This is a genomic window from Bradyrhizobium tunisiense (assembly GCF_042263385.1).
Taxonomy (GTDB): domain Bacteria; phylum Pseudomonadota; class Alphaproteobacteria; order Rhizobiales; family Xanthobacteraceae; genus Bradyrhizobium; species Bradyrhizobium tunisiense.
Window position 1 is genome coordinate 230,686 of record NZ_JBHLEV010000002.1, and the last position, 226,679, is coordinate 457,364.

208 protein-coding genes, 1 tRNA gene and 3 pseudogenes (2 of these 212 only partly in view) are annotated in these 226,679 nt (G+C 64.3%); 134 read left to right on the plus strand and 78 right to left on the minus strand.

All coding sequences use genetic code 11. The features are described from left to right. From ACFDR6_RS08395 to ACFDR6_RS08405, 3 genes are all read right to left on the minus strand, one after another. Positions 1–602: the 5' end (the start) of a sensor histidine kinase gene (locus ACFDR6_RS08395; RefSeq protein ID WP_212092534.1), read on the minus strand. 994 nt of this gene lie to the left of the window's left edge; only the first 602 of its 1,596 coding nucleotides appear in the window; it begins with the start codon at positions 600–602; its stop codon lies beyond the left edge, outside the window. Positions 603–752: 150 nt separating this feature from the next. Further along, positions 753–2,153, minus strand: coding sequence for a sodium:proton antiporter (locus tag ACFDR6_RS08400; protein ID WP_375858545.1), 1,401 nt, complete (start codon positions 2,151–2,153; stop codon positions 753–755). Between the two features lie 235 nt (positions 2,154–2,388). Then, on the minus strand, positions 2,389–3,261 hold the full coding sequence (locus ACFDR6_RS08405) for an NAD(P)-dependent oxidoreductase (protein ID WP_375858031.1): 873 nt from the start codon (positions 3,259–3,261) through the stop codon (positions 2,389–2,391). A 197-nt stretch (positions 3,262–3,458) separates the two neighbouring features. Here ACFDR6_RS08405 and ACFDR6_RS08410 point away from each other — a divergent pair, with 197 nt between their 5' ends. The 10 genes from ACFDR6_RS08410 to ACFDR6_RS08455 all read left to right on the plus strand — a co-directional run bounded on the left by ACFDR6_RS08410 (position 3,459) and on the right by ACFDR6_RS08455 (position 17,096). Beyond that, positions 3,459–3,896: a VOC family protein gene (locus ACFDR6_RS08410; protein ID WP_375858032.1), complete on the plus strand. Its 438-nt coding sequence runs from the start codon at positions 3,459–3,461 to the stop codon at positions 3,894–3,896. Positions 3,897–4,025: 129 nt separating this feature from the next. Then, positions 4,026–5,168 (plus strand): Mrp/NBP35 family ATP-binding protein, encoded by a 1,143-nt coding sequence (locus ACFDR6_RS08415; protein ID WP_375858033.1) that lies wholly within the window; start codon positions 4,026–4,028, stop codon positions 5,166–5,168. Between the two features lie 194 nt (positions 5,169–5,362). Next, positions 5,363–6,451: a TRAP transporter substrate-binding protein gene (locus tag ACFDR6_RS08420; protein ID WP_212092530.1), complete on the plus strand. Its 1,089-nt coding sequence runs from the start codon at positions 5,363–5,365 to the stop codon at positions 6,449–6,451. A 168-nt stretch (positions 6,452–6,619) separates the two neighbouring features. Beyond that, positions 6,620–7,708, plus strand: coding sequence for a TRAP transporter substrate-binding protein (locus ACFDR6_RS08425; RefSeq protein WP_212092529.1), 1,089 nt, complete (start codon positions 6,620–6,622; stop codon positions 7,706–7,708). Positions 7,709–7,850: 142 nt separating this feature from the next. Next, complete coding sequence (locus tag ACFDR6_RS08430) at positions 7,851–8,270, plus strand: hypothetical protein (RefSeq protein ID WP_375858034.1); 420 nt, start codon at positions 7,851–7,853, stop codon at positions 8,268–8,270. 261 nt (positions 8,271–8,531) lie between these two features. After that, the gene (locus ACFDR6_RS08435; RefSeq protein WP_212092528.1) at positions 8,532–9,752 is read left to right on the plus strand and encodes a CHAT domain-containing protein; all 1,221 of its coding nucleotides are present in this window, start codon (positions 8,532–8,534) and stop codon (positions 9,750–9,752) included. A gap of 12 nt (positions 9,753–9,764) precedes the next feature. Then, positions 9,765–11,387, plus strand: a complete 1,623-nt coding sequence (locus ACFDR6_RS08440) for a hypothetical protein (protein WP_375858035.1) — start codon at positions 9,765–9,767, stop codon at positions 11,385–11,387. Between the two features lie 85 nt (positions 11,388–11,472). After that, positions 11,473–14,838 carry a DUF7379 domain-containing protein gene (locus ACFDR6_RS08445; RefSeq protein ID WP_375858036.1) on the plus strand — a complete coding sequence of 1,122 codons (3,366 nt, stop codon included), beginning with the start codon at positions 11,473–11,475 and terminating at the stop codon, positions 14,836–14,838. 235 nt (positions 14,839–15,073) lie between these two features. Beyond that, positions 15,074–15,748: a response regulator transcription factor gene (locus tag ACFDR6_RS08450; protein ID WP_212092524.1), complete on the plus strand. Its 675-nt coding sequence runs from the start codon at positions 15,074–15,076 to the stop codon at positions 15,746–15,748. Positions 15,749–15,833: 85 nt separating this feature from the next. Next, positions 15,834–17,096 carry a sensor histidine kinase gene (locus ACFDR6_RS08455; RefSeq protein WP_375858546.1) on the plus strand — a complete coding sequence of 421 codons (1,263 nt, stop codon included), beginning with the start codon at positions 15,834–15,836 and terminating at the stop codon, positions 17,094–17,096. A 60-nt stretch (positions 17,097–17,156) separates the two neighbouring features. Here the strand turns inward: ACFDR6_RS08455 and ACFDR6_RS08460 are convergent, their stop codons facing one another. The 4 genes from ACFDR6_RS08460 to ACFDR6_RS08475 form a co-directional block, all read right to left on the minus strand. Beyond that, entirely contained in the window at positions 17,157–18,812 is a 1,656-nt protein-coding gene (locus ACFDR6_RS08460) for a TRAP transporter large permease (protein WP_212092523.1), read from the minus strand. Positions 18,813–18,838: 26 nt separating this feature from the next. Beyond that, on the minus strand, positions 18,839–19,420 hold the full coding sequence (locus ACFDR6_RS08465) for a TRAP transporter small permease subunit (RefSeq protein WP_212092522.1): 582 nt from the start codon (positions 19,418–19,420) through the stop codon (positions 18,839–18,841). A 169-nt stretch (positions 19,421–19,589) separates the two neighbouring features. Next, on the minus strand, positions 19,590–20,609 hold the full coding sequence (moaA, locus tag ACFDR6_RS08470; RefSeq protein ID WP_375858037.1) for a GTP 3',8-cyclase MoaA: 1,020 nt from the start codon (positions 20,607–20,609) through the stop codon (positions 19,590–19,592). Positions 20,610–20,953: 344 nt separating this feature from the next. Continuing rightward, entirely contained in the window at positions 20,954–21,628 is a 675-nt protein-coding gene (locus tag ACFDR6_RS08475; protein ID WP_375858038.1) for an HAD family hydrolase, read from the minus strand. 169 nt (positions 21,629–21,797) lie between these two features. On the opposite strand from ACFDR6_RS08475, the gene rpiA reads away from it, so the two are divergent. From rpiA to gor, 3 genes are read left to right on the plus strand one after another with little or no spacing between them, the layout of a single operon-like run. Further along, the gene (gene rpiA, locus ACFDR6_RS08480; RefSeq protein ID WP_212092519.1) at positions 21,798–22,517 is read left to right on the plus strand and encodes a ribose-5-phosphate isomerase RpiA; all 720 of its coding nucleotides are present in this window, start codon (positions 21,798–21,800) and stop codon (positions 22,515–22,517) included. Next, the gene (locus ACFDR6_RS08485; RefSeq protein WP_212092518.1) at positions 22,514–23,056 is read left to right on the plus strand and encodes a DUF2059 domain-containing protein; all 543 of its coding nucleotides are present in this window, start codon (positions 22,514–22,516) and stop codon (positions 23,054–23,056) included. Before rpiA ends, ACFDR6_RS08485 begins: the two co-directional genes overlap by 4 nt. Before the next feature lie 46 nt (positions 23,057–23,102). Next, positions 23,103–24,491: a glutathione-disulfide reductase gene (gene gor, locus ACFDR6_RS08490; protein ID WP_375858039.1), complete on the plus strand. Its 1,389-nt coding sequence runs from the start codon at positions 23,103–23,105 to the stop codon at positions 24,489–24,491. Positions 24,492–24,505: 14 nt separating this feature from the next. Here gor and ACFDR6_RS08495 read toward each other — a convergent pair whose 3' ends face one another. Next, positions 24,506–24,655 (minus strand): zinc finger domain-containing protein, encoded by a 150-nt coding sequence (locus tag ACFDR6_RS08495; protein ID WP_317239985.1) that lies wholly within the window; start codon positions 24,653–24,655, stop codon positions 24,506–24,508. A 35-nt stretch (positions 24,656–24,690) separates the two neighbouring features. Then, the gene (locus ACFDR6_RS08500; RefSeq protein WP_375858547.1) at positions 24,691–25,698 is read right to left on the minus strand and encodes an alpha/beta fold hydrolase; all 1,008 of its coding nucleotides are present in this window, start codon (positions 25,696–25,698) and stop codon (positions 24,691–24,693) included. A 429-nt stretch (positions 25,699–26,127) separates the two neighbouring features. Here ACFDR6_RS08500 and ACFDR6_RS08505 point away from each other — a divergent pair, with 429 nt between their 5' ends. Continuing rightward, entirely contained in the window at positions 26,128–26,331 is a 204-nt protein-coding gene (locus tag ACFDR6_RS08505; RefSeq protein ID WP_375858040.1) for a hypothetical protein, read from the plus strand. Between the two features lie 19 nt (positions 26,332–26,350). Here the strand turns inward: ACFDR6_RS08505 and ACFDR6_RS08510 are convergent, their stop codons facing one another. Continuing rightward, entirely contained in the window at positions 26,351–27,490 is a 1,140-nt protein-coding gene (locus ACFDR6_RS08510) for a hypothetical protein (protein ID WP_375858041.1), read from the minus strand. A gap of 376 nt (positions 27,491–27,866) precedes the next feature. Here ACFDR6_RS08510 and ACFDR6_RS08515 point away from each other — a divergent pair, with 376 nt between their 5' ends. Then, positions 27,867–28,175, plus strand: coding sequence for a hypothetical protein (locus ACFDR6_RS08515; RefSeq protein WP_249153907.1), 309 nt, complete (start codon positions 27,867–27,869; stop codon positions 28,173–28,175). 261 nt (positions 28,176–28,436) lie between these two features. On the opposite strand, the gene ACFDR6_RS08520 is transcribed toward ACFDR6_RS08515, so the two are convergent. Together ACFDR6_RS08520 and ACFDR6_RS08525 are read right to left on the minus strand one after the other, a co-directional pair. After that, positions 28,437–29,666 (minus strand): carboxylate-amine ligase, encoded by a 1,230-nt coding sequence (locus ACFDR6_RS08520; RefSeq protein WP_375858042.1) that lies wholly within the window; start codon positions 29,664–29,666, stop codon positions 28,437–28,439. Between the two features lie 18 nt (positions 29,667–29,684). Then, entirely contained in the window at positions 29,685–30,512 is an 828-nt protein-coding gene (locus tag ACFDR6_RS08525) for a class II glutamine amidotransferase (protein WP_375858548.1), read from the minus strand. 527 nt (positions 30,513–31,039) lie between these two features. Here ACFDR6_RS08525 and ACFDR6_RS08530 point away from each other — a divergent pair. Genes ACFDR6_RS08530 through ACFDR6_RS08545 form a run of 4 tightly spaced genes read left to right on the plus strand, consistent with a single transcriptional unit; the run spans position 31,040 to position 33,131 of the window. Next, a complete protein-coding gene (locus ACFDR6_RS08530; RefSeq protein ID WP_375858043.1) occupies positions 31,040–31,513 on the plus strand; it encodes a TerB family tellurite resistance protein in 474 nt (157 codons plus the stop codon). Positions 31,514–31,515: 2 nt separating this feature from the next. Continuing rightward, the gene (locus tag ACFDR6_RS08535; RefSeq protein ID WP_317239980.1) at positions 31,516–31,878 is read left to right on the plus strand and encodes a hypothetical protein; all 363 of its coding nucleotides are present in this window, start codon (positions 31,516–31,518) and stop codon (positions 31,876–31,878) included. Beyond that, entirely contained in the window at positions 31,875–32,519 is a 645-nt protein-coding gene (locus ACFDR6_RS08540; RefSeq protein WP_375858044.1) for a TerC family protein, read from the plus strand. The genes ACFDR6_RS08535 and ACFDR6_RS08540 overlap by 4 nt, the downstream gene beginning before the upstream one ends. Positions 32,520–32,552: 33 nt before the next feature. Next, positions 32,553–33,131, plus strand: coding sequence for a TIGR00645 family protein (locus ACFDR6_RS08545; RefSeq protein WP_212092508.1), 579 nt, complete (start codon positions 32,553–32,555; stop codon positions 33,129–33,131). Positions 33,132–33,217: 86 nt separating this feature from the next. Here the strand turns inward: ACFDR6_RS08545 and ACFDR6_RS08550 are convergent, their stop codons facing one another. From ACFDR6_RS08550 to ACFDR6_RS08575, 6 genes and pseudogenes are all read right to left on the minus strand, one after another. Next, entirely contained in the window at positions 33,218–34,495 is a 1,278-nt protein-coding gene (locus tag ACFDR6_RS08550; protein ID WP_317239978.1) for an MFS transporter, read from the minus strand. A gap of 48 nt (positions 34,496–34,543) precedes the next feature. Beyond that, the gene (locus ACFDR6_RS08555) at positions 34,544–34,987 is read right to left on the minus strand and encodes a cupin domain-containing protein (RefSeq protein WP_239623030.1); all 444 of its coding nucleotides are present in this window, start codon (positions 34,985–34,987) and stop codon (positions 34,544–34,546) included. A gap of 69 nt (positions 34,988–35,056) precedes the next feature. Then, positions 35,057–35,812: pseudogene (locus tag ACFDR6_RS08560) on the minus strand (alpha/beta fold hydrolase); the annotation flags it as partial. 54 nt (positions 35,813–35,866) lie between these two features. Continuing rightward, positions 35,867–36,415, minus strand: a complete 549-nt coding sequence (locus tag ACFDR6_RS08565) for an NAD(P)H-dependent oxidoreductase (protein WP_349643069.1) — start codon at positions 36,413–36,415, stop codon at positions 35,867–35,869. Between the two features lie 17 nt (positions 36,416–36,432). Further along, positions 36,433–37,191 (minus strand): acyl-CoA dehydrogenase family protein, encoded by a 759-nt coding sequence (locus ACFDR6_RS08570; RefSeq protein WP_375858045.1) that lies wholly within the window; start codon positions 37,189–37,191, stop codon positions 36,433–36,435. Continuing rightward, positions 37,077–37,664, minus strand: a complete 588-nt coding sequence (locus ACFDR6_RS08575) for an acyl-CoA dehydrogenase family protein (protein ID WP_375858046.1) — start codon at positions 37,662–37,664, stop codon at positions 37,077–37,079. Before ACFDR6_RS08575 ends, ACFDR6_RS08570 begins: the two co-directional genes overlap by 115 nt. A 444-nt stretch (positions 37,665–38,108) precedes the next feature. Here ACFDR6_RS08575 and ACFDR6_RS08580 point away from each other — a divergent pair, with 444 nt between their 5' ends. Together ACFDR6_RS08580 and ACFDR6_RS08585 are read left to right on the plus strand one after the other, a co-directional pair. Then, positions 38,109–38,822 carry a LuxR C-terminal-related transcriptional regulator gene (locus ACFDR6_RS08580; RefSeq protein WP_249153903.1) on the plus strand — a complete coding sequence of 238 codons (714 nt, stop codon included), beginning with the start codon at positions 38,109–38,111 and terminating at the stop codon, positions 38,820–38,822. Between the two features lie 152 nt (positions 38,823–38,974). Continuing rightward, positions 38,975–39,238, plus strand: a complete 264-nt coding sequence (locus ACFDR6_RS08585) for a hypothetical protein (RefSeq protein WP_212092503.1) — start codon at positions 38,975–38,977, stop codon at positions 39,236–39,238. 141 nt (positions 39,239–39,379) lie between these two features. Here ACFDR6_RS08585 and ACFDR6_RS08590 read toward each other — a convergent pair whose 3' ends face one another. Further along, positions 39,380–40,192 (minus strand): nickel-binding protein, encoded by an 813-nt coding sequence (locus ACFDR6_RS08590; protein ID WP_375858047.1) that lies wholly within the window; start codon positions 40,190–40,192, stop codon positions 39,380–39,382. An 860-nt stretch (positions 40,193–41,052) separates the two neighbouring features. Then, positions 41,053–41,949 (minus strand): alpha/beta hydrolase family protein, encoded by an 897-nt coding sequence (locus ACFDR6_RS08595; protein ID WP_375858048.1) that lies wholly within the window; start codon positions 41,947–41,949, stop codon positions 41,053–41,055. 179 nt (positions 41,950–42,128) lie between these two features. Between ACFDR6_RS08595 and ACFDR6_RS08600 the strand changes: the two genes are divergently transcribed. Genes ACFDR6_RS08600 through ACFDR6_RS08610 form a run of 3 tightly spaced genes read left to right on the plus strand, consistent with a single transcriptional unit; the run spans position 42,129 to position 45,667 of the window. Next, positions 42,129–43,517, plus strand: a complete 1,389-nt coding sequence (locus ACFDR6_RS08600) for a class II 3-deoxy-7-phosphoheptulonate synthase (RefSeq protein WP_212087183.1) — start codon at positions 42,129–42,131, stop codon at positions 43,515–43,517. Between the two features lie 4 nt (positions 43,518–43,521). Next, entirely contained in the window at positions 43,522–43,875 is a 354-nt protein-coding gene (locus ACFDR6_RS08605) for a diacylglycerol kinase (RefSeq protein ID WP_212087181.1), read from the plus strand. Positions 43,876–43,909: 34 nt separating this feature from the next. Continuing rightward, on the plus strand, positions 43,910–45,667 hold the full coding sequence (locus tag ACFDR6_RS08610) for an NAD+ synthase (protein ID WP_375858049.1): 1,758 nt from the start codon (positions 43,910–43,912) through the stop codon (positions 45,665–45,667). 233 nt (positions 45,668–45,900) lie between these two features. On the opposite strand, the gene ACFDR6_RS08615 is transcribed toward ACFDR6_RS08610, so the two are convergent. Then, a complete protein-coding gene (locus ACFDR6_RS08615; RefSeq protein ID WP_212087174.1) occupies positions 45,901–47,088 on the minus strand; it encodes a DUF2865 domain-containing protein in 1,188 nt (395 codons plus the stop codon). A 131-nt stretch (positions 47,089–47,219) separates the two neighbouring features. Further along, a complete protein-coding gene (locus ACFDR6_RS08620) occupies positions 47,220–47,525 on the minus strand; it encodes a hypothetical protein (RefSeq protein ID WP_317239967.1) in 306 nt (101 codons plus the stop codon). A 293-nt stretch (positions 47,526–47,818) separates the two neighbouring features. Here ACFDR6_RS08620 and cysS point away from each other — a divergent pair, with 293 nt between their 5' ends. The 4 genes from cysS (at position 47,819) to ACFDR6_RS08640 (ending at position 51,855) form a co-directional block, all read left to right on the plus strand. After that, positions 47,819–49,201: a cysteine--tRNA ligase gene (gene cysS, locus ACFDR6_RS08625; protein ID WP_212087168.1), complete on the plus strand. Its 1,383-nt coding sequence runs from the start codon at positions 47,819–47,821 to the stop codon at positions 49,199–49,201. A gap of 115 nt (positions 49,202–49,316) precedes the next feature. Beyond that, positions 49,317–49,808: a GNAT family N-acetyltransferase gene (locus ACFDR6_RS08630; RefSeq protein WP_375858050.1), complete on the plus strand. Its 492-nt coding sequence runs from the start codon at positions 49,317–49,319 to the stop codon at positions 49,806–49,808. Beyond that, positions 49,805–51,403 (plus strand): citramalate synthase, encoded by a 1,599-nt coding sequence (cimA, locus tag ACFDR6_RS08635; protein ID WP_375858051.1) that lies wholly within the window; start codon positions 49,805–49,807, stop codon positions 51,401–51,403. The genes ACFDR6_RS08630 and cimA overlap by 4 nt, the downstream gene beginning before the upstream one ends. A 74-nt stretch (positions 51,404–51,477) precedes the next feature. Beyond that, the gene (locus tag ACFDR6_RS08640; protein ID WP_375858052.1) at positions 51,478–51,855 is read left to right on the plus strand and encodes a VOC family protein; all 378 of its coding nucleotides are present in this window, start codon (positions 51,478–51,480) and stop codon (positions 51,853–51,855) included. Positions 51,856–51,937: 82 nt separating this feature from the next. Here the strand turns inward: ACFDR6_RS08640 and ACFDR6_RS08645 are convergent, their stop codons facing one another. Next, positions 51,938–52,543 (minus strand): LOG family protein, encoded by a 606-nt coding sequence (locus ACFDR6_RS08645; protein ID WP_212087149.1) that lies wholly within the window; start codon positions 52,541–52,543, stop codon positions 51,938–51,940. 200 nt (positions 52,544–52,743) lie between these two features. Between ACFDR6_RS08645 and ACFDR6_RS08650 the strand changes: the two genes are divergently transcribed. The 4 genes from ACFDR6_RS08650 to ACFDR6_RS08665 all read left to right on the plus strand — a co-directional run bounded on the left by ACFDR6_RS08650 (position 52,744) and on the right by ACFDR6_RS08665 (position 57,288). Next, the gene (locus tag ACFDR6_RS08650) at positions 52,744–54,702 is read left to right on the plus strand and encodes an ABCB family ABC transporter ATP-binding protein/permease (protein WP_375858053.1); all 1,959 of its coding nucleotides are present in this window, start codon (positions 52,744–52,746) and stop codon (positions 54,700–54,702) included. Positions 54,703–54,756: 54 nt separating this feature from the next. Further along, positions 54,757–55,479 carry a phosphatidylserine decarboxylase gene (locus tag ACFDR6_RS08655; RefSeq protein WP_349643048.1) on the plus strand — a complete coding sequence of 241 codons (723 nt, stop codon included), beginning with the start codon at positions 54,757–54,759 and terminating at the stop codon, positions 55,477–55,479. Positions 55,480–55,565: 86 nt separating this feature from the next. Beyond that, on the plus strand, positions 55,566–56,447 hold the full coding sequence (locus ACFDR6_RS08660) for a CDP-alcohol phosphatidyltransferase family protein (RefSeq protein ID WP_375858054.1): 882 nt from the start codon (positions 55,566–55,568) through the stop codon (positions 56,445–56,447). A gap of 121 nt (positions 56,448–56,568) precedes the next feature. Further along, a complete protein-coding gene (locus ACFDR6_RS08665) occupies positions 56,569–57,288 on the plus strand; it encodes an RraA family protein (protein ID WP_212087139.1) in 720 nt (239 codons plus the stop codon). Positions 57,289–57,302: 14 nt separating this feature from the next. Here ACFDR6_RS08665 and ACFDR6_RS08670 read toward each other — a convergent pair whose 3' ends face one another. After that, on the minus strand, positions 57,303–57,596 hold the full coding sequence (locus ACFDR6_RS08670) for a hypothetical protein (RefSeq protein WP_212087135.1): 294 nt from the start codon (positions 57,594–57,596) through the stop codon (positions 57,303–57,305). 441 nt (positions 57,597–58,037) lie between these two features. Here ACFDR6_RS08670 and ACFDR6_RS08675 point away from each other — a divergent pair, with 441 nt between their 5' ends. The 7 genes from ACFDR6_RS08675 to ACFDR6_RS08705 all read left to right on the plus strand — a co-directional run bounded on the left by ACFDR6_RS08675 (position 58,038) and on the right by ACFDR6_RS08705 (position 66,657). Then, positions 58,038–58,811 (plus strand): motility protein A, encoded by a 774-nt coding sequence (locus tag ACFDR6_RS08675; protein WP_212087132.1) that lies wholly within the window; start codon positions 58,038–58,040, stop codon positions 58,809–58,811. 33 nt (positions 58,812–58,844) lie between these two features. Next, on the plus strand, positions 58,845–59,672 hold the full coding sequence (locus ACFDR6_RS08680) for an OmpA/MotB family protein (RefSeq protein WP_212087130.1): 828 nt from the start codon (positions 58,845–58,847) through the stop codon (positions 59,670–59,672). Positions 59,673–59,845: 173 nt separating this feature from the next. After that, complete coding sequence (locus tag ACFDR6_RS08685; RefSeq protein ID WP_212087128.1) at positions 59,846–61,747, plus strand: potassium transporter Kup; 1,902 nt, start codon at positions 59,846–59,848, stop codon at positions 61,745–61,747. Between the two features lie 140 nt (positions 61,748–61,887). Further along, positions 61,888–63,816, plus strand: a complete 1,929-nt coding sequence (locus tag ACFDR6_RS08690) for a potassium transporter Kup (protein ID WP_212087125.1) — start codon at positions 61,888–61,890, stop codon at positions 63,814–63,816. A gap of 211 nt (positions 63,817–64,027) precedes the next feature. Then, on the plus strand, positions 64,028–64,354 hold the full coding sequence (locus ACFDR6_RS08695; RefSeq protein ID WP_028170872.1) for a rhodanese-like domain-containing protein: 327 nt from the start codon (positions 64,028–64,030) through the stop codon (positions 64,352–64,354). Positions 64,355–64,362: 8 nt separating this feature from the next. Beyond that, entirely contained in the window at positions 64,363–65,541 is a 1,179-nt protein-coding gene (locus ACFDR6_RS08700) for an aminotransferase (protein ID WP_375858055.1), read from the plus strand. Positions 65,542–65,547: 6 nt separating this feature from the next. Continuing rightward, entirely contained in the window at positions 65,548–66,657 is a 1,110-nt protein-coding gene (locus ACFDR6_RS08705) for a polyamine ABC transporter substrate-binding protein (RefSeq protein ID WP_375858056.1), read from the plus strand. Positions 66,658–66,735: 78 nt separating this feature from the next. Here the strand turns inward: ACFDR6_RS08705 and ACFDR6_RS08710 are convergent, their stop codons facing one another. The 6 genes from ACFDR6_RS08710 to ACFDR6_RS08735 all read right to left on the minus strand — a co-directional run bounded on the left by ACFDR6_RS08710 (position 66,736) and on the right by ACFDR6_RS08735 (position 71,506). Next, entirely contained in the window at positions 66,736–67,668 is a 933-nt protein-coding gene (locus ACFDR6_RS08710) for a lipid A biosynthesis lauroyl acyltransferase (RefSeq protein ID WP_375858057.1), read from the minus strand. A gap of 8 nt (positions 67,669–67,676) precedes the next feature. Continuing rightward, the gene (locus ACFDR6_RS08715; RefSeq protein ID WP_212087114.1) at positions 67,677–68,954 is read right to left on the minus strand and encodes a beta-ketoacyl-ACP synthase; all 1,278 of its coding nucleotides are present in this window, start codon (positions 68,952–68,954) and stop codon (positions 67,677–67,679) included. 18 nt (positions 68,955–68,972) lie between these two features. Next, positions 68,973–70,178 (minus strand): beta-ketoacyl-ACP synthase, encoded by a 1,206-nt coding sequence (locus ACFDR6_RS08720; RefSeq protein ID WP_212087111.1) that lies wholly within the window; start codon positions 70,176–70,178, stop codon positions 68,973–68,975. Further along, positions 70,175–70,645, minus strand: a complete 471-nt coding sequence (locus tag ACFDR6_RS08725; protein ID WP_212087108.1) for a 3-hydroxyacyl-ACP dehydratase FabZ family protein — start codon at positions 70,643–70,645, stop codon at positions 70,175–70,177. The genes ACFDR6_RS08720 and ACFDR6_RS08725 overlap by 4 nt, the downstream gene beginning before the upstream one ends. Positions 70,646–70,655: 10 nt before the next feature. Further along, entirely contained in the window at positions 70,656–70,943 is a 288-nt protein-coding gene (locus tag ACFDR6_RS08730) for an acyl carrier protein (RefSeq protein WP_007592476.1), read from the minus strand. A gap of 221 nt (positions 70,944–71,164) precedes the next feature. After that, positions 71,165–71,506, minus strand: a complete 342-nt coding sequence (locus tag ACFDR6_RS08735) for a hypothetical protein (protein WP_375858058.1) — start codon at positions 71,504–71,506, stop codon at positions 71,165–71,167. Positions 71,507–71,836: 330 nt separating this feature from the next. Between ACFDR6_RS08735 and ACFDR6_RS08740 the strand changes: the two genes are divergently transcribed. Beyond that, complete coding sequence (locus ACFDR6_RS08740; protein WP_212087100.1) at positions 71,837–72,466, plus strand: ParB-like protein; 630 nt, start codon at positions 71,837–71,839, stop codon at positions 72,464–72,466. 71 nt (positions 72,467–72,537) lie between these two features. On the opposite strand, the gene ACFDR6_RS08745 is transcribed toward ACFDR6_RS08740, so the two are convergent. Next, complete coding sequence (locus tag ACFDR6_RS08745; RefSeq protein WP_212087097.1) at positions 72,538–72,693, minus strand: hypothetical protein; 156 nt, start codon at positions 72,691–72,693, stop codon at positions 72,538–72,540. 269 nt (positions 72,694–72,962) lie between these two features. Between ACFDR6_RS08745 and ACFDR6_RS08750 the strand changes: the two genes are divergently transcribed. From ACFDR6_RS08750 to ACFDR6_RS08760, 3 genes are all read left to right on the plus strand, one after another. Then, positions 72,963–73,106 carry a hypothetical protein gene (locus ACFDR6_RS08750; RefSeq protein ID WP_375858059.1) on the plus strand — a complete coding sequence of 48 codons (144 nt, stop codon included), beginning with the start codon at positions 72,963–72,965 and terminating at the stop codon, positions 73,104–73,106. 424 nt (positions 73,107–73,530) lie between these two features. Then, complete coding sequence (locus ACFDR6_RS08755; protein WP_212087091.1) at positions 73,531–73,698, plus strand: hypothetical protein; 168 nt, start codon at positions 73,531–73,533, stop codon at positions 73,696–73,698. Next, entirely contained in the window at positions 73,695–76,256 is a 2,562-nt protein-coding gene (locus ACFDR6_RS08760; RefSeq protein WP_375858060.1) for a cation-translocating P-type ATPase, read from the plus strand. Before ACFDR6_RS08755 ends, ACFDR6_RS08760 begins: the two co-directional genes overlap by 4 nt. On the opposite strand, the gene ACFDR6_RS08765 is transcribed toward ACFDR6_RS08760, so the two are convergent. Then, the gene (locus ACFDR6_RS08765) at positions 76,253–76,756 is read right to left on the minus strand and encodes an MgtC/SapB family protein (RefSeq protein WP_375858061.1); all 504 of its coding nucleotides are present in this window, start codon (positions 76,754–76,756) and stop codon (positions 76,253–76,255) included. The two genes, ACFDR6_RS08760 and ACFDR6_RS08765, sit on opposite strands and share 4 nt — an antisense overlap. A gap of 30 nt (positions 76,757–76,786) precedes the next feature. After that, entirely contained in the window at positions 76,787–78,526 is a 1,740-nt protein-coding gene (locus ACFDR6_RS08770) for an ATP-binding protein (protein ID WP_212087082.1), read from the minus strand. A gap of 440 nt (positions 78,527–78,966) precedes the next feature. Between ACFDR6_RS08770 and ACFDR6_RS08775 the strand changes: the two genes are divergently transcribed. Continuing rightward, positions 78,967–79,935, plus strand: coding sequence for a catechol 2,3-dioxygenase (locus tag ACFDR6_RS08775; RefSeq protein WP_375858062.1), 969 nt, complete (start codon positions 78,967–78,969; stop codon positions 79,933–79,935). A gap of 209 nt (positions 79,936–80,144) precedes the next feature. On the opposite strand, the gene ACFDR6_RS08780 is transcribed toward ACFDR6_RS08775, so the two are convergent. Together ACFDR6_RS08780 and ACFDR6_RS08785 are read right to left on the minus strand one after the other, a co-directional pair. Next, complete coding sequence (locus tag ACFDR6_RS08780; RefSeq protein WP_375858063.1) at positions 80,145–83,666, minus strand: molybdopterin cofactor-binding domain-containing protein; 3,522 nt, start codon at positions 83,664–83,666, stop codon at positions 80,145–80,147. Then, positions 83,666–84,148, minus strand: coding sequence for a (2Fe-2S)-binding protein (locus ACFDR6_RS08785; RefSeq protein ID WP_375858064.1), 483 nt, complete (start codon positions 84,146–84,148; stop codon positions 83,666–83,668). Before ACFDR6_RS08785 ends, ACFDR6_RS08780 begins: the two co-directional genes overlap by 1 nt. A 247-nt stretch (positions 84,149–84,395) precedes the next feature. Here ACFDR6_RS08785 and ACFDR6_RS08790 point away from each other — a divergent pair, with 247 nt between their 5' ends. From ACFDR6_RS08790 to ACFDR6_RS08825, 8 genes are all read left to right on the plus strand, one after another. Next, positions 84,396–85,853, plus strand: coding sequence for a 6-hydroxynicotinate reductase (locus ACFDR6_RS08790; RefSeq protein ID WP_375858065.1), 1,458 nt, complete (start codon positions 84,396–84,398; stop codon positions 85,851–85,853). After that, on the plus strand, positions 85,850–86,746 hold the full coding sequence (locus tag ACFDR6_RS08795; RefSeq protein ID WP_375858066.1) for a UPF0280 family protein: 897 nt from the start codon (positions 85,850–85,852) through the stop codon (positions 86,744–86,746). Before ACFDR6_RS08790 ends, ACFDR6_RS08795 begins: the two co-directional genes overlap by 4 nt. Before the next feature lie 27 nt (positions 86,747–86,773). Next, the gene (locus ACFDR6_RS08800) at positions 86,774–87,358 is read left to right on the plus strand and encodes an amino acid synthesis family protein (RefSeq protein WP_084803796.1); all 585 of its coding nucleotides are present in this window, start codon (positions 86,774–86,776) and stop codon (positions 87,356–87,358) included. Between the two features lie 20 nt (positions 87,359–87,378). Continuing rightward, positions 87,379–88,581, plus strand: a complete 1,203-nt coding sequence (locus tag ACFDR6_RS08805) for an ABC transporter substrate-binding protein (protein ID WP_212087064.1) — start codon at positions 87,379–87,381, stop codon at positions 88,579–88,581. A 150-nt stretch (positions 88,582–88,731) separates the two neighbouring features. Next, on the plus strand, positions 88,732–90,621 hold the full coding sequence (locus ACFDR6_RS08810; RefSeq protein ID WP_212087061.1) for an ABC transporter permease: 1,890 nt from the start codon (positions 88,732–88,734) through the stop codon (positions 90,619–90,621). Beyond that, a complete protein-coding gene (locus ACFDR6_RS08815) occupies positions 90,618–91,409 on the plus strand; it encodes an ABC transporter ATP-binding protein (protein WP_212087058.1) in 792 nt (263 codons plus the stop codon). The genes ACFDR6_RS08810 and ACFDR6_RS08815 overlap by 4 nt, the downstream gene beginning before the upstream one ends. After that, complete coding sequence (locus ACFDR6_RS08820) at positions 91,406–92,110, plus strand: ABC transporter ATP-binding protein (RefSeq protein WP_212087055.1); 705 nt, start codon at positions 91,406–91,408, stop codon at positions 92,108–92,110. Before ACFDR6_RS08815 ends, ACFDR6_RS08820 begins: the two co-directional genes overlap by 4 nt. Before the next feature lie 25 nt (positions 92,111–92,135). Beyond that, positions 92,136–92,591: a MarR family winged helix-turn-helix transcriptional regulator gene (locus ACFDR6_RS08825; RefSeq protein WP_212087052.1), complete on the plus strand. Its 456-nt coding sequence runs from the start codon at positions 92,136–92,138 to the stop codon at positions 92,589–92,591. 16 nt (positions 92,592–92,607) lie between these two features. On the opposite strand, the gene ACFDR6_RS08830 is transcribed toward ACFDR6_RS08825, so the two are convergent. Both ACFDR6_RS08830 and ACFDR6_RS08835 read right to left on the minus strand, forming a co-directional pair. Continuing rightward, entirely contained in the window at positions 92,608–93,297 is a 690-nt protein-coding gene (locus tag ACFDR6_RS08830) for a hypothetical protein (protein WP_212087049.1), read from the minus strand. Positions 93,298–93,420: 123 nt separating this feature from the next. Then, positions 93,421–94,617, minus strand: a complete 1,197-nt coding sequence (locus tag ACFDR6_RS08835; RefSeq protein WP_212087046.1) for an amidohydrolase family protein — start codon at positions 94,615–94,617, stop codon at positions 93,421–93,423. A 158-nt stretch (positions 94,618–94,775) separates the two neighbouring features. Between ACFDR6_RS08835 and ACFDR6_RS08840 the strand changes: the two genes are divergently transcribed. The 7 genes from ACFDR6_RS08840 to ACFDR6_RS08870 all read left to right on the plus strand — a co-directional run bounded on the left by ACFDR6_RS08840 (position 94,776) and on the right by ACFDR6_RS08870 (position 98,428). Then, a complete protein-coding gene (locus tag ACFDR6_RS08840; protein ID WP_212087041.1) occupies positions 94,776–95,549 on the plus strand; it encodes a ferredoxin--NADP reductase in 774 nt (257 codons plus the stop codon). A gap of 106 nt (positions 95,550–95,655) precedes the next feature. Further along, positions 95,656–95,979, plus strand: coding sequence for a hypothetical protein (locus ACFDR6_RS08845; RefSeq protein WP_212087038.1), 324 nt, complete (start codon positions 95,656–95,658; stop codon positions 95,977–95,979). A gap of 82 nt (positions 95,980–96,061) precedes the next feature. Continuing rightward, positions 96,062–97,333, plus strand: coding sequence for a cytochrome P450 (locus tag ACFDR6_RS08850; protein ID WP_212087035.1), 1,272 nt, complete (start codon positions 96,062–96,064; stop codon positions 97,331–97,333). A 138-nt stretch (positions 97,334–97,471) separates the two neighbouring features. Next, positions 97,472–97,657 (plus strand): hypothetical protein, encoded by a 186-nt coding sequence (locus ACFDR6_RS08855; protein ID WP_212087032.1) that lies wholly within the window; start codon positions 97,472–97,474, stop codon positions 97,655–97,657. Between the two features lie 14 nt (positions 97,658–97,671). Continuing rightward, positions 97,672–97,872 (plus strand): hypothetical protein, encoded by a 201-nt coding sequence (locus ACFDR6_RS08860; protein WP_212087029.1) that lies wholly within the window; start codon positions 97,672–97,674, stop codon positions 97,870–97,872. Positions 97,873–97,888: 16 nt separating this feature from the next. Next, a complete protein-coding gene (locus ACFDR6_RS08865; RefSeq protein WP_212087026.1) occupies positions 97,889–98,152 on the plus strand; it encodes a hypothetical protein in 264 nt (87 codons plus the stop codon). A gap of 33 nt (positions 98,153–98,185) precedes the next feature. Beyond that, on the plus strand, positions 98,186–98,428 hold the full coding sequence (locus ACFDR6_RS08870; protein WP_212087023.1) for a hypothetical protein: 243 nt from the start codon (positions 98,186–98,188) through the stop codon (positions 98,426–98,428). Positions 98,429–98,462: 34 nt separating this feature from the next. On the opposite strand, the gene ACFDR6_RS08875 is transcribed toward ACFDR6_RS08870, so the two are convergent. Further along, positions 98,463–99,713, minus strand: a complete 1,251-nt coding sequence (locus tag ACFDR6_RS08875) for a DUF763 domain-containing protein (RefSeq protein WP_212087014.1) — start codon at positions 99,711–99,713, stop codon at positions 98,463–98,465. 125 nt (positions 99,714–99,838) lie between these two features. On the opposite strand from ACFDR6_RS08875, the gene ACFDR6_RS08880 reads away from it, so the two are divergent. Then, a complete protein-coding gene (locus ACFDR6_RS08880) occupies positions 99,839–100,984 on the plus strand; it encodes a mechanosensitive ion channel family protein (protein ID WP_212087011.1) in 1,146 nt (381 codons plus the stop codon). Between the two features lie 22 nt (positions 100,985–101,006). Here the strand turns inward: ACFDR6_RS08880 and ACFDR6_RS08885 are convergent, their stop codons facing one another. Next, positions 101,007–101,987 carry a tripartite tricarboxylate transporter substrate binding protein gene (locus ACFDR6_RS08885; RefSeq protein ID WP_375858067.1) on the minus strand — a complete coding sequence of 327 codons (981 nt, stop codon included), beginning with the start codon at positions 101,985–101,987 and terminating at the stop codon, positions 101,007–101,009. A 105-nt stretch (positions 101,988–102,092) separates the two neighbouring features. Here ACFDR6_RS08885 and ACFDR6_RS08890 point away from each other — a divergent pair, with 105 nt between their 5' ends. The 6 genes from ACFDR6_RS08890 to ACFDR6_RS08915 are packed head-to-tail and all read left to right on the plus strand — an operon-like array spanning position 102,093 to position 106,971. After that, positions 102,093–102,803, plus strand: coding sequence for a TetR/AcrR family transcriptional regulator (locus tag ACFDR6_RS08890; RefSeq protein ID WP_212086997.1), 711 nt, complete (start codon positions 102,093–102,095; stop codon positions 102,801–102,803). Positions 102,804–102,832: 29 nt separating this feature from the next. Next, positions 102,833–103,717, plus strand: a complete 885-nt coding sequence (locus ACFDR6_RS08895; RefSeq protein WP_375858549.1) for an amidohydrolase family protein — start codon at positions 102,833–102,835, stop codon at positions 103,715–103,717. A 55-nt stretch (positions 103,718–103,772) separates the two neighbouring features. After that, positions 103,773–104,486, plus strand: a complete 714-nt coding sequence (locus ACFDR6_RS08900) for a PIG-L deacetylase family protein (protein WP_212086993.1) — start codon at positions 103,773–103,775, stop codon at positions 104,484–104,486. After that, positions 104,483–105,166, plus strand: a complete 684-nt coding sequence (locus tag ACFDR6_RS08905; RefSeq protein ID WP_375858068.1) for a 4-carboxy-4-hydroxy-2-oxoadipate aldolase/oxaloacetate decarboxylase — start codon at positions 104,483–104,485, stop codon at positions 105,164–105,166. The genes ACFDR6_RS08900 and ACFDR6_RS08905 overlap by 4 nt, the downstream gene beginning before the upstream one ends. Positions 105,167–105,187: 21 nt before the next feature. After that, on the plus strand, positions 105,188–106,057 hold the full coding sequence (locus tag ACFDR6_RS08910; protein WP_375858069.1) for a substrate-binding domain-containing protein: 870 nt from the start codon (positions 105,188–105,190) through the stop codon (positions 106,055–106,057). Beyond that, a complete protein-coding gene (locus ACFDR6_RS08915; protein WP_375858550.1) occupies positions 106,054–106,971 on the plus strand; it encodes a DUF1932 domain-containing protein in 918 nt (305 codons plus the stop codon). The genes ACFDR6_RS08910 and ACFDR6_RS08915 overlap by 4 nt, the downstream gene beginning before the upstream one ends. Before the next feature lie 14 nt (positions 106,972–106,985). Here the strand turns inward: ACFDR6_RS08915 and ACFDR6_RS08920 are convergent, their stop codons facing one another. Beyond that, complete coding sequence (locus ACFDR6_RS08920; RefSeq protein WP_375858070.1) at positions 106,986–107,306, minus strand: hypothetical protein; 321 nt, start codon at positions 107,304–107,306, stop codon at positions 106,986–106,988. Between the two features lie 206 nt (positions 107,307–107,512). Continuing rightward, positions 107,513–108,754 carry an amidohydrolase family protein gene (locus ACFDR6_RS08925; protein ID WP_375858071.1) on the minus strand — a complete coding sequence of 414 codons (1,242 nt, stop codon included), beginning with the start codon at positions 108,752–108,754 and terminating at the stop codon, positions 107,513–107,515. Between the two features lie 149 nt (positions 108,755–108,903). Between ACFDR6_RS08925 and ACFDR6_RS08930 the strand changes: the two genes are divergently transcribed. Then, the gene (locus tag ACFDR6_RS08930; protein WP_212086966.1) at positions 108,904–109,320 is read left to right on the plus strand and encodes a nuclear transport factor 2-like protein; all 417 of its coding nucleotides are present in this window, start codon (positions 108,904–108,906) and stop codon (positions 109,318–109,320) included. 76 nt (positions 109,321–109,396) lie between these two features. Here the strand turns inward: ACFDR6_RS08930 and ACFDR6_RS08935 are convergent, their stop codons facing one another. Continuing rightward, entirely contained in the window at positions 109,397–110,176 is a 780-nt protein-coding gene (locus ACFDR6_RS08935; RefSeq protein WP_375858072.1) for a GntR family transcriptional regulator, read from the minus strand. A 189-nt stretch (positions 110,177–110,365) separates the two neighbouring features. On the opposite strand from ACFDR6_RS08935, the gene ACFDR6_RS08940 reads away from it, so the two are divergent. From ACFDR6_RS08940 to ACFDR6_RS08960, 5 genes are all read left to right on the plus strand, one after another. After that, positions 110,366–111,229, plus strand: a complete 864-nt coding sequence (locus ACFDR6_RS08940) for an ABC transporter ATP-binding protein (protein WP_375858073.1) — start codon at positions 110,366–110,368, stop codon at positions 111,227–111,229. After that, positions 111,229–112,005, plus strand: coding sequence for an ABC transporter permease (locus ACFDR6_RS08945; protein WP_375858074.1), 777 nt, complete (start codon positions 111,229–111,231; stop codon positions 112,003–112,005). The genes ACFDR6_RS08940 and ACFDR6_RS08945 overlap by 1 nt, the downstream gene beginning before the upstream one ends. A gap of 45 nt (positions 112,006–112,050) precedes the next feature. Continuing rightward, complete coding sequence (locus ACFDR6_RS08950) at positions 112,051–113,076, plus strand: ABC transporter substrate-binding protein (protein WP_375847679.1); 1,026 nt, start codon at positions 112,051–112,053, stop codon at positions 113,074–113,076. 15 nt (positions 113,077–113,091) lie between these two features. After that, entirely contained in the window at positions 113,092–114,525 is a 1,434-nt protein-coding gene (locus ACFDR6_RS08955) for an amidohydrolase family protein (protein ID WP_375858075.1), read from the plus strand. A 148-nt stretch (positions 114,526–114,673) separates the two neighbouring features. Next, positions 114,674–115,582, plus strand: a complete 909-nt coding sequence (locus tag ACFDR6_RS08960) for an amino acid ABC transporter substrate-binding protein (protein WP_375858076.1) — start codon at positions 114,674–114,676, stop codon at positions 115,580–115,582. 200 nt (positions 115,583–115,782) lie between these two features. Here ACFDR6_RS08960 and ACFDR6_RS08965 read toward each other — a convergent pair whose 3' ends face one another. The 3 genes from ACFDR6_RS08965 to ACFDR6_RS08975 form a co-directional block, all read right to left on the minus strand. Further along, the gene (locus ACFDR6_RS08965; RefSeq protein WP_375858077.1) at positions 115,783–116,994 is read right to left on the minus strand and encodes an acyl-CoA dehydrogenase family protein; all 1,212 of its coding nucleotides are present in this window, start codon (positions 116,992–116,994) and stop codon (positions 115,783–115,785) included. Positions 116,995–117,028: 34 nt separating this feature from the next. Next, positions 117,029–118,138 (minus strand): glycoside hydrolase family 172 protein, encoded by a 1,110-nt coding sequence (locus tag ACFDR6_RS08970; protein ID WP_375858078.1) that lies wholly within the window; start codon positions 118,136–118,138, stop codon positions 117,029–117,031. 104 nt (positions 118,139–118,242) lie between these two features. After that, positions 118,243–119,868 carry a long-chain fatty acid--CoA ligase gene (locus ACFDR6_RS08975; RefSeq protein ID WP_375858079.1) on the minus strand — a complete coding sequence of 542 codons (1,626 nt, stop codon included), beginning with the start codon at positions 119,866–119,868 and terminating at the stop codon, positions 118,243–118,245. A 176-nt stretch (positions 119,869–120,044) separates the two neighbouring features. On the opposite strand from ACFDR6_RS08975, the gene ACFDR6_RS08980 reads away from it, so the two are divergent. From ACFDR6_RS08980 to ACFDR6_RS09005, 6 genes are all read left to right on the plus strand, one after another. Continuing rightward, positions 120,045–121,898 carry a flavin-containing monooxygenase gene (locus tag ACFDR6_RS08980; protein ID WP_375858080.1) on the plus strand — a complete coding sequence of 618 codons (1,854 nt, stop codon included), beginning with the start codon at positions 120,045–120,047 and terminating at the stop codon, positions 121,896–121,898. Positions 121,899–121,932: 34 nt separating this feature from the next. Beyond that, the gene (locus tag ACFDR6_RS08985) at positions 121,933–122,751 is read left to right on the plus strand and encodes a lytic murein transglycosylase (RefSeq protein WP_212086894.1); all 819 of its coding nucleotides are present in this window, start codon (positions 121,933–121,935) and stop codon (positions 122,749–122,751) included. A 110-nt stretch (positions 122,752–122,861) separates the two neighbouring features. Next, entirely contained in the window at positions 122,862–123,083 is a 222-nt protein-coding gene (locus ACFDR6_RS08990) for a hypothetical protein (protein WP_018319783.1), read from the plus strand. Between the two features lie 12 nt (positions 123,084–123,095). After that, the gene (locus ACFDR6_RS08995; protein ID WP_212086891.1) at positions 123,096–123,518 is read left to right on the plus strand and encodes a hypothetical protein; all 423 of its coding nucleotides are present in this window, start codon (positions 123,096–123,098) and stop codon (positions 123,516–123,518) included. A gap of 379 nt (positions 123,519–123,897) precedes the next feature. Further along, positions 123,898–124,344 (plus strand): MaoC family dehydratase, encoded by a 447-nt coding sequence (locus tag ACFDR6_RS09000; protein WP_375858081.1) that lies wholly within the window; start codon positions 123,898–123,900, stop codon positions 124,342–124,344. A gap of 99 nt (positions 124,345–124,443) precedes the next feature. Beyond that, positions 124,444–124,941, plus strand: coding sequence for a hypothetical protein (locus ACFDR6_RS09005; RefSeq protein ID WP_375858082.1), 498 nt, complete (start codon positions 124,444–124,446; stop codon positions 124,939–124,941). A gap of 51 nt (positions 124,942–124,992) precedes the next feature. On the opposite strand, the gene ACFDR6_RS09010 is transcribed toward ACFDR6_RS09005, so the two are convergent. Both ACFDR6_RS09010 and ACFDR6_RS09015 read right to left on the minus strand, forming a co-directional pair. Next, positions 124,993–128,181, minus strand: coding sequence for an efflux RND transporter permease subunit (locus tag ACFDR6_RS09010; RefSeq protein WP_375858083.1), 3,189 nt, complete (start codon positions 128,179–128,181; stop codon positions 124,993–124,995). 162 nt (positions 128,182–128,343) lie between these two features. Next, on the minus strand, positions 128,344–129,588 hold the full coding sequence (locus ACFDR6_RS09015) for an efflux RND transporter periplasmic adaptor subunit (RefSeq protein ID WP_212086878.1): 1,245 nt from the start codon (positions 129,586–129,588) through the stop codon (positions 128,344–128,346). Between the two features lie 201 nt (positions 129,589–129,789). Between ACFDR6_RS09015 and ACFDR6_RS09020 the strand changes: the two genes are divergently transcribed. Continuing rightward, complete coding sequence (locus ACFDR6_RS09020) at positions 129,790–130,392, plus strand: TetR/AcrR family transcriptional regulator (RefSeq protein WP_212086875.1); 603 nt, start codon at positions 129,790–129,792, stop codon at positions 130,390–130,392. 206 nt (positions 130,393–130,598) lie between these two features. Further along, entirely contained in the window at positions 130,599–132,800 is a 2,202-nt protein-coding gene (locus tag ACFDR6_RS09025; protein WP_375858084.1) for a pentapeptide repeat-containing protein, read from the plus strand. 97 nt (positions 132,801–132,897) lie between these two features. Here the strand turns inward: ACFDR6_RS09025 and ACFDR6_RS09030 are convergent, their stop codons facing one another. Further along, on the minus strand, positions 132,898–134,382 hold the full coding sequence (locus tag ACFDR6_RS09030) for an amidase (protein WP_375858085.1): 1,485 nt from the start codon (positions 134,380–134,382) through the stop codon (positions 132,898–132,900). Positions 134,383–134,896: 514 nt separating this feature from the next. Here ACFDR6_RS09030 and ACFDR6_RS09035 point away from each other — a divergent pair. The 4 genes from ACFDR6_RS09035 to ACFDR6_RS09050 are packed head-to-tail and all read left to right on the plus strand — an operon-like array spanning position 134,897 to position 139,457. Then, the gene (locus ACFDR6_RS09035) at positions 134,897–136,114 is read left to right on the plus strand and encodes a multidrug effflux MFS transporter (protein ID WP_375858086.1); all 1,218 of its coding nucleotides are present in this window, start codon (positions 134,897–134,899) and stop codon (positions 136,112–136,114) included. A gap of 15 nt (positions 136,115–136,129) precedes the next feature. Then, the gene (gene guaD, locus ACFDR6_RS09040) at positions 136,130–137,527 is read left to right on the plus strand and encodes a guanine deaminase (RefSeq protein WP_375858087.1); all 1,398 of its coding nucleotides are present in this window, start codon (positions 136,130–136,132) and stop codon (positions 137,525–137,527) included. Between the two features lie 15 nt (positions 137,528–137,542). Further along, on the plus strand, positions 137,543–138,526 hold the full coding sequence (locus tag ACFDR6_RS09045; RefSeq protein ID WP_375858088.1) for an antibiotic biosynthesis monooxygenase: 984 nt from the start codon (positions 137,543–137,545) through the stop codon (positions 138,524–138,526). Positions 138,527–138,554: 28 nt separating this feature from the next. After that, positions 138,555–139,457, plus strand: a complete 903-nt coding sequence (locus tag ACFDR6_RS09050) for a ribonuclease Z (protein WP_375858089.1) — start codon at positions 138,555–138,557, stop codon at positions 139,455–139,457. Between the two features lie 22 nt (positions 139,458–139,479). Here the strand turns inward: ACFDR6_RS09050 and ACFDR6_RS09055 are convergent, their stop codons facing one another. Continuing rightward, positions 139,480–140,211 carry a DUF3750 domain-containing protein gene (locus tag ACFDR6_RS09055; protein ID WP_317239911.1) on the minus strand — a complete coding sequence of 244 codons (732 nt, stop codon included), beginning with the start codon at positions 140,209–140,211 and terminating at the stop codon, positions 139,480–139,482. Positions 140,212–140,510: 299 nt separating this feature from the next. Here ACFDR6_RS09055 and ACFDR6_RS09060 point away from each other — a divergent pair. Together ACFDR6_RS09060 and ACFDR6_RS09065 are read left to right on the plus strand one after the other, a co-directional pair. Next, a tRNA-Gln gene (locus ACFDR6_RS09060) sits at positions 140,511–140,584 on the plus strand. Between the two features lie 153 nt (positions 140,585–140,737). After that, positions 140,738–141,100 (plus strand): DUF1428 domain-containing protein, encoded by a 363-nt coding sequence (locus ACFDR6_RS09065; protein WP_212086850.1) that lies wholly within the window; start codon positions 140,738–140,740, stop codon positions 141,098–141,100. Between the two features lie 10 nt (positions 141,101–141,110). Here ACFDR6_RS09065 and ACFDR6_RS09070 read toward each other — a convergent pair whose 3' ends face one another. From ACFDR6_RS09070 to ACFDR6_RS09080, 3 genes are all read right to left on the minus strand, one after another. Further along, positions 141,111–141,677, minus strand: a complete 567-nt coding sequence (locus ACFDR6_RS09070; RefSeq protein WP_212086847.1) for an invasion associated locus B family protein — start codon at positions 141,675–141,677, stop codon at positions 141,111–141,113. Positions 141,678–141,740: 63 nt separating this feature from the next. After that, a complete protein-coding gene (locus tag ACFDR6_RS09075; RefSeq protein WP_212086844.1) occupies positions 141,741–144,884 on the minus strand; it encodes a multidrug efflux RND transporter permease subunit in 3,144 nt (1,047 codons plus the stop codon). After that, the gene (locus ACFDR6_RS09080; protein WP_212086842.1) at positions 144,881–146,050 is read right to left on the minus strand and encodes an efflux RND transporter periplasmic adaptor subunit; all 1,170 of its coding nucleotides are present in this window, start codon (positions 146,048–146,050) and stop codon (positions 144,881–144,883) included. Before ACFDR6_RS09080 ends, ACFDR6_RS09075 begins: the two co-directional genes overlap by 4 nt. Before the next feature lie 361 nt (positions 146,051–146,411). Between ACFDR6_RS09080 and ACFDR6_RS09085 the strand changes: the two genes are divergently transcribed. The 6 genes from ACFDR6_RS09085 (at position 146,412) to ACFDR6_RS09110 (ending at position 152,375) form a co-directional block, all read left to right on the plus strand. Continuing rightward, the gene (locus ACFDR6_RS09085; RefSeq protein ID WP_212086833.1) at positions 146,412–146,651 is read left to right on the plus strand and encodes a hypothetical protein; all 240 of its coding nucleotides are present in this window, start codon (positions 146,412–146,414) and stop codon (positions 146,649–146,651) included. Positions 146,652–147,054: 403 nt separating this feature from the next. Beyond that, positions 147,055–149,454 (plus strand): TonB-dependent receptor, encoded by a 2,400-nt coding sequence (locus ACFDR6_RS09090; RefSeq protein ID WP_375858090.1) that lies wholly within the window; start codon positions 147,055–147,057, stop codon positions 149,452–149,454. Between the two features lie 2 nt (positions 149,455–149,456). Further along, on the plus strand, positions 149,457–150,146 hold the full coding sequence (locus ACFDR6_RS09095; RefSeq protein ID WP_375858091.1) for a Fe2+-dependent dioxygenase: 690 nt from the start codon (positions 149,457–149,459) through the stop codon (positions 150,144–150,146). Beyond that, on the plus strand, positions 150,143–151,084 hold the full coding sequence (gene exbB / locus ACFDR6_RS09100; protein ID WP_375858092.1) for a tonB-system energizer ExbB: 942 nt from the start codon (positions 150,143–150,145) through the stop codon (positions 151,082–151,084). The genes ACFDR6_RS09095 and exbB overlap by 4 nt, the downstream gene beginning before the upstream one ends. Positions 151,085–151,087: 3 nt before the next feature. Beyond that, positions 151,088–151,546, plus strand: a complete 459-nt coding sequence (exbD, locus tag ACFDR6_RS09105) for a TonB system transport protein ExbD (protein ID WP_317239884.1) — start codon at positions 151,088–151,090, stop codon at positions 151,544–151,546. Between the two features lie 10 nt (positions 151,547–151,556). Then, positions 151,557–152,375, plus strand: coding sequence for a TonB family protein (locus tag ACFDR6_RS09110; protein ID WP_375858093.1), 819 nt, complete (start codon positions 151,557–151,559; stop codon positions 152,373–152,375). On the opposite strand, the gene ACFDR6_RS09115 is transcribed toward ACFDR6_RS09110, so the two are convergent. The 7 genes from ACFDR6_RS09115 to gntR form a co-directional block, all read right to left on the minus strand. Further along, positions 152,363–152,785 (minus strand): hypothetical protein, encoded by a 423-nt coding sequence (locus ACFDR6_RS09115; RefSeq protein ID WP_375858551.1) that lies wholly within the window; start codon positions 152,783–152,785, stop codon positions 152,363–152,365. The two genes, ACFDR6_RS09110 and ACFDR6_RS09115, sit on opposite strands and share 13 nt — an antisense overlap. Positions 152,786–152,847: 62 nt before the next feature. Continuing rightward, the gene (locus ACFDR6_RS09120) at positions 152,848–153,528 is read right to left on the minus strand and encodes a site-2 protease family protein (RefSeq protein WP_317239882.1); all 681 of its coding nucleotides are present in this window, start codon (positions 153,526–153,528) and stop codon (positions 152,848–152,850) included. 151 nt (positions 153,529–153,679) lie between these two features. After that, positions 153,680–154,072: a GFA family protein gene (locus ACFDR6_RS09125; protein ID WP_212086803.1), complete on the minus strand. Its 393-nt coding sequence runs from the start codon at positions 154,070–154,072 to the stop codon at positions 153,680–153,682. Between the two features lie 7 nt (positions 154,073–154,079). Next, entirely contained in the window at positions 154,080–154,826 is a 747-nt protein-coding gene (locus ACFDR6_RS09130) for an SDR family NAD(P)-dependent oxidoreductase (protein ID WP_317239880.1), read from the minus strand. A 12-nt stretch (positions 154,827–154,838) separates the two neighbouring features. Further along, the gene (locus ACFDR6_RS09135; RefSeq protein WP_212086798.1) at positions 154,839–155,570 is read right to left on the minus strand and encodes an SDR family oxidoreductase; all 732 of its coding nucleotides are present in this window, start codon (positions 155,568–155,570) and stop codon (positions 154,839–154,841) included. A 137-nt stretch (positions 155,571–155,707) separates the two neighbouring features. Beyond that, complete coding sequence (locus tag ACFDR6_RS09140) at positions 155,708–157,537, minus strand: IlvD/Edd family dehydratase (RefSeq protein ID WP_212086796.1); 1,830 nt, start codon at positions 157,535–157,537, stop codon at positions 155,708–155,710. A gap of 120 nt (positions 157,538–157,657) precedes the next feature. Beyond that, entirely contained in the window at positions 157,658–158,758 is a 1,101-nt protein-coding gene (gene gntR, locus ACFDR6_RS09145; RefSeq protein ID WP_375858094.1) for an HTH-type transcriptional regulator GntR, read from the minus strand. A gap of 201 nt (positions 158,759–158,959) precedes the next feature. On the opposite strand from gntR, the gene ACFDR6_RS09150 reads away from it, so the two are divergent. The 14 genes from ACFDR6_RS09150 (at position 158,960) to ACFDR6_RS09215 (ending at position 171,987) form a co-directional block, all read left to right on the plus strand. Further along, positions 158,960–160,027, plus strand: a complete 1,068-nt coding sequence (locus ACFDR6_RS09150) for an ABC transporter ATP-binding protein (protein ID WP_212086793.1) — start codon at positions 158,960–158,962, stop codon at positions 160,025–160,027. Between the two features lie 47 nt (positions 160,028–160,074). Further along, on the plus strand, positions 160,075–161,394 hold the full coding sequence (locus ACFDR6_RS09155) for an ABC transporter substrate-binding protein (RefSeq protein WP_375858095.1): 1,320 nt from the start codon (positions 160,075–160,077) through the stop codon (positions 161,392–161,394). Positions 161,395–161,494: 100 nt separating this feature from the next. Next, positions 161,495–162,412 carry a carbohydrate ABC transporter permease gene (locus ACFDR6_RS09160; RefSeq protein WP_375847797.1) on the plus strand — a complete coding sequence of 306 codons (918 nt, stop codon included), beginning with the start codon at positions 161,495–161,497 and terminating at the stop codon, positions 162,410–162,412. 81 nt (positions 162,413–162,493) lie between these two features. Next, positions 162,494–163,417, plus strand: a complete 924-nt coding sequence (locus ACFDR6_RS09165; protein ID WP_212086789.1) for a carbohydrate ABC transporter permease — start codon at positions 162,494–162,496, stop codon at positions 163,415–163,417. A gap of 67 nt (positions 163,418–163,484) precedes the next feature. After that, positions 163,485–164,471 (plus strand): D-erythronate dehydrogenase, encoded by a 987-nt coding sequence (denD, locus tag ACFDR6_RS09170; protein WP_212086787.1) that lies wholly within the window; start codon positions 163,485–163,487, stop codon positions 164,469–164,471. A 23-nt stretch (positions 164,472–164,494) separates the two neighbouring features. Beyond that, complete coding sequence (locus ACFDR6_RS09175) at positions 164,495–165,463, plus strand: sugar kinase (protein WP_375858096.1); 969 nt, start codon at positions 164,495–164,497, stop codon at positions 165,461–165,463. Positions 165,464–165,480: 17 nt separating this feature from the next. Then, complete coding sequence (eda, locus tag ACFDR6_RS09180; RefSeq protein ID WP_317239876.1) at positions 165,481–166,131, plus strand: bifunctional 4-hydroxy-2-oxoglutarate aldolase/2-dehydro-3-deoxy-phosphogluconate aldolase; 651 nt, start codon at positions 165,481–165,483, stop codon at positions 166,129–166,131. 59 nt (positions 166,132–166,190) lie between these two features. Further along, positions 166,191–167,360, plus strand: a complete 1,170-nt coding sequence (locus ACFDR6_RS09185; RefSeq protein WP_212086782.1) for an acetyl-CoA acetyltransferase — start codon at positions 166,191–166,193, stop codon at positions 167,358–167,360. A gap of 115 nt (positions 167,361–167,475) precedes the next feature. Next, entirely contained in the window at positions 167,476–167,682 is a 207-nt protein-coding gene (locus ACFDR6_RS09190; RefSeq protein WP_212086780.1) for a hypothetical protein, read from the plus strand. Between the two features lie 128 nt (positions 167,683–167,810). After that, on the plus strand, positions 167,811–169,010 hold the full coding sequence (locus ACFDR6_RS09195) for a CaiB/BaiF CoA transferase family protein (protein ID WP_375858097.1): 1,200 nt from the start codon (positions 167,811–167,813) through the stop codon (positions 169,008–169,010). Positions 169,011–169,155: 145 nt separating this feature from the next. Then, on the plus strand, positions 169,156–170,292 hold the full coding sequence (locus ACFDR6_RS09200) for a thiolase family protein (RefSeq protein ID WP_375858098.1): 1,137 nt from the start codon (positions 169,156–169,158) through the stop codon (positions 170,290–170,292). Further along, positions 170,289–170,648 carry a Zn-ribbon domain-containing OB-fold protein gene (locus ACFDR6_RS09205; protein ID WP_375858099.1) on the plus strand — a complete coding sequence of 120 codons (360 nt, stop codon included), beginning with the start codon at positions 170,289–170,291 and terminating at the stop codon, positions 170,646–170,648. The genes ACFDR6_RS09200 and ACFDR6_RS09205 overlap by 4 nt, the downstream gene beginning before the upstream one ends. Positions 170,649–171,130: 482 nt before the next feature. Further along, positions 171,131–171,658 (plus strand): carboxymuconolactone decarboxylase family protein, encoded by a 528-nt coding sequence (locus tag ACFDR6_RS09210; protein WP_375858100.1) that lies wholly within the window; start codon positions 171,131–171,133, stop codon positions 171,656–171,658. A gap of 26 nt (positions 171,659–171,684) precedes the next feature. Beyond that, positions 171,685–171,987, plus strand: a complete 303-nt coding sequence (locus ACFDR6_RS09215) for a nucleoside triphosphate pyrophosphohydrolase family protein (RefSeq protein ID WP_212086755.1) — start codon at positions 171,685–171,687, stop codon at positions 171,985–171,987. A 69-nt stretch (positions 171,988–172,056) separates the two neighbouring features. Here the strand turns inward: ACFDR6_RS09215 and glsA are convergent, their stop codons facing one another. The 4 genes from glsA to ACFDR6_RS09235 all read right to left on the minus strand — a co-directional run bounded on the left by glsA (position 172,057) and on the right by ACFDR6_RS09235 (position 177,787). Further along, positions 172,057–173,904: a glutaminase A gene (gene glsA, locus ACFDR6_RS09220; RefSeq protein ID WP_317239872.1), complete on the minus strand. Its 1,848-nt coding sequence runs from the start codon at positions 173,902–173,904 to the stop codon at positions 172,057–172,059. A gap of 21 nt (positions 173,905–173,925) precedes the next feature. Continuing rightward, positions 173,926–176,001, minus strand: coding sequence for a TRAP transporter permease (locus ACFDR6_RS09225; RefSeq protein WP_375858101.1), 2,076 nt, complete (start codon positions 175,999–176,001; stop codon positions 173,926–173,928). Between the two features lie 230 nt (positions 176,002–176,231). Further along, the gene (locus ACFDR6_RS09230) at positions 176,232–177,398 is read right to left on the minus strand and encodes a TAXI family TRAP transporter solute-binding subunit (RefSeq protein ID WP_317239870.1); all 1,167 of its coding nucleotides are present in this window, start codon (positions 177,396–177,398) and stop codon (positions 176,232–176,234) included. 167 nt (positions 177,399–177,565) lie between these two features. Further along, positions 177,566–177,787, minus strand: coding sequence for an acyl-CoA carboxylase biotin carboxyl carrier protein subunit (locus tag ACFDR6_RS09235; RefSeq protein WP_212086734.1), 222 nt, complete (start codon positions 177,785–177,787; stop codon positions 177,566–177,568). Between the two features lie 94 nt (positions 177,788–177,881). On the opposite strand from ACFDR6_RS09235, the gene ACFDR6_RS09240 reads away from it, so the two are divergent. The 3 genes from ACFDR6_RS09240 to ACFDR6_RS09250 all read left to right on the plus strand — a co-directional run bounded on the left by ACFDR6_RS09240 (position 177,882) and on the right by ACFDR6_RS09250 (position 182,213). Continuing rightward, entirely contained in the window at positions 177,882–178,856 is a 975-nt protein-coding gene (locus ACFDR6_RS09240; RefSeq protein WP_212086731.1) for an IclR family transcriptional regulator, read from the plus strand. Next, the gene (locus ACFDR6_RS09245) at positions 178,786–180,345 is read left to right on the plus strand and encodes an acyl-CoA carboxylase subunit beta (protein ID WP_212086728.1); all 1,560 of its coding nucleotides are present in this window, start codon (positions 178,786–178,788) and stop codon (positions 180,343–180,345) included. Before ACFDR6_RS09240 ends, ACFDR6_RS09245 begins: the two co-directional genes overlap by 71 nt. Positions 180,346–180,515: 170 nt before the next feature. Continuing rightward, positions 180,516–182,213, plus strand: coding sequence for a GMC family oxidoreductase (locus ACFDR6_RS09250; protein ID WP_375858102.1), 1,698 nt, complete (start codon positions 180,516–180,518; stop codon positions 182,211–182,213). Positions 182,214–183,180: 967 nt separating this feature from the next. Here the strand turns inward: ACFDR6_RS09250 and ACFDR6_RS09255 are convergent. Beyond that, a complete protein-coding gene (locus ACFDR6_RS09255) occupies positions 183,181–184,656 on the minus strand; it encodes an FAD-binding oxidoreductase (protein WP_212086723.1) in 1,476 nt (491 codons plus the stop codon). 529 nt (positions 184,657–185,185) lie between these two features. On the opposite strand from ACFDR6_RS09255, the gene ACFDR6_RS09260 reads away from it, so the two are divergent. The 6 genes from ACFDR6_RS09260 (at position 185,186) to ACFDR6_RS09285 (ending at position 190,249) form a co-directional block, all read left to right on the plus strand. Then, positions 185,186–186,595 carry a TadE/TadG family type IV pilus assembly protein gene (locus ACFDR6_RS09260; RefSeq protein ID WP_375858103.1) on the plus strand — a complete coding sequence of 470 codons (1,410 nt, stop codon included), beginning with the start codon at positions 185,186–185,188 and terminating at the stop codon, positions 186,593–186,595. 11 nt (positions 186,596–186,606) lie between these two features. After that, entirely contained in the window at positions 186,607–187,164 is a 558-nt protein-coding gene (locus ACFDR6_RS09265; RefSeq protein WP_212086719.1) for a TadE/TadG family type IV pilus assembly protein, read from the plus strand. Continuing rightward, positions 187,164–187,811, plus strand: coding sequence for a TadE/TadG family type IV pilus assembly protein (locus tag ACFDR6_RS09270; RefSeq protein WP_212086717.1), 648 nt, complete (start codon positions 187,164–187,166; stop codon positions 187,809–187,811). Before ACFDR6_RS09265 ends, ACFDR6_RS09270 begins: the two co-directional genes overlap by 1 nt. A 207-nt stretch (positions 187,812–188,018) precedes the next feature. Beyond that, positions 188,019–188,594 carry a peroxidase-related enzyme gene (locus ACFDR6_RS09275; protein WP_375858104.1) on the plus strand — a complete coding sequence of 192 codons (576 nt, stop codon included), beginning with the start codon at positions 188,019–188,021 and terminating at the stop codon, positions 188,592–188,594. A gap of 105 nt (positions 188,595–188,699) precedes the next feature. Continuing rightward, a complete protein-coding gene (locus ACFDR6_RS09280; RefSeq protein ID WP_375858105.1) occupies positions 188,700–189,506 on the plus strand; it encodes a CoA transferase subunit A in 807 nt (268 codons plus the stop codon). Then, a complete protein-coding gene (locus ACFDR6_RS09285; protein ID WP_212086709.1) occupies positions 189,503–190,249 on the plus strand; it encodes a CoA-transferase in 747 nt (248 codons plus the stop codon). Before ACFDR6_RS09280 ends, ACFDR6_RS09285 begins: the two co-directional genes overlap by 4 nt. Positions 190,250–191,117: 868 nt before the next feature. Here ACFDR6_RS09285 and ACFDR6_RS09290 read toward each other — a convergent pair. Together ACFDR6_RS09290 and ACFDR6_RS09295 are read right to left on the minus strand one after the other, a co-directional pair. Continuing rightward, positions 191,118–192,407, minus strand: coding sequence for an MFS transporter (locus tag ACFDR6_RS09290; RefSeq protein WP_375858106.1), 1,290 nt, complete (start codon positions 192,405–192,407; stop codon positions 191,118–191,120). A gap of 426 nt (positions 192,408–192,833) precedes the next feature. Next, positions 192,834–193,604, minus strand: a complete 771-nt coding sequence (locus ACFDR6_RS09295; protein WP_212087366.1) for an enoyl-CoA hydratase — start codon at positions 193,602–193,604, stop codon at positions 192,834–192,836. A 155-nt stretch (positions 193,605–193,759) separates the two neighbouring features. Here ACFDR6_RS09295 and ACFDR6_RS09300 point away from each other — a divergent pair, with 155 nt between their 5' ends. Beyond that, complete coding sequence (locus ACFDR6_RS09300; RefSeq protein ID WP_375858107.1) at positions 193,760–194,293, plus strand: PaaI family thioesterase; 534 nt, start codon at positions 193,760–193,762, stop codon at positions 194,291–194,293. 64 nt (positions 194,294–194,357) lie between these two features. Then, positions 194,358–194,978: a TetR/AcrR family transcriptional regulator gene (locus tag ACFDR6_RS09305; RefSeq protein WP_375858108.1), complete on the plus strand. Its 621-nt coding sequence runs from the start codon at positions 194,358–194,360 to the stop codon at positions 194,976–194,978. 44 nt (positions 194,979–195,022) lie between these two features. On the opposite strand, the gene ACFDR6_RS09310 is transcribed toward ACFDR6_RS09305, so the two are convergent. Next, a complete protein-coding gene (locus ACFDR6_RS09310; RefSeq protein WP_212086696.1) occupies positions 195,023–195,931 on the minus strand; it encodes a LysR family transcriptional regulator in 909 nt (302 codons plus the stop codon). Between the two features lie 102 nt (positions 195,932–196,033). Between ACFDR6_RS09310 and ACFDR6_RS09315 the strand changes: the two genes are divergently transcribed. From ACFDR6_RS09315 to ACFDR6_RS09350, 8 genes and pseudogenes are all read left to right on the plus strand, one after another. Further along, positions 196,034–197,530, plus strand: coding sequence for a CoA-acylating methylmalonate-semialdehyde dehydrogenase (locus ACFDR6_RS09315; protein WP_317239861.1), 1,497 nt, complete (start codon positions 196,034–196,036; stop codon positions 197,528–197,530). A gap of 121 nt (positions 197,531–197,651) precedes the next feature. Then, complete coding sequence (locus ACFDR6_RS09320; protein WP_317239860.1) at positions 197,652–198,797, plus strand: isobutyryl-CoA dehydrogenase; 1,146 nt, start codon at positions 197,652–197,654, stop codon at positions 198,795–198,797. After that, positions 198,794–199,861: an enoyl-CoA hydratase/isomerase family protein gene (locus tag ACFDR6_RS09325; RefSeq protein WP_375858109.1), complete on the plus strand. Its 1,068-nt coding sequence runs from the start codon at positions 198,794–198,796 to the stop codon at positions 199,859–199,861. Before ACFDR6_RS09320 ends, ACFDR6_RS09325 begins: the two co-directional genes overlap by 4 nt. 13 nt (positions 199,862–199,874) lie before the next feature. Further along, positions 199,875–200,780: pseudogene (gene mmsB / locus ACFDR6_RS09330) on the plus strand (3-hydroxyisobutyrate dehydrogenase); the annotation flags it as partial. Next, positions 200,780–202,498, plus strand: coding sequence for an AMP-binding protein (locus tag ACFDR6_RS09335; RefSeq protein WP_375858110.1), 1,719 nt, complete (start codon positions 200,780–200,782; stop codon positions 202,496–202,498). The pseudogene mmsB and the gene ACFDR6_RS09335, both read left to right, overlap by 1 nt. Continuing rightward, positions 202,499–202,978: a MaoC family dehydratase gene (locus tag ACFDR6_RS09340; RefSeq protein WP_317239857.1), complete on the plus strand. Its 480-nt coding sequence runs from the start codon at positions 202,499–202,501 to the stop codon at positions 202,976–202,978. A gap of 232 nt (positions 202,979–203,210) precedes the next feature. After that, complete coding sequence (locus ACFDR6_RS09345; protein WP_317239856.1) at positions 203,211–204,128, plus strand: SDR family NAD(P)-dependent oxidoreductase; 918 nt, start codon at positions 203,211–203,213, stop codon at positions 204,126–204,128. Positions 204,129–204,266: 138 nt separating this feature from the next. Next, complete coding sequence (locus ACFDR6_RS09350; protein WP_317239855.1) at positions 204,267–205,499, plus strand: BaiN/RdsA family NAD(P)/FAD-dependent oxidoreductase; 1,233 nt, start codon at positions 204,267–204,269, stop codon at positions 205,497–205,499. A gap of 95 nt (positions 205,500–205,594) precedes the next feature. Here ACFDR6_RS09350 and ACFDR6_RS09355 read toward each other — a convergent pair whose 3' ends face one another. The 3 genes from ACFDR6_RS09355 to ACFDR6_RS09365 form a co-directional block, all read right to left on the minus strand. Next, positions 205,595–206,674, minus strand: coding sequence for a D-TA family PLP-dependent enzyme (locus ACFDR6_RS09355; RefSeq protein WP_375858111.1), 1,080 nt, complete (start codon positions 206,672–206,674; stop codon positions 205,595–205,597). 64 nt (positions 206,675–206,738) lie between these two features. Next, on the minus strand, positions 206,739–208,550 hold the full coding sequence (locus ACFDR6_RS09360; protein ID WP_212086633.1) for an ABC-F family ATP-binding cassette domain-containing protein: 1,812 nt from the start codon (positions 208,548–208,550) through the stop codon (positions 206,739–206,741). A gap of 2 nt (positions 208,551–208,552) precedes the next feature. Next, positions 208,553–209,044, minus strand: coding sequence for a YaiI/YqxD family protein (locus ACFDR6_RS09365; RefSeq protein WP_212086630.1), 492 nt, complete (start codon positions 209,042–209,044; stop codon positions 208,553–208,555). Positions 209,045–209,149: 105 nt separating this feature from the next. Here ACFDR6_RS09365 and ACFDR6_RS09370 point away from each other — a divergent pair, with 105 nt between their 5' ends. After that, on the plus strand, positions 209,150–209,950 hold the full coding sequence (locus ACFDR6_RS09370) for a hypothetical protein (RefSeq protein WP_375858112.1): 801 nt from the start codon (positions 209,150–209,152) through the stop codon (positions 209,948–209,950). A 170-nt stretch (positions 209,951–210,120) separates the two neighbouring features. Here ACFDR6_RS09370 and ACFDR6_RS09375 read toward each other — a convergent pair whose 3' ends face one another. Then, positions 210,121–212,493 carry a xanthine dehydrogenase family protein molybdopterin-binding subunit gene (locus tag ACFDR6_RS09375; RefSeq protein WP_375858113.1) on the minus strand — a complete coding sequence of 791 codons (2,373 nt, stop codon included), beginning with the start codon at positions 212,491–212,493 and terminating at the stop codon, positions 210,121–210,123. A 209-nt stretch (positions 212,494–212,702) separates the two neighbouring features. On the opposite strand from ACFDR6_RS09375, the gene ACFDR6_RS09380 reads away from it, so the two are divergent. Both ACFDR6_RS09380 and ACFDR6_RS09385 read left to right on the plus strand, forming a co-directional pair. Next, positions 212,703–213,788, plus strand: coding sequence for a Ppx/GppA phosphatase family protein (locus tag ACFDR6_RS09380; RefSeq protein WP_317239850.1), 1,086 nt, complete (start codon positions 212,703–212,705; stop codon positions 213,786–213,788). A gap of 1 nt (position 213,789) precedes the next feature. After that, the gene (locus ACFDR6_RS09385; RefSeq protein WP_375858114.1) at positions 213,790–214,488 is read left to right on the plus strand and encodes an RlmE family RNA methyltransferase; all 699 of its coding nucleotides are present in this window, start codon (positions 213,790–213,792) and stop codon (positions 214,486–214,488) included. A gap of 100 nt (positions 214,489–214,588) precedes the next feature. Here ACFDR6_RS09385 and ACFDR6_RS09390 read toward each other — a convergent pair whose 3' ends face one another. Then, entirely contained in the window at positions 214,589–216,079 is a 1,491-nt protein-coding gene (locus tag ACFDR6_RS09390; RefSeq protein WP_375858115.1) for an MFS transporter, read from the minus strand. A gap of 456 nt (positions 216,080–216,535) precedes the next feature. Between ACFDR6_RS09390 and guaB the strand changes: the two genes are divergently transcribed. The 3 genes from guaB to ACFDR6_RS09405 all read left to right on the plus strand — a co-directional run bounded on the left by guaB (position 216,536) and on the right by ACFDR6_RS09405 (position 219,773). Then, positions 216,536–218,026, plus strand: a complete 1,491-nt coding sequence (guaB, locus tag ACFDR6_RS09395) for an IMP dehydrogenase (protein ID WP_212086614.1) — start codon at positions 216,536–216,538, stop codon at positions 218,024–218,026. Between the two features lie 251 nt (positions 218,027–218,277). Continuing rightward, positions 218,278–219,300 carry an NADPH-dependent curcumin/dihydrocurcumin reductase gene (curA, locus tag ACFDR6_RS09400; RefSeq protein WP_212086598.1) on the plus strand — a complete coding sequence of 341 codons (1,023 nt, stop codon included), beginning with the start codon at positions 218,278–218,280 and terminating at the stop codon, positions 219,298–219,300. A 170-nt stretch (positions 219,301–219,470) separates the two neighbouring features. Next, positions 219,471–219,773: a hypothetical protein gene (locus tag ACFDR6_RS09405; RefSeq protein ID WP_317239846.1), complete on the plus strand. Its 303-nt coding sequence runs from the start codon at positions 219,471–219,473 to the stop codon at positions 219,771–219,773. A gap of 15 nt (positions 219,774–219,788) precedes the next feature. On the opposite strand, the gene ACFDR6_RS09410 is transcribed toward ACFDR6_RS09405, so the two are convergent. Beyond that, the gene (locus ACFDR6_RS09410; protein WP_375858116.1) at positions 219,789–220,631 is read right to left on the minus strand and encodes a metallophosphoesterase family protein; all 843 of its coding nucleotides are present in this window, start codon (positions 220,629–220,631) and stop codon (positions 219,789–219,791) included. A gap of 69 nt (positions 220,632–220,700) precedes the next feature. Next, entirely contained in the window at positions 220,701–221,315 is a 615-nt protein-coding gene (locus ACFDR6_RS09415) for an acriflavin resistance protein (RefSeq protein ID WP_375858117.1), read from the minus strand. A gap of 161 nt (positions 221,316–221,476) precedes the next feature. Between ACFDR6_RS09415 and ACFDR6_RS09420 the strand changes: the two genes are divergently transcribed. Beyond that, positions 221,477–221,899, plus strand: coding sequence for an MAPEG family protein (locus ACFDR6_RS09420; protein ID WP_212086591.1), 423 nt, complete (start codon positions 221,477–221,479; stop codon positions 221,897–221,899). A 36-nt stretch (positions 221,900–221,935) separates the two neighbouring features. Next, the gene (locus tag ACFDR6_RS09425) at positions 221,936–223,237 is read left to right on the plus strand and encodes an RsmB/NOP family class I SAM-dependent RNA methyltransferase (protein WP_375858118.1); all 1,302 of its coding nucleotides are present in this window, start codon (positions 221,936–221,938) and stop codon (positions 223,235–223,237) included. A 244-nt stretch (positions 223,238–223,481) separates the two neighbouring features. Here ACFDR6_RS09425 and ACFDR6_RS09430 read toward each other — a convergent pair whose 3' ends face one another. From ACFDR6_RS09430 to ACFDR6_RS09445, 4 genes and pseudogenes are all read right to left on the minus strand, one after another. Further along, positions 223,482–223,691, minus strand: a complete 210-nt coding sequence (locus ACFDR6_RS09430) for a cold-shock protein (protein ID WP_008141931.1) — start codon at positions 223,689–223,691, stop codon at positions 223,482–223,484. Between the two features lie 264 nt (positions 223,692–223,955). Then, entirely contained in the window at positions 223,956–224,288 is a 333-nt protein-coding gene (locus ACFDR6_RS09435; RefSeq protein WP_375858119.1) for a DHCW motif cupin fold protein, read from the minus strand. A gap of 109 nt (positions 224,289–224,397) precedes the next feature. Next, positions 224,398–225,507 carry an endonuclease/exonuclease/phosphatase family protein gene (locus ACFDR6_RS09440; protein ID WP_317239842.1) on the minus strand — a complete coding sequence of 370 codons (1,110 nt, stop codon included), beginning with the start codon at positions 225,505–225,507 and terminating at the stop codon, positions 224,398–224,400. 153 nt (positions 225,508–225,660) lie between these two features. Continuing rightward, a pseudogene (locus tag ACFDR6_RS09445) lies at positions 225,661–226,032 on the minus strand (nuclear transport factor 2 family protein). A gap of 148 nt (positions 226,033–226,180) precedes the next feature. Here ACFDR6_RS09445 and guaA point away from each other — a divergent pair. After that, positions 226,181–226,679, plus strand: partial view of a glutamine-hydrolyzing GMP synthase gene (gene guaA, locus ACFDR6_RS09450; protein WP_317239840.1) — the start only. Its footprint extends 1,100 nt past the window's final position; the window shows 499 of its 1,599 coding nt (coding positions 1–499); its start codon is at positions 226,181–226,183; its stop codon lies off the right edge, out of view.

Consider the following 226,679-nt stretch of genomic DNA (forward strand, 5'->3'; position numbering starts at 1 on the left):
TAATTGTCCAGGGAGCCGGTCATCGCGAAGCTCAGCGCCATCGCGACCGCGACCGGCGCGGTGGCGGCAAGGGCTGCGATTGGCAGATTGGCGGCGAGCATGCTCGATACTGCGATCACCAGCAGCATCAGGAACATCATCAGCGTTTCCGTGACCAGGTCGAGCAGGGGATGGATCAGGATCGCCATCCAGCACAGGCCATAGAGCAGGTCGAGCACGACGAAGCGCGTCCGCCATGCCCGCGTCGCGGCTGGAGAGCTGGGCTCGGTCAGGAACCGCCGGCAACTGCGGATCATGGCGCCGTGAATGCAGAGCATGCCCGCGGTCCAGGCGGCGGCCGGGATCGGCTGCATCCACAGCCCGAACAGCACGCCGGTCGCGACCACCAGCAGCATCACGACATAGGAAGCCGACAGCCGGGTCTGGGCGTATTGGCGCAGCATCTCGGCGTCGAAAGCGGGCCGGGTCCCGCTGGTCGATGTTAACTTGTCGCGCGCCTCGCGCACCCGCTGCGCCGCAGCCCTTCGGCTGCTCGCCGATGGAGCGCTCACCGGCTCGGCCGGAAGCTGTACAACCTCGGGCTTTTCAGCGGGGTTACTCATCAAGCAACACGATTCCTGCCCACGCCGGACGCGGGCCTTCTGCATTGTCTATCTCTGGCAACAAATCCTTAAGAGGTGACTTAAGGAGCTAAAGAATTACGTTAACCCGGCGTTAATTTCCGGCCAGTTCGGCCTCGTTCCGCGGTCGCGTTACCTGAAGAAGACGAGCGTAACCAATGCGAATACAGGCAGCAGCAGCGCGGAGCTCCAAGCCATGTAACCGAAGAAGCCCGGCATTGCGATGCCGCCGGATCGCGCGATCGCGTAAACCATGAAGTTGGGCGCGTTGCCGATGTAGGAGTTTGCGCCCATGAACACGGCACCTGCAGAGATCGCGGCAAGGGTCAAGGCGCCATTCGTCATCAGATGCTTGGCGTCGCCTCCGGCAAGCTCAAAGAAGACCAGATAGGTCGGTGCATTGTCGAGGAAGGATGAGAGCAGGCCGGTCAACCAGAAATATGCGGCGTTGTTCGGCGTGCCGTCGGCGTTGGTGACCATGTTCACGACGGACGAAAACGCGCCGGATCGGCCCGCGTTGAGGATCGCAAGCACGGGAATGATGGTGATGAAAATGGCGGCGAATAGCTTGGCCACTTCGATCATGGGGCCCCAAGAGAAGCCGTTCGCGTCGTGATCCTCTTTTGACGTGGCAGCGAGCGATGCGAACACGATGCCGATCATGACTGCATCGCGGACCAGGTTCTGCACTTGAAGGTGCGTGCCGAGAATGTCGAACCCGCCGAGGTCGAACTTGGCGCTGAACAGGATCGCGGCGACGATGACGCCCATCAGAACGAAATTGAGGCCGCCGCTGATCCGCAAGGGATTGTCGGGAGTTGGGTCGGGTTTGACGCGGCCTTCCTTGCGATACAGATAAGCATCGATGCAAAAGAAGAGGGCGAGCAGAATCCAGGCCGCGAACGTGGTCTGAGGGAACAGATGTGTCGTCGTCCAGAAGAAGTCCACGCCGCGCAGGAATCCCAGAAACAGCGGCGGATCACCCAAAGGCGAGAGTGAGCCGCCGATGTTGGACACCAGAAAGATGAAGAAGATGACGACATGCGCGTTATGGCGGCGGTCGTCATTGGCGCGGATCACCGGCCGGATCATGACCATCGACGCGCCGGTCGTGCCGATGACGCTCGCGATCAGAGTGCCCATGGCGAGCAGCAGTGTATTCAGAACCGGGGAGCCGTGAAGATTGCCACGCACCACGATTCCGCCGGCGACGGTAAACAGAGCGAGGAGCAGCAGAATGAACGGGATATATTCCAGCAGGGCGGTATGAACGAGCGCCTGGATGGTTGGAAGCGGGCCGTACCAGATTGCAAGCGGCAGCACGATCAGGGCGGCCCACATGGCGGCGATCTTGCCCTGGTGGTGCTCCCAGAAATGGGGCGCTGCGAGCGGGAATATCGCGATCGACAGCAGCATGCCGGCAAACGGGAGCGCCCATTGTGGGCGAAGGCTGGCGCCATCGAGCGATGCGGCCAGCGCTTGCGAAGGTGATGCGGCCAGAACCAGGATGGCAACGAAGAGCAGGCTGGTCACGAGGCGGGACCGCCGCCGATGGATCCCATGCCCGGCGAGCTCGGTGTGTCCCCGTCGAAGCTCCGGCGCGACGCCGACACGGGCAGGGACCAGAATGGCGGCGATCACGCTAAGCAAGGCTCCCCCCGAACGCTATAATTGTTTCGGCTCGCCCGCTTAACCGAAACATCGTCGCGACCGAGGTCGCGCCGATGTCCGGATGCTGCGCGACCGCCGATGAGGCCGCAGCAGAGCGTCAGCGTTGCAGACGCGCGAGCAGGCTCGACGTATCCCAGCGCTTGCCGCCCATCTTTTCGACCTCGGCGTAGAACTGGTCCACGAGTGCCGTCACCGGCAGCGTGGCGCCGTTGCGGCGGGCTTCAGCCAGAGAGATCGAGAGGTCCTTGCGCATCCATTCGACTGCGAAGCCGAAATCGTATTTGTCGTCGTTCATGGTCTTGTAGCGATTTTCCATCTGCCACGACTGCGCGGCGCCCTTGGAGATGGTCTCGATCACCGCGGCGACGTCGAGGCCGCTCTTCTTGGCGAAGTGGATACCTTCGGAGAGACCCTGCACCAGACCGGCGATGCAGATCTGATTGACCATTTTCGTCAGTTGGCCGCTTCCGGCGGGCCCGAGCAGCTTGCACATCCGAGCATAGGCGCCCGTGATGATAGGCTCGGCGCCGGAATAGGCATCCTGCGCGCCGCCGCACATCACCGTCAGCACGCCGTTCTCCGCGCCGGCCTGGCCGCCGGAGACCGGTGCATCGACGAATTTGAAGCCGGCCTTGGTGGCGGCTGCGTCCAGCTCGCGTGCGACCTCGGCGGAGGCGGTGGTGTGATCGACGAAGGTCGCACCCTTCCTCATGCCGGCGAAGGCGCCGTCGGCGCCGATCGTGACCGAGCGCAGATCATTGTCATTGCCGACGCAGCACATCACGAAATCCTGGCCTTCGGCGGCGGCCTTCGGGGTCGCCGCGGTCTTGCCGCCGAACTTGTCCGCCCATTCCTTCGCCTTGGCCGCGGTGCGGTTGTAGACGGTGACCTCATGGCCCCCTTTTTTCACGAGGTGTCCGGCCATGGGGAAGCCCATGACGCCGAGACCGAGGAAAGCGATTTTAGCCATGTGTGGTACCTTGTCCGTAGCTTGAGTTTTACGGTTGTATCCGGGCGATGGCGCCTGGCGGCGCCCTCCGAGTTCCGCTTCGGGGCGGACCGGAGGCGCACCATAAACCGTTAAGCCGGGAGGGCAACGGCTTCGTTTGGCGACCCCCTGTGCTAGGATGGCGGGACCAAAAGGACTTCGAAAAAGGGAGCGAGAGCATGGGCAGCGTGAGTGTTGGCGTCCTCGATCATTTCAACATCCGGACCCGGAATCTGGCCGAGACCGTCCGCTTCTACGAGGATGTGCTGGGTCTGGAAAAAGGTGCCCGGCCGAACTTCGCCTTCCCCGGCGCCTGGATGTACAGCGAGGGCAAACCGGTGGTGCATCTCGTCGATATTTCTCCGACGGCTGAGCCACAAAAGCCGGACTCCGGCGTTGTCCACCACGTCGCCTTCGTCAGCCGCGGCTTTGACGGCATGAAGCAGCGGCTGACATCCAAGGGGATGAAATTCGACTCCCGCCAGGTGCCCGGCGGCGACCTCTGGCAGATCTTCGTTCACGACCCCAACGGGGTCATGATCGAGCTGAATTACGAGGCTGCCAGGGAGCAGGGGGCGGCGCCTGCCGAGATGGCTGACGATATCGGGCGGCAGTAGCCTTTTGGGCGTTTCCGCTCTAATGGGGCATCCTAAAGTCTCGAGCATGACCTTGCCGGAAGGCCGCTCCGCGCTTTGCGCTGGCGCGGCCCTCCGGGTTCGGATCAGGCTCCGTTCAGGAGATGCGCTTTGAGCGTGACGCAGCAACAGGTTCTCGACAGCCTCGCCAGGATCAAATCGCCCCGTGGGGTCGCGCTCACCAATGCCAATGTGCTGAGCGCCATCAGCGCGTCCGATGGCAAGGTGTTCTTCTCGATCAATGTCGACGCCGCCGAGGCCAGGGCCTGGGAATCCATCCGGGCCGAGGCCGAGGCCGCCGTGCGTGCCATTCCCGGCGTCACCACCGTCATGGTGGCGCTGACGGCCGAGCGCAAGCCGGGCTCCGCACCTCCACCTCCACCGCCGCCGCAACCCAGCCGTGGCGCGCCGGGCGTGCAGCCGGTCCATGCCCACAAGCCGCCACAGGGGGGCCAATCGCCGATGGCGCGGCAGTCGGAGATCCCGGGCGTCGCCGCCGTGATCGCGGTCGCCTCCGGCAAGGGTGGCGTCGGCAAGTCGACCACTGCGCTGAACCTGGCGCTGGGTCTGCGCGACCTCGGCCTCAAGGTGGGGTTGCTCGATGCCGACATCTACGGCCCCTCGGTGCCGCGCCTGACGGGCCTGCACGACAAGCCGGAACTGAACGACGAGCGCAAAATGATTCCGCTTCGGCGGTTCGGCCTCGCCATCATGTCGATCGGCTTCCTGGTCGAGGAAGAGACCGCGATGATCTGGCGCGGTCCCATGGTGATGTCGGCGGTGACGCAGATGCTGCGCGATGTCGAATGGGGGCGGCTCGACGTTCTCGTGGTCGACATGCCGCCCGGGACCGGTGATGCCCAGCTCACGCTGGCGCAGAACGTACCGCTCAAGGGCGCCGTGATCGTCTCCACCCCCCAGGACCTGTCTCTGATCGATGCGCGGCGGGGACTTGCCATGTTCAAGAAGGTCAACGTGCCCGTGCTCGGCATCGTCGAGAACATGAGCTACTTCCAGTGCCCGCATTGCGGCACGCGGTCGGACATTTTCGGCCATGGCGGGGCGCGGCACGAGGCCGAGAAGCTCGAAGTACCGTTCCTCGGCGAGATCCCGCTGCACATGGCGATTCGCGCCAGCTCGGACGCCGGCAATCCCGTCGTCGATAGCGAGCCGGACGGTCCCCATGCGGCGATCTACCGCGCCATTGCAGGCCAGGTCCGGGACCAGCTCAAGGGCGTCATCGCGGCGGCCTGATTAGGCCGCCCGGGACATGCGACTTTCGTAGAGCACCGTCATGCCATTGTCGCGTTCCGCAACCGGGGCTTCCGTGGTAAAGGCCCACGGCAGTCAAGCCCCTTCGGTTCGACGCGCCCTGGCGCGTCGCCGGAATGAGCGGCGGCAAGAAGAGAAGTCTAGGGGAAAACGCCCCAGCAAGGAGAGACCTGAAGATGAAGCGTCGTGATTTTCTTAAAGTGTCGGCAGCAGGCGCGGCGGCGACCGCAGTGGCCTCGCCGGCGATCGCGCAGTCCTCGCCCGAGGTGAAGTGGCGCCTGACTTCGAGCTTCCCGAAGTCGCTCGATACCATCTATGGCGGTGCGGAGCAGGTGGCGAAATACGTCGCCGAGATGACCGACAACAAATTCCAGATCCAGGTGTTCGCCGGCGGCGAGATCGTCCCGGCGCTGCAGGCGCTCGATGCGACCTCCAACGGCACCGTCGAGATGTGCCACACCGTCTCGTACTACTATGTCGGCAAGGACCCGACCTTCGCGATCTATGCTTCGGTGCCGTTCGGCCTCAACGCGCGCCAGCAGAACTCCTGGTGGTACCAGGGCGGCGGCATGGAGCTCGGCAACGAGTTCTTCAAGAAGTCGAACGTGATCGGCTTCCCCTGCGGCAACACCGGCACCCAGATGGGCGGCTGGTTCCGCAAGGAGATCAAGACCGTCGCTGACCTCTCCGGCCTCAAGATGCGCATCGGCGGCATCGCCGGCCAGGTGCTTCAGAAGGTCGGCGTGGTGCCGCAGCAGCTCGCTGGCGGCGACATCTATCCGGCGCTGGAAAAGGGCACCATCGACGCCGCCGAATGGGTCGGCCCCTACGATGACGAGAAGCTCGGCTTCGCCAAGGTCGCCAAGTACTACTATTATCCGGGCTTCTGGGAAGGCGGGCCGACCGTCCACGCCTTCGCCAACCTGGAAAAGTTCAATGCGCTGCCGAAGAGCTACCAGGCGATCCTCACCAACGCGATGACCAATGCCAACACCTGGATGGCCGCGCGCTACGACATGCAGAACCCGGCGGCGCTGAAGCGACTGGTTGCCGGTGGCACCCAGCTTCGTCCCTTCACCAACGAGGTGTTGGAAGCCTGCCTCAAGGCGACCAACGAGCTGTGGGCCGAGATCTCGGCCAAGAACGCCGACTTCAAGAAGTCGATCGACGCCATGCAGGCCTACCGCTCCGACGAATATCTGTGGTGGCAGGTTGCCGAATATACCTACGACAGCTTCATGATCCGCTCGCGCACGCGCGGCTGATCGCCTAGGCCAAAAGTCGCAAGACCGGAAAGCCCGGCCTCCATTGGAGGCCGGGCTTTTTCTTTGTCGCAGTGCGATCGGGATGGAATTCGCTCTCGCATTGCGTCATGGTAGCGCCAAGCCTCGGCAAGAAGGCCCACAATCACTGGTACATCAGGGCAGGAAATCATGAAGAGAAGAGACTTCATCAAGGTCACAGGACTTGGCGCGGCCGGCGCCGCCACGCTCGCGGCGCCCGCGATCGCGCAATCGATGCCGGAAATCAAATGGCGCATGCCGACGAGCTGGCCGAAATCGCTCGATACGCTGTTCGGCGGCGCCGAGATGATGTGCAAGATGGTCGCGGAGGCGACCGACAACAAATTCCAGATCCAGATCTTCGCGGCCGGCGAGATCGTGCCGGGTCTCCAGGTGCTCGATGCCGTGCAGAACGGCACATGCGAAATCGGCCACACCGCCTCCTACTACTATTTCGGCAAGGACCCGACCTTCACCTTCGGCTCGGCCGTGCCGTTCGGTCCCAACATGCGCATCAACCAGGCCTGGTACATGCAGGGCGGCGGGCGCGAAGTGCTCAACGAGTTCTACAAGAGCTACAACGTCACCTCGCTGCTCGCCGGCAACACCGGTTGCCAGATGGGCGGCTGGTTCAGGAAAGAGGTCAACACGCCCGACGATCTCAAGGGCATGAAATTCCGCATCGGCGGCTTCACCGGCCGCGTGCTCCAGAAGCTCGGCGTGGTGCCGCAGCAGCTCGCCGGCGGCGACATCTATCCGGCGCTGGAGAAGGGCACCATCGACGCCGCCGAATGGGTCGGCCCCTATGACGACGAGAAGCTCGGCTTCTACAAGATCGCGCCGCACTACTACTATCCCGGCTGGTGGGAAGGCGGTCCGATGCTGCTGGCTTTCGTCAACCTCGACAAGTGGAACGCGCTGCCGAAATATTATCAGAGCGTGCTGGAGCAGGCCGGCCACTACGCCAACAACTACATGATGGCGCGGTACGACACGGCGAATCCGCTGGCGCTGAAGAAGCTGCTTGCGGGCGGCACCAAGCTGCACCCATTCTCGCCGTCGATCATGGATGCCTGCCACAAGGCGGCCAAGGAGCTGCACGCCGAAGTCGGCGCGACCAACGCCAATTTCAAGAAGGTGCACGACTCCCTCGCCAAGTTCACGAGCGACGGCTACGCCTGGTTCCAGGTCGCCGAGGTTGGCTACGACATCTTCATGGCGCGGCGCTCGCAGAGCTGATCGTCTGACCTACCGAAAACAACGCCCCGGAGCGAAGGCTCCGGGGCGTTGCCTTTGCGGCTTGTCCGACGGCGCCACACCAAAAATGTGGAAAACAACCCCATGCACAGCAGAGGTTGGGTGAGGGCAGGCCGGCCGGTGGATGCGGTCAACCATCTGGCAAGTCGAGGCAAACCGGTGGGAAGGCACGATCGGCCCCGCCGCCGGGGGTCTGGCTCCCATTTCGTATCAACGCCATCGGGCTGTTCAGGCGATCGGCTTCGCCAATCCATCTGCCGAGCTGCGAAGCCGCTTGACTCGTCCTGGCGAAACAGCGGCGAAAGAACATCAATCGAAAAACTCGAAATCTATATCGGGCCAGCGCCGTCTGCCTCATCACCAAAACGAGATGTGTGAAATGCTTCACAATCAGGTCGGAAGAAATCCGCTAGATAATCTAGCGCCCGGCAACCTTTCGTTGATTGCGCCGAACGACGCCCTGCGGTGCGCCGCTGCGACCGGGGCCGGGCATGCTCAGGAGGAGGCCGGCGCGAGCATTGCCTGTGTACCCTATCGACACTGATCCTAACGGATTTGAACTGAGGCCGTGCACCAGATCGTGGATGGCCTGAACGAAGAACGGAGTTGCCGGCAGAATGCCGGTCCCGAAATACGGAGAAGCGATACCGAAAATCGCGGGTGGTTGCGGCCTGCACCGTCGTTGAAGCGCTCGGGGCGCTGAAATGCTGGGGCATTAAGCCCATACGGTGTGGACCTTGCCCGCTGGAGACTTCCTTGCAGGCGCTTATTCTGCGCTGGCATGTGCGCGGCTGAGGGTTGCGTCGTGGCGAAAGTCGTTTTCAATCTGACCATCGAAGATTGTGGCGAAGATTATTGCCGCATCGTCGCGGAATATAATTCGTCGAGCCGAGAGATCGAAGTCGAGAAGCTCAAGCCGAGTTTTCGTCAGAACCTGAGACCGTTGCAGGAAGCGATCCTCCAGAGCTCTGCCGCGCGCAGCGCCGAGGTCGTGCTACGCCGGCGAGCCCCGGACACGGCAAACGGCGGTGATGAACCAAGACCTGCCATCCGCGATGCTGCCGGAGTCCTGGCTGCGGGATCGGACGAGCGGATCGTGCAGGAGGTCGGTTCGCAACTCTTCGACTTCATCTTCCAGCGAAAGATCCTCGAACTCTATCAGGAATGTTTCCAGGCGGCGCGAAGAGACGACGAGCCGTTCCTGATCCGCTTGCGGGTCAGCGATCCCGCGCTCGCCTATGTGCCCTGGGAAACGATGTACGACAGGAAGAACCGTTTCTATGTGACGACCTCCCAGAGCACACCGTTCACGCGCGCCGTCGACGACTATGGCGAGGACCGCCGGATGTGCGCGGCGAGGCCGATACGGATGCTGGGCATGGCTGCGCGGGTCAAGGTCCTGAACGGCTTCCCGCTGGACGAAATCGAGGTCGACGCCGAGCAGGTCGCGATCAAGAAGGCGCTGAACGAACTGAACGACGGCAAGAGACTGAAGCTGTCCTGGATTCCCTCGGCGAAGGCGCGCGATCTCAACCGTCGCTTCCTGAGGGGAGATGATGGCAAGCGGTGGGATCTGTTTCACTTCATCGGTCATGGCGGACACGATCCGGATCGGCAAATGGGCTTCATCGTGGTGCAGGAAGAGGGCGGATCGAGCGGGACGAGGCTGTACGCCGACGCGTTGAGAGTGTTTCTCACCCAGCCCGGCCAGACGCCAAGCCTCGTCGTCCTGAACTCCTGTAGCGGGGCGCAAGCCGACGGGTCCCTGTTTTCGAGCACCGCCGCCGAGCTCATTCAAGGCGGCGTTCCCGCAGTGATCGCCATGCAGTTCGAGATCAGCGACAACATGGGGCTGGTCTTTGCCGATACGTTCTACACCTATCTCGCCGACAACGTATCGATACAGGCGGCGCTGGCGCATACCCGAGCCGAGTTGAAGGCGCGGCAATTCGCCGAATGGATCTCGCCGGTTCTGTACATGCGCGGCCTCGACGGAGAAATTTTCGTGGACCGAGCTGGATCATAGCGGATCTCATCAATGTACGGCCTTGACCCGTCCGTCGTCGCTCTCTGCCTCGGTGCGATTGCGATCTGCATCGTCAGCGCGGTCGACTTCCACGCTCCCTTCGAAGCTGCGGAGATTCGCTACGCCGTGATGCGCGATCGCTATTATTTTGCGGTGATCGCCTATGTCACGATAGCCGTGGTCTTCTATGTGTTTCTCGTGAGCCAGATCCATTGGCTGACGAATCTTCTCTATCCCGGACGTGGAGCCGGATGGCTCGTTGCCATACCGGCGACGATCGCATTCATGGTGCTGGTGCCTCATCTGCCGCTCCTATGCCGGGTGATCGCGTTTCTGCGAACGATGATGCAGACGCTGGCGCGCTATCCCCAGGCGGTGGAAACCGTCATCGTGGCCATCGCGCGCTCGCCCATCAAGGTGACCGAGCGGGCAAGGCCGGAGTTGCAGCGTGAGCTCGAAGGCTATGGCGTTCCGACGAGACTGATCGAGAAGGCGCTCAACCAGGATGACGACGTGCTCGCCGCCGGTGCGGCGGCCATGATCAAGCAGGTCGCTTCCCTTCATACCAGTTTCGTCGATTTGCGCGGCAACAGGCGCTTCGGGAGGTTCTTTCGTGCCCGGAAAGGCGAATTCGACGCGCTGGAGCGGCAGTATCGGCGAATGCTGCGGCGATCGGCCAGGGCACTCCTGCTCACGGAAGACATCATGGTGTCGGATGTCGATGCGCGGGAGCTGGTGCTCGAGATTTCCGATTTCATCGCGGAGGAATGTGAGGATCTGCGGGTTGCGTACCAGCGTCGACTGGCCGAGGCGACGTTGTCGGTGGTCGACAGGCGCGATTCCCGGACGGAGCTCATTTCCAGTTTCGGCTATCAGACCGTTCTGCCCCAGCCGCTGCCGTTTGCGCCGCTGGTGATCATCTTCGTTCTCGACTTCGCGTTCTCTGTCGCGCCGTTGTTCTTCCTTGATCTGCCGAAGAAGTTTGCGGTTGGTTCGCTGGCCGGAGGCTTCTCCTCCCTCGCGCATGCGGCAGCCCTGACGATCTCGATCTTCTTTGCGATCTATCCGAAGGCCTCGACGAACTTCGCTCGTCCCTCATTGTACGCGCTGCCCTGGAGCTCTTACGCGGTCTTCGGAGCGTGCTCCTATCTGGCCGGCATTTTCATACTCTGGATCACCTACAGCACAATTCCGATTGCGGAAGGCTGGCTGGCGAAGAGTCATCCGCTTGCGGCGAGCTCGCTGTTTTCCCTGATCTTCCTGGTCAATACGGTGGTCCTGAGCATTCTTCTCGATGTGCGGCTGAGGGCGGATCGACTTGATTATCACGAGGCGAGGCTGAGGGACGGCGCAACCCATGCGGTCGTCATGGCGTCAGTCATGTTCAGCCTTCTCGTCAGCTTTGTGTTGGTCACCAGGGCCTTCGGTCTGGAAATGCCGGCCATCCCGTTGCAGTGGTACGCCGGGATCGTCGCTTCTTTCGGAGTTCTCGGCGCGGTGATCGGATACCTCGTGCCGTCCACGGCCGAAGCCTACATCGAAGCCAACAAGCTGATCCGGAAGTCGTCGGCGCTTGATGGCAACCTGCTCGGCTGGGCCGCGCCTCCTGCGTCCCAGTCGACGGTCAAACCTTGACCTCGTGCGGTCGGAAGGGCGCCGGCGTGCGCCCGGCGGCACATGAGAACGTGACCAAAAGGTCGTCTGGAAGAGGGGCGAAGACATGGCTGCAATCGAGGTAGCGAACGGGATCGTGGTTCAAAGTCCCGATGACGTCGAGGTCACGGTGGTTGGCGGTGGCGCTCTCCGCGGGGGATTGCGCCGCGCGGCCGTCAGCCGGATGAGCGGCACGGATCATCTCAGGAGAGCGTTGTCGGCGTCGGGCTTCACCATCGCTGCCGAAGTTGAAATAGCGCCGACGCGCCCTGGAACGCGCGCGCTGCGACGGGATGCGCAGACGCCGACGCAGATCGAGGTGGAGGTCGGCCCGTCCGAGAGGGCGATGGTCCTGATCGAGGGGGCAGGCGGTGTCTATGCCTGGACCTATCCGCAGCAGGCCGCCCGTCCATCGGGGCAGCGCCGTGGTGGGCAAGTTCTGGTGTTCCCGCTGACGGCCGGAACGAGGGGCTCCGCCCGTGGAGTCGCGACGGCGACCGGCAGGCGTGGTCCCGTTCTTGACTGGGTCTCCGACAAGCTGATCGATCCGGTCCGCGCCTATGTGCTGAAGTTCGTCGCCAGACGGGCCATCGATGCGGCAACCGACTATATCGACGGAGACCGGGAAGAGGGCCTCGTGACGATAGCGGGGCTCGATCCGGCAGCATGGACACCGGCGGGATCGGCGCGACCTCGCTTGCCGCAGGATCGTCCGCTGAAGATCCTGCTCATGGTGCACGGCACGTTCTCGTCGACCGCGAGCGGCTTCGCGCAGCTTGTGGGCTCTGACAACGGACGGGCGTTTCTTTCAGGAGCCTACGAGCACTACGACGCCGTGCTCGGCTTCGACCACAAGACCCTGACCGCAACGCCGGAAGAAAACGCGGCCGCTCTTCTTGCGGCGTTGCAGGCTCTCGGAATTCCCGAGAAGTCCTCGATCGATGCCGTCGTCCACAGCCGCGGCGGACTGGTCTATCGCGTGGTCGAAAATCTGCTTGCGGACGAGCGACCGGACATCCGGCTCGGCAAGGCCATCTTCGTCGGCTGCACCAATGCCGGAACGCATCTGGCCGAGCCCGAGAACTGGGCGGCGATGATCGATCTCTACACCAACGGGATCATGGCCGGCGTCCGTGCGGTTTCCTACCTGACGGGAGGGGCCGCGCTCAGTCCGATCGTGTCGCAGGGGATCGAGACCGTCGGCCGTTTCGTGCAGGCGTTGTCCGAAGTCGCCATCGACGAGCAGAGGGTGCCTGGACTGGCCGCCATGCGGCCCACAAGCGACCTGGTCATGGAGTTGAACGGAGCTGCCGGTCCTCTCGAGGGGCTCGCGACCTACTATGCGATCACGTCGAATTTTGTCGCGCAGGTCGAACCCAGCAAGGGCATGACGAAGGAGTTCGCCGAGTTCATCGCCGATCGCGTGACAAATCGCCTGTTTCGGCTCGACAACGATCTGGTGGTGGATACAGCGTCGATGACGTCGTTTGGAACCCGGGGCTCGCGCCTCGCGGACGATGCGACGTTTGCCTTCGGCAATACGGACGCCGTCATTCACACCACGTACTTCGCAACAGACATCGTTCCGCTGAAGGTGAGCGAATGGCTGGGTGTCGGCGTGCCCCGCCCTGGCGGAGCCAGGGAGCAATTCGAGCTGCGGCGGACGACATCACGCCGCTCGACCGTGAGAGCTGCGTCCACTGACGAAGCCCAGCTGGAAGTCGTCGCCGGTGATCGGGAGGGCCCCGGATCCGGCTCGACATTGGACGCACTTACGTTGCGGCGATCGCGAACGCGTGCCGCTCCTGCGGCTGCACCGCCTGCGCCCAGGCAGGCACCGCGAGCAGTCGAGACGGCGCCCTCGGCACCTTCGCCCGATCCACGAACCGTTGCCTGCTATTTTGCCGCAGAGATCGAGTCTCATCCGCCGCCGAGAAAGCCGGTCCCGCTGTTCGTCACGGTTTCCCGCGAGAAGATCCAGGCTGCGGAAACACAAACGTCCACCGCCTCGGATGCGCCGGTCAACGTCGACACGTCCCGCGCCATCGTCGTCGAAGTCATCGCACGCAAGAACTGCCGGGTCATCGGTGAAGCCAGCGCAGAGATCGACATACCGCGGGACCGACGGGCGGAGGCGCTACGATTCCTCGTGGAAGGCACCGCCGAGGGCGCAGCGGACATCCTCGTCGAAGCGCGGCAGGGGCCACGCATTCTCGCGTCTTTTGCCTTGGCTCCCGTGTTCGTCGATGTGGACAGCAAGATCTTGCGTCAGAGCCAGGCCGGGCTGGCCATGGCGGCACATCCGAACGAGCCGGCGGTGCTGCGGATCTACGAGATCGTGGACAGTGGCAAGGTGACGCTGCGCTTCGATCTTGCATGCGTCGATCCGAATATCGCGGTTTCGGAATCGCGCACGCTTCCCGGCGGCTTCTCCCGCGACGTCTATGTTGCGGAGATCTTCAAGGGGATCGAGAACTCCTGGCTCGCGACGAACCGGCTGTACGACCAGTTCCTGTTGCGCCTCCAGGCAAACGGAATTGTCATGGCAAACGAGTTGTTGCCCGACAAGGTCCGCGAAGCCCTTTGGACCCATCGCGAGGCGATCCGCGCGATCCAGGTCATCTCGGAGGAGCCCTTCATTCCGTGGGAACTGCTTTACATCAACGATCGGAAGTCCGGGTTGGACGGCAAGGGCTTCCTCGCGGAATGGGGGCTGGTCCGCTGGCTGCACAGCACGCCGTGGCCGGGACCGAAGCTTGCGATGCGCAGCGATCGCATCAATTGCGTGATCCCGACCTATCTCGATCCCGCCCTGCGGCTCGCGGGCGCCGATGCTGAACGTCAGATGCTGGCCAGGCTGTTCGGCGAGCCCCGCGAAGTGACGCCCGACAGCATCTCGGTGGCCGACTTTCTTCGGAAGGATGCCAGGGAATGCGACGTTCTGCACTTTGCCTGCCATGGCGAAGCGGCACAGCGGGCGGTCATGACAGCCGACCTCTTGATGGCGGGGACCAACGTGGACGGCACCTTTGCGCAGGATTCGCTCTCAGCGGATCAGGTCAAGGCCTTTGCCCGCTTCGCGGAAAGCGGACCGAGGCCAACCATCTTCATCAATGCCTGTCAGACCGGGCGCTCGGGACGTGGTATCGGCGGGGGGGTCGCCGGGTTTGTCGATGCATTCCTGCGGCCGTTCTCCGAACTGGGTGCGGGCGCGCTGGTCGGAGCGCTGTGGTCGGTGGACGACAAGCTGGCCTACAGTTTTGCCGAGGCGTTCTATCGCTCGCTCAAGGACGGAGATGCGCTGGTGGATGCCGTCCGAACCGCTCGCGAGGCAGCCAAGAGCCGGAAGGAGCTCACCTGGCTGGCCTATTCGGTATACGGCAATCCGTTCGCGCGCGTCGAAGGCGCTCCTGAGACGAACCGGGACGCATGACACGAGGCAGCCGCTCCGGGACGGAAGCGGAAATGTTCGATCTGCGCTGGATGTAGGCCGGCACCGGACGGCCGCCCTTCCGTCCTCGTGGGTGCGGGCGCGATTGGCTTACACCGACCTGACAGAGGCCGACCGCCTCGTGCGCTTTTCGCTGGCCGGGGCGCGCCGAATGCTGGAAAAGAGCGCAGATGCGGCGCGAGCCGCGCGCGATACCGGAACATCCGGCGGGACCAAGATGCGCCTTCTGATCGTCGAGGACAATGTCGAGCTGTCGCGGCTCGTTGCCGGCGGGCTGGCGGCGGCCGGCTATGAGAGCGACATCGTCCGCAGCGTGGCCGAGGCGCGCGAGGCCGTCAGCAGCGTCAGCTATGCCGCGATGATCCTCGACCTTGGCCTGCCTGACGGCGATGGCCTGTCGGTGCTGCGCGAGCTGCGCCACCAGATGGAGCCGCTGCCGGTGCTGGTGCTGACGGCGCGCGGCGGCTTGCGGGACCGTGTCACCGGCCTGCGCAGCGGCGCCGACGATTATCTGGCGAAGCCGTTCGCGATGGAGGAGCTGGTGGCCAGGCTGGAGGCCATCCTGCGCCGGCCAGGGCAGCTGCTCGGACGCTCGCTCAGTCTCGCCAATCTCGTCTACGACACCGAGAGTCGCCAGATCTTCGTCGATGGCCAGCCGCGGGTCATGTCTGCGCGCGAGACGTCGGTGCTGGAGATCCTGTTGCGCCGGCAGGGGCGAGTGGTGCCGAAGAAGAACGTCGAGGACCACATTTTCGGGCTCGAAGGCGAGGTCGCATCCAACGCGGTCGAGGTCTACGTCTCGCGCCTGCGCAAGCAGCTCGCCGAGCACGGCGTCAAGGTGGTGATCCATACCATCCGCGGGGTCGGCTATCTCATGTCCGAGGAAAAATAGCGTGGCTCTCGGTGGCCGTGCCGGAACGTTCGCGTTCAAATCGCTGATCTGGCGGATCGTCTTCCTGCACATCGTGGCGGTCGCAATGGTCGCCATCGTCCTGCCGTTGGTGCTGTTCTGGCTGCTCAATTCCGAGATCGAGCAGTTGCACCGCGACGGCATGCGCGCCCAGGCCGAGGTGCTGGCGGAGCGCATCGTCATCCAGCCGGACGGCTCGCTTACGTTCAACCTGCCCGATAGTCTGCGCGGGCTCTATTCGGACGCTTACGGGCGCTATCAATACGACATTCGCGATGGGGAAGGCCGGTTGCTGTTTTCCTCGTATAGAAAGGCCGGCGCTGCGACGCGTCGGCCATCCGATACGATTTCCGGCGCCGGCGTCACCCGGATCATCGACGGCAGGACGGTCCGCGTCCAGGTCGCCGAAGATCTCGCGCATCGCGACGTCATCATCGACGACATCGTCTCGAATTTCTTCCGGCGGGTCGGCTGGATCACGATCCCGATCCTGCTGGTCCTGCTCGCAACCGACATCTTCATCTTCCGCCGTGCAATCGCGCCGCTGTGGAAGGCTTCCGAGGAGGCCAGCAATATCGGGCCGGCACGCACCGATATCCGCCTGCCGACGAAGCAGATCCCGCGCGAGATCATGCCTCTGGTTACGGCGGTGAACCAGGCGCTCGACCGGCTCGAGGACGGGTTTCGGGTGCAGCGGCAGTTCACGGCCGATGCTGCGCATCAGTTGCGCACGCCGCTTACGATCCTGCGAACGCGGATCGAGACGCTGGGCGACGGCGCGGCCCGGCAGGCGCTGCTCGCCGACATCGAAGCCATGGGCCGCATCGTCGCCCAGTTGCTCGAGATCGCCGAGCTCGACACGCTGGTGCTCGATCCCGGCGAAACTGCGGACTTGCACGCCATCTGCGCCGAAGTTGTCGGCGCAATCGCGCCGCTCGCGATCGCACAGCACAAGGACATCGCGTTGAAGGGCCCTGATGCGCCGGTGATGATCCACGGCAATTCGGAGATGCTCCAGCGCGCGATCTTCAACCTCGCCGAAAACGCCATCAAGTTCACGGCCAGGGACACCGCCGTCGAGGTCGAAGTGGGCGAGGACGGATCGGTGCAGGTGCGCGATTGCGGTCCAGGCATCGCCGAGGCCGAGCGCGAGCTGATCTTCCAGCGCTTCTGGCGCCGCGACCGACAGCGCAGCGACGGCGCGGGCCTGGGGCTCTCGATCGTGCGCGGCGTCGCGGACGATCATGCGGCAACGGTCGCGGTGGAGAACCTGCCCGGCGGCGGCGCCGAGTTCACGTTGCGGTTCAGATTGGCGGAGAACGCAGCTTGATACCCTCCCCTGGAGAGGTCCCAAGGCGAGGAATAAGAGGGCAATTGCGCTTGCCGCCCGCTACTTCTGCGGCGGTCCGAGATCCAGCGGCGGCAAATCGATCTGCGGCACCTCGATCTTGATGGTGTTGGGATCGATGTTCGACTGCACGCCCTTGTAGTGCATCACCATCGCGGGGAAGGCGATCACCAGGCCGACCATGATCAGCTGGATGACCACGAACGGCACCGCGCCCCAATAGATCTGGCCCGTGGTGACCGGCTCCATCCTCTTGCCGGTGAGGCGGTCCGTGTACCGCTCCTTCGGCGCGACCGATCTGAGATAGAACAGGGCGAAGCCGAACGGCGGGTGCATGAACGACGTCTGCATGTTGACGCCGAGAATGACGCCGAACCAGATCAGGTCGATGCCGAGTTTCTCGGCGGCCGGTCCGAGCAGCGGGATCACGATGAAGGCCAGCTCGAAAAAGTCGAGGAAGAAGGCCAGCACGAAAACGAGAACGTTGACGAAGATCAGGAAGCCGATCTGGCCGCCGGGCAGGGAGGTGAGCAGATGCTCGACCCAGACGTGCCCGTTGACGCCATAGAAGGTGAGCGAGAAGATACGGGCGCCGACCAGGATGAACACGACGAAGGCCGACAGCTTGGCGGTCGATTCCGTAGCTTGCCGGATGAGGTCCCAGCTCAGGCGGCGCTTGGCCGCGCCCAGGATGAGGGCGCCGGCGGCGCCCATCGCGCCACCTTCGGTCGGAGTTGCGATACCGATGAAGATGGTGCCCAGCACGAGGAAGATCAGGAACAGCGGCGGCACCATGACGAAGGTGGTCTGCTGCGCCATTTTCGAGAGGAAACGGAAACCGGTGAACTTGTCGATCAGCCAGTTCACCACCGCGACGGCGAAGGCGAAGACGATGCCGTAGAACATGCTGAGCACGACGTAATCGGCGCCATGCGTGCTCGAATTGCGCATCATGAACCATCCGAACACGCAGCTCGCGAGGAACAGCATGCCGAGCGAGACCAGGCCGCGGTCGCCATTGTCTTCGCGGAAAGCGATGGCTTCCTTCGGCAGGCCGGGCGCGGCCGCCGGAAAGATCATGCTGACGAGGAAGGCGTAGCCGGCGTAGAGGGCCGCGAGCACGAGGCCCGGGATGAAGGCGCCCTCATACATGTCGCCGACGGACTTGCCGAGCTGGTCGGCCATCACGATCAGCACGAGCGAGGGCGGAATGATCTGCGCGAGCGTGCCGGACGCGGCAATGACGCCGGATGCCACGCGGCGGTCATAGCCATAGCGCAGCATGATCGGCAACGAGATCAGGCCCATCGAGATCACGGAGGCGGCGACGACGCCCGTCGTCGCCGCGAGCAGCGCGCCGACGAAGATCACGGCATAGGCAAGGCCGCCGCGGATGGTGCCGAACAATTGGCCGATGGTGTCGAGCAGGTCCTCGGCCATGCCGGACCGCTCCAGCACCAATCCCATGAATGTGAAGAACGGGATGGCGAGCAGCGTGTCGTTGTTCATCACGCCGTAGACGCGCTCGGGTAGGGCCTGGAGGAAGTCGGGGTGGAACTGGCCGAGCTGGACGCCGATCACGGCATAGAACAGGCCGACGGCGCCGAGCGAGAATGCCGCCGGATAGCCGAGCAGCAGCATCACGACCAGCGACACGAACATGATAGGCGCCATATTGGCGATGATGAATGCGGTCATTATTCCCCCTACACCGTCGCCAACGGCTACTTCTTCTCGATCGCTTCGACGAGATGCTCGACTTCCGCCTCCAGCGCAGACACCTGGGATTCATGCGGATCCGGCATCAATCCGCGCATCACCGCAATCCGCTTGATCAGCTCTGAAATGCCTTGAACGAGCAGGAACGCGAACGCGATCATGATCAGGGATTTGGCGGGCCATTGCGGCAGGCCGCCGGCATTGCCGGATTGCTCGTTGATGTGGAAGGAGCGCTGGAAGAACGGCACTCCGGTGATGATCATGACGATGCAAATCGGAAAGAGGAAGAGCAAGTGGCCGAAGACGTCGATCAGGTTGCGGGCCTTCTTCGGCAGCGCGTTGCTCACGATGTCGATGCGGATGTGCTCGTTGTCGAGCAGAGTCCAGGGCGCGCAGAGCAGGAAGACGATGCTGAACAGGACCCATTGCAGCTCGAGCCATGAATTCGACGAGGTGTCGAACGTCTTGCGGATGATCGCGTTGACCGCCGATATGACCACGGCGAGCACGATCAGCCACGCGACACGCTTGCCCGTCCAGCGCGTGAACGCATCAATCCTGCTGCTCAACTTAAGGAGCGCTTGCAACGATAGGTCCTCCCCCGATTGTGCCCCGGCCGTCTTGACTGCGCCGAGTTGGCGCGTGGCTTGTCTCGCCGCGCAGGCATGAGGCAGCCGCACCAAACCAGCGAGCGTGCCGCCAGTCAATCGGAAGTTTGTTGATAGTTAAGGGGAATAAGGCCGTATTCCGACGGTGTCAGCCGCCGGTGACGCTCATGTGCCTGGAGACGCTGGGACGATCGTGGCGGCGGTCGATGATGAAATCATGGCCCTTGGGCTTGAGGCCGATGGCACGGTCGATCGCATCCGCAAGCAGCACGTCCTCGCTCGATGCACGCAAAGGTTTGCGCAAATCGGAGGCATCCTCATGGCCGAGGCAGGTGTGCAGCGTGCCCGTGCAGGTGATGCGCACCCGGTTGCAGGATTCACAGAAATTATGCGTCATCGGCGTGATGAAGCCGAGCTTGCCGCCGGTTTCGGCGACGCTGACATAACGGGCTGGACCGCCAGTGCTCTCGGCCAGGTCCGTCAGCGTGAATTGCTGGGCGAGGCGGGCGCGCACCAGGGACAGCGGCAAATATTGGTCGATCCGACCCGATTCGATCTCCCCCATCGGCATGACCTCGATCAACGTCAGGCCCATGCCCTTGCCGTGCGCCCACCGCATCAGGTCGGGAAGCTCGTCCTCGTTGAGATTCTTGAGCGCTACCGCGTTGATCTTGACGCCGAGGCCGGCGGCACGCGCGGCCTCGATGCCTTCCAGCACCTTGTCGATCTCGCCCCAGCGGGTGATCTCGCGAAACTTCTTGGGATCGAGCGTGTCGAGCGAGACGTTGATGCGGCGGACGCCGCAATCGGCAAGCTCCCGCGCGTGCTTCGCAAGCTGGGTGCCGTTGGTGGTCAGCGTCAGCTCGTTCAGGGCGCCGCTCGACAGATGCCGCGACAGCGAGCGCACCAGCGTCATCACGTTGCGCCGGACCAGCGGCTCGCCGCCGGTGAGCCGCAGCTTCTTGACGCCCTTGGCGATGAAGGCCGAGCAGAGCCGGTCGAGCTCCTCCAGCGTCAACAGGTTGGCCTTGGGCAGGAACGTCATGTCTTCCGACATGCAGTAGAAGCAGCGCAGGTCGCAGCGATCGGTGACGGAAACGCGCAAATAGCTGATGGTCCGCCCGAACGGATCGGTCATCGGGGTCGACAGCGCGGCGGATCCGTTCATGCGAGAGGCCTTGTCACTTATGGCGACGGGCGCACCTTGCTTCAGCGGTGCTCGGGACGCAATCTAAGCATCGGACGCGGCGAGGACAATCGGGTGGTATACGTAGAATCAGCGCCTGCCGGGCGTTCGGATCGCGGGGAACAGCCGGGCTTCGGCCGGAGCGGCCTCAGTCGGGACTGCAGCAGGCCCGCGGCCGCGGCCGGTTTGGGGTTCCTGGCCGGCGCGGCCGGCGAAGCGCTTTGGGCTGCTGCGACGAACCCACATAACCCCGCACGGACCGTCAGGCTTGGTTTGGCGTAGGCAGCGCGCAGAATTCCAAAGAATTTTCAGTGGCTTGATGGGGGTTATGTCGACATCAGGCTGCTGGCGGCGGCCGGCAGGTCGCGCATGTGATGGATCAGCCGGTCTGGTTTCAGCTCGGCGATCGGCACGTCCGTGTAGCCGAAGCTGACCCCAATCACCGGCACCCCGGCCCGCCGGGCCACCCCGACATCGGTTCCGGCGTCGCCGACCATGATGCTTGCTTTGACCGCGCCGCCGGCGCGCGCCACGGTCTCGCGAAAGATTGTCGGGTCGGGCTTCTGGACGCCAAACGTGTCGGCACCGCAGATAGCGGCAAAGCGGCGGCTGAGGTCGAGCTGGTCCAGCAGGCGCTTGGAGAGCCATTCCAGCTTGTTGGTGCACACCGCAAGGCGATGGCCCTGGGTCGCAAAATGGTCGAGCGCGGCCTCGAGCCCCTCGAAAGGGCGGGATTCGACCGCGATATGGTCGGCATAATAGGCGATGAAGTCCGCCGTCATCCGGTCCATGTCGGCGGGAGTGACGGTGCGGCCCTCCGCTTCCAGCCCCCGTTCGATCAGCTTGCGGGCGCCGGCCCCGATCATGTTGCGGGCCGAGGCCATCGGCACGGGCGGCAGCCCTTCCCGGTCGAGCACGTAGTTCAGCGCGGTGATCAGGTCGGGCGCCGTATCCACAAGCGTGCCGTCGAGATCGAAGACGATGGTGTGAGGGGAGTTCATGGTTCAAGCGCTACCGGCCCGGTCGTGCCCACGCAAGGGGCAGGCCCATAAGATCACCTTATAGGTCTGTTCCCAGACCCTGTTCTCCGGGGAGAAACGAGGCTACATAGGCCGCCGCAAGTGGCCACGATCGGCGGCACATCTTCCGGATTCAGAGGCGGGCGCACAGGTGAACATGGACCAGTTGAAGCGGCAGGCTGCGGCGCGCGCGCTCGAGGAGGTGCGGGACGGCATGCAGCTCGGGCTTGGCACCGGCTCGACCGCCAAACATTTCGTCGAGCTGCTCGGTGAGCGCGTTGCCGCCGGGCTCAAGGTGATCGGCGTGCCCACGTCGGAAGCGACGCGGGCGGATGCGGAGCGCTGCGGCGTGCCGCTGACCACGCTGGACGAAATCGACCATCTCGACATCACCGTCGACGGCGCCGACGAGATCGATCCCGCGCTCAACCTGATCAAGGGCGGCGGCGGCGCGCTGCTGCGCGAGAAGATCGTGGCAGCCGCTTCGGACCGCATGATCGTGATTGCCGATGATACCAAATGGGTGCCCACGCTCGGCAAGTTTCCGCTGCCGGTCGAGGTCATCCCGTTCGGCCTCGGCGCGACGCGCCGGTCGATCGAGAAGGCATTTGCCGAATGCGGCGTTTCCGGGCAAATGGCGGTCCGCAAGGCCAAGGACGGCCACGTTTTCGTCACCGATGGCGGCCACTGGATCGTCGATGCCCAGCTCGGACGTATTGTGGATCCACCCGGTCTCGCCAAGGCGTTGAGCGCCATTCCGGGCGTGGTCGAGCACGGCTTGTTCATCGGCTTGGCCAGCTCGGCCGTTCTGGCGGGCGGCGAGGGAATTCGCGTGATTGAACGGCGTAAGCCGAAAGGAGACCAGGAATGAAGAGCATGTTGAAATTCTTGCCGGCTGCGGCTCTCGCTGCGGGATTGGCCGTTTCGGCCGCCCCGGCCGTGGCGCAGCAGGCGGGCCAGAAGGCTCCCGCGGCGCCGGCCCTGCCAAAGGCCTCGCCCGCGGCGATCGCGGCAGCCAAGGAGATCCTGCAGATCAAGAACGCCGCCGGGATGTATGCGGGCGCGGTGCCGGGCATGGTCGAGAAGACCAAGGGCACGCTGATCCAGCAGAACCTGAATTACCAAAAGGACCTCAACGAGGTCGCGCCGATCGTGGCCCAGCAGCTCAACGGCCGCCAGAGCGAGATCGGTGACGGCATGGCGCAGATTTATGCCAGCGAGTTCACCGAGCAGGAGCTGAAGGACCTCGTCACTTTCTACAAGTCGCCCTTGGGCAAGAAGCTGATCGATGCCGAGCCGCGCGCGATCGGGCAGAGCATGGCGTTCATGAATAGTTGGGCCCAGAGCTTCGCGGAAACCGTGATGGGTGCCTTCCGTGCCGAGATGCGCAAGCGTGGCAAGGAGATCTGAGCGCACCTATCTGAAGGGTTGTTCCTGAAAGGGGTCGGAGTGGACAATGGCTGAATTCGACGTCGACCTCTTCGTCATCGGCGGCGGCTCGGGTGGCGTTCGTGCCGCCCGCATCGCGGCCGGGTATGGCGCCCGCGTGATGATCGCGGAAGAGTACCGCATGGGCGGCACCTGCGTGATCCGCGGCTGCGTGCCGAAGAAGCTGTTCGTGATCGGCTCGCATTTCCGTCACGAGCTCGAGGACGCCGCCGGCTTCGGCTGGACCGTTCCGCCCGCCAGCTTCGACTGGGCCACGCTGATCGCCAACAAGGACAAGGAAATCGCACGGCTGGAGGCGGCCTATACCGCCAATGTCGAGAAGTCGGGCGCGCAGATCGTCAAGAGCCGTGCGGTGATCGAAGACAGGCACACCATTCGCCTGCTCGAAAACGACCGCAAGATCACCGCGAAGTACATCCTGATCGCCACCGGAGGAGCGCCCAACCACGGCGCGGCGATTCCCGGCATCGAACATGTGATCTCGTCCAACGAAGCCTTCCATCTGAAGAAGCTGCCGAGACGGATCGTGATCCAGGGCGGTGGTTACATCGCGCTGGAATTCGCCGGCATCTTCGCCGGCTTCGGCTCCGACGTCACCGTGGTCTATCGCGGCGACAACATCCTGCGCGGTTTCGACGAGGATGTTCGCACCCACGTCCGCGGCGAGATGGAGAAGCAGGGCATCACCATTCTCACCGGCTGCACGGTGAGCAAGGTCGACCGCCACGGCGAGGAATTCACCACGCATCTGTCGAACGGCTCGAGCCTTGCCTCGGAGCAGGTGATGTTCGCGATCGGCCGGCATCCGGCGGTGGCCAATCTCGGGCTGGAGAAGGCCGGTGTCGCCATCAATCCCGCAAATGGCGGCATCGCGGTCGACCATTTCTCAAGGAGCTCGGTCGACAGCATCTATGCGATCGGCGACGTCACCCATCGCTTCAACCTGACGCCGGTCGCCATCCGCGAGGGCCATGCCTTCGCCGATACCGTGTTCGGCAAGCGCGAGGTCAGGGTCGATCACGCCAACATTCCGACCGCGGTGTTCTCGCAGCCGGAAGTCGGCACCGTTGGTCTCACCGAGACCGAGGCGCGAGCGCAATTCAGCCACGTCGACATCTACAAGACCTCGTTCCGCCCGATCAAGGCGACGATGTCCGGCCGCGACACGCGCGTGCTGATGAAGCTCGTGGTCGACGGCGCGACCGATCGCGTGCTCGGCTGCCACATCGTCGGCGATGCCGCCGCCGAGATCACCCAGGCGGTCGCGATCGCCGTCAAGATGAAGGCGACCAAGGCCGATTTCGACGCGACGATCGCGCTGCATCCGACCGCCGCCGAAGAGCTCGTCACCATGCGCACGCCGACCGCGCGCCACGTGCGTCAGGCGGCGGAGTAGGCCTAAGGTTCGCCTCAGTCGGGTTCGGTGATCTTGCCCTTTCCTTCGCAGACCTGGCATTTGACCGGGTAGACTTTGCGGCCCGGCGCAGCCGCCTTCATGGACAGAGGAAAGCCCGTTCCGCTGCACTCCGGGCAGGTCCGCTCTTTGATTTTCGGGGCCATGGTCGTTCCTTTCCGACAGCTTCATACATCTCAAATCAATGCGGCGTTTCTGCCGCGGCTTCGTCGATTGCGGCCATCAGGTCGGCCGTATCCGACTGTTGGATCATATGACCTGCGCTCGCGACGCGCCGCATCTTGCTGTGCCTGATTTCCTCATGGAGGCGACCGGACTGTTCGTCGATGTCGATGAGGCGATCCTGCTCGCCGGCGAGGATGGTGACCGGCATGGCCAGTTCGCCGTAGGTCTTCGCCGACAGAATTGCGGCAGGCACCATCAACGCGGCCTCGGCGGCGGCGGCACGAAGCTGCGATGGACGCACGGCCAGTGACTTCGGAAAGCCATCGAATTTTTGCGGGACGGATCGTGGCCCGAACAGTTGCCGGAGCATTGACGGCCACATCAGGCGACTGACGATCGGGGAAATCGTGTGGCTGAGGATATCGCCGAATCCAGGTATCGCCGGCCCCGCCATCACCATCATCGCGTCGGTGCGGGCCGTCGGGAAATAATACCCCGACGCCAAGATCAACGCCTCGACCATCGAAGCGTGCCTGCCTGCCAAGGCAATCGCGACCGACGCCCCCCAGGAATGCCCGAGCACGATCGCCTTTTCGACGCCAAGGTGCGCTAGCGCATCCCTGAAGAGGTCGGCCTGCGCCGCAGGGGTCCATACGACGTTTCGGGGCCTCAGGCTGTGGCCGAATCCCGGACGATCGAACACGATGACGCGATAGTCCTTGGCGGCGAGATCGATCAGACCACTCGATTCGAAATCCTGGATCATGCTGCCATTGCCGTGAAGCAAGACCAGCGGGCGGCCCGAACCGCGCTCCACATAGTGCAAGCGAACACCGTCGATGTCGATGAAGCGTCCCTGCGGCGGGTTTTCGCGTTGAGCCTTGTCGGCCAGCTTTCGATTGACGACCGCGGCCGTGGCCATCAAGGCGACTGTCGCGGCAATCGCGGACGCTACCGGATTTTCTGCAAGAACGCGAAGGCTCGTGGCCGCCAAGGATGGCGAACGTCTCTTAAGTATGCGCATCTGAAAACTTTCGGTGAAGATCATTGGATGAGAAGAATGGGAGCGTACGCCTTGGCCTGATCTTGGGGACGCATGCATCCATGGGCAGACGCAACAGGAGAGGCCGCGATATGTTCCTAATTCCTGCGGGATTGGTACGGCAGTAAGGCAGTCACTCAAGCGGAAGCCCCGCAGGATCATCACTCATCGGCGCGTCGAGCGTGTCCGAGCACTGTTAGGCCGGGCGCCGGGAGCGTATTTTCAGCGCCGCGCTCTGGTGAATGGCGATCGAGACCCCACATGCAATGTATCGCTGGCACGATACACGACAGCACCAGTGGTCGAGAGACGTTACAGCGGCGCGATTCCCGTCGGTCGTGCGCCCTTTGCCCGACAATGCGCGGGCTTGACCGACCTCGACTCTCCCAACGCGCCGCAAGGACATTTGTCATGACAGAGAAGCGCAGCCGCATCCGTCAGGCGGATTCACTTGCCGAGCGTCTTGCGGCCGATGCGGTGAGATTGCGCGAGCAGGCCGCGCGCCTTGAACCCGGTGCGGAGCGAGACGCGCTCTTGAACAAAGCACACCGCAACGCGATGGCCGTCGATATCAATGCCTGCCTGACCTTTCCGGGGCGCCGGGTCCCGGAATAGCCAACGGGACCTTCTGCATTCAGCCGTACAAATACCCGACCGGCTTGCCTTCGGTGCGCAGCGGACGAATGTCCCTCCGCGTGATGATCTGACCGGCGAGGCCGTCGATCTCGTCGCGCTGCGTCGGCGTCCAGCTCCGCAACTCGTTCATGCCCTTGAGAAGGCCGAGGCGCAGGACTTGGGTGTTCTCGCCGACACCTGTGAGGCCGATCGAGCTCTTGCCGGCCGTCACCACGTCGCCGGCGGAGAGCTCGAAGCTCTCACCAGACGACCTCTTGAACTCCGTCGTGCCGCGAATGACGCGATAGATCACGACCTCGCCCGTGGCGAGCGAGGCGGCGTCCGCGGACGCCGACATACTCTTCGGCAGAAGCGACTGGCCCCGCGGGTCGGTTGCGATGATGTGGCCGGTGACGAGCCGGCCGCTCGGCACCTCGATGCCGATATCGCGCACGTAAACCGGCAGTGCCGATTTGATCGAGCCGTCCGCGAGCGGCTTGAACAGTGCATCCAGCGCCAAGGGATCCTGCAGCCAGAAGCCGGCATTGGCTGGTCGATCGTGCAGCGGATGACTCCAGGCCATGCGCGGCGTTTCGGCTTCGTTGATCTGATCGGGACCGACGATGGTCGGATTCGGAAAGGTGGTGGGATCGGTGATGAAGGCTTCGAGGAATTTGCCCGAATAGCCCATCGAGATCGGATCCGGCACCACCGTCTGCGGCGTCTTCAAATTCTCTTCCGTCGACAGTCCCGACCAGGTGTAGAACAGCTGGCGATGCACGATCGCGCTTTGCAGCATCACCGCGCCGGGGCCGACATTGTAGAAGCGCCCGTCATAGTCGAAGGTGAAGGCGCCCGAGGTGACCAGCACGAGTTGAAAGCCGCCGGGTGGAAGATGCAGATGGAAGTCGGTGGGACCGGTGTCGGGACGGTAGACCGGCAGATTGGTCGCGACTTCGTGGAGCAGGAAGGTTTCGTTGTTGGCGTGAAAGCCTTCGTTGGCGCGATTGTAGAGGGCTTGCGGGCGATACGTCGGCTCGAACTTCGCGTTCCGGTCGCGATCGATTGCGACGAAGTCCTTCGTGTTGAGGCGAAGCGGCGCGCCGTTCGGATGGGTGAGGCCGGTGGTCTTGAGATCGCCCGCAGCATGCACGTTCATGACGTTCTCCGCTCCGCTTCGTTGCTTCGCTTGCGACGTCATTGCGAATTTTGGGCCAGTTGGTTTGCGAAGCAGCAAGCGGGCCGGGCGCCCCGATGCGGGCATGCCGTTTCGGAAGAAATCCGGTGGTTGCACGGGAGGTTAGATCGACGGCCGTTCCGATCGACAGAGGCTGCGCCGAGGAAGCCCGCCTTCCGGGCGTGACGGGGACCTGTCTAATTTGTCGGCAAGCTCGCCAGTGCGCGTGCAGCGGCGCCGGTGGCGGATCGGTGCGACACCGCCCTCGGGATGAGGGACAATTTCGCGAGAGGGCAGGGCCGCGATTGACAGAGTGTTCATGATTTGTTCTTATGCTGCGACCGAGATGGAGGCCGTCATGGACAACCGCATCAACGAAATCCGCAGAACCATCAGGGCGCTCCGCGTCAGTATGCGCGAAGCTGAAGCGATCATGCATGAGCAGATCAACCGTGGTGAGGACTGCAGCTTCGTGGCGCAGGAAGTCATGAAGATGCGCTCGGTCATGAGCCTGCTCGTGAAGGAGCGGACTGCGCTCGGCGACCAGGAGCCGATCCTCGTGAACAGTTTCTTCGTCCCGCGGCGCCGACCGACGCGAAGGCCGGCCGCAGCGCTTTTGCCCACGGCCGAATCCGTGTTCCGTCCGCGTGTGGCGGCGCGCGTTTGATCCCGAGCGCAGCTCAATCAAAAGCGTGAGGCGCGGCCCGATCCGGCTTGCCGGCCGGGCTGTCCGCCCACTTTGCCATGTCCATGGTCCGTGCGTCGACGCCCTCGCACCAGAGGCAATTCGCCGCGTGCGGCCGTTCTCGGACAGGATCGGGACCAGGCTGTGGCCGCAACCGGCGCACCAGGCGATGTCAGTCATGCTTTCCTCTACGGCGTACCAAATCCAGAAATGACGTTCTCGTTCGCGAAGCTTGCGCGGGCGCTATGACGGCGCTGGGGCGCTGCACCCGATCGGCGCGCTCAATCCTGAGATCGTTGATGTAGCGATCCATCGTGACACGGCTGCGATGTCGTCGCCGTTTTCGCGATACGCGCTAAGCTGGAATTCCGCCGAGCTGCCGCGATCCACAATGGTCCGGCAGTGCTCGATCTCGGCGGCGCAGCCCAGCATGTCCGCATCCTCGGCGATGTCGTCGATGATTCGGGAGAGCAGCTCCGAAATCGTGACTGGTCCGTCTCTGGAGGCAAAGATGCAATCGGTTCCGTAGCGCTGGGCGCGCCATTTATTCTCCACCGCAATCGCGCGTTCGACCACCGTGACCTCCTTCGACAAGTGAGGTCGCAGATGGAGGTGGCGCGTCAGGCAGCGATAGAGCGAGGCGATCGCGACGGCGTCCTCGACCAGGGTGCAGGTGTCGGGCGCACGAAGCTCGAGCGTCGGGTGCCGCATCGAGGGACGCATCGCCCACCAGATGTGGCTCTCATCGGGAATCACGCCGGAGCGCTGCAAGGCGCCGACATATTCGTCGTAGTCCTGCCTGCTCTCGAACAATTCGGGCAGGCCGGTGCGCGGCAGCTCGGAATAGGCGGCGAGCCGGTAGCCCTTCAGTCCGGTCTTGTGCGAATTCCAGAACGGGGAGGATGCCGACAGGGCGATGAACAACGGCAAATGCGGCAGCATCGCCCGCATCACCGCCATGCGCTTCTCGGGATCGGGCAATTGGACATGCACGTGCATTCCGCACATCATGTTGCGATGGCCGATGCTGCGCAGATCCTCGATCATCTCCTCGTAGCGCGGCTTCGGGCTCGGCTGCGACATGCGCCAGACCGCTGTCGGGTGCGTGCCGCAGGCCATGATCACGAACCCATATTGCGCAGCGACGTTCGCGACCTCGCGCCGCAGGAAGCGAAGCTCCTCGCGGGCGTCGTTGACGTCGACGTGAACGTTGGTGGCGACCTCGAGCTGGGATTGCAGCATCTCGCGCATGGCCTGACCGCCGGTCGACCAGTTCGCCGATTCGAACAACTCGTTGGGAGTCTGGATCGCGACCTCGAAGCTGCGGCGGTCAGCCAGGAAGTACTCCTCCTCGATGCCGAAGGAATATTCAGTCGCCTTGCCGCCGCCGCCGGCCGAGCGAATGACGAGGTGCTGCTTGTCGTGAGAGGAATCAAGGCGCAGCAGTTTCAATACGTCCGAAGCAATTGTCATTGGCCACCCGGCAAGGCACTACCTGCGGGCGATAATCCGTCTGACAGGAACGGGTTCCGCGTCGGACTCACTGGAAATTGCGAGGTCGAAGGGAACAATCTTAACGCTTTCGGATGCGCGGGCGATCAGCGCGTGATTCGGCGGCACTTCGGTCCAGTCCGATTCCTTGTCGAAGGGTTCGGACACGACGATGACCTCGCCGCCGTCCTCGCGGAAATAAAGCGTGTTGGCGGCATCGTTGACCGCGACACGGAAGGCATAAAGATCCTGGCCATTGGCGATCGCACTGGTGAAGCGCATCCGTTCTCGGAGCTGGCCTTCATTGACGAGACTGACGAGGGCTTGCAGCACGCGCCGCGTCGCGCCGAGCGGGTCGCGGTCGAGGCCGGCCCCCATCATCGCCAGGAACACGGCTTCCGAGTCGGTCGTGCCCAGCCGCGATGGATAAAAAGCATCGGGAATCAGCGCCTCGACCTTGCGCCGCAGCCTATTCCAGCTCCCGACGAATCCGTTGTGCATGAACAGCCAGTGGCCGCAGGCAAAGGGATGGCAATTCTGCCGCGTCACCGCCGTGCCGGTGGCCGCGCGCACATGCGCGAAGAACAAATGCGAGCGCAGATGGCGGCAAAGATAGCGCAGGTTCTCGTCCGACCACGCCGGACGCGTCTCTCGATAAAGGCCCGGTTCCGGATGTTCGCCGTACCAGCCCAGCCCAAAGCCGTCACCATTCGAGCCCGCCGTGGATTGCAGCGAGCGGATGCTCTGCGCAACCAGCGAATGCTCGGGCTCGGTGACGTAGGGCTCGAAAGACGTTGTCTCGCCCCGGTATGCGATCCAGCGGCACATGGGTTCCTTGCGGCTTCTCGTCACAACATGCGTGGTGAGATGCACCAACCCGAGCGGCCGGTTGATGTTCCGGCAGCCAAGAGATGGGTCCAGCGGGCACCGTCGAGCATGACGAGCAGTCAACGACGCAATTCGGAATCGAGCCGCGGCGCAGCGCCTTTTGCGATGAAAACGCAGGGCCGGGGGCAGATGCGAGCGGCTGGCCGCGTCCCGTCCTGGATCCGGCTGCGCGGCCACGGGCCTCAAGCGTTCCGGGCGGAATTATTCAGGACGATGGAACCGATGCGGCGGCTGGTCGCAGACGGGCCGTCTTGATTCCGACAGGCCGACCTTTATTTCTAGAGCGAACAAGAATCCGGGCCCCTCTGGCGAGGACGCCGACGATGTCGGCAAACCTCGTGATGTCGGATGACCTATCCCGCGCGAATGCGATGGATTGGCCGATCGTCGGGCCCTGTTCGTTCTCTCCGACCATTCGTCCCCCATCGCAGCTCCGTGCGGCCATTTCGCAAGTTAAGGGAGCAACGATGTCTGCCGCCAAATCCTCAAGTCCGATCGGGATCGAAATCACGGAACCGTCCAGCCTGAACGAGCAGGCTGCGGTCGCGCTGGTGATCGTGGGTGCGCTGGTTGCGGTTGCCGACCGGAGCGTTTCGCCGGTTGAGCGCGACGAGGTGATCCGTTTCATCAGGGATCGCAAGCTGGCGCCGCACATTCCGGACGAACGGCTCTATGCGATGTTCGATGAACTCGCCGAACGGCTCGAGGAGCCGGATTTTGCCAATGTCGTGATCGACACCTTGCGGCCCGTTTCGAACCTGCCGCTGTCGTCCCATCTGATGGAGCTCTCGGAGCGCGTGGCTGCGGCGGATGAGGATGTCCATCCCCATGAAGACCAGGCGATCAAATTGTTGCGCCTGCTGACGCTGGTGTTGCCCCGCGCGAAGCCGGTCGCGTCGGGTAACAGGCGCACCGAACGGCACATGGTCGCAGAGGAGTAAGCATGAGCGCAGTATCGAACGAGCGTACGACCGAGGCCGCGGGTTCCGCCAGCGAGATGGCGGGCGGCGACCCGCGCCTCGACAAGCTCGTCGATCGACTGCCGCCGCGCGTGGGTGACACCGTCACCTATCTGCTCAAACCGTCAAACCGCTGGGTGCGGATTCCCTCGGGCGCGCTGCTCATCGTCGGCGGCGTGCTTTCCTTCCTGCCGATTCTCGGCGTCTGGATGCTGCCGCTCGGCCTCGCGCTGCTTGCCGAGGACGTGCCTGCGCTGCGCTCGTCACGTTCGAAAGTCCTGGATTGGGTCGAGCGGAAGAAACCGCATTGGCTCGATTTATCTGCATCGAAAAATGATCAATCATGACTGAATTCATCACCTCTGAGGCCCTGACCGCGCTGTTTCAGGTCATCCTGATCGACCTCGTACTCGCCGGCGACAACGCCGTCGTCATCGGCCTTGCCGCGGCGGGCTTGCCGGCCGAGCAGCGTCGCCGTGCCATTATCGTCGGCATCGCCGCCGCGACTGCGCTCCGCATCGCCTTCGCCGGCGTCGCCACCCAACTCCTGCAGGTGATCGGCCTGCTGCTCGCCGGCGGCGTGCTGCTGCTCTGGGTGTGCTGGAAGATGTGGCGTGAGTTGCGCGAGCAGGCGGCGCATTCGAAGCAGCTGGCGGTCAGCCATGGCGGCGGCGCGGATGTTGCTGCGCCGCCTGTGCAGCAAAAGACCTTCGGCCAGGCCGCGATTCAGATCGTCGCCGCCGACGTCTCGATGTCGCTCGACAACGTGCTCGCGGTCGCCGGCGCCGCGCGCGAGCATCCCTACATCCTCGCCTTCGGCCTGTTGCTGTCGGTCGCGATGATGGGCGTCGCCGCCGACTTGCTCGGCCGCGTGCTCCAGAAGCAGCGCTGGATCGCCTATATCGGTCTCGCCATCATCATTTACGTCGCGTTCGAAATGATCTATCGGGGCACCCTGGAACTCGCGCCCGTCATCGCGAGTCTCTGACGCGACAACTCTTTCCGCCATCCGGAGTGATTCATGACGTCCGAACCCAAGGCACCTTCGGCGAAGGCCGTGCCGCCGCGGCTCGGCCTGTTCGCCCAGCTCATCTTTGGCTCGCGCTGGCTCCAGGTTCCGCTCTATATCGGCCTGATCGTCGCGCAGGCCGTCTATGTGCTGCTGTTCCTGAAGGAGCTCTGGCACCTCGTTGCGCACTCGTTCGACGCCAGTGAGCAGCAGATCATGCTGGTCGTGCTCGGGCTGATTGACGTCGTCATGATCTCGAACCTGCTGATCATGGTGATCGTCGGCGGCTATGAGACCTTCGTCTCCCGGCTGAACCTGACCGGCCATCCTGACGAGCCGGAATGGCTGAGCCACGTCAATGCCAGCGTGCTCAAGATCAAGCTGGCGATGGCGATCATCGGCATTTCCTCGATCTCGCTGCTCAGGACCTTCATCGAGGCCGGCAATCTCGGCACCACGCGCAGCAATTTCACCGAGACCGGCGTGATGTGGCAGGTGCTGATCCACATGACCTTCATCGTCTCGGCAGTCGGCATCGCCTGGGTCGACCGCCTCAGCGAGGGCAGCAATCGCAAGCAGGCTCACCAGTGAGGGCGCCCCTCTGACGGGAGGTGCCGGCGTCCGTTGATGGTTTTTGCCCGCGAGCTCAAGGTACGGTCCCGTCCGCTCCAAGCTATTCATTCGGCTGGACTGCCGACGACCGCTTCCTGCCTGACGTCCTCGCGGGCGAGGATTAGCAGGAGGCCGACGATGATCAACTCGACCACGGCGAAGGCGACGAAAGCCCCGGTGAACGCGCCGGAAGAGGCGTTGATGATGGTTCCCATCATCCAGGGCGCCACGAAAGCCGACAAGATGCCGAATACCTCTGCATAGCCGATTGCCGCCGGTGCAAGCGCGTCGGAGTATTTTTCGCTGAGCAGCGCGAAGATCGCACCGCCGCCGAGCAGCGCGATACCGCTGAGGGCTGCGAACAGCACGAGCATCCCGAACGGCATCGGCGTGACGACACTCCAGAGGAACATCAGGGCGGTCAGGAAGGCGAGCCCCGCGGTGAGCTTGATCATGAAGGGCTTGCCGAGCCGGTCGGACATGTAGCCACCGATCACCAGGAACAACACCTGCGACAGCCCCATCACGGTGCCGATGACGGCGCCGGCTTCCGGCGGCATGTGCTGCACGGTGATGAAGGCTGGGACCACCCAGGTGGCCGTGCCGGCGATGGCGAAGGTACAGGCCACGATGCCGAAACCACCGACCGCGATCCATTTCGAGCGGAAGATTTCGCCAAGAGGTAGGTGCTTCTGAGGCGTCTCATTGCCCCAGGTGAAGTCGGCGATGCCGATCTCGCGCGGGCTATTGCGAACGACGAGGGTGTCGATCGCGGCGACGATCAGGGTGCCGACCGCCAGTACTGCGAAGAAGGTCCGCCATCCGGTCGCAATGGTCAGGGGAATGCCGAGTGCGAAATCCAGTGTGATGGCGAGGCTGTAGGCTGCAAGGATGATTCCGACCACCGAGCCGCGCCGGCTCTGCGGAAACCAGCCGAAGATCAGCTTCATGTTGCCGATGAAAATGCCAGCGTCGAAGAAGCCGATGAGGAGTCTCAGCAGCACGAGCTGAGTATAGGTCTGGACGAACACCTGAAGCATCATCCCGAGACCGGTGCCGGCAAGGCCAATCAGCAGCATGTTGCGCGCCGTCATGGAGCGGCTCACTGGTGACCACACCACCATGCCCACGCCATAGGTCAGTGCGAAGATGCCCTGCGCCAGGCCGGCCTCGGCGGCATTGAGTTTCAGGCTCTCGGAGACGAAAGGCAGCACGGCCGCAAAGGCGTACCAGTCGGCCGCGAGGAATATCTCGCAGAAAATGGCGAGAGCCAGCATGCCCTTTTGCCAGGCGGCAATCCGTCGGCGGTCGCTCTCGGAAATGGTCGTCCAGTTGGTCGTCATGATCGATCCTCGCGGTTGGAGCTTTCGGCTTTCGGCGGGAGACGAGCATCAAGCCGGGGGCGGCAGGAAATTGACCTCGTGCTCGGCGGCACGCCGAACGACCTCCTGCGGATCGGGCAGGTTGTGGATGCGCTCGAACAGCTCCTTGAGCGATCGTGTCGGCGCAACCCAGAACAGGCTGGTCGCGGTTTCGCCGGACTTGTTGAAGATGCCGTGGGGAATGCCTTTGGGCATGCGCACGAGGTCCCCGGCGGTCGCCACCAGGTCCTTGCCGTCGAGCCAGAGATCGTAGCGGCCGCTCAGCACGTAGACGAACTCGTCCTGGGTCGGATGAACGTGCGGCGGCACGAAGGTGCCGTGGGGGAACACGGCATGCCAGGCCATCGACGCCTCGGAGTGCTGCTTGAGCGTGTAGGTCTGGCCCAGAATGTTCCAGACGATGTTCCCAAAACCGTCCTTGGCAGGGGTTACGCCCGGCGGCATCTCGATCATGGTGGTGTCCTCTGTTGTCTGAGCTACTCGGCAAAGAAAATCGGTGACGTGGTGCGCAGCGGAGGGCGTTTCCTCGAACACAAGATGTCCGGTATCCGGCACCAGCGTCACGCGCGCATCGGGTAGCCCCGCCTTCCAGGCTTCGGCTTGCGCCGTTGGTCGCAGGCGATCCGAGGCGCCCCACAAGACCAGCGTCGGGATCGTGATCCGGTGCAGCCAGTGCGCGAGCTTCGGATTTCCTTGTGGATCGTTGCGGATCAGCTTGGCGAAGCCGGTCACTTCGCGTCCGAGGCGGGCATCGAATGCAGGATCCGGCGACCTGGGAAAGTAACGGAGCGCGTTTGAAGGATCGTTCGCGAGATAGGCCGGCAAATCCTGTGGCGCGATTTCGAACAGGCCGGGCGCCGGCGCGCTGGCAACCACAAGGCCGGCGGGCGCGACCAGCACTAGCTTGCCGACGCGATGCGGCTGGCGGATGGCGAACTCGGCGGCGAGCCACCCGCCGAGCGAAAACCCGGCGAGATCGAACTTCGCCAGTCCCAGCTTGTCGAGCAAGTCCGTGGTCTGCAGGACATGATCCTCGATCGTATCGATCCAGACCGCATCGCCGGAGTCGCCGAAACCGGCCTGATAAGGAATGATGACGGTGTGCCGCTTCGCCCAGTCGCGTGCCATCTCAAAGCCGGTAAACGTGCCGGTACCGTGCAGGAACACCAGCGGAGGGCCGCTTCCGATGGTGTGAACGACGGTGCGCACGTCGTTGATCACGTATTCCGTGCGAGCAAAGCCGGTGAGGTCGGGCGAGGGTTTGGCGGTCTCAAGCATGATGGATGTCTCCGGTTGAAGGCAGCCTGTCTGGGCACCGCAGCGGAAGAGGGATCATGCGGCGTTGGCCTGGCGGTCGCCGACGAGCGCTGCGAATTGTTCCACGGCGTTGGCGAGGCGAGCGGCAGTCATCGGCGCCAGGGGGTCGCCCGACGCCAGTTCGTCGCTGCTTGCATAGATCGCGGTCGATACCGTGCAGGCCTCGAAGAACCCGAACAACGGACGCAGCTGATGCTCGACCACCAGCGAATGGCGCAGCCCGCCGCCGACTGCTGTCAGCAGCACGGGGCGATTGCGCAACACGCCGGGCTTGATCAGGTCAAAGACATGCTTGAACAGGCCGGGATACGAGCCCTGGAACACCGGGCAGCCGATCACCAGGCCATCGGCATGCTCGATCGCCTCGACGAGGTCGCGCGCGCGGTCGTCGAGCCCGTTGCGGGTAAACGCGGCGATGCCCTCGCCGGCATCGACGAGGTCGAGGATGTCGGTCTTGAGCGCGTGCAGCGTCAGGAGATCGGCCGCAACGGCTTCGACGAGCACGCGCGATCTTGCCGGCCGCCAGCTGTTGCCGCAGAAGCCAACGATACGGGATCCGTTCACGCCGACCTCCTGCTCGCTCAGCCCGTCACCCCGAACACCGTCCATTGCGCGTCCGGCCCGGGAAGGCCGAGCAGCGCACGACCGCATTCCTCGACGATCTGGTCGGCCATCAGGATGTGCTGGGTGCCCGAGTGGATGTCGCGATAGAAGCGCTGCATCGGCGTGTTGTGCAGCGAGGCGCCCCGGGCTGCACGGTGCGCGAAGGTCGAGACGTCGGACAGGACGTCGTGGATGTGGCGCAGCGACAGCTTGATCATTGTCATTTGCGCCAGCGACGGACTTTCGCCGGCGGCGCAGGTCTCGGAGACCTCCTTCCAGGTTTCGTGCACCAGCGCGCGTGCCGCGCGAAAACGAGCCTCGGCCTGCGCGAACTGGAACTTGAAGCTGGCGCTCTCGCACGACTTGCCGAAGGGATCCTGGCGCTGGACGATGACCCTAACGAGTTCGTCGAGCATGCGGCGGCCGACCCCGACTGCCCAGCCCGAGTGCGACCAGGCGCTATAGCCCGCGAGCCCCAGCGCGCCTTGCACCCCGCCGCGACGCGGCGCACCTATGTCGAAATCGTAGGTCATGTGTGTCGGCACGAACAGCTCGTCGCCCTCGCTGAGCGTGTAGTCGAAGCTTCCGGTGGCGCGCAGGCCGAGCACGTCCCAATTGCCCATCAGCTTGATGGTCGCCCGCGGATGGTGGGTGACGACGATCTTGGGCTGTCCGTTGGGACCGAACACCATGTCCTTGCCGGAGGCGTCGGTGACGAAGCAGCGGAGTGGACCCATTCGGCATGCTGGATGCCGCTGCCATAGGCCCAGTTGCCGCGGATCATGTAGCCGCCGTCGACCGGACGGGCGAAGCCCCGCGGGACGCCGTTGCCGGCGATGGTGATGTCGGCGCCTTTTGCGAAGACCTTCTTGATGCCCTCGTCCTCGACATAGATGGCGAGCGTCGTGCCTTCCATGTTGTTGCCGATCGCACACCATCCGGCGGATGCATGCGTATAGGCAAGGCGCTCGATCACGGTCATGGCGTCGTATGGCAGAAGCTCTGCGCCACCGACCTCGCGGGGAAACAGCATCGTGTAGATGCCGGCCTTGCGAAGCGCGGCGACGACGTCGTCGGTGAGATATCCCTGCGCCTCGGCCTCGGCCGCACGAGACTCGACCAGTGGCAGCACGGCGTCGAGGCGCGCGTGGAACTCGGCCACTGATGGCGTCGTGGAAGGCCTGGCGGCGCGTTGCATGGAAAGGCTCATGGTCGGTATCTCCACGTCAAGCTGTTGCTCCGCTGCGCCATCGGCGGGGAGGATCGGGACCGCGGGAACGTCCTCCGTCGGCAAAGCTCTGCCGTCGCGCGCCAAGGCTGTTGGCGCGCAGGTGAGCAGACAGCTCGCGATGGTGACATGACCCCGTCGGAACCGCGTGATTTCGTCACGCGATCACGATGGACAGATGCTAGGGATGAAGCGGGCAGACCAGCAATCCCCCATCATGGGGGGATCGCCGTTGCTGCTGTGCCGCAAAGCTGAGCCGGAGAAGCGCGGTTCTGCCGCTTCTTTTCGCTTGACCGGAGAACGGGCGAAGAAGAAGTTTTAACCCTATAACAAAACGAAATGGCGCACGTCGTGCGAGGAGTGGCGGTGAGGGCCGAGCAGGAGCAGTTTGACCGTCTGCCTGAGGGCCAGCTGGCGGATCGTTTGATGTCCATCGCCGAGAGCCGTTCGGTGCGTGCACTGGGCGCGGCCTGTTGCTCGGCAATCACCGAACTCACGGGATCGCCGACCGTCGGCCTCTACCTGCTCGACGGCCCGGAGCCCGCCCTGGTCTACAGCCGCCACGTCGCCGATGGCCTGCTCGACAATTACAAGGCCGGCTTCTGGAAGCACGACCCTGTGCTGGATTGCATCATGACCCGCGGCTGCGCGGTCGACGGCGAAACCGTGATCGGCCCGCAGCAATGGCGGCACAGCCCGAGCTTCGAGATGCTGCATGAATGGGGCTTCGCCTACAATATGGGTGGGCCGCTGTGGTGCGGCCGGAAGATCATCGGCGTGCTCTTCACTGCGACGACGGAGACGGGCGCGCCCTATACGCCGCGGGCACGATTGCGCATGCAGATGCTATGCCGGGCCGGCTCGCTGGCGCTGACCAACATGATGGATACGGGCGAGCTGCAAGCCGATCGTAGCCCGGGCCGTCAACCCGAGACGGCCGGGATGCTCTCGGCATCGCTGCCGCCGCGCTCGGCGGATGTCGCCATCCGGGTTTGCCGTGGCCAGACCAACAAGGAGATTGCCCGCGAAATGGGGATCTCCGACCAGACCGTGAAGGAGCACGTCGCGAATCTGTGCCGGCGCTTCGGCGTGCACAACCGGACCGAACTTGCGGCCTGCCTTCTCGGCGCGCGGCAGTGAAGCCGCCGGTCACAGCGTGCGGTCGGCGGAGTCGTTAAAATTGTCTGCAATCCGTCCAGCAGCGGCAAACCGTGCGGACAGGAAGATCGGAGCCTTAAACCTCGGCTTTGGAACCGGCGTGCATGCTTCCCGGCAAAAGGGTGGGGCATCACATGTCAGTTCTCAAGGAGGTCGTCGCTGCAATGGCGGGAGTCTATGCGCTCCTGTTCGTCTGCGACGCGTTATTCGGCGTTGGCGAGGCACGCTTCGACGATGCCTATTACCGCGCCAGCTTCTACGCGCCGCGGCCCAAGGAATTCCGCTTCGCAGACGGGACCACGCCGGCCGCACGCGTCAGCGATGCCTTCGCGCAGTTCTCGGCGGGCGAGGCCAAGCCCAACAGGCGTTACTCGTCGCTGACGACGATCATCCGGTAGGGCCCGTACTCGCTAATCGGCTGTCGGCCTGACGTCCGGTTTGCCGCCCGCGTCGGCCGAAGAGCGGATGGCTTCCGAGGTCGCAGATGGGCCAATAGCTGCCATCGTCGCCTCAATCGATTTCCTCGGCAGTCGCGACGGCTAGCGCCATTCGATCCCGTATACGTCGACAGGCTTCATCAAACCTTTGAGATGACAGGGACCCATGTTTGTCCCTTGGAAACGACCCCGGATGCGATCCTGAACGGCACTTGACACAAGAATGGCATCTGGCTCGGCCAACTGACACAATCGAGCAGCGAGTTGAACGGTCGCGCCAAAGAGGTCGTTGCTGTCGGCAATCGGCTCTCCGACGTCAATCCCAATTCGCACCTGAAGCTTCTCCTTGCTGGCCAGATTGAAGGCTTCAAACGCTTGCTGGATAGAGCGGGCGCATTGCACGGAGGCGGCGGTGTCGGCGAAAGATGCCATGATGCCGTCCCCGGTGTGCTTCACGACATGCCCACCCTTGTCCTTCAATGCGCGACGAACCAACGCGTCATGTGCTCGAACCATCTCGACAGATCGAGCGTCGCCAAGACGCTCTGTCATGCTGGTAGAGCCAACGATGTCGGTGAACATTATGGCCCGCAAGGCAGAATCAATTCTGACGTTGTTTGCCTCGCCGCACGGCTCCGGATCAGACACTCTCCCAAGAAATGCCTGGACGGCTGAGAGGTCGACTTCAATCACATCTTTCGCTACCTCGCCGTGAGCTTCATCATGAACCCGCATCGCCGTTTCGATATCCGGTGCGTCAATGAGACAGAAGCCCGTGCCGCGCGATTCATCAAACCAATACGTCAGGAAACGAACTCCGTACTGATCTTGCACCTCTAGGTCTTTACGATGCGCCTCCGCGATATCGGAAGCTGTCAGGCCCGAGAGATCGTGTCGGTCGAGGAAAATTGGCATTGGCGTTGCTCCAACGCTTCTTCTGCCGGTGTCGATCAAATCTGCACTAAATATGGTTCGCCGACAGCATACTCAATGTAACATCTTGGGGCCGCTTTGGAAGTGCAGTATGCCTTCACCAGGGTAATTCGCTCAACTTGTCCTATGCCGGCCTCCCGCTTGGCGGCTTCCTGGACGGTGAAGGCGCGGCTGCGGGACGGGAGTCGCACGCGCTTTCACGGAAGCGCCCGAGCCGCGGCCAGGCACGATATCTACAATCCCTTGTGTTGCCCGACGGGCAAAACACGCGAGCCCTGGGTCAACGCGCGGCGGCGAAAATATTCCACTTTACCGAAATTCGGTAATGGCGTATTCATTGCTGCATCCCGGCCCAACGAAGAGGGGCGTATCGCGATCGTCACGAACGCGGGCCGGGCCGCGGTGGACGCAGGTCACATCGGCGCGAAGGATTTTGCAGGGCGGGCAACCGTGAGCGAAACACCTCGCGCGCACGACCGGTGTGATCGGCGTACGGCAAAATCGTGTGGTCCTGACGCCCGGGGTCTGTGCGTCAAGTCTTGCGGTGATGCGAACTGCCCAACCGGGCAAGCGCATCGGTCATCCGCAAGGCGACGGGGGCAATAGTGCAACGCTCCCCGGGGAGAGTACGACATAAGCCGTTCCAACCACTGCGCAGGGAAGGCCGGGATGCTCCGGTTGCCCTGTTTCCCGCTATGCATGAAGCACACGCAGTCTGCTCTTGGCATGGCGGTCCACGGGAGCCAACCGGCTCCCGGCCTTCCCTGCGCCCTCTTTCAATCGAGGGCAAGGCGACGAGCAAAACTCGGGCGAGAAAAGCCGCGAGGACGCGAAGGTGTGTCTTAGTCCCCCTGAATCCATTCCGCCACGCTGCGCCACAGCGTGTCGCGATGGTCGGGACGGAAGAAGCCGAAATGGCCGATGGCCTTGGCGCCGACGTCGGATGGTTTGACGCTGATCACCTCCGGCTTGACCCCGGTGAATCCGCTCGCGAGCAGCTCGACCGCGGGCCGCGTCGCCCAGGGATCGTCGGAAAAGCACAGTGCCCGCAGCTCGCCCTTGAACTTCGCGAAATTGTCCAGCTCCGGCAGCTTGGAATCGAAGAGATAGCGGGGGTTCGAGACCCACTCGGCCCATTCCAGGAAGACGCCCTTGGGAAGATCCTCGCCGACGCCGGCCCAGCCCGGCGCATAACCGAGTGCGTAGGTGAGCGGCACGCCGACAAAATTCATGAAGGCGAAGACGCGGTATTTTTCCGGCGACGTCATCAGCCGCCAGGTCGCGGCCTGCGAGGCCACGAAGGCGGCGCGTGAGATCTCCGTGTTGTTCGCGATCAGTCCCAGCGCCTGGCCGCCGAAGGAATGGCCGACATAGGCCAGCTCCAGCCCATGATACCGCTCCCGCATCCAGCGCACCGCCGCGGTGACGTCGAGCGCGGCCCAGTCCGACATCGAGGCCTTGAAGCCGACCAGCGATTTCGGCTGGTTGTAGCCGACCATCGCCGGCAGCCGGGAATCGCCGATGCCGCGATAGTCGTAGGTCAGGACCGCGCAGCCGCGATGGGCGAGATAGGAGGCAAAGCCGCGGTAGATCTTGCGCGGGACGGCGGTGGCCGAATTGATCAGCACGGCATGGCGCTTGGTGCCGCGCGGCAGGAACAGGGTGCCGGCCAGCGCATAGCCGTCGGTCGCCGGGAAGCTGATCTCGTCGATGAAAACGTCGTCCACTGCCACGTCCATGGGCGCAAGGTATCCTGCCAGCTTCCTCGCCCGCCCAGCAAATGTGAATTTGGCTTTCCCTGCAAGGGTTTGCAGTGCCGAATCGATTTACAACTGGCGGGTCGGGGCCGGCCTGTGTATAAGGCGGCCCTCGCAACCCACAGATCAGGTTGCACTTTTCGCTTCACGGAGAGATTGCGATGTCCGAGCGATGGACGCCCGAGTCCTGGCGCAGCAAGCCGGTGCTACAGGTGCCCGACTATCCCGACGCCAAGGCGTTGGCCGACGTCGAGGCGCAGCTTGCGACCTTTCCGCCGCTGGTGTTCGCGGGCGAGGCGCGCAATCTGAAGAAGGCCCTGGGCCGCGTTGCGGCGGGCGAAGCGTTCCTGCTCCAGGGCGGCGACTGCGCCGAGAGCTTTGCCGAGCACGGCGCCAACAACATCCGCGATTTCTTCCGCGTGCTGCTGCAGATGGCGGTGGTGCTGACCTATGCCGGCGCCGTCCCCGTGGTGAAGGTCGGCCGCGTCGCCGGCCAGTTCGCAAAGCCGCGGTCGTCGCCGACCGAGAAGATTGATGGCGTCGAGCTGCCGAGCTATCGCGGCGACATCGTCAACGACATCGCCTTCACCAGGGAAGCGCGCGTGCCGGATCCGCAGCGCCAGTTGATGGCCTATCGCCAGTCGGCCGCGACGCTGAACCTGCTGCGGGCCTTTGCCACCGGCGGCTACGCCAATCTCGGCAGCGTGCATCAGTGGATGCTCGGCTTCCTCAAGGATTCGCCGCAGTCCCGCCGCTACAAGGAGTTGGCCGACCGCATCTCCGACGCGCTGAATTTCATGCGCGCTTGCGGCCTCGATCTCGAAGCCCACCCCGAGCTGCGCGCCACCGATTTCTACACCAGCCACGAGGCGCTGCTGCTCGGCTACGAACAGGCCATGACCCGCGTCGATTCCACCACCGGCGACTGGTACGCGACCTCGGGCCACATGATCTGGATCGGCGATCGCACCCGCCAGCTCGATCACGGCCACATCGAATATTTCCGCGGCATCAAGAATCCGATCGGGCTCAAATGCGGCCCGTCGCTCAAGCCTGACGAGCTCCTGAAGCTGATCGACGTGCTCAATCCCGACAACGAACCGGGCCGGCTGACGCTGATCGGCCGCTTCGGCTCTGACAAGGTCGGCGAGCACCTGCCGAACATGATCCGCGCCGTGAAGCGCGAGGGCCGGGTGGTGGTCTGGTCCTGCGATCCCATGCACGGCAACACCATCACCTCGACGTCGGGCTACAAGACGCGACCGTTCGACCGCATCCTGTCCGAAGTGAAATCGTTCTTCGCCATTCATGCCGCCGAAGGCACTCATGCCGGCGGCGTGCATCTGGAGATGACCGGTCAGGACGTCACCGAATGCATCGGCGGCGCCCGCGCGATCACGGACGAGGACCTCAACGACCGCTATCACACGGTCTGTGATCCCCGTCTCAACGCCGAGCAATCCATCGACATGGCTTTCCTGGTCGCCGAGCTCCTCAAGCAGGAGCGCGCCGGCAAGGCCCAGCCGATGCCGGTCGCAGCGGGGCTCTAAAACCTTGCTGCGGATCTGGAAGGCCACGATCAATTCCCGTAACGGTCTGGCCTTTGCGTTTCGGTCGGAGCAGGCCGTCCGCGAGGAGATCTTTGCGCTCCTGCTGTCGGTGCCGCTCGCCTGGTTCGTCGGCGCGACCGCGATGCGGGCCGTCGAGCTGGTCTGCTCGGTTGCGTTCGTGCTGACGGTCGAGCTGCTCAACACTGCGATCGAGAAGCTTGCCGACCGGCTGACCATGGACCATGACAAGCAGATCGGCCGGGTCAAGGATATGGGCTCGGCGGCGGTCGGCGTGGCGCTGTTGATGGCCGGCGCGTTCTGGATCATCGCCATTATCGAGCGGCTGGGGTTCCTCTAGCCTGGGGTTCCTCTAGCTTGGGGATCGGAGCGCCATGACCGAACGTCTCAACGCATTCGCGGTCACGCTCGCCCAGCTCAATCCGACCATGGGCGACATCGAGGGCAATGCTGCCAAGGCACGCTCGGCGCGTGCGCGAGCTGTCGCCGACGGCGCCGATCTCGTGCTGTTTCCGGAATTGTTCATCGCCGGCTATCCGCCGGAAGACCTCGTGCAGAAGCCGGCCTTCCAGGCGGCCTGCCGCGCGGCGATCGAGAGCCTCGCGCGCGAGACCGCCGATGGCGGCCCGGCCATGCTGGTCGGCACCCCCTGGGTCGAGGACGGCAAGCTCTACAATGCCTGCGCACTGCTCGACGGCGGCCGTATCGCCAGCTTGCGTTTCAAATGCAATCTGCCGAACTACGGCGTGTTCGACGAGAAGCGGCTGTTTGCACGCGGCCCTGCCGCCGGTCCCGTGACGGTGCGTGGCGTGCGCATCGGCGTCCCGATTTGCGAGGACATCTGGCTGGAGGAGTCGGAGGACTACGAGAACGTGGTCGAGACGCTGGCCGAAACCGGTGCCGAGATGATCCTGGTGCCGAACGGCTCTCCTTACGCCCGCGACAAGAACGACGTGCGCCTGTCCGTCGCCGTGGCGCGCGTGACCGAGAGCGGGCTGCCGCTGGTCTATCTCAATCAGGTCGGCGGCCAGGACGAACTGGTGTTCGACGGCGCGTCCTTCGCCCTCAACGGCGATCTCTCGCTGGCGGCGCAACTGCCGGCATTCGAAGAAGGCATCGTCACGCTGCGCTTCACCCGCAACGGCGACGATTGGCGCTGCGCGGGGCCGATCGTTGCGCTGCCCGAGGGCGATCAGGCCGACTATGCGGCCTGCGTCCTGGGCTTGCGCGACTATGTCGCCAAGAACGGCTTTCCCGGCGTGCTGCTCGGCATCTCTGGCGGCATCGATTCCGCGCTGTGCGCGGCGATCTCGGTCGATGCGCTCGGCGCCGATCAGGTGCACGGCGTGATGCTGCCTTATCGCTACACCGCGGCAAGCTCGATTGCGGACGCCGGCGAACTCGCCGGCCATCTCGGCATCCGTTACGAGGTCCTGCCGATCGCGGAGGCCGTGAGCGGGTTCGAGACCATCCTCTCGGGCCTCTTCAAGAATTTGCCGCCCGACATCACCGAGGAAAACCTGCAGGCCCGCACCCGCGGCACGCTGCTGATGGCGATCTCCAACAAGACGGGCTTGATGGTCGTGACCACGGGCAACAAGTCGGAAATGTCGGTCGGCTACGCCACGCTCTACGGCGACATGAACGGCGGCTTCAATCCGATCAAGGACATCTACAAGACGCAGGCGTTTCGGCTGGCGGCCTTGCGCAACAGCTGGAAGCCGGAGGGCGCCCTCGGGCCTGCGGGCGAAGTCATTCCGCCCGATATCATCACGCGCCCGCCGACCGCAGAACTGCGGGAGAATCAGACCGATCAGGATTCGCTGCCGCCCTACGACGTGCTCGATGCCATCCTGGAGCGTCTTGTCGAGCACGAGCAGCCGCTGGATCAGATCATTGCCGCCGGCTTCGATCGCGAGACGGTCACCCGCATCGACCATCTGCTGAACGTCGCCGAATACAAGCGCCGTCAGGCTGCGCCCGGCGTCAAAGTGACCCCCAGGAATTTCGGCCGCGACCGGCGCTATCCCATCACCAACCGGTTTCGCGACAAGGGCGAGGGGCTGCCGACGGCGGACGAGACGCTGGTGTCGCGCGGGAGCAAGGCCTCGATCGACGCGTTCGAGGGGTGAGTGCTGACTTTTACGGTTACCTCTCTCGTACCGCGGGCGAGAAGGGCGTTATTGTGCCCTCGCCCCTTGCGGGAGAGGGCAGCTCCGTAGTCGCTGTAAACTCACTTGGGTGAGAGGTTGTCTCCGCATGCACATATGGGAGCGTGGATAGAACCCCTCATCCGGCGCTTCGCGCCACATTCGCCCGCAAGGGGAGAAGGGGACAGATCGGTAGATCTGACCGAAGCAAGACCTTATTTCTGCTGTTGCGGCAGGAAGGTCGGTCCGACCGAGCGGATCGGCTTGTTCTCGGAGTTCGCCGCCGCGCCTGCATCCGCTGGCGGTGTCGCTGCCGGTGCATTCGCCGTCGTTGGCGCGGGGGCTGCGCCCTTCTTGGCATTCGCAGGCGTACCCTTGTTGAGCCGCTGCTGCTGCATTTTCTTGGCGCTCTCCTCGGTGACGATGATGTCGCCCTGCTGCTCGGCCGACGCCTTGTCGTCGGCGGATTTCAGTGCGTCCGCCCAGGTCTGGCCTGCGGCCTTGCAGGAGCAGGACGGGTTGAACTCGCTGCGGAATTTGAACGCGGTCGGCAGCGCGGTGTAGGGCTGGCCGCCGATCGAGACCGCGGAGTTCATGTCTTCGCCGGGATTGCGATGGGTGTAGAGCACGGCTTCCGCGGCCGGGCAGAGCGCCTTGCAGGTTTTCTCGTCGTCGGAGAAGCGCGCCGGCACCGTCGCAAACGAGACCGGGAAATAAGCGCCGTCGCAGGTGCGCACGCACACGGTGCGGAAGGTGCCGGATTGCGGCCCGAGATCGGCGGGCGGCACGCCCTGCGGATTGCCCGCGTTGTTGCCGCCGAACAGATTGCTCAGGAAGTTGCCGCCGCCCTGCGACTGCGCGGCGTTGGCGTATTGCGGGCCGCAATTGTTCTGCGCCAGCGCCGTCAACACCGAGCGGCGCTGATTGTCGCGTTCCGGGCTGAAGCCGCCGGGGCCGCCGCCGCGCAGGCGCTCGAGATTGACGGTGATCTGGTCCAGATTGGCCCGCATCTGCTGGATCTGGGTGTTGACCGGGCCGCATTGGGCCGACTGGCCGCTGAACAGCGAGAAGAAGCCGGAGGAATCGCAGCCCATGCGCTTGGCCTGCATGGTGACGCGGTCGAGCTCGGCCTGCTGCTTGGCCTGGGAATCCTGGTAACGGCGGATCTGCTCCTCACGCGCGGGGTCACCACCGCCGCCACGGTCCAGTGCCGCGAGCTGGCCCTCCAGTCGCACGCACATCGGATTGGGGCCGAGCCCGTTCTGGCCGGGCTGAGGCGGCGGTCCCGGCGGGCCGGCCTGCGCGAAAGCACCGTTCGCGAGCACGACGGTGCTCAGGAGCACGATGCAGGCAAGGAGGAAGCGGGCACGGGACAGGGACAAAAATTCAGGCATATCCGCCATTCTAGCGAGGTCACGGCCCGGCATGACTTTGGAGGGCCGAAGCGCGCCCTCCCATAGCCGCTTCCTGCGGCATCGTCACGTCGTTTCGGGCGCCAAAGCCCTGGCCTAAGCTACGCCAGCTCCGAGCGAATTCAGCGCTGGCAGGTGATTGCGACATATTCGTCGCAATGGCCATGGGAGCAATTTGTGCCGGATTTGGGGACAGAGCCGGTAATTTCGTCGGGATCGACCCGGCGATAGCTCGATGCCTGGGCAAAATCTCGTGACTGGCAGTAGGTGCGGGCAGCGGAGGCCCCGCATTTGTCACCTTTGGCCAGGCACTGGTCGATGCCGTAGCCGTCCGCCTGGTTGGCGATGATGAAGACGCGGCTCTCGGCGAAGGCGCTGGAGGCCGCAATTATGGAGGCGCCAAAAATGAGCGCGGGCAAAAATCGCATGAAAAAGCACCGGTGGCAAAAAGGGGAACCGCCGGTTCCAAAATGGGCTCAAATGGTTAGGGGATCATGAACCATCGTGACGGGCAGCGCGCTGTTCGATGAAAAAGCGGCGCCTTTCGCGGCTCTCTTGACGCCGGGGCGCCTCATAGCCCATATGTTCCGCATGAACGGTCTCCTCGCCATTTGCGCCATTTGCCGCGAGATTACGAGCTAGCGATTCGCTGGCTGGAGCCGTCTTTTCTCAAACACATTGAGAGCCCTGGACGCCCGGCCAACAGCCGACGGGTATCCATATGGAATTGCGCCTCTACGATACGTTGACGAAGGAGAAGCGGCCATTTCAGCCGCTCGATCCGAGCAATGTCCGCATGTATGTCTGCGGACCGACCGTCTATGACTTCGCCCATATCGGCAACGCCCGGCCGGTGATCGTGTTCGACGTGCTGTTTCGGCTGCTGCGCCATCTCTATGGCGAGGCGCATGTCAAATATGTCCGCAACATCACCGACGTCGACGACAAGATCAACGACCGTGCCGCGCGCGATTTCCCCGGCCTGCCGCTGAACGAAGCCATTCGCAAGGTCACCGAGCAGACCGGCAAGCAGTTTCATGCCGATGTCGATGCGCTGGGCGCATTGCGACCGAGCGTCGAGCCGCGCGCGACCGAGCACATCGCCGAGATGCGCGAGATCATCGAGCGGCTGGTCAAGGGCGGCTTTGCCTATGTCGCCGAGGATCACGTGCTGTTCTCGCCGCAGGCGATGAACGCCGCCAATTCGTCGCTGCCGCGCTACGGCGCGCTGTCCAATCGCTCGCTCGACGAGATGATCGCCGGCGCCCGCGTCGATGTCGCGCCCTACAAGAAGGACAACACCGATTTCGTGCTGTGGAAGCCGTCCAAGCCCGGCGAGCCGTCATGGCCGTCGCCGGCCGGCATCAAGGCGGAGGGGCGTCCGGGCTGGCACATCGAGTGCTCGGCCATGGCCTGGAAGCATCTCGGCGAGCATTTCGACATCCACGGCGGCGGCATCGACCTCGTGTTTCCCCATCACGAGAACGAGGTCGCGCAGACCTGCTGCGCCTTCCACCGAGAGCGCATGGCAAACTACTGGATGCACAACGGCTTCCTCCAGGTCGAGAGTGAGAAGATGTCGAAGAGCCTCGGCAACTTCATCACCATCCACGAGCTGCTCGCGGATTGGCCCGGCGAAGTGCTGCGCCTGAACATGCTGAAGACGCATTACCGCTCGCCGATCGACTGGACCACGAAGTCGCTGGAGGAGAGTGCCAAGACGCTCGACGACTGGTATCGCGTCGCGGCCGACGTCGAGCCCGGCAGGCCGGCAGCGTCCGTGGTCGAGCCGCTGCTCGACGATCTCAACACGCCGCTGGCGATCGCGGCGCTACACGGCCTGCGCGGCGGCGACGTGGCGGCCCTGGCGGGCTCGCTCCGGCTGCTCGGCTTCCTGTCCGAGAGCGCGGCGCAATGGGAAGGCCGCAAGCAGCAGGCGAGCGGCGTCGATGCCGGGGAAGTCGAGCGCCTGATCGCGGAGCGGACGGCGGCGCGTAGCCGCAAGGATTTTGGGGAGTCCGACCGCATCCGCGATCTGCTCGCCGCGATGGGCGTTGCGATCAAGGATTCCAAGGAAGGAACGACGTGGGAGGTCTCTCGATGAAGCGGCCCGACACGCCTTTCCCGCGGCACTGGCTCTATTACATCGCGCTGAAGATCGCGCTGCTCGTGGGCGCCGTGGCGCTGGTGCTCAAGCTGTATGGGATGTGGTGAGGACGATGGGACAGACTTTGCCAAAGCCCGGCTTGCGGCCCTTCCTGTCTGATGACGTGCCGGTGCTCGCCGCGATCTTCGCCGCCAGCATCGAGGAGCTGACCGGCGAAGACTATACCGAGGCGCAGCAGCGAGCCTGGATGGAGGCGGCCGAAACCGAAGAATTCGGCAAGCGGCTTGCCGCCGACTTGACGCTGATCGCGACGCTCGAGGGCTCGCCCGTCGGCTTCGCCTCGCTGCGCGGCAACGATCACATCCGCATGCTCTACGTGCATCCGGCCGTCGTCGGGCAGGGCATCGCGACCCTGCTGGTCGATGCGCTGGAAAAGCTTGCCGGCGGCCGCGGCGCGACCAGCCTCTCGGTCGATGCCAGCGACAATGCGCAGGGCTTTTTCGCAAAGCGCGGCTATGTCGCCATGCAGCGCAACAGCATCACCGTCAATGACGAGTGGCTCGCCAACACCACCATGAAGAAGACGCTCGGAGCACAGCAATGAGCAAGGAGCGTCTTTATCTGTTCGACACCACGCTGCGCGACGGCGCGCAGACCAACGGCGTCGATTTCACGCTTGAAGACAAGCAGATCATCGCTGCGATGCTGGACGAGCTCGGCATCGACTATGTCGAGGGCGGCTATCCCGGCGCCAATCCGACCGATACCGAGTTCTTCGGCAACAAGCCAAAGTTCAGTCACGCACGTTTCACCGCCTTCGGCATGACGCGGCGGGCCGGGCGTTCGGTCTCGAACGATCCTGGCGTCGCCGGGCTCCTTGAAGCGAAGGCCGATGCGATCTGCTTCGTGGCAAAATCCTCGGCCTATCAGGTGCGCGTCGCGCTGGAGACGACGAAGGAGGAGAACCTCGCCTCGATCCGCGACAGCGTTGCGGCGGCGAAGGCCGCCGGCCGCGAGGTCATGCTCGACTGCGAGCACTTTTTCGATGGCTACAAGGAGGATGCAGACTTTGCGCTCGCCTGCGCCAAGGCCGCTTATGACGCCGGCGCACGCTGGGTGGTGCTGTGCGACACCAACGGCGGCACCATGCCCAATGAGGTCGAGGCCATCGTCACCGAGGTGACGAGGCACATCCCCGGCGACCATGTCGGCATTCACGCCCATAACGACACCGAGCAGGCCGTAGCCAACTCGCTCGCCGCGGTGCGGGCCGGCGCCCGGCAGATCCAGGGCACGCTGAACGGCCTCGGCGAGCGCTGCGGCAACGCCAATCTCTGCTCGCTGATCCCGACGCTGAAATTGAAGAAAGATTTTGCCGACGCTTTCGAGATCGGTGTCAGCGCCGAGAAGCTCGCAACGCTGGTGAAAGTCTCGCGCACGCTCGACGACATGCTCAATCGCGTGCCGAACCGGCATGCCCCTTACGTCGGCGAGAGCGCCTTCGTCACCAAGACCGGCATCCATGCCTCCGCTGTGCTGAAGGACCCGCAGACCTACGAGCACGTGCTGCCGGAGACGGTGGGCAACCACCGCAAGGTGCTGGTCTCGGACCAGGCCGGACGTTCCAACGTCATCGCCGAGCTCGACCGTGCCGGGATCCCTTACGAGAAGAGCGACCCGAAGCTGACGCGGCTCGTCGAGGAATTGAAGGAGCGAGAGGCGCAAGGTTACGCCTACGAATCCGCCAACGCCTCGTTCGAGCTGCTGGCGCGCCGGACGCTGGGCAAGGTGCCGCAATATTTCGAGGTCGAGCAGTTCGACGTCAACGTCGAGCAGCGCTACAATTCGCACGGCGAGCGCGTCACCGTCGCGTTGGCCGTGGTCAAGGTCGATGTTGCAGGCGAGCACCTGATCTCGGCCGCCGAGGGCAACGGCCCCGTCAACGCGCTCGACGTCGCCTTGCGAAAAGACCTCGGCAAGTACCAGAAATACATCGAGGGCCTGACGCTGATCGATTACCGCGTGCGTATCCTCAATGGCGGCACCGGCGCGGTCACGCGCGTGCTGATCGAGAGCGAGGACGAGAACGGCGACAGCTGGACCACGGTCGGCGTCTCCCCGAACATCATCGACGCCTCGTTCCAGGCGCTGATGGATTCGGTGATCTACAAGCTCGTGAAGTCTGGCGCGCCGGCGTAAGCCGCGGCGTGTCGGAGTACTGGATCGGCCGGTCAAGCCGGGCGATGACAGCGGGGGTGAGGAGAGGGCAGGGCATGATCGACCACATCTCCGTCGGGGTCAGCGATCTCGATCGCGCCGCGAAATTCTATGGGGCCACGCTCGCGGCACTCGGCCTCACGCGCCTCGTCACGCGGCCACGCACCGTCGGCTTCGGCAAGGCCTATCCCGAGTTCTGGATCAATCTGCGCGAGAACATGGCGCACGTGCCGGCGGAGAGCGGCGTCCACATCTGCCTGCGGGCGAAGACGACGAGCGAAGTGGATGCGTTTCACGCCGCAGCGCTCTCTGCCGGCGGAGCCTCCGACGGCGCGCCCGGCGTCCGGCCGCACGATCGCGTGCGCTATTACGCGGCTTTCGTGACCGACCCCGACGGCAACCGCATCGAGGCGGTGACGTTTCCGGCGGCGTAGAGCATGATCCGGACCCGAAGGGCCGCGTTAGCGCAAAGTGCGCAGCGGTTTTCCGAAAAGATCATGCTCAAAACATAAGGCGTTACAGCTTGCGCGCCACTTCCGGCGCGAGGTCGCCCTGCCCCTCGGGAATCTGCGCTGCCGCGGCGCGCAGCCGCGGGACGATCTCCTCGACCTTGTCCGCCTTGAGGATGTCGACGGAAAGACCGGCGCGGATGAACTGGGTCTGGCGCATGTGGGACACCAGGGAGAACAGCGGCTCCCAGAAATTGTCGATATTGGCGAGCAGCACCGGCTTGGCGTGACGGCCGAGTTGCTGCCAGGTCAGTTGCTCGACCAACTCCTCGAGCGTGCCCAGCCCTCCGGGCAAGGCGACGAAGGCGTCGGAGCGCTCGAACATCAGCCGCTTGCGTTCGTGCATGTCGGGCGTGACGACCATCTCCTGCACGCGCGTCAACGCGTTCTCGCGCATCCGCAGGAAGTCGGGGATGATGCCGGTGACGCTTCCGCCGTGATCCAGCACGGAGGTTGCGACCGCCCCCATCAGGCCGAGCGAGCCGCCGCCATAAACGAGGCGGATCTTGCTGTCCGCCAGCGCCTTGCCGAGCGCCTTCGCCGCTTCGATGAAGTTGGGATTGGTTCCTGGGCCGGAGCCGCAATAGACACAGACGGTTTTGATCGTGCTCATTGTCACCATGATGCATTGCAGCGAAGAGGCGTCAAGTCCAATCGGTGATTCGATACTGACGGAAACTACCGGTAAATGGCGACAAACAATCGAAGATTCGCCATCTGGCGGGGTGCGCGGACATCGGGAAGGCTTTATATGACAGGCGAAAATCGTAAATTGCAGCGATGCCCGCATCGGCCGGGCTTTCAGGCTTTTTGATGGACCAACCTCAATCGTTCGACGGCGCCGACGTTCCAGATCCTCCCGCGGGAGGACCACTGGAGCGGGCCACGCTGATGGGCACGCTGGCGCATCTGTGGCCCTATATCTGGCCGGGCGACCGCTTCGACCTGAAGATGCGTGTGGTGTGGTCGCTGGTGCTGCTACTTGTCGCCAAGCTGATCACGTTGACGGTACCATTCAGCTTCAAATGGGCGACGGACGCGCTGACCGGCGCCAACACCGCGCCGCTGCAGGCTGACAATTGGCACCTCTGGGTGATCGCCTCGCCGTTGTTGCTGACCGTCAGCTACGGCACGATGCGCATCTTGATGGCGCTGCTGACGCAGTGGCGTGACGGCATCTTTGCGCGCGTGGCCATGCACGCGGTGCGCAAGCTCGCCACGATCACCTTCATCCATATGCACGAGCTGTCGCTGCGCTTCCACCTCGAGCGCAAGACCGGCGGTCTGACGCGCGTGCTCGAGCGCGGCCGCGAGGGCATCGAGGTCATCGTGCGCATGGTGATCCTGCAACTGATCCCGACGATCGTCGAGGTCACGCTGCTGATGGCCGTGCTGCTCTGGCAGTTCGACTGGCGCTACGTGGTCGCCACCCTGATCACGGTTGCGCTCTACATGTACTACACTTACATCGCGACCGAGTGGCGGATCGGCATCCGTCGCAAGATGAACGATTCCGACACCGAGGCGAACACCAAGGCGATCGACTCGCTTCTCAACTACGAGACCGTGAAGTATTTCGGCGCAGAGGCGCGCGAGGCGCAGCGCTACGACAAATCGGTCGCGCGCTACGAGGAGGCGAGCGTCCACACCTACACCTCGCTCGCCGTGCTCAACACCGGCCAGGCGGTGATCTTCACGCTTGGCCTGACCGCGACCATGCTGATGTGCGCGATCGGCGTGCGCAACGGCACCAACACGGTCGGCGATTTCGTGCTGGTCAACGCCATGATGATCCAGCTCTACCAGCCGCTGAATTTCATGGGCATGGTCTATCGCGAGATCAAGCAGGCGATCATCGACATCGAGAAGATGTTCAACGTGCTGGGCCGCGAGGCCGAGATCAAGGACGCGCCCGATGCGCAGCCGCTGGTCATCTCCGCCGGTACCGTGCGCTTCGAGGACGTGCGCTTTGCCTATGAGCCGACGCGCCCGATCCTCAAGGGCATCAGCTTCGAGGTGCCGGCCGGCAAGACGGTCGCCATCGTCGGACCGTCCGGTGCGGGCAAGTCGACCATCTCGCGCCTTCTGTTCCGCCTTTACGACGTTTCCGGAGGCAAGATCCTGATCGACGGCCAGGACATCCGCGCGGTGACGCAGGATTCGCTTCGGGCCTCGATCGGCATGGTGCCGCAGGACACCGTGCTGTTCAACGACACCATCCGCTACAACATCCGCTATGGCCGCTGGGATGCCAGCGATGCCGAGGTCGAGGAGGCGGCGAAGCTCGCGCAGATCGACCATTTCATCCGCATGTCGCCGAAGGGCTACGAGACCCAGGTCGGCGAGCGCGGGCTGAAACTGTCCGGCGGCGAGAAGCAGCGCGTCGCGATCGCGCGCACCGTGCTGAAGGGGCCGCCGATCCTGGTGCTGGACGAGGCGACCTCGGCGCTCGATACCCATACCGAGCACGAGATCCAGGGTGCGCTCGACCGGGTGGCGAAGAACCGCACCTCGCTGGTGATCGCGCACCGGCTTTCGACCATCGTCGGGGCCGATGAGATCATCGTGCTGGACCAGGGGCGCATCGCCGAGCGAGGCACCCATGCCAAGCTGCTCGCGCATGGCGGCCTCTACGCCAGCATGTGGAACAGGCAGCGCGAGGCCGAGGCGGCGCGCGAGAAGCTGGCCAAGATGGCGGACACCGGCCAGGCCCCCAACCGGGAGCCGCCGCCGGTCGTCGATGCCCTGACGGCGCCAGCGGCGGCGGAGTGACCTTGTCTCCGGTCCCAACTCTGGCCTAAACAAGCCCGCGCGACGACCCGTGCCATTCACTCCGACCGGCAGATAGCGATGTCCATTCTCGATTCGATCCAGCGTCAGATCCCGCCGATCCACAAGGAGGGCTATCCCTTCATCGGCGGCTTTGCGCTGGCCAGCCTGATCCTGTTCTGGCTGTGGTCGCCTCTCGGCTGGATCGGCACGATCCTGACCGTGTGGTGCGCGCTGTTCTTCCGCGATCCCGTGCGCGTGACGCCGGTGCGCGAGGGGCTGGTTGTGTCGCCGGCCGATGGCCGCGTCTCGATGATCACCATGGCGTTGCCGCCGGCCGAGCTCGGGCTCGGCGACCGGCCGTTGCCACGCATCTCGGTGTTCATGAGCGTCTTCAATTGCCACGTGAACCGCGCGCCCGTCGCGGGCAGGGTGGACCGCATCGCCTACCGCCCGGGCCTCTTCATCAATGCCGAGCTCGACAAGGCCAGCGAGGACAATGAGCGCAATTCGCTGGTGATCTCGACGCCGACGGCGCGGATCGGCGTCGTCCAGATCGCAGGGCTGGTCGCCAAGCGCATCGTCTGCTTCGTCAGGGAAGGCCAGGCGATCGGCGCCGGCGAGCGGTTCGGCCTGATCCGCTTCGGCTCGCGGCTCGACGTCTACCTGCCCGTTGGCACTAAGGCGCTAGTCTCGGAAGGGCAGACTGCCATCGCCGGCGAGACGATTTTGGCCGATCTTGCGGGCGAGGATCCCAGCCGCGCCTTCCGCGCCAATTAACCAATAAGCCGGTCTAGGGGGCCTTTCCGCCGCAATGGCGGAGGGCGGCGCGGCTTGCTATATCTCGCCCCGAGGTGAGGACAGCCATGACACCCTACGATCTGAGAGATCCCGACGTCCGCCGCCGGCGGTTCCGCCCGATTCCGGTGCGGATGCTGGTGCCCAACGTCATCACGCTGCTGGCGATCTGCGCCGGCCTGACCTCGATCCGGCTGTCGATCGAGGGGCGGATGTCGCTCGCCGTCTACGCCATCGTGTTCGCGGCCGCGCTCGACGGCATCGACGGCCGCATCGCGCGCATGATCAAGGGCCAGTCCAAGTTCGGCGCCGAGCTCGACAGCCTCGCCGACTTCGTCAATTTCGGCGTGGCGCCCGGCCTGATGCTGTATTTCTGGCAACTGCACGAGCTCGGCAATGCCGGCTGGATCGCCGCCATGGTGTTCGCGATCTCCGGCGGCCTGCGTCTGGCGCGCTTCAACGCCACCATGGACGATCCCAACAAGCCCGCCTTCGCCGCCAATTTCTTCACCGGCGTGCCCGCGCCTGCGGGCGCGATCACCGTGCTGCTGCCGATCTACGTCGCGTTCCTCGATCTCGGCCGCACCCCCGCGGCGCTGACGGCGGCCTATACGCTCCTGATCGCCTTCCTGATGGTGTCGCGCTTGCCGGTGTTCTCCGGCAAGACCAAGCGCATGCGCGTGGCGCCGGAGCTGGTGCTGCCGGCTTTCGTTGCCGTGATCGTCTTCATCGCATTGCTGATCGCCTATCCCTGGCACGTGCTGTCGATCGGCACAGTGCTCTATCTGCTCTGCCTGCCGCTCGGATACAAATCCTATCGCGACCAGACGCGCGCGATGGAAGCCTCGGCGCCATCGGGAGACGAGGTCTCATCGCCGCCTTCAGCGCCGACGCTGGCGAATTTGTCGGAGCCGCCGAAGGATGACGACCGCCCCGGACGGCTGCACTGAGCTCTTTCGCGGATATCAGCCATGAGGGTGCGCTGAGTTGGGTCGAGGCTCGATCTCGGCTATATCGCCCTGTGCCGGCGGCACCGCGCCAACAGCGACCGCCAATCTGGGAGAGAACGCCGTGACCAATTCCGCGACCGGGCCGCTGCCCGCTTCCGTCCTCGAAGCGCTGGGCCGCTACGACACGCCGACGATCTGCAACGCCATGGAGATCGTGGCGCCCGAGCGCCGGCTGATCGGCTACACCACCAAGCAACTGGTCTGCCCGTTCCCCGATTTGCCGCCGATCGTCGGCTATGCCCGCACGGTTGCGATCCGCTCGGTGCTGAAATCCTCGCTTGCACCGGAAGAGCAGTCCAGGCGTCGTATCGAATATTACGAGTATGTCGGCACCGGCCATGGCCCGCGCATCTCGGTCATTCAGGATATCGACGGCCCTGACGTGGGCTATGGGGCGTTCTGGGGCGAGGTGCAGAGCAATGTCCACAAGGCGCTCGGCTGCCTCGGCGTCATCACCGACGGCTCCATCCGCGACATCCCGCAATGGGCCCCGGGATTCCAGGCGCTGGCCGGCTCAATCGGCCCGTCGCATGCCTGGGTGCATGCGGAGAGCTTCGGCGGCGAGGTGCGCGTCGCGGGCATGACCGTGAAGTCGGACGATCTGATCCATGCCGATCAGCACGGCGCCATCGTAATCCCGCTCGATGTCGCGGCAAAGCTGCCCGAGGCCGCCGAGCTCTGTGGCCGCCGCGAGACCCCGATCCTGGAGATCGCCCGCAGCCCGGACTTCTCGCTGGAGAAGCTGAAGGCCGCGCTGAAGCGCTCGGCGGAAATTCACTGACGCGGCTGAACGGCCTACGGCCGCGAGGTCGGCTGTGAGCCGGCCTGTTCCGCCAGAAAGAGCGCGGCCTGATCCGGCTCGGCAAACATCGCGGCGGCGCATCCGATCAGGGTGAAGCCGCCAGCAAAGTCCCACAGCGTGATGGCCTCCGCATTGTCCGGGAGGCGAATCAAGCGCGCTGCGATCACCGCGAAGACAGCCTCTGCAAAGAGCGCAAGGCTGAACGCCGGCAGAACGAGCTCCGGCTCGAGCAGGTGGAGCGCCAATACCGCAGGCAGCGCGGTGAGAAGACTGAACAGCGTCAACATTGCAAATGGCTCCCAACGACGGAGCGTGCCTCCACGAGGCGAGAATACCGCCACCATCCCTTGTCGCAGATGTGACGCAGGGCCGCAGTCGAGGACACACGCGACCGGCGGCGTCGGCGCCACGTCCTGCGGTGGCATCACCCGATTTCGACCGTGGAACAAGGCAGCACGCGATCCTGCATCTCGTTGAAGGCAACGCCCGGCAGGGTCGGGCGCACGGCGCCTGGCAGGTTGCCGGTCCAGCGATTGATCATGGTTAGCAAAGTGTTGAGATTTCCGCCGCCGGCTGTGCTGCCGCCGCTTGCGGAGCGGCATACCAACTGTCCGGACTTAACCTTTACGCGTCTTTAATGGCGGGGCTCTAGGGTCTGCGATGCGGCTCGGGGTTGAGCCGCGCCAGCGGCCAGGATGGCCGTTGTTGCGCAGGCGTTGGAGTCGATAATGGATATCGCAACACTTGTCGGCCTGGTCGCAGGCGCCATTGTTGTGTCGTCGCTGATCCTGATGGGCGGTACCTTCGGGATGTTCTACGACATCCACGCCGTCATCGTCATCTTCGGCGGTTCGTTCGCCGCAACGATGATCCGCTTTCCATTGTCGGCGATGGTGCACGGCGTGCCGCTGGGCGCAAAATTCGCCTTCACCTTGAGCAGCCTTTCGGCGCACGACCTCGTCGACGAACTCGCCCGCATTGCCGAGATCGCCCGCAAGCAGGGTCCAGTGGGACTGGAAAAGGTCGAGACCGACGAGCCGTTCCTCGCCAAGGGTATCCGTTACGTCGCCGACGGCTACGACCTCGACTTCATTCGCGACAATCTGGAACGCGACCGCGACAACTTCCTGATGCATCTGGACGAGGGCAGCAAGATCTATCGCGCGGTCGGGGACTGCGCCCCCGCGTTCGGCATGATCGGCACGCTGCTCGGCATGGTGCAGATGTTCTCCAACATGTCCGATCCTTCCAAGCTCGGTCCGTTCATGGCCACCGCCTTGCTGGCGACGCTGTACGGCGCCGTCGTCGCGAACCTGATCTGCTTGCCGATTGCCGACAAGCTCCATGGCAAGCTGCTCGACGAAGAGACGAACCGGACGCTGATCATCGACGGCATTCTGATGATCCGCGACTCCAAGAGCCCGACGCTCGTGCGCGAGATGCTGCTGGCCTATCTGCCGGAGAAACATCGCCACGGCGAGGGCGAGCCGGTGCCGGCCTGATCGGCGGGGTAGGGCGGTCGCGGAAAGCAGCCAATGGCCAAGAAGAAACGCGGCGGCGCGCACGGAGGCCACGGTTGGTTCGTGACCTTCGCCGACCTGATGGCGCTATTGCTGGCGTTCTTCGTGATGCTGGTCGCGTTCTCCACCCAGGATGCGCAGAAGCTGAAGATCGTCGCCGGCTCGATGCGCGAGGCATTCGGCGTGCAGACCGAGGCGCGCTATTCCGGGATCGTCGAGTCCGACGGCCTGCCGACCCGTCCGCGGTTGAAGAACGTCGACCACATCCAGCCCGAGGATGCCTCTAACACGCCGACGCCGGACCAGGAGGATCGCGACAAGACCTCCGGCGCGAAGATCAAGGTCGACCGCAATTTCGCGCTCGCCGCCGCCTCGCTGCGCCAAGCCTTGCAGGACATGCCGGAACTGACGGAGATGTCCAAGCACATCATGTTCGAGGAGACCAAGCAGGGTCTCAACCTCGAGATCGTCGATCAGGACGGCCGCTCGATGTTTGCCGACGGCTCCAAGGTGCCCTACGACCGCACCCGCCGCCTGGTCGAGAAGCTCGCGGTGCCGCTCAAGGCCACGCCGCTGCGCGTTTCCATCGCCGGCCACACCGCCGCGGGCTTCGTGCCGACCCGCAGCGACTACGGCGCCTTCGATCTGTCAGCCGACCGCGCCAATGCCGTGCGCCAGATCCTCGAACGGCAAGGCCTGCCGCCGTCGCACATCTTCGCCGTCTCCGGCAAGGCGGACACGCAGCCGTTGTTTCCGGACGATCCTTCGCTGGCCGCCAACCGGCGGGTGACCATCACCTTGATGCGCGAAGATCCCCCGCTGCCCCCGAACCTGAAGCCGTGACGGTCTTGCATTACCATTTTACCTGAGGCATGTCGTCGCGCAGGCGATGAACGTTGCTGCGGTGTCACAGCTTCTGTCTCGGCGGCTGCTATGGTGGCGAGCCAATTGACAGGCGCGCCGGAACGGTCGAAAGGCGCCGGATCGAATTCAGGGACCAGGCGTTCTCCACCCCCATGACGGCGAGCATCTCATCGACCGAGTCCCCAGACGGGAAACCGGTCACATCAGGTTTTTGGGCCCTTACGCTCGGGAGCATCGGCGTCGTCTTTGGCGACATCGGTACCTCGCCGCTCTATGCATTCCATGAAGCGGTCAAGGGCGCGGCCCATGGCGAGCCGGTCTCGCGGATCATCGTGCTCGGCGTACTCTCGCTGATCCTGTGGGCGCTGCTGATCGTCGTCACCGCCAAATACGTCCTGCTGCTGCTGCGCGCCGACAATAACGGGGAGGGCGGCACGCTCTCGCTGATGGCGCTCGGCCAGCGCGCGCTCGGGCGGCGCAGCTGGGTTCTGCTCGCGCTCGGCGTGGTCGGCGCCTCCATGTTCATCGGCGATTCCATGATCACGCCGGCGATCTCGGTGCTGTCGGCGGTCCAGGGCCTCAAGCTCGCGGCCCCCGCGCTCGAGCATTATGTCGTGCCGCTCACCGTCCTGATTCTGGTGCTGCTGTTCGCCGTCCAGAGCAAGGGGACCGCACTGGTCGCCTCGGCCTTCGGTCCGGTGATGGTGGTCTGGTTCGCCGTCATCGCCGTGATGGGAGCCGTCCACATCGCTGACGATCCCTCCGTGCTGGCGGCGATCAATCCCTATTACGCGGTGCAGTTCGTGCTCTCGCACGGTGTGATCGGCCTCGTGACTCTCGGCGCCGTATTTCTGGCGGTGACCGGGGGCGAGGCGCTCTATGCCGATCTCGGTCATTTCGGACGCAAGCCGATCCAGTCGGCCTGGATGTTCTTCGTGCTGCCCGCGCTCTTGATCAACTATTTTGGGCAGGGTGCGTTGGTGCTGTCCGATCCAAGCGCGATCGAGCATTCCTTCTATCGCATGGTGCCTGATAGTCTGGTGCTTCCGCTGGTGGGTCTCGCGACCGCCGCCACCGTGATCGCGAGCCAGGCGGTGATCACCGGCGCCTATTCGCTGGTCTATCAGGCGGTGCAACTCGGCCTGCTGCCCCGCTTCGAGGTGCGCTACACCTCCGAGACTCACGCCGGCCAGATCTATCTGCCGCGCGTGAACCGGCTGCTGTTGATCGGCGTGATGCTGCTGGTCTTGTTGTTCCACACCCCCAGCAATCTGGCTTCGGCCTATGGCATCGCGGTCTCCACCACCATGGTTGCCGACGGCATCATGGGCTTCGTCGTGATCTGGAAATTGTGGAATTGGCGCGCCGCCACGGCTGCGGCTGTGATCGTGCCGTTCGTCATCGTCGACCTGAGCTTCTTCAGTGCCAATCTCTTGAAGCTGCTCGATGGTGCGTGGGTGCCGTTGCTGTTTGGCGTCGTCATGGTGGGGACGATCTGGACCTGGCGCAGGGGTTCGGGAATCCTGATGCAGAAGACGCGCCGGATCGAGGTGCCGCTGGACGATCTGATCCGGAGCCTGGAGAAGCGGCCGCCGCACATCGTCAAGGGCACCGCGGTATTCCTGACCAGCGATCCCGCTTTCGTGCCGACCGCGTTGCTGCACAATTTGAAGCACAACAAGGTGCTGCACGAGCACAACGTGATCCTGACGATCGAGACCGCGCAGACGCCGCGGGTCGACCTGGCGGAGCGGTTCCGCATGGAGAAGATCAGCGAGAAGTTCTCCAAGGTCCGCCTGCGCTTCGGCTACATGGAGCAGCCGAACGTGCCCAAGGCGCTCGCGATCGCCCGCAAGCAGGGCTGGCAGTTCGACATCATGTCCACGTCGTTCTTCGTGTCGCGAAGGTCGCTGAAAGCGTCGGCGCAGTCGGGCATGCCGCTATGGCAGGACCATCTATTCATTGCGCTGAGCCGGTCCGCCAACGATGCCACGGACTACTTCCAAATCCCCACGGGACGGGTGGTTGAAGTCGGGACCCAGGTCACCATCTAGAACGCACTGCCCGAGCCATGCAAATGTGCATGGCTAAGCTCCGAAATCGGGCTAGGCTATGCCGGTAGCGCAGGACTATAAGCCGCGCGCTCTTCCGCCATTGTGCAGTGAAGCATTTTCAGAGGCCACTGGGCTCTCCCATGACAAGCGACGTAGCGATTTCCGCCCCGGAAACGGCGGCGGCCAATGGGCATGGCGAGGCCCACACCACCGCCCGCTTCGGCGCGCTGACGCTCGGCAGCATCGGCGTCGTCTACGGCGATATCGGCACCAGCCCGCTCTATGCGTTCCGTGAGGCGGTGATGGCCGCCTCGGGCGCAGAGGGGTTGCCGACGCCAGCAGCGGTGCTCGGCGTGCTCTCCCTGATCCTGTGGGCGCTGATCGTCGTGGTGACGCTCAAATACGTCGTGATCCTGCTCCGCGCCGACAACAATGGCGAGGGCGGCACGCTGGCACTGATGGCGCTGGCCCAGCGCGCGGTCGGCACCGGCGGGGCCACCATCGTTCTGCTCGGCATCATCTCCGGCGCGCTGTTCTACGGCGATGCCGTGATCACGCCGGCGCTGTCGGTGCTGTCGGCGATCGAGGGCATGAAGGACGTCACGCTCCGGTTCGAGCCCTATATCGTACCGCTGACGGTGGTGATCCTGGTCTGCCTGTTCGCGGTGCAGTCGCGCGGAACCGCCCGCGTCGCCGCCTTCTTCGGCCCGATCATGTGCGTCTGGTTCGCGGTGCTCGCGGCGGCGGCAATCCATCCGATCATCCAGCAGCCGCAGGTGCTGTACGCGCTGAACCCGCTCTACGCCGTGTCTTTCATGTTCCACCACGGCATTGTCGGCTTTGTCACGCTGGGCGCCGTGTTCCTGGCGGTCACCGGCGCCGAGGCGCTCTATGCCGATCTCGGCCATTTCGGCAAGCGGCCGATCCAGTTCGCGTGGCTCTCGATCGTGCTCCCCTCGCTGGCACTGAACTATCTGGGGCAGGGCGCGCTCGTCCTCAGCGATCCCGGCGCGATCGTCAGTCCGTTCTTCCAGCTGTTCCCGCAAGGATTCGTCCGTGGCTGCATGGTCGTGCTCGCCACCATGGCGACCGTCATCGCCAGCCAGGCGGTCATTACGGGCGCCTATTCGCTGACGCGCCAGGCGATTCAACTCGGTCTGTTGCCGCGCTTCGAAATTCGCCATACGTCTGAAGCCCATTCCGGACAGATCTTCATCCCGCGCATCAACCAGCTCCTGCTGCTTGCCGTGGTGCTGCTGGTGCTGCTGTTCCGCTCTTCCAGCGCGCTGGCGTCCGCCTACGGTATCTCCGTCACCGGGACCATGGTGGTCACGGCGATGATGGGTTTTGTCGTGGTCTGGAAAGTCTGGCGGTGGTCGCCGATCGCCGCCGCAGCCCTGATCGCGCCGTTCCTGTTCCTCGACCTGACCTTCCTGGCGGCGAACCTGCTCAAGGTGTTCGAGGGCGGCTGGGTGCCGCTGGCGCTCGGCGCGCTCATGATCATCCTGATGTACACGTGGCGGCGCGGCAGCAGGCTGCTGTTCGAGAAGTCGCGCAAGCTCGAGTTCCCGCTCGCCGACCTCGTGGCGATGCTGGAGAAGCGGCCGCCGCAGCGCGTGCCCGGCACCGCCGTGTTCCTGACCTCGGACCCGCTCAGCGCGCCGACGGCGTTGATGCATAGTCTGAAGCACTACAAGGTGCTGCACGAGAAGAACGTGATTCTCACCATCGAGACGGCGCAGACCCCGCGGATCGATCCGGCCGAGCGGGTGAAGCTGGAGCAGATCTCACCGACCTTCTCCAAGGTGACGCTGAAGTTCGGCTTCATGGAATCGCCCAACGTGCCGAAGGCCCTCGCCATCGCCCGCAAGCTGGGCTGGCAGTTCGACATCATGTCCACCTCGTTCTTCCTGTCGCGGAGGGCGCTGAAGCCCGCGGTGCATTCCGGCATGCCGCGCTGGCAGGACCGGCTGTTCATCTCGCTCAGCCGCTCCGCCAACGACGCCACCGACTATTTCCAGATTCCTTCCGGCCGCGTGGTCGAGGTCGGAACGCAGGTGACGATCTAGCTCCACCGCGGGGAATGACACCGAATGCGCGTTGAGAGCTGGGTCAGGTTTTTCAGGCATCCTGAAAGCCCCACTTCAAGCCGCTGCGATTTAGCTTTAACTTGCGCAAGGCAGCTCAAGCCTTTGTAGCGCTTGATTTTCGACGCCTGAGAGGCGAGGTTGCCCGCCGGCCGTGGCAGCCCGGTCGACAGGCGCGACGTTGGAGGATGATGTGGCAAACCAGGTACAGGATCTGACCCCGGACGAAGTCTCCAAGGGGGTCGCGGAAGGGCGCTATCTGCTGGTCGATGTCCGCGAGCCGAACGAGGTCGACGCCGAAGCCTATCCTTACGGTGTGGTGGTGCCGCTCTCGACCTTCGACCCCAAGGCGATTCCCGATCCCCAAGGCAAGGAGGTCGTGTTCGCCTGCCGATCGGGCAAGCGCTCGGTGACGGCCTCGCTGGCGGCGCAGGCGGCGGGCCTGCCTTACGACAAGCACCTCGCGGGCGGCATGCTGGGCTGGAAGGCGGCGGGTCTTCCCAGCAAGGTCGGCGGCTGATCGGCCCGATGTCCAAGAGCGCTTCCCTGAACAAGGTCTTTGCCGACCTTCCGGTCACCATCTTCGAGGCGATGTCGCAGGCCGCGCGCGACAATGCCGCCATCAATCTCGGCCAGGGTTTTCCTGACGATCCCGGCCCCGAGGACATCCGCCGCGCCGCGGCCGACGCCTCGCTCAACGGCTATAACCAGTACCCCTCGATGATGGGCCTGCCGGAGCTGCGCCAGGCGATCGCGACCCATTACGGCCATTGGCACGGCCTCAAGCTCGACCCGATGAGCGAGGTGATGGTCACCTCCGGCGGCACCGAGGCGCTGACCTCGGCCATCCTCGCGGTGGTCCAGCCCGGCGACGAAGTGGTCTGCTTCCAGCCGGTCTATGATTCCTACCTGCCGATCATCCGCCAGGCCGGCGGCATTCCGCGCCTCGTCCGGCTCGAGCCGCCGCACTGGCGGCTGAATGAGGACATGCTGAAAAGCGTCTTCAACTCAAAGACCAAGGCGGTGCTGTTCAACAATCCCTTGAATCCGTCCGCGGTGGTCTATCCGCGCGAGGACCTCGAGCTGCTGGCGCGCTATTGCCAGGAGTTCGACGTCATCGCGATCTGCGACGAGGTCTGGGAGCACGTCACCTTCGACGAGCACAAGCACATCCCGCTGATCACCATTCCGGGGATGCGCGATCGCACCATCAAGGTCGGCTCGGCCGGCAAGATCTTCTCGCTGACCGGGTGGAAGATCGGCTTCGTCTGCGCGGCGCCGCCGTTGCTGCGGGTGGCTGCCAAGGTGCACCAGTTCCTGACCTTCACCACCGCGCCCAACCTGCAGGCCGCCGTCGCCTACGGCCTCGGCAAGCCGGACGAGTATTTCCTGTCGATGCGCAAGGATCTGAGCCGGAGCAGGGACCGCCTGACCAGGGGATTGGAGAGCCTCGGCTTCCCCGTGTTGAAGTCGCAAGGCACCTACTTCCTCACCGTCGACCTGTCGCCGCTCGGGCTCAACGAGAGCGACACCGAGTTCTGCTGGCGGATCGTGAAGGACTTCAAGGTCGCCGCGATCCCGGTCTCGGCCTTCTACGAGCAGGACCCGGTGACATCAGTGGTGCGTTTCTGCTTCGCCAAGAAGGACGAAACGCTCGACACCGCGCTGGAACGGCTGTCGGACGCGGTGCGCGGACGCAAGAGGTAGAGAGAGATGACGACGATCGGCCGCTCGGGATTCCGCCTTGGTCTCGCCGCCGCAGTGCTGACATTCTGGACCGCGTCAGCGACCGCCGAGGAGCGCGTCGTCAACTTCTACAACTGGTCCAACTACATGGCGCCCGACGTCCTCGATGCCTTCACCAAGGAGACCGGCATCAGGGTCGTCTACGACACCTTCGACGCCAACGAGACGCTGGAGACGCGCCTGATGGCCGGCAAGTCCGGCTATGACGTCGTGGTGCCCACGGCCTATTTCCTGCAGCGCCAGATCAAGGCCAACATCTTCCAGAAGCTCGACAAGTCGAAGCTGCCGAACCTCGCCAATGCCTGGCCGATGGTGACGAAGAACCTTGCGACCTACGACCCCGGCAATCTCTACGCCGCCAACTACATGTGGGGCACGACGGGCATCGGCTACAACGTCGCCAAGGTGAAGCAGATCCTCGGGCCGGACGCCAAGATCGACAGCTGGGACATCGTCTTCAAGCCGGAGAATCTCGCCAAGTTCAAAGACTGCGGCGTGCACATGCTCGACTCCGCCGACGACATCTTCCCGGCGGCGCTGAACTATCTCGGGCTCGATCCGAACTCGACCAGGCAGGGCGATCTCGAGAAGGCCGCCGAGGCCGTCGCAAAAGTTCGCCCGTCCGTGCGCAAGTTTCACTCCTCCGAATATCTCAGCGCGCTCGCCACCGGCGAGATCTGCTTCGTGGTCGGCTGGTCCGGCGACATCATGCAGGCCCGCGCCCGTGCGGCGGAGGCCAAAGGTGGCATCGAGATCGGCTACGCGATCCCGAAAGAGGGCGCGCAGATGTTCTTCGACAATCTCGCGATCCCCACGGATGCCAAGAACGTCAAGGAAGCCTACGAGCTGATCAATTATCTTTACCGTCCGGACGTTGCCGCCAAGAACTCCGACTTCCTGTCCTACGCGAGCGGCAACCTCGCCAGCCAGAAGCTGGTCGATCCGAAGATCCTGAACGACAAGAACATCTATCCGGACGAGGCGACGCTCGCAAAGCTGTTCGTCATCACGGCGCGCGAGCCGGCGACACAGCGGGTGATCAACCGGTTGTGGACGAAGGTGAAGACGGGGCGATAGAGGCAGCACGCGTCATTGCGAGGAGCCAGCGCAAATTTGCTTCGCGATCTCGTCGCGGGCTCCTCGCAATGACAGCGCCTACCGCCACCTGCGATGTAGCCACAACCACTGCTCCGGATGCTCGCGCACCCAGCTTTCCACGACGCTCGTGATCGCCTGGGTCGTGCCCTGGATGTCGATCTTGCCGTCGGCATCGCGGACCGGCTTGATCTCCTCGGTGAGCTCGCCGCGAAAGCGGCCGCCGGGCAGGCGGATCACGCGGGCGCCGTGGATCGGGCATTCGATCTGGCGCAAGAGGCGTGCCAGCATCGGATTGGCGCGGGTCTTGCGGCCGAAGAAGGTGACCTCGACGCCGCCGGTCAGGTACTGGTCGATCAGCATGGCGACGTGCTTGCCATCCTTGAGCGCCTGCGCGAGTCGCAGCGGCGCATCGCGGCCCGCGGGGATCAGCGTGCCCATATTGACCTGGCGCATCTCCTGGATGATGCGGTCGGCTGAGGCGATGTTCGGCCGGCGGTAGAGGATCGCGGCGTCGAGGCCATGAGCGACCGCCGCGAGCGCCGGCAATTCCCAATTGGCCAGGTGCGCGGCGAAGATCAGCGCCGGCTTGCCATCGTCGCGGATCTGGTCGAACAGCTCGATGCTGCGTGCGGGCAATTCGATCCGGCTCTTCTCCGGATGTTCGCGGTCGTAATCCCAGACATGGTCCATGTGGGCGAACTCGGCGCCGACGCGGCCGAGATTGTCCCACACGCCCATCAGGATCTGTTCGATCTCCTCCGGCGACTTCTCGGGAAAGGCGGCGGTGAGATTGGCGCGGCCGATGCGGTGTTCGCGCAGGCGCGGGCCGATCGTCTTGGTGACGCGCGCGAAAAAGTCCGAGGTCTTGACCGGATCGAAATAGCGCGTGGTGCGCAGCATGCCGACGGTGGCGGCGCCGATCAGGCCTCCGCTGACCGACTTGGCTGCATTCCGCGCGCGAATCTTCGTGCTGATGGGAATCAGCGCCATGCGTCCGGTCAGGCTGGTTCGCGCGTCAGGATCAGCGAGGCGTTCTGGCCGCCGAAGCCGAACGAGTTCGACATGACGGCGGTGACGCGGGCGTCGCGCGCGGTGTTGCCGACCACGTTGAACAGGATCGTGGGATCCGGGGTCTCGTAGTTGATCGTCGGCGGGATGCGCTGATGCTCGAGCGTGAGCAGCGAGAAGATCGCCTCGACCGCACCGGCCGCCGAGATGGTGTGGCCGACCATCGACTTGTTGGACGTGACCGGAATTTTCTGTGCGAGCTCGCCGAACACGGCCGAGGTCGTGTTGAACTCCATCTTGTCGTTCTCGGGCGTCGCGGTGCCGTGCGCGTTGATGTGGTCGATCTGGTCCGGCGTCATGCCGGCATCGGCCAGCGTCTTGTTCATGCAGCCGATGATCGGCTTGCCGTCGGGCGAGGAGCGGGTGCGATGGAAGGAATCGGTCAGCTCCCCGCAGCCGGCGATCACGCCGAGGATCTTGGCGCCGCGCGCGACAGCGGCCTCATAGCTCTCCAGCACGAGGGCGCCGGCGCCTTCGGCCATGACGAAGCCGTCGCGGTTCTTGGAGAAGGGGCGGGAGGCCGCCTGCGGCGGATCGTTCTGGGTCGACAGCGCCGAGAGCAGCGAGAAGCGCACCAGCGCTTCCGGATTCACGGTGCCGTCGGTCGCGACGCAGAGGGCGGCATCGGTCTCGCCGCGGCGGATCGCCTCGACGCCGAGCTGGATCGAGGTCGCGCCCGAGGCGCAGGCCGTCGACAGCGAGATCGGCGAGCCCTTGGTGCCGAAAGTCTCGGCGAGGTGCGCGGCCACCGAGCCGAACATGAAGCGGTGATGATAGGCGCTGTACTTGCCGCCGCCGGAGATGCGCAGCAGATCGTCATAGTTGAAGTCGAGCGCACCGACGGCACGGCCGAGTTCGCGTCGCTGCGGCCATTCCACCTCGACCGGCGCAACCGCAAGGAACAGCGGGCCCGGGAAGTCGGCCTTGGCACCGATGCCGGCTTGCGCGAGTGCTTCCTCCGTCACCAGCTCGGCCATCCGCTCGGACAGGCCGGTCGAGGAGAACGGATCGACGCTGACGAAATCGACAGTGCCGGCCATCGTGGTCTTCAGGCCGTCGACCGGAAAGCGCGTAATGGTGCGGATGCCGGATTCGCCGGCGACGAGTTTGGCCCAATTGTCGGCCTTGCCGGCACCGAGCGAGGTCATGATGCCCATGCCGGTGACGACGACGACGGGCCGCCCGAGTTTGTCGCGTGGTGCAGTCATGTCGATCCCCCGGGTGAGCTAGCCAACTGCCTCAACCAGCGCCATGCCTTCGCCGCGCCAGTGTCCGGCCCCCACCACCACAATCTGGGTGGGCGCTCCCTGCATTTCAATCTCGGTGCCCGTGGAATCGTTCGGCGGGAACAGCGCACCGCGCGAAATCGACAGCGCGGCGAGCGCGATGCCGAGCGGGAATTGCGTCTCCATGGTGTGACCGAACATCGTGCCGGTCGAGCGCACCGGGAGATCCGCATGGCTCTTCAGGAAACTGCGCTCCTCGCTCGTGGCCGGCTCCGCACCGGTCGCGCCCGATATGATCGCGCCCTTGCCCTCGCGCTTCGGCAGTTTTGCCCAAAGCTTCTCCAGCGTCGCGGTCATGTCGCCACCCTGCTTGCGCCGGGCGAGATCGGCGACGACGCTCGACAGCTTCGCATACGGCTTTGCACCGCGCGCTTCCGCGTGTGCTCGCGATTCCAGCACCAGGAACGCGCCGGCCGAGCCGAGTGCGAAGCCGGGATTGTCCTTGCGGGCCCACACGGGGGCGAATTTGTTCTTCAGGTTGAAATCGCCGAATTCGTAGAGGACGAGCAGGTCCTTGCGCTCGCCATTGTGCGAGCCGCCGACCAGCGCGATGTCGCTCTCGCCCGAGGCGATGCGCGCCAGCGCGATACGGGCCGCATCGGCGCCGGCAACCTCTTCGCCCATGAAGGTGCGCGAGGTGCCGCCAAGACCATGCACGATCGCGATATTGCCTGCGAGAAGGTTGGAGAGCTGCGCCAGGAACAAGGTGGGGCGCAGATCGCTCATCAGCCGTTCGTTGAGGAAGCCGGGTGCATTCGCTCCCTTGGCTTCGGCCGTGAGCACGCCGGTGTCGACGTTGAGATCACGTTCGCCGCCGCCGGCGGCCACCACCATGTCGATCTTCGACAGGATGTCCTTGTTGCCCTTGATCCCGGCTGAATCGAGCGCCAGGCCCGCCGCATAGGTGCCGATGCGCTGCCAGGCTTCCATCTGGCGCTGGTCGCCCTTCTTCGGAATCTGGCTGTCGAAGCTGACCGGCATCAGGGGATGCACGATGTAGGGGGCAAAACCCTTCTCGTCGACATTGATGCGCTTGTCCTGAAGCGCGGCCCAGTTGGCGTCCAGGCCCTCGCCGAGCGAGGTGGCGAGTCCAATGCCGGTGATCCAGACTTCGGTCTGGCCAGGCTTCGAAGCAGTGTCAGTCATGGCGATACGGCCTGTTGCGGAAAGCCGACGCGCTCGGCGACTTTCGCCATGTATCCGCGCATATCCGCATTGGGGAAAGGAATCAGCGTGAAGGTCAGCGCCGAGTTGGCGCGCAGCTTGCCGCCGACCCTGATCTTGGCTTCGGTCATGGCATAGCCCGAACCTTCATGCGTGAGGCTCGCCTCGATGCTCATGAGTTCGCCGGGCAAAACCGAACCGCGCACCTTGGCCTCCTTGACGGCGGCCAGGATCGGCATGCGCTCGAACTTGAACACGCCGAGCTGAAGCCAGCCCGAGGCCTGCGCCATCGATTCGATCAGGAGCACGCCGGGCATCAAGGGGTAGCCCGGGAAGTGCCCCTCGAAGATGGTGCTCTTCTGCGGGACCTGGGCCTCGACGACGATCGTCTTCTCGTCGACCTTGAGGTCGACGATGCGATCGATCATGTGGAAGTATTCGAGTTGCATGACCGCGCCCTTAGGCGCTCGCGCCCTTGGCCGCAACCAGTTCGTCGATGCGGGCGCACAGGTTCTTCAGTACGAAATACTGTTCCGTGGTCGCCTTGCCGTCGTTGACCTCCTGGGTCCACTTTTCCAGCGGCAGCTTGATGCCGAACTGCTTGTCGATCGCGAACGCGATGTCCAGGAAATCGAGGCTGTCGATGCCGAGATCATCGATGGCATGGCTGTCGGGCGTGATCGTGTCGCGCGGGATGTCGCAGGTTTCAGCGATGATCGTGGCGACCTGATCGAATGTGGAAGACATCACTAAGCCTTTGATATATTGCGGATATTTGTCAGATTATCCAGAGTGGCACGGTGGGTGGGCATCGCGCCCCTGATGACGCCCTCAACCCCCCTCTGGCCGGGTCGAGAGCCCGTATATCGGAGCGCCGCCCTGAGTTCAATGGAGCCGGACAGGCGAGGAGACGGGGCTGGGGATGCCCGTCGGAGCCCTTTCCCGCCGGGGTGTGCGGCAGATCGGGCCTAGATATGTGGCGTCGTGATCTTGACGCAGTCGCGACGGCCCATCAGCACGCAATCCTGAGTCCGGCGCAGGTCGGCAATGCTGACCGCCAGCCAAATTCCGATTGCAGTCAGCGCGATCGTGAAGGCCAGCGCTGCGATGTTGGCGAGCATGCGATGGCGGAAGTCGTCCGGCCCGGCGCGGGGCTGCTCGTAGCGTGACAGGTCGAGCGGTTCGGGCCCGACGCGTGACGGCTGCACGGTGCCGCTGCCGCGGTGGGCCTTCGGAGAAGGGGAGGTGCGCGGCCTGAACGGGAGCACCCGGTGCTCGTCGTCAGAGCTTATGGGCCGCTGGCTATTCATGGGGGCGGGGATCACTCCGAAGCAGCGGTTTTAGATAGCACGGGTGGTGAGGGTGTTGCAGAAATTCTTCGCAATGCCTGCGTGCATTCGTCCGCTTGCACTATTGTGCATGGACGGGCGTAGAGCGACCGCGGAGCCAGCCGTCATGTCGGCGGCGGGACACGAAGTTGCGTTGCAACAACGGTCATGGCGATGGCCGGGGACGTCACGCCGTCCACATCGGCTTGTGATCTTCGCGTCGTTCCGAACACGTGTTGCCGCCCCAACGCCCATGTCATAGTCGAGGAAACCTGGACCGCCAGTTGCACCATGCGAGGGGACCTTTCGACCATGACCACGACCAACGCGCGCGAGCCGAGAGTGCATCCGGTTCCGATCCTGTCGCTTCGGCCGACGCAGATGACGGTCGGCATGCGCGAGGTCAAGGAGAAGCGCAAGCGCTGGCGTGAGCATGACAAGAAGAAGCAGGCCGACCTGCTCGGCAAGCACATGATCCCCGTCGTCTACGGCCCGGACGCGCGCTATTACGTGATCGACCATCATCATCTCGGCCGCGCGCTGCACGACGAAGGCGTCAAGGAGGTGCTGGTGACCATCGTCGGGGACCTCCGCATGGTCGAGCGCGAAGCCTTCTGGGGCGTGATGGACAACAAGCGCTGGGTCTACCCTTACGATGCCAAGGGCGAGCGGCGGCAGTTCCGGGACCTGCCGAAATCGATCGCCGATCTCAAGGACGATCCGTTCCGCAGCCTTGCCGGCGAATTGCGCCGCATGGGCGGCTTCGCCAAGGACACGACGCCATTCTCCGAATTTCTGTGGGCCGACTTCCTGCGCCGAAAGCTCTCGCGGAAGGTGGTGGAGGCCGATTTCGACAAGGCCATCGAGAAGGGGATGTCCGCCGCCAGGAGCAAGGATGCGATCTATCTGCCCGGCTGGTGCGGTCCTGCGGACGATGACTAGAGGCATCAGGAATCGGGCGTTGTGATGCACCCCGTGCCTCGGGAGCCGACCATCACGCGCGGCCGCTCGCGTCAGTCGCGCTGGAAGATCCTGGCGCCGGGGTAGGCGCGGCGGGCGTAGGTGATCACCAGCGCGCGGTCCTGGGTATCCAGGAACGGCGTTCGGATCCGGCACGACCCGACGATGAGGTGCCACAGGCCATTGAGCTTCTGGATCACGATCTTCATTTGAATAGTCCTCGATAACTCCCATTCCAGCGAATGCTGCTTGTCGCTGCAGTGCTTTGGAGCGTTGGTCGCGGGTGTGGAATTCCCGACAATGCTCGCGCTCCGCTGCAAAATACGTCGACCATTATTAGGTGGTTGCGGCACGCGCCCAGATAAGCCGCATCCCATCACAGTCGCTTGAGCGAAATCAATTTCCGCGTCCATGAAACCGTCCTGAAACAGAGCCGGCCCATCTCTATGATTGGTTCGAGCTCACACAGGAGGCGAACATGCGCCGTCTGGTTTTCGTAGTTGCCTTGCTCGCGGTCGCTTCGGCGGGAATCTCGGCATCGTTTGCCGCCGTTCACCACGCCAAGTCATTGACGTTCGCGCAGCGCTTTGCTCCGGCCCTCGAGCTGATGGCGAACCGCTAGCGGCAAAGCGCCTCGAGCGTGCAGTCCGGTCGACGATGACGAGAGCGTCCGCCGCCGCGGCGATTGCATCGCTGTGCGCGAGCGTATGGCTTCAACCCGCAGTTCTCGATCGATGTTCCGGAGTCGCACGAAGGCTGCCCAGGCCTGCGGATAATCCTTGTCGGCGGGATCGATCGCAAGCAGCACGCAGCGTGCTTGCTTGATCTCTTCCGGCGACAGGCGCTTCGTCCGCGCCTGCAATTTCCTCGACTGCTCCCAGCGGCCCTCCGCCGGGCCAGCGACATCGCGCCCCGGGCGCGGCTTGACATGCCGCAAATGCGTGCCCGTGCCGGTCGCTACTGTCCGCCTGCATGATCGTCGAAGCAGCGTTGCGCCCGGTGTCGAGGGCGAGGTGGCCCGGGTCATGCTGACTGGAGACATGACAATGAGCCTCATCTTTCGCGTCGTCTTTATCATCGCCGGCGCGGTCACGGCGCTGTTCGTCGCGCGTGATGCCCTGAACTTCACCATCATCCAGACCTTCGTCGCCGTCCTGCTCGTGACGGCCGTCGTGGGGGCGGGAAGTCTCTGGAGCCTGCGGCGGAAGACATGAGCAAGGCAGAGCGCGGCGGTTCGGCAGGGCTGAGCGAAGCCGAGGCCCGGCTGCGGCTGCAACAGGACGGTTACAACGAACTACCCCGGCCCGAACGACGCACTCCGCTGCGCATCGTCCTCGAAGTGTTGCGTGAGCCGATGCTCGCGCTGCTTCTGTGCGGCGGGCTGGTCTACCTCCTGCTCGGCGACCTCCGCGAGGCCGCGCTTCTAATGGCTTTCGGCGCCATCTCGGTCGTGATCACGATCGTGCAGGAAACCCGCACCGAACGCGTGCTGGAAGCGTTGCGAGAGCTGACCAGTCCGCGCGCGCTCGTGGTGAGGGATGGGGAGCGCCGGCGGATTGCGGGCCGGGACGTTGTCCGCGGCGATCTCCTCGTCCTGGCCGAAGGCGACCGGATTCCGGCAGATGCGGTGCTCGTCAGCGCACGCGATCTGGCTGTCGATGAGTCCCTGCTGACCGGAGAGTCGGTTCCGGTTCGCAAGCAGGCCGCCAGGACGCCGGCTGCCGACGCCGCCTTGGCAAATCATCGCCCGGGCGGCGATGACCTGCCGTTCGTGTATTCCGGCTCGCTGGTGGTGCGAGGCGAGGGCCTGGCCGAGGTCGAGGCCACCGGCGCTCGCAGCGAGATCGGCAAGATCGGATTGTCGCTGCATGGCTTGCAGACGGAACCGCCCCGGCTGCAACAGCAGACCGCACGGCTCGTGCGGCTTTGCTTTCTCGGCGGCGCGGCGATCAGCCTCGCCGCCGTCCTGCTTTACGGAACGTTGCGCGGGGATTGGCTGCAAGCGCTACTCGGAGGCATCGCAATCGGCATGTCCATGTTGCCTGAGGAGTTCGCCGTCGTTCTCACGGTGTTCATGGCGATGGGGGCCTGGCGCATCTCGAAGGCGCGCGTGCTGACGCGGCGCGCTGCCGCGATCGAGGTGCTCGGCTCTGCCACGGTACTGTGCACCGACAAGACCGGCACGCTGACCCAGAATTGGATGTCGATTACGGAGCTGAGGCTACGCGACGGGACGAGCGCGCGCGTGGGATCGTCGCAGCCCGCGCCGGTGGGCGCAGAGTTTTTCGAGCTGGCGCGCTGCAGCGTTTTGGCGAGCTCGCCGGAGCCGTTCGATCCGATGGAGAAGGCCCTGCACGCGTTCGTGCAAGAGAGTCTGCCGGACGGCGAAACCGGGGGCACGCGGACCTTGGTACGCAGCTACGGCCTGCGGCCGGAACTGCTGGCGATGACTCAGGTTTGGCAAGTGCCGCATCGCCAGGGAGTGTTGGCTGCGGCGAAAGGCGCCCCCGAGGCGATTGCGCGCCTCTGCAAGCTGGACGGTGCGGAGCTGGCGGCGCTGCAGGACTCGGTCGCGTCGATGGCGAAGAATGGTCTTCGTGTGCTGGGCGTGGCCGTCGCGGCTTACGACGGCGACAGCCTGCCGGCCTCGCAGCAAGACTTCTCCTTTCGTTTCCTCGGTCTCATCGGGCTCGCCGATCCGCTTCGTCCGCAGGTCCCGGCGGCGGTGGGCGAATCGCGCTCGGCCGGCATTCGCGTCGTCATGATCACGGGCGACTATCCGGCGACCGCGATGGCCATCGCCGGGCAGGCCGGACTCGACGTCAAGGGGGTCGTGACCGGCGAGCAGATCAAGCTCGCGGACGAGAACGAGCTCGAGGCACTCGTCAGGAATGTGAACGTCTTCGCGCGGGTCCTGCCGGAGCAGAAGCTGCGGATCGTTCAGGCGATGAAGCGCAACGGTGAGATCGTCGCGATGACTGGTGACGGCGTCAACGACGCACCGTCCCTGAAGGCTGCCCATATCGGGATCGCGATGGGTGGCCGCGGCACCGATGTCGCCCGCGAGGCCTCCTCCATCGTCCTGCTCGACGACGATTTCGGTTCCATCGTTGCATCCATTCGGCTGGGGCGCCGGATCTACGACAATCTGCGTAAGGCGATGGCCTTCATCTTCGCAGTCCATGTTCCGATCGCGGGGCTTGCCTTGCTGCCGCTGGTTTTCGGCCTGCCGCTGATTCTTGGTCCCGTTCACATTGCCTTTCTGGAGCTGATCATCGATCCCGTCTGCTCGCTCGTGTTCGAAGCGGAGCGGGAGGAGCGCGATATCATGACACGTCCGCCGCGGCGCGCCGATGCGGAGCTGTTCTCATGGGCCTTGATCGGCTGGAGCATCCTTCAGGGTGCCATGGCATTTGCCTTGATCGCCGTGATCTTCGTCGTCGCGCTTCGTTCCGGCATTCCGCCCGATGAGGCGCGCACGCTCGCCTTCATTGCGCTCGTCGTCTGCGTCGTCGCGCTGGTGCTGGTCAACCGGTCCTTCAGCGCCTCCTTCCTGTCTGCCTTCTTCCGTCCGAACCCGGCATTGCTCTGGATATTCCTGTCGATCGCACTCGTTCTCGCCGCGGCTCTGTTCTGGCCGCCGGCGTCCAGCCTGTTTCGTTTTGGTCCGCTGCACCTCGACGATCTGATGGTCACGCTCGGCGCGGGACTGCTGGTGCTCACGGTGCTCGAACTGCTGAAGCCGATATGGGGGCGGCGGTTGCGGTTCTAGTTGCTTTCGTGAGAGTCCGTCTTCGGCAAGACCTCCGCCCGGTGCGGATCCTCCTTGCCACCGAGGGCGCGATGCAGCCAGCGTTCGACGCGGCGGCCGATCGTGAGCAGCACGAAAGCAAAGGCCACCGCGACCAGCACGATCTTCCATTCTCCGACGCCGCAGGTAATGCCCAGGCAAGCGGCGAGAAAGGTGCAGGCCGCGCTGGTCAGGCCGCGCACGCGAAAACGGTCGCTCTCGTGGACGATGACGCCGGCCCCGAGGAAGCCGATCCCGGTGAGGATGCCCTGGATCACACGGCTCGCCGCATCGCTGATCTTGCCGGGCTCGGCGACCTGAACGGCGAGCATCACCACGGTCGCGGTGGAGAGCCCGACGATGCCGAGCGTCTTCAACCCGATCGGCTTGCCGTGCAGATCGCGGTTCAGGCCGATCGCGCCGCCGGCGAGCGTCGCGGCTCCAAGGCGCAGCAGAATTTCCGGCCAGTCCAGCTCGGTCATGATTTCAGCGTGTCCGGGACACCAGGGCCGCTATCGCAGCGGCTTCTTCAGGAGCGAGAAGCGGTCCGGATCGAGGCCCATCGAGGGCTGCAGCATCGGGGCCTCGACGTTGGAGAGCGTCTTGGCGGGTGGGGCCGAAAACACCGGATCGTTCGGCACGTCGCGCTGCGAGGTGGCACCGCGCCAGCGCTCGAGCACGGCACCGACGAAATGCATGTCGTGGCCGGAGGTGACGGACGGTACGCTCGAGATGGTGGCTTCGCCGCGCGGCAGTTGATGCGGCGGCACCTCCTTGAATCGCAAGCGCGTCGGCAGCGCGACGCCTTCGCCGAAGGCCAGCACCTCGCGCGTGCCGAGCGAGGGCACGAAGGAGAGCAGGTTCGCGGCGGCGTCCGACACCGCGGCGCGCAGCAGCGCCTGGTCGCGGTCGTTGGCAAGGCGCATCGTGAACAGCGTGTTGCACTGGGAGATGATGGTGGCGTCGAGCTCGGCCGGGCGCTGGGTGATGAGGCCGAGATAGACGCCGTATTTGCGGCCTTCCTTGGCGATGCGCGACACCGCCTTGCGGGTCGGCCCGAAGCCGACATTGCGATCGGCGGAGGCGTAGCGATGCGCTTCCTCGCAGACGAACAGCAGCGGCGAGACGCCGTCGCTCCACAGGCCGAAGTCGAAGGCCATGCGGCAGAGCACCGAGACGACGGAATCGATCACCTCGGCCGGGAAGCCGGCGAGCTGCATCACCGTCATCGGCTTGCCGTTCGCCGGAAGACGGAACAGATGGCTGATGACCTCGGCCATGGTGTCACCGCCGACATTGGCGTTGTCGAACATGAAGGCGTAGCGCGGGTCGTTGCGCACGGCCTCGATACGGGAGATCAGCTTGTGGTAGATGATGCGCGAGGAACGGTTTTCCAGCTTGCCCATCCGCTCGTCGATCAGCGACATCAGGTCGACGAGACGATACGGCACCGGCGTGTCGACGGTGTAGCCGACCTGCTTGGGATCGATGCGCTTCAGGCCGATGCGGTCGGCGTTCTGGTACTGGGTGTAGACGCCCTTGGCGATCGGGATCACCTCGGCGAGGATGTCGAGCTCCTCCGGCACGCCGGCGCGGCCGCCGAACAGCACGTCGACGATTTCCTCGAAATTGAACAGCCAGAACGGCAGCTTCAGGTTCCGCGGGTTCAGCACCAGCGCGCGGTCGCCGAAGCAGCGGCCATATTCGTTGTGCACGTCGAGCAAGAAGATGCGCAGGTTGGGGCGCGCCTTCAGGATCTCGTTGAGCAGGAGCGAGACGCCCGTCGATTTGCCGACGCCGGTCGATCCCAGCACGGCAAAATGCTTGGACAGCATTTCCTCGACGTCGACATAGGCGATGACGGAGCTGTCCTGCTGGAGGAAGCCGACATTGATCTGGTCCGACCCGGTCGGCGCGTAGATCGTGCGCAGCTCCTGGCTGGTGATCAGGTCGACGGCATCGCCGATGGTCGGATAATTGGTGACGCCGCGCTGGAATTTGGCCTTGCCAGCGGCGTTGAGGATCTCGCCAAGCAGGTCGACCGAGGCGATGGCGATGTAATCGTTGCTGCTCGACAGGTTTTCGCAGGAGACCTCGGTAATCATGGCGACGATGACCGAGCTGGCGCAGCGAATGCTGACGAAGCGGCCGACGGTCGCCCGAACCTCCGAGATCGGCATCTGGCTGGCCGCCAGAAGCCCGACCCGGGCGAGCGATCCACGTACCGAAATCACGCGTCCAAAGGATGTCACGATGAATGAACCTGGCAAGAACGAGGGGCTTTGGACCAGACTATGCGCGGCCGCGGCTGCATAAACGGTTAAGCGGCAGGCGCGGGCGCTTCGTTAAATCCGTGACAATTCGGCGAAGAGGTTTGTTCCGATGGCATGCTTATGGACAGAATCGGCGGGAAAATGGCGCAATTCCAAGTCATTGGCGCTGGAAGCAATTAAGCAATACTTTACCATCCGGCCAGTCCGTCCGCCGGTCGGAGGACGTTGGTCTTCGAGAAGGGAAACGTCACTCGATTCAGGGCGATGTTTGCTTTGTTGACGGGACCTAATCATTTGTACATTAGTACAAATGAGCGCGGCTTCGATGTCTCTCCCTCGGGCAAAGTGGTCGCATTGCGGCCCTGCGCCGATTTGCACGATCCGGTCCGAAGGATCGCGAGCTTTACCTGGAGGAAAGCATGCAGCCCGAACCGATCCTCGATCTTGCCCATCTCGGCCACATGGAGCTGCTGACGCCCAAGCCCGACGAGAGCCTGAAATTCTTCGTCGACGTCATGGGCATGACCGTCAGCGGCCAGAAGGGCGAGTCGGTCTACTTACGCGGCTGGGACGATTACGAGCGCTATTCGCTCAAGCTGACGGCGTCGAAGACCTCGGGCATGGAGCACATGGCGCTGCGCGCACGCAGCCAGCAGGCGCTGGAGCGCCGCGTCGCTGCGCTGAAGGGATCCGGCTTCGACATCGGCTGGATCGACGGCGACATGGGGCAGGGGCCGACCTTCCGCTGCCGCGATCCCGACGGTCACATCGTCGAGCTCTATTACGAGACCGAATGGTATCAGGCGCCGCCCGAGCTGAAGCCGGCGCTGAAGAACCAGGCCCAGCGTTTTCCGGCACGCGGGGTCAACGTCCGCCGCCTCGATCATCTCAACTGTCTCGCAATCGACATCAAGGCCAACCGCGAGTTCTTCGAGAATTACCTTGGTTGCCGCCTCACCGAGCAGATCGTGCTCAACGACGGACGGGAAGCGGCGATGTGGCTGACGATGTCGAACAAGAGCTACGATTTCGCCTATTCGCTCGACCATTCAGGCGTGCCGGGCCGCTTCCACCACGTCACCTACGCGCTCGACAGCCGCGAGGAGATTCTGCGCGCGGCCGACATCTTCCTGGAGAACGGCATCCACATCGAGACCGGCCCGCACAAGCACGCGATCCAGCAGACCTTCTTCCTCTATGTCTACGAGCCCGGCGGCAACCGCGTCGAAGTTGCCAATGCCGGCGCGCGCCTCATTCTCGCGCCCGACTGGAAGCCGATCGTGTGGACCGAGGAGGAGCGCAAGAAGGGCCAGGCCTGGGGCCTGAAGACGATCGAGTCCTTCCACACCCACGGCACCCCGCCGGTGGACGTGAAGAAACACGGGTGAGTTAAAGCAGGTGAGCCGGCGGGGTCTGAGCAAGCGCCTCGTCCTTCGAGACGACCGCTTCGCGGTCTCCTCAGGATGAGGCTAAGAGGCAGCTTTGCCCACCGAACTGGCGCCACGCACCTCGTCCTCATCCTGAGGGCCCGCCGCAGGCGGGCGTCTCGAAGGATGGCCACAGGTGAGCTTCCAGCCAAGCCTTTCTTTGTACTGCCTCAGTGCGCCGACGCCCGTAGGCGCGCGATCGTCTCGCGCACACCGCTCCACGCCGGCTTGTCCGGCGCGAACTGCCCGCGCAGGAAGGTGACGAGCTCCTCGATCTGTGTGTCGCTCATGCTGCTTCTGAAGGCGGGCATGTAGCCGAGATCGCTGGAGACGGGCTCGGTAACGCCGTGCAGGATGATTTGCACGAGGTTGTCCGGCGTTCCGCTGTGCAGATTGCTGTTGAGGGCGAGCGAGGGCCTGGTGCCGAACAGCGGCAGTCCGCCGACCTCGTGGCAGACGGCGCAGGCGCCATGATAGAGGCGCGCGCCGCTGGATGCGGCGACGGTGACCTGGCTTGCGCTTTCGAGCCGTGCCGCAAGCGCCTCCGGCGTCTCGGCCGCGCTGTCGTTGAACGAGTTGAGATAGACGGCCATCGCGCGGATGTCCTGATCGGGCAGGGCTTTGAGGTCCCTGACCACCGGTGCCATCGGGCCGGCGGCAACGCCGTGATAGCGCGAATGTCCGGTTCGCAAATAAGTGAACAGTTCGACCTCGCTCCACGGGATCGGCGCATGCGAGAGCGAGGTCAGCGGCGGAGCTTCCCAGCCTTCGGCGAAGCCGCCGGCCAGGTAGGATTCGCGCTGCTCGGCGCCGAGCGCGTTGCGCGGCGAGTGGCAGCCGCTGCAATGGCCGAGACTCTCCACGAGATAGGCGCCGCGATTCCACGCCTCGGATTTGGTCGGATCGGGTTTGAACTCGCTGGCCTGATGGAATAGCGCATTCCATCCGGCCACCAGCGGCCGCAGATTGAATGGAAAGGAGAGCTCGTTCGCGGGCGCCGTCGCGTGCACCGCAGGCTGCGCCATCAGATAGGCGTAGAGCGCCTGCATGTCGGCATCGCTGGTCCTGGCGAAATGCGTGTAGGGAAAAGCGGGATAGAGCTGCCTGCCGTCGCGATGCAACCCGTCGCGCATCGCCCGTTCGAAGGCGGGATAGGACCAGGCGCCGATGCCGGTCTCGACGTCGGGCGTGATGTTGGTGCTGTGGATGATGCCGAACGGCGTTTCGAGCGCACGGCCCCCGGCGTTCGGCACACCGTTGATGGTGGTGTGGCACTCCGCGCAATTGCCGAGCGCAGCAAGCTGCGCGCCGCGCGCGATGGTCGCCGCGGAATAGACCGATGCATCCGGGCGTGCGATCGGCGCAATCGCACGCCCGGGCAGAAGCGCGGCGCCGATGCCGATCGCGGCGGTGCAGACGGCCGCAATCGCGGCGAAGAGGCCGGCGCGTTTGGCGAAGGGATTCTCCCAGATGCGGGACGGCTTTGGCGCAGCGGGTGCTGGCAAGGCCTGCGGCACGGGCGAAGCTTCGCCGCGCAACCCCCTCAGGATGCGTTCCGGCGTGAATGGCGGCTCGCGGAAGCGGACGCCGGTCGCATCGAAGATTGCGTTCGCGATCGCCGCTGCACTCGGGACGGAGGCGGACTCACCGACGCCGAGCGGCGGCTGGTCCTGACGCGGCAGCAGCAGGACGTCGATCTTGGGGACGTCAGGGAACGGGATGATCGGATAGGCGCCCCATTCGCGCGCCGCCACCGCGCCGCGTTCGAACGAGACCTCCTCCATCAGTGCGCGGCTGGTGGACTGGATGACGTTGCCGTGGATCTGGTGGCGAACGCCGTCCGGATTGATCATCAGGCCGGAATCCTGGCCCGCAACCACGCGCGTGACGCTGACGTCGCCGGTGGCTTTGTTCACGGCGACGTCGGCAACCCACGCCGACCATGCCGCGCCATAGCCCGGAAACTTGCTGTGGACGTAAAGGGCATAGGCAAAGCCGCGCCCATGCACGATCTCGCCGTCCTTCTCCGCGCGAACCGGGCGCGGCGTCCAGCCGGCGCGTTCGGCGACGGCATTGACGAGATCGACCGCGCGCTGGTCTTTCAGGTACCGCAGCCGGTACTCGATCGGGTCGACGCCGGCCTCGGTTGCGGCCTCGTCGATGTAGGACTCATGCGCAAAGGTGTTCGGCAGCGCCGAGACGCCGCGAAACCAGGACGCCCGCACGATCGGCGCCATGTCGTGGGCCACGACGCGCATGTGGTCGTAGTCATAAGGCGGGATCGCGGTGCGGTCGCCCATCTGGAGCACGGCGGGATCGGGCGCGATCCGGCCGGTGAGCAGCAGCGCCAGCGTTGGCGCTGCGTTCGAGGGATAGCGCGTGGCGAGATCGTAAGCGGCGATGCCGCCGTCGGCGCCGAGCCCGCCATTGACGTCGATGAGCTGCGCCGTGCCCTTCGGCTCCCAGGCATGCTCCTGCTCGCGGGTCAGCTGCACACGCACAGGACGGCCGACGGCGCGCGACAGCAGCAGCGCATCGGCGCTGACGTCATCGGCGCAGTTGCGGCCGTAGCAACCGGCAGCCTCCAGGCGGATGACCTCGATCTCGCTCTCGGGGCGCTCGATCAGCAGGGCGAGGTCGCTGCGCAGCACATGCGGATTCTGCGTGCCCGACCAGACGCGGATGTTGCCGTCCTGAAAATCCGCGACCGAGCAGGACGGACCGATCGAGGCGTGCATCTGATACGGCCAGACATAGGTGCGCTGCATCGGCTTGGCCGCGCCTGAGATCGCCGCATCGACATCGCCCTTGTCGATCAGCGTGCGCGGCGTCGACGGATTGGCGCGCAGCGCGGTCTCGACGTCGGCGAGATCGAGGGTGGGCGCCGGTTTCCAGGCCACCTTGAGCTGTTCTGCAGCGCGGATCGCATTTTCCTCGCGCTCGGCGACGACACCGACGAAGTCGCCGATGCGCACCACAGCGATGATTCCAGGGACGTCACGTACCGAGGATTCATCGACGGAGATCAGGCTGGTACCGACGAACGGGCCGGCATCGACGCCGGCATAGGGCGGGCGCACCACGCGGCCGTGCAGCATGCCTGGTACGCGGATATCATGCACAAAAGTCAGCTCGCCCGTCGCCTTGGCGGGCAGGTCGACGCGTGGCACCGACTGGCCGACGATGGCATAATCGCCGACTGCCTTGACGGTGACATCGTCGGCAAGCTCGAGGCGTATCGTCTCGTCACCGATCAGTTCGCCATAGCTGACGCTGCGATTGTCGTGACCGCGCACGAGGCCGTCCTCGATCTTGAGATCGGCCTCCGGCAGCTCCAGCCGTTCGGCCGCGCGCGCGATCAGAAAGTGGCGCGCTTGCGCTGCGGCCTTGCGCAGGGGGACGGCGGTGATCTGGATGGTCTCGCTTGCAATCGTCGCGCCCTGGTTCGGCACGATAGAGGTGTCGCCCAGCACCACGACGACGCGTGCAAAGGACACGTCCAGCTCTTCGGCGACGATCTGGCCGAGCGCGGTCCGGATACCGGTGCCGAGATCGACGTGGCCGTTATAGGCCGTCACCGATCCGTCCGCGGTAATGCGTACGAAGGTCTCGGATGTGACCTCGTCCACGGTGCGGACGACGACGAGCGAACCGGACTGCCGCTCAGCTCCATCAGGGAGAGGGGAGTTCATCAATCATCGGCCTCGGCGAGCTGACCCGATGCGCGCATCACGGCGCGCAGGATCTCGACATGGGTGCCACAGCGGCACAGATTGTAATGCAGCGCTGCCAGCGCTTCCTGTTCGGTCGGTCGCGGGTTGACCGCGAGCAGCGCCTTGGCGGTCATGATCATGCCGTTGAGGCAATAGCCGCATTGCGCGGCCTGCTCGTCGATGAAGGCCTGCTGCACCACATCGGGCTTGTCGCGCGCGCCAAGTCCTTCGAGCGTCACGATGTCGCGGCCGGCGCAGCCGCTGACGGGGATCACGCAGGAGCGGGCCGCGGCCCCGTCAATCAGGACGGTGCAGGTGCCGCATTCGCCGAGACCGCAGCCGTATTTCGGACCGTTGAGTGCGAGGTCATTGCGCAGCACGTAGAGCAGCGGCGTCTCTGGCGCCGCGGCGATCTCGTAGGTCCTGCCGTTCACGGTGAGGCGGATCGGTGCCTGCGTCATCCTCGTTCCCAAGCCCGCGGCAAACTGCTGCCAATCAACGCCGCGACGATACCGTTTGTACACAAACGTGCAAGCCGTGCATGCCGCACTGCAGCGCGACTGCCTCCTTTGTGGACAGAGCCGATAGGCAAATGAGGTTTTATACGGCAGCCTCATCTTTTGCGCCGCACCGCCGCTTGACAGCCATCCGGAGCGCGCGCACCATCGTTCGTATACGAATGATAACCGCAGTGCCGCTGGCTCCGACATGGTGACTGAAACGACGAGCGCCGCCATCGACAAGATCCGCTGCGATGCTTGTCCGGTGATGTGCTACATCAAGCCGGGCGCGGCGGGGGCCTGCGACCGCTATGCCAACCACGAGGGCAAGCTCGTTCGCGTCGATCCCCATGTGATCCTGGAGCGCACGGTTTCACATGGCGGCAAGCTGGTCCCGTTCAGCCGTACCGAAGATTGGGACGGCAAGATCGTCCACGAACCCTCGACCTTCGTGACCGCGATCGGCGCGGGCACGACCTATCCCGATTACAAGCCGGCGCCCTTCATCGTCTCCGCGGAGGTCGAGGGCGTCGACATGGTGACTGTCGTCACCGAGGGCATCTTCTCCTATTGCGGCATCAAGGTGAAGATCGACACCGACCGTTATCTCGGCCCCGAAACCGCGACGGTGCGCGCGCAGGGCGAGGCGGTCGGTCACGTCACCACCAGCGAATACGGCTCACAGATGCTCTCGCTCGGCGGCGTGCATCATCTGACTGGCGGCTCCAAGAAGGAGGGCCGCGTCACCTGTGACACCCTGATGGATCTCGCCAATTGCAAGGCGGTCGAGCTGACCATCGACGGCGGCGCGAGCGTCGTGGTGCAAGCCGGCCAGCCGCCAATCGTCAACGGCGTGAAAGAAGAGCGCATGCGCGTCGGCTGCGGCTCGGCGACAATCGGCATGTTCGCCAAGCAATGGCACGGCAAGGTCGACGAAGTCGTCGTGGTCGACGACCACATCACCGGCGTCCTCTCGGAGCATCAGGCCGGCAAGCTGCTCGACATCGCCGACACCGGAATCAAGATGAAGGGGCGACGCTCGACGCCGGGCCGCTATTTCCAGGTCGCCGATCCCGGCACGGGCTGGGGCGGCACCAACATTTCCGATCCGCTGGCGATCCTCGGGCCGTTCGATGCCAAGGAGGCAAAGGCCGGTCTGACCATGCTGATGGTTTCCACCACCGGCGAACATTCGTCCTATTACGTGCTCGACGAGGCCCTGAAGCCGGTCGAGACCGAGATGCCTGCCGATCTGAAATTCTCGGTCGAGCGTATCCAGGAGAATTGCGAACCGGCGCTGTGCACGGTGCTGTTCATGGCCGGCGCGGGCGGCTCGCTGCGCGCTGGCGTCACCGACAATCCGGTGCGGCTGACGCGCTCGGTGAAGGACGCGTTGACGCGCGTCACCAGCGGCGGTGCACCTGTCTATGTCTGGCCGGGTGGCGGCATCACCTACATGGTCGACGTGACGCAGATGCCGGCGGGGGCGTTCGGCTATGTGCCGACCCCGGCCCTGGTCGCGCCGATCGAGTTCACGATGAAGCTGTCGGACTATGCCGCGCTCGGCGGGCACATGGATTATGTAAAGCCGTTGTCCGAGGTGCAGGGCGGTGATGATATCAGGCAATTGCCCTGGCAGAACCCGATTCCGGGACCTCGGGCATGACCAGGCTCCCGCAAATCGCATTGCTGTCTGATGGCCGGCGGCTGCATTTGCAGGATGGTCCGATCGATCTGGTCATTGAGGCGAGGGGCCGCGCGGACGCGGTGCACATTGCCTACCAGGCTGCGGCGCAGCGGTTCACGGGGCTACTCGACGAGCTATGCGCGGAGCTGCCGGAGCTGCGCGCCGTTGCCGAGGAGCGGACTTCGCTGAGGGGCGTGGTGGCGCGCCGGATGCATGCCGCGGTCGCGCCCTTTGCTGCTGATGGATTCATTACGCCGATGGCCGCCGTTGCCGGCAGCGTGGCGGAGGAAATCCTCGGCGCAATGCTGGGCGCTGCGAGCCTCGATCAGGCCTATGTCAACAATGGCGGCGATATCGCCCTTCATCTTGGCGAAGGTGAGAGGTTTTCGGTCGGCCTGATGGATCGGCCCGACCGCGACGGCGTGATGCGGACGATGAGGATCGATGCCGATGATCCGGTGCGGGGCATCGCGACCAGCGGACGCCATGGCCGCAGCTTTTCGCTTGGGATTGCCGACGCGGTGACCGTGCTGGCCGCAACGGCATCGCAAGCCGATGCGGCGGCGACGGTCATCGCCAATGCCGTGGATCTGCCGGGGCATCCTGGCATCATCCGGCAGCCGGCCAGCGAGCTTCAGCCCGACAGTGACCTCGGCCCACGCCTCGTCACCCGCGACGTGGGCGAGCTGTCTCACCATGAAATCGCCGACGCGCTCGAATCTGGCGCGGAACGTGCACGCCAACTGTTCGATCGCGGCTTGATCGAGGGTGCCGTATTGCAACTATGTGGTGATATGCTTGTCGTCGGACCGAAAGATTTTGAGCGGCAGGAAGCGCGCCCGCGTAAGCTGGAGAACGCACTTCATGCCTGAGCAAGGAAGACCCTTAAGGACGCAACCATGAGCGCGATCATCCGCAAGATCGTCACCGTCGTCGAAGAGACGCAGATGGAGATGGGCCGGCAGGTCTCGCCGCCGACGCGGCGTGCCGCGGCAATCGCCGTGATCGAAAACCCATTTGCCGGAAAGTACGTCGAAGACCTCTCGCCGTTGATCGCGATCGGCGAGGAGCTGGGCGAGCTGCTGTCGAAGCGCGCGGTGGCTGCGCTCGGCATCGATGGCGCGAAGGCGCAGAGCTATGGCAAGGCCGCGGCCGTCGGCGAGAACGGCGAATTGGAGCATGCGGCTGCGATCCTTCACCCGAAGATGGGCGCGCCGGTGCGCAAAGTTCTGAGCAAGGGTGCCGCGCTGATCCCGTCATCGAAGAAGCGCAGCGGGCCCGGCACCACGCTCGACATTCCCCTTGGTCACAAGGACGCAGCCTTCGTGCGCAGTCATTTCGACGGCATGGAGGTTCAGATCAACGACGCGCCGCGCGCCAACGAGATCATGGTCGCGGTCGCCGTCACCGATAGCGGTCGTCCGCTGCCGCGCGTCGGCGGGTTGACGGTTGCGGAGATCAAAGGCGAAGACGGTCTAAGATAATTTTAACGGTGGAGGTTGGGATGCGAGCAAAGAACTATTTCGTCGGCGCGGCGTTTGCGCTGTTGGCGGGTGGCATGGCTCATTCGGCCATGGCGCAGGATATCAAGATCGGCGAGATCAACAGCTATTCGCTGTTGCCGGCCTTCACCGAGCCCTACCGGAAGGGATGGCAGCTTGCGGTCGAGGAGGTCAACGCGGCCGGTGGCATCAACGGCAAGAAGCTCGTCGTCGTCTCCAAGGACGACGGCGGCAAGCCGGCGGATGCGCAGACCGCGGCCAACGAGCTCGTCTCGAGCGAGGGCGTTGCGATGCTCGCCGGCACGTTCCTGTCGAATATCGGCCTTGCGGTCAGCGACTTCGCCAACCAGAAGAAGGTCTTCTTCCTCGCGGCCGAGCCGCTGACCGACGCCATCACCTGGTCGAAGGGCAACAAGTACACCTTCCGCCTGCGCCCCTCCAACTACATGCAGGCGGCGATGCTGGTGGAAGCGGCGAGCAAGCTGCCTGCCAAACGCTGGGCGACGATCGCGCCGAACTATGAATACGGCCAGTCCGCGGTCGCGGTGTTCAAGAAGCTGATGTCGGAGAAGCGTCCCGATATCCAGTGGGTCGACGAGCAATGGCCGCCGCAGGGAAAGATCGACGCCGGTCCCGTGGTGCAGGCCGTCGCCGCCGCCAATCCGGAAGCGATCCTCAACGTCACCTTCGGCGCCGACCTCGTCAAGCTCGTGCGCGAAGGCAACACTCGCGGCCTGTTCAAGGGACGCGAGGTCGTGTCCTTCCTCACCGGCGAGCCCGAATATCTCGATCCGCTCAAGGACGAGACGCCCGAGGGCTGGATCGTCACCGGCTATCCCTGGTACTCGATCAAGACGCCCGAACATGACGCGTTCCTGAAGGCCTACCAGGCCAAGTACAACGACTATCCGCGCCTCGGCTCGATCGTCGGCTACCAGACCATCAAGGCGGCCGCCGCGATCCTGGCGAAGGCTGGCTCGACCGATCCGGAGAAGCTGATCGCCGCGGCGGAGGGCATCTCCATGCCGTCGCCGTTCGGCGAGATCACCTTCCGCAAGATCGACCACCAGTCGACGCTCGGTGCCTTCGTCGGCAAGACCGCGCTGAAGGACGGCAAGGGCGTGATGGTGGACTCGTCCTACAAGAAGGGCGCGGATTATCTGCCCGGTGATGCCGAGGTCGAGAAGCTGCGGCCGAAGGATTGAAGCAAGAGAGACCGGGGCCTCCATGGTTCGAGACGCGCGGCGTCGCCGCGCTCCTCACCATGAGGGTCCCGGACCTCATCCTGAGGAGGCGCGGAGCGCCGTCTCGAAGGATGAAGCCCAGCACTGAGATCCAACCAACCCGGACCGCCGATGGCCTTTTATGTCGTACAGTTTCTGACCGGTCTCGCCAGCGCAGCGTCGTTGTTTCTGGTGGCCTCGGGCCTGTCGATCATCTTCGGCGTGACGCGGATCGTGAATTTCGCGCATGGCGCCTTCTACATGATCGGCGCCTACGTCGCCTTCACGCTGACGGAGCGGTTTTCGGGGGCGTTCGGCTTCTGGGGCAGCATCGTGCTGGCCGCGATTGCGGTGGCGCTGATCGGCGTGCTCGTCGAGATGGTGCTGCTCCGGCGCATCTATCATGCGCCGGAGCTGTTCCAGCTGCTCGCAACCTTCGGCCTGACCTTGATGGTCGAGGACCTCGTCGTGCTGGTCTGGGGGCCTGACGATCTCGTCGGCCGGCGCGCGCCGGGCTTCAGAGGCGCCATCGATTTCTTTGGCCAGAACATTCCGAGCTACGACCTGTTCCTGATCGTGCTCGGACCGGTCGTGCTCGGCATTCTCTGGCTGCTGTTCCAGCGTACGCGCTGGGGCGTCTTGGTACGCGCGGCGACGCAGGACCGCGACATGGTTGCGGCACTCGGCGTCAATCAGAAATGGCTGTTCACGTCGGTGTTCGCCGTCGGCGTCTTCCTGGCCGCGCTCGGCGGGGCGCTCCAGATTCCGCGCGATGCCGTGCATCACGCCATGGACCTCCGCATCATCGTCGAGGTCTTCGTCGTCGTGGTGATCGGCGGCCTCGGCAGCATCGTCGGCGCCTTCGTCGCGGCCGTGCTGGTCTCCGAGCTCAATGCCTTCGGCATCCTGATCTTCCCGAAGATCTCCATCATCCTGGTGTTCCTGGTGATGGCCGTGGTGCTGATCGTGCGGCCCTGGGGCCTGTTCGGCAAACCGGAGGCGCCCGCGCGCAAGACACCGGGTCTCACCGTCAATCCATGGCGGCCGCTGACGTCGAACGAGCGGCTCGCCGCGCTCGCGGCACTCGTCATCGCGGCGACGCTGCCGCTGTTCGCCGGTAATTATCTGCTGACCGTCGGCTCGGAAATCGCGATCTTCGTGATCTTCGCCGTCAGCCTGCACTTCCTGATGTCGGTCGGCGGGCTCGCGTCCTTCGGCCACGCCGCTTATTTCGGCCTCGGTGCCTATGGCGTCGCTTTCCTGGCCAAGATGGCGGGGCTGCCGATGATCGTCTGCCTGTTGCTGGGCCCGCTGCTCGGCTGCATGGGCGCGGCCGTGTTCGGTTTCTTCGCCGTGCAGCTCTCCGGCGTGTATTTTGCGATGCTGACGCTGGCCTTTGCACAGATCGTCTGGTCGATCGCGTTCCAGTGGGTGAGTGTCACCGGCGGCGACAACGGCATTCTTGGCGTCTGGCCGGAAAAATGGGCGGCGAGCCCGTCGAACTTTTACTGGCTGGCGCTCGGCGTCGCCGCGCTGGTAACCGTCGCGCTGCGGGCAATGGTGTTCTCGCCCTTCGGCTATGCGCTTCGTGCCACCCGCGACTCGCTCCTGCGCACTGAAGCGATCGGCATCAACGCCAAGCGTATCCAGTGGACCGCCTTCGTGATCGCCGGCACGACCGCCGGTATCGGCGGCGCGCTGTTCGCCTACCTCAAGGGCAGTGTCTTCCCCGACAATCTCGGTATCTCGCTGTCGGTCGATGCGCTGGTGATGGTGCTGCTCGGCGGCGTCGAGACGGTGTCGGGCGCGGTGATCGGCGCCATCGTCTACAAGGCTTTGAACATCTGGCTGGTCAGCCAGACCGATCTGTCGAAGCTTGTGCTCGGCGGCTTCATCATGCTGATCGTCGTCGTCTTCCCCAAGGGTATCGTCGGCATGCTGGAGATGCTGGCGCAACGCCGGAAGAAGGCATCGCCGCCCGGATCTCCCTTGCTCGCCAAGCCGATCGAGTCTGCCGAATGAGCGTTGCACCTCCACTTCTCGCCGTCGAAGGCCTGACCAAATCCTATGGCGGTATCCATGCCGTTCGCGGCGTCTCGTTCTCATTGCGTGCCGGTGAGATCCTGGCCTTGATCGGGCCGAACGGCGCGGGCAAGAGCACCTGCTTCGACATGCTCAACGGCCAGAACAAGCCGGATTCCGGCCATGTCCGGCTGCTGGGCGAGGACATCACGGCCAGGAAGCCGCGGGAGGTCTGGCGGCTCGGCGTCGGGCGCACCTTTCAGATCACCGCGACCTTTGCCACCATGACCGTGCGCGAGAACGTCCAGGTCGCCCTGATCTCTCACAGCAAGCAGTTGTTCAACCTGTTCGGCTCGGCGCCGAAGTTCGACCGTGGCGAGGCCGGCCGGCTGCTCGAGCTCGTCGGCATGGGCGGCTATGCGGATCGTCCCTGCGGTGAGCTCGCCTATGGCGACCTCAAGCGACTCGAGCTTGCGGTGGCGCTCGCCAACCAGCCGAAGCTGCTCCTGATGGACGAGCCGACCGCGGGCATGGCGCCGCGCGAACGGGTCGACCTGATGCGGCTCACCGCGCAGATCGCCCGCGAGAAGTCGATCGGGGTGCTCTTTACCGAGCACGACATGGACGTGGTGTTCGAGCACGCCGACCGTATCATCGTGCTCAACCGCGGCATGCTGATCGCCGAAGGCACGCCGGCCGAGGTGCGCGGCAATCCGCAGGTGCAGGCGGTCTATCTCGGCGAAGGCCTCGTCTATGATGCCCGCCACCGCGAGGGAGCCTCGACATGAAGCTGACTGTCGAGGGCCTCAACAGTCATTACGGCCCGGCGCATATCCTGTTCGACATCGGCTTCGAGGTCGGCGAGGGCGAGGTGGTGGCGCTGCTCGGGCGCAACGGCGCCGGCAAGTCGACGACGTTCCGCTCCATCGTCGGTCTCGTTGCGCAGCGAACCGGCCGCATCCTGTTCGAGGGAAAGGACATCTCGCTGCGCCCGACGCATGAGATCGTGCGCGACGGGCTCGGCTACGTGCCGGAGGAGCGGCGCATCTTCACCGACCTGACGGTCGAGGAAAACCTCGAAGTCGGCCGCCAGCCGAAGCGTCCGAACGCGCCGCACTGGACCCGTGAAAAGCTGTTCGCGCTGTTTCCAAACCTGGGCGAGATGCGGGGCCGTCCGGGCGGCCGCATGAGCGGTGGCGAGCAGCAGATGCTCACCATTGCCCGCACGCTGATGGGCAATCCGTCCCTGGTGCTGCTGGACGAGCCGTCGGAAGGCCTGTCGCCGAAGATCGTCGAGCAGATGGTCGATGCCATCCTGACCATGAAGAAAGAAGGCGTCAGCATCGTCGTCTCCGAGCAGAATCTGCACTTCGCGCGGCTGATCTCGGATCGCGCCTACATCGTCGAGCGCGGCCGCATCTGTTTCGGCGGCACCATGGCCGAGCTCGACGCGCGTCCGGATATCCGCGACGCGCATCTGTCGTTGTGAGGCAATGGGAAGGGGCCACGAACGGATGGCGAGAAGCGTCACGGCGAAGAAAAGCATCAAACCGGCAAAACCGCCTTACGTGCTCGACGAGCAGGTCGGCTTCATCCTGCGCCAGGTCTGGCAGCGCCACAGCTCGATTTTCTCCCGCGACATCGGGACCAACCTGACGCCGACACAATGGGCGGCACTGTCGAAGCTCGCCGAGACCGGGCCGTGCTCGCAGAACCAGCTCGGCCGTCTCACCGCGATGGACGTCGCGACCATCAAGGGGGTGATCGACCGCCTGACGGCGCGCGGCCTCACCGAGACCAGCCAGGATCCCGAGGATGGTCGGCGCCTGCTGGTGAGCCTGACGCGTGCGGGTCAGCAGCTTGCGGAGAAGCTGGCGCCGAACGCGCTGGCGATCACGCGCGAGACGCTGGCGCCGCTCGACGCAAAAGAGCGCGAGACGCTGATGGCGCTGTTGAACAAGCTGCGGTAGCGAAGACGATCGGAACTTAGTCTTTTCCCGGCCATTTGGCCCGGTATCGGATCTCGCTGCGGTCGGGCAGGGAATGCCACGTTCCGAATTCCGGCGTATGCGGCGCCCGGGCCGTCAAATCGATCCGATAGATCCGGCTCGGCTGGCCCTGGATGTTGACAGCGAGCTGCCGGTGCGAGGTTCGAAAGGCGAGCTCGACTTCACCCGTGACGACGGCTTGGTCGCCATCACGGCGAAAGCCGGCCGGGCTGAGCTCGGCAGGCATGGTGTTGATGTCGGTCTGCAACTCGATGGCGATGCTTTGCGGTGAGGTCGGCATCGCCGCACCGGGCGGAAGGCGTATCTCAAACACGAGCAGGGGATTGGCCGCGTTCGGGTTGAGCCACGGCGTCGCGGTTGCGTAGGCGTAGGCGAGGTAAGCGGCGGCGGCTCCGACGCAGAGCAGGGTGACGACGCCGAGCGACTTCAGGCTGTCGCGCGCGACGCTTGCATTGCTTGCGTTCTCGCCTGGACGCGACACCAGCCAACTGGCGAGCACCGCGCCGCCGATCGCGCCGATGGGAGAGTAGACGAACAGCGCCAAAAGGCCCGATGTGATGGGGTCGGCCCGGTTGCCCAGATCGAGCAGGGAAAACAGCACAAAGATCGCGACATAGCCCGCCACCGCACCTACGACGCCGGCGGCAATCCGCGACGAACTCTTCATGGTCCCCTCGACGCTCCAGCAATGCGCGGCCCTCGTCGGGCTGTCCGCATTAGACGCAGCAGGCGGGAGACCAGTTCAACGCGTTCGAGCGGCCAGTCGGAGCGGCGCGCCGCTCCGACTGCCTCACTTCGCCACCACCTCCGGCACCTTGCCGGCCGGCGGCGTGTTGCGGCTACGCTGGGTGCGGACGATGCCGTCGATGATGGTCATGCCGATGCCGGGGAGGTCGCCGAGCTGGACGCTCTCCAGAATGTTCTTGCCTGGCGAGTGCTGCGCCTTGTCCATGATGACGAAGTCGGCGGAGCGGCCGACCTCGATCAGGCCGCAGTCGAGCTCGCGCATCCGCGCGGTGTTGCCGGTGGCAAGGCAAAAGGCGAGCTCGGCCGGCAGATCGCCGAGCGAGGACAGCATCGAGACCATGCGCAAGATGCCGAGCGGCTGCACGCCGGAGCCGGCGGGCGCGTCGGTGCCGAGGATGACGCGGTGCAGGTCGCCCATCTCGCGTGCGGTGCGCAGCGTGAACAGCGCCGAGCGTTCATTGCCATTGTGCACGAGTTCGAGGCCGCGCTTGCAGCCCTCGCAGATGCAGCGGATCTGGTCGTCCGGGAGCGCCGTGTGGCCGCCATTGATGTGGCCGACCACGTCGGTGTCTGCCTCCAGCACCACGTCCTTGTCGATCAGGCCGGAGCCGGGGATCGAGGGGCCGCCGGTGTGGATCGTGCTCTGGATGCCGTATTTGCGGGCCCAGCCGACCATCTTGCGCGCGGTCGGACCGTCCTTGACGCCGCCGAGGCCGACTTCGCCGAGCAGCTTGACGCCAGCCGCCGCCAGATCCTTGAAATCCTCCTCGACCATCTCGCATTCGATCACGGGCGCGCCGGCATGAACCTTCACGCCACCGGGGCGCAGATTCCAGAATGCGCGCTGGGCGAAGATCGCCATGGCCTTCAAGCCGACGACGTCGCGCGGACGGCCGGGCATGTGGACTTCGCCGGCCGAAATCATGGTGGTTACGCCGCCATGCAGATTGCTGTCGATCCAGCCGATCTGGTTCTGGCGGGGCGTCCAGTCACCGGCAACAGGGTGAACATGGCTGTCGATGAGGCCTGGTGCCACCGTGGTGCCGTTGGCCTCCACGATGGTGGTCGCACCTTCCGTGTTGAGATCCTTGAAGCGGCCGATCGCGGTGATCTTGCCGTTCTCGGCGACGATGGTGTCGCCGTCCAGGATGGGCTTTTCCAGGGCGCCGGACAGGATCAGGCCGATATTCCGGATCACGAGCTTCGAGGGTCCGGTGGCCTGGGGTGCGTCATGCGCCATGGAAGGGGCTCCTTATTCCTAACTGCAACGCTTTCGATCTTGGGCAGCCTTGACCCCGGGAGCAAGCAGGATTATTCATTAGTACACGAATGATCGTGTACAAACGACGCATAGCTGGACCGCCTCGAAGACCGCATTGACGCGACAGGGAAGGTGAGATGAGCAATTTCAATCAGGAAAGCGTTTTGAGCGTCCACCACTGGACCGACACGCTGTTCTCTTTCAAGACGACCCGCAGCCCGACCTTCCGCTTCCGCAACGGCGAATTCACCATGATCGGGCTCAAGGTCGGCGAGAAGCCGCTGCTGCGGGCCTATAGCGTCGCCAGCGCCAATTACGAGGACACGCTGGAATTCTTCTCGATCAAGGTCCCTGATGGACCGCTGACCTCGCGCCTCCAGCACCTGAAGGAAGGCGACGAGATCATCGTCAGCCGCAAGGCCACCGGCACGTTGGTGATCGACAATCTGGAGGAGGGGCGCAACCTTTACCTCATCGGCACCGGCACCGGCCTTGCGCCCTTCCTGAGCGTGATCAAGGACCCCGAGACCTATGAGCGGTTCGAGAAGGTGGTGCTTCTGCACGGCTGCCGGCACGTCAAGGAGCTCGCCTACGGCGAGATGATCAACGAGACGCTGCCGAAGGACGAGCTGATCGGCGAGTACATCCGGAACCAACTGATCTACTACCCGACCGTGACGCGCGATCCCTTCCACAACCGCGGCCGCATCACGGACCTCATCACATCGGGCAAGCTGTTCAGCGACATTGGCTTGCCGGCCCTGGAATCCGCCCACGACCGCGTCATGATCTGCGGCAGCCCGGCGCTGGTGGCGGACACCCGCGCGCTCCTGGGCGAGCGCGGCTTTGTCGAGGGAAATCATGGGGAGCCCGCCCAATTCGTGGTCGAAAAGGCCTTTGCCGAGCGATAACGTCGATCTTCCTGCGCAATAAGACCGCATTTTCGCCGCGTGGCGCCCGTTGCGGCGCCGATTCGGCGCTTGATACACTGTGGGAACGAATCAGCGGAGTTCCCACATGGTTGCGGACAGCGACAGCAACATCGCCTGGCACCGGGTCCAGTTGAAGAAGAACCGCGCCGAGTTGAAGGCGCTGGAGACCGCGCGATTCACGATGGGTGAGATCGCCTCGTCGAAGCGGAACGGCCAGACCCAGAAGGCGGTCGCGGAACTCAAGCGCAAGATCGCGCAGTCCGAGCGTACCATTGCCGATCACGACAAGCGCACGCGCCGTCCGCTCGCAACCGATCTCCAGAGTCTCAGCAATGGCAGCTGGAGCCATTGGGACGCCTATACGCAACTGCAACGCAAGACGGGCCAGCGTTCGCCCGGGCGCGGATAGACGCGTCTCGCTTCCAGCGCCCTTGCACCGGCGGTGCCGCCCCCCATCTGGGTGAGACGCCAGCAATCAGTGCGGTGATGCCATGACAGTGCGCCTCGATTTCACCAGCGAGGCCTTCTTTCGCGATCCGCCCAAGGCGATCGCAACGCTGCGCATGTCCGGCCCCGTGGTCGCGACACGATTTCCTCTCGTCGGTGACGTCTGGGTGACCACGACCCATGACGCTACCGCGCAGGTTCTGAAGGACAGCGCGACCTTCACGCTGCGCAAGGAGGACGGCGACGTCGCCGGTCTGCGCTGGTGGATGCCGGGATACGTCAGGACCATCGCCAACAACATGCTGACGATGGACGAGCCGGATCACACGAGGCTGCGCAGCATCGTGGATGAGGCCTTTCGTCGTCGCGCGATCGTCGCGATGGAGCCCCGCATCCGTGCCATCGCCGATGGCCTCGCGGGCGAGCTGTTCGCGCATGACGATCCTGCCGATCTCGTCCAGCGCTACGCGCGCATCCTGCCGCTCGCGGTGATCTCCGAGCTCCTGGGTCTGCCCTTGGCCGATCGTCCCAGATTCATTGCCTGGGCCAACGCGATGTCCTCGCTGACCAATGTCGTCAGCTTCTTCCGCCTGCTGTTCGCGTTCCGCAAGATGCGCGCCTATCTCGCACAGCAATTGCAGATCGCGCGGGCACAGGGCGGCGAAGGCCTGATTGCCGAGCTGATCCAGGTCGAGCGTGAGGGCGGCCGGATCACGCCGGATGAGATGGTCTCCATGGTGTTTCTGCTGCTTGCGGCCGGCTCCGAGACGACCACGCATCTCATCAGCGGTTCCGCCTATGAGCTCCTCAGAAATCCCGGCCTGCGCCATTGGCTGGAACAGGACTGGAGCCGCGTCGGGCTCGCCGTGGAGGAGTTCCTGCGCTTCGTCTCCCCGGTGCAGTTCTCCAAGCCGCGCTACGTGCGGCGGGATGTCGATATCGAAGGCGTTCGCCTGAAGAAGGGCGATCGCGTCATGGTGATGCTCGCCGCGGCCAACATGGATCCGGCGATGCATGACCGTCCGGAGAGGCTCGATCTCGAACGCAAGCCGAACCGTCATCTCTCCTTCGGAACGGGAATCCACTTTTGTCTCGGCCATCAGCTCGCGCGTATCGAGGCGGCCTGCGCGCTGGAGGCGCTGTTCGCGCGATGGCCGAGACTTGGTCTCGCCGTCGATCCTGCGCAGGTCCACTGGCGCAGGCGGCCGGGCCTTCGTGCCATCGCAAAGCTTCCCGTCACGCCGGAGGGTCATGGAACGCATGCCGCGGCGTCTGGGGAAACGACAGTCGATCGTTCCCTTGCGCGCGCGAATTGAGCTTGCCTTTGGCAAATCGTCGCTGATCGTGGGCTGCCAGGAACGGTGCGCAGCGCTTGCTGTTGTCCTCCAGGACCGCGCGCACGTCACCGAAGAGGCTCCGTGCCCGAGGTTTCCAGATCTCACGGAGGTTGGATCATGACCAGCAGAATGCCGAATGTTCCGCCGGACAATCAGAGCCGGAAGGGAACTGGCGACGGCAAACAAATGTCGCCTGATCAGGGCCCGCGCGGCCAGCAGCGTGCGGAAAATCCGGACCAGCAGGGGCAGCAGGGCAACATCAAGCAAAACACGACCAATCAGGGCTACCAGCAAGACCGCTGAGGAGGCGACATCCCATGTCGACATCCACCAAGACACCAAACAGCATTCGCCAGGGCGGACCTGGCGCATCACATGAGAACGCGAAGGCGCCGCTGCAGGTGAAGAAGCCGCCGGCGGATAATTCGCAGCGCAATCACAGCCGCGTCTCGGGTGGCGGAGGCGAGCGCGACTCGCATCACGCCCACGACGAGACGGGAAAGGGCGGAGGCAGGTGAGGATTGGGAGATCCGGATGCAAGGCAGGAAAACCCACGAACAGCAGGTGCGCATTCTCGAGCGCAAGCCCGACACCCCCGACGGGCAGGAGCTCGATCGGGCCGCCGGTCGCAGTCCCCCGGATGCGGGCATCCGTCGTACGCAACCTGAAGCTCGGCAGAGCGAATTTCCGGTGAGCCGCGGCGGTCTCAACCAGGAGAGCGACCACAACAAGCACAATCACGCTGGCCAGAGTGGCCACAAGCCGCCGAAACCGACACCGGCGCAACAGAAGCATTAAGTCGTCGTGAGATCACTACAAGAGGAGAAACCGATGCCAAGTGGGCACGGCAGCAAGACGCACTTCAGATCGGGAATGCACGGCAAGGGCGACGGCACCGGCGCCATGGCCGATATTCCCAAGGACAAGATCGGCGACAACATGGTGCTGTCCAACCGCGACAAGAAGCAGCATTCGGACATTCGCGGCATGGACGGCAAATCCATCCAGACCGAACAGTATCAGGATCACGCAGCCAACCGGCTCGACGAGAAGCCGGAGACCGACGAGACCTGAGAACGTTCCTCCCGCTGAACTTGCGGACCGGCGTTCAGCCGGTCCGCTTTTTTGTCGGCTTTAGGTCGCGCTCCCAACCGAACACGGAGCGGCCATCGAGATCCGGCGAAGCCGCACGCTCGTTGGCGATGTAGGCCTCGATCGGTGGTCCGCTCGCTGTGCGTTCCAGCCGCCGCGCCTGGTCGTCGAGGCGCTTGATCGCCTGCATTTCCTCGTCGCGTCCGAGCTTCGCGTTCCGGACCGCACCCTTCAGCACGCGGATGGTCTCGTCATAGACCTTGATCGGGACGGGATAGGGATGCCGGTCCTTGCCGCCATGGGCGAGCGAGAAACGTGCTGGATCCTCGAAACGGTAGGGCGCGCCGTGCACGACCTCCGCGACCATTGCCAGTGAGCGGACGGTGCGCGCGCCGACGCCCGGCGTCAGCAGCAGTTCGGGAAAATCGACCGGGCCGCGCTCGGCTGCGGCGGCGAGGGTGCCGTGCAGGCGGCGCGCGAACACGTCCTTGGGCCTGACATCGTGATGCGCGGGCATGATCAGGTGCGGCAGCATCGCCTGTGCCGGCTCGGGCCCGGTCCCCAAGAGTCGTTCGAATTCGCACACGATGCGATCGGGGCCGAGATCCCCCAGCAGATCGAGCTGCGCGCTCCGCGAGATTTCGGCGCGATGGTCGGTGAGATTGACGATCTCACCCTGTTGCGGCCCGTCAATCGCGCTATGCGGCGTATCGACGAAGCTCTTCAGCGCCACGGAATGCCAGTGATAGCGTCGCGCCTGCCGCTTGTCGCCATTCATGCCCTGCTGCACCACCGTCCATTTGCCGTCGGCGGTGACGAAGAAGCCGTGGAGATAGAGGTCGAAGCCGTCTTGCACGGCCGCGCTGTCGACCTTCGCCACCAGGCGGCTTGCGCGAGTCAGCTTTGCGCCGTCGAATCCAACGCGGTCGCCGAGCTGCATCAATTCGTCCGGTGTCTTGCGCGAATGCTGGCCGCGTCCGCCGCAGACATAGATCCCGAGCTCGTCCTGAAGCGGCCCGAGCCCGCGCTTCAGCGCGCCGATCACGGAGGTCGTGATGCCGGAGGAGTGCCAGTCCATTCCCATGACGGCGCCGAATGACTGGAACCAGAACGGATGAGATAGCCGCTGGAGGAACGCATCGCGGCCATAATGCTGCACAATCGCCTGCGTGACGATCGACCCGAGCGAGGCCATACGGTTCGCCAGCCACGGCGGAACCCGTCCGGTGTGCAAGGGAAGATCGGCGCTGCCGCTTCGTCGAGTCATGAGCGTCGCAAACTAGCCCAATTCGGCAACGGTTGCACTTGTGGAATGCTGCGTTGCACAGGGCGGGGGACCGAAGCCGGCCGGGAGGCGTTGAGCCGGCTACGCGAATGCAAACGGGGACAGCAATGAATTGGCAGGCCCTCATGGCGGACATCGACACGATGTTCGGCTGGATACCGTCGTGGTTTGTCGGCCTCAGCCTGGTGCTCGGCGCGATCCTGCTGGCCCTTGCCCTGCATCGGCTTGCGGCCTGGCTCCTCAATCGCGCCTTCGGAACTCGTCTCCCGCTTTTAAGCGTGTTCATCGAGCGTACGACGGGCCCGGCTCAGCTGGCGCTGTGTCTTGGCGCGGTCGCATTGGTGCTGCCGCTCGCGCCGCTCGACGACACGATCCGCACGCCACTCATGCGGCTGTTCGTCGTCGCCGTCATTGCCCTGATCGGCTGGATCTCGATCCGGATCGTCGACATGAGTGCGGCGCGCTATCTGCAGAATTTTCGTGACGTCACCGAGAATTTCGTCGCCCGCAAGCACGTCACGCAGGTCCGCGTGTTCAAGCGCGTCACCGACACCATCATCGTCATCATCACGGTATCGACCGCATTGATGACGTTCGACTCGGTCCGGCAGTACGGCGTCAGCCTGTTCGCCTCCGCCGGTGCGGCCGGTATCATCGTCGGTCTTGCCGCACGGCCGCTGCTCAGCAACCTGATCGCGGGCCTGCAGATCGCCATCACCCAGCCGATCCGCATCGAGGACGCGGTGATCATCGAGAACGAATGGGGCTGGATCGAGGACATCGCCGCGACCTATGTCGTGATCCGGCTGTGGGACTGGCGCCGCATGGTGGTGCCGTTGTCCTACTTCATCGAGAAGCCGTTCCAGAATTGGACCCGCGACACCGCATCTCTGATCGGCGTCATCGCGCTCCATGTCGATTACCGCGCCGACGTGTCGCGCATCAGGCGCTGGCTGGAGGAAGCGGTGAAGGACTCCAAGCTCTGGGATGGCGCCGTGGTCAATCTTCAGGTGATCGATGCGGATGCGCGCACCATTGAGCTTCGCGCGCTGGTCAGCGCGAGGAACGCGCCGCAATCCTGGGACCTGCGCTGCGAGATCCGGGAAAGGCTGGTGGCCTTCATTCGTGACGAGATGCCGGAGGCGCTGCCGCGCGAGCGGGCGATCCTGATCCCGTCGGGCGGTGGCGATGATACCGATTTCATGCAGGGCCCCGCGCCGCCCGAGAAGATGCGGGCGAGTGCGCATAACTGACCGCCGCTTGCATCTGAAGAGCTCACTGGGCGCGGATGTTGGCGGCCTTGAGCACCGGCTCCCACTTGGTCGCCTCGGCGTGCAGATAGGCGTCAAACTCCTTGGCCGAGGAGCCGGCCGGGGTTGCGCCGATCTTGCCGAGCGTCGACAGCACGTTCGGATCCCGAAGTGCCACCTTGAGATCGGTCTCGAGCTTCGCCACGATCTGCGGCGGCATCTTTGCCGGCCCCAGCACGCCCCACCACACCGAAACGTCGTAGCCGGGTACACCCGACTCGGCGATGGTCGGTACATCCGGCAGCGCCTTGGATCGCTCGGCCGAAGTCACGGCAAGCGCGCGCACCGGGCCGTTTTCAAGCTGGCCGATCGCTTCTGCGAGCGGATTGATGCTGAGCGGGATCTCGCCTGCGATCACGGCTGTCAGCGCGGGCGCGCCGCCCTTGTAGGGGATCGCGACGATCTTGGTGCCGGACATGTGTTTCAACAGCTCGCCCGCCAGATGCGCCGAGGTGCCGTTGCCGGACATGCCGTAGGAGAGCTTGTCCGGCTCCTTCTTCGCGGCCGCCAGGAGATCGCCGAGCGTCTTGTAGGGGCTGTCCTTGGCCACGACGATCGCGAGCGGCGAGGAGGCTACCTCTGTGATCGCCGTGAAATCCTTGAACGTGTCGTAGGGCACGCTCGGATAGATGAACTGGTTGAGCGGATGGCCGCTCGCGACCAGGATCAAGGTGTAACCGTCGGGCGCGGCCTGAGTCAGCGCCTGCGAGGCGACGATGCCTCCGGCGCCGGGACGGTTGTCGACCACCGGTTGCTGTCCCCAGGTCTTGGCCAGTGCCTGGCCCAGCGTGCGCGCGAGCACGTCGACCGCGCCGCCAGCTGCGTAGGGGACCAGGATGTGGACCGGCTTGCTCGGATAATTGTCCGCGGCCTGCGCGGCACTGCCCGCCAGCAGCAGACCGGCACCCAGCAACAGAGCGCCGATCTTCTTGTTCAAACCCAGCATTCCCAGCACTCCAAAAGGGCATTCGTGCGCGTGCCGGCGGTCTCCGGCCATGGCCCTCGGTTCTTGTTGACGAGACCTGATCTTTTGTACGATAGTACAAATCTTATGGCACGCAACCCCGTCAGCAAGGAAACGGCCCGCAAGCCGAACATGCGCGAGGCGATCCTCGCCGCCGCCGAGGAGCTGTTCGCCACCAACGGCTTCAATGCCGTCTCGGTGCGCGACATCGCGCAAGCCGCCGGGGCGAATCCCGGCAGCGTGACCTATCATTTCAAGACCAAGGATGGCCTGCTGCTGGAGATCTACCGGCGCCATTGCGGGCCGATGAACCTGCGCCGTTCGGAACTGCTCGCCGCCGCAAGCCGCGTGCGCGATCTCCAGGACCGGCTGGAGGCGATCGTGCGCGCCTATGTCGTGCCAGCCTTCACCTCGGGCAGCGATCTTGCCGGCGGCGGGGCGCGCTTCACGCGATTGCGCGCCGTGATGTCAGCCGAGGGTAACGACGTCGCGCGTAAAATCATCGCGCAGACCTTTGACGACACCAGCCACGCCTTCATCGATGCGATCCACGCGAGCCTGCCGCATATCCCCCGCACCGACATCGTCTGGCGCAGTCACTTCCTGCTCGGCGCGCTCTATTATTCGCTGGTGACGCCGGAGCGCGTGACGCGCCTGTCGCGCGGTGAGGCCGATGGCGGCGATCCCGCGGGTGCCATCGAGCAACTGGTGCAGGCCACGGTTGCCGCGTTCCAGGCGCCGCCGCTCGATCATGCCGCGCCGGCGCGCCGGCGGCCGGCCGTCAGCGGCAAGACTTGAATGAACGTCTCGCTTCGGCGGTTCACCTGATGACGATGATGTACACGCCGACCATCCCGCCGCCAGATCCGAACACGCGCACGCCGGCGTTCAAGCTGCCGGAACTGTCCTGCGATGCGCACTGCCATATCTTCGGGCCAGGCGCGAAATATCCTTATGCGCCGGATCGCTCCTACACGCCGCCGGATGCTCCGCTCGAGGCCTTTCGCGGGCTGCATGCCAAGCTCGGTGTCGAGCGCGCGGTCATCGTCAATGCCAGCGTGCACGGCACGGACAACACGGTGGCGCTCGATGCCATCGCGCAGAGCAATGGTGCCTACCGCGCCGTCGCCAATATCGACGACACCATCACCGAGCGCGGGCTTCGCACTTTGCACGAAGGCGGCTTTCGCGGCTGCCGATTCAATTTCGTCCGCCATCTCGGCGGGGTGCCTGACAAGGGCGTGTTCGATCGCGTCATCGCCATGGTCGCGCCGCTCGGCTGGCACATCGATTTGCATTTCGACGCGGTCGACCTGCCGGACTATGCCGACATGCTGGCGAAGCTGCCGCTGAGCTACACCATCGACCATATGGGACGGGTGAAGGCGTCCGACGGGCTCGACCAGCTTCCGTTCAGGATCCTGATCGAGCTGATGCGGCGTGACGAGAAATGCTGGGTCAAGATCTGCGGCTCGGAGCGGGTGTCGTCGAGCGGTCCGCCGTTCACCGACGCGGTGCCGTTCGCCCGCAGGATCGTCGAGACCGCGGCCGACCGCGTCGTCTGGGGCACGGACTGGCCGCATCCCAACGTCAAGGTGATGCCGAACGACGGCGACCTCGTCGACCTCATTCCGCTGTTCGCGCCGGAGCCGGAGTTGCAGCGGAAGATCCTGGTCGACAATCCCGCGCGTCTGTTCGGGTTCGGCCAATGAGGTCGCTAACGATCGACGAGCTGCGCGGGATGCATGCGAACGAAAGGAGTGTCCCATGAAAACAGGTCTGGTGATCACCGCCCATCCCGGCGATTTCGTCTGGCGCGCCGGCGGCGCCATCGCGCTCCATGCGAAGAAGGGCTACCGCATGAAGATCGTCTGCATGTCCTTCGGCGAGCGCGGCGAAAGCCAATTCGCCTGGAAGGAAAAAGGCGCGACGCTGGAATCGGTCAAGGCCGGCCGCAAGGACGAGGCGGAGCGGGCGGCGAGGCTTCTGGGTGCAGAGATCGAGTTCTTCGACTGCGGCGACTATCCGCTGAAGCTCACCGAGGCGCATTTCGACCGCATGGTCGACATTTACCGCGAGCTCAACCCGAGCTTCGTTCTGACGCACGCGTTGGAGGACCCATATAATTTCGACCATCCCAACGCCGCGCATTTCGCGCAGGAAACGCGCGTGGTCGCGCAGGCGATGGGCCACAAGCCCGGTGCGCAGTACAAATATTCGGCGCCGCCGGTGTTCTTGTTCGAGCCGCATCAGCCGGAACAGTGCAACTACAAGCCCGATCTGCTTCTCAAGATCGACGAGGTCTGGAAGGAGAAGTACGAGGCATTCCAGATCCTGGCCGCGCAGAAACATCTCTGGGGTTATTACGAGCGCGTCGCGCTCAATCGCGGCATTCAGGGCAGCCGCAACACCGGCGTGCCCATGACCTATGGAGAGGCCTATCAACGCCTGTTTCCGACCGTTGCGGAGGAGCTGGCATGAAGCCTGTCGTCGTCCGCAACATTGAGCGAGCCGATCCCGCCGGCATGGCGGACTACGGCGTCTCGACGGTGCATGAGGCCTATGGGCGCATCGGCCTGATGAAGCCTTACTTGCGGCCGGTCTGGCCGGGGGCGGCAATTGCGGGGCCTGCCGTCACCGTGCTGGCGCAGCCCGGCGACAACTGGATGATCCATGTCGCGGTCGAGCAATGCAGGAAGGGTGACATCCTCGTCGTCGGCTGCACCACCGACAATACCGACGGCATGTTCGGTGAACTGCTGGCGACCTCGCTGCAGGCGCGCGGCGTGCAGGGTCTGGTCATCGACGCCGGCTGCCGCGACGTCGAAGCACTGCACGAGATGAGGTTTCCGGTGTGGTCGCGCGCCGTATCGGCCAAGGGCACGGTCAAGGCGACGCTCGGCTCGGTCAACATTCCCGTGGTCTGCGCCGGCGTCAACGTCGATCCCGGTGACATCGTTGTCGCCGACGACGATGGCGTCGTCGTGGTGCCGAAGCGTTATGCCGTCGAGGTCGCCGAGAAGGCGAAGAAGCGCAACGCCGACGAAGACGGCAAGCGCAGACGGCTTGCCTCTGGCGAGCTGGGTCTCGACATGTACAACATGCGCGAGGCGCTCGCCAAGGCCGGGCTCGTCTATGTCGACAATCCCGAGGACGTCTAGGGCAACGGCGGGAGCGGGCGGATGGATCGCGTCAAGCTGAAGGCCGTGCTCGGCAGTCACCCCCACGTCCAGGCGGTGAAGAGCGGCGAGCTCCGCTCCGAGCTCTTCGATCTCGACTTCGTCGAGCACACGCCCACCAACACGGCGTTCAAGCCGATGGTGCGGGAGCAGGCCTTCGACGTCTGCGAGATGGCGATCGTCACCTATCTGATGGCGAAGGCGCATGGAAAGCCGCTGGTGCTTTTGCCGGCGACCATGCTCGGCCGCTTCCAGCATGCCTATGGGCTATACAATCCCGCGCGGGGAAGGCTCGGGCCGTCCGATCTCGAAGGCAAGCGCGTCGGCATCCGCTCGTTCACGACCACGACCGGAGCCTGGATCAGGGGGATTCTCGCCAACGACCATGGCGTGAACCTCGACAAGATCCGCTGGGTCACCTTCGAGGATCCGCACGTCGCCGAATATGTCGACACCACCGAGCGTGCCCCGAAGGACAAGAAGATCCTGCAGATGCTGCTCGACGGCGAGCTCGACGCTGTGCTTGGCGAGGTCTCGAACGATCCGAAGGTGAAGCCGCTATTCCCTGATCCGGCTGCGGAGGCCGCCAGATGGTACGCGCGGCGCGCCGTGGTCCCAGTCAACCATCTCGTGGTCGTGACTGAGCAACTCGCGAAATCGCGCCCCGACGTGGTCGCGGGCATCTATGATCTGCTGAAGCGCAACAAGGAGCAGATGGGGCCTGCGGCCTCGCCGGATCTCCTCCCGTTCGGCGTGGAGGCGAACAGGAAGCCGTTGGAACTGATCGTCGACTATGCGTTCCAGCAGGCGCTGATTCCGCGCCGCTATGCGATCGAGGACCTGTTCGACGAAACGACACGGGGATTGAACTGATGGCTGATCCGAAGCGATGGCAGATCGGGCTCGTTGGATATGGCGAGGTCGGCAGGATTCTGGCCGAGGACCTCCGCCGGCAGGACATCAAGGTCGCTGCCTATGATATCAAGCTCGGTCGCGAAACGGGCGTAGCGCTGGAAGAGCATGCTGCGCAATTCGGAGTGACGCTCGCAGCCTCTCATGCAGAGCTGGCCGCGACATGCGACTTTATCATCTCCGCCGTCACCGCCAGCCAGGCCGTGCCGGTGGCGAAGGCCTGTGCGGCGGGGATCAACCAGGGCACCTGGTTCCTCGACTTCAACTCGGCATCTCCCGGCGCCAAGCAGCGCGCGGCGGCGCCGATCGATGGCGCTGCCGGCCGGTATGTCGAGGGCGCGGCGATGACCTCGGTGCCGCCTTATCGCATCAAGGTACCGTTGCTGCTCGGCGGTCCCGGGGCGAGGGAGATCGAACCGCTTCTGAACGCGATCGGCTTTGCTGCGAAGGTCGCGAGCGACAAGCTCGGTGTGTCCTCGGCGGTGAAGATGTGCCGCAGCATCATGATCAAGGGCCTCGAGGCCATGGTCATCGAGAGCTTTACGACGGCGCGCGCCTATGGGGTCGAGGATGCGATGCTGGCCTCGCTCGCGGAGACGTTCCCCGGCATCGATTGGAAGAAGCAGGGCGCCTATTGCTTTCAGCGCGTGATCGAGCATGGTCGCCGGCGTGCCGAGGAAGTGCGTGAGGTCGCCGAGACCGTGCGCGAGGCAGGGCTGACGCCCTGGTCCGCGCAGGGCACCGCCGAGCGTCAGGCCTGGGTCGCCGACCTCGCCGATGAAGGGCTGTTTGGCGTCAGGGGAACCAAGGAGTTCGCCTGCAGCGTGGATTGGCGCATCGAGGCGGACCGGATACTGGCGCGGATCAGGCGCTGACGCCGCACGCGCGTTCAGCTCAAGACTTTGCCGGCGTCGCGATAGTTCGAGATTTCGTCGCGGGCGAGCTCGATCAAGTCGACCAGGCTCTTGGCCTTGCGGACCACCTGCTCCTTGGCGGGCGCGGTGCGGAAATCCGTGAGGATCATGCGGATGCACTTGTCGGCGGTATCGAGCGTCAAGAGCGCGCGGGTCATGTCGTCTTGCGTGTGGATCGCCGCAATATCGAGATCCGACAGGACCTCGCCGATTCCATTCAGCCGCTTGACGGCCGTTTCCGCAGGCGTGTTGGCCCGAATGGAGCGATAATCGATGCTGCTGAATGCGCTGAACATAGACATACTTCCCGACTGAACCCAGATGGTTCAGGGCGCCCTTAGTATGATCCGGACGGCATCTTGTTCAATGCGCGCAGCTACGGTCCGGGATTCTACCGGACTCGGATTTGGGGCCGGAATCGACAGTAAAACTGGAGGAATTGGTCCGATGATCACCCGGGTCCCCGACGATTTTACCGTTGGAGATTCCGCCGGAAACGCCGTCAGCTCCCGGGCCGGAACAGAGCGGGCCGCTGTCGCACAAAGGTCCGTCGGCCGTTCTTGAAGCCCATCATCACGTCAGGCAGCTCGGCGACGGCGAACCGGCTGTCTTGCGTATCGAGCACGATGAGATCGGCGGGGTTGCCGAGCTTGATGCCGTAATCGTCAAGGTTCATCAACCGCGCCGGCAGTTCGGTCACGAGATCGAGGCAGGTGTCGAAATCGCTCACCGAGGCGTGCGCGACATTGGCGTAGAAGTTCGCCATCCGCAGCAGCGACGCATCTCCGAAGGGCGTGAACGGATTGAGCACGTTGTTGGTCGCGACCGAGCACACGATGCCGTCGCCCGCGAGCTTGTGGGCGAGTGTCAGCCCGCGCGGCGCGTTGTGGGTGGCTTCGCGTCCCATCAGATAGAGATCGGTCGCGGGCAGCACGGTCACCGCGATTCCGGCTCTCGCAAGTTGCGTGGTGGCGGCCTTCATCCGCTCCGGCGGCAACGCCGAGAGTTTTGTCGCATGGCCGATCGCCACGCGTCCCTGATAATTGCGCCGCTCGGTCTGGCGGCAGACCTCGTCGAGATGCCACCAGGAAGGATCGAGGTCGAAATCGAGATGGAGGTCGACGTCGACGTCGAATTCCTGCGCGAGGTCGAAGATGCGTTCGAGATGCGCGTTCGGATCGGTGTCCATATAGGGGCAGCCGCCGATCACCTCGCCGCCGTCGCGCAGCGCCTGGATCAGCAGGTCTTCGCTGCCGGGGTCGTTGGTCAGGCCTTCCTGCGGGAAGACGCAGAGCGACAGCTCGATTGCCCAGGCATAATCGCGCTTCAGCGCCCGGACCGCCTCGAAGCCACGCAAGGCGATGCGCGGATCGACCTCGACATGGGTGCGCATGCGCGTCGTGCCGTGCACGATCGCACGCTCGAGCACCCGGGCGCCGCGGGCATAGACGTCTTCGACCGTGAAATCGCGCTTCATCCCGGCAACGGCGCGGATGGCATCCGAGACGCTGCCGTGGTCATGCCCGCAGCGGCCGAGCAGGCAGGCTTTGTCGAGATGGATATGGGTGTCGACAAAGCCCGGCAGGGCGAGACGCCCGCCGAGGTCGACTTCGACGCACTCGCAGGCGAGCTTCGGCTCGATCGCGGCAATACGACCGCTTTTCACGCCGATATCGACGGGTGCGGCGGATGAGCGCGGCAGCGCGTTGCGGAAGATGAGGTCGAAAGCGGTCTGGGTGGTCATGGCATCGGATTCAGCTGTGGTAGCCTAGCGGAAGGTCTGGGGGCAGGCAGCTCCAGATTGTGTGCACTCTTGGCGTCAAGCTGTCCAAAAAATGTGCATGCAGTTTGGGGTGTGAATTGTAGAATGCTGATACCCCTGGAGGATCCACCATGTCCGCCCCCGCAAAAACCGAACGCCCGATGACGGACGCCGAGATCGTCGAAGCCTATCTTACGGCGTCGATGATACCCGATCCCGACGCCGCTTCGGCCTACATGAAGCCGGGCACGGTGATCACCTTCACCGGCGGACGGGAGTTCGATCACCCGCGCGGGCCGACCGGCTTCAACGCGAAGCGCTATCGCTGGGTCAAGAAGAAGATGGATCGGTTCGACGTCTGCCCGGGGGCGGACGAAACCGTCGTCTACAGCGTCGGCACGCTCTACGGCGAGTGGATGGACGGCACGCCGTTCGAGGGCAACCGCTATGTCGATCGCTTCGTCGTGCGAGGCGGCCAGATCGTGAAGATGGACGTCTGGAACGACAGTGCCGAGCGGATACTCGTCCAGCGCGGGATCGAGGCCTAGAGCATGATACGGAAATGCGCGCAGCGGATTTCCGAGAAGATCATGCTCGAACAACCACCTAAGGCGCGACAACGGTTCATCCCGATCTCATCGCGCTCTGGCGCCTGCGAACCATCTTCGGCAGCTTGACGACGCGATCGCTCGTCAGCTCGTCGGCATAGGGTGCGAGGATATCGAGCAGATCGCGGCCGCGCTGCGGGGCAGGGGCCACCAATGCGCGATTGGCCACGGAATCCAGGTGATGGTGCATCAATTCCATCACCTTGACGGCGTCGCCCTTGGCGAGCGCGGCAATGATGGCGCGGTGCTCGTTGATGGCGCATTCGGTGGAATGCGGCCGGCTGTAGAGCGACAGCGTCAGGCAGCAGCGATAGGCGACCTCGCTGACATAGCGCACCAGGATCGGACTGTTGGTCATATGCGCAAGCAGGATGTGGAATTCGGTGGCGAGCCGGATCGAGACCGCATCCGTGCTGCCGCGCGCGCGGTCCTCGGCCTCGACATGGGCGTTCAGCTCGGCGATCTGGCTCTTGGTCAGCTTGCCGGCGAGCTGGCGGACGACGAGGCCTTCGAGCTGGATGCGGATATCGAAGGCATCGCGCGCCTCCTGCCAGCTTGGCGTCGCCACCACCGCGATCCGGTTGCGACGGAGCTCGACTAGGCCTTCTGCGGCGAGCTGTCCAAGCGCGTGGCGGGCGATGGTACGGCTGACGCCGAAACGGTCGCCGAGCGCATCCTCCGGCAGCTTGGCGCCGGGCTCGAGAGCCTGCTCGATGATCGCGCGCCGCAAGGCACGGCAGATCACGCTGACCTTGTCCGACGATTCAGAAGTCTTGCTGGTGCGGCGCGCCGCCATCGGCGAATCCCTGGAGTGGTCGACACCTCGTCCTAGCACAGTCCCGCGCCAGTTCGGCGCTCCAATTGCATGCAGTTCAGCAGTGGGATTGCCCAAATCGTATCCGGCTCCCGGGACGCTTCCTTCATCAGCGGCGCGATAGGGCGGGAATTGGGGTCTGGCATCTAGCTTGCATGCACTTTTGTTGTGATGCGCATGCAACCCAGAACCACGTTTGACGGCCGGGCCGTTGCCCAAGGTGCGGTCGCGACCGCCATCGAACTGTCGGACGCGTCCGTGACCTTCGGGCGCGGCGACCGCGCCGTGCCGGCCCTGTCGAAGACCACGCTCAAGATCGCCGACGGCGAGTTTGTCGCACTGGTCGGCCCATCCGGATGCGGCAAATCGACCATTCTGCGACTCGTCAGCGGCCTGGTGCAGCCCACCAGCGGCGTCGTCATCGTCGGCGGCCGCGAGGTGGCGGCGCGCGCGATGCGGGTGGGCATGGCGTTTCAGAATCCGACCATGCTGCCGTGGATGACGATCGAGCGGAACATCATGCTGCCGCTGAAGATCGTCGAGCCGTTCCGATCGAACTTCCGCAGGCTGCGCAAGACCGAGTTTCGCGACAAGGCCAACGCGCTGCTGGAGCAGGTGGGCCTCAAGGGCTTCGGCAGCAAGCATCCCTGGCAGCTTTCCGGCGGCATGCTCCAGCGCGCCAATCTCTGCCGCGCGTTGATCCACGAGCCGCGCATGCTGCTGCTGGACGAGCCTTTCGGCGCGCTCGACCAGTTCACCCGCGAGGAACTGTGGGCGATCCTGCAAAATCTCTGGATGGCGCACAAGCCGACGGTGCTGCTGGTCACGCACGATCTGCGCGAGGCCGGCTTCCTTGCGAGCCGCATCTGCGTGATGAGCTCACGTCCCGGCCGCATCCTCGACGACAGCCGCGTCGACTTCGTTCGCCCGCGCACCGTGGCCATGACTTTCGAGCCGGATTTCGTCGCTCTGAACCAGAAGCTGCGGGCCTTCATCGAGGATGCGCGTAGCGCAGGCGAGCAGGGAGCAGGCTGATGTTCGGGATCGATGTCAGGCAAAAGGCGTGGTCGGCGGGACTGATCGTGCTGTTCTTCGTCGGCTGGGAGCTGTTCTGCCTCATGACCGGCATGTCCGATCTGGTGCTGCCGCGCCCCTCGCAGGTATTCGCGACGCTCGTCGAGCGTTTTCCGGTGTTGTGGCCGCACATCGTGCAGACATTGGCGACCACCTTGCTCGGCTTCGTCCTCGGCGTTGCGCTCGGTGTCGCCCTTGGTGCCATCATCGGCGTCTCCAGGACGGCCTATGACACCTGCTATCCGCTGCTGATCGGCTTCTCATCGATCCCCAAGGTCGCGGTGGTGCCGATCTTCGTGCTGTGGTTCGGCTCGGGCACGGTGCCGGCGGTGCTGACCGCGCTGTCGATCTGCTTCTTCCCGATCGTGGTCAACATCGCGACGGGCCTTGCCACCACCGAGCCCGAGCTCGAGGACGTGTTGAAGGCGCTGGGCGCCAGCAAGTTCGATATCCTCTGGAATGTCGGTCTGCCCCGCACCATGCCGTTCTTCTTCGCCTCGCTGAAGGTCGCGATCTCCTATGCCTTCGTCGGCGCCGTGCTGTCGGAGACGGTCGCCTCCAACCGCGGCATCGGCAACGTCATGATGACCGCATCCTCCAATTTCAACGTGCCGCTGGTGTTCGCCGGCCTGTTCGTGCTCGCCGGCCTCGGCGTCGCACTCTACGCGGTGTTCTCGCTGATCGAAGGTCGCGTCACCGGCTGGGCCACGCGCAAGAACGACGTGATCGCCACCTGACCAAATTGAACAATCATCACGCAACGAAGCTGAGGAGAGGTCTCGATGTTGAGAAGAGTAGCTGCCACGCTCATGGGATTGGGGCTGTCCATGGGCGCAGCCCTGGCCCAGGACACCACGATCAAGTTCACGTTGGGCTGGAAGACCCAAGGCAGCGACGCCGCGTTCTTCTACGCCAAGGACAACGGCTACTTCAAAGCGGAAGGCCTCAACGTCGTCATCGATCAGGGCGAAGGCTCCGGCGCCACCGTCACGCGCATCATGTCCGGCGCCTATGACGCCGGCTTCGGCGACGTCAATGCCATCATCCAGAACGCCTCGACCAAGCCGCAGGACGCGCCCGTCATGGTCTACATGATGTGGAACCAGCCTCCGTTCGCGATCGTCGCCAAGAAGTCCAGCGGCATCAACACCATCAAGGATTTCGAAGGCCGCACGCTCGGCGGCGCGCAGGGGACGCCGACGACGCGGCTCCTGCCGGTGTTCACGCGCAAGAATGGTCTCGACGGCGAGAAGATCAAGATCTCCAACATGGCGCCGAACCTGCAGGAGCCGATGCTGATCAAGGGCGACATCGATGCAGCGCTGGTCTTCAACATCACCAGCTATTTCAACCTCGTGCTCAACCGCCAGGACCCGGACAAGGACTTCAAATGGTTCTCGTTCGGTGAGTACGGGCTCGATCTCTACTCGAATGGCGTGATGGTGTCGCGCAAGCTGATCGCCTCGAACCCGAAGGCCGTCGCGGGCCTGGTGCGTGCCATCAACAAGGGGGCGATTGCGATCGCCAAGGACCAGAATGCCGGCATGAAGGCGGCGGTGAACTACGACAATCTCATCAACGCGGATGTCGAGAAGCGGCGCTTGCAATATTCGTTCGAGAAGCTGATCGTCTCGCCCGAGATGAAGGAGATCGGCATCGGCGACATCAAGGATGACCGCATGGCGCGCGCCATCGGCATCGTGGTCGAAGGCTATCAGCTCGCCCGCGCGCCGACGCCGGCGGAGGTGTTCTCGCGCGAATTCCTGCCGCCGCGCGCGGAGCGGGAATTGGTTTATACTGCCAATTGATCCCCGGAGACGCTCATGGCCACGGAGATTTCGGCGACCAGCCTGTTCCATGGCCCTGACCGCGGCGTCCGCGATAACGTCGTGCTGCGGCACCACGGCGGCGTCATCACCGAGATCTCGGAAGGGGCGGGGCATGGGCCCCGCTCCTTCGTCATTCCGGCCTTCGTCAACGCACATGACCATGCCCGCGCCGCCGCGTCGTCGTTCGGTGCGGTCGGCATGCCTCTGGAAAGCTGGATCCTGCGAACCGCGCTCGGCACGCCGGTCGACCCGTACCTGACCGCGGCGTCTGCTTTGGCTCGCTCGGCCAAGGCCGGCTGCGCCGGCATGATGGTGCACTACACCCGCCCCAGCGGGACGATGCCTTTGCTCGACGAGGCCAAGGCCGTCGCGCAGGCAGCAACCGACGTCGGCATCCGCATCGCCTTTGCGATGGCCGTGCGCGATCAGAACCCGATCGTCTATGGGGATGCCGAGCCGATGCTCTCTGGTCTGTCCCGCGAAGACCGCAAGACCATCGACGATCTCTTCGTCCGCGCGCCAATGCCGCCCAAGGCATATATCGAGTTGACCGACGCGATCGCCGCTGCCATCGGCGGCCCGATGGTGGACGTGCAGCTCGGGCCTGCGGGCGTGCAATGGTGCTCGAAGCCGCTGCTGGAAGCGGTGGCCGAGAATTCGGCACTGACCGGCCGTCGCATCCACATGCATCTGCTGGAGACCGTGTACCAGCGGGCCTGGGCCGACCAGCACTTTCCAGATATGGTGCGCTGGCTGCGCGACATCGGCTTCCTCTCGGAGCGGCTGACGCTCGCGCACTGCATTCACGCCAGGCCGGATGAGCTGGAGATGATTGCGGCGTCCGGCACGCGCATCGTCACCAATTTCAGCTCGAACATGCATCTGCGTTCGGGGCTCGCCCCGATTGCCGCCGCTCACAAATGCGGCTGCGCGATCGCGGTCGGCGTCGACGGGCTGGCGCTGGACGAGGACGACGACATCCTGCGCGAGATGCGGCTGGTGCAGATGGTCCATGGCGGCCTCGGCTTCAAGCCGACATGGACGCCCGCCGAAATGTTTGCGCTCGCCATTCGCAACGGGCGCCGCGCCACCGGCGCACCCGGAAGCGGCGAACTCGTCGCCGGAAATCCGGCTGATTTCGTCGTCGTCGACCTTGACCGGCTCGACCGTGACGGGATCATGCCTGCCGATCCCATGGCCTTGCTGTTTGCGCGAGGCAACGCCTCGCTGGTGCGAGAGGTTGTCGTTGCTGGGAAGGCGATCGTGAGGGATGGGGTCTGCGCCGGCGTCGATCTGCCGGCGATCGAGCAGGAACTGCGGGGCATGTACCGGACCAATGCCGGCAAATTCGTAAACTTCCAGCGGATGTGGCTTCCGTTGTCGGAGCGACTATCCGGCTGGTTCGAGCGGCAGCTCACCTGCGGATAAAGCAGGGCATGATGTCGCTGCACCTGCGCATCGAAAACCGCGATAGCTGGTAGACGGAACCTGGTCTGGCGACCGGTCCAGCTCTGGGGTATCACCTTGCACGATTGCGCGCCGGCGCAGTTGACGATTACTCCCTGAGGAGCCACCGATGCGTCTTACGACTGTTCTCCTGGCCGCCACATGTCTTGCGGGCGCCGCTTCGGCGGAAGATCTCTCGGGCACCCTCCAGAAGATCAAAGAGACGAAGAAGATCACGCTGGGCTATCAGGAAGCCTCGGTCCCCTTCAGCTATCTGGACGGCAACCAGAAGCCGGTCGGCTTTGCCATGGATATCTGCCTGAAAATCGTCGATGCCGTGAAGAAGCAGCTCGGCATGCCCGACATCGCCGTCGATACGCTCGCGGTAACGTCGTCGAACCGGATTCCGCTGATGGTCAACGGCACCCTTGATCTGCATTGCTCGGCGACCACGAACAATGCCGATCGCCAGAAGCAGGTTGCCTTCACCAACACGCATTTCCTCAGTGCGACGCGATTTGCAGCCAAGAAGGCTGCAAAGATCAACACCATCGACGATCTCAAGGGCAAGGCGGTCACGGCCGTGGCCGGGTCGGTCAACCTGACGCAGCTCGCCAAGGTCAACACCGAGCGCAATCTCGGCATCAATGTGATGCCGGCCAAGGACCAGGCCGAGGCCTTCCTGCTGTTGGAAAACGACCGCGCCCAGGCCTATGCACTCGACGACGTCCAGCTCGCGGTCGCGATCGCGCGGTCGAAGGACCCGCAAGCCTTCATGATCAGCGAAGAGGCTTTCTCGAAGCCGGAGCCCTACGGGATCATGCTGCGGCGGGAGGATGCGCCGTTCAAGGCGCTCGCCGATCGCGCCACGGCGGAGCTCTACGCCAGCCCGGAGATCGAGGTGCTCTACAAGAAATGGCTGCAGTCGCCGACGCCGCCGAACGGCCTCAACTACAACGTCCCGCTGTCGGCCGCCTTGCGCAACGCCTTCAAGAAGCCGAGCTGGAGCGCAGATCCGGACGTGTACGTGGTGAACTGAGGCGGGGGGCGAGGCGCGCTGCGCGCTGCTGTGCCCTCTCCCCTTGCGGGAGAGGGCAGCTCCGCTGGTCGATCCACATTCACTGGGGTGAGGGGTCTGCCTCCGCGGAGAGAGACCCCTCATCCGGCGCTTCGCGCCACCTTCTCCCGCAAGGGGAGAAGGAAGTGCGCACCGCCGTCGCCGCACCAAACGCGCAGCTTCTAAGCATTCGAGTATTTCTTCAGCTCGAACCGCGCGATCTGGTTTCTGTGCACCTCGTCGGGACCGTCGGCAAGACGCAGCAGGCGCGCGGTGGCGTAGGCCTGGGTCAAACCGAAATCGTTCGAGGTGCCGCCGCCGCCATGGGCCTGGATCGCCCAGTCGATGATCTGGCAAGCCATGTTCGGCACGGCGACCTTGATCATCGCGATCTCGGCCTTCGCCACCTTGTTGCCGACCGTGTCCATCGCGTAAGCCGCGTTCAGCGTCAGCAGCCGTGCCTGCTCGATCATGATGCGGGCTTCCGCGATGCGCTCCTGCGTCACCGTCTGCTCCGAGACCGGCTTGCCGAAGGCGACGCGGCTGCGGACGCGACGGCACATCTTCTCCAGCGTGCGTTCGGCGAGGCCAATCAGCCGCATGCAGTGGTGGATGCGGCCGGGACCGAGGCGGCCCTGCGCGATCTCGAAACCGCGGCCCTCGCCGAGCAGCATGTTTTCCTTCGGGACCCGCACATTGGTGAAGACGACCTCGGAGGCGCGATCGGGCACGCCGTAGAAGCCGAACACGGGCAGGGCGCGCTTCACCTCGATGCCTGATGTCTCCATCGGCACCAGGATCATGGATTGCTGCTTGTGCCGGTCCGGATTGTCAGGATCGGTCTTGCCCATGAAGATGCAGATCTTGCAGCGGGGATCCGTCGCGTTGGTCGTGTACCATTTGCGCCCGTTGATCACGTAATGATCGCCGTCGCGCACGATCGAGCTCTCGATGTTGGTGGCGTCGGATGATGCGACCGCAGGCTCCGTCATGGCGAAGCAGGAGCGGATCTCGCCTGCCAGCAACGGCTTCAGCCAACGCTCCTTGTCCTTTTCGGTGCCGTATCGCTCCAGCACCTCCATGTTGCCCGTATCGGGCGCCGAGCAGTTGAACACCTCAGGGGCCAGATGCGAGCGGCCCATCACCTCGCAGAGCGGGGCGTATTCGAGATTGGTCAGGCCCGCGCCATGGCTGGATTCCGGCAGGAACAGATTCCAGAGGCCTTCCTTGCGCGCCAGCGGCTTCAGCTCCTCGACGACGGGATAGACCTTCCACGGTCCCAGCTCTTCGGCCTCGCGATAGAACCGCTCCTCGTTCGGATAGATGTGCCGGTCCATGAAGCTCTCGAGCTTGTGCTTGAGCTCGACGACTTTTGGCGACATCGGGTAGAGCATCTCTGGTCTCCTTGGTGGTCGAGCGGCGGCAGGATCAGCCGATTTCGAGATAGTCCGGGTCGGGCAGCTTCGGGAATGGCGCGGTCGGCAGCGCCTGGTACCAGAACGCGACCGAGGCGATGTCGTCCTGCAGTGGAAGGTACTTTCCGTCCTTCGCGCCGGGCAGCCAGCCCAGCGCCTGGATCGTTACGCGCAAATCGGAGCGGAAGCGCACGGGGTCGGGAATGTGCCAGCGATAGAGGCCGAAGCGCTGCTGCGATTTGTAGACGCCGTCAGGGCGGATCACTTGCGGCAGGCCGGCATAGGGCGTGGTGAACTCCACGTAGCGCGATTGCCCCTGGCCGGCATGCGCCACATGGGGATCGAAATTGTAGGCGCCGCAGAAATAGTCCTCGGTGCCGGTGCCGCAGATCGTCGGGAATTCGCCGTCGCCGTCGATGAAGAACTTGATCTCGCCTTCGCCCCACCAGCCGTTGTTGTTGACGCCCCACGCCATGTAGGTGCCGACATAATGGCCGGCGCCGCTGATGCCGTCGAGGATGGTGTAGACCTGCTTGTAAGGCAGCGGATTGGTGCGACGGAACTGCGCATGAAAATAGGCGCAGTCCTCGGGCACGTCGGTCAGGGTGTAGTTGATCTGGTAGTAGACCGTGAGCTGCTCCTCACTGCGGTTCTCCAGCGTGAAACGCGCACGCTTGCGAAACGGCATTTCCCAATAGCAGTTGAAGGCGCGGCCGGGATTGACGCAAACCGCGAGCGAGGACACCTGCGCGAATTCTTCCCATCCGCAGGCGAAGAAATCGCCGGCCGGGCATTCGACGCTCGGCTGTTCCTGGTCGTCCCAGTAGATGCGCAGAATCGAGTGGCGCAGCCGTCCGCGGGCCAGCGTCATCCAGATCTGCTGGATCGCGCCCTGACCCCGGATGTCGGCGAGCGTGAAAGTCGTGCCCGGATCGATGACGACATAGGGAGAGACTTTCCATCCCTGTCCGAGATCGCGGGCCTGGCGCGCGGCGGGGCCGTCGACGGACATGCCGCCCTTGCCCTTCTCGCCGGTGAAGTTCTCGGGGCTGATCGAGCGCGTCTGCGCATCCGACAGGCGCGATAGATTGCCGAGATGCAGGCCCAATCCGGAAAACGCCATGGTGTCCTCGATAAGGGATTAGCGACATCTCGCTATATCGCCTCCAAATCTACCAAAAGATGAAGATGGTTGCGCACGGAGAGGCCCGTGCGCAGCCGCAGAGGTCACGCGACGCGGTACTCCCTGAACCTCTCGCGCAGGGCCGACTTCAGCACCTTGCCGGTCCCCGTCATCGGGAATTCGTCGAGGAATTCGACGGCGTCCGGCATCCACCAGCTCGCGATCTTCGGTCGCATGTGGTCGAGCAGCGTCTTGCCGTCGACCGTCGCGCCCTTCTTGCGGACGACGAGGAGGAGGGGGCGCTCCTGCCATTTCTCGTGGTTGATCGCGACCACGGCGGCCTGCAGCACGTCGGGATGGGACAAGGCAACGTCCTCGAGCTGGATCGAGGAGATCCATTCGCCGCCGGACTTGATCACGTCCTTGGAGCGGTCGGTCAACGTGACGTGGCCTTGAGGATCGATCACGGCCATGTCGCCGGTGATCAGCCAGCCGTCGCGGTCGAGGCCCTCATCTAGCTTCATGTAGCCCGACGCAACCCACGGCCCGCGGGCGCGCAGATGACCGACGGTCTTGCCGTCGCGCGGCAGCTCGACGCCGGCATCGTCGACGATGCGCAAGGCTGTGCCGAAACAGGCGCGGCCGGAGACCTGGCGGCGGTCGAATGTCTCGGTCTCGCTGAGATGTTCCGATCCTGGCCGCAGGCCCGGCATCGAGCAGCCCAGCGCCTCGGTCATGCCCCAGGCCTGGATGTAGTCGATGTTGTAGTCGCGCTTGAGCTTCTCGATCATCGCGCGCGGCGGGGCCGAGCCCGACGACAGCGTTGCGCGCAGCGTCGAGAATTTGTTTCCGGTGCGGCCCAGCCAGTCGAGCAGGATCAGCCAGAAGCTCGGCACCCCCGCCGACAGCGTCACTTTCTCGCCTTCGAGCAGTTCATAGAGCTTGTTCGGTTCATAGTTGCGGCCGGGCAGCACCAGCTTCGAGCCGGTATAGGGCGCGGTGAACGGCATATTCCAGCCATTGCCGTGGAAGAGAGGCGCCATCGGCATCATCACCTCCCGCACGCCTTCGAGATGTCCCGGCAGGAAGTCGAAATTGCAGCAGGTCATGGTCTGCAGGATCGCGGCGCGGTGCGAATAGATCACGCCCTTGGGATTGCCTGTCGTGCCGGACGTGTAGCAGATGGTGGAGGCGGATTTTTCGTCGAACTCCGGCCAGGCGAAACCGGCCTCGTTCTCCTTTTCCAGAAGCTCCTCGTAGCAATGCACATTGGCAAGCTTCGTCTCGGGCATGCGCTCGCGCGAGGACATCACGACGTAAGCCTCGATCGTTTTCAGCTGCGGCGCGATCGCCTCGACGAGCGGCAGCGTGGCCCGGTCGATGAAGAGGAGGCGGTCTTCGGCGTGGTTGATGATGTAAACGAGCTGTTCGGGAAACAGCCGCGGGTTGACGGTGTGCAGCACATAGCCCATCCCCGGCGCGGCGTAGAACATCTCGAAATGCCGGTGGGTGTTCCAGGCCAGCGTGCCGACGCGGTCTCCTTTCTTCATGCCGAGCCGCTTCAACGCCAGCGCCATGCGCTTGATGCGTGGATGTGCGTCGGCATAGGTGTAGCGGTGGATGTCGCCCTCGATCTCGCGCGCGACGATCTCGGCTTCGCCGTGATAGTCCGCTGCAAACTGGATCAGGCCGCTGATCAAAAGCGGCATGTCCATCATCAATCCCTGCATGGTCCCCTCCACAGCCACGTCGTTGCGTGGTGTATGCTCGTGATTTGCGTTCGAGGTTAGCGGAACGTCGCGCGGCGTTCACGCAAAAAGATGGGACGTGATTGCATGCGTCACTTTTTCAGGGCTAACGTGAGGTGAGCTGCCGGCGAAGCAGCGCTCTTCCGTGGAGGAAATGCATGTCAGCGGAAAGACACAAGACCGGTGCAGCCGGCGAACCTACGGTCGACATTGCGGCTCTCCGCGCGCGCTATCGTGACGAGCGCGACCGTCGTTTGCGGGCCGAGGGCAAGGCTCAGTATGTCGAGGTTACCGGCGATTTCGGCCGCTACCTCGACGACCCCTGGGCCGATCCCGGATTTGCGCGCGCAGCTGTCAGTGAAGAGACGGAAGTGCTCGTCGTCGGCGGCGGCTTTGGCGGGCTTCTCTGCGGCGCGCGCCTGCGCGAGGCCGGCATCGATGAGTTCCGCATCGTGGAAAAGGCTGCCGACTTCGGCGGCACCTGGTACTGGAATCGTTATCCTGGCGCTGCCTGCGATACCGAGAGCTACATCTATCTGCCGCTGCTGGAAGAGACCGGCTACATGCCGGTGCGCAAATACGCGAGGGCGCCGGAGATCTACGAGCACTCCCGCCGCATCGGCCGTCATTTCGGTCTCTACGAGCGCGCGCTGTTTCAGACCGTCATCTCGCGAATGGTGTGGCAGGAGCAAGAGGCGCGTTGGCTGGTCGAGACCGATCGCGGCGATCGCATCCGCGCACGCTTCGTCATTCTTGCCGGAGGTCCGCTCAGCCGGCCGAAGCTGCCGGGCATACCCGGCATCGAATCCTTCAAGGGCCACAGCTTTCATACCAGTCGTTGGGATTACGGCTACACCGGCGGCAATGCGGATGGCGGTCTGACCGGGCTTGCCGACAAGCGCGTCGGGATCATCGGCACTGGCGCCACCGCCGTGCAATGCGTGCCGCATCTCGGCCGCTCCGCGAAGGAGCTCTATGTGTTCCAGCGCACGCCATCGGCGATCGGCGTGCGCGATGACCGGCCGACGGATCAGGGCTGGGCACAGAACCTCGAGCCCGGCTGGCAACGCGAGCGCATGGACAATTTCACCGCCGTGATCTCGGGCGAGCCGTTCGAACGGGATTTGGTGCAGGACGGCTGGACCGGCCTGCTCGGCGAGATCCTGCTGGCGCCGCGTCGTCAGGCGCAACCCGTGACCTCGATGGAGGAGGCGCTGAAGGTCATCGAGCAGGCCGACTACCGCAAGATGGAGGAGATCCGCGCCCGCGTCGATGCGGTCGTCAATGACGAGGCGACTGCAGAGGCGCTCAAGCCCTGGTACAAGGCGTTCTGCAAACGGCCGTGCTTTCACGACGAATATCTCGACACCTTCAATCGTCCCAACGTGCATCTCGTCGATACCGACGGGAAGGGCGTCGAGCGCATCACCGAGAACGCCGTCGTGGCTGCCGGCAAGGCCTACGAGCTCGATTGCCTGATCTATGCCAGCGGTTTTGAGGTCGGCACCGATTACGCGCGCCGCATGGGCTTCGAGGTCTATGGCCGCGGCGGCACGAGCCTGTCCGAGCGCTGGCAGGACGGCGTCAAGACGATGCACGGTTTCTACAGCCGCGGCTTCCCGAACTGCTTCCTGATCGTCACCGTGCAGGCGGGCCAGAGTGCCAACTTCCCGCACATCATCGACGAACAGTCGCAGCACATCGCTTACGTGATCAAGCAAGCCCGCAAGCGCAAGGTGCGAACCCTGGAGCCGACATTGGCCGCCGAGAATGCCTGGGTCGACGAGGTCGTCAGGGCCGCGCTCGGCCGGCAGACTTATCTGGCCGAATGCACGCCCGGCTACTACAACAACGAAGGCGTGTTCGATCCGATCGCGGCAAGAAACAGCCAATATTGGCGCGGGCCGGTGGCATTCCTGCGGCTGCTCGACAAATGGCGGAAGGAAGGCAATCTGGAAGGCCTCGAATTGTCCTATGATCGGGCCATGGAGTCGGCGCGTTCGAGCAGGTAAGATTGCGATCGGTTCACGACGGGAGATGGTGGGTATGATCAGGGGCAGGGCTGTTGCGGGGGCGGTTTTTGGCGCGGTGGCGCTGCTTGGTTGCCTGGCGCCCGCCGCCGAGGCCGCGCAGTGCGGTAGCTCGCCGGCCGGCTTTGAGGCCTGGAAGCGCGAATTCAGTGCGGAGGCACAAGGCAAAGGCATCGGCCAGACCGCGCTCGCGGCGCTGATGCAGACCAATTACGCCAGCGCGACCATTGCAGCCGACCGCGGCCAGCGCAGCTTCCAGCTGACGCTCGACCAGTTCCTGGCCAAGCGCGGCGCCACCACCATCGTCGCCAAGGGGCGGCAGCTCAAGCAATCGCAGGCCGCCTTGTTCGCCTCCATCCAGGAGCGCTATGGCGTCCCGCCCGGACCGCTGATCGCGATCTGGGGCATGGAGACCGGCTTCGGCAGCCAGCGCGGCAACCAGAACATGCTGTCGTCGATTGCGACCCTGGCCTATGACTGCCGCCGTCCCGAATTCTTCACCGACCAGCTCTATGCTGCATTGAAGCTGATCGACCGCGGTACGCTGTCGGGGGCGACGCGCGGCTCCATGCACGGCGAGGTCGGCCAGACCCAGTTCATGCCCAAGAGCATCCTGGCCTATGGCACCGGTAACCTCGAAGTGGCTGCCAACGCGCTGAATTCGACGGCGAATTTCCTCAGGGCTCACGGCTGGAAAGCAGGAGCCGGCTACCAGCCGGGCGAGCCGAATTTCGCCGCCATCGAGGCCTGGAATGCCGCCGGCGTCTATCAGAAGGCGATCGCGCTGATGGGCCGGCAGATCGACGAGGGCGGCGGGGCTGCGGCTTCGCGCTAGGCCGCTCAGCAAGGCGTGATGCGCCGGTGTGAGAAAGTTGTTGCCATCTGGAACAGACGGCATGACGTTTGCTTTGATCAGATTCAGGGCTGGGCATGAGGAGACTCAACATGGCTACCCAGATCGTGATGGACCAGACTGGCGATACACGCCACGAGTTTGATCCTGGCAATGCCGAGGCGCTGGCGCGAGCCGAACGGCGCTTTCGGGAGCTGACCGGCGCGGGCTTCACCGCCGCCCTGCGAAACGGACCTGGCGAAGTCACCCGTATCAGATCGTTCGACCCGACCGCGCAGGAAACGCTGTTCTATCCCCGCCTGGTCGGCGGTTGATCTGAGCTGGTCATGATCGCGGCTGTTTGGCTCCGCGCGCCGGCGCGTGCGCGTCTGCATGCGCTGCGCGAACTCTATCGGCGGTTCTTCGGCGAGAATACGCCGGATGCCCGCGGCCGCCGCCTGCTGTTCGAATGGCTCTCGCCCGCGCAACGCGCGCAATTCGAGGAGCACCGGTATTTCGACGTCGTCGGCTGCGACACCGGCAAGACCTATCGCATTCACTACGGCACCGCGGCCAACGTCCACGAAATCGACGGCGAGGGCCGGGCGCTGATGGGATGGTGCTTCGTCCCGTCAGGCTTCCTCGTGCCCGGCGACGTGATGCTGGCGCAGAAGATTGCGCTCGAGACCGACGAGAAGGGGGCGTTGGCGCTCGCCAACCGGTTTCCGCCGGCAACGCATTCGGAACACTTCTACAGGCGGCCGTTCTAGGCCGGCGACGTAGAGCCCGTCAGTCGTGCGTCATCCGGTAGGCATCCACTGCATGCGCCGTGAAGACGCCGACGCTGCAAAGGGCGAGCAGGCCAGAAATCAGCTCGATCATAGCTCGTCCTCCCGCAGCGGCTCAGCAACGAGGTTTTGGCAGCAGGAATATTCGTAGATCAGTTCGAGGAGGAATTGCATGGTGGCCGTCCCTGTATTTATTTTGACAACTACTTAGACGACCATCTGTTTCAGGCGTGTTTCGTCACATTGGAAAAGCGGTTTCGCGGGGGAACCCCGGGGGCGGGTTTGTGCACTGCGGGCCCGGTATAGCTTAAGCCCTTAGCCGCGTTTTCGAGGGCGGCGCATCAGATTGCGAGGCAAAATCATGGCGCAGGTCGAATGGTTCGACGATCTCACCATCGGAATGCAGTTCAGGTCCCCCGAGGTCGAGGTCACCGAGGCCGACATCAAGCGCTTCGCCGCCGAGTTCGACCCGCAGCCGATGCATCTCGACCACGAGGCCGCCAAGCAGACCCTGTTCAAGGGGCTCGCTGCCTCGGGATGGCACACCGCCGCCATTGCCATGAACCTGGCCGTACAGACCCGTCCTTTCGGTCCGCACCCGCTCATCGGCGCCGGCGTCGATGGTCTGCGCTGGCCCGTTCCGGTGCGGCCCAACGATCGCCTGCATCTGATCGGGGAGCTCATGAGCCTGACGCCGTCGAAGTCGAAGCCGCAGGGCATCGTGCTGGTGAAGTGGACGATGTTCAACCAGAACGGCGAGGAGGTCTACACCTTCACTCCGATCGCAATCGTACCGCGGCGGAGCTGAGGCCACGGCACGCCCTTGGCTGCATGCCGCGCCGCACACCCTTGCGGCTCGCCGGCAGAGGTGGTCATCTCGGTCCGGGGAAGACGCTGGAGGCCGGGAATGAAACGATTTCTTTTCGCAGCTGGCCTGCTCGCTGGGGCCTTGAGCGCCGGGCCGGCGCTTGCACAACAATCCAACGTCGGCGACTGGACCATCGAGAAGCGTACGCAGGATACGCACTGCAATGCGAGCCATGGCTACAAGGACAAGGATGACGAGAACCGCGACTACGTCATCGTGATCACCTATTCCGAGAAGGCGATCGTGATCGTGATGATCTACGAGGGCTGGGAATGGGAGAAGGTCGGCGAGATTCTTCGGGCCGATGTCGGCACTGACGATGCCGACATCATGAAGAAGGCGAAGTGGGAGGTCATGGACAAGACCACCGTGCGCGGCATCTTCGAATACGACCAGTCGATGATGGATCGCCCGTCGAAGGCCAAGCGCCTCACCATCGATTTCGAGGACGATGACGACGACAGTATCGAGATGCAGACGCCGCGCGCCGGCGAAGCGCTGGCGGCGCTGAAGTTCTGCGAGGAGAACCGGAAATAGCCGATCCGATCTCGTTGGTCCCGCCGGGGCGTGTCCCGGCGGGACGCTGGTTCACTCGGCAGGCCCTGCGACCGGCGCCGCGCTGACGTCGCTGCCGTGATGCGTCAGCGGCTTCATGCCGGTCACGGTCCGCAGCAGCACGTAGAACACCGGCGTCAGGAACAGGCCGAACACGGTGACGCCGATCATGCCGGAGAACACCGCAACGCCCATGGCGCGCCGCATCTCCGCGCCCGCGCCGGTCGAGAGCACCAGCGGCAGCACGCCCATGATGAACGCCATCGACGTCATCAGGATCGGGCGCAGCCTCAAGCGGCTCGCTTCGATCGCGGCCCGGATCGGCGTGCGGCCTGCGAATTCGAGCTCGCGCGCGAATTCGACGATCAGGATCGCGTTCTTGGCCGAAAGTCCCACGAGGACGATAAGCCCGATCTGGGTGAAGACGTTGTTGTCTCCCTTCGAGATCCAGACGCCGAACATCGCGGCCAGGAGGCCCATCGGCACGATCATGATGATCGAGAGCGGCAGGGTCAGGCTCTCATAGAGCGCGGCCAGCACCAGGAACACCAGGAGGATCGCAAGGGGGAATACCCAGATGCCGGAATTGCCGGCGATGAACTCCTGATAGGTGAGGTCGGTCCATTCGAAGGCAAACCCCGGCGGCAGCACCTCCGCCGCAATCCGCGTCGCAGCCTCCTGCGCCTGGCCCGATGAAAAACCGGGCGCCGCCGCCGCGTTGATGTCGGACGACAGGAACCCGTTGTAGCGGATCGCACGCTCCGGCCCCGCGCTCTGGCGGATTGTGAGCAGCGCCGACAACGGCACCATGTCGCCGGAGGACGAGCGGACCTTCAACTGCCGGATGTCGTCGGCCCGCGCGCGGAACGGTGCGTCGGCCTGGACGCGGACGGAATAGGTGCGGCCGAACTTGTTGAAGTCGTTGACGTAGTAGGAGCCAAGATAGATCTGGAGCGTGTTGAACACTTCCGTCACGGGCACGCCCAGCTGGAGCGCCTTGGTGCGGTCGATGTCGGCGAACAGCTGGGGCACGTTGACCTGGAAGCTCGAGAACACGCCGGCGATCTCCGGCGCCTTCTGCATCGCCGCCATGAACGCGTTGGTGGCTTGGTTCAGCGCCTCATAGCCGAGACCGGCACGATCCTCGATCTGCAACTTGAAGCCGCCGATAGTGCCGAGGCCGTTGACCGGGGGCGGCGGGAACATGGCGATGAAGGCTTCCTGGATGCCGGCATATTTCTTGTTCAGCTCGGCGGCGATGGCGGGACCACTGAGCGAGGGATCCTTCCGTTCGTCGAACGGCTTGAGCGTCGAGAACACGATGCCGGCGTTGGAGGAGTTGGTGAAGCCGGAGATCGACAGGCCGGGGAAGGCGACCGAGCTCTCGACACCGGGCTGGGTCAGCGCGATGTCGCTCATCTTGCGGATCACCTCTTCGCTGCGGTCGAGCGCGGCGCCGTCTGGCAGGCGGGCGAAGCCGACCAGATATTGCTTGTCCTGGCCCGGCACGAAGCCGCCCGGCACCTGTTGGAACAAGAGGGCCGTGATGCCGACGAGAACCACATAGAGGCCCATCACCGCGGCCTTGCCCGAGATCACCTTGCTGACGCTGCCGCTGTAATTTTCCGAGGAACGCGTGAATGCCTTGTTGAAGCCGCGGAAGAACCAGCCGAGGCTCTTTTCCATGATCAGCGTCAGCCTGTCCTTCGGCTCGTTGTGGCCCTTGAGCAGGAGTGCCGACAGTGCCGGCGACAGCGTCAGCGAGTTGACGGCCGAGATCACGGTCGAGATCGCGATCGTCAGCGCGAACTGCTTGTAGAATTGCCCCGTGAGGCCGGAGATGAAGGCGAGCGGCACGAACACCGCGACCAGCACCAGAGCGATCGCGATGATGGGTCCCGAGACCTCGCGCATCGCCTGATAGGTGGCATCGCGCGGCGACAGGCCGGACTCGATGTTGCGCTCGACATTCTCCACCACGACGATGGCGTCGTCGACGACGATGCCGATCGCGAGCACGAGGCCGAACAGGCTGAGCGCGTTGATGGAGAAGCCGAACACGTGCATCACCGCGAACGTGCCGACGATCGACACCGGCACGGCCAGCAGCGGGATGATCGAGGCCCGCCAGGTCTGCAGGAACAGGATCACCACCAGCACGACCAGCGCAATCGCTTCCAGCAGCGTATGGATCACTGCCTCGATCGAGGAGCGCACGAACTGGGTCGGGTCATAGACGATCTGGTAGGACACGCCCTCGGGCATGTTCTTCTTGATCTCCGCCATGGTGGCGCGGACATTGTCGGAGATCTGGAGCGCGTTGGAGCCCGGCGCCTGGAAGATCGGGATCGCCACCGCCTGCTTGTTGTCCAGCAGCGAGCGCAGGCCGTATTCGGAGGCACCGAGTTCGACGCGCGCGACGTCGCGCAGGCGCACCACTTCACCGCGCCCGCCGGTCTTGACCACGATGTCGCCGAACTGCTCCTCGTTCGCGAGGCGGCCTTCCGCGTTGACGGAGAGTTGCAGGTCGATGCCCGCGACGTTCGGGGAGGAGCCGACCACACCGGCGGCGGCCTCGACGTTCTGCGCCTGGATCGCCCGCACGATGTCGCTCGCGGTGAGGCCGTGCTCGGCGGCCTTCTGCGGATCGACCCAGATCCGCATCGAATAGTCGCCGGCACCATAAAGCTGGACGTCGCCGACGCCGTCGATCCGCGCGAGCCGGTCCTTGACGTTGAGCACGGCGTAGTTGCGCAAGTAAGTCATGTCGTAACGGCCGTTCGGCGAGAGCAGGTGAACGACCATGGTGAGATCGGGCGACGACTTCTTGGTGATGATGCCGAGCTGGCGCACCACGGCGGGCAGGCGCGGCTCGGCCTGCTGCACGCGGTTCTGCACCAGCTGGGTCGCCTTGTCGGGGTCGGTGCCGAGCCGGAACGTCACGGTCAGCGTCATGGCGCCGTCAGTGGTCGCCTGGCTCGACATGTAGAGCATGTTCTCGACGCCGTTGATCTGCTCCTCGATCGGCGTCGCCACTGTCTCGGCGATCACCTTGGGATTGGCGCCGGGATAGGTCGCGCGCACCACGACGGAGGGCGGCACCACGTCCGGATATTCCGAGATCGGCATCGCGAACAGCGAGATCAGGCCGGCAAGGAAGATCAGGACCGACAGCACGCCGGCAAAGATCGGACGATCAATGAAGAATTTCGAGAGATTCATGGCCTTGCCCCTGGGCAAATTTCTTGGTCGTCCCCGGTCGGCTCCGCCGTCATTCCGGGGCGCGCGAAGCGCGAACCCGGAATCCAGAGATGATGTGATCGGAGTTTCGTACGCTCGAGATCCCGGGTTCGCGCGATGCGCGCCCCGGGATGACGAGGTGCGCTAGCGTTGCACGACGTCCTGGTTGCTGTGGTTGGAAGCCTGCTGTGGCCCACGCGCACCCATTGCGGCGACCTCGGTCTTGAGCAGGGCGCCCGGACGCACACGCTGCAGGCCGTTGACGACGATGCGATCGCCCGGCTTCAAGCCGTCAGTCACGATGCGCAATCCGTCCACGGCGCCGCCGAGCGTGACCGGCCGGTAGACCGCGCGGCTGTCGTCGCCGACCGCCATCACGAACTTCTTGTCCTGGTCGGTGCCGATCGCGCGCTCGTCGATCATCACGAGCGTCTGCTGCTTCGGCTGGCCCATGCGGACGCGGGCGAACTGGCCGGGGATGAGACGCCCGTCCTCGTTGCGGAAGACAGCGCGGACACGGATCGTGCCGCTCTGGCCGTTGACCTGGTTGTCGATGAGCTGGATATGGCCTTTCGCCGAGAGGCCGCCGGAGGTCGTCATCTCCACCGGGATCTGGTCGAGCTTGCCACGCTGGCCCGTGGCATCCGCGATCGAGTTCAGCGCACGCAGCACGATCTCCTCGTCCGCATCGAACGACGCATAGATCGGATTGACCGAGACCAGCGAGGTCAGCACCGGGGAGGCGGTGCCGGCGGCGACGAGATTGCCGACGGTGACCTCGATCTTGCCGACGCGGCCATCCACGGGCGCGCGCACCTCGGTGTAGTCGAGGTTGAGCTTTGCGGTCTGCAGCGTTGCCTCGGCCGCCTTCACGTTGGCGATCGCTTCCCGGTTGGCGTTCTCGCGCTGATCGAAATCGCGGCGTGTCACGACGGCGTTGCCGACGAGCTGCGCGCCGCGTTCGACCTCGCTGGTGGTGAACACCACGCGTGCCTTCGCCGCCTCGAGCTGGGCGTTGGCCTTGTCGACCTCCGCCGCATAAGGCGCCGGATCGATCTTGAACAGGACGTCGCCGGCCTTCACCAGCGCGCCTTCAGTGAACTTGGTCGCAAGGATCGCGCCGGCGACGCGAGGGCGGAGCTCGACGCGGTTGATGGCCTCGAGCCGACCGGAGAAATCGTCCCACAGCGCGGTCTGCCGCGGTTCGATCATCGCGACGGTGACGGAAACGGCTTGTTCGGCCGCGGCGGCCGGTGCGGTCGCCTGCGCCGCGTGGAAGTAGCGGCCGGTCGCGATCGTACCAGCGACGGCAAGGGTGCCCACGACGGCTACGCCGCCGAGGAGGCGGCGAAAGCGGCCGGTACGGGAGGTATTTCGGGCGGGGTGCATTTGCGCGCTCCAGATATGTAGTGTTCACTACAGATGTGGAGCTGGATCTCGCAGTGCAAGATACTTATGTATCATTCACTAAAGAAAATTGTACGCCGATACCGCGACAATGGGAAGACACAAGAAAAAGAAAAGCCAGAACAAATAGATAGGATCAGGCGTTAGGCCGATATTGGGCGCCGATTCCGAGGAGACAGGCACATGGGCATGGGACGCCCCCGCGAATTCGATGCCGATATTGCGTTGGACCAGGCGATGGAAGTGTTTTGGCGCCATGGCTATGAAGGCGCCACCATCGCTCAGTTGACCGAGGCCATGGGCATCAATCCCCCGAGCCTCTATGCCTGTTTCGGCAACAAGGAAGGCCTGCTCAAAGCCGCGCTCGACCGCTACAGCAAGCTGCGCGGTTCCTGGATGGACGAGGTGGTCGCCGCCGCCACCGCCCGCGACGTCGCCGAGCGGATGCTGATGGGTATTGCCGACAAGCAGACCGATCCCGCCAATCCGCCCGGCTGCCTGCTCGTGCAGGGCGGCATCGCCTGCGGCACCGGCTCCGAGAACGTGCCGTTCGAGCTCGCCGCCCGCCGCGCCGAGAACGAAGACCAGCTCCGCGACCGCTTCATCCGCGCCAAGGCCGAGGGTGATCTCAAGCCGAGCTCCGATCCCGCCGCGCTCGCGCGCTATGTCCTGGCGGTGTCGGTCGGCATGGGTGTCATGGCCTCATCGGGTGCGGATCGCGAAGCGCTGCGACAGGTAGCGAGTGTGGCCGTGCAGGCGGTCGAGGCGCAGTCGGCCGGCGGTTAGTCGCTCATCCCTTACTGCAAAACGGAATCTCATCCTGAGGCGGACGTCCCGAAGGAAGAACTGCAGTCGGGCTTCCGGCGAGCGATTCTTTATATCCGCTAGTCATCGAGGTAAGACGCCCATAGATTGCATCAGCGAACTGAGATAATGTCAGGTTTTTGGATGGCCGTGCGGCGTCATTCGCATTTTATTTCGGTGCCTGGTTCATGAAGAAGCCACCGATGAACGGAGGAAAGATTCAACGAGGATTTCTTCCCCGTGTGCATCATTCCAAGGTTTCTGCTTTTGCTGGCAAGGCGAACGATCTTGATGCGCTGCGAGGCGCTGTGGTTGACGCCGCAGGCGTAAGCGTTGGACTTTGGTTGAGCTATCTTTTCGTATTGTTCTATCTTGCGATTGCAGTCGGCAGCGTTACCCATCGTGACCTTTTCCTTGAAAAAGCAGTCAAGCTTCCCTTTCTTAATGTCGAACTTCCGCTGGTCGCCTTTTTTGTGGTTGGACCAGGCCTCTTCTTGATCGTCCACGCATATGTCCTGCTTCACTTTACGCTTCTGGCTGACAAGACCGGTGCATTTCACGAGCAGCTGACGCGGCAGATCGGTGATCCTCGGACACGATCGAGTTTACGGCGTCAGCTGCCTAGCAATATCTTCGTTCAATATTTGGCGGGCCCGCCACAGGTGCGCGCTGGTCTCGTTGGCTTTCTGTTACGCTCCATCGCCGAGATCAGCTTGGTTTATCTCCCAATCGCTCTGCTTGTTCTCTTTCAGCTTCAATTTCTGGCCTATCACAGCGAGACCATCACTCTTTGGCATCGGGGAGCGCTGGTCATTGAGCTCATTTTTGTCTGGGCCCTTTGGCCTTCGATCGCACGAGGCGAGATTTCGAGAGTGGGAGCGCTGACGCTGCGAAGCAGGCGCGTTGTGGCGTCGATCGCCGGCACTCTCTTGATCCTGACCTTTAGCGTCGGCATCGCAACGTTCCCGGGCGAATGGCTGAATGAAAATACGCCGTCGTTCCGTCTGATACCCACGCATGTGCCTTGGTTGGCGGCGAGTACATCCACCCCTTCTGACTTGCCGCCACCGCCGGACATCGGCCTCATCGAGGAAGAGCTAGACGCACCGACGAGTTACTTTGCGAGCATATGGAATCCGATCCAACGAAGGTTGAACCTGATGGACCGCCGGTCTCTTCATGATTTGCTGATTGCTGGAGAGGTCGATGCTGTTACCCGAAGGCCTGTAAGCCTCTGGTCCAACCGGCTTGTCTTGCCCCAGCTGGATCTCGCGTCTGGCGAAAGCTTGTCGCTCAGAGGGCGCAATCTCCAGCGGGCCGTGCTCTTCGCAGCGCAGATTCCGAAGGCGGATTTTACCGGAGCACGCATGCAGGAAGTTCTGCTTGATGGAGCTGATCTTCGCGGAGCGCGGTTTGGATGCGGTAAGGGAAATCTGCTGGCGATAGGTGGGTTTTTCTATTCCAGTAGTCTACCTGACGTGAAAGACAGATTTGATGGGGAGGACTGCACGCAGCTTCAAAATGCTTCGCTGAGAAATGCTAGGCTTCAGGACGCAGTCCTGGATGGCGCAGAGCTTCAAGGTGCCGATCTTCACGGAGCTCTATTGCATGGTGCGTCTATGACGGCCGCAAGGCTGCAAGGATCGTCGTTGATGAATGCGGAATTGCATGGAGCTATCCTTGATAAGGCAAATCTGATGGGAGCGGATCTATCGCATGCGGAGTTGTATGCGGCGTCGCTAATCATAACAGTTCTTGATGGCGCAAAATTATACTTGACCCAGCTTCATGGAGCCCGGTTTGTCCAAACTGACCTTTCCGGCACTGCGATGTTCGCTCCGTACACTTGGCGCGCGACGGTGCTGCCGAGGCGTTCGGACGCAACGCTCGTGCTGGCGCCGAATGCGAAACCCGAATACGAGTCAAAGCTAGGCGAGGACTGCAAAGAGAAAGTGCCGGTAACCGGAAAGAGCTATACTTCGAATGGCTGCGTTTGGTCGAAAAAAAGGTTCGAGTTGGTAAAGCAAACAATCGTAGAGGGCATACCCGATACGGAAAGACGCAAACGAGTTATCGACAGAATTGAGGTGCTCAATCCCGCGGCACCGGCCGTTCCTGGGCACAATGCGGAAAGTTCGGATGTGTGGCAGCGGTTGACCTCGACTTCCCCCTCGAGAGCCGAGAGTATTGGCGTGCGTGCGAAATTGCTGGCGTCTGCGGCTTGCGAAACGCGGGGCTCCTACCTTATCCGGGCCCTTCTAGCGAAACGTTTTGATGTCGAACTCAGGCAGCAGATGGCGCAGAATATAGTCACAGAGCGCGATTGTCGGGGAACAAGCGGTCTGTCTCAGCCAGAGCGCCGTTGGCTTGAATCTTACGCAACCGATTAATCCGCGCCTATCCGCTGGCGAACGCGACCGCGCAAGCGACTGAGATGCGGTCGGCTGGCTAGATGTAGCGACGCCGTCGACCTCCATATCTCCAGGACTACTTTGCACCCAGCCCCGGCGGTGGCACAAAGCCGCCGAATTCGCGCTCGATCAGCCCGGCCAGCGCGATCGTCGTGCGGTCCTCGAGATGGGGGCCGATGATCTGGACGCCGATCGGCAGGTCCGAAGGCGTGCGCTCGATCGGGACGGCGGTTGCCGGAAGTCCGCAGGTCGAGGCGGGATCGGCCCAGATGAAGCAGGCATCCGAGTAATTGTAGAGCTTGCCGTCGATGTCGAGTTGCCGCGCATCGAACGGTTCGGACTGGTCCTGCGGAAAGGCCGGCACCGCTGCGGCCGGATAGATCACCGCGTCGAACTCGCGGAAAAACTGATGCCATTTCTGCTGCAGCTGCAGACGGGCCGCATCAGTCGCCAGCCACTCGCGATGAAGCATGCCCCAGCCGCGGGCGCGCTGGGCCTGCAGGCTGCGGTCGTCAGGCGCGAGTGTTGCGGCAAGCCCTTGCGCCTCCGCGAGGGCTGCCGGCGTGAGGCGGGGACTCCGCGCTCCGTTCAACAGCTTCATGTAAAGCCGGGCGGATTCAGCGAGATCGGGCAGCGATGGGCTCGCGCGCGAGACCCGTGCGCCCGATCTGTCGAGCCGGTCTGCCAGTCGCCCGATCGCCGAACGCACGGCGTCACCCGTCGGCATCAGCGGGTGAGTATCGATCACGAGAATCCTGAAATTCTTGAGATCGTCATGCCGCGGGGTGGGCAGCGCAAGGCGATAGCCGATGCCGTCGCGCGTCTCGTCCGGGCCGGCGATCACGTCGAGCGCCAGCGCAAGATCCGAAGCCGTGCGCGCCATCGGCCCGACGACAGCGAGATCGCCCTGGCCAGGGACGGGCGGTGCCGGCGGCAGGCTGTATCCGCGCAGCGGGACCAGGCCGAGGCTCGGCTTGTGTCCGAACACACCGCAGAAATGCGAGGGCACCCGGATCGAGCCGCCGATATCGGAGCCGATCGAGAGCGGACTGAACCCCGCCGCGAGGGCGGCTCCGCATCCGCCTGACGAGCCGCCGGGCGAGCGGCTGAGGTCCCAAGGATTGTTGGTCGTCCCGTAGATCTCGTTGTAGCTCTGGAAATCCCTGAGCCCGATCGGGATGTTGGTCTTGCCGATGATGACGGCGCCCGCTGCCTTCAACCGCGAGACGACGAGGGCATCTTCCGCCGGTCGGAAATCCCTGAAATGCGGAAAGCCCCAGGTCGTCGGCAGGCCCGCGACGTTGAACGGTTCCTTGAGCGTCACGGGAATGCCGAGCAATGGCAACCGCTCGCCGCGCGCGAGCGCGGCATCGGCGGCACCGGCCGCGTCTCTGGCCCGATCGAAATCGCGAACGATGATGGCGTTGATCTGCCCGTCCAGCGCCTCGATCCGCGCGATCGTGTGTTCGAGCAGCTCCGACGCAGACATCTTGCGCGCGCGCAGGGCGTCCAGAAGTGTGCTGATCGATCTGTAATCCCACTCAGCGCCATCTGCGCTCATCACGAACTCCGTTGTATCCCATCGCCGTGCCGAGACTTCCGGATGCAAACCGATCCGGGCACCGAACATGCAACTTTGAAAGCGGGATGAGGAGGCAGCGCAATGGGCACCAGATCTGCTTGCCGGCGGCACCGATGCGGAAGCCGGGCTTCGAAGCAGCTATGCCTTCCGACCCGTTAACGGATCGGCGCGACTGCAAACTGACAAGCGGCCATCGTGCAATTCTGCGCCTGTGTTGCCCGACGTGTCAAACGTCGGTGCTGGCGGGGCCTCGCGCGGTGCGGCGCGAAATTCTTCAATGATTTGTACTTTGCATGGGGTTGTTTTCGCGTTTTTTGTTTGGAGGCCCCCGAGCCGGACATCAACCGTCGGAGACGGTATCGATACGGGCGCTCCTAAGAATTCCTACACACAGTTCTGGCACGTTGCGCGCGACAATGTCCGCAACCTGCATCGTCGCTTCTTATCGCGCGCACGAAAAGACGGGCCCCGCGGGAACCGAGGGGCGTAAGCCATGACTGCACTAGCTTCCGACGCCGGTCGCGCCAGAGGCGGGATCGTGCCGATCCTGTTGTGCGTCGTGCCGTTCAGCCAGATTCCGCTCGATGCCTACACGCCCGGCCTGCCGCAGATGGTCGTGGATCTCGCCACTGATGCGGCCTCGATGCAGAACACCGTCACTGCCTACATGCTCGGCATGAGTTTGGCGCTGGTGCCGGTCGGCATCGCCTCCGACACGCTCGGCCGCCGCAACGTCCTGCTCGCGGGCCTGTCGGTGCTCGTCGCGATGAGCATCGCGTGTGCGCTCGCCACCAGCGCCTCGCTGCTGCTTGGTTTGCGCTTCCTGCAAGGCGTCGGCGGCTGCACCTGCCTCGTCGTCGCCTATGCGGTTGCGGCCGACTGCTTTCGCGGTCGCGAGCTCACGGCGATCTCCGGCCTGCTTGGTGCGGCCTGGGGGCTCGCGCCAGTGCTTGCGCCTGCGGCCGGCGGCTTCATCGTCGAGCTGACGTCATGGCGCGGCGTCTTCGTCATCATCGCTGCCGCCGCGGCGATCGTTGCCGTCATCGTCGCATGGCTTCTGCCCGAGACGCTGCCCGCTGATCGGCGGGCACCGTTCGATCCGCGCCGCACGGCCGGCATCCTGCACGATGCGTTGCTGCGTCCGGGTTTCCTGGCTTTCGTCCTGGTGTTTGCCGCGGCGGCCAGCGCGCAGCTCGCGTTCGGCGTCGTTGCGCCCTTCTTCTACCAGACTGGCCTTGGTTACTCGGCCGCGATCTACGGCCTCGTCGCGCTCGGCCTCGGCGGCGTCAATCTCGCCGGCGAGCTCGGCTGCGCACATTTCGCGCGCTTCATGCCGGCGCGGGTGCTGGGCTTCGGCGCTTTTGCGCTGTTTCTTGCCGGCTCGGTGGTCCTGACCGCGACAGGCATGATCCTCGGCCTCGACTTTGCGTCGATCACGATCGGCGGCGCGCTGGTGCTCGCCGGCTGCGGCGTGCTGTGTCCGATGATGTACGGCATGGCGCTCGGCCTGTTCGAACGCGACCACGGCCTGATCGGCGGTCTCATCAGCGCGCTCTGCTATCTCGCCGTCAGCGGCGCCATGGCGATCACGGCGGTTTTGCCCGAGGCGACGCAGGCGCCGATCGGATGGCTCTATCTCGGCCTCTGCACAATTGCAGGCACGCTGCTCGCGATCTCGTTGCCGTCAGCGCGCCAGACCACACAGACCTAGGGAAGGAACCAGCTTATGACCACCGTCGGTATCCGCGGCACGTTCTTCGATTTCGTCGACGACCCCTGGAAACACATCGGCAACGAGCAGGCCGCCGCGCGCTTTCACCAGGACGGCCTCATGGTCGTCATGGACGGCGTGATCAAGGCGTTCGGTCCGTATGACAAGGTCGCCGCCGCGCATCCCGGCGTCGAGATCACCCACATCAAGGACCGCATCATCGTCCCCGGTTTCATCGACGGTCACATCCATCTGCCGCAGACTCGCGTGCTCGGGGCCTATGGCGAGCAGCTGCTGCCGTGGCTGCAGAAGTGGGTCTATCCGGAAGAGCTCAAATACCGAGATCGCGATTACGCGCGCGAGGGCGTGAAGCGTTTCCTCGACGCGCTGCTAGCGTCCGGCACCACCACCTGCCAGGCCTTCACGAGCTCATCCCCTGTTTCCACCGAGGAATTGTTCGAGGAAGCGGCCCGCCGCAACATGCGCGTCATCGCGGGCCTCACCGGCATCGATCGCAATGCGCCGGCCGATTTCATCGATACGCCCGAGAATTTCTACCGCGACAGCAAGCGGCTGATCGCGCAGTATCACAACAAGGGCCGCAACCTCTACGCCATCACGCCGCGCTTCGCCTTCGGCGCCTCGCCGGAGCTGCTGAAAGCTTGCCAGCGCCTCAAGCACGAGCATCCGGATTGCTGGGTCAACACCCACATCTCCGAGAACCCGGCCGAGTGCAGCGGCGTGCTGGTCGAGCACCCGGACTGCCAGGATTATCTCGGCGTCTACGAGAAGTTCGACCTGGTCGGCCCGAAATTCTCCGGTGGCCACGGCGTCTATCTCTCGAACAACGAATTCCGCCGCATGTCGAAGAAGGGCGCGGCGGTGGTGTTCTGCCCGTGCTCGAACCTGTTCCTCGGCAGCGGCCTGTTCCGCCTCGGCCGCGCCACCGATCCGGAGCACCGCGTGAAGATGTCGTTCGGCACCGACGTCGGCGGCGGCAACCGCTTTTCGATGATCTCCGTGCTCGACGACGCCTACAAGGTCGGCATGTGCAACAACACGCTGCTCGACGGCAGCATCGATCCGACCCGCAAAGATCTGGCCGAAGCCGAGCGCAACAAGCTCTCGCCCTATCGCGGCTTCTGGTCGATCACGCTCGGCGGAGCCGAAGGCCTCTATATCGACGACAAGCTCGGCAATTTCGAGCCTGGCAAGGAAGCCGATTTCGTCGCGCTCGATCCGAATGGCGGGCAGATCGCGCAAGCGTGGCACCAGTCGCTGATCGCCGACGGCGCCGGCCCGCGCACGATGGACGAGGCCGCGAGCATGCTGTTCGCCGTCATGATGGTCGGCGACGATCGCTGCGTCGACGAGACCTGGGTGATGGGCAAGCGTCTCTACAAGAAGAACTGAAGCGGACGGCCGCTGATGAGCGCATCTCCTGATACGTCCGGCCAGCCGGTCGCCCTCGTCATCCAGCGCCGCATCGCCGATGACGGCTTTGCCGCGTTCGCGCGCTGGAACGGCGAAGTGGGCGAGGTGCTCAAGGCGTGGCCCGGATTCCTGGGCCAGGAAGTGGTGCCGCCGCGGCCGCCGGCCCAGGTTGATTGGGTGACGGTCCTGCGTTTCGCAAGCCCGGCCGCAGCGCGCGCCTGGCTTCAAAGCGAGGAGCGGACGCGGCTGATCGGCGAGGTGCAGCGCTTCTTTGTCGGTCCGGAGGACGTCCATATCCTGCCCGACAGCGGCGTCCAGCGTGACAATGCGGTCTCCGCCGTGATCTCCTTCAATGTGCCGGATGGACTCGAAGACGCGTTCCTCAAATGGCAGCAGCGCATCCAGGCCGCGGAGGCCGAGTTCAAGGGCTTCCTGCGCCACAAGATCGAGCGGCCGATTCCAGGTCTGCACGACGAATGGATCGTCATCCTGACGTTCGACAGCGATGCGAACCTCAACGCATGGCTCGACTCGCCGTTGCGGCAGACGCTGCTGAAAGAAGGCGAGCGCTTCAACGCCGGCATGAACGTGAAGCGGGCCAGCTACGGCTTCAATTTCTGGTTTCCCGCCGGCCAGGCGCAGGCTCCGGAGCAGAGCCTAGGCCTGATCTGGAAGAGCAACCTCATCGTGCTGCTGGTGCTCTATCCCGTGGTCTATCTCTGGGGCACTTTCATCAGCGGGCCGCTGATCGACAGAAACGGCGTGCCGGTCTGGCTGTCGCTCTTCATCGGCAATCTCGTCAGCACCCAGCTGCTCGGCTGGTGGCTGGTGCCTGCGGCCTTCAAGGCGCTCGGCTGGTGGGTCACGCCGAAGGCGACGATCGGTCGCCAGATCGCCGGCTATGCACTCCTTGCCGCGCTCTATGCCGCCTCGATGGGCCTGTACGCGCTGCTGCTCACGTGGCATTGGGGGCGGTGAGACCGTCCACCGCTGGACACGTGACGACATGTTCGCCCTGACATTTCTCGGGACCTCGGCCAGCGTTCCCTCGGCGGAGCGCAACCATCCGGCGCTCCTGGTGGAAGCCGCGGGCCAGCGCATCCTGGTCGATTGCGGCGAGGGCACGCAGCGCCAGCTGCTGCGCAGTGGCGCCGGTTTTCGGCGTCTCGATCGCATCCTGCTGACGCACGCTCATCTCGACCACGTGCTCGGCATCCCCGGGCTGTTTTCAACTCTGGGCTTGCGGCAGAGCGCCGGCGTGATGACGATTCATGGCGGGCAGGGCACGCTCGACATCGTCATCCGGATGCTCGCGGGCCTTTGGGGCGCGGGCAGGGCGCCGATCGCGGTCGAGTTCGCTGCCCTGACCGAGGGACAGGTCATCGACGCCGGTGACTTCACCATCGCCTGCTTTCCGGTCCGCCACCGCGACACCGACAGCTTTGGCTTCGTGCTCCAAAGCCCCGCACGTCGCCACCTTCGGCCCGATCGCCTTGCAGCCCTTGGCGTCCCGGATGGTCCCGTGCGCGGCGAGCTGGCTGCAGGACGGCCGGTCGTGATCGCCGATCGAACGATCGATCCGGAAGACGTCCTGGGCCCGCCGAGCGGCGGCAAGAGGCTCGTCGTGATCGGCGACGCCGAAACCACCGATGGCCTGTCGCAATACGTCGCTGACGCCGACATGCTGGTGATCGAGGCGACCTTCCTCGATCGCGACTCTTCGACCGCGCGCGACTATGGACATCTGACTGCGCGCGATGCGGCTGCCTTGGCGGCCGCGAGCCGTGTCGAACAGCTCGTGCTCACGCATCAGTCGGGCCGCTATGAGGACGGCGAGGTCCTTGCGGAGGCCGTGGCGATCTTTCCGAATACCCGGATCGCAGCCGACTTCGATCGCACCGTCGTCTAGCGAGGCATCGTTTCGGCGGGCCTCACAGGCCGGCAGCAACACCAAGACGGCCGATGCCGGGCAGCTTCACCGCGGGGCGTCGAAGGTCGAACCCGAGCACGGCGCCGAAGAAGTTGATCTCGAGACCTTCGACCCAGCCGAGCGTGAGGCCGAGGTAGCCGGAGAGCGAGGCGTAGAAGCCGGTGCGGGAGGCGGTCAAGCCGATCCATCGTCCGGAATAGGGATAGTCCTTGCCGACGGCAGTCGGCGGCAGAACCGCCCGAAGCTCGGGCACGGCGTCCAAAGCGGCTTGAACGAAGGTGTTCGAATTCGGACCCGGCCAAGCGCTGTAATCGCCATAGGTCCGAAATCTGTAGTTCTCGACGACGTATCGGATCTTGGGAATCAGCGATTCCGCCTTGGCGCCGTCGATGGCGACGACTGTTTCCGGCATGGCCCCGAACCAGCGGCCGTCGGGGACGAAACCATTGCTCCGGATCGGTTCCCCCCAAGCCGTGTAGTCATAACGACTGTAGCTTGCCGCGTCCTTCTCCTTGACGACGATCCAGGTGTGGACCGCGAATATGCTTCGCCACCGGACCGTTCGTGCGGCGTAGACTCGGATCAGGGCGTCCGGATGCGAGGCGGCGGGAGGCAGCAGGCCGGCGCTGGAACGATCTGCGGTCTGCCAGTTGCCGCGGCCATCCCCGACCCAGAAATATCGAGCGGCCGAAATCCCGATCGGCACGACGACCAGCAGCAAAAATATGAGCACGGATTTTCTCAAGGGAGATCAGGTTCGGCAGGGCGCGTTGACGATATAAGTCTCGAAATCTCTTCCACAATGATGCTCGCCAGCGCGCGAAGGCCGGCGGCGTTTTCGCCGTCGCAGACGGCGTCGCCTCTCTTCTTCTCCCTTCCGCTGTTGAGGAGAGGGGCAATCCACGGGAGCGCTTGCCAGCCCGGGGACGAGCGGGTAGAACCCTGCCACGCCTGAGCCGTGATTTGCGCCACCGCGCTTCCGGCGACAGTCGAACAAATCAGGAAGTTATTGAATTTGTTCGACTATTCCGTTGGGGAATGGTGTAACGGTAGCACAACAGACTCTGACTCTGTTTGTCTTGGTTCGAATCCAGGTTCCCCAGCCAGTTCCGGGCACTTTTTCGTCTTGCTCTCTCGCTAAGCTGCTCGGCAGGACGAGGTCCGGCTCGCGACGGTTTGCCTCATCTAAGATCCGCTTGTCCTTGTCGGATCGCCGTGCGCTCCATCGTCCTTGGACCATGCAACCAAGGAGATCCGTGATGCCCTATGTCGATGGTTTCGTGCTCGCCGTGCCCAAGGACAACATCGAAGCCTATAAGGCGATGGCCTCTACGGCCTGCGCGATCTGGATGGAGCACGGTGCGCTCGATTATGTCGAATGCATCGCCGACGACGTTCCCTATGGCGAGCTCACCTCGTTCCCTCGCGCGGTGATCGCGAAGGAGGACGAGGTCGTTGTGTTCGCCTGGATCGTCTACCGCGACCGTGAGGCCCGCGATGCCATCAACAAGAAGGTGATGGCAGACCCGCGGCTGAAGATGGAGGGCATGCCGTTCGACGGCAAGCGCATGATCTATGGCGGCTTCACGACGCTGCTGCGGGCGAGCGACATCGTGACCTGACGGCTGGCCGTTACTTGATCTTGTCGTAGGCGCCGGCGAAATCGCCGAGCGGCATCGGGATCGCGATGGTCTCCTTGGCCATGTTCTGGAAGGAGACCTTCAACTGCTTGCCCGACCGCAAGGACGCGAGCAGGTCGGCCGCGACCGGGGTCGAGGCATAGCAACCTCGGTTCTCGCAGGTCTGGATCTGGAGGTCGACCGTCTTGCCCTCGTCGACCTGAAGCTTGGCGCCGACCGGAAGGTTGAGACCGAGCGGCAACTGAAGCAGCGCAATCGGCGTGCGCGTGTCCGGCGCAATGCGGATGTTGATCAGGACGACGGTCTGCCCGGTCTTGGTCAGCACCGCGTTCTGCTCCATCGCGCATTCGAGCGGCGCCTCGCGGCTCGGGCTGGTGCAACGCACGATCCAGCCGGATTGCTGCGCCGGCGCGCCGTCGGCCTGGGGCTGAGTCGGGGCCGGCGCAGGCTGTGCCGCCGGGGCGGGGGCGTTCTTCTTCGCACCCTGCTGCGCATAGGCGGAGCTCGTGGACAACAGGACAGCAGCGGCGAGGGCGACAAGTCTGGATTGCATGAGCATGGCGAAACCGCGTTAGCGTGAACCGGGGTCTCGCTGTAGCGTCGCGCAAGACGCTGCGCAAGCTTACTCGGCGGCTTCCTTGACGGTGTGTGCGGGCGCCTCGTGGCCTTCGTCGTCACCCGAACGGCCCCAGGTGGAAAACCAGTTGTTGAGCTTGTCGAGATAGAGATAGACGACGGGCGTGGTGAACAGCGTCAGTGCCTGGCTGACGATCAGGCCGCCGACCATGGCGTAGCCGAGCGGCTGGCGGATCTCGGCGCCGGTGCCGTGACCGAGCATCAAGGGCACGCCGCCGAGCAGCGCGGCCATCGTCGTCATCATGATGGGGCGGAAGCGCAGCAGCGCGGCCTGGCGGATCGATTCCTCCGGCGTCTTGTGCTCGTCGCGTTCGGCGGCGATCGCGAAGTCGACCATCATGATGCCGTTCTTCTTCACGATGCCGATCAGGAGAATGATTCCGATCAACGCAATCAGGCTGAAGTCGAATCCGGCGGCCATCAGGATCGCGAGCGCGCCGACCCCGGCCGAGGGCAGGGTCGACAGAATCGTGATTGGATGGATGTAGCTCTCGTAGAGGATGCCCAGGATCAGATAGACCACGACGAGCGCGGCGAGGATCAGCAGCGGAACGGTGCCGAGCGACTGCTGGAACGCCTGCGCGGTACCCTGGAAGCTGGAATTGAGTGTCGGCGGCGTCCCGAGTTCGGCCATCGCCCGCTGCACGGCCTCGGTGGCCTGTCCGAGCGCGACGCCTTGCGCGAGGTTGAAGCTGATCGTGATCGACGGAAACTGGCCCTGGTGGCTGATCGAGAGCGGGCGGACCGGATCGGTAGTCCAGGTCGCGAACGTCGATAGCGGCACCTGCTCGCCGGTCAGCGGCGATTTGAGATAGAGCTTGTTGAGCGTATCGAGGTTGCCCTGCATCTCCGGCAGGATCTCCAGGATCACCTTGTAGGTGTTGAGCTGGGTAAAATACTGCGTGACCTGCCGCTGTCCGAAGGAATCATACAGCGTGTCGTCGATCAGCTGAGGCTGGATGCCGTAGCGCGAGGCGGTATCGCGGTTGATCTTGAGCTGGACCGTGGTGCCCTGCGTCTGCTGGTCGGTCGCAACGTCGCGCAACTGCGGCAGCGTCTGCATCTTGGCGAGGATCTTGGGCGCCCATTCGTTGAGCTCGTCCAGATTGGCGTCCTGCAGCGTGAATTCGAACTGGGTGCGCGTCGGCCGGCCACCGAGCCGCACGTCCTGCGCCGCCTGCATATAAAGGCGGGCGCCTTCGACCTTGTCGAACTGGGGACGCAGTCGCGCGATGATCTGCTGCGCCGAGGCCTCTCGCTGATCGCGAGGCTTCAGCGTGATGAACAGATTGCCGTTGTTGCCGGCGCGGCCGCTGCCGCCGATAGACATGGCAACGCTGGCGACGTCGGGATCGGCGAGGATGATCTTGCCGAGCTGTTCCTGGCGCCGGGTCATCTCCTTGAACGAAATGTCCTGCGAGGCTTCGGACGTAGCCGTGATCAGGCCGACGTCCTGCTGCGGGAAGAAGCCCTTCGGGATCAGGACGAACAGATAGATCGACAATCCGAGCGTCGCGAAGAAGATCGCAAGCGTGGTGCGCCGCCAGGCGAGGGCGTGATCCAGAGCATATTCATAACCGCGCAGCAATCCGTCGAAAGCGCGCTCGCTCCATTGGTAGAACCGGCCGTGCTGCACCTCGCCATGGGCGCGCAGGAAGCGCGAGGCCATCATCGGCGTCAGGGTCAGCGACACGAACATCGACACGAAGATCGTCATCGCCAGCACGACGGCGAATTCGCGGAACAGGCGCCCGATGATGCCGCCCATCAGCAAGAGTGGGATCAGCACCGCGACCAGCGAGATGCTGATCGAGACGATGGTGAAGCCGATTTCCTTGGAGCCCTTGAAGGCGGCCTCCATCGGCGAGTCGCCTTCCTCAATGTAGCGGGTGATGTTCTCGAGCATCACGATGGCGTCGTCGACCACGAAACCGACCGCAATGGTGAGTGCCATCAGCGACAGATTGTCCAGCGAATATCCGACCGGCCACATCAGGGCGCACGCGCCCAGTAGCGCCAATGGCACTGTCACCGTGGGAATGACGGTGGCCCAGAAGCTGCGCAGGAAGATGAAAATCACCATGACCACGAGCGCAATGGTCAAGAGCAGCGTGAACTGGACGTCTTCGACCGCGGCGCGGATCGTCGCGGTGCGGTCGCTGATCAGCTCGATCTTGATGGCGGGCGGAATGGCAGCCACCAGCCGGGGCAGGGTGGCCTTGATGCGGTCGACGGTCTCGATGACGTTGGCGCCGGGCTGCTTGAAGATCACCAGGAACACGCCGCGCTTGCCGTTGGCCCACGCCGCCTGCTTGGCGTCTTCGGCGGCGCTGACCGCCTGGCCGATGTCGCGAATGCGCAACGGACCGCCGTTGCGGTACGCGATGATGACGTCGTTCCAGTCCTTCGCGTGGGTAAGCTGGTCGTTGGCGTAGATCGTGTAGGCGCGCTTCTCGCCGTCGATATTGCCCTTGGGGCTGTCGACCGTCGTGATCGCGATCTGGCTGCGGACGTCCTCCATCGACAGGCCCTTTGCCACGAGCTTGCCCGGATCGACCTGAATGCGGATCGACGGTTTCTGCTGTCCGCCGATGAAGACCTGCGCGACGCCCGAAAGCTGGCTGATCTGCTGGGCGAGCTGCGCGTCGACGGCGTCGCTGACGCTGGTCAGAGGCAGCGTCTCGGAGGTTGCCGACAGCAGCAGGATCGGGGCGTCCGCCGGGTTGACCTTGCGATAGGTCGGCGGCGAGGGCAGGTTCTTCGGCAACTGGCCGCTGGCGGCGTTGATGGCGCCCTGGACGTCGTTGGCGGCGCCGTCGATGCTGCGATTGAGGTCGAACTGGATGGTGATCGACGCCGTGCCCAGATAGCTCGTCGAGGTCATCTGGGCGATGCCGGGGATCTGGGCGAACTGCCGTTCGAGCGGCTGCGCCACCGACGAGGCCATCGTCTCCGGGCTGCCGCCGGGCAGGTTCGCGGTGATCTGGATGGTCGGGAAGTCCACCTGCGGCAGCGGTGCGACCGGCAGCAGGGGATAGGCGACGAGGCCGACGAAAAGGATGCCGGCCATCAGCAGCGAGGTGCCGATGGGATAACGGATGAAAGGTGCCGAAATCCCGCCCCCAATCATTCCTGTCGAACCTTTTTCTGGGCCGGATCCGAGCTCGCCACCGCTGTCGAGACGACGCTTCCGGGCTGCACCTTGAACTGACCGCCGACGATGACCTGCTGTCCGGGGATCAGGCCCTCATCGACGACCGAACGTCCATCGATGGCGTAGCTGACCTTGATCTTGTGCATCTCGGCCTTGTTGTCCTGATTGACCGTATAGGCGTACAGGCCGTTGGTGGAATGCTGGACCGCATCGTCGGGGACCACCGTGGCATCCTTCAGGGTCCGCACCAGAAGCCGCGTCGAAACCGACTGGCCCGGCCACAGCGCGTGGTCCTTGTTGTCGAACAAAGCCTTGAGCCGAATGGTCCCGCTGCTGGTGTCGACCTGGTTGTTGATGACCGCGAGCTTGCCTTCGGCCAGCGTCTTCTTGCCGTCGGTGGTGAAGGCGATCACCTTGAGCGCGCCGGCCCGCTGGCCTTCGCTGATATAGGGGAGCTGGTCTTCCGGCGCCGTGAAGATCACGGTGATCGGCTCGACCTGCGAGATCGTGACGATGCCCGTCTGCGTCGAGGCGTTGACGATGTTGCCGATGTCGACCTGGCGGAGCCCTGCGACGCCCGTGATCGGCGCCTTGATCTGCGTGTAGTCGAGCTGGGTCTGGGCGTTGGCGATCGCGGCTTCGTCGCCGGCGATCTGGGCGGTGAGCTGGGCGACGGTGGAGCGCTGGGTATCGACCCGCTGTGCGGTGGAGAATTCGCCAAGCTTCATGGCGCGCTGGAGTTCGAGATTGGCGTTGGCGAGGTTCGCCTCGTCCTGTGCCTTCTTGGCCTTGGCCTGGTCCAGCGCGGCCTGATAGGGGCGGGGATCGATCGAGACCAGAAGATCGCCCTGCTGGACGATCTGGCCCTCTTTGAACTCGAGCCTGGTGATCTGACCATCCACTCGGCTGCGGACCTGCACGGTGTTGAAGCCCTGAACCGTGCCGAGACCGGTGAGGTAGACCGGGAAGTCGAGCTTCTGAACCGGCGCGACGCTCACGGGGACGGCGGGCTGGCGGGGTGGACCTTTCTGGGCGGTCTGGGTTTTTCCGGCCTCGGACCCGAATTTCTGCCAGCCATAGTAACCCGCGGAGGCCACTGCCGCGATGATCAGAAGCCAGAGGATCGGCCGGGACTTTTTCATGTCGTCTCGTGTCGGCTCGTATGCCCTCAGCTACGAATTATCGGGCAATCGCAGGGTTCCAGCGGTTTGTATAATACACGCCAAGTTCCAGTGTAAACAGCACTAACAGTTGAGAATCCTAAACAATTGGAAAGCTTTGCACCGTCTGGGCAGTGCTCTGGCGCGGCGGTGTGCAGTGCTGGATCTCCCGACCGGACCGATCGGCGGGCCGGTCTTGTGCGGCACCCGCAGATGGAGCGCGCCGCGCCTGCGCCGCTCCTGGGGCTGGCAACGAGAGTGGTTCTAAATCGCGCGGAAGCCGTTTCGGTTGTCAGGAATTTCGGCATCGTTCATATCGGCGCCGCCACAAAGGGAGCGCAGCATGGACGAATTGAATGGCAAGCTGATCGCGTGTCAGATCCTGATCACGGGATTGATCGCGCGTGTGGCCAACGAGCAGCGCGATCCCTTGCGCTTCCTCACCGACTTCCGGGACGAGATCAAGGCCGTCGTAAACGGCGTCAATATCGCCGGCATGGACAGCACCGATCGCGTGCGTGCCGTCGCGCAGAAGACCGTCGATGAATTGTTCTCGCTGATGAAGCCGCCGCACAGTGATTGAACGAGTGCCGGCAGGACTCGCGGGGTCCTTCCAACTTTGCGAAATCCGTGCGCGCTCCGATCTGGACAAATTCAAATGTGCGGACGGACATGTTGCATTGACCTGATTTTGCCCGATCGATAGGACCGCATTGTTGCAAGCATCTCCGTCTCGATCACGCGCATCAACCGGCGCCCTGATGAAGGCATTTGGGGACAGCAGCAATCGAAATGCAGATTAGAACGCTTCAACTTTAGAGCCGTTCGAAACTGCGAGCCCCGTCGAGTTTAGAATCGTTTTGAAATGAACGGATTCAGTCGGAATGTTGGCCTGATCGCGTTGACCCTCGTTAACACGCCCGATAGCACCATTGCGTCGAGTTGTCGCAATGCGACCAATCGTCGTTGAATTAGTGGGGCGTGAAATGGGGAATGTTAGATCACCGCGGTCATTGCGTTCGACCGTGTTGAAAAAGTCTGTCGACAACAATTTCGATGCTGCTGCGGGCAAGACAGTTTCCGCCGTTGCAAGCCTGATAGCAGTCGCGACGGTCTCGAGCGGCGCAGAGGCGCAGCAGTCGAACCTGCCGCCGGTGACGGTTGACGCTCCTGTCGCGCGCCCGCGTCCGACGGCCTCGAAGCCTTCGCCGGAGCAGGTCCGTGCCCGCAACGCGCTTCGCCGCGCCGCGCAACGCGAGCAGGCGGCCCAGCAGGCCGCGCCGACTGCGCCGTCTGGCGCTCCCGACAGCAATCCCTATGCCGATCCGGCCGCGCCCTACAAGGTCGACCACGTCCAGGCCTCGGGCAAGTTTCCCGAGAAGATGCTGAACACGCCCAAGTCCATCACGGTGCTCAGCAAGGAAGTGCTCGAGGACAAGAACGCGACGACGCTGAAGGAAATCGGGCGTTCGACCGCGGGCGTGACGCTGGGCTCAGGCGAAGGCGGCAACGCGTTCGGTGACCGCTTCTTCATCCGCGGCTTCGACGCGCGCAACGACGTTTTCATCGACGGCATCCGCGATCCCGCCGTTTCCATCCGCGAGAACTTCTTCACCGAGCAGATCGAGATCCTGCGCGGCCCGGCATCGTCCTATGCCGGCCGCGGCACGGCCGGCGGCGCCATCAACATCGTCACCAAGCAGGCCGGCGACGTCAATTTCAAGCGCATGGACTCCGAGTTCGGCACCGATCAGACCAAGCGTGTCACGCTCGACGTCAACCAGGTCATCGACCCGACCTTCTCGGTGCGCGCCGGCGGCCTGTTCCAGGATGCCAACGTGGCCGGTCGAAACTACGTCACCGATGATCGCTGGGGCACCTTCATCTCGACCAAATACACTCCGACCAGCGACATCAAGATCACGACGAACTACGTCCACACCGACCTCAGCGGCTATCCCGATTTCGGCGTGCCCTTTTACAGGCAGGGTAATGTGCCGGTGACGTCGGCCGGCATTCCGCGCGGAAACTGGTACGGCTTCCTCAACCGCGACTTCCAGACCGCGCGGCAGGATTTCGGCACCGGCATCATCGAGTACAAGGTCAACGAGGCCATCACGCTGACCAGCAAGGTGCGCGGCGAGCACTCGGTGCTCAACTACATCGGCACGCTGCCGCAGAATCCGAACACCACCAGCCCCAATCCGCTGCTCTGGACCACGACGGCGAGCGCGCAGAGCCGCTACCAGACCGTGGACGTGTGGGCCAACCAGAACGAGGCCACGTTCAAGCTCGATACCGGCGGGGTCAAGCATACCGCGGTATTCGGTGTAGAATATGCGAACGAGAACATCTCGATCGACCGCTACGCCGGCCTCGCGTCTGAGCTGTCCGGTTCCGCCTTCACCAGCACCGGCGCCGTGACGGGGGTCAATCTCTACTCGCCACAGTACACCTACATTCCTTTCGGCATACCGTCGCTGCTCGGAAATCCGACGCGCTATGGCGTCAACACCAGCAGCGTCTATGTCATGGACACCGCGAACTGGCAGGACACCATCATCGTCAACGGCGGCGTGCGCTATGACGGCTATAGCCAGAGCGCGTCGAACAATTCGAACTATGTGAAACAGAACGCCGATTTGGTGAACTACAACGTCGGCCTCGTCTACAAGCCGATGTCGATCGGCAGCATCTATGCAGCCTACGCGACCTCGGCCAATCCGTTCGGCTCGGAGCTGGACGCGACCGCCACCGACTACGGCGGTGTTCCGCCCAACGCGACCCTCCTGCTCGGGCCCGAGCGCAACAAGGCGATCGAGGTCGGCACCAAATGGGAGCTCGCTGATCGCCACCTGCTGGTGACGGGCGCGTTGTTCCAGACCACCAAGGACAACGCGCGCGAGACCGTCAGCGGCTTGCTGACGTCGGGCGCGGCCTACAGGATCCAGGGCATCGACATCGAAGCCGAGGGCAAGATCACCGATCGCTGGAGCATCTTCGGCGGCCTGGTGCTGATGCAGTCCAAGGTCACGCAGAGCGGCGTTGCCTCGAATCTCGGCCTGCAGCTCGCCAATGTTGCCCACCAGTCGTTCAGCATGCTGACCAAGTACAAGTTCGACGGCGGCTGGGAGCTCGGCGGGCAGGCGGTGTACCGCTCGAAGGTTTACGGCGGCACGTTTGCGGCCAACACCAACGAGCTGCCGAGCTATTGGCGCTTCGATGCGTTCGTCGAGAAGAGGATCGACCTGAACTGGACCATGAAGTTCTACGCGCAGAACCTCACGAACAAGCTCTATTACGACTCGTTCTATCGCAGCGCGGTTCCGTTCGTGGCGGTCGCGCCGGGCCGAGCCTTCTACATCGTCACGACTGCGAAGTTCTGATCATGTTGACCTGCCTGCCAGCCGTTCTCAGCAAGGATGATGTGGGGGATTTCCGCCGCATCATGGCTGCGAGCGACTGGGAGGACGGCCGCTCCACCGCCGGCGCCCAGTCGGCGATGGTCAAGCGCAACGAGCAACTGCCGCCCGATAGCGAGGTCGCGCGAAAACTCGGCAACCGCATCATCTCGGCGCTGACGTCGAATCCACGTTTCGTCGCGGCGGCCATCCCGCTCCAGATCTTCCCGCCGTTGTTCAACCGCTATGCCGCAAGTAGCGGGCACCATTTCGGCCTGCATGTCGACAACGCGATCCGCGGTGACCGTCTGACCGGCCTTCGCATTCGCACAGACCTGTCGGTCACCCTGTTCCTCGCCGAGCCGGAAGAATACGACGGTGGCGAACTTGTGATCGAGGACACTTACGGCTCGCACGAAGTGAAGTTGCCGGCCGGCGACTGCGTGCTCTATCCCTCCACCAGCCTCCATCTCGTCACCCCCGTGACGAGGGGAACGCGGGTTGCGTCTTTCTTCTGGCTTCAGAGCATGATACGGGACGATCAAGCTCGGAGCATGATCTTTGACCTCGACACCGCGATACAGGCGCTGGTGGAACGGCTCGGGCGTGACGATCCCGAAACGGTCAAATTGACGGGTATCTATCACAACCTCATTCGCTACTGGGCCGAAGTATGAAGACCATGACCTCAAAAGCAAGCCTTGCCGCAGCCGCGATGCTGGCGGTCGCCTGGCTCGCATCTCCTGTTTCCGCCCAGACGCAATCCCCGCCGGCACCGGCGCAATCGACGGCTCAGCCGGCCCCGGCAGCAACCGGGCCCAGTGCTCCGGCGCCTTCGGCTTCGACGGCAACCGTGCCCGCAGCTCCAACGGCGGCCACCGTTTCGACGACCGCCAAGCCTGATGCTGCGGCCGTCGCGCCGGCGATGAAGGAGCTGTCGCCCTGGGTCATGTTCATGTCGGCCGACGTCATCGTGAAGGCGGTGATGATCGGGCTCGCCTTCGCATCGCTGGTGACCTGGACCGTCTTCATCGCCAAGTCGGTCGAACTGTCGGTCGCATCGGCCAAGCTTCGTTCGGCACTGAAGAAGATTTCGGAGACGCGTTCCCTTGCCGAAGCGCAGATGGCGCTCGGAGCCAAGGAGGGGATCCTGCCGTCCTTCCTGGCGGCCGCCCTGCGCGAGGCGCGCATGTCGGCCGGCCTGTCCAGCGATGCCGGCATCAAGGAGCGCGCGGCCTCCAGCTTTTCGGAGATCGTGCGCGCCGAGGCACGACGCATCCGGACCGGCATGGGCGTGCTCGCGACCATCGGCTCGACGTCCCCCTTCGTCGGCCTGTTCGGCACGGTCTGGGGCATCATGAACAGCTTCATCGGCATCTCGAAGTCGCAGACCACGAACCTTGCCGTCGTTGCGCCCGGCATCGCCGAGGCACTGCTCGCCACCGCGATCGGCCTCGTCGCCGCGATCCCCGCCGTCATCATCTACAATCACTTCTCACGCGTGACGAAGGGCTATCTCGAACTCGTCAGCCGCGCCTCGGGTGCCGCGGGGCGGCTGCTCTCGCGTGATCTCGACCGCAGCCACGGCAGCGTGCACTCGCGCGCAGCGGAGTGAACCATGGGCGTTTCGCTCGCAGACAATGACGGCGAAGACGACGATTTCGCGGAAACGCATGACATCAACGTCACGCCGTTCATCGACGTCATCCTGGTGCTGCTGATCATCTTCATGGTCGCAGCGCCGCTCTCCACGGTCGACCTGCCGATCGATCTGCCGACGTCGAGCGCGACGCCGCAGAAGAAGCCGGACAAGCCGACCTATCTCAGCATCAAGCCGGATCTGACGCTCGCGATCGGAGAAAACCCGGTGCACCGCGCCGAGTTGATCGGGACGCTCGATGGACTGTCCGACATGAGCAAGGACAAATACGTCTTCCTGCGCGCCGACAAGTCGGTGCCGTATGGGGAATTGATGGGGGTCATGGAGCTCTTGCGCGCAGGCGGCTATACGCGGGTGAAACTGGTGGCGCTGGAAGGCGCTCCGGGCGCGCCCGCGGCAGGCGCCGCTCAGCCTTAAGAAGGCCCGTATGTCGGACGAACTCAGACCATCCCGGAAGCTCTGGATCCTGGCCGCGGTGGCGGCGCTCGGGCTTCATCTGGGTGGCGCCGCGCTCGCGCTGGCGCACCTGCGCGCCGATGATGACAGCGATGGTCTGGGGGCAGCCGGCGCGGAGTTCGCGGTGGAGATGACGTCGCCGGAGGTTCAGGAGTCCAATCTGCCCGTTGCGCCGACGGAATCGGACGAGTCCGAAGAGCGCCCGGCACTGCCTGAGCAAAAGACCGAAACGAAGGAGACGGACCTTCCCCAGGATCGGCCGCAACAAGTCGAGGATGCCGATCGTATCGTCACCGAGAACAAGCCGAAGAAGGAACAGGACGACGATCCGAAGGTGGCTGCGGTTGAAACGCCGGCCATGGAGGCGTCCCAGAAGTCGGTTGCAGCGGATCGGCAGACTTTCGAAGACGCAACGCGCGAGGCCGAGAAGGCCATGGCGCCGGTGCTCGGCATCGGCAAGGACCTGCTGAAGCTAACGGCCGATTGGAACCGCAAGATCAGCGCACATCTCGCGGCACACAAGGTCAATCCGGAGGGCAAGGAGCCCAGGGATCAGACTGCGAAGGTGAGTTTCGCGCTCAACCGCAGAGGCAACGTGGTTTCCGTCGACGTCGTGGAATCCTCCGGAGACCCGGCCTATGATGCGGCTGCGATCTCCATGGTCCACAAATCCGATCCTTTCCCTGTCCCGCCGACCGAACTCGCCGAGGACCGGTTCGAGCGCACCGTCGAGATCAAGTTCAAGCCGCGGGACGAGAAGAAAAAGAAGAAGACGGTTCAGCGCCAGTAGAGCCGGATGCCGACATAGACCACGACCAGGCAGGCGAAGATCAGCGCCACCGGCAGCGGCCGTTTCTGGGGACCAGCGTATGCCGCCGCTCCGGAGGAAGCGGCCTTCTTCGGCTTCGGTGCCGGACGGCGGAAGGCGGTAACATTGTCCGCGGCCGGCTCCGCCGCACGCGGGCGGACGTCGGGCGGGGTTCCAGCGCCGCCCATCTCGGCATAATAGGCCTTGTAGATCGCGCCGATGGTCGTCTCGGTGGCTTCATCCTCGCTCATTTGCGCCAGCAGGTTCTGGTAGCTCGCCAGGAATTCCTGGGCCTCCGGCGGCAGCGCGGACGATCCGTTGAGCTTGGCCATCATCTTCCAGGTGGCGAAATCGGCGCGGGCGCGGGTGTCTGCGCGTCGCGCGATCAACATATCGGCAGCTTTGACCAAGTCGGCCTCTGGCCCTTCGGCTTGTGTTCGGTGGCGCTGTTCAACTACGCATTGCCGGTCAGGAAGAGAACAGCCTGAATCACATAACCGGTCAACGTCCGCAGTATTGCTGAAATAACATCAAGATTTAGACCGAACTGGGAACCCGCAAGCGGTAGCAGGATCAGGATCGCGATCAGGATCAGCATCCCGAACGGCTCGAGCCGGGCCAGCGGCTGGGCGAGGGGACGGGGTAACAACCCGACCGCGACGCGCCCGCCATCGAGCGGCGGAATCGGCATCATGTTGAAGACCGCGAGGATGGCGTTGATGATGAGCGCATTCTTGAGGTTGTCGGCGACCCATTTCGCCGAGCTGGCAGGGACAAGGGGCAGGGCATGGAAGGCGAGGGCCGCGGCCAGCGCCAGCGCGATGTTGGTGACAGGCCCGGCCAGCGCCACCCAGACCATGTCGAGCCTCGGGTTGCCAAGCTTGCGGAAATTCACCGGCACCGGCTTGGCGTAGCCGAACAGGAACGGCGAATGCGCAAACAGCAGCATCGCCGGCAGGATCAGCGTGCCGAACGGGTCGATGTGCCTGATAGGATTGAAGCTGACCCGCCCGAGCTGCGCGGCCGTATTGTCTCCGAGCCGGTCGGCAACGAAGGCATGTGCCGCCTCGTGGAAGGTGATGGCGAGCACGAGGGGGAGCACCCACACCGACAAGTCATAAAAGGAGATATTCACCAGCTCATCCGTTCCGGTTCGCTCGCGGCCTTGCAGCCGTTCCAGCCAAACCGGCGGTGCAGCGACGCTTCAGCTCAACATAGGGTGGCCTGTTCCGAAATGCCACGGCGCAAATGATCCGCCCGCGGCACGCTGCCGTGCAATCGCGCAACTATGCCGGGATCGTCCCCGGGTATTGCACCAGGCCGTCGTCGAGCTTCAGCCAGGCGGGCTTTTCCGAGACCCAGATGTGCTCGGTCGGCGCGAAGGCGTTGCGGTCGTCGAACACGGAGAGGGACACGCCCGCCAGCGTGCCGTTGCGCCGCCAGGCGAACAGCCGCGTGCCGCAGCGCTTGCAGAACACGCGGTCGATGTTCTCCGAGGAGGCGTAGCGCTCCGTTTCGCCTTCCACGGTCAGCGCGCGCTGGTCGAACTGCGCGCGGGCGAAGAACGGCGAGCCCATCGCCTTCTGGCAGGTACGGCAATGGCAGACGCGAACGTTGAGCGGCTCGCCCTCCGCCTTGAACCGCACCGCGCCGCACAGGCATCCGCCCTCGTGGATCATGCTGTCCTCAATAGGTTGCGCGCCCGCCCGAGATATCGAACACGGCGCCGGTCGAGAACGCACAATCCTCGGAGGCCAGCCAGCTCACCATCGCGGCGAGCTCTTCCACCAGAACGAACCGCGCCTTCGGGATCTTCGACAGCATGAAGTCGATATGCTGCTGCGTCATCTGGTCGAAGATGGCGGTCTTCGCCGCCGCCGGGGTCACCGCATTGACGAGGATGTCGTGGGCGGCGAGCTCCTTGCCGAGCGATTTCGTCAGCGCGATCAGGCCGGCCTTGGACGCCGAGTAATGCGCCGCATTCGGATTGCCTTCCTTGCCGGCAATCGAGGCGATGTTGACGATGCGCCCGTATTTCTGCTCGAGCATCGCAGGCACGATCGCCTTGCAGACGATGAAGGGACCGTCGAGATTGATGCGCAGAACCTTGCGCCATTCCTCGAGGTCGGTCTCCCAGACCGGCTTGTTGACACCGGCGATGCCGGCATTGTTGACGAGGATGTCGATCTTGCCGAAGGCCTTGAGCGTGGCATCGCGGGCCTGCTCGACCGCCGCGGTGTCGGTGACGTCGACCTTGAACACGCGGGCGCCGTCGCCGATCTCCTTTGCGGTTTTCTCAGCCAGAGCGGCATCGAAATCCCAGATCGCGACCTTCGCACCGGAGGCGACGAAGCGTTCGGTGATGGCACGGCCAAAGCCCTGCGCGCCGCCGGTGACGACAGCGATGCGGCCGTTGAGATCGATCTTGTTCATGCTGGCGGCCCCTCAGAGCATGTAGCCGCCGTCGACGACGAGGTCGACGCCGGTGGTGAAGGCGCTCTCGTCGCTGCCGAGATAGACCGCCATGCTGGCGATTTCCTCGGCGGTACCGAGCCGGCCCATCTTCTGGCGGGAGATGAACATCTCCTTGCCTTGCGGGCCTTGCGCGGCGGCGCGATCGAGCATCGAGGGCGTCTCGACGGTGCCGGGGCAGATCGAGTTGCAGCGGATACCCTTGGTGATGAAGTCGAGCGCGACCGCGCGCGTCAGCAGCGACACCGCCGCCTTGGACGAGCTGTAGACGTAACGGTTGGCCGGCGGCCGCAGCGCCGCGCAGGACGAGATGTTGACGATGCTGCCGCCACCGCCCGCCAGCATGTCCGGCAGGAAGGCCTTGATGGTCCGGTGCATCGACTTGACGTTGAGGTCGAACGAGAAGTCAAAATCCTCTTCCGAGCATTCCAGGATGGTGCCGTGGTGCACGAAGCCCGCCGCGTTGAGCAGGATGTCGATCCTGCCGACACGCTTGGCAAAGGCGTTGACGTCGGCGGTGTTGCGGACGTCGAGCTTTGCGACCTCGGCGATGCCTTCCTTGGTCAGGCCCGCGATTCCGGCTTCATTGATGTCGGTGGCGATCACGGTGGCGCCTTCACGCGCGAATGCGATGGCGCATGCGCGGCCGATGCCTGCGGCTGCAGCCGTGATGACGGCGCGTTTGCCCTTGAGGCGGTCTGCCATGTCGTTTTTCTCCTTGTAGGTTCGTCATTCCGGGGCGCGCCTCTTGGCGCGAGCCCGGAATCCATTGTGCAGCGTGTTATGAGGTTCGATGGATTCCGGGCTCGCGACTGCGTCGCGCCCCGGAATGACAGACGTTGTTAGTGATTGTCCCGCGCCACGCCAAACGTGCCGGCGACGTTCTGGTACCTTGTGGCGAGCTCCATGCAGGCGCCGGTCGATTGCTGGCCGACGGTGTTGCGGTAGATCTCCTGCCACGGGGTCTGGTTTTCGGGATACTTGAAGCCGCCGGCGGCCTTCAGCTCGGCGTGACGCTTCTTCAGCTCCTCGTCCGAGATCAGGATGTTGGCGCTGCCCTTGTTGAGGTCGATGCGCACCTTGTCGCCGGTCTTGAGGACCGCAAGGCCGCCATTGGCGGCAGCCTCCGGCGAGGCGTTCAGGATCGAGGGCGAACCCGAGGTGCCGGACTGGCGGCCGTCGCCGATACAGGGCAGGGACAGGATGCCGCGTTTGATCAGCGCCGCGGGCGGCTGCATGTTCACGACCTCGGCACCACCAGGGTAGCCGATCGGCCCGGTGCCGCGGATGAACAGCACGCAGCGCTCGTCGATGTCGAGCGAGGCATCGTCGATCCGCTCGTGATAATCCTCCGGTCCCTCGAACACGATGGCACGGCCCTCGAATGCGTTCAGGTCCTTCGGGTTGCTGAGATAGCGGTCGCGGAATTCCTTTGAGATCACCGAGGTCTTCATGATCGCCGAGTCGAACAGATTGCCCTTCAGCACCAGGAAGCCGGCGTCCTTCACCAGCGGCTTGTCATAAGCCCAGATCACGTCATTGTCGGGCTTTGGCGCATCCTTGCAATTCTCGCCGATGCCGCGCCCGTTGACGGTGACCGCATCCTCATGGATGCGCTTGTGCTTCATCAATTCGCGTACCACCGCCGGCACGCCGCCGGCGCGATGGAATTCCTCGCCGAGATAGAAGCCTGCAGGCTGCATGTTGACCAGCAGCGGCACGTCGTGGCCGAATTTTTGCCAGTCCTCGATCGAGAGCTCGACGCCGATGTGACGGGCGAGGGCGTTGATGTGGATCGGTGCGTTGGTCGAGCCGCCGATCGCCGAATTGATCACGATGCAGTTCTCGAACGCCTTGCGGGTCAGGATGTCCGACGGCTTGAGGTCTTCCCAGACCATCTCGACGGCGCGTTTTCCCGTCTCGTAGGCGATCTGGCCGCGTTCGCGATAGGGTGCGGGGATCGCCGCGCAGCCCGGCAGCGAGAAGCCGAGTGCTTCGGCGAGCCCGTTCATGGTCGAGGCGGTGCCCATGGTGTTGCAATGGCCGACCGAGGGCGCCGAGGAGGCCACGATCTCCATGAATTCCTCGTAGTCGATCTCGCCGGCGGCGAGCCGCTCGCGCGACTTCCAGACGATGGTGCCGGAGCCGGTGCGCTCGCCGGCATGCCAGCCGTTCAGCATCGGGCCGCCCGACAGCACGATCGCGGGCAGGTTCACGGTCGCCGCCGCCATCATGCAGGCCGGCGTGGTCTTGTCGCAGCCGGTGGTCAGCACCACGCCGTCGAGCGGGTAGCCGTAGAGGATCTCGACCAGGCCGAGATAGGCGAGATTGCGGTCGAGCGCTGCGGTCGGACGCTTGCCGGTCTCCTGGATCGGATGGGTCGGGAATTCCATCGCGATGCCGCCGGCCTCGCGGATGCCTTCGCGGACGCGGTGCGCGAGCTCGATATGGTGGCGGTTGCAGGGAGAAAGGTCGTTGCCGGTCTGGGCGATGCCGATGATCGGCTTGCCGGACTGCAGCTCGGCGCGCGTGAGGCCGTAATTGAGGTAGCGCTCCATATAGAGCGCAGTCATGCCCGGGTTATGCGGGTTGTTGAACCATTCCTGCGAGCGAAGGTGGCGTCGCGAGCCGTTGCCGGCGGGCGCATGCCCATTGGTTGTTTTTTTTGTCATTGGCTTCTCCTGCAATGCAAACGCACACGTCCGGCCTGGAGTGCCGGCTCGTGCGATGCCCAACGGCGCGAATGATGGATCGCTGGCCCGCTGACGGGTCGTTTCCTCACAATGGCGATACTAGTCATGGCTACTTGGTAACGCTACCATTTTGTTCGCCGCACCCACGGCTGAAACGGCCGGCCGGCTCTCCGAATGGCGCGACGACGAGCTTTGCCGCTCGATGACCTTGAAGCCGAGATCGAGCACCGGCTGCTCCGGACGCCGTCCATCGATCGCCTCGATCAGCATGGTGGCGGCCGTCTTGCCCATCTCGTAGCGGTTGGTGCGCACGCTGGTGAGGGTGGGGACGGCGGATGCCATGAATTCGAGGTCGTTGAAGCCGACGATCGCGATCTGATCGGGGACCGCGATGTCGCGGCGCCGGCATTCGAACAGAACGCCGAGCGCGAGGTCGTCATTGGCGCAGAACACCGCATCGAGGCCCGGCTCTCGCGCCAGCAGATCGGTGAACAGAGCGCCGCCGAGCGTCACGGAGGTCGGTGTTGCGGTCGTGACGACTTGGCGCTGCTCGAACAATCCGGCGTCTTTCATGGCCGAGACATATCCGTCAAGCCGCCGCTGCACCCGCGGGTCCATGCGCGCGCCGACGAAGCCGATCTTGCGGTGCCCCTGTTCGAACAGGTGCGAAACCGCTGCGCGGGCTGCGTCATAGTGCGAAAAGCCGATCATCATGTCGACCGGATCGGGGCCGATCTCCATGATCTGCACGATCGGGCAGTCGGCGGCCTCCAGCATCGCGCGCGATTCCGCGGTCTGGTCGATGCCGGTAACGATCAGGCCGGCCGGCTTCTGCGCGAGAAACAGGCGCAGCAGCTTCTCCTCCTGGAGAATGCTGTAGCGTGTGTTGGACAATTGGATCGAGTAGCGGTTGCCTTCGGACGCATCGTAGATGCCGCGCAGCACGTCCGAAAACACGTTGTTGGTGAGAGAGGGGATCAGAACGCCGATGACTTCGGTGCGTTGCGAGGCCAGCGCGCGCGCCGCAAGGTTCGGGACATAGCCGAGCTCCTTGGCCGCGCTCTCGACCCGCGTCCGCTTGCCGATCGACAGGGCCTCCGGATTACGAAAGAAGCGGGACGCCGTAATCGGGCTGACGCCGGCAAGCTCGGCGACTTCCGCCAGCCGGATTTTGCCTGACTTGGTGCGTTTTCGACCCATTTGTTGCTCTTATCATAGTCGGGCCTGCAAACAAAGGAACGTTGACAGCGCTACCAGCACCGACTAACCAAAGACAAATTGCCAAAACCGCACAAACTGCCGACAATGTTGCCCGCTAAGATCGGGCCTGGTCCGGTGAAGTCTGAAAAACAAGACGGTCGCGGCGCTCGATGCGTCGTGGACTTTCGAGGAGGGAGCTAGATGTCGTCTGTGCAAATCCGCGACGTGCGGAAATCGTTCGGCAATTTTGAAGTCCTGCACGGCGTGACTGTACCGATCGAGGACGGCCAATTCGTCGTTCTGGTCGGCCCCTCCGGCTGCGGCAAGTCGACGCTTCTGCGCATGCTCGCCGGTCTCGAGAACATCACCTCCGGCACGATCTCGATCGGCGACCGCGTCGTCAACAATGTCCAGCCCAAGGAGCGGGACATTGCAATGGTCTTCCAGAACTACGCGCTCTATCCGCACATGACGGTCGCCGACAACATGGGCTTCTCGCTGAAGCTGCGGAATGCCGGCTCCGACGAGATCAACAAGCGCGTCAGGCGCGCCGCCGAAATTCTCGCACTGACGCCGCTGCTCGATCGCTATCCGCGCCAGCTCTCGGGCGGCCAGCGCCAGCGCGTCGCGATGGGCCGCGCCATAGTGCGCGATCCCCAGGTCTTCCTGTTCGACGAGCCCTTGTCGAACCTCGACGCCAAGCTGCGCGTCGCCATGCGTACCGAGATCAAGGAGCTGCACCAGCGGCTGAAGACGACGACCGTCTACGTCACCCACGATCAGATCGAAGCCATGACCATGGCCGACAAGATCGTCGTCATGCATGACGGCATCGTCGAGCAGATGGGTACGCCGCTCGAGCTCTACGACAAGCCTGACAATCAGTTCGTCGCCGGCTTCATCGGCTCGCCCGCGATGAACTTCCTGAAGGGGCATGTGCGCAGCAACGGCGTCGCCACCTTCGAGGGGCCGAACGGCGTCAAGCTGCCGCTCAAGTCCGCGCCCGCAGCGTCCGACGGCCTTCCCGCCGTCTACGGCGTGCGGCCCGAGCACTTCACCATTGCCGATGACGGCGCTGAAGCCGAGATCGTCGTGGTCGAGCCGACCGGCTCGGAGACGCAAGTGTTCGCCAAGATCGGCGGCGAGCAGGTCGTCGCGGTCTTCCGCGAGCGCCACCAGTTCAACCCGGGTGACAAGGTCCGGCTGAAGCCCGACCCGTCGCTGGTCCATTTGTTCGACGAGGCGACGGGGAAGCGCCTGAACGCGTAGCGCAAGTTCGAGTTGAGATAATAAAAAAGCATCACAGGGAGGACGACATGCAAGACTTTACCCGCCGGACTCTGCTTCAAGGCGGAACGGCACTGGCTGCAACCGGCATGCTCACCGGACCGGCACTGTTCGATTTCGCCAAGGCCTGGGCGCAGAGCGCGCCCTGGAAGGCCGAGCCCGGTGCCAAGCTGACCGTGATGCGCTGGAAGCGCTTCGTGCCGGCGGAAGACGATGCGTTCAACGCAATGGTCGCGGCGTTCAAGGCCGCCACCGGCACCGAGATGAATGTGTTCAGCGAATCCTTCGAGGACGTGCAGCCGAAGGCCTCGGTCGCGGCCAATACCGGCTCCGGGCTCGATCTCGCTTGGGGCTTGCACACGCTGCCGCAGCTGTTCCCCACCAAAGTGCTGAAGATGAACGACGTTGCTGATTATCTCGGCAACAAATATGGCGGCTGGACCGATGCCGCCGCCAAGACCTGCAAGCAAGGCAACGACTGGCTCGGCATTCCCGTCGCGACCAATGGCGGCTACATGACGTACCGCAAGTCGGCGCTCGACAAGGCGGGGTTCAAGGAATTCCCGAAGGATTTCCCCGGTTTCCTCGAGATGTGCAAGGCGCTGAAGGCGAACAACACGCCGGCCGGCTTCGCGCTCGGGCATGCGTCGGGTGATGGCAATTCCTGGCTGCACTGGGTGCTCTGGGGCCACGGCGCCTACACGGTCGACCAGAACGACAAGATCATCATCAATTCGCCGGAGACGGCGAAGGCGCTGGAATATTGCAAGTCGCTGTACGAGGCCTTCATCCCGGGCACGGCGTCCTGGAACGATTCCTCCAACAACAAGGCGTTCCTCGCCGGCGAACTCTATTGCACGGCGAACGGCATCTCGATCTACGTCGCCGCCAAGACCGATGCGAGCAAGAAGGATCTCGCCGAGGACACCTATCACGCGCTCTGGCCGGTCGGACCGGTCGGCAAGCCGAGCGAGCTGCAGCTTGCGCTGCCGATCCTCGCCTTCAACTTCACCAAATACCCGAACGCGGCAAAGGCATTCGTCGCCTTCATGCTGGAGAAGGAGAACTACGAGAAGTGGCTGGATGGCGCGCAGGGGTATCTGACGCAGACCTTGAACGGCTATGAATCGGCGCCGATCTGGAAGGCCGATCCCAAGAACGCCGTGTTCTCGCAGGCGTCCAAGCGCACGCTGCCGGCGGCCGGTATCGGTACGGTCGGCGAGAAGGCGGCAACGGCAATCGCCGACTTCATCGTCGTCGACATGTTCGCCAATTACTGCACCGGCACCAAGGATGCGAAGGGCGCGATGGCGGAAGCCGAGCGCCAGCTGAAGCGCATCTATCGCTGAGGGTCACGGAGCGGGCGGCAGTCGCGCCGCCCGCTCGTCAACATTTCGATCAGGGATATCGGGCATGGCTGATGTCGCAATTCCCCGGGCCAAGCCTCAGATGAGCGAGGACGGCGCCTGGACCCAGCTCAAACACAATCGCAACTGGCTCGGCTTCTGGTTCATGGTGCCGGCCATGGCGTTCCTGATCTTCTTCCTGGCCTATCCGCTGGGGCTCGGCATCTGGCTGTCCTTCACGGACACCCGCATCGGCAGGGTCGGGCAATTTGTCGGCACCGAGAACTATGAGTGGCTGTGGGACGATTCGATCTTCTGGCTGTCGGTGTTCAACACGCTGCTCTACACCTTCGTCGCCAGCGCCCTCAAATTCGCGATCGGACTCTATCTCGCGCTGCTGCTGAACGAGAATATGCCGTTCAAGGCGATGCTGCGCGCGATGGTGCTCATCCCCTTCATCGTGCCGACGGTGCTCTCGGCCTTGGCGTTCTGGTGGATCTTCGACTCGCAATTCTCGATCATCTCCTGGTCGCTGAAGCATCTCGGTCTGATCGATCAAAACATCAACTTCCTCGGCGATACGACCTGGGCGCGCATTTGCGTGATCTTCGCCAATATCTGGCGCGGCGTGCCTTTCGTGGCGATCACGCTGCTCGCGGGCCTGCAGACGGTGTCGCCGTCGCTCTATGAGGCCGCAACGCTCGACGGCGCCACACGCTGGCAGAATTTCCGGTTCATCACCTATCCGCTGCTGACGCCGATCATCGCCGTCGTGATGACCTTCTCGGTGCTGTTCACCTTCACCGATTTCCAGCTGATCTGGGCGATGACGCGCGGCGGCCCGGTCAACGCCACCCATCTGATGGCGACGCTGTCCTACCAGCGCGCGATCATCGCCGGGCAGCTCGGCGAGGGCGCGGCGATCTCGAGCGCCATGATTCCATTCCTGCTCGCGGCGATCATGGTGTCCTGGTTCGGCCTGCAGCGTCGCAAGTGGCAACAGGGGGAGAACAATGACTGATCCCCGCACTGTTTCCCTCTCTTTTGCGCGAACGGGGCAAGCCCCGCGCGCGCTGTCGCAAGTGGCAACAGGGGGAGAACAATGACTGATCTTCCTGCCTCGAAAGTCGATCTCAAGGCCGTCATATCGGGGCCCTCCCGCGTCGATAACAGCGAGGGCATGAGCTATCTGCAGTCGGTGCCGCGCCGGCTCGTGACGCTGTACCTGCCGCTCGCGATCATCGTCGTGGTGCTCCTGTTTCCGTTCTACTGGATGGCGCTGACCTCGGTGAAGCCGGACGAGCAGCTGCTCGATCTCGACAGGTACAACCCGTTCTGGACCTGGAATCCGACCTTCAAGCATTTCCACAAGCTGCTGTTCGAGAGCTACTATCCGTATTGGCTCTGGAACACGATGTACGTGGCGGTCTGCGCCACGGTGCTCTCGATCATCGCGTCGGTGTTGGCCGCCTACGCCATCGTGCGCTTGCGCTACAAGGGTGCCAATCTCGTCGGCGGGCTGATCTTCCTCGCCTATCTCGTGCCGCCGTCGATCCTGTTCATCCCGCTCGCCACCGTCGTCTTCCAGTACGGGCTGTTCGACTCGCCGCTGGCGCTGATCCTGACCTATCCGACTATCCTGATCCCGTTCTCGACCTGGCTCTTGATGGGCTATTTCAAGACCATTCCGTTCGAGCTCGAGGAATGCGCGCTGATCGACGGCGCGAGCCGCTGGCAGATCCTGACCAAGATCGTCCTGCCGCTCGCAATCCCCGGCCTGATCTCGGCCTTCATCTTTTGCTTCACCCTGTGCTGGAACGAGTTCATCTACGCGTTGACGTTCCTGCAGTCGACCAGCAACAAGACGGTGCCGGTCGCGATCGTCAACGAGTTCGTGGACGGCGACATCTACCGCTGGGGTTCGCTGATGGCGGGAGCCCTGGCCGGCTCGCTGCCGCTCGTCATCCTTTACGCCTTCTTCGTGGAGCATTATGTGTCCGCGATGACCGGCGCCGTGAAGGAGTGATCACGGGGGTCTGCCACGGGAGCGCGCGAGGGGCTGCGCGTTCCGGCCAATAACAAGGAGTTAGCTCTTGCACGTTCTGGTTCTCGGTGCCGCCGGCATGGTCGGCCGCAAACTCTGTGAACGGCTGTTGCGCGACGGCCGGCTCGGCAAGACCGACATCACGAAACTGACCATGCACGACGTGGTCGAGCCGAAGAAGCCGGAGAAGGCCGGTTTCCCCGTCGAGACGGTGTCGGGCGATTTCGCCGTGCCGGGCGCGGCCGAAAAGCTGATCGCCGGCCGCCCGGACGTGATCTTCCATCTTGCCGCCATCGTCTCCGGCGAAGCCGAGCTCGATTTCGACAAGGGCTACCGCATCAATCTCGACGGCACCCGAATGCTGCTCGATGCCGTCAGGCTCGTTGGCGGCGGCTACAAGCCGCGCGTGGTCTTCACGTCCTCGATCGCGGTGTTCGGCGCGCCGTTCCCGGATGCGATCGGCGACGAGTTCTTCCATACGCCGCTGCTCAGCTACGGCGCCCAGAAGGCGATCGGCGAACTCCTGCTGGCCGACTATTCGCGCCGCGGCTTCCTCGACGGTATCGGCATTCGCCTGCCGACCATCTGCATCCGGCCCGGCCTGCCCAACAAGGCGGCATCGGGCTTCTTCTCCAACATCCTGCGCGAACCCCTGGCGGGCAAGGAAGCGGTTCTTCCCGTCTCCGAGGACGTCCGCCACTGGCATGCGACGCCACGCTCCGCGGTGGGCTTCCTGCTCCACGCCGGCACGATGGATCTGGCCGCGGTCGGCCCGCGCCGCAATCTGACTATGCCGGGCCTGTCGGCGACGGTCGGCGAGCAGATCGCCGCGCTGAAGCGGGTTGCGGGCGAGAAGGTCGCTGCCCGGATCAAGCGCGAGCCGGATCCGTTCATCGTCGGTATCGTCGGCGGCTGGCCGCGCAATTTCAATGCGAAGCGGTCGCTCGAGCTCGGCTTCACCACGGCCGAGAAGACTTTCGACGACATCATCCGCATTCACATCGAAGACGAGCTCGGCGGCAATTTCGTCGCCTGATCTCTGACTGCGCGGGTCACATGATGGCGAGCGTTGCTTGCATCGGCGAATGCATGGTCGAGCTCAGGCAGGCCCAGGGGGGCGCGTCTGCGGGGCAGGGGGGCGGCCTGTATTCGCGCGGCTTCGGCGGCGACACGCTCAACACCGCGGTGTACCTCGCGCGGCTCGACGTCAAGGTCGACTATCTCACTGCGCTCGGCGACGACGCCTTGAGCGATGAGATGATCGCGGCCTGGACTGCGGAAGGTGTCGGCACGAGGCGCGTCGTGCGCCTGGCCGGAAAACTGCCCGGCCTCTACATGATCCAGACGGATGCAAAGGGCGAGCGCCAGTTCTTCCACTGGCGCGACAGCGCGGCGGCGCGGCAGCTGATGAGCCTGCCGGAGACGGACGAGCTGCTCAATTCGCTGATGAGCTACGATATCGTCTATCTCTCCGCCATCACGCTCTCGATCTACGATGCTTCGGGGCGGGATCGCCTGTTCGCGGCGATCAAGCGGGCGCGCCTGCTCGGCACCCGCTTCGTGTTCGACACGAACTTTCGCGCGCGGGGGTGGCCGGACCGTGATGTCGCGCGCGAGGCGTTTGCTTCAGCGTTTACGGCCGCCGACATCGTGCTGACCTCGACCGAGGATCTGCTTGCGCTGTATCCCGGCGAGAGCAACGAGCAATTGATGGCGCGCATTCCCACGCCCGAGCTGGTGTTCCGGCTTCCTGAGCCCGTCAGCCTGCTGCGCTTCCCCGGTGGCACCCACGAGGTCCGCGCCGAACCCATGACGAACCCCGTCGTCGACACCACGGCGGCCGGCGATAGCTTTGCCGCAGCCTATATCGCGGCCCGGCTGGCCGGTTCCGATCCGGTCGAGGCGGCCCAGGCCGGGCATCGTCTCGCCAGCGTCGTGATCTGCTATGCCGGCGCCATCATTCCGGGCTATGCCATGCCGCCCAAGAAGCGGCACCGGCCGGCGACCACGCGCCAAGCGACCAAGTAAACGAAAAGATCCACGAGATGCCCACTGCTGCCCAACAGAACCACCTCGTCGCGCTATTCAGGGACGCGACCGTCATTCCCGTTCTCACCATCGAGCGCATCCAGGACGCCGTGCCGCTGGCGCGGGCACTGGTCGCCGGCGGCGTCCGCACCCTGGAGGTGACCTTGCGCACCCCTGTGGCGATCGAAGCGGCGAGGGCAATGATGGCCGAAGTGCCCGAGGCGGTCGTCGGTATCGGCACGATCCTCAATCCGGCCGACTTTACCCGTGTCGAGAAGCTCGGCGTCGCGTTCGGCATCAGCCCCGGCCTGACCCCCGACCTCCTCAAAGCCGCCGCCCATAGCTCCTTGCCGTTCGCGCCGGGCATTGCCACAGCGTCCGAGCTGATGATGGCGCTGTCGCACGGCTTCGACGTCGCAAAGTTCTTTCCGGCCGAGCAGGCCGGGGGCATCAAGGGCCTGCGCGCCCTTGGCGGCCCGTTCCCGAACGTGCGGTTCTGCCCGACCGGCGGGGTTGGCGAGGCCAATGCGGCGAGTTGGCTCGCCGAGCCCAATGTGGTGGCGGTCGGCGGCTCCTGGCTGTGCCCGACGGCCGAGATCAGGGCCGGGAACTGGGCCGGCATAACTGCCATCTGCCAGCGCACGCTCAAGGCCCTGAAAGCTGCGTGAAGTCTTGCCATCCCTGGGCTAAGACTTAGCTCAGGAAGAGACCCCAGGGAGAAAAGACCATGACCGCCAGCATCGTCGGATGGGCGCATACGCCGTTCGGCAAGTTCGACACCGAAACCGTCGAAAGTCTCGTCACCCGCGTTGCCAATGAGGCACTGGCCGATGCCGGCATTTCCGCCGGCGATGTCGACGAGATCGTGCTCGGCCATTTCAATGCCGGCTTCTCGCCGCAGGATTTTACCGCCTCGCTGGTGCTCCAGGCCGACCCGAAGCTGCGCTTCAAGCCGGCAACCCGCGTCGAGAATGCCTGCGCCACGGGTTCTGCCGCAGTGCATCAGGGCCTGCGCGCGATCGATGCGGGCGCGGCGAAAATCGTCCTGGTCGTCGGCGTCGAGCAGATGACGCGCACCCCCAGCGCGGAGATCGGAAAGAACCTGCTCAAGGCGTCCTATCTGCCTGAGGACGGCGACACCGTCGGCGGCTTTGCCGGCGTGTTCGGCAAGATCGCCAGTTCCTACTTCCAGAAATATGGCGATCAGTCCGATGCGCTGGCGCTGATCGCGGCCAAGAACCACAAGAACGGCGTGGCCAATCCCTTCGCCCAGATGCGCAAGGATTTCGGCTTCGACTTCTGCCGCGCCGAGAGCGAGAAGAACCCGTACGTCGCCGGCCCCCTGAAGCGCACCGATTGCTCGCTGGTCTCCGACGGCGCTGCGGCACTGGTGCTGGCCGATGCCGAGACCGCCAAGGGCATGGCCAAGTCGATCGGCTTCCGCGCCACCGCGCATGCCCAGGACTTCCTGCCGATGTCCAAGCGCGACATCCTGCAGTTCGAGGGCTGCACGGTGGCCTGGCAGCGCGCGCTGGAGAAGGCGGGCGTGACCCTGTCCGATCTCTCCTTCGTCGAGACCCATGACTGCTTCACCGTCGCCGAGCTGATCGAGTACGAAGCCATGGGCCTGACGCCGAGGGGGCAGGGCGCCCGCGCCATCAAGGAAGGCTGGACGCTGAAGGACGGCAAGCTGCCGGTCAATCCGTCCGGCGGCCTGAAGGCCAAGGGCCATCCGATCGGGGCCACCGGTGTTTCCATGCATGTGATGACCGCGATGCAGCTCGCCGGGCAGGCGCCCGAGGGCATGCAGCTCAAGAACGCCAAGCTCGGCGGCATCTTCAACATGGGCGGTGCCGCGGTCGCCAACTACGTCTCCGTGCTGGAGCCGCTGAAGTAGGATCGCCTCGGGTGGGCACGGGCGCCACGCGCCGTGCCCACTTCTTTGCGTTAAATCATGGTGGGCCTGCCTCGGCCCGTCTTAATGCTCCTGATTGATTTGCAGGGAATGCATCATGAGCACTGACTACGAAGACTCGCTGTCGATGGACGCACTCAACGATCGCATCGCAATCCTCGAGGACAATATCCGCCAGCTCATCGAGCAGGCTGCCGCCGCCTCGGGCGAGCAGAACGAGTCGCGGATCGCCGATCGGATCACCCAGCAGAACGACGAGCTGGACCGGCTCCTCAAGATTCGCGAATCCCGCCAGAAGAAATAGCGGTCGATACCGCCCGCACGATGCATGCCGCCATACGCGGCTCGCCCTTGCGCGGGCCGCGGCGGTGCCCTTAGCTGGACCGAAATCGCGGGGCCGCGCCTTGGCCCTTGCGCAATCGGGAGCGAACGATGGGGCCGCTGAAGGGCATCAAGGTCGTCGACATGACCACCGTGCTGATGGGGCCGTATGCGACCCAGATGCTCGGTGACTACGGTGCGGATGTCGTCAAGGTGGAATCGCTCGACGGCGACGTCACCCGCCTGATCGGCCCGATGCGTCACGCCGGCATGGGCCCGGTGTTTCTCAACACCAACCGCAGCAAGCGCTCGATCTGTCTCGATCTGAAAAAGCCGGCGGGACGCGAGGCCGTGCTGCGGTTGATCAAGGACGCCGACGTGCTCGTCTACAACGTCCGTCCGCAGGCCATGGCCCGACTTCAGCTCGGCTACGACGTCGTGTCCGCGATCAATCCGCGCCTGGTCTATGCCGGCGTGTTCGGCTTCGGCCAGGACGGGCCCTATGCGGCAAAACCCGCCTATGACGACCTGATCCAGGGCGCCACCGCGCTCCCCGCCTTGATGGCTCAGACGGGCGACGGCGTGCCGCGCTACGTGCCGAACGCGCTGGTCGATCGCATCGTCGGCCTCACTGCCGTCGGCGCGATCTGCGCCAGCCTGGTGCACCGCGACCGCACCGGCCGCGGCCAGCGCGTCGACATTCCCATGTTCGAGACCATGGCCGGCTTCGTCATGGGCGACCACATGGGCGGGCTCACTTATGAGCCGCCGCTCGACAAGGGCGGCTATGCCCGCCACCTGTCGCGGGATCGCCGCCCTTACAAGACCTCGGACGGCTATCTCAGCGTCATCGTTTACAACGACAAGCAGTGGGAGAATTTCTTCAAGGCGACCGCGCGCGACGATTTGCGCAACGATCCCAAATTCGCGACCTTCGCGGGGCGTGCCGCCAACATCGACGTCGTCTATGCCGAGCTCGCGTGCATCTTCGAGACGCGCACCACGGCCGAGTGGATCGAGCTGCTCACCAAGGCCGACGTGCCGGTGATGCCGATGCATGACCTTGCCTCGATCCTGCACGATGAGCATCTGGAGGCGACGAATTTCTTCCCGGTCGTGACCCATCCGACCGAAGGGCCGATCCGCAGCATGAAGGTGACGGCGACCTGGTCGGAGACCGAGGCCGAGCCGGTGCGGCTGGCGCCGCGGCTCAACGAGCACGGCGCGGAGATTCTTCGCGAAGTTGGATACTCGGCCGACGAGATCGTGGCCATGGTCCGTGATGGCGTCACGCGGTCGCCGCCGGAGTAGGGGGAGTGATGGCGCAAGCTTTCTCATCCGTCATTCCGGGGCGCGACGAAGTCGCGAGCCCGGAATCCATTTATCCGCACATGCCGCTCGATGGATTCCGGGCTCGGCCCTTTGGGCCGCCCCGGAATGACAGCGGAGTGAGACGATGAGCTTCATCACCGGAATCGGCCTCACACCGTTCGGCAAGCATGAAGGCTCATCCTCGCTCGACCTGATGAGCCAGGCCGCGCAAGCCGCGCTGGACGATGCCGGGCTGACACGCTCGGACATCGACGGCATTCTCTGCGGCTATTCCACCGTCTCGCCGCACATCATGCTGGCGACCGTGTTCGCCGAGCATTTCGGCATTCGTCCCGCTTACGCCCATGCTGTCCAGGTCGGCGGCGCCACGGGCCTCGCGATGACCATGCTGGCGCATCACCTCGTCGACGCAGGCGTTGCCCGTCACGTCCTCGTCGTGGCCGGCGAGAACCGCCTCACCGGGCAGAGCCGCGACGCCTCGATCCAGGCGCTGGCACAGGTCGGCCATCCCGACTACGAGGTGCCGCTGGGCCCGACCATTCCTGCCTATTACGGTCTCGTCGCCAGCAGGTACATGCACGAGTACGGCGTGACCGAAGAGGACCTCGCCGAGTTCGCGGTGCTGATGCGCGCCCACGCCTGCACCCATCCCGGCGCGCAATTCCACGATCCCATCACCGTCGCCGACGTCATGGCTTCGAAGCCCGTGGCGATGCCCCTAAAACTGCTCGATTGCTGTCCGGTGTCCGACGGCGGCGCCGCCTTCGTCGTCAGCCGCGAGCGGACCGGAGAGGCGGGCGTGCGCATCCGCGGCTGCGCCCAGGCCCACACCCATCAGCACGTCACGGCCGCGCCTGCGCTCAGCGAACTCGGCGCAGAAATTTCCATCGCGCGCGCCAAGGAGGCTTGCGGCCTTGCGATCTCCGACGTCCGCTACGCCGCGATCTACGACAGCTTCACCATCACGCTTGCAATGCTGCTGGAGGATCTCGGCCTTGCCGGACGCGGCGAGGCGGCGGCCCGGGTGCGATCAGGTCATTTCGGCCGCGACGGCACGATGCCGCTGAACACCCATGGCGGCCTGCTCAGCTACGGCCATTGCGGCGTCGGCGGCGCCATGGCGCATCTGGTCGAGGCGCATTTGCAGATGACGGGGCGGGCGGCTGGCCGCCAGGTGCGCGACGCTTCGATCGCGCTCCTGCACGGCGACGGCGGCGTGCTGTCGTCCCATGTCAGCATGTTCCTGGAGCGGGTGCGATGAGCGAGCGTCTGGCGGATTGGACCAAGGGCGACGAGGCCATCACCTTTCAGGCCTGCACCTCGTGCGGGCATGTGCAGTACTTTCACCGCGCCTTCTGCGCTTCTTGCGGCCAATCGGATCTGCGCGAGCAGCGCGCCAGCGGCAAGGGCAGAGTCTACGCGACCTCGCTGGTCTGCCGCGCCGCCACGCCCGAGACGCGCGCGCACGTGCCCTACAACATCCTGCTGGTCGATTGCGCCGAGGGATTTCGCATGATGGCGCACGGTGAGAACGATCTCGCGATAGGCGATTCGGTCGTTGCGAGCTTCAGGCCGTTCGCCGGCAGGCTCGTGCCGTACTTTGCCAAAGCGACATAGTGGGATTCGTCATTCGGGGGCGGTCATAGGACCGAGCCTGGAACGGGATTCTGGGCCTGGCCTGTGCGAGGGCCACCCCGGAATGACGAAAACTTCAAAACGCTTAACTCAGCGCCCGTAGAACAAGATGCTGGCGATGACGAGCATCGCCGTCACCGCCAGCATATGCGCGAACGCTCCCGAGGCCGCCCCCTTCGTGGCTTCCTTCATGCCGTTTTCTCCCTAGACTTGGGCGTGACTCATCGTTGTACGGCTAGCGCACCCGACGGCCAATTGTTTTACTCGGAACACCCCACTTGCGAGTACTCACCGCGATTTGTCCCCACGCGGCGAATATCGACTGTGTCAGGGTCGATCAGCAATGCGGCGGCAATTTGACTCGATGATGTTGCTCCTGCGTCGGCGCAAGAATAGAGTTTCGGAGGACTCCCGCCGACAACGACAAAAAGCATCAAAAATTCAGGGAAAACTTCAGGAAAATCATGGCCCGTATCAACTACAGCGATCCGTCCAAGGCGTCCGACCGCACCCGCGAAATTCTCGACAAGAACCGCAACGCCAACATCTTCCGCATGATGGCGCACTCCCCGAGCTATTTCGAGCAGTACTGCCGCCTGGGGGGCGCGATCCGCCACAAGGGCGAGCTCGACCCCGTCGTCCGCGAGCTTGCAATCACCCGCACGGGCATCTTGTGCGAGGCGCCGTACGAGATCGTCGCGCACAAGCGGATCGGCAAGAATGTCGGCGTCACCGACGAGCAGAACGAGGCGCTCGCGGACTGGCCAGCGGCGACGTGCTTCAACGAGGTGCAGCGGGCCGCGCTCGCCTTCACCGACGAGATCGTGACGCTGAAGAAGCCGACGGATGCGACCTTCAAGGCGATCGCATCAAAACTGACGCCGGCTGCCCTCGTCGAGCTGCAGCTCTCGGTCGGCTTCTACATCATGACGTCAAAGTTCCTGGAGACATTCGAGATCGACCTTCAGCCCGTGACGGAAGTGGTGGGTTGATCCGACAGCAGCGGCGAGGGATGCCGATGACGATCGATGAATATGCGGCCTGGGCCGCGAGCATTGCGAAGGTCGAAGAGCATCCATCCAGCGAGCTTCTGTCCTATCTCGGACTTGGCCTTGCCGGCGAAGCCGGCGAGGTCGCCGACCACATCAAGAAGCTGCTGCGCGACGATTGGCTCGACAAGGCGGGTCTGGTCGATGAGCTGGGCGATGTCGTCTACTACTGGGCCTGCCTGTGCGCCGCGACCGGCCAGAAGCCGTCCGAGCTGCTGGAAAAGAGCGCGGCGAAGATCAAGCGGCGGTTGAGCGAGGCGGGGAGTCGGTAGGAAAGGGGGGAGGGAACGCACCTCCATCGAGGCGCCAGGCGCGGCTCATCCCAACCAGTGTTTGATCGCTCACGTCGCCGTCAAGATATCCACCCTCGCGTTGGCGACGATCAGGCGATCGGCCAATAGCTGCGCGAGGTTACGCATGACGCGCTCGCTGGCGCGCGGGTGTTGCTTGCGGAAACGTTCGAACGCCTTCAGTGGCACTTCGTAAGCGGTCGCCGCCATGTCGGCAAAGACGTCGGCCGAGCGCGTCGTCTCCAGCAGTGCCATCTCTCCAAAGGCCATGCCGGCGGTCAGCGTCGCCAGCCGCACGCCGTCGGGCAGCGTGACATGCACCGCACCGCTGCGCAGGAAGAACAGGGAAGAGGCCGGATCGCCCGTGGTGATGATCTTGGCGCCGGCCTGAAAGGTTCGGATCGTGCAGATCGAAGCGAGATCCGTCAGTTCCTCCTCGCTTAGCCCGGCCAGCAACGGCTGCTCGGCAAGCTCGGTGAACTCGTGAAAATCGATCGAACCGCCATAGCGATAAACGATCTGGTCCTCGGCCCATTCAATCGCGGTGTCGAGCAGATAGAAGTCGCGGACGTTCTTCAGCTCGGCGGTCCATTCGCGCAAGCTGTCCCATTCCTTGGAGGCGCGTCTGACGCCTGACAGAACGACGGTCACGTTCAGTGCGGCGAGCTCCTCGAAGGTCTCGGCGACGAGCCGCGCACCGGCGCGCGTGGTCGAGGTGACGCGGTGCAGGTCGAACACGACGATTTGCGGCCGCGGTCGTCCCGCCAGCCGGCGCGAGACGTAGTCGACGGCCGACAGCGACAGCGTGCCGACCAGCTCGATGACCCGCACCTCCTGCTCATGCGCGGCCAGGATTTCGCGCTCCTGCGGCCGGCGCACGCGGCGTGACGGGCTCTTGCCGATATCGTAGTCGGCGATGACGGCGTTGCGGGCATCGTCGCTGCGGTTGAGCATGTGCAGATCGTAGTGCGAGGATAGCGCCTCGCAGACCTTGATGCCGCGCACGCTGTTGCCGTGCTTGTCGAGCTTCGGCGAATAGCTGCCGAGGCCGAGGCGGGCAGGGAGCGCGGCCAGAATGCCGCCGCCGACGCCGCTCTTGGCCGGAATGCCGATGCGGTAGATCCATTCGCCGGCATAGTCGTACATGCCCGACGAGGTCATCACCGACAGCGTGCGCGAGATGGCGTAGGCGCTCAGCACCTGCTCGCCCGTGACCGGATTGATGCCGCGATTGGCGAGCGTCGCCGCCATCACCGCGATGTCGCGCGCCGTGACCAGCACGGCGCATTGCCGGAAATAGACGTCGAGGACCCCCGCGACATTGTCGGAGATCACCGCGTTGGTCTTGAGAAGATAGCCGATCGCCCGGTTGCGGTCGCCGGTCTGGCTCTCGGACGCGTAGACGGCCTCGTCCAGCGCGAGCTCGCGTCCGGCAAAGCGGCCGAGCGCGAGACGGATTTGCTCGAAAGCGTCCGCACCCTTGCTGTCGTAGATCAGCCCGGTGCAGGCGATCGCGCCGGCATTGACCATCGGGTTGAACGGGTGGTTCTCCGAATTGAGCCGGATCGAGTTGAAGGGATCGCCGGAGGGCTCGACGCCGATCGCGCTTTCGACCTTGCCGGCACCCAGAAGGTCCAGCGCCAGCGCGAACACGAACGGCTTCGACATCGACTGGATGGTGAAGGGCACCCTGGAGTCGCCGACCTCGTAGACGTGGCCATCCAGCGTCGCGAGGCTGATGCCGAAATAGGCAGGATCGGCCTTGCCCAGCTCGGGAATGTAATCGGCAACGTGGCCTGAGGTTTCCGCGGAGAATTCGTTGAGGCAATTGTCCAGGAACCGCAGCAAGGGCGGCTTCGAGCGGGACCAGGCGGCGGCGAGAGGCGCGAGCGGTGTCATCGCCTCTCTTGTGCAACGCAATCAGGGGGCGCGCAACCCGTCCGGCACCATGGTCTGCCGCCGGACCAGGACAAGCGCCAGCAGGGCCGTGGGCACGAGGATGGCAAGGCCCATCAGCGTCACCTGCAGCTGCGACAGCGGCATGATTCCCCCGCCCGGCGTCGCCACCACGAAGCCGCCGATCACCAGCAGCACGCGGATCGGCCATTCGAGCGCGCCGGCGCCGCGCAGATCGCCGATGAAGGGCTGGTAGCCCTGGATGCCGCCACAGATGAACAGCGTGCCGAACGCGGCAAGTCCCATCAGGCCAAGGCCGGCGAAGTAGGGGCTCGGTCCCTGCAGCACCAGCGCCGGATTGAGCACGAAGAAGAACGGGATGAAATAGATGATGCTGCCGACCCACATCGATTCCCAGCCGGTCTTCATCGCCGGCGAGCCCGCGATGCCTGCGGCGGCGAACGAAGCGATCGCGACGGGCGGTGTGATCGACGACAGCATGCCCCAGTAGAAGATGAACATGTGCACCGCTATCTTGTTCAGCCCGAGCTTCTCCAGCGCGGGGGCGACCAGGATGGCGAGGAAGATGTAGCAGGCCGTCGTTGTCAGCCCGAGGCCGAGGATGAGGCTGGTGAGGGCGCACATGCCGAGCAGCAGGAAGGCATTGTCGCCGGCAATGTGCAGCAAATCGTTGGCAAGGCTCGACACCACGCCGGTCATTGAGAACGCGCCGATCAGCAGGCCGCACCCGGCGAGGATGCCGACGAGCTCGACGAAGGTGCGGCCGTTGACCTCGAGGAACTTACCGATCGTCGCAAACGTCCAGCGTGTGTCCTTGGAGAAGAACTGGTTCAGCACCAGCAGCAGCGCGGTGGCGTAGAACGGCGCGTGGCTCTCGCGCTTGAAATAGAGCAGCATCACGATCAGCAGCGCGATGACGAAGACGTAGTACCAGCCGTCCTTGATCGTATCCATGACGCGCGGCAGATCGGCGCGCGGGATGCCTTTCAGCCCGTGGCGCGCGGCGTAAGCGTCGACCTGCATGAACAGGCCGACGTAATAGAGCACGGCGGGAATGATCGCGGCGACGGCGACTTCCGCGTAGCTGACGTTGAGGAACTGCGCGATCACGAAGGCGGTCGCGCCCATCACCGGGGGCGCCAGCACCGCACCGGTCGAGGCGCAGGCCTCGATCGCGGCGGCATAGGAGGCGCGGAAGCCGCTCTTCTTCATGACGGGAATGGTCATGGTGCCGGCGGTCAGCACGTTGGAGATGATCGAGCCCGACATCATGCCGAGCAGACCGCTGGCGAAGATGCAGACCTTCGCCGCACCGCCGCGGAAGGTGCCGCACATTGCGAAAGAGAGATTGATGAAGAATTTGCCGGCGCCGGTCATCATGAGCGCAGTGCCGAACACCAGGAAGCCGATCACGGTGTCGGCGAAGGCCTGGATGGGGATGCCGAGCAGGCTCTCGCCTGAGAGCACGTGATAGGCGGTCGCCTGTTCCAGCGTCGATTGCGTGCCGCGGAACGGCCCGAGCCAGCCGGCCTCGGCGAACAGCGGATAGACCGTGAAGGGCAGGACGCTCAAGAGCAGGCTCCAGCCGCCGGTGCGCCTGAGTGCCTCCATCAGCATCACCCACATCACGAGGCCTGCGGCGATGACGCTATTGGGCGCGCCGCCGAACTCCCAGCCGGCCTCTGCCGCCTTGCGCACGTTCGACATCAACACCAGTGCTGCCGCGAACGTTACGACGAAGAGCAACAGGTCGTACCAGGGAATCCGATCGAGCGGTGCGCGTTCCGCGCCCGGAAAGATCAGGAAGGTGAACGGCAGCATCAAGGCGATCAGGAGATAGAAATACTCCGTGTTGAGCTGGGTGTAGCCCATGAAGAAGCGCAGTGAGAATTGCTGGTTGATGCAGAGCAGGATGGTCGCGGCCGTCGCAACCACCAGCATCCAGCGCCAGGCACCGCGCAAGGTGCGCACGCGCGTGACCTCCGCTTCCTGCATGTTCCCGGCGGCGCCGTGCGGATCGTCGAAGACGACCCGCTTGGCCTCGTCTTGCGGGGCGGTGGAGGTGGAAGCAGAAGACATCATTGATCCCGCGCGTGGGTTGTTGGAAGCAAGCTAGGCGAATGGCAGTGTCAGAATCGCTCGCGCCGCGGCTTCAATCTCTCCCGCTTGCGGGGGAGGTCGCGCCGAAGGCGCGGGTGAGGGCTCTCGCCTCCTGGAGAATCCCGCCGAGAAGAGACCCTCTCCTCAGCCCTCCCCCGCAAGCGGGGGAGGGAGCGCGCACCTTCCTCTTGGCGCCGAGAGCGAGTTCATCATTCCTCGAACCCGTTCGGCATGTCGGCCTTCGCAAGCGCCGCTGCGCGCGCCTTCATCCAGCCGTCGAGAAACGACTTGTCGTCCGATTGCGGATTGGACTTGCCGTACTCCGCCCACGCCGCGCCGAGCACCTCCTGCCGCTTGATCAGCTTGTTGTTGTGCGTCTCCTGCGCATCGCTCCACTGCCCGGCTTCCTTCAGCGCCTTCACTGCGCCGGGATGCACCGGCACCACCCAGTTCTTGGTCTGGCGGTCGGCGGCGAGACCTCCGGCGCCGGGCGCGGAGTCCTTAAAGGCATCGTAGTTTACAATCATCGCCTTCGTGATCGCATAGACCTGGTCGGCGGGTTGCGAGGCGTAGGTGACGAAGATCGGGTAGGGGTAATTGCCGAGCTCGACCGGCTTGTCCGGCGAGATGCCGGCGCCGCAGGTCGCCAGCTGCGGAAAGAAGAACGAGCCGACCTTCTGCATCCGCGCCCAGCCTTCCTTGTCCTTGGCCGGCAGCGGCGGCCAGATCAGGCCGCGCGGCGACGTCTCGGCCTCCTTGGCGGGGCCGGTGATGGTGGTGCCGAAGGCGGCATCGACGTCGTTGTTGATCAGCCCTTTCCACATCGCGCCGTAGCTCGCGAACTCGACGGCCTTGACGTCCTTCTGCGTCAGTCCGGCGAAGGCGAGCACCGCGAGCGAGTTCTGGTTCAGCGCGGGCGAGCCGACCACGAAGCCGACACGCTTGCCCTTGAGGTCCTTCAGCTCCTTCACGCCGGTGTCGGCAGCGACAGCGAGCGAGCCGCAATTGCAGTCGACGGACGAGAGCAGAATCTGGAGCGGCTGCGGGCCCCATTCCTTCGACCCGAACTCGAATACGCCTTCCTGCGCGAAATAGGTGCCCGATCCCATCGCCGCGGAGACCGCCCGCTTGGCGCGCAGCGGCGCGAGCCGTGCGACGTCGTTGCCTGCGGGGAGCACGCGCACGTCGGTGCCGAACTTGTCCTTCATCATCTTACCGACGCCGACCGCGATGTTGAAGCCGGCGGTTCCGGTGTCATAGGCCGTGAAGGTCAAGGTCGCCGGCAGCTTGACGTCTTCGGCGAACGCGTAGCGTGTAGACGCAAAAGAAATGCCTGCCACCAAGGCAGGCGCGAGTATGATCAGCCCACGAAGCATGTTTCCCTCCAATGATCCTCGCTTTGCCGCGAAGATTTTCTTTCTTTGTTTGAAACAACGTTTTGTTTGCAGCAGATCATGTCACCGCGATCGAGCGATGGCAACGCCGCACCGTTGCCTGCGCGAATAAGGCTGACAGATTGTCGCGCAGACGACGGATAGAACACTCAGCTCGCGACGGTCGCAACAGCCTGTCCCTCGGCAACGACATCGTCCAGCTTCACCAGCAGCGATGTGATGGTGCCGCTCGCGGGCGAGGACACCGGTATCTCCATCTTCATCGCCTCGACCACCACAATCTCATCGCCATCCGCGACGGTTCCTCCAACCTGCACGGGAGTTGCGCAGATTCGCCCCGCGACCTCGGTGACGATCTTAATTTCTGGCATGCCATCGCCTTTTTGTTGTCGTCGCAAAATGCCTGAGGTAGCGTCGTCTGCAAGTGGAATTTAATTCCGCACAGCGGAACAAACGGTAGGGAACATGGGACGACGATCCGAGCGGTTGAGTAGGCAAGGCATGCTCGCTGGCGATGCCGGCGAGGGAGATGTCATCCAGGTGGTCTCGCGCGCGTTCGACGTGTTGCGATGCTTCGAGGGCCACGATAGCAGGCTCGGCAATCTCGAGATCTCAAATCGCTGCGGTCTGCCGCGCTCGACGGTGTCGCGGCTCACGCACACGCTGACGCGGATGGGACAGCTGGTCTATCTGCCGCGTGATCAAAAATATCGCATCGGCCCGAGCGCGGTGGCGATGAGCGCTTCGATGATGAAGGGCGCGCAGCTGCGCAGCATGATCCGCCAACGACTCCAGGAAGTGGCCGAGCAAGTGCCGGGGACGGTCGGCTTCGTCATCCCCGATCGCTTCCATCTGGTCTATCTCCTGTTCGCGCGCTCGGCGACCGCGCTCGGCCTGCACGAGGGCACCGGCAGCCGCATCTCGATGGCCTCGACCGCCGCGGGCGCGGCCTACACCGCGGCGCTGGCGCCGGAGATCGGCGATGCCTTCATCGCGGACATGGAACGGGAGGCTCCCGAGGCCGCGAAGATCCTGAAGCCGCGCATTGAAGCCAACCGGGAGATGCTGCGCGAGCGCGGCTATGTCGTGGCCTGCGGCCTGTGGAGCCCGCACATCAACGGGCTCGCGGTGCCGATCTGGTCGCCGCAGTACCAGACCTTCGTGGTCATCACGATCGGCCTTCTGTCCGCGATGTACGACGAGGAACGGCTGCATGCCGAAGTCGCGCCGCTGATGCTCGAGCTCGGCCGGTCGCTCAGCAGCCTGGTCGAGGGCGCGGAAGGCGACGTCTTCAACAACCGTATCCCGCGCAAACCGGTCGCAATGGCCGTGCATAACAATAACAAGCCGATCAATTCGGAGGGAGTGAATGAACTGGAAGCCGGAACTCGACGAGCTCGCCCGGCGCGAAGCCTTCGCGCGGGAGATGGGCGGCGTTGACAAGGTCAAGCGACAGCATGACCAGGGCCGGCTGACTGTTCGGGAGCGTATCGACAAGCTGATCGACAAAGGCAGCTTCCACGAGATCGGTGCCGTCTCCGGCATCGGTGAATACGATTCCAGCGGCGAGCTGAAGAAACTGACGCCGGCGAACTGCGTGTTCGGCCGCGCGCGCGTCGATGGCCGGACCGTGGTCGTGGTCGGCGACGATTTCACCGTACGCGGCGGCTCCGCCGATGCGTCGATCTCGGCAAAACCGTTGATGGCGGAGGAGATGGCGCACGACCTCCGTCTGCCCATCGTCCGCATCATCGAAGGCTCCGGCGGCGGCGGCTCGGTCAAGACCATCGAGACCAAGGGCGCTGCCAATCTGCCGGGCGGCATCGGCGGCACGCGCTGGTATCGGTTCACGACGGAGAATCTGTCGCGCGTGCCGGTGGTGGCACTCGGTCTCGGCTCGGTCGCGGGTCTTGGCGCCGCGCGCCTTGCCGCCAGCCACTATTCCATCATGACCAGGAAGTCCGCGATGTTCGTCGCGGGCCCGCCGGTGGTGAAGGCGCTGGGGCAGGACCTCTCGAAGGAAGAGCTCGGCGGCGCCGACATCCAGACCCGCGCCGGCGCGGTCGATCACGCCGTCGACACGGAAGAAGAGGCGTTCGCCTGCGCCCGGCGCTTCCTCTCCTATCTGCCGTCGTCGGTCTACGAGCTGCCGCCGACCTTGCCCTGCACCGACAATCCGGAGCGCAGCGAGCAAGCGCTGCTCAACGCGGTGCCGCGCAACCGCAAGCAGGTCTACAAGATGCGGCCCATCATCGAGTCCGTCGTGGACAAGGGCTCGTTCTTCGAGGTCGGCAAGAACTTCGGCAAGCCGATCATCGTCGGCCTTGCACGGCTCGAGGGCAGGCCGGTGCTGCTGCTCGCCAGCGACAGTTTTCACTACGGCGGCTCCTGGACCGCGGATGCCTGCCAGAAGGTGGTGCGCTGGGTCGACTTCGCCGAGACCTTCCATCTGCCCATCGTCTATCTCATGGATTGTCCCGGCTTCATGATCGGCCTCGATGCCGAGAAGGCCGCGACCATCCGTCACGGCGTTCGCGCGATGGCCGCGGTCAACCAGACCACCGTGCCCTGGTGCACCGTGATCCTGCGTAACGCGTTCGGTGTTGCGGGCGTCGTGCACCAGCCGGCAGACCGCTTCTCGATCCGCTATGCCTGGCCGTCGGCCTATTGGGGTTCGCTCCCGCTCGAAGGCGGCATTGAGGCCGCCTATCGCGCCGACATCGACGCGGCCGAGGACAAGGCGGCGAAGCTGGAGGAAATCCAGGAGCGCCTCAACAAGCTGCGCTCGCCGTTCCGCTCGGCCGAGAAGTTCTGGGTCGAGGAGATCATCGATCCCCGGAAGACGCGCTCGCTGTTGTGCGAGTTCGCCCGGCTCGCCGAGCCCTTGCGCAAGGCCGGTCCGCCGGAGAATTTTTCGATCAGGCCGTAGGCACCTTGTGTCAAGCCGTGACGCTCGTACCCTGGACGCAGCGCAGCAACGCTACGCGTTGCAGCGCGTCCGGGACACGAGAAGCAGGCACCGACGCAATCCAAAGTTCTTCCACGGCAAAACAATAACGCGCTAAGCTCTCCCAACAAGAACAAGAGGAAGCGCCAATCGTGTACGACTTCATCATCGTGGGCGGCGGCTCGGCGGGGTCCGTGCTGGCCCACCGGCTCTCCGCGAAAAGCGCCAACAAGGTCCTGCTTTGCGAAGCCGGACAGGATACGCCGCCCGGCAACGAGCCGGCCGAAATCAGGGACAGCTATCCCGGCACCGCCTATTTCGATCCGCGCTTCCACTGGACCGAGCTGAAGGTCACGACCCAGGTCGTCAGCCACAACAATCCGAATGAAGTGCGTCCTCCCTTACGCAAATACGAGCAGGCGCGCGTGCTCGGCGGCGGCTCGTCGATCAACGGCCAGATGGCCAACCGCGGCGCGCCGACCGATTACGATGAATGGGACGCGCGCGGCGCTGCGGGCTGGTCGTGGGCCGACGTGCTGCCCTTCTTCAGGAAGGTCGAGCGCGACCTCGATTTCGACGGTCCCTTCCACGGCAAGGACGGCAAGATCCCGGTCCGCCGGATTCCGCGCGAGCACTGGACCAGGCATTCGCAGGCGCTCGCCGAGGCGTTCCAGCAGGCCGGCCATCAATATCTGCCGGACCAGAACGGCGAATTCGTCGACGGCTTCTTCCCGGTGACGCATTCCAATCAGGCCGAGCAGCGCGTCTCGGCCGCGATGGGCTATCTCGATCGCGACACCCGCAAGCGCGCCAACCTCACGATCTCCACGGACACGCAGGTCCGGGAACTGCTGTTCGAAGGCACGCAATGCGTCGGGGTGAAGGCCGTTGTCGGCGGGCGCGAGCAGGAGTTCCGGGGACGCGAGATCATCCTCTCCAGCGGCGCGATCCACTCGCCGGCGCACCTCCTGCGCGCCGGCATCGGTCCGGTCGGCCATCTCAAGGACCTGGGAATCCCGGTCCGGATGGGCCTGGCGGGCGTCGGCCAGCGCCTGATGGACCATCCCTCGATTTCGCTGTCGTCCTACATCCGCCGCGGCGCGCGCATGAACGAGCATACAAGGCGCCACATGCAGGTCGGCCTGCGCTATTCGTCGGGACTCGAAGGCGTGCCGAAGGGCGACATGTTCGTCGTCGTGCTCAGCAAGTCGGCCTGGCACGCGGTCGGTGCGCAGATCGGCTCGCTGCTCACCTTCGTCAACAAGACCTATTCGGAGACGGGGCAAGTCAAGCTGGCCTCGCGCGATCCCGCCGCAGAGCCGATCGTCGAGTTCAACCTGTTGTCCGACCGGCGCGACCTCGACCGGCTGATGAGCGGCTTCCGCAAGATGGCGGCCGTCCAGATGAGCGAGGCGGTCAGGGCGGTGACGGACAAGCCGTTCCCCGCCTCCTACACCGACCGCGTGCGCAAAATTGGTGTGGTCAATACGACGAACAGGATCCTGACCACGATCGCCGCGGCCCTGATGGACGGGCCGGCGGCGCTGCGCCACTACATGATCGACAATTTCGTGGTGGAAGGCTTCACCTTCGATCAGGTGATCAACGACGACGAGGCGCTGGAAGCCTTCGTGCGCAAGGCGACGATCGGCGTCTGGCACGCCTCGTGCTCATGCCGCATGGGCCGTGCCGACGATCCGATGGCGGTCGTCGACAATCAGGGCCGCGTCAAGGGCGTGCAGGGCCTGCGCGTCGTCGATGCCTCGATTTTCCCGGTGGTGCCATGCGCCAACACCAATTTTCCCGTGTTGATGTCGGCGGAGAAGATCGCGGCCGCGATGATGCAATGAGCGGCAGCGAGTCCTGGCGATCCGGTCAACGCGGGGAGGAGGAGCGCTCATTGGATCCTTCTTGCGCAATCCGACTTGGTTGCACGCCGCGAGCTTGACGCGCTGATCGAGCATTCGTGCGCTGCGAGTTAATCATCTCGGGCGCTACGTGTAGGCTATGAGATCGTGCAGTCGTGGCACGCGACCGCAGCCATTTTCAGCCGCGCTTTAGGCCCATTTCAGACAAACTGTTATTGGTTTCTCGTGTTCCGGGGCAGGGTCTCTCATTTGGAGTCCTTGCAATGTTCAAGCGAGTATTTTCTGCGTGCGTGCTCGTTATCCTGGGTTCTGTCGCTTCGGAAGCGCGCCCTTATCGCATTCATCAAGCTCCTGAATGCAACGTCACCATGCCCTGCGACTTCTCGTATTCGCAGACGCGACGCGAGCGGGCTTCCAGGCCCTCACTGGCTTCCAGATCTTCGCTGATTTCCAGGTCCACGCTGCAAGCGTACCGCTCGACACAACTGACAGTGACTGATGCTGGGGGCACGACCACGCCGGCGACCGTCTCCGGTGCTCACGGCGCTCGCGTTGTCGGTGGCCGTCCGGCCGGTTGTCCCTCCTCGTTCTGCGGCTGCGGCGCGGCTCTGCGCGTATTCGGCCGTATCGTCCCGGAATTGAATCTTGCGTCCAACTGGCTCCGCTTTCCGCGGACGTCACCCGCACCGGGAATGGTTGCTGCGCGACGAGGTCACGTTTTCGTCCTTGAGCAGCACCTCGGAGGCGATGTCTGGATGGCCTATGACGCCAACTCGGGCGGGCGCGCGACGCGAATGCACGCGCGTTCGCTGCGAGGGTATACGATTGTCAACCCGCGCGGCGGCTCGGTGGCTTGAGGGCAGCGGATAGCACTCTAAGAACCGCGGGCGGGTCGCAACATCTTTGCGGCCCGCCAAGGTTGAACAAATTGTTGGCGCCGGGAGCCCAATCACAGCCGGAGCACCTTGCCGGGGTTCATGATGTTCTGCGGATCGAGCGCGCGCTTGATGGTTCGCATGATGTCGAGTTCGGTCTTCGAGCGGTAGTGGCTGAGCTCGTCGAGCTTGTCGATGCCGATGCCGTGTTCCGCCGAGATCGAGCCGCCCATGGACGTGATGAGATCGTTCACGGCCCGGGTGATGGCGGCCTTGTATTGGGTCAGCGTCTGCTGATCCATACCTGATGGCCCCATGAACGAGAAATGCAGATTGCCGTCGCCGATGTGCCCCAGAGGATAGGGGCGAATGCTCGGGAGAATGTCGCGCACCGCCGCAAGGCCGAGATCGATGAACTCCGGAATCCTGGAGATGGCGACCGACACATCAAAGCTCAGCCCCGGCCCCTCGGCGCGGGACGCCTCGGCGACGCTTTCCCGGATGCGCCACATGTTCTGCGATTGGCTTCCGGTCTGGGCGATCACCGCGTCGATCACGCGCCCGGCCTCGAGCTGGTCGGCGAGGAATTGCTCCATCTTCGCCGCGATGCCCTCGGCCCCGTCCTGGCGCGCCCGCGAGGACGACCATTCGAGCAGCAGGTACCATGGCGTGTCCGCCCGGAGCGGATCCTGCGTGCCGGGAATGTGGCGGAGCACCATGTCGACGGCGGCGCGGCTCATCAACTCGCAGGAGCCGACATTGTCCTCGGAGGCGCTATGGGCTTCCGACAGGATCTCCAGCGCCGCGCGCGGATCCCGGATCGCCAGCCATGCGGTGCAGACGTCCTTGGGAGCCGGCCAGAGCTTGAGCACGGCCTTCGTGATGATGCCGAGCGTTCCCTCGGCGCCCATGAAGAGGTGCTTGAGGTCGTAGCCGGTATTGTCCTTCTTGAGCGCACGCAACCCGTCCCAGACCTCGCCATTGGCCAGCACGACCTCGAGGCCGAGGACCAGGTTGCGGGCGTTGCCGTAGCGCAGCACTTGCACGCCGCCGGCGTTGGTCGACAGATTGCCGCCGATCATGCACGAGCCCTGGGCGCCAAGGCTGAGCGGCAGGAACCGGTCGTGCCGGCTTGCTGTCTCCTGCAGAGCCTGCAGCACGCAGCCGGCCTCCACCGTCATGGTATAGCCGGTGGCATCGACGTCCAGCACGCGGTTCATCCGGCCAAGCGACAACACGATGCCGGTATGCGCGGGCCAGGGCGTGGCTCCGCCCATCAGGCCCGTGTTTCCGCCCTGCGGCACGATCGCGACCCCATGGTCGTGGCAGAGCCTGACCACCTTCGCGACCTCCTCGGTACTGCCGGGACGGACGACGGCTCCGGCACGGCCCACCAGCAGTCCGCGCCAGTCCGTCACGAACGGCTGCTTGCCGTGCTCGTCCTCGATGAGGCCCTTCTCACCCACGATCGCGCGCAGCGAATCGCGCATCTGGGAGGTCAGCGGAGCGGTTGGAATGATGGGTTCGGACGACGGACCGGCAGCCGGCATTTGTTTCCCCTGGCGCATCTTGGTGTGCACTGCGCACGTGACGTGCGTCGGAGCATTGTCCACGTTTGCGCCGTGGAGTCTAACGGCAATATGGCTCTACGCGGGCCCGGCTGAGCCGTCAGGGCTCTCGCGCTTTTCCTCATATGCGACAGCCCTGGGCAGAACCGGGCGAGCAGGGCGCCTCGCGCCGTTTCGGATTTTCTGTTTGGGCCGTGCCGCACCGGGGCCGGAAGCGGGCTCTGTCGGCAGGCGCAAATCGCATTTCCTCCGTTGTTCTACGGTGTTCTTGCTGCTTTACCGCCAATCTCCGCGGTCGCGTTTAAGCGACATTAATGATGCCTTCTCGATATGGGACATCTCGATCCGGAGCGGTCCGTGTTTGCGGATCGCCCGTAAGCGTTGGTTAAGACAGCCATCGACATATTCCAGCCCGTGAATGGACGAGTGTTGGGGGCGACCCCCGGTAATCTTCTTACGTCGATGTCAGGGAAAGGGCCGCTGCCCAAGGAAGGCAGCCAGGATGAACCTCATGCTCCGCCGTGCAGTGCTCTGTTTCGCGACAGACCGGAAGGCCAACGTCGCCATCATCTTCGCGCTGACGCTGGTTCCGATCGTCTTTCTGCTGGGTATGACGCTCGACTACACGCTGGCCGCGCGCAAGCGCGAGCAGTTGGACGCGGCCGCCGACGCCGCCGCAATCGCTGCCGTGCGGCCGGCGATGCTGACGCAGACCGACACCGCAGTGGTCAAGGCGACCGCGGAAGCTGTGTTCGCCGCGAAGGCGAATCTTCCCGGCCTGGCTTCTGTTCCGTCGCCGACCGTCACCGTCACCGATTCCGGTCTCGCGCGGACCATCACGGTTTCTTACACCGCGCAGTCCGTCAATAATTTTCCCGGCGTCCTCGGCAAGCAGACCTGGCAGGTCGGCGGCTCCGCGACGGCGCGAGCATCAAGCGCGCCCAACATGAACTTCTATATGCTGCTGGACGTCTCCCCATCGATGGCGCTTGGGGCAACGCAGGCCGACATCAACAACATGATCACGGCAACGAAGAACCAGCCGTCCTATGCTAGGAACTGTGCGTTCGCGTGCCATGAGGTTCATCCCAATAACCAGAACCCGAGCTCGTCGAACAAGGACAATCTCACCGTTGCACGCGCCAACAACATCACGCTGCGCATCGATCTCGTAACCAATGCCGTCAAACAATTGATGGTGGGGCCATGGACGTGCCCGCAATCGGGCGTTTCGGGCGGCGTCATGCAGTGCATGGCCGCGCTCAACAACACGACGTACAAGGCTGCCCTCTACACCTTTGACTACAAATTGAACACGGTCCAGACGCTGACGACGCCGACGACCGCTGGGACGCAGATCGCCAACATTCAGCTGATGCCGGTGGATCACCAGAACTGCGTCATCATCAACCAATGTTCCACCGACTACGGCTCGGACATCGCGGGCGGGCTCACGGGCGTCAACAACATCATGCCCGCGCCCGGCAGCGGCACCAACCAGGCCGGCGATACGCCGCAGGAAGTGGTATTTCTCGTCACCGACGGGGTCGAAGACAAGCTGATCCTGAAGTCCGCAAGCTGCGATCCGAACGCCACCTATCCGCTTCCGACCGTCGGCAGCACCCAAGTCCGCTGTCAGCAGCCGCTCAATACGGCGGCCTGCACGACGATCAAGAACCGTGGCATCCGCATCGCGGTGCTCTACACCGAATACCTGCAATTGCCGACCGACGGCTGGTACAACAGCCGTATCGCGCAGTTCAACAATCCGTCCTCGTCCACAGGCCAGATCGCTCAGAGGCTGCAGTCATGCGCCTCGCCTGGTTTGTATGCGAGCGTTCAGACCGGCGGTGATATTTCCGAGGCGCTGACGAACCTGTTCCTCAAGGTCGCGTCCAGCACGGCCAGCCTTGTGAAGTAGAGAGACGCGTCATGACCGGCCCAGCCGAGACAACAATGAGACGCCGCAATCGGTGCGCCGCATTCGCGCGGGACAGCAGGGGTGCCACGGCCGTGGAGTTCGCGCTGGTCGCCGCGCCGTTTCTCGCGCTCATCATCGCGCTGATCCAGACGTTTCTGGTCTTCTTCGCCCAGCAGATGCTCGAAACCGTCGTGCGCCAGTCGGGCCGCCTGGTCATGACCGGACAGGTTCAATCTGCGCAGATGAGCGAGGCGGTTTTCAAACAGAAGGTTTGCGACCAGATCGTCATCCTGTTCAACTGCAGCGGCCTGATGATCGATATGCAGGTGGCGACCTCGTGGACGTCGGCGAACACGGGAATGCCCGCCCTGACCTACGACGGGTCCGGCAAGGTCACCAATACCTGGCAATACAACCCGGGTAATGCCGGCGACATCGTCGTGCTCCGCGTCATGTATGTGTGGCCGGTCGTGCTCGGTCCACTCGGTTTCAACCTCTCGAACCTCAGCAACGGCAACCGGCTGATCATGTCGACCGCCGCGTTCCAGAACGAGCCAGGAGCTACCTGATGATCTCCGCCCTGACGTCTCGCGCCCGGCACCTGTTGACCGATGTCCGCGCCGTCGCAGCGACGGAGTTCGCCATCGTGACGCCGTTCATGCTGGTGCTCTATCTCGGTGGCGTCGAGCTCGGCACCGGCCTTTCCATGAACGTCAAGGTCAGCGCGACCGCGCACAGTGTCGCCGACATGGTCACGCAGAACACGCAGGTCAGCGAGGCCCAGATGGACGGCATCCTCGCGGCTGCCAGTGCCATCATGGCTCCATATCCCACCAAGAATGGCAGCACTCCCTTGATGACGATCACCGTCTCGGAAGTCTCGACCGACACCAGCGGCAACGCGACGGTGCGATGGAGCAAGTCGACCAACGCGTCAGGGGCGAGAACGCCGGGTGCCGCGATGACCTTGTCGGCCTTTACCGCCGCGGGCGGCACCAAGAATGCCAAGATCTCCCTCATCCTGAGCGAGGTGTCCTACGACTACAAGCCCAACCTCGGCGGCGCCATCGCGGGCACCATCAAGCTGTCCGACAGCTACTATCTGTTCCCGCGCTGCTCGACCAACTCTTCGAGCTTTCCCTTTTACGACATCAAATACGGACCGGGGGTGACCACCTGCACCTGCGTCCAGCACTTGCAGCAGAAGATCTGCTAGTCCCCGCCCGAGCCGGCAGGGCCCCCCAGCCTCCATTTTGCGCGAACTGAGCGTGCGCCGCGTCCCTCGACGCGGCGCTTGCGCGCCTCTTCATGATATGACTACTCAGAGGTAGGATTGCCCGTTGCGGACCCTCCCATGGCTGGCGCGGCGCGGAACGCGTGATCGTGGCGATTTCCATCGTCCAGCCCCAAGGATATTCACCTCATGACCCAGGCACTTGCCATCAGTCGCTTCCCCGTTCCTGATCTGGCCGACATGCCGGACGACATCCGGGCCCGTATCCTGGCCGTCCAGGAGAAGTCCGGCTTCATCCCGAACGTTTTTCTCGTGCTCGCGCATCGGCCGGACGAGTTTCGCGCGTTCTTTGCCTACCACGATGTGCTGATGGACAAGCCCGGCAATCTCACCAAGGCCGAGCGGGAGATGATCGTGGTTGCGACCAGCAATCTCAATCAGTGCCAGTATTGCGTCATCGCGCATGGCGCGATCCTGCGCATCCGGGCGAAGGATCCGCTGGTCGCCGATCAGGTCGCAGTCAATTATCGCAAGGCTGATATCACCGACCGGCAGAAGGCGATGCTCGACTTCGCCGTCCGCGTCTCGACCGAGGCCTACAAGGTGTCCGAAGCCGATTTCGCCACTCTGAAATCGCACGCCTTCACGGAAGAAGACATCTGGGACATTGCAGCGATCTCGGCCTTCTTCGGCCTCTCCAACCGGATTGCCAACGTCACCAGCATGCGTCCGAACTCGGAATTCTACAGCATGGGACGCGGCTGACCGAATCCGCATGTTCCCGATCGGAGGCAGCGCGGCCCAGGTGGTGCGAACGAATCCGGAAGTTGACCGTGTTCGATCGGCGTCTTGATTGGGAGCGGTGAGGAGATGACAGACTTCGTAACGCTGCAGAAGATGGCGGAGATGATTCCGTCGGGGTGCAAGCTCGGTTTGGCGCCGGACGACTACGGCGCGTCTCCCGGCCTGGTCCGGATGCTGATCGATCGAGGCATTCGCGATCTCCATGTCGTCTGTGCGCCGATCGGCGGCATGCAGGTCGATATGCTGGTCGGCGCCGGCGCCGTGGCAACGCTGGAGACGAGTGCGGTCAGTCTCGGCGAGGCGGGCGGTGCGCCCTGTTTCAACCGGGCTGTCCGCGACGGATCCATTCGCCTCCGCGACGCCACCTGTCCCGCCGTGTTCGCGGGCCTGACGGCCGCGGAGAAGGGAGTTCCGTTCATGCCGATCCGCGGCATCATCGGTAGCGACGTCCTGGAGAAGCGGGACGACTGGAAGGTGATGTCCAACCCGTTCGACGATGGCGAGAAGATCGTCGTGGTCTCCGCGATCCAGCCCGACATCGCCTTGTTTCATGCGCCCGAAGCGGACCGGTTCGGCAACGTTCGGCTGGGGCGTCGGCGCGAGGTGATGTTGCTGGCGCATGCGTCGAAGAAGGCCTTCGTGACTGTCGAGCGCATATCCGAGGTGTCGTTGCTCGACGACGAGAAGATGGCCGCCGGCGTCTTGCCCGCGATCTACGTGAGTGCGGTGGCGCAGCTTGAAAACGGTGGGTGGCCCACGGGGCTTTACGCCGAGTATCCCAGGGATGGGCAGGAGATCGAGAAATACGCGCGAGCGGCGCGCTCGCCGGAAGGATTTTTGGCCTACGTCCGGGAGGCCAGGAGCGTCGCATGAGTGAGGCGTGCACCAGCCGTGAGTTGATGATCTACACGATCTCGCGGCTGCTGAAGGGCGTGCGGCATGTTGCTGTCGGTCAATCGTCGCCGATGCCGGCGGCTGGAGCGATGCTGCTGCGTGCGATCAACCAGCGTGACGGACTGGAGCACGTGCAGGTCTCCATCCTCGGGTCGGTCAAGCACAACTCCTTCACCGGCGGGGCCGAGGAGCTGTTCGATTGCGCCGCGCAGGGGCGCCTCGACGCCTTCTTTCTCGGCGGAGGCCAGATCGACGGCCAGGGCAACATCAACCTCGTCGGCACCGGGGACTATCCGAACAATCCGGTCCGATGGCCCGGCTCGTTCGGCTCCGCCTACCTGTATTTCCTCGTTCCGCGCGTCATTCTGTTCCGTGAAGAGCACAGCCTGCGATCCCTGGTCGAGCGCGTCGACTTCGTGTCCGCGCCGGGCGTGACCGACGAAACGGTCTATCGGCGGGGCGGGCCTCATGCGCTGCTGACCAATGCGGCCTTGTTTTCCTTCGAGCGGGAGGCGGGACGTTTTCGCCTCGAGAGCACGCATCCCGGCTTCGATTGGCGCGACATTCGCGGCACGACGGGCTTCGCGTACGACAACGAGCGATGCGAGGCCACGACGCCGGTGCCGGACGAGGCGACGCTGGCTCTGATCCGGGGGCGGATCCGCGAGGAACTGCGCGAATGTTATCCGCAGTTCGCAGGCCATATGCCGGGTCCCGATTGAGGGCGGGCGCTATATGGCACATCACTTGTTGCCGCCCACGGCGCGCACGCCTCGTCCTTCTTGGTTCGATGTGCACTGCAGCCGCACACTCCTTCCCCGACAAGTCATTGATCTCTCATGCCTCGGCTACTGTGCATGGGGTTGTTTTCGCATTTTTGTTCGGGGGCCCGCGGCCGGAGGATCGGTCCATCGCAATCTCTCGTATCCCGATCATCACCCAATTCGAGAATTCGCTTTACAAGAATTCGGATTTGGCGTAGATGTCAACTATTCCGCCCGCCACAAGGGGCGTTTCGTGATCGTCACGAGACGCGGGCCGGGAGGCGGTGGCCGCGACGGCGTCGGCGCGCTGGGCAGCTTGCAGGGCGGGAATCCCGTGAGCAGCGGCACGCGCGATACGACACGGCGCTGACAGCGTCCTCGTTCGGCCGCGATGGCGAGCGCACGCCAGCGTCGCGGACAGGAGCTGAGGATGTGCGCGGACGGCAAAATCGTGTGGTCCTGACGCCCGGGGTCTGTGCGTCAAGTGTTGCGGTGATTGCGGCGGCCCAACCGGGTTCGCGCATCAGCCATCCGCAAGACGACGGGGGCAATAGTGCATCGCTCCCCGGGGAGAGCACGCCATAAGCCGTAAAACCATTCGCGCAGGGAAGGCCGGGCGTTCCGGCGTCACCTGTAGTCCACCCGGTGCGCATCTTGTTCGCACACGGGACCGCGGGTGCCAGCCGGCGCCCGGCCTTCCCTGCGCCCTTTCTCAAGAAGGGCGCAACGAAGAGAGCAAAGCTCGGGCGAAATGAGCCGCGAGAACGCGAAGATGTGTCTGCGAGCGAAGCGCGAGAGAATGCGACGATGCAGCTTGCTCCGCTGCTTAGGCCATCGCCGGCTGCGCCTTCGGCTGCCGCGACAGCGCCAGCACGATCAGCGCGGCGAACACGCAGAGCGCACCGGCAATGAAGAATGCAGGCAAATAGCTCTGATAGACCGTTCGCGACAAACCGGCGCCGAAGGCGGCCGCGCCAGCGCCGAGCTGATGGCCGGCAAAGATCCAGCCGAACACCAGATTGGCGCGCTCGGGTCCGAATTTCTGCGCGGTGATCCGCACCGTCGGCGGCACCGTCGCGATCCAGTCGAGGCCGTAGAACATCGCGAAGATCGAGAGGCCGTAGAACGAGAAATCGCTGAAGGGCAGGAAGATCAGCGAGAGCCCGCGCAGGCCGTAGTACCAGAACAGCAGCCAGCGGTTGTCGTAGCGGTCCGACAGCCAGCCCGATATGATGGTGCCGACGAAGTCGAAGACGCCCATCGCGGCGAGCAGGCTCGCGGCCTGCACCTGCGGGATGCCGAAATCGAGGCACATCGGGATCAGATGCACCTGCACGAGGCCGGCAGTCGATGCACCACAGACGAAGAACGTCGCAAACAGGATCCAGAACGTCGTCGATTTCGAAGCGTCGCGCAGCGTGCCGAGCGCAACGCCCGTGATCGAGCCATGGCTGACCGGCGGGGCGGGCAGGGGTGTGGTGCCTTCGTCGCCGAACGGGCGCAGGCCCAGATCGCCCGGACGGTCGCGCATCACGAGCAGGATGGCCAGCGCGGAGACGCCGAGCATGATGCAGACGAAGCCGAGCGCAAGCCGCCAGCCGTAGCGTTCGGTGAGGCTCGCCAGCAGCGGCAGGAACACGAGCTGGCCGGTGGCGACGCTCGCGGTCAGGATACCGATAACGAGCCCCCGCCGCGCGGCGAACCAGCGCGTCGCGATGGTGGCGCCCAGCACCATCGCGGTCATGCCGGTACCGAGGCCGACCACCACGCCCCACAGCGCAATGAGCTGCCAGACCTCGGTCATGCCGAGCGAGAGCAGCAGCGCCGAGACCACGACCAACTGCGCGATCAGCGTGACGTTGCGCAGGCCGTAGCGGTTGAGCAGGGCGGCCGCGAACGGCGCCATCAGCCCGAACAGGATGAAGCGGATCGACAGCGCGGAGGAGATCTCCGCCGTGCTCCAGCCGAACTCCTTCTGCAGGGGGACGATGAACACGCCGGGCGCGCCAACCGTGCCGGCGCTGATCAGCGCAGCGAGGAAGGTCACCCCGACCATCACCCAGCCGTAATGGATGTTGCGGCGGGACAATGCTGCCGCGAGCCAGTTCGAGATCATTGGGCCTCATTGTTCTTGGCGGATCCCGAGGGACCTGCGTCATCGTCCGAGCATGGCATGGGGAAGGGAAGTCTGAAATGACATACTTCCCTCAATTTCAGCCTTGGTCCGGATTTTTGCGCCAAGGCTCCTTTCGGTGATGAAATAGAATTATGATCATCATATGATGCGGTACGGAAAGAAGCAACCGCGCCAGGGATGAGAAATTGTCGTGGCTCCGATGAGATTTGGTCGGTCGAAGGGAGAGTTGGTGCCAACATCGAGGCTTCGGCGTCAACATGCCCGCGAAAGCGGGCAATCCAGTATTCAGAGGAATGCGTTGGCGAACTCGCTCATGCAGTTGGCGCTGCGGCATGCTGGATCCGCCGGTCGAGCCGGGGCATGAACATTCTCATCCTGGAAAGCCTCTTGCAGCAGCGAGGGGGTCTACCGCTTCCTGTTCACGAACGCCTGCATCAGCCGCGTGGGTTCATCTGTCAGGAACGACTCGCCGAACACTTTCACGCTCAAATTCACGGACTCCGTCAGCGGCAGTTCCTCCCACTGCCGCAGCAGCGCCTTCTGCGACCGCAGCGCTTCGGGGCCGCATGCGAGCAACGCGCTCACCACGTGCTCGACGGCCGCGTCCAATTCGCCCTCCGCCGCGACCTTGTCGACCAGTCCCCAGGCCAGCGCCGTCGGCGCGTCGATGTTCTCCGCCGTCATCACCAGCCAGCGCGCGCGAGCCCAGCCGATCAGGCGTGGCAAGAGCGCCGCGTGGATCACCGAGGGGATGCCGACGCGCACCTCCGGCATGCCGAAATGCGCATCATGCGCGGCGATGCGGAAATCGCAGGCCGCGGCGACCTCGAGCCCGCCACCGAGGCACCAGCCGGGCATGCGCGCGATCACCGGGGCAGGGAAGGCACGCACGGCTTCGCAGAGGTCGCGCAGGCGGCTGATGAAGGCTTCGGCCGATGTCTGGTCGAGCCTAGCCATCTCCTTGATGTCGGCGCCGCCGATCATGCTCTTTTCACTCTGGCCGCGCAGCACCACGACGCGGATGCTGCGGTCGGAGCCGAGCTGCTGCAGGCCTTCACGCACGGCGTCGGTCACGGGCGAGCCGAGGATGTTGAGCGGGCCGGCGTTGCAGATCGCGACATGGACGACGCCGCGCGCGTCGCGCGTCACGCCGCAGTGGGTGTTGAGCATTTCCATCGTGGCACTCGAAGCTTTCGTGGACCATGCGCGGGGCGCGCCGGTCATGATCACTTCCGGGGCGAAACGGCCGGCTTGTCAAGCGGATCCGGGGATGGAGTTGCCATCGCGAAGTCCGCACCATAGTATGATATAAATCATATAAAGAGGCTGACATGACCGATAGCGATCAACTCGACCTGTTTTCGCCCGCGCAGCGGCGCGAGCGCGTGGTGGAGTGGCAGGTGCCTGCGACAGTGGCGAAAGTGGCGATGGGCCTGTCGGGCATGGATGCTATGGAGGGCATTCGCGACGGCCGGCTGCCGCCGCCGCCCTTCGCGAAGCTGATCGGTTTCACGGTGGCGACGGTCGAGCCGGGGCGGATCGTCATGGAACTGGAGCCGCGCGAGGATCTCGAGAACACCATCGGTCTCATCCACGGAGCGACCGCCGCCGCGCTGCTCGATACCGCAATGGGCTGCGCCATTTCGACCCGGCTTGAGGCCGGCCGGAGCTCGGTCACTCTCGACCTGAAGCTGGCCTTCCTGCGCCCGCTCTCGGTCCGGTCGGGGCTGATCTCGGCCGAAGGGAAGGTGATCAAGCTGGGGCGGCAGACGAGCTACGCCGAGGGCTTCGTCAGGGACGGCAAGGGCGCTCTCGCGGTGCACGCAACTGCGACGTTTTCCATGATCGGAAGCAACTTAACATGAATTAATGCACCCATTTCGTCATTTGCGTGTTATGAGATGACCGTCGACATCCAATGAGATCCGCATGCGCTATTCCCGGGAACACAAGCAGGAAACTCACGATCGCATTGTGAAGAAGGCTTCGGTGCGGCTGCGCGAGAAGGGGGCCCACGGCATCGGCGTCGCCGATCTCATGAAAGAGGCAGGCCTGACCCATGGCGGCTTCTATGCGCATTTCGACTCTCGCGAGGCGCTGGTGATGGAAGCCTTCGCCTACGCCATGGATCGGTCCATGGACCATTGGCGCAAGCTCGCCGACGAGGCCGCGCCTGAAAAGCGTTTGGCGCTGGTCGCAGATAGCTATCTCTCCACGCTGCACCGCGACAATCCCGGCACCGGCTGCTCGATCCCCGCCCTCGGGGCCGAGATCGCCCGCGAGAGCCCGAAGACGCGCAAGGCATTTGCCGGCAAGCTCGACGAGATGATCGAGCTGCTGGCGGACTACATCCCGAACATCCCGCGCAAGGCCGCACGCAAGCAGGCGATCGCGACGTTGGCGACGATGGCCGGAACCATGCTGCTGGCCCGCGTGGCCGGGTCGAGCGAACTCTCGGACGAGGTGCTGAAGGCGGGCAGGGACAGTACGCTGGACGGCGCCAAGCGGGAGCCGACAAAGCCTGCAACCGTCAAGAAGACGAAGAATTAGGCGAGCTGCCGTAGGGTGGGCAAAGGCGCGTCGGCGCCGTGCCCTCACCGCCCCGCAAACAGCGCCCGTTCGCGCTCCACGATCTCGCCGATGTAATCGGCCACGGCCCGGATCCGTGCCAGATCCTTGCTGTCGGCATGCATCAGCATCCAGAACGTCCGCGTGATCGAGATCTCCTCCGGCAGCACGGCCACCAGTTGCGGGTAATCGCTCGCCATGAAATGGGGCAGCACCGCGATGCCGAAACCGGAGAGCGTGGCGTTGAGCTGGGCGATCAGATTGGCGCTGCGGAAGCGCGCGGAGATCCGGGGCGACACTTGCGGCAGATAGTCGAGTTCCGGGGTGAACAGCAGCTCCTCGATGTAGCCGACGAACCGGTGCTGCGGCAGGTCCTGGCGCGAGGTGATTTCAGGGAAGCGATCGAGATAGGTGGGGGCCGCATAGAGACCGAGGCGGTAGTCGAGCAGCTTGCGGCCGACGATGCGGCCTTCCTTCGGCATGGTCAGGCTGATGGCGATATCGGCCTCGCGCTTGGAGAGACTGAACAGCCGCGCGGTGGCCACAAGCTGCAGATCGAGATCGGGATACCGGTCGGCGAAGGGCGCCAGCCGCGGCGCCAGGAAAGCGGTACCGAACCCGTCAGGCGCGCCGATCCGCACCGTGCCGGTCAGCCGGGCCACCGAGCCGCCGACCTGCTCCTGGTTGGCGACGATGGTCGATTCCATGGCTTCCGCGCTGTCGGCGACGCGCTGGCCGGCCTCGGTGAGGAGATAGCCGGTCTTGCGCCGGTCGAACAGTTTTGCCGAGAGGTGCTTTTCCAGCCGGTCGACGCGTCGGATCACCGTGGCATGGTCGACGCCGAGCTGTTTTGCCGCAGCTGAGACCGAGCCGCCCCGCACGATGGCCAGCACGAAGCGGAAGTCGTCCCAATCGATAGCGCCTTGATCCAGCATTTTCGCACATCTATGGTGCATTATCTCAGACTTGAATCCCAATAAATGCAGGTCGATAGGATTTGTCAAAGCGTTCAAGCTCGGCCTCAAGGAGATCATTCCATGCGTTCAGTCGGACATTTCATCGGTGGCAAGGAAGTGAAGGGCACGTCGGGCCGTACCGCCGACGTTTTCGAGCCCATGACCGGTGACGTCCAGGCCAAGGTGGCGCTGGCGTCCAAGGCCGAGGTCCGCGCCGCCGTCGAGAATGCGCGCGCAGCACAGCCCGAATGGGCGGCGACCAACCCGCAGCGCCGCGCCCGCGTGATGATGAAATTCGTGGAGCTGGTGCAGCGCGACTACGACAAGCTCGCCGAGCTGCTCGCGCGCGAGCACGGCAAGACCGTGCCCGACGCCAAGGGCGACATCCAGCGCGGCCTCGAGGTCGCGGAATTCGCCTGCGGCATTCCGCATCTGATGAAGGGCGAGTACACCGAAGGCGCCGGCCCCGGCATCGACATCTATTCCATGCGCCAGGCGCTCGGTGTCGTCGCCGGCATCACGCCGTTCAACTTCCCGGCGATGATCCCGATGTGGAAGTTTGCGCCCGCGATCGCCTGCGGCAACGCCTTCATCCTGAAGCCGTCGGAGCGCGATCCCGGCGTGCCGATGCTGCTCGCTGAGCTCATGATCGAGGCGGGCCTGCCGGCCGGCATCCTCAACGTCGTCAACGGCGACAAGGAAGCGGTCGACGCAATCCTCGACGATCCCGACATCAAGGCCGTCGGTTTCGTCGGCTCGACGCCGATCGCGCAGTACATCTACGAGCGCGCCGCGCAGACCGGCAAGCGCTGCCAGTGTTTCGGCGGCGCCAAGAACCACGCCATCATCATGCCGGATGCCGACATGGACCAGGCGGTCGACGCGCTGATCGGCGCAGGCTACGGCTCGGCCGGCGAGCGCTGCATGGCCGTCTCGGTCGCCGTCCCCGTCGGCAAGTCCACCGCCGACCGGCTGATGGAGAAGCTGATCCCGCGCGTCGAGTCCCTGAAGATCGGCACCTCGATCGATCCTTCGGCCGATTACGGTCCGCTGGTGACGCGCGAGGCGGTCGAGAAGGTCAAGAGCTACATCGACATCGGCATCAAGGAAGGCGCGACGCTCGCCGTCGACGGCCGCGGCTTCAAGATGCAGGGCTACGAGAAGGGCTTTTATCTCGGCGGTTCGCTGTTCGACAACGTCACCAAGGACATGCGGATCTACAAGGAAGAGATCTTTGGCCCGGTGCTCTCGGTCGTGCGGGCGCACGACTACAAGGAAGCGCTGGCGCTGCCGTCGGATCATGACTACGGCAACGGCGTTGCGATCTTCACCCGCGACGGCGATGCCGCGCGCGACTTCGCGGCCAAGGTCAATGTCGGCATGGTCGGCATCAACGTGCCGATCCCGGTGCCGATCGCCTATTATACCTTCGGCGGCTGGAAGAAGTCGGGCTTCGGCGACCTCAACCAGCACGGCCCGGATTCGGTCCGCTTCTACACCAAGACCAAGACGGTGACCTCGCGCTGGCCGTCCGGCGTCAAGGAAGGTGCGGAATTCTCGATCCCGCTGATGAAGTGAGGCTGTAGCCTAGCCCGTCATTGCGAGCGCAGCGAAGCAATCCAGTATCTTTCCGCAGAGACAGTCTGGATTGCTTCGTCGCTTCGCTCCTCGCAATGACGAGGATGGTGAGGAGCCCAGCATGCAGTTCGCTCTGAACGAGGATCAGATCGCAATCCGCGACATGGCGCTGGCGTTTGCGGCGGAGAAGATCGCGCCGCACGCGCTGCGCTGGGACGAGGAAAAGCATTTCCCCGTCGAGGTCATGCGCGAGGCGGCAACACTCGGCATGGGCGGCATCTACATCCGCGAGGATGTCGGCGGCTCGGCCATGACGCGGTTCGACGCGGCGCTGATCTTCGAGGCGCTGGCGACGGGCTGCCCTACCACGTCCGCCTTTATCTCCATCCACAACATGGCGTCCTGGATGATCGATGCCTACGGCAGCGACACCCAGCGCCATCAATGGCTACCGAAGCTCTGTTCCATGGAGCTGATCGCGAGCTATTGCCTGACCGAGCCCGGCGCGGGGTCGGATGCCGCGGCGCTGCGCACCCGCGCCGTGCGCGACGGCGATCATTACGTCCTCAACGGCCAGAAGCAGTTCATCTCCGGCGCCGGCGGTACCGACCTCTTGGTCGCGATGGTGCGCACCGGCGGGGATGGCCCCGGCGGCATCTCGACCCTTGTCATCGACGGCAAGACGCCGGGCGTCTCATTCGGTGCAAACGAGCGCAAGATGGGCTGGAACGCGCAGCCGACCCGTGCCGTCATGTTCGAGAACGCCCGCGTGCCCGTCGCCAATCGCCTCAGCGAAGAGGGCGTCGGCTTCAAGATCGCGATGGCCGGCCTCGACGGCGGTCGCCTCAACATCACGGCGTGTTCGCTCGGTGGTGCGCAGACCGCGCTCGACAAGGCGCGCGCCTACATGAAGGAGCGCAAGGCGTTCGGAAAGCGGCTCGACGAATTCCAGGCGCTGCAGTTCCGCCTTGCCGACATGGCGATCGAGCTGGAGGCCGCGCGCACCTTCCTGTGGCGTGCGGCGGCGGCGCTGGACCGGAAGGATCCCGATGCCACCATGCTGTGTGCGATGGCCAAGCGGTTCGGCACGGATGTCGGCTTCGAGGTCGCCAACCACGCGCTCCAGCTTCACGGCGGCTACGGCTACTTGAGCGAGTACGGCATCGAGAAGATCGTGCGCGATCTGCGCGTGCACCAGATCCTCGAAGGCACCAATGAAATCATGCGGCTGATCGTGGCGCGCAAACTGATCGAGGGCGCGCGATGAATGCAGTGGAAGAGGGCGATCTGGTCGCTCGCATCGAGGGCTCGGTCGGCGTCATCCGCCTCAACCGTCCCAAGGCGATCAACGCCGTGACGCTGGAGATGTTTCGCGACATCGACAAAGCGCTCGATCGTTTCGAGGCTGATCCTGATGTTGCCGTGATCGTCCTGGAGGGCGCCGGCGAGCGCGGCCTTTGCGCAGGCGGCGACATTCGAACGCTCTGGGAAAGCTCGAAGGCTGGTGGCGACCTCGGCAACATCCTCTGGCGGGAAGAATACATCCTCAACGCCCGCATCAAGACGTTTCCGAAGCCGTATGTCGCGTTCATGGACGGCATCGTGATGGGCGGCGGCGTCGGTCTCTCCGCACATGCGAGCCATCGTGTCGTCACCGAACGCACCAAACTGGCGATGCCCGAGGTCGGCCTCGGCTTCTTCCCCGATGTCGGGGGCACCTTCTTGCTGTCGCGCTCGCCCGGCGAGATCGGCACTTACTTTGGCCTGACCGGCCAGACCATGAACGGGCCCGACGCCATCCACGCGAAATTCGCCGATGCCGTGGTGCCGGTGGCCAAATGGCCCGAGCTGCGCGAGGCACTGACCAGGGTTCGTCCAGGCGTGACTGCGACCGAGGTCAGCAAGCTCATCAACGGCGTTGCGACCGGCGAGACGGCCGGGCCGGTCGCCGCCAAGGAGCCGATCATCGATGCGCTGTTCGGCTTCGACCGCATGGAGGACATTTTCGCTGCGCTGGAGCGCGATGGCTCCGAGTTCGCGCTGGCCACACTGAAGACGCTGAACGAAAAATCGCCGCGCGGCATGGTGGTGACGCTGAAGCTTCTGCGATTGGCACGTACCGCATCGAGCCTGGAAGAGTGTCTGGTGCGGGAATATCGGGCCGCGCTGGAAGTCTTCCGCAGTGATGATTTTCGCGAGGGCGTGCGCGCGGCCGTGATCGACAAGGACCGCAACCCAACCTGGTCGCCGTCGCGGGTCGAGGATGTGACGCCGCAGATGCTTGCGCCGTATCTCGCCGAAATCGGTACTGATGAGCTGAAGTTTAGCTGACAACGACGTTCAAGGGGAGGATACGACAATGGCCACGATCGCATTCATTGGTCTGGGCAACATGGGCGGCCCGATGGCGGCCAATCTGGTCAAGGCTGGCCACAAGGTGGTGGCGTTCGATCTCGTCGAGGCCTCGCGCGCGCAAGCCAAGGCGGACGGCGCCGGCATTGCCGACAGCGCGCCTGCCGCGGTGAAGGGCGCCGATGTCGTCGTCACCATGCTGCCGGCCGGCAAGCATGTGCTGGGCGTCTGGAGTGAGGTCGTCCCTGTCATGGCCAAGGGCGCGGTGATCATCGATAGCTCCACCATCGACGTCGAGAGCGCGCGCCAGGCCCATGCGCTGGCGACGAAGCACGGCGTGCTTTCGGTCGACGCGCCGGTCTCCGGCGGCACCGGCGGCGCCAAGGGCGCAACGCTCACCTTCATGTGCGGCGGCGAAGAGAACGCGTTTGCCGCGGCCAAGCCCGTGCTGGAAAACATGGGCAAGAAGATCGTGCATTGCGGCAGCGCCGGCGCTGGCCAGGCGGCCAAGATCTGCAACAACATGATCCTCGGCATTTCCATGATCGCGGTCAGCGAAGCCTTTGCGCTGGGCGAGAAGCTCGGCCTTTCGCATCAGGCGTTGTTCGACGTCGCCTCGACCTCCTCGGGCCAGTGCTGGTCGCTGACGACCTATTGCCCGGTGCCGGGCCCGGTGCCGACCTCGCCTGCGAACAACGACTACAAGCCGGGCTTTGCCTCGGCGCTGATGGTGAAGGATTTGACGCTGGCGCAGGACGCTGCAAAGGCTGCCGGCGCTGCGACGCCGCTCGGCAAGCATGCGCAGGAGATTTATCAGTCTTTCGACGCAGCCGGTCAGGGTGGGGTGGATTTTTCCGGAATTATCAAGCACGTTAGGAGCCTAGCCGGGAAAGCTTGATGACGACATTCCAGGAAGCGCGCGCGTTTCTGCTGCAACACTGGACGGATTACGAGGCCGCGGTCAAAGGCTTCCGCTGGCCGGATACGGTTCCCTTCAACTGGGCGCTCGACTGGTTCGACGCCGAGCTGGCGACCAATGCGGACAGCAAGGACCGGCCCGCGCTCTGGATCGTCGACGCCGCGCAGGACAAGCAGACCAAGCTGTCCTTTGCGGCGCTTTCGAAGCGCTCGAACCAGGTCGCAAACTTCCTCCGCGCGCATGGCTTGAAGCGCGGCGATCATCTCCTGCTGCTGCTCGGCAATGTGGTGCCGCTATGGGAGACGATGCTGGCGGCAATGAAGCTCGGCGTCGTCGTGATCCCCGCGACCACACTGCTCACGGCGGACGAGCTGCGCGACCGGCTCGATCGCGGCAAGGCGAAGGCGGTCATCGCCGCGCAAGATCAAGTCGCGAAATTCGCAAGCCTTGGCGCGGAGAACGTCGCTCGCATCGTCGTCGGCGCCGCCTCCGACGGATGGCTTTCATACGATGAAGCGGCGAAGGCTTCGGAGAGTTTCAGCGCCGACGGTCCGACCAACGCCGACGACCCGATGCTGCTCTATTTCACCTCGGGCACCACGGCGAAACCGAAGCTTGTCCGGCACAGCCAGCGCAGCTATCCCGTCGGGCATCTGTCGACCATGTACTGGATCGGGCTGAAACCCGGCGATGTCCATCTCAACATCTCCTCGCCCGGCTGGGCCAAGCACGCCTGGAGCTGCTTCTTTGCGCCGTGGAATGCGGGCGCCACCGTGTTCGTGGTCAACCAGCCGCGCTTCGACGCCAAAGCGCTGCTCGCCACCATCGGCCGCTGCGGCGTCACCACCCTGTGCGCGCCGCCGACGGTGTGGCGGCTGTTCATCCAGGAGAATCTCGCATCGTTCAAAGTGGCCCTGCGCGAGGTCTGCGGCGCCGGCGAGCCGCTGAACCCTGAAGTGATCGACCAGGTGCGGGCGGCCTGGGGCCTCACCATCCGTGACGGCTACGGCCAAACTGAAACCACCGCGCTGGCCGGCAACTCGCCGGGCCAGAAGATCAAGATCGGCTCGATGGGCCGGCCGCTGCCGGGCTATCGCGTGCAGATCAGCGACGCCGACGGCAACCCGGCGAAAGAGGGCGAGGTGACGCTGCTGCTCGGCGCTGAGCGCCCCGCCGGTCTGATGCAGGGCTATCAGGGCGACGACGGCAAGCTGTCCGGCGCCGAGGGCGAGCTCTATCGCAGCGGCGATGTCGTGTTCGAGGACGAGGAGGGCTATCTCACCTTCGTCGGTCGCTCCGACGACGTGTTCAAATCGTCCGATTACCGCATCAGTCCGTTCGAGCTCGAGAGCGTGTTGCTCGAGCACGAGCTTGTCGCGGAAGCCGCGGTGGTGCCGAGCCCGGATCCGATCCGCCTTGCCATCCCCAAGGCATTCGTGCTGCTGACCTCGGGCGCGGAGCGCTCGCCGGAGACGGCGCTGTCCATCTTCAGGCATCTGCACATGCGCCTTGCGCCGTTCAAGCGGATCCGCCGCCTCGAAATCGTCACCGAGCTGCCGAAGACGATCTCTGGCAAAATCCGACGGGTCCAGCTACGCAGGCTCGAGCGCGACGATGATCGCAACGATCCGCTGCGCGGCCGGGAATTCCGTGAGGAGGATTTTCCCGAGTTGCCGAAAACACGGAGTGAGACCTAAGTGAACCAAATCTGGAAGTCGGCGCCGATCACGCGCGAGGCTTATCAAGCCATGGTCGGCAAGGAGATCGGAGTGTCGTCCTGGCACCTGATCGACCAGCCCCGTATCGACACCTATGCCGACGTGACCGAAGATCATCAGTTCATTCATGTCGACCCTGAAAGAGCCAGGAAGGAAACCGCCTTCGGCACCACCATTGCGCACGGCTTCCTGACGATGTCGATGCTATCGGTGATGTCCTACGAAGTGATGCCGGCGATTGCGGGCACCACGATGGGCGTCAATTATGGTTTCGACAAGCTGCGCTTCATCTCGCCGGTGCGTTCCGGCAAGCGCGTCCGCGGCCGCTTCGTGCTGGCGGAAGCCAGGCTGCGCAAGCCGAATGAATTGCAGTCCCGCACCAACGTGACCGTGGAGATCGAAGGCGAGGACAAGCCCGCGCTGGTCGCTGACTGGCTGGGGTTGATCTATTTGGCGTAGGCCCGAGGCGTCGCTGCCGGGCTTGACCCGGCGGGGCTTCGCTGCTCAAAAAGGCAACCCAGAGCGGGGTTTCACCCCTCTCCCTCTTGTGGGAGAGGGTGCCTCGCGGAACGCGAGGCGGGTGAGGGGTCTCTCTCCGCGAGCGCATCTGCCGAGAGAGACCCCTCATCCGGCGCTTCGCGCCACCTTCTCCCGCAAGGGGAGATGGGAAGAAAAATAGAGACCTTTACTCATGGCAATCAGGTTCGACGGACGCGTCGCCATCGTCACCGGCGCGGGCAATGGTCTGGGCAAGGCGCATGCGCTGGGATTGGCCAGCCGCGGCGCGAAAGTCGTGGTCAACGATTTCGGCGGCGCGCGTGACGGCACCGGTGGTTCGCTGTCGCCGGCGGAAGCCGTGGTGGAGGAGATCCGCAAGGCCGGCGGCACCGCGATGGCCGACGGCGCCGACGTTTCGAACTTCGAGCAGGTCACCGCGATGGTCGAGCGCGCCACCAAGGAGTGGGGCAGCGTCGATCTGATGTGCGCCAATGCCGGCATCCTGCGCGACAAATCTTTCGGCAAGATGGAAGCCGCCGATTTCCAGAAAGTGCTCGACGTGCACCTCGTCGGCACCTTCTATTGCTGCAAGGCAGCCTGGGCCGGCATGCGCGATCGCAATTACGGCCGCATCGTGCTGACCACCTCGTCCTCCGGCCTCTACGGCAATTTCGGCCAGGCCAATTACGGCGCGGCGAAATCCGGCATGGTCGGATTGATGAACGTGCTCGCCGAGGAAGGCCGAAAGAACAACATCCGTGTCAACATCATCTCGCCGACGGCGGCGACCCGCATGACCGAGGAGCTGCTGCCGCCGCAGGCGCTGCAGTTGATGAAACCGAACGCGATCACGCCGGCGGTCGAATACATGCTGAGCGAGGACGCGCCGACCCGCACCATCATGGGCGCAGGCGCCGGCTCCTTCGCCGTGATCAAGATCATGGAAAGCGAGGGCATCAACCTGCCGGAGTCCGAATGGACGCCGGACGCGGTTGCCGCCCATTTCGCTGAGATCAGCGACATGTCGAAGGCGAAGGCGCTCACGGGCGCGTTCGAGCAGACGCAGAAATACGTGGCGCAGGCCGCGGCGCGGGCGGGGATCAAGCTGTAACTCCGCCGTCGTTCCGGGGCGCGCGCCCGGAATCCATCGCTCCTCAAAATCTGCCGCCTGATGGATTTCCGGGTTCGCGCCGACGGGCGCGCCCCGGAATGACGGGCTAGGCGCGAGAAATTGTCCTAAACTCCCGCCATGACCTCAACCGACTCCCACGTCGCAATCATCGGCGCCGGTCCAGCCGGGCTGATGGCGGCAGAGGTGCTGGCGCAGGGCGGCGCCCGCGTCACCGTCTACGATGCGATGCCGTCCGCCGGCCGCAAGTTCCTGATGGCGGGCCGCGGCGGGCTCAATCTCACTCACAGCGAGCAGCTTGCTCAGTTCATGGCGCGCTATCGAGAGGCGGCGCCCAAGCTGCAAGCGGCGATCGCGGCGTTTCCGCCGGACGCACTCCGCGCCTGGAGCGAGGCGCTGGGCGAGCCGACCTTCGTCGGCACCAGCGGAAGGGTGTTCCCAAGAGCGTTCAAGGCCTCGCCCTTGCTGCGCGCCTGGCTGCGGCGGCTCGATGCCGGCGGCGTGCGCTTTGCGTTTCGTCATCGCTGGACGGGTTGGGACGGCGATGGGCGGCTGCTGTTTCGGACGGCGGATGGCGAGACGGCCGTCGCTGCCGACGCCACGGTCCTCGCGCTCGGCGGCGCGAGTTGGCCGCGGCTCGGGTCGGATGGCGGCTGGATTGATATTCTCGCGGCAAGAGGCATCGCCGTTTCAAAACTGCGGCCAGCGAATTCCGGCTTTGCGGTCGCGTGGTCCGACGTCTTCCGGGACCGCTTCGAGGGTCAGCCGCTCAAGGGCGTGGCGCTGACGGCTGGTGCATACACGGTGCGCGGCGAAGCGATGATCACGCGCGCGGGCATCGAAGGCGGCGCGATCTACGCGCTGTCGGCGGAGTTGCGGGACGCGATGTTGGGTCTCGGGCAGGCGCGGCTTTCGATCGCGTTGCGGCCCGACCTCGACGTTGCCGCGCTGACCTCGCGGCTTTCAGGGACGCGCGGCAAGCAATCGCTCGCGAATTTCCTGCGCAAGGCCGCGCAATTGTCGCCGGTCGGCATCGGCCTGATGCAGGAGGCCGCCATCGCATCCGGCCGGCCGCTGGCGACGTTCTCGCCGGCGGAACTCGCGCACCTCGTAAACGCGATCCCGATTCAGCTCACGGGCGTTGCCCCGATCGAGCGCGCGATCTCGACCGCCGGCGGAATAACTTTCGACGAACTCGACGAACATTTCATGCTGCGCAAGCAGCCGGGCGTGTTCGCAGCCGGCGAAATGCTGGACTGGGAGGCGCCGACGGGCGGCTATCTGCTGCAAGCCTCGTTTGCAACGGGCGCGGCCGCGGGCAGGGGCGTGCTGGGCTGGCTCAAGAAATCGTAGCGTGGGCAAACGCGCGAAGCGCCGTGCCCACGATCCTTCGATTACGACGGGAAGTCGTGGGCGGCTTCGCTTGCCCACCCTACGGCAGCCTGCCTCTACCGCAACTTCCCCCGTGCCGCCACCGGCAGCGTGCCGATGATCTCCTCGCCGCGGACCATCAGCACCTCGTCCATCATGTTGACGACGACGCAGACGTGGTTCGGCACGATGCGGACGACGTCGCCGACATTGGGCCGCGTGTTGCTGCGGGAGAGGTCGAGGAAGCCGTGCTCTTCCGCGAATTTCGCGATCTTGGCTTCTGGGTGCTCGAGGATCAGGCCATGGCCGTCGAGGCCGCCGGTGTCAGAGGTCAGTGTCTTCGAGCCGGCATCGAGGATGCCGCGCTCGGACGCGGCGCGGCTCACCACGGTTGAATAGATGTGCAGGGCGCAATCGTCCCAGCCGGCGACGCCGGCGGCGACCTGCATGCGATCGTTGTAGATGTAGGTGCCGAAGCGGTGCTCGGTGCCGCCCTTGAGCTTGCCGAGATTCTTCAGGTTCGGCGTGCCGCCGGTGGAGACGATCTTGGCATCCAGCCCATGCGCGCGCACGCCGGCCAGCGCCTCGTCGTAGAATTTCTGCGCGTCTGCCCAACCGGTCTCCGTCGGGTACATCATGAAGCCGGCGAACTGCAGTCCCTTGGACGCGGCGATCTCACGCGCCAGCGCAATGGCTTCGGCCGGCGTCTCGACGCCGGCGCGCTTGCGGCCCGTGTCGCATTCCACCACGACGGAGAGCGGACGGCCGGATGCGGCGGCTGCCTTGGGCAGGCCGGCCACGACCGTCGAATTGTCGGCGGCAACCGTCATGTTGGCCTTGCCCTGGAGCGCGCCGAGCCGCGCCATCTTCTCTTCGCCGAGGAGATTGTAGCTGATCAGGATGTCGTCGATGCCGGCGTTGGCCATGATCTCGGCCTCACCCAGCTTCTGACAGGTGATGCCCTTCGCGCCGGCCGCGACCTGCATCTTCGCGATGGTCGGATTCTTGTGCGTCTTGATGTGCGGCCGGTTGGCAATGCCGGCCTCGTCGCAAGCCTTCTGGATCCGCGCAATGTTGCGCTCGACCCTGTCCATGTCGATGACGGCGCAGGGCGTGCCGTATTCGCGGGCGATCTTGGCGGCGAGGGGAGTTGTCATGGAAGTCCTCTAGTTGGCGCGTATCCTGATCGCAAGACCGGTGGCCAGTCTTGCGGAATACGCGCTAAGCCTGCTCTATCTCTTCGCGAAGCATTTCAAGTTCGAGCCACCGCTCCTCGGCGGCGGACAATTCTTCATGCGCCTTGGCAATTGCGGCGGATGTATCGTCGAATTTTCTGCGATCCTTGGCGTAGAGGTTGGGATCGTCCAGCACGCGCTGCAGCTTGGCGATGTCGGCCTGCAGCGTTTCCATCTTCTTCGGCAGCGTCTCCAGCGCGTGCTTCTCGTTGAAGCTGAGCTTCCGCTTGGGCGCCGAGGCAGGAGCGGTTGCGCGCTCCTCTTTCCTCTCGGCGGGAGCCTGTGCCTTCGCCGTCTCGCGCTTCAGGTCCGCGCCGCGCTGCGCCAGCATGTCGCTGTAGCCGCCGGCATATTCGGTCCACTTGCCGTTGCCTTCGGGCGCGATCACGGAGGTGACGACGCGGTCGAGGAAGTCGCGGTCGTGGCTGATCAGGATGACGGTGCCCTCGTAGTCGCCGAGCATGTCCTCGAGCACGTCGAGGGTTTCGAGATCGAGATCGTTGGTCGGCTCGTCCAGCACCAGAAGGTTCGATGGCTTTGCCAGGGCGCGCGCCAGCATCAGCCGGCCGCGCTCGCCGCCGGAGAGCACCTCCACCGGCGTGCCACGCTGCTCCTGCGCGAACAGGAAGTCCTTCATGTAGCCGACGACGTGCTTCGGCTTGCCGCCGACCATGATCTGGTCGCCGCGGCCGCCGGTGAGGGCTTCCGCCAGCGTCGACTTGGGATCGAGGCTTTCGCGGTGCTGGTCGAGCGTGGCCGTTTCCAGATTGGCGCCAAGACGTATCGTGCCGGAATCCGGCTGCATGCCGCCGGTGAGCAGATTGACCAGCGTGGTCTTGCCGGCGCCGTTCGGCCCGATGATGCCGAGGCGGTCGCCGCGCTGGATGCGGGTGGAGAAATTCTCGACGATCTTGCGCTCGCCATAGGCCTTGTTGACGCCCTTGGCCTCGATCACCAGCTTGCCGGACTGCTCCGCTTCGGCTGCTGCGAGACTGGCGGTGCCGGCCGTGCCGCGATAGTTGCGGCGCTGGTCGCGCAGCGTGTGCAGATTGGCGAGGCGCTTGACGTTGCGCTTGCGCCGGCCGGAGACGCCGTGGCGCAGCCAGTGCTCCTCGTCGACGATCTTGCGGTCGAGCTTGTGCTGGTCGCGCTCTTCCTCCGCCAGCACCTCGTCGCGCCAGCTTTCGAACGAGGCAAAGCCGCGATCGATCTGCTTGATCTTGCCGCGGTCGAGCCACGCCGTGGAGCGCGACAGATTGGTCAGGAAGCGGCGGTCGTGGCTGATGATCACCAGCGCGCTGCGGCGGCTGTCCAGCTCCTTCTCCAGCCATTCGATGGTGGAGAGATCGAGATGGTTGGTCGGCTCGTCCAGCAGCAGAATGTCGGGCGAGGGCGCCAGCACATAGGCCAGCGCCGCGCGCCGGGCTTCACCGCCGGAGACGTTGTGCGGGTCCTCCTCACCCGTGAGCCCGAGCTGCTCCAGGAGATAGCGCGCCTGATGCTGGTCGTCGCCGGGCGCAAGGCCCGACTCGACATAGGCCAGCGTGGTCTTGTGGTCTCCGAAATCCGGCTCCTGCGGCAGATAGCGCACGGTGGCACCGGGCTGCACGAAGCGTGTGCCGCCGTCGGGCTCGACGAGGCCGGCTGCGATTCTGAGCAGCGTCGACTTGCCGGAGCCGTTGCGGCCGATCAGGCAGACGCGCTCGCTTGGAGCGACATTGAGCTCGACGCCCGATAGCAGCGGGGTGCCGCCAAAGGTCAGCCTGATGTCTTTCAGTTGGATCAGCGGCGGCGCCATGATCAGCCCTGGCTGGTGGCGGTCTGGTCAGCGCGGCGGCGCTGGATGCGGCGCAGGGTCTGGTCGAGCGCCGCGAGGAAGGTAGAGCGATCGCGCGGTGAGAACGAGCGCGGGCCGCCGGTGACTTCGCCGGCCGAACGTAGATCCGTCATCAGATTGCGCACCGCCAGCGTCATGCCGATCGACTCTTCCGTGAACGGCTTTCCATTCGGCGCGATCACGTCGGCGCCGGCCTTCACGCAGCGGCTCGCAAGCGGAATGTCCGATGTCACGACGACGTCGCCGGGCCTGGCGCGCTCGGCGATCCAGTCGTCTGCGGCGTCCATGCCGGCGCCGGCCGCGATACGCTCGATCAGCGGGTCCTGCGGCACGCGGATGAAATTGCCTGCGACGACGCTCACGGGCACGCCGTGCCGGAGCGCGACGCGGTAGATCTCGTCCTTCACCGGACAGGCGTCGGCGTCGACATAAATGCGGGTGGGAGTGTCGGTCATTGGCCGCGTGGTACCCCATTCGGGCTGCAAAGGCGAGGGGATTGACCGGTGTTCCCCGAGGCCTACGATCGGACCGAGACAACAAGACTCCAGGGAACGCCCATCATGCCGAACCGGCTCGAAACCTACCGCGTCGAGGCCTACAACACCGCCAAGCAATCCGAAAACAAGATGCATGACGACAATGTGGCGCGCCGCTTCGGTTTCTCCGGCGGGCTGGTCCCGGGCGTCGATGTCTTCGCCTACATGATGCACGTGCCGATTGCCCGCTGGGGGCGCGACTTCCTGGCGCGCGGGCTGGTCGAGGCGCGCTTCATCAAGCCGGTGTATGACGGCGAGGCCGCCGACGTCGATACAACCGAGCACAACGAGTTGCTGACGATCGAGGTGTTCAGCCGCACCGAGCTGTGCGCCACCGGCACGGCCGCGCTGCCGGCCGCTGCGCCGGCCGTGTCGTTGAGCGACTATGTCGCGGTGCCCGTGGTGGCCGAGCGCAGGCCCGTCAGCCCGGCAACCTTCGAGACCGGTAAATGGCTCGGCACCTCTCCGCGTCGCTGGGCCGGGCAGGACGCGGCCGACTATCTCGCCGACATCCGGGAGACCGATCCGATCTTCGCGCGTGAGGGGCTTGGCCATCCCGGCCTGATCCAGCGCGTGATGAACCGCGTGCTGGTCGACAACACCATTCTAGGTCCCTGGATCCATGTCGGCAGCCGCATGCAGCTGTTGTCGGCCGCGCGCGCCGGCGACGAGATCACGGCGCGGGCCAGGGTGACCGCCAATTACGAGAAGAAGGGCCACCGCTTCGTCGAGCTCGACGCCCTCGTCGTCGCCAACGGCACGACGCCGATCGCGCATTGCCAGCATACCGCGATCTACCAGCCGCGCGAGCAGGCGGTGGCTTAGGGAAGACCGGGCAAGGCGACGCTAGTCGCGCCACAGACAGTGTCATGCCCCGGCTTGTCCGGGGCATCCAGTACGCCGCGGCTTATCCGTGAAGCACGACGGCCTCAGAGTACTGGATCGCCCGGTCAAGCCGGGCGATGACAGCATTGTTGTGGATGCTGAACGCTACCCTACGCCGCTTTGCTCTTCGCGTCCTGGATCGCGCGCCACACGCGCTCGGGGGTCAGCGGCATGTCGATGTGCTTGATGCCGTAGTCCGAGAGCGCATCGAGCACGGCGTTCACCACGGTCGACAGGCTGCCGGCGCAGCCGGCTTCGCCGCAGCCCTTGCTGCCGAGCGGATTGGTCGTGGCCGGCACCGGGTGATCGCCGACCGTCATGTTCGGCACGTCCTCGGCGCGGGGCAGGGCATAGTCCATCAGCGAGCCCGTGATCGGCTGGCCGCTCTCGTCGTAGCGGATGTGTTCCATCAGCGCCTGGCCGATGCCCTGGACGACGCCGCCATGGAGCTGACCCGCGACCAGCAGCGGGTTGATCACGGTGCCGAAATCGTTGACCGCGCTGTAGCGCACGATCTGCACCACGCCGGTCTCCGGGTCGATCTCCACTTCGGCGACGTGGCAGCCGTTCGGGAACGCCGAGGCGACCGGTTCGCTGGTGTGATCGACGTCGAGGCTGTCAGGCACGCCCTCCGGCATCTTGCCGTCATGCAGGCGTTTTGCCAGCTCCATGATGTCGATGCTGCGATCGGTGCCGGCGATCGTGAAGCTGCCATCGGCGAATTCGATGTCGGCTTCGGACGCTTCGAGCATGTGTGCCGCGGCGCGTTTGCCCTTCTCGATGACGAGCTTGGCTGCTCCCACGATGGCCTGGCCCGTTGCCGTGATCGAGCGCGAGCCGCCGGTGCCGTTGCCGGTGTGGACGATGTCGCTGTCGCCCTGCACCAGCTTGACGCTCTCGAAGGGAACGCCGAGTTGCCCGCACAGCACCTGAGCGAACGGCGTCGCATGGCCCTGGCCGTAATCGAGCGTGCCGGTAATGAGCTGCACGGTGCCGTCGGGGTCGAACACGATCTTGCCGAGCTCGACGCCGGGAGGCGCGGTGACCTCGAGATAGGAGCCGACCGCGATGCCGCGCAGCTTTCCGGCCTTTTTGCTCTCTTTCTTGCGCTTGGCGAAATTCTCGTGGTCGGAGATTTCGAGCGCCTTGTTGAACACGGCCTGGAAGTCGCCGCTGTCATAGGTGACGCCGGAGGAGGCCGCGAACGGGATCTGGTTCGGCTTGATGAAGTTGCGCTTGCGCAGGGTCAGGCGGTTGATGCCCATCTCGTCGGCGGCGCGGTCGATCAGCCGCTCCATGTAGTAGTTCGCCTCGGGCCGGCCGGCGCCGCGATAAGCCCCCATCAGCGTGGTGTTGGTCAGCACCACCTTGATGTCGACGCCCATCAGCGGGGTGCGATAGACGCTGGAAAAATTCTTGCCGGTGTTCAGCGAGAGCGGCCCCGGCGCGACGCCGGTGATGTAGGCGCCGACATTGCCGTAGCCTTCGAGCTTCGCTGCGAGGAAATGCCCCTCGGCATCGAGCGCCAGCTCGGCATGGATCTTCTGCGCGCGGCCGTGGCTGTCGGAGAGGAAGGCGGTCGAGCGCTCGTCGAGCCATTTCACCGGGCGGCCCAGTGCCTTCGCCGCGTACAGGATGCACATGTATTCGGGATAGTTGATGTTCTTCATGCCGAAGGAGCCGCCGACATTGGCGGTGAGAATGCGTACCTTCTCGTTCGGCACTTTCAGGTTCTTGGCGAGGTTCGCGCGGTTGCCTGCGACACCCTGCGTGGGCACCTGAAGCGTGTAACGCTCGGTCTTCTTGTCGTAGGAGGCAAGGCCGACGCGCGGCTCCATCGAGACCACGGCGACGCGGGTGTTCTCGATGTCGATCCTGGTGACATGGGCGGCGCTGGCGAAGGCTGCGTTGACCTTCTCCATGTCGCCATAGTGGTAGTCGAGCGCCACGTTATCGGGGATATGGTCATAGAGCTGCGGCGCGCCGGGCCTGGCGGCTTCCTCGGGGTCCGTCACGGCCGGCAGCGGTTCGACGTCGAGCTCGACCGCCTCGGCCGCATCGCGCGCCTGCGCCAGCGTCTCGGCCACCACGAAGGCGACGGGATCGCCGACGAAGCGGACCTTGTCGGTGGCGAGCGGCTGACGGTTGGTCTGAAGCAGGGGCGAGCCGTCGCGGCTCTTCAGCGGCAGGCCGCAGGTGAAGGGGCCGTAGCCGGCGGCATCGAGATCCTTGCCGGTCCAAACCCCCAACACGCCCGGCATCGTCTTGGCGGCGTCAATGCCGATACCGCGGATGATGCCATGGGCATGGGTGGAACGGACGACCACGGCATAGGCTTGGCCGGGCAGGTTGAAATCGTCGGTATAGCGGCCCTTGCCGCGCACCAGCGTGTCGTCCTCCTTGCGGCGGACGGGCTGCCCGACGCCGTATTTTTGCAGTGCAATAGCGTTCTCAAGCGTGGACGATTTGGTGTGTTCTTGCATGGAATTGACCTGAAAAGCCGGCATTTGCGCATTTTCGCGGCAGCAGGGCACCGGACTCCCCTGAGATAACCCACCACCCCGTTCACGACAACGCACGAATGGGCATGGTCCCATGTGATGCGTTGTTGCGCATACCCGCCGCGCTGCTAATGTTTCAGGCGAAAAAGCAATTCCAGACCGGCCCGACCGGCCGCGGAAAGACAGTTTGCATGAATGACCACACGCGGCTCCGCGACGGCCATGTAAGCCAACATGGGCCGCACGGTGAGCTGGAGGGGTCGATGGCGGCGGTGGCGTTGGCCACCGAACCTTCCGTCCCCGCACAGGCGCCGGGAACCGGCATCTATGCGGCGCTGGACCTCGGGACCAACAATTGCAGGCTGCTGATCGCCTGTCCGACCCAGGACGGCTTTCGCGTCGTCGATTCCTTCTCGCGCATCATCCGGCTTGGGGAAGGTGTCTCGGCGACCGGGTGCATCAGCGAGGCCGCGATCGAGCGCGCCATCGCCGCGCTCAGCATCTGCCGCGACAAGATCAACTTGCGGAAAGCGCGCCGGTTGCGGCTGATCGCAACCGAGGCCTGCCGCGCGGCCTCGAATGCGGAGGGCTTCCGCAGCCGTGTCGCGGCCGAGACCGGCATCGAGCTCGAGGTGATCGACCGCGAGACCGAGGCCGCGCTCGCCGTGCTCGGCTGCTCGCCGCTGGTCGACCCGAGGGGGCGCGGCGCGATCCTGTTCGACATCGGCGGCGGCTCGACCGAGCTGGTGCGGATCGAGCGCGACGCGGAGAATCCGGAGCCGCGCATCAAGGCCTGGATGTCGATTCCCTATGGTGTGGTCACGCTCGCCGAGCAGTTCGGCGGCCGCGACGTGACGCCGGAGATCTATGCTGCGATGGAGCAGGCGGTCGCAAACCATGTCGCGCCGTTCGCGGAAGAGCATGGCGGCGATCTCGCCGACATGCACCTGCTGGGCACATCAGGCACGGTGACGACGCTCGCCGGTATCCATCTCAACCTCGCGCGCTACGACCGCCGCCGCATCGACAGCATCTGGATGGACGATTCCGACATCACCGCGACCATCAACAAGCTGCTCGGCATGAGCTATGAGGAGCGCGCCGGCAACAACTGCATCAGCGTCGAGCGCGCCGATCTCGTACTCGCCGGCTGCGCCATCCTCGATGCCATCCGCCGCGCCTTTCCGCTGCCGCGCCTGCGCGTCGCCGACCGGGGCCTGCGCGAAGGCATGCTGGTCGAGATGATGCGCGAGGACGGCGCGCTCAGGAGCTGGTGAGATGGCCAAGGACACCACCGGCCGCTTGCACGTCCAAGTCAAGACCAAGGTCAAGACCGGCGGCAAGCGCAAATTGTCGTCGAAGCTCTGGCTGGAGCGGCAGCTCAACGATCCCTATGTCGTCAAAGCCAAGGCGGCCGGATACCGCTCCCGCGCGGCATTCAAGCTGCTCGAGATCGACGACAAGTTCCGGTTTCTCAAGCCCGGCTTGGCGGTGGTCGATCTCGGCGCGGCGCCCGGCGGCTGGAGCCAGATCGCCGCCAAGCGCGTCGGCTCCACGGAAGGCAAGGGCAAGGTCGTCGCGATCGATCTGTTGGAGATGCCTGAGATTCCCGGCGTCGATTTCGCCCAGCTCGATTTCATGGACAATGACGCGCCCGATAAGCTCACCGCAATGCTGGGAGGCGGGGCCGACATCGTGATGTCCGACATGGCCGCCAACACCACCGGCCACCGCAAGACCGACCAGCTCCGCATCGTCGGCCTCGTCGAGACCGCGGCGGCCTTTGCCTGCGACGTGCTCAAGCCCGGCGGCACGTTTCTGGCAAAGACCTTCCAGAGCGGCGCCGACGCCGACCTGCTCGCCCAGCTCAAGCGCGATTTTGCCACGGTGCGCCACGTCAAGCCCGCGGCAAGCCGGCAGGATTCCTCGGAGCGCTACGTGCTGGCGACGGGGTTTCGGGGCGGGGCACAGGAGTAGCCTCCGTCATTGCGAGGAGCGAAGCGACGAAGCAATCCAGAATCCCTCCGCGGAAAGATCCTGGATTGCTTCGCTACGCTCGCAATGACGGGGAGAGAGGCTACCCCAGCCGCTGATCCCGCACGTCCTGCGTATCCTCGCTCGCCGCCTTGACCGCCGCCTTCTCGGCACCCTTGCCGGCGCCCTTGCGGCTCGCGATTTCCACGGCCTTGCGGCCGGAGATCTCGTTTCCGGCGTCAGCGGGCATCTGCCAGAAGAACCAGCTCGACGCCGCCGAGGTCAGCGCGACCACGATGAAGGCGGGCGCGAACACGGTGGCGTTGATCTCGCTGACATGGCTGAACCACATCGTCGTTTCCACGCAGGCCGCGCCGACCGCGACGCCGGCCGAGACCGCCAGTTGCTGGTTGACGCTGACGAGCGTGGTGGCGCGGCTCATCTGCGCGGTCTCGACGTCGGCGTAGGCGACCGTGTTGATCGCGGTGAACTCGAGCGAGCGGAAGAAGCCGCCGACCACCAGGATGACCATGATGATGAGCAGCGGCGTCGTCACCGTGAACAGCGCGCAGACGCCGAGGAAGAACGCGCTGACGAGCGCGTTCACCGTCATCAGATTGCGGAAGCCGAAGGTACGGATGATGCGCGCCGCCAGCGTCTTCATGCCCATGGCACCGAGCGAGGAGGCGAAGGTGACGAGGCCCGAATGGAACGGCGACAGGCCGAAGCCGATCTGCATCAAGAGCGGCAGCAGGAAGGGCAGTGCGCCGATGCCGAGGCGGAACAGGAAGCCGCCGAACACGGCCGCGCGCAGCGTCGGCAGCTTCAGAAGCGAGAAATCGAGCACCGGCGAGCCCGTGCGCCGGGCGTGCAGGACATAGAGTGTCATGGAGATCGCGCCACCCACGACCAGGGCGGCGACCGTGCTCCACGGCAGAAGGTTCAGTCCGGCAACGGAGAGTCCGAACGCGATGCCGGCAAGACCGATCCCCGCGAGCACCATGCCGTAGAGATCGAACGGCTCCTGCGTCTCGCTCTTGATGGGATCGATGAAGCGCAGCGCCATGAAGATGCCGAGCAGCCCGATCGGGATGTTGATCAGAAAGATCCAGTGCCAGGACGCGTAGGTGGTGATGAAGCCGCCGAGCGGCGGGCCGATCACGGGGCCGATTAGGGCAGGGACTGTGACCCACGCCATCGCATTGACCAGGGCGCTCTTGTCGACCGAGCGCAGCAGCACGAGGCGCCCGACCGGCGTCATCATCGCCCCGCCCATGCCTTGCAGGATGCGCGCGAACACGAAATCGGTGACCGAGGTGGAGAGCGCGCAGCCGACCGAGCCGACCATGAACACGCCCACCGCGACCGCGAACACCATCCGCGCGCCGAAGCGGTCGGCGGTCCAGCCGCTCGCCGGGATGAACACCGCGAGCGACAGCAGGTAGGACGTGATTGCGAGCTTGAGCGTCAGCGGACTTGTGCCGATGTCGGCCGCGATCGCCGGCAGCGAAGTGGCGATCACCGTGGAGTCCATGTTCTCCATGAAGAGCGCGGTGGCCACGATCAGCGGGATGACGCGTTGCTTATCGACCATGTCGGATTGGTAATGAAAATCGGAAGGAAGGGTGCGAATTGCGGCTTAACACCGCCGCTCGGCTGCGACCATTGCGCATCAACGCATAGCACCTAAATCCTGCGTAACAACGGTGTGACCCTCTGTCGTCATTCCGGGGGACGCCCCATAAGCGCGAGCCCGGAATCCATTGGGCCGCAGGGATGGCTGCGGGATGGATTCCGGGCTCGCGACTTCGTCGCGCCCCGGAATGACTGTGGGTTGGGACATCATCCCGGCTATCCACGCCGAATTTACTCAAAAAGCCTGTGCATGGCTGGCCGGCGGTTCGATTCGCTTTGATTCGTCACGCGGCCGTGCTATCGACCCGCGTCAACCCCACCGATGGGCTCCGATTCTCCGGCGATGCCGCAAGGTACGCCGAGGGCGGCGCTCATCCATAGCTATTTGCGGCAGGGCCGCGGAAGGAGTTGGCACATGGCCACGGTACAACCAGGCATTCGCGAAGCCTTTACGTTCGACGACGTGCTGTTGAAGCCGGGCCTGTCGGACGTCATGCCGGGCGAGGTCGATATCCGCTCCCGTGTCACCCGCGCCATTCCGCTCAACATCCCGATCATGGCCTCTGCCATGGACACCGTCACCGAATCCCGCATGGCGATCGCCATGGCGCAGGCCGGCGGCCTCGGCGTCATCCACCGCAATTTCGATCCCGAAGGGCAGGCCGCCCAGGTGCGGCAGGTCAAGCGCTACGAGTCGGGCATGGTGGTGAACCCGCTGACCATCAGCCCCGAGGCGTCGCTCGACGATGCGCTCAAGCTGATGAGCGATCACGGCATCTCCGGCATTCCCGTCGTCACCGGCGCCGGCAAGAACATTCCGGGCAAGCTGGTCGGCATCCTCACCAATCGCGACGTGCGCTTTGCCACCGACCGTCGGCAAAAAGTCTCCGAGCTGATGACGCATGAAGGCCTCGTCACGGTGCGCGAGAACGTCAGCCAGGACGAGGCGCGGCGGATGCTGCATCAGCATCGCATCGAGAAGCTGCTCGTGGTCGACGAGCAATATCGCTGCGTCGGCCTGATCACCGTCAAGGACATGGAGAAGGCGGTCGCCCATCCGCTCGCCTGCAAGGATGCGCAGGGGCGCCTGCGCGTCGCCGCCGCAACCACCGTCGGCGACACCGGCTTCGAGCGTACCGAGCGGCTGATCGACGCCGGCGTCGATCTCGTCGTCGTCGACACCGCGCACGGCCATTCCCGGCACGTGCTGCATGCGGTGAACCGCATCAAGCGTCTCTCCAATTCCGTGCAGGTCGTTGCCGGCAACGTCGCCACCACCGAAGGCGCACAGGCGCTGATCGACGCGGGCGCGGACTGCATCAAGGTCGGCATCGGCCCGGGCTCGATCTGCACCACGCGCATCGTCGCCGGCGTCGGCGTGCCGCAACTCACCGCGATCATGGACGCGGTGGAAGCCGCGAAGAAGGCCGATATCCCCGTCATCGCCGACGGCGGCATCAAGTTCTCCGGCGACCTCGCCAAAGCGCTCGCCGCCGGTGCCGACATCGCGATGGTCGGCTCGCTGCTCGCCGGCACCGACGAGACACCCGGCGAAGTCTTCCTGTGGCAGGGCCGTTCCTACAAGGCCTATCGCGGCATGGGCTCGGTCGGCGCGATGGCGCGCGGCTCGGCCGACCGCTACTTCCAGCAGGACATCAAGGACACGCTCAAGCTCGTGCCCGAAGGCATCGAGGGCCAGGTGCCCTACAAGGGTCCGGTCGGCAACGTCATGCACCAGCTCGCCGGTGGCCTCCGTGCCGCGATGGGCTATGTCGGCGCAAAGGACATGAAGGAGCTGCACGAGAAGGCGAATTTCGTCCGCATCACCGGCGCCGGCCTGCGCGAAAGCCACGTCCACGACGTGACGATTACGCGCGAGAGCCCGAATTACCCGGGCGCGAGCTAGTACCTCCGATCTCGTGCCCCGGACGCGGCGCAGCACCTCTTCGGTGATGCCCTGCAGAGCCGGGGCCCACGTCTCCGCATCTGTCCTGTTGCTATCTGGCTCCAGGCTCTGCGCAGCAACGTTTCACGTTGCAGCGCGTCCGGGACACGCGAGCTGTGCGAGCCGCTGCGTCCAATCGCTCCTTCGCTTTTGTATTGACGCGCCTCGCTGCCTCCGCTTCCGTTCACGCCGAAACACATTCGGAGGAAGCCATGTCCCAAGCCAAGCGCATCGTTCTCGCCGCGCGTCCCGTCGGCGAACCCAAACCGTCCGATTTCCGCATCGAGGAATTCGCAGTCCCGACACCGGGCCAGGGCGAAGTCCTGCTGCGCACCATCTGGCTGTCCCTCGATCCCTATATGCGCGGGCGCATGAGCGAAGGGCCCTCCTACGCGGCTCCAGTGCCGATCGGCGGGGTGATGGAAGGCGAGGCGGTCAGCGAGGTCGCGGCGTCCAACAATCCCGACTTCGCCAAAGGCGACATCGTGCGCATCCGTTCCGGCTGGCAGACGCATGCGATCTCCAACGGCAAGGGCCTGGCCAAGGTTGATCCCAAGCTCGGTCCGATCTCGACCTCGGTCGGCGTGCTCGGCATGCCCGGCATGACCGCCTACACGGGCCTGCTCGACATCGGCAAGCCGCAAGCCGGCGAGACCGTCGTCGTTGCCGGTGCGTCCGGCGCGGTCGGCTCGGCCGTCGGCCAGATCGCGAAGATCAAGGGCGCCCGTGCGGTCGGCATCGCCGGCGGCAAGGACAAGTGCGATTACGTGGTGAAAGAGCTCGGCTTCGACGCCTGTATCGATCATCGCGATCCCGATCTCGCCGCGAAACTGAAGGACGCCTGCCCGAAGGGCATCGACGTCTATTTCGAGAATGTCGGCGGCGCCGTGTTCGAGGCGGTGTTCCCGCTGCTCAACCCGTTCGCCCGCGTGCCGGTCTGCGGCCTGATCGCGCACTACAACGACACCGAGGCCAAGCCGCCGAAATGGGCCGCATCCATGATGCGCGCGACGCTGACCAAGCGGCTGACCTTTCGCGGTTTCATCGTCTCCGACTTCGCAGCCCGCCATGGCGACTTCCTGCGCGACATGTCGGCCTGGGTCCGCGACGGCAAGGTCAAATACAAGGAGTTCGTCACCGAGGGCCTGGAGAGCGCGCCCGGCGCCTTCATGGGGCTGCTGAAGGGCGCCAATTTCGGTAAGCAGCTGGTCCGGGTCGGGCAAGACAAGGCCTAGTACGACAAGGACTGGGACTCCCGTGGCTCCGAGGCCACATGCGGCGTGCAGATAGTTAAGAAAGAGTCACCAAATGGTCACACCTCATGGCAAAAGCCGCGTGTGTGACCGTCCGTTCATTGACGCGCCGACGAAGGCATTGAATCATCGCGCATATTTCAGGTGCTGCGATGTTAGAGATTGGTATTTTCTGTGTAATCCTGCTTGCTGCCGGCTATTGGGTGGCGATGTTCGTCATGGGCCGCCATGACGACGTCATTCACGGCAAGTTCGTGCGCTCCGAGGAGGACGGCGAATTTGCGCGACCTGCAGTGCCGGCACCGCCCCCGCCGCCGTTCCCGAAGCGTCCGCTCAAGACGGCCCAGCCTGCCAGGCGGCCGGTTGCCAATGATCTGGCGGGCAAGCCGGTGAACAGCGCGGCGCTGCAATCCTTGCTCGCCGCGATCCAGCAGGACCTCAAGAGCGTCGCTTGAGTCGATCGGCGCGCCTCAATGCTCGCCGCCCATCTGGGCGAGGAGCTCTTCGATGTCGACATCGACCTGGCCTGCGGCCCTGACGTGGCGAACCTCGAAACTGTCGGGCCGGAAGCGATACTCGACCAGGCCGACCTCCTTGATCGCGATGCGATCCTGGCGCTGGTCGTTGATGACGAAGCCGGCCGATGGCGCCCAGACATGGCGGGTGTGGCGGTAGCTGAAATCGCGCCGCTGGTGCACGTGGCCGCTGGCGATGAGACGCAGATCGACGCGCTCAAACATCTCGATCAACCGCGCCCGTGCCGGCTGCGGCACGTAGCGGATCGAGGTCTCAGGCAGCTCGGGATCGTCGGGCAGGTTGAGAAACACCGGCTTGTGCAGGAACAGCGCGACCGGTTTGCCGTTCGTCTGCGCGATCTCGGATGCCAGCCAGTCGAACTGTTCTGCCTCGAAGGCGAGCCCTGAATTCATCACCAGTGAGTTGAGGCCGATGAAGCGCCAGCCTGCGGCCTCGAACGACCAATGGTCTTCGCCGATGATGTCGCAGAATTGCCGGCGGTGCGCTTCGCTGACCGGCGGCTTCGGCGCCGGCCCGATCGCGGTCGGATTGTCGCCGATGTCGTGATTGCCGGGGAGGTAGCGGCACGCGACGGGCAGTGCGTCATGCAGGCCTTTTGCGAAGACGACATCCTCGCGGCTGGTCGGCCCGTCGAAGGCGACGTCGCCGCTGTTGACGACGAGGTCGGGCCTGTCGGCGTCGATGTGCTCGCAAACGCGATGGAAGTTGGCGACGAGGCCAGGGAAGCGGCGGCCGAGATGGGTGTCGGAAATCTGCGTCAGGCGAAATTCGGACATGCGATCATCCTACCCCTTGTCGCGCGTCGGAACGATGACGGCGCCGGCATGGATCGCAACGAACAAAGTTTAAAGCACGCGGTAGCGGATCGTGTACGCGTCCTGCGGCGCCACGGGGCCGGCGAGCGGCGAGGCGATGCGGTCGGCGAGGTGCCAGGGGCCGAACTGCTCGGAGCGATGCGGCTCGGCCGGCAGTCGGAGACGGAACTCGAAAATGCCTTTGCCCGGCGCGTTCACGACCAGCACGCGGTCCGCGGTGCGGTGGTTGAGCGCAACCGCGCCGCGCAGCATCGTGCGGCCGTCGGAGAGGTCGCGCACGCCGTCGACCAAGGCCAGCGTCTGGTTACGATCGGTGTGCAACTCGATCTGGGTGTCGGTCGCGGCCGTCAGCATCTCCCGGGGCATGCGGATCTCGAACTCGATCGCGGGCTTGGACGGGTTGAGGCCGAGATAGGCCAGCGCAGCATGGCGCATGTCGTAGGCGGCAAAGGCGAACAGGGCGACCGCGGCGAGCACGCCAAGGCCATGTCTGGCAACGTCCCGCCAGGTCCGGTAGCTCAGGCGGAAATAGACCGTCATCGCCAGCGCGACCGCGAGCGCCATCGCGATCCCTGATAGCGCCGACATCAGGATGCCGATCCGGCCGTCGGCGGATTCGGTCCAAAGGCTGGTCAGGATGGTCATGGCGCCGTCTCGCCTTGGGGCCCTCGAAACGGGCCGAAATCGCTTTAATGATCGGTGGTTGGTCGTAAGACCGGGAAGGCCGGTTCAACTGGTTGATTGTCAGGACGAGGAGCGGCGGCTAATGGACGGTCCGGCGACCTCCGCCGGATGGGAAAGCTCAGATGTCCGTTCAAATGGTCTTGCTGCCGGTCTTCGTCCAGATCGGGCTCACCTTCGCGCTTCTGATCGGCATGGTGCTCGCACGCCGCAAGACGCTGGTCGCAGGCGAGACGAAGATCCGCGACATTGCGCTGGGCGAGCCGAACTGGCCCAAGGGCGCCACACAAATCGCCAATTGCTACCGCAACCAGTTCGAGCTGCCGGTGCTGTTCTATGTCCTGATCGCGCTGGCCTTGCCGCTGCGCCGCGCCGATCTCTTCATCGTGCTGATGTCCTGGGTGTTCGTGGTGACGCGCTTTGCCCATGCCGGGGTCTTCGTCTCCTCCAACGATCTCGGCCGGCGCTCCATGGTCTGGCTCGCCGGCGTGCTCGTGCTGCTGGCGATGTGGATCTACTTCGCCCTGAAGCTCTTGTTGCTGATCTAGGCGCTTGCCCGCCGATTTTGATCTGAAAGATTGAGAATGACCCCCGCTGCCCGGCTGTCCGCAGCCATCGAACTCATCGACACCATCGAGAAGGACCGCGTGCCCGCGGCCAAGGCGCTGAAGGAGTGGGGCACCGCGCACCGCTTTGCCGGTTCCGGTGACCGTGCCGCCATCGCCGGCCTGGTCTGGGACGTGCTGCGCCGCTACGCCTCGAGCGCGTTCCTGATGGATTCCGACACCGCGCGTGCCAGGCTGATCGGCATGCTCCGGCTCGAGCGCAACATGGACGGGGCGACGATGGACGCCTTGTTCGACGGTAGCCGCTTTGCGCCGGCGCCGCTGACCGAGGCCGAGCAGGCGGCGCTCAGCGATCGCTCCCTCGAGGAAGCGCCGCCAGCGATCGCCGGCGACTATCCCGAATGGCTGGATCCCCACCTTGCAAAAGTGTTCGGCGAGGACCGCGCCGCCGAGGCGGCCGCGATGGCGAGCCGGGCGCCGCTGGACCTGCGCGTCAACACGCTAAAATCCAATCGCGAGAAGGCGCTGGCGTCGCTTGCTCATCTTCATGCGAAACCGACGCCATGGTCGGCAACGGGTCTGCGCATCGAGCTTTCGGCCGATGCGCGCAATCCCGGCATTCAGGCCGAGGAGCTTTTCATCAAGGGTGGAATCGAGGTCCAGGATGAGGGATCGCAGCTTGCGGCCCAATTCACCGCGGCAAAGCCCGGCGAGCAGGTGATCGACCTCTGCGCCGGCGCGGGCGGCAAGACGCTGGCGCTCGCCGCCCTGATGCAGGGCAAGGGCCGGCTGATCGCGACCGATCGCGACAAGCGCCAGCTCGCGCCGATCTACGAACGGCTGTCGCGCGCCGGCGTCCACAACGCCGATGTCCGCACGCCCAAGGGCGACGCCGATCCGCTGGCCGATATAAGCAGCACGGCCGACCTCGTCGTGATCGATGCGCCCTGCACGGGAACCGGAACATGGCGCCGCAATCCCGACGCCAAATGGCGCATGCGGCCGGGCGCGCTGGAGATCCGCCTGCGTGACCAGGCTGAGGTGCTGGAGCGCGCGATGCCACTGGTGAAGGCCGGCGGCCGCATCGCCTACATCACCTGTTCGGTGCTGTCGGAAGAGAATGGCGAGCAGGTGAGGGCATTCGTCGGCCGCCACCCCGAGTTTTCGGTGACGCCGCCCGAGCAGACCGCAAGTGTGCTCTGGGACAAGGCGGAGGCTTTCGCGGAGGCGGCGCTCCGATCGGACGAGGGCTGGCTGTTGACGCCGCGCCGCACGGGAACCGACGGGTTTTTCGTCTCGGTGTTGAAGAAGGTCTCGTAGGTCGGCAAAGCGAAGCGTGCCCACGATTTTGCCCATTGCTGAAAGGTGGTGGTCGCCGGCGCAAAGAGCACGCCTTTGCCAACCCTACGACGCTAACCGCTTACCTCCGTCATTGCGGGTTCGCCTTGCGGGCACGCCGGAATGACGGCAAAAAAACAAAAGCCCCGCGACCGGATCCCGGTCGCGGGGCCTTGGAGCTCTGACGTTCTGCCGGTACGTCCGTGGTCAGAACGCTGCGCGGGCGTTAGCCGACGCGGAGATTGTCAGCCGACGACTTGCCGCTGCGGCGGTCGGCGACGATGTCGAACGAGACCTTCTGGCCCTCGTTGAGGGAGGAGAGGCCAGCGCGCTCGACGGCGCTGATGTGCACGAACACGTCCTTCTGGCCGTCGTCCGGCTGGATGAAACCATAACCCTTTTGGGTGTTGAACCACTTCACGGTGCCCATAGCCATGGGAATTTCCTTTAGTTAGTTAGAGAGAGTACGCACGTGGACCGGTACGCAGCATTGCGCCCATAGCCCTGTTCAGTCGATGTTTGGAGAAGTCATCTGAAGCGTGCGCGCCCGTCAGCAACGAAGCGAAGCGGCCCAGTCGTTCGGCCAAGATCGATGATCACAATATAGCGAGAATTTGGGGCCAGTTCAAGGCACCACCCGTGGCCCGGGATCTCACGCGACTTTTCTATTTTGCGGTGCAAAGTCACCGTCGGGTGCATGTCAGTCCACGATGAAGAGCGTGGCGCCGGTCGCGGTGGAGGAGCGGTGCGCGGCGTCGCCGAAATCCGAGACCTGGTAGCTCATGCCCGCCGTGAGCTTGAATGTGCGCCCGTCACGCAGCTCGCTGTCGATCTCGCCCTTCAGCACAAAGAGCACGTGGCCGCGATCGCACCAATGGTCGGCCAGGTAGCCCGGCGAATACTCCACCATCCGCACCCGGAGGTCGCCGATATTGAGCGTGCGCCACAACGCCTGTCCGCTCTCGCCGGGGTGCGTGGTCGCCTCGACCTTGCTCCAGTCTGTGACGGTGAAGGGGGAGGCGGGGAGTTTCATGCGGGAGAATCCGGTCAGTGCGGTTGTGCAGTCTCCCTGATAGCTGCAAACGCGAGAGTCGCAAGCCGTCAGCGCCGGCCAAAAGGAGCTGGCGCCGATGGACGTGCTGCTAGATGTCGAGCTCGGCCCAGATTGCGGCATGGTCGGAGGCGGCCTCGATTTCCCTGGTGATTGTCGGAAAATGAGGAAACAAGTCGCCGTTCTTGCCGCCCCAGACGCCCATGCGGAAGATGCCGCCGGCGGTCGCCTTGTCGAACAGGGCCGGTGACAGCAGGATGTAGTCGATCTTGTTCGACGCGGTGCCGTTCTTGAACGTGCCGGGACGGCCGCCATCCTCGAACCCGTCGAGCTCGCTGATGTCCTTCAGCCCGGTTTGATGAAACAGCGGGCTCATCGGATCGCTGTCCGGCGTGTCGTTGAGGTCGCCGATCACCGCGATGAAATCATGCTTCTGGCGGAGCTGGCGATAGATGGTCGCGGTGCGTGAGGCCTGACGCTTGCGCTTGGTGTTCGACGTCGCCTGGGAGCCGAATCCCTTGCTCTTGAAGTGATTGGCGAGGACGATGAGCGAATTTCCCGCCGCCGTCTGGATCTCGAATTGCGCGCAATCCCGGCTGAAGATGAGGCCGTCCTCGTCCTCGTCATCGACGTGGCTCGCGATCGAGACGATATCGAATTTCTTCCTGGTCATGAGGCCGACGTCGATGCCGCGGTCGTCATTGCCGTCGATCAGCATGATGTGGTCGTAGGACGTTGCCTCGACGGAGGGCATCACGTCCTTGCAGAACCGGACGAGGGCAGGCCGGCTTTCCGCTTCCACCACGCCGAGCACGTCCGCATCGATCTCCTTCATGACCCGCGCAGTGTTGCGTGTTGCCTCTTCGTTGACCTGCTCCACCGTCAGATCGACCCATCCGATCCAGTCGTCCCGTCCGTCTGCAACGACCTGGATCGGTCCGCTTTGCGGTCGCTTGACGAGATGGCCGCGATTCTGGCGCAGGATCGCGTATTTGTTCTCGTCCGACTTCTTGAGGCCGAGCACACCCAGCAGCTCGACGATCTTCTTCTTGTCGTTCGCAGTGTATTTGTCCTTGCCGAGGATGGCGTTGATGTCGGCCTGCGCCTTCAGGATGGTCCTGCCTTCCTCCGAGAAGCCGGGACCGCTGAGCGCACGTGCGCGCATGAAAAGGTTTTCAACGTTGAAGGATGCGAGCTTCATGAAAATCTCCCGGGGATGAAAAACGAAATTCAATCAATGGTAGAGATTATCAAAAGCCTCGCATTAAGTCGAGGCGCGCGGATGGTCGCAGGGCCGCGCGCGGTGCGCGGCGCCGGCCTTCGTCATAGTGTCACAATCGAGTAGCGGTGATCGTCACTCCGCCAGATGGTTCGCCGATCCCTGCACGATCTTTCCGGCCGCATCGACGCGCAGATACTCGCAGATCTTCTTCCCGCGCTCATTCGCGTAAAACACCACGACGCTGTCGGGGCTCACAAACAATTCGATCAGCGAGAAGTGCAGTTCCGGCACGAGCCCGAGCGCCTTGCCCCAATAGGCGCGCTAGGCGTCCTTGCCGCACAACGTTCCGCTGGCGTCGAACCCCAGCGCCGGGATGCGGTCCGAGGTCATCACGGCCGCCTCGTCATAGAGCGTGAGCACGCGCTCGAGGTCGCGCGAATTCCAGGCCTCGATCCAGGTCCGGCCGAGGGCGGCGAGCGTCGATGGCTGGTGGTACTGTGGCACAAGCGTTCTCCCTGATCGCCCCTGTTTGATAGCGGAGCATAATGGGTCAATATTACTTACCTATATCCGTTTGTCCATGCTCAAAGAAGCATGTGGGCGCGCAGCTACCGCGGTTGCGGGCCGGGCCGCGCCAGCGTATTTGCTGGCCATGACAGCAGCACAGAACGACCGCTCCGCGTCGACGCCCTCGGTGGCCTCGGCGCACGACAAGATTCTCATCGTCGACTTCGGCAGCCAGGTGACGCAGCTGATCGCGCGTCGCGTGCGCGAGGACGGCGTCTATTGCGAGATCGTCCCGTTCAACAAGGCCGAAGCCGCCTTCAACGAGATGAAGCCGAAAGCGGTGATCCTCTCCGGCGGCCCTGAATCGGTGCACGAGGCCGGTTCGCCCCGCGCGCCGCAAGCCATCTTCGATTCCGGCGTGCCCGTGATGGGCATCTGCTACGGCCAGATGACCATGGCGGCCCAACTCGGCGGCACCGTCGAGGGCGGCCATCACCGCGAGTTCGGCCGCGCCGATGTCGAGGTCAAGGCCGAGAGCCAGCTGTTCGCGGACGTCTGGTCGTCAGGCAGCAAGAACCAGGTCTGGATGAGCCATGGCGACCGCATTACGAAGATGCCGCCGGGCTTCTCCGTCGCCGGCACCT

Bases quoted from the DNA above. Each gene is read 5' to 3' on its own strand.
- ACFDR6_RS08960 (WP_375858076.1), top strand. From the start codon at position 114,674: ATGCGTCTTACGACTGTTCTCCTGGCCGCCACATGTCTTGCGGGCGCC.
- ACFDR6_RS08765 (WP_375858061.1), bottom strand. From the start codon at position 76,756: ATGACCGAGCTGGACTGGCCGGAAATTCTGCTGCGCCTTGGAGCCGCG.
- eda (WP_317239876.1), top strand. From the start codon at position 165,481: ATGCCCACTGCTGCCCAACAGAACCACCTCGTCGCGCTATTCAGGGAC.
- ACFDR6_RS08785 (WP_375858064.1), bottom strand. From the start codon at position 84,148: ATGACGCAGGCACCGATCCGCCTCACCGTGAACGGCAGGACCTACGAG.
- ACFDR6_RS08935 (WP_375858072.1), bottom strand. From the start codon at position 110,176: ATGGCGGCGCGCCGCACCAGCAAGACTTCTGAATCGTCGGACAAGGTC.
- ACFDR6_RS09215 (WP_212086755.1), top strand. From the start codon at position 171,685: ATGACGATCGATGAATATGCGGCCTGGGCCGCGAGCATTGCGAAGGTC.
- ACFDR6_RS08645 (WP_212087149.1), bottom strand. From the start codon at position 52,543: ATGAGCACGATCAAAACCGTCTGTGTCTATTGCGGCTCCGGCCCAGGA.
- glsA (WP_317239872.1), bottom strand. From the start codon at position 173,904: ATGACACCGCTCGCGCCTCTCGCCGCCGCCTGGTCCCGCTCGAAGCCG.
- ACFDR6_RS09225 (WP_375858101.1), bottom strand. From the start codon at position 176,001: ATGTCTTCTGCTTCCACCTCCACCGCCCCGCAAGACGAGGCCAAGCGG.
- ACFDR6_RS09325 (WP_375858109.1), top strand. From the start codon at position 198,794: ATGAATGCAGTGGAAGAGGGCGATCTGGTCGCTCGCATCGAGGGCTCG.
- ACFDR6_RS09420 (WP_212086591.1), top strand. From the start codon at position 221,477: ATGTCCGTTCAAATGGTCTTGCTGCCGGTCTTCGTCCAGATCGGGCTC.
- ACFDR6_RS09080 (WP_212086842.1), bottom strand. From the start codon at position 146,050: ATGAAAAAGTCCCGGCCGATCCTCTGGCTTCTGATCATCGCGGCAGTG.
- ACFDR6_RS09335 (WP_375858110.1), top strand. From the start codon at position 200,780: ATGACGACATTCCAGGAAGCGCGCGCGTTTCTGCTGCAACACTGGACG.
- ACFDR6_RS08705 (WP_375858056.1), top strand. From the start codon at position 65,548: ATGACGACGATCGGCCGCTCGGGATTCCGCCTTGGTCTCGCCGCCGCA.
- ACFDR6_RS09290 (WP_375858106.1), bottom strand. From the start codon at position 192,407: ATGATCTCGAACTGGCTCGCGGCAGCATTGTCCCGCCGCAACATCCAT.
- ACFDR6_RS08440 (WP_375858035.1), top strand. From the start codon at position 9,765: ATGTACGGCCTTGACCCGTCCGTCGTCGCTCTCTGCCTCGGTGCGATT.
- ACFDR6_RS09015 (WP_212086878.1), bottom strand. From the start codon at position 129,588: ATGCACCCCGCCCGAAATACCTCCCGTACCGGCCGCTTTCGCCGCCTC.
- ACFDR6_RS08810 (WP_212087061.1), top strand. From the start codon at position 88,732: ATGGCCTTTTATGTCGTACAGTTTCTGACCGGTCTCGCCAGCGCAGCG.
- ACFDR6_RS08540 (WP_375858044.1), top strand. From the start codon at position 31,875: ATGACTGAATTCATCACCTCTGAGGCCCTGACCGCGCTGTTTCAGGTC.
- ACFDR6_RS08830 (WP_212087049.1), bottom strand. From the start codon at position 93,297: ATGAAGAGTTCGTCGCGGATTGCCGCCGGCGTCGTAGGTGCGGTGGCG.
- ACFDR6_RS08805 (WP_212087064.1), top strand. From the start codon at position 87,379: ATGCGAGCAAAGAACTATTTCGTCGGCGCGGCGTTTGCGCTGTTGGCG.
- ACFDR6_RS08980 (WP_375858080.1), top strand. From the start codon at position 120,045: ATGTCAGCGGAAAGACACAAGACCGGTGCAGCCGGCGAACCTACGGTC.
- ACFDR6_RS09075 (WP_212086844.1), bottom strand. From the start codon at position 144,884: ATGATTGGGGGCGGGATTTCGGCACCTTTCATCCGTTATCCCATCGGC.
- ACFDR6_RS08815 (WP_212087058.1), top strand. From the start codon at position 90,618: ATGAGCGTTGCACCTCCACTTCTCGCCGTCGAAGGCCTGACCAAATCC.
- ACFDR6_RS08580 (WP_249153903.1), top strand. From the start codon at position 38,109: ATGTCCATCGCCGAGAGCCGTTCGGTGCGTGCACTGGGCGCGGCCTGT.
- ACFDR6_RS08425 (WP_212092529.1), top strand. From the start codon at position 6,620: ATGAAGAGAAGAGACTTCATCAAGGTCACAGGACTTGGCGCGGCCGGC.
- ACFDR6_RS08550 (WP_317239978.1), bottom strand. From the start codon at position 34,495: ATGACGACCAACTGGACGACCATTTCCGAGAGCGACCGCCGACGGATT.
- ACFDR6_RS08495 (WP_317239985.1), bottom strand. From the start codon at position 24,655: ATGGCCCCGAAAATCAAAGAGCGGACCTGCCCGGAGTGCAGCGGAACG.
- ACFDR6_RS08755 (WP_212087091.1), top strand. From the start codon at position 73,531: ATGAGCCTCATCTTTCGCGTCGTCTTTATCATCGCCGGCGCGGTCACG.
- ACFDR6_RS09295 (WP_212087366.1), bottom strand. From the start codon at position 193,604: ATGGAAATGCTCAACACCCACTGCGGCGTGACGCGCGACGCGCGCGGC.
- ACFDR6_RS09155 (WP_375858095.1), top strand. From the start codon at position 160,075: ATGCAAGACTTTACCCGCCGGACTCTGCTTCAAGGCGGAACGGCACTG.
- ACFDR6_RS09010 (WP_375858083.1), bottom strand. From the start codon at position 128,181: ATGAATCTCTCGAAATTCTTCATTGATCGTCCGATCTTTGCCGGCGTG.
- ACFDR6_RS08840 (WP_212087041.1), top strand. From the start codon at position 94,776: ATGAGCAATTTCAATCAGGAAAGCGTTTTGAGCGTCCACCACTGGACC.
- ACFDR6_RS09065 (WP_212086850.1), top strand. From the start codon at position 140,738: ATGCCCTATGTCGATGGTTTCGTGCTCGCCGTGCCCAAGGACAACATC.
- ACFDR6_RS09110 (WP_375858093.1), top strand. From the start codon at position 151,557: ATGTCGGACGAACTCAGACCATCCCGGAAGCTCTGGATCCTGGCCGCG.
- ACFDR6_RS09255 (WP_212086723.1), bottom strand. From the start codon at position 184,656: ATGCCGGCTGCCGGTCCGTCGTCCGAACCCATCATTCCAACCGCTCCG.
- ACFDR6_RS08555 (WP_239623030.1), bottom strand. From the start codon at position 34,987: ATGATCGAGATGCCGCCGGGCGTAACCCCTGCCAAGGACGGTTTTGGG.
- gor (WP_375858039.1), top strand. From the start codon at position 23,103: ATGGCTGAATTCGACGTCGACCTCTTCGTCATCGGCGGCGGCTCGGGT.
- ACFDR6_RS08445 (WP_375858036.1), top strand. From the start codon at position 11,473: ATGGCTGCAATCGAGGTAGCGAACGGGATCGTGGTTCAAAGTCCCGAT.
- ACFDR6_RS08685 (WP_212087128.1), top strand. From the start codon at position 59,846: ATGACGGCGAGCATCTCATCGACCGAGTCCCCAGACGGGAAACCGGTC.
- ACFDR6_RS08510 (WP_375858041.1), bottom strand. From the start codon at position 27,490: ATGAACGTGCATGCTGCGGGCGATCTCAAGACCACCGGCCTCACCCAT.
- ACFDR6_RS09025 (WP_375858084.1), top strand. From the start codon at position 130,599: ATGAAGAAGCCACCGATGAACGGAGGAAAGATTCAACGAGGATTTCTT.
- ACFDR6_RS09030 (WP_375858085.1), bottom strand. From the start codon at position 134,382: ATGAGCGCAGATGGCGCTGAGTGGGATTACAGATCGATCAGCACACTT.
- ACFDR6_RS08450 (WP_212092524.1), top strand. From the start codon at position 15,074: ATGCGCCTTCTGATCGTCGAGGACAATGTCGAGCTGTCGCGGCTCGTT.
- ACFDR6_RS08590 (WP_375858047.1), bottom strand. From the start codon at position 40,192: ATGCCAATTTTCCTCGACCGACACGATCTCTCGGGCCTGACAGCTTCC.
- ACFDR6_RS09280 (WP_375858105.1), top strand. From the start codon at position 188,700: ATGACAGACTTCGTAACGCTGCAGAAGATGGCGGAGATGATTCCGTCG.
- ACFDR6_RS08735 (WP_375858058.1), bottom strand. From the start codon at position 71,506: ATGAATAGCCAGCGGCCCATAAGCTCTGACGACGAGCACCGGGTGCTC.
- ACFDR6_RS08520 (WP_375858042.1), bottom strand. From the start codon at position 29,666: ATGACAATTGCTTCGGACGTATTGAAACTGCTGCGCCTTGATTCCTCT.
- ACFDR6_RS09350 (WP_317239855.1), top strand. From the start codon at position 204,267: ATGACCTCAACCGACTCCCACGTCGCAATCATCGGCGCCGGTCCAGCC.
- ACFDR6_RS09300 (WP_375858107.1), top strand. From the start codon at position 193,760: ATGACCGATAGCGATCAACTCGACCTGTTTTCGCCCGCGCAGCGGCGC.
- ACFDR6_RS09150 (WP_212086793.1), top strand. From the start codon at position 158,960: ATGTCGTCTGTGCAAATCCGCGACGTGCGGAAATCGTTCGGCAATTTT.
- ACFDR6_RS08535 (WP_317239980.1), top strand. From the start codon at position 31,516: ATGAGCGCAGTATCGAACGAGCGTACGACCGAGGCCGCGGGTTCCGCC.
- guaB (WP_212086614.1), top strand. From the start codon at position 216,536: ATGGCCACGGTACAACCAGGCATTCGCGAAGCCTTTACGTTCGACGAC.
- ACFDR6_RS08845 (WP_212087038.1), top strand. From the start codon at position 95,656: ATGGTTGCGGACAGCGACAGCAACATCGCCTGGCACCGGGTCCAGTTG.
- ACFDR6_RS09085 (WP_212086833.1), top strand. From the start codon at position 146,412: ATGGACGAATTGAATGGCAAGCTGATCGCGTGTCAGATCCTGATCACG.
- ACFDR6_RS09210 (WP_375858100.1), top strand. From the start codon at position 171,131: ATGGCCCGTATCAACTACAGCGATCCGTCCAAGGCGTCCGACCGCACC.
- ACFDR6_RS09185 (WP_212086782.1), top strand. From the start codon at position 166,191: ATGACCGCCAGCATCGTCGGATGGGCGCATACGCCGTTCGGCAAGTTC.
- ACFDR6_RS08745 (WP_212087097.1), bottom strand. From the start codon at position 72,693: ATGAAGATCGTGATCCAGAAGCTCAATGGCCTGTGGCACCTCATCGTC.
- ACFDR6_RS08865 (WP_212087026.1), top strand. From the start codon at position 97,889: ATGCAAGGCAGGAAAACCCACGAACAGCAGGTGCGCATTCTCGAGCGC.
- ACFDR6_RS09425 (WP_375858118.1), top strand. From the start codon at position 221,936: ATGACCCCCGCTGCCCGGCTGTCCGCAGCCATCGAACTCATCGACACC.
- ACFDR6_RS08690 (WP_212087125.1), top strand. From the start codon at position 61,888: ATGACAAGCGACGTAGCGATTTCCGCCCCGGAAACGGCGGCGGCCAAT.
- ACFDR6_RS09315 (WP_317239861.1), top strand. From the start codon at position 196,034: ATGCGTTCAGTCGGACATTTCATCGGTGGCAAGGAAGTGAAGGGCACG.
- ACFDR6_RS09320 (WP_317239860.1), top strand. From the start codon at position 197,652: ATGCAGTTCGCTCTGAACGAGGATCAGATCGCAATCCGCGACATGGCG.
- ACFDR6_RS08730 (WP_007592476.1), bottom strand. From the start codon at position 70,943: ATGTCTTCCACATTCGATCAGGTCGCCACGATCATCGCTGAAACCTGC.
- ACFDR6_RS08585 (WP_212092503.1), top strand. From the start codon at position 38,975: ATGTCAGTTCTCAAGGAGGTCGTCGCTGCAATGGCGGGAGTCTATGCG.
- ACFDR6_RS08920 (WP_375858070.1), bottom strand. From the start codon at position 107,306: ATGTTCAGCGCATTCAGCAGCATCGATTATCGCTCCATTCGGGCCAAC.
- ACFDR6_RS08475 (WP_375858038.1), bottom strand. From the start codon at position 21,628: ATGAACTCCCCTCACACCATCGTCTTCGATCTCGACGGCACGCTTGTG.
- ACFDR6_RS09275 (WP_375858104.1), top strand. From the start codon at position 188,019: ATGACCCAGGCACTTGCCATCAGTCGCTTCCCCGTTCCTGATCTGGCC.
- ACFDR6_RS08910 (WP_375858069.1), top strand. From the start codon at position 105,188: ATGGATCGCGTCAAGCTGAAGGCCGTGCTCGGCAGTCACCCCCACGTC.
- ACFDR6_RS08760 (WP_375858060.1), top strand. From the start codon at position 73,695: ATGAGCAAGGCAGAGCGCGGCGGTTCGGCAGGGCTGAGCGAAGCCGAG.
- ACFDR6_RS08835 (WP_212087046.1), bottom strand. From the start codon at position 94,617: ATGGCGCATGACGCACCCCAGGCCACCGGACCCTCGAAGCTCGTGATC.
- ACFDR6_RS08900 (WP_212086993.1), top strand. From the start codon at position 103,773: ATGAAAACAGGTCTGGTGATCACCGCCCATCCCGGCGATTTCGTCTGG.
- ACFDR6_RS08515 (WP_249153907.1), top strand. From the start codon at position 27,867: ATGGACAACCGCATCAACGAAATCCGCAGAACCATCAGGGCGCTCCGC.
- ACFDR6_RS08955 (WP_375858075.1), top strand. From the start codon at position 113,092: ATGGCCACGGAGATTTCGGCGACCAGCCTGTTCCATGGCCCTGACCGC.
- ACFDR6_RS08670 (WP_212087135.1), bottom strand. From the start codon at position 57,596: ATGTTGACGCTGTTCAGTCTTCTCACCGCGCTGCCTGCGGTATTGGCG.
- ACFDR6_RS08710 (WP_375858057.1), bottom strand. From the start codon at position 67,668: ATGGCGCTGATTCCCATCAGCACGAAGATTCGCGCGCGGAATGCAGCC.
- ACFDR6_RS08620 (WP_317239967.1), bottom strand. From the start codon at position 47,525: ATGCGATTTTTGCCCGCGCTCATTTTTGGCGCCTCCATAATTGCGGCC.
- ACFDR6_RS09190 (WP_212086780.1), top strand. From the start codon at position 167,476: ATGAGCACTGACTACGAAGACTCGCTGTCGATGGACGCACTCAACGAT.
- ACFDR6_RS09415 (WP_375858117.1), bottom strand. From the start codon at position 221,315: ATGACCATCCTGACCAGCCTTTGGACCGAATCCGCCGACGGCCGGATC.
- ACFDR6_RS08970 (WP_375858078.1), bottom strand. From the start codon at position 118,138: ATGGCGTTTTCCGGATTGGGCCTGCATCTCGGCAATCTATCGCGCCTG.
- ACFDR6_RS08740 (WP_212087100.1), top strand. From the start codon at position 71,837: ATGACCACGACCAACGCGCGCGAGCCGAGAGTGCATCCGGTTCCGATC.
- ACFDR6_RS08485 (WP_212092518.1), top strand. From the start codon at position 22,514: ATGAAGAGCATGTTGAAATTCTTGCCGGCTGCGGCTCTCGCTGCGGGA.
- ACFDR6_RS08825 (WP_212087052.1), top strand. From the start codon at position 92,136: ATGGCGAGAAGCGTCACGGCGAAGAAAAGCATCAAACCGGCAAAACCG.
- ACFDR6_RS08895 (WP_375858549.1), top strand. From the start codon at position 102,833: ATGACGATGATGTACACGCCGACCATCCCGCCGCCAGATCCGAACACG.
- ACFDR6_RS08505 (WP_375858040.1), top strand. From the start codon at position 26,128: ATGACAGAGAAGCGCAGCCGCATCCGTCAGGCGGATTCACTTGCCGAG.
- ACFDR6_RS09285 (WP_212086709.1), top strand. From the start codon at position 189,503: ATGAGTGAGGCGTGCACCAGCCGTGAGTTGATGATCTACACGATCTCG.
- ACFDR6_RS09370 (WP_375858112.1), top strand. From the start codon at position 209,150: ATGCCGAACCGGCTCGAAACCTACCGCGTCGAGGCCTACAACACCGCC.
- ACFDR6_RS08525 (WP_375858548.1), bottom strand. From the start codon at position 30,512: ATGTGCCGCTGGATCGCATACCGGGGCGAGACAACGTCTTTCGAGCCC.
- ACFDR6_RS08995 (WP_212086891.1), top strand. From the start codon at position 123,096: ATGATCGCGGCTGTTTGGCTCCGCGCGCCGGCGCGTGCGCGTCTGCAT.
- ACFDR6_RS09020 (WP_212086875.1), top strand. From the start codon at position 129,790: ATGGGCATGGGACGCCCCCGCGAATTCGATGCCGATATTGCGTTGGAC.
- ACFDR6_RS08775 (WP_375858062.1), top strand. From the start codon at position 78,967: ATGCAGCCCGAACCGATCCTCGATCTTGCCCATCTCGGCCACATGGAG.
- ACFDR6_RS08410 (WP_375858032.1), top strand. From the start codon at position 3,459: ATGGGCAGCGTGAGTGTTGGCGTCCTCGATCATTTCAACATCCGGACC.
- ACFDR6_RS09375 (WP_375858113.1), bottom strand. From the start codon at position 212,493: ATGCAAGAACACACCAAATCGTCCACGCTTGAGAACGCTATTGCACTG.
- ACFDR6_RS09385 (WP_375858114.1), top strand. From the start codon at position 213,790: ATGGCCAAGGACACCACCGGCCGCTTGCACGTCCAAGTCAAGACCAAG.
- ACFDR6_RS09035 (WP_375858086.1), top strand. From the start codon at position 134,897: ATGACTGCACTAGCTTCCGACGCCGGTCGCGCCAGAGGCGGGATCGTG.
- curA (WP_212086598.1), top strand. From the start codon at position 218,278: ATGTCCCAAGCCAAGCGCATCGTTCTCGCCGCGCGTCCCGTCGGCGAA.
- ACFDR6_RS09000 (WP_375858081.1), top strand. From the start codon at position 123,898: ATGGCGCAGGTCGAATGGTTCGACGATCTCACCATCGGAATGCAGTTC.
- ACFDR6_RS09195 (WP_375858097.1), top strand. From the start codon at position 167,811: ATGGGGCCGCTGAAGGGCATCAAGGTCGTCGACATGACCACCGTGCTG.
- ACFDR6_RS09130 (WP_317239880.1), bottom strand. From the start codon at position 154,826: ATGAACAAGATCGATCTCAACGGCCGCATCGCTGTCGTCACCGGCGGC.
- ACFDR6_RS08640 (WP_375858052.1), top strand. From the start codon at position 51,478: ATGATCGACCACATCTCCGTCGGGGTCAGCGATCTCGATCGCGCCGCG.
- ACFDR6_RS08660 (WP_375858054.1), top strand. From the start codon at position 55,566: ATGACACCCTACGATCTGAGAGATCCCGACGTCCGCCGCCGGCGGTTC.
- ACFDR6_RS08430 (WP_375858034.1), top strand. From the start codon at position 7,851: ATGCGGTCAACCATCTGGCAAGTCGAGGCAAACCGGTGGGAAGGCACG.
- ACFDR6_RS08750 (WP_375858059.1), top strand. From the start codon at position 72,963: ATGCGCCGTCTGGTTTTCGTAGTTGCCTTGCTCGCGGTCGCTTCGGCG.
- ACFDR6_RS08860 (WP_212087029.1), top strand. From the start codon at position 97,672: ATGTCGACATCCACCAAGACACCAAACAGCATTCGCCAGGGCGGACCT.
- ACFDR6_RS08880 (WP_212087011.1), top strand. From the start codon at position 99,839: ATGAATTGGCAGGCCCTCATGGCGGACATCGACACGATGTTCGGCTGG.
- ACFDR6_RS08780 (WP_375858063.1), bottom strand. From the start codon at position 83,666: ATGAACTCCCCTCTCCCTGATGGAGCTGAGCGGCAGTCCGGTTCGCTC.
- ACFDR6_RS08985 (WP_212086894.1), top strand. From the start codon at position 121,933: ATGATCAGGGGCAGGGCTGTTGCGGGGGCGGTTTTTGGCGCGGTGGCG.
- exbB (WP_375858092.1), top strand. From the start codon at position 150,143: ATGAAGACCATGACCTCAAAAGCAAGCCTTGCCGCAGCCGCGATGCTG.
- ACFDR6_RS09090 (WP_375858090.1), top strand. From the start codon at position 147,055: ATGGGGAATGTTAGATCACCGCGGTCATTGCGTTCGACCGTGTTGAAA.
- ACFDR6_RS08460 (WP_212092523.1), bottom strand. From the start codon at position 18,812: ATGACCGCATTCATCATCGCCAATATGGCGCCTATCATGTTCGTGTCG.
- ACFDR6_RS08945 (WP_375858074.1), top strand. From the start codon at position 111,229: ATGTTCGGGATCGATGTCAGGCAAAAGGCGTGGTCGGCGGGACTGATC.
- ACFDR6_RS08905 (WP_375858068.1), top strand. From the start codon at position 104,483: ATGAAGCCTGTCGTCGTCCGCAACATTGAGCGAGCCGATCCCGCCGGC.
- ACFDR6_RS09200 (WP_375858098.1), top strand. From the start codon at position 169,156: ATGAGCTTCATCACCGGAATCGGCCTCACACCGTTCGGCAAGCATGAA.
- ACFDR6_RS09070 (WP_212086847.1), bottom strand. From the start codon at position 141,677: ATGCTCATGCAATCCAGACTTGTCGCCCTCGCCGCTGCTGTCCTGTTG.
- ACFDR6_RS09005 (WP_375858082.1), top strand. From the start codon at position 124,444: ATGAAACGATTTCTTTTCGCAGCTGGCCTGCTCGCTGGGGCCTTGAGC.
- ACFDR6_RS08610 (WP_375858049.1), top strand. From the start codon at position 43,910: ATGACCGAACGTCTCAACGCATTCGCGGTCACGCTCGCCCAGCTCAAT.
- ACFDR6_RS08965 (WP_375858077.1), bottom strand. From the start codon at position 116,994: ATGCTCTACCCGATGTCGCCAAAAGTCGTCGAGCTCAAGCACAAGCTC.
- cimA (WP_375858051.1), top strand. From the start codon at position 49,805: ATGAGCAAGGAGCGTCTTTATCTGTTCGACACCACGCTGCGCGACGGC.
- ACFDR6_RS08595 (WP_375858048.1), bottom strand. From the start codon at position 41,949: ATGGACGTGGCAGTGGACGACGTTTTCATCGACGAGATCAGCTTCCCG.
- ACFDR6_RS08875 (WP_212087014.1), bottom strand. From the start codon at position 99,713: ATGACTCGACGAAGCGGCAGCGCCGATCTTCCCTTGCACACCGGACGG.
- ACFDR6_RS08975 (WP_375858079.1), bottom strand. From the start codon at position 119,868: ATGCAGGGATTGATGATGGACATGCCGCTTTTGATCAGCGGCCTGATC.
- exbD (WP_317239884.1), top strand. From the start codon at position 151,088: ATGGGCGTTTCGCTCGCAGACAATGACGGCGAAGACGACGATTTCGCG.
- ACFDR6_RS09305 (WP_375858108.1), top strand. From the start codon at position 194,358: ATGCGCTATTCCCGGGAACACAAGCAGGAAACTCACGATCGCATTGTG.
- guaD (WP_375858087.1), top strand. From the start codon at position 136,130: ATGACCACCGTCGGTATCCGCGGCACGTTCTTCGATTTCGTCGACGAC.
- ACFDR6_RS08530 (WP_375858043.1), top strand. From the start codon at position 31,040: ATGTCTGCCGCCAAATCCTCAAGTCCGATCGGGATCGAAATCACGGAA.
- ACFDR6_RS09245 (WP_212086728.1), top strand. From the start codon at position 178,786: ATGAACTGGAAGCCGGAACTCGACGAGCTCGCCCGGCGCGAAGCCTTC.
- ACFDR6_RS09160 (WP_375847797.1), top strand. From the start codon at position 161,495: ATGAGCGAGGACGGCGCCTGGACCCAGCTCAAACACAATCGCAACTGG.
- ACFDR6_RS09355 (WP_375858111.1), bottom strand. From the start codon at position 206,674: ATGACAACTCCCCTCGCCGCCAAGATCGCCCGCGAATACGGCACGCCC.
- ACFDR6_RS09270 (WP_212086717.1), top strand. From the start codon at position 187,164: ATGATCTCCGCCCTGACGTCTCGCGCCCGGCACCTGTTGACCGATGTC.
- ACFDR6_RS09440 (WP_317239842.1), bottom strand. From the start codon at position 225,507: ATGAAGCTCGCATCCTTCAACGTTGAAAACCTTTTCATGCGCGCACGT.
- ACFDR6_RS08870 (WP_212087023.1), top strand. From the start codon at position 98,186: ATGCCAAGTGGGCACGGCAGCAAGACGCACTTCAGATCGGGAATGCAC.
- ACFDR6_RS08455 (WP_375858546.1), top strand. From the start codon at position 15,834: ATGGTCGCCATCGTCCTGCCGTTGGTGCTGTTCTGGCTGCTCAATTCC.
- ACFDR6_RS09430 (WP_008141931.1), bottom strand. From the start codon at position 223,691: ATGGCTATGGGCACCGTGAAGTGGTTCAACACCCAAAAGGGTTATGGT.
- cysS (WP_212087168.1), top strand. From the start codon at position 47,819: ATGGAATTGCGCCTCTACGATACGTTGACGAAGGAGAAGCGGCCATTT.
- ACFDR6_RS09135 (WP_212086798.1), bottom strand. From the start codon at position 155,570: ATGGCAGACCGCCTCAAGGGCAAACGCGCCGTCATCACGGCTGCAGCC.
- ACFDR6_RS08650 (WP_375858053.1), top strand. From the start codon at position 52,744: ATGGACCAACCTCAATCGTTCGACGGCGCCGACGTTCCAGATCCTCCC.
- ACFDR6_RS08700 (WP_375858055.1), top strand. From the start codon at position 64,363: ATGTCCAAGAGCGCTTCCCTGAACAAGGTCTTTGCCGACCTTCCGGTC.
- ACFDR6_RS09175 (WP_375858096.1), top strand. From the start codon at position 164,495: ATGGCGAGCGTTGCTTGCATCGGCGAATGCATGGTCGAGCTCAGGCAG.
- ACFDR6_RS08675 (WP_212087132.1), top strand. From the start codon at position 58,038: ATGGATATCGCAACACTTGTCGGCCTGGTCGCAGGCGCCATTGTTGTG.
- ACFDR6_RS09380 (WP_317239850.1), top strand. From the start codon at position 212,703: ATGAATGACCACACGCGGCTCCGCGACGGCCATGTAAGCCAACATGGG.
- ACFDR6_RS09345 (WP_317239856.1), top strand. From the start codon at position 203,211: ATGGCAATCAGGTTCGACGGACGCGTCGCCATCGTCACCGGCGCGGGC.
- ACFDR6_RS08850 (WP_212087035.1), top strand. From the start codon at position 96,062: ATGACAGTGCGCCTCGATTTCACCAGCGAGGCCTTCTTTCGCGATCCG.
- ACFDR6_RS08790 (WP_375858065.1), top strand. From the start codon at position 84,396: ATGGTGACTGAAACGACGAGCGCCGCCATCGACAAGATCCGCTGCGAT.
- ACFDR6_RS08885 (WP_375858067.1), bottom strand. From the start codon at position 101,987: ATGCTGGGTTTGAACAAGAAGATCGGCGCTCTGTTGCTGGGTGCCGGT.
- ACFDR6_RS08940 (WP_375858073.1), top strand. From the start codon at position 110,366: ATGCGCATGCAACCCAGAACCACGTTTGACGGCCGGGCCGTTGCCCAA.
- ACFDR6_RS08855 (WP_212087032.1), top strand. From the start codon at position 97,472: ATGACCAGCAGAATGCCGAATGTTCCGCCGGACAATCAGAGCCGGAAG.
- ACFDR6_RS09115 (WP_375858551.1), bottom strand. From the start codon at position 152,785: ATGTTGATCGCGCGACGCGCAGACACCCGCGCCCGCGCCGATTTCGCC.
- ACFDR6_RS09410 (WP_375858116.1), bottom strand. From the start codon at position 220,631: ATGTCCGAATTTCGCCTGACGCAGATTTCCGACACCCATCTCGGCCGC.
- ACFDR6_RS09310 (WP_212086696.1), bottom strand. From the start codon at position 195,931: ATGCTGGATCAAGGCGCTATCGATTGGGACGACTTCCGCTTCGTGCTG.
- ACFDR6_RS09260 (WP_375858103.1), top strand. From the start codon at position 185,186: ATGCTCCGCCGTGCAGTGCTCTGTTTCGCGACAGACCGGAAGGCCAAC.
- ACFDR6_RS09205 (WP_375858099.1), top strand. From the start codon at position 170,289: ATGAGCGAGCGTCTGGCGGATTGGACCAAGGGCGACGAGGCCATCACC.
- ACFDR6_RS08500 (WP_375858547.1), bottom strand. From the start codon at position 25,698: ATGCGCATACTTAAGAGACGTTCGCCATCCTTGGCGGCCACGAGCCTT.
- ACFDR6_RS08925 (WP_375858071.1), bottom strand. From the start codon at position 108,754: ATGACCACCCAGACCGCTTTCGACCTCATCTTCCGCAACGCGCTGCCG.
- ACFDR6_RS08715 (WP_212087114.1), bottom strand. From the start codon at position 68,954: ATGACTGCACCACGCGACAAACTCGGGCGGCCCGTCGTCGTCGTCACC.
- ACFDR6_RS08950 (WP_375847679.1), top strand. From the start codon at position 112,051: ATGTTGAGAAGAGTAGCTGCCACGCTCATGGGATTGGGGCTGTCCATG.
- ACFDR6_RS08545 (WP_212092508.1), top strand. From the start codon at position 32,553: ATGACGTCCGAACCCAAGGCACCTTCGGCGAAGGCCGTGCCGCCGCGG.
- moaA (WP_375858037.1), bottom strand. From the start codon at position 20,609: ATGAACGGATCCGCCGCGCTGTCGACCCCGATGACCGATCCGTTCGGG.
- ACFDR6_RS08990 (WP_018319783.1), top strand. From the start codon at position 122,862: ATGGCTACCCAGATCGTGATGGACCAGACTGGCGATACACGCCACGAG.
- ACFDR6_RS09365 (WP_212086630.1), bottom strand. From the start codon at position 209,044: ATGACCGACACTCCCACCCGCATTTATGTCGACGCCGACGCCTGTCCG.
- ACFDR6_RS09050 (WP_375858089.1), top strand. From the start codon at position 138,555: ATGTTCGCCCTGACATTTCTCGGGACCTCGGCCAGCGTTCCCTCGGCG.
- ACFDR6_RS09230 (WP_317239870.1), bottom strand. From the start codon at position 177,398: ATGCTTCGTGGGCTGATCATACTCGCGCCTGCCTTGGTGGCAGGCATT.
- ACFDR6_RS08405 (WP_375858031.1), bottom strand. From the start codon at position 3,261: ATGGCTAAAATCGCTTTCCTCGGTCTCGGCGTCATGGGCTTCCCCATG.
- ACFDR6_RS08615 (WP_212087174.1), bottom strand. From the start codon at position 47,088: ATGGCGGATATGCCTGAATTTTTGTCCCTGTCCCGTGCCCGCTTCCTC.
- ACFDR6_RS09125 (WP_212086803.1), bottom strand. From the start codon at position 154,072: ATGATCCACGAGGGCGGATGCCTGTGCGGCGCGGTGCGGTTCAAGGCG.
- ACFDR6_RS09360 (WP_212086633.1), bottom strand. From the start codon at position 208,550: ATGGCGCCGCCGCTGATCCAACTGAAAGACATCAGGCTGACCTTTGGC.
- ACFDR6_RS08820 (WP_212087055.1), top strand. From the start codon at position 91,406: ATGAAGCTGACTGTCGAGGGCCTCAACAGTCATTACGGCCCGGCGCAT.
- ACFDR6_RS08600 (WP_212087183.1), top strand. From the start codon at position 42,129: ATGTCCGAGCGATGGACGCCCGAGTCCTGGCGCAGCAAGCCGGTGCTA.
- ACFDR6_RS09095 (WP_375858091.1), top strand. From the start codon at position 149,457: ATGTTGACCTGCCTGCCAGCCGTTCTCAGCAAGGATGATGTGGGGGAT.
- ACFDR6_RS08800 (WP_084803796.1), top strand. From the start codon at position 86,774: ATGAGCGCGATCATCCGCAAGATCGTCACCGTCGTCGAAGAGACGCAG.
- ACFDR6_RS09435 (WP_375858119.1), bottom strand. From the start codon at position 224,288: ATGAAACTCCCCGCCTCCCCCTTCACCGTCACAGACTGGAGCAAGGTC.
- ACFDR6_RS08725 (WP_212087108.1), bottom strand. From the start codon at position 70,645: ATGCAACTCGAATACTTCCACATGATCGATCGCATCGTCGACCTCAAG.
- ACFDR6_RS08420 (WP_212092530.1), top strand. From the start codon at position 5,363: ATGAAGCGTCGTGATTTTCTTAAAGTGTCGGCAGCAGGCGCGGCGGCG.
- ACFDR6_RS09240 (WP_212086731.1), top strand. From the start codon at position 177,882: ATGGGACGACGATCCGAGCGGTTGAGTAGGCAAGGCATGCTCGCTGGC.
- ACFDR6_RS08680 (WP_212087130.1), top strand. From the start codon at position 58,845: ATGGCCAAGAAGAAACGCGGCGGCGCGCACGGAGGCCACGGTTGGTTC.
- ACFDR6_RS09235 (WP_212086734.1), bottom strand. From the start codon at position 177,787: ATGCCAGAAATTAAGATCGTCACCGAGGTCGCGGGGCGAATCTGCGCA.
- ACFDR6_RS09405 (WP_317239846.1), top strand. From the start codon at position 219,471: ATGTTAGAGATTGGTATTTTCTGTGTAATCCTGCTTGCTGCCGGCTAT.
- ACFDR6_RS08570 (WP_375858045.1), bottom strand. From the start codon at position 37,191: ATGGGTCCACTCCGCTGCTTCGTCACCGACGCCTCCGGCAAGGACATG.
- gntR (WP_375858094.1), bottom strand. From the start codon at position 158,758: ATGGGTCGAAAACGCACCAAGTCAGGCAAAATCCGGCTGGCGGAAGTC.
- ACFDR6_RS08795 (WP_375858066.1), top strand. From the start codon at position 85,850: ATGACCAGGCTCCCGCAAATCGCATTGCTGTCTGATGGCCGGCGGCTG.
- ACFDR6_RS08575 (WP_375858046.1), bottom strand. From the start codon at position 37,664: ATGAGCCTTTCCATGCAACGCGCCGCCAGGCCTTCCACGACGCCATCA.
- ACFDR6_RS08630 (WP_375858050.1), top strand. From the start codon at position 49,317: ATGGGACAGACTTTGCCAAAGCCCGGCTTGCGGCCCTTCCTGTCTGAT.
- ACFDR6_RS09165 (WP_212086789.1), top strand. From the start codon at position 162,494: ATGACTGATCTTCCTGCCTCGAAAGTCGATCTCAAGGCCGTCATATCG.
- ACFDR6_RS09265 (WP_212086719.1), top strand. From the start codon at position 186,607: ATGACCGGCCCAGCCGAGACAACAATGAGACGCCGCAATCGGTGCGCC.
- ACFDR6_RS08890 (WP_212086997.1), top strand. From the start codon at position 102,093: ATGGCACGCAACCCCGTCAGCAAGGAAACGGCCCGCAAGCCGAACATG.
- ACFDR6_RS09140 (WP_212086796.1), bottom strand. From the start codon at position 157,537: ATGACAAAAAAAACAACCAATGGGCATGCGCCCGCCGGCAACGGCTCG.
- ACFDR6_RS09390 (WP_375858115.1), bottom strand. From the start codon at position 216,079: ATGGTCGATAAGCAACGCGTCATCCCGCTGATCGTGGCCACCGCGCTC.
- ACFDR6_RS08720 (WP_212087111.1), bottom strand. From the start codon at position 70,178: ATGACTGACACTGCTTCGAAGCCTGGCCAGACCGAAGTCTGGATCACC.
- ACFDR6_RS09045 (WP_375858088.1), top strand. From the start codon at position 137,543: ATGAGCGCATCTCCTGATACGTCCGGCCAGCCGGTCGCCCTCGTCATC.
- ACFDR6_RS08930 (WP_212086966.1), top strand. From the start codon at position 108,904: ATGTCCGCCCCCGCAAAAACCGAACGCCCGATGACGGACGCCGAGATC.